Genomic DNA, 191,320 nt, shown 5'->3' with positions numbered 1-191,320 from the left:
TGGTCCAGCAGCTTGCGGAACATTTCCACGCCAGTGCAGGTGGTCTTTTGGGTGTCAGCAATACCGACGATTTCGATTTCTTCGCCGACCTTGACGATACCGCGCTCAACACGGCCAGTCACCACGGTGCCACGGCCAGAGATGGAGAACACGTCTTCCACGGGCATCAGGAACGCGCCGTCAACTGCACGCTCTGGCAGGGGGATGTAGGTGTCCAGTGCGTCAGCCAGCTTCATGATGGCTTCTTCACCCAGAGGACCCTTGTCGCCTTCCATGGCGAGCTTGGCAGAGCCGTGGATGATAGGTGTCTTGTCGCCTGGGAAGTCGTACTTGTCCAGGAGCTCGCGAACTTCCATTTCAACCAGTTCCAGCAGTTCAGCGTCATCGACCATGTCGCATTTGTTCAGGAACACGATGATGTAAGGAACGCCAACCTGGCGGGCCAGCAGGATGTGCTCGCGGGTCTGAGGCATTGGGCCGTCAGCTGCGGAGCAAACCAGGATCGCGCCGTCCATTTGGGCTGCGCCAGTGATCATGTTCTTCACATAGTCAGCGTGGCCGGGGCAGTCAACGTGGGCGTAGTGGCGGTTAGCCGTTTCGTATTCCACGTGGGCGGTGTTGATCGTGATACCGCGTGCTTTTTCTTCAGGAGCTGCGTCGATCTGGTCGTACGCCTTGGCTTGGCCGCCAAACTTGGATGCCAGAACCGTAGTAATAGCCGCTGTCAGCGTGGTCTTGCCGTGGTCAACGTGGCCAATTGTGCCAACGTTCACGTGGGGCTTGGTACGCGTGAATTTTTCTTTACCCATTTTTCAATTCTCCAAAGAGCTAATCCCGTGTATTGGTTTTATGTCTGCACGGTGTTGCTGGTTCGCCCCGCACGGGAAACAGGGCGGCACATCGTCGCAGACAGGGAACTCCGATCAGAAGTGCCCGAGCCAATTCGCTTTGCGAATATGGATCCGGCACACTGAAAATTATTTAGCCCTTGCAGCCATGATGGCTTCAGACACGTTGCGCGGAGCTTCCGCGTAGTGCTTGAATTCCATCGTGTAAGTCGCACGGCCTTGTGACATCGAGCGCAGGCTGGTCGAGTAGCCGAACATTTCGGACAGTGGAACTTCGGCCTTGATAGCCTTGCCGCCACCGATCATGTCGTCCATACCTTGCACCATACCGCGGCGTGAGGACAGGTCGCCCATCACGTTACCGGCGTAGTCTTCAGGCGTTTCAACTTCCACAGCCATCATCGGCTCCAGGATCACGGGGTTGGCCTTGCGGCAACCTTCCTTGAAACCGAAGATAGCGGCCATCTTGAACGCGTTTTCGTTCGAGTCCACATCGTGGTACGAACCGAAAGTCAGCGTGACCTTGACGTCCACCACCGGGTAACCGGCTAGCACGCCCTGGTTCAGCGCTTCGATAACGCCCTTTTCAACCGCAGGGATGTATTCGCGAGGAACCACACCGCCCTTGATCGCATCCACAAAAGTGAAGCCCTTGCCGGTTTCGTTTGGCTCGACGGTCAACACAACGTGACCGTACTGACCCTTACCACCGGACTGACGCACGAACTTGCCTTCGACATCGACCACTTGCTTGCGAATGGTTTCGCGGTAAGCAACTTGGGGCTTGCCCACGTTGGCTTCCACGCCGAATTCGCGCTTCATGCGGTCAACAATAATTTCCAGGTGCAACTCGCCCTGACCACCAATGATGGTCTGGCCAGATTCTTCATCGGTCTGAACACGGAACGATGGATCTTCTGCAGCCAGACGGCTCAAAGCGATACCCATTTTTTCCTGGTCGGCCTTGGTCTTGGGCTCAACAGCCTGACGAATCACCGAGTCAGGGAACACCATGCGCTCCAGCGTAATGATGGCGGATGGATCGCACAGGGTTTCACCTGTGGTGACGTCTTTCAGTCCTACGCAAGCAGCGATGTCGCCGGCGCGGATTTCATCGACTTCTTCACGGTTGTTGGCGTGCATTTGCACGATACGGCCGATACGCTCTTTCTTGCCGCGCACCGCGTTGTAAACGGTGTCGCCCTTCTTCAGAACGCCGGAGTACACGCGCACGAAGGTCAACTGGCCCACGAACGGGTCGGTCATCAGCTTGAATGCCAAAGCAGCAAACTTTTCGCTGTCGTCGGCCTTGCGGGTGATTTCCTTTTCGTCTTCGTCGAAGCCCTTGATGGCCTTCACGTCGAGTGGGGAGGGCATCAGTTCAATCACGGCGTCCAGCATGCGCTGCACACCCTTGTTCTTGAACGCGGTACCGCACAGCATCGGCTGGATTTCGCCAGCAATGGTGCGTGTGCGCAGACCGAGGGTAATTTCCGCTTCAGTCAGGTCACCCTCTTCGAGGTACTTGTTCATCAGCTCTTCGGAGGCTTCAGCAGCAGCTTCCACCATCTTTTCGCGCCATTCTTTGGCGGTAGCCACCAGGTCAGCCGGGATTTCTTCGAAGGTGAACTTCATGCCCTGAGACGCTTCGTCCCAGATGATGGCTTTCATCTTGCGCAGGTCGACCACGCCGGTGAAGTTTTCTTCAGCGCCGATTGGGATCACGACGGGCACAGGGTTGGCCTTCAGGCGCAGCTTCATCTGGTCAACGACTTTGAAGAAGTTGGCGCCAGTACGGTCCATCTTATTCACGAATGCCAGACGTGGCACTTTGTACTTGTTAGCCTGACGCCACACGGTTTCAGACTGAGGCTGCACACCGCCCACAGCGCAATAGACCATGCAAGCACCATCCAGCACGCGCATGGAACGCTCGACTTCAATCGTGAAGTCCACGTGTCCAGGGGTGTCAATGATGTTGATGCGGTGCTCAGGGAAGGACGCGTCCATACCCTTCCAGAAGCAAGTCGTTGCAGCGGAAGTGATCGTGATACCACGCTCTTGCTCTTGCTCCATCCAGTCCATGGTGGCCGCGCCATCGTGCACTTCACCAATTTTGTGGTTCACGCCGGTGTAAAACAAAATACGCTCGGTCGTGGTGGTCTTGCCAGCGTCAATGTGCGCTGAAATACCAATGTTGCGATAGCGCTCAATGGGAGTATTGCGAGCCATGATGGATCCTTGGGTTGTACTTGAATATCAATGAGGCAGGCTGCAATGTCACACGACACTGCAGCCTGGCGGGCGAGGCCTTTGCGGGACCTGCGCCAGTTCCGTTTAGAAGCGGAAGTGAGAGAAAGCCTTGTTGGCTTCTGCCATGCGGTGAACTTCATCACGCTTCTTCATGGCACCGCCACGGCCTTCAGTGGCTTCCAACATTTCGTTGGCCAGACGCTGTGCCATGGACTTTTCACCGCGCTTGCGAGCGGCTTCCTTGATCCAGCGCATGGACAAAGCCAGGCGACGGACGGGACGCACTTCAACGGGCACCTGGTAGTTGGCACCACCCACGCGGCGGGATTTCACTTCCACCATGGGCTTGACGTTGTTGATAGCAACAGTGAAAGCTTCCACCGGGTCTTTATCAGGGTGCTTCTTGGCGATCAGTTCGAGAGCACCGTAAATGATGCGCTCGGCTACAGCCTTCTTGCCGCCTTCCATGATCACGTTCATGAATTTGGACAGCTCTACATTGCCGAACTTTGGATCCGGCAGAATTTCACGTTTAGGGACTTCGCGACGACGTGGCATTTTTTCACCTCTTTGCTTCAGTTGGCTCCCACTTAAGGGCGCCTTGAGAGTTAATCAATAAGACTCTCACTTACTCGACCCAAACAGCGGGTCACTTCGTTTATCTACTGCGCCACGCAGCAAACAAACACCTCTTATTTTTCGGATCCAGAGCCTTGCAGCTATGGGCCCAGGTCAATTTACTTGGCCTTTGGCTTCTTAGCACCGTACTTGGAGCGCGACTGCTTGCGGTCTTTCACGCCTTGCAAATCGAGCGAACCACGGACGATGTGGTAACGCACACCGGGCAAGTCCTTGACACGACCGCCGCGAACCAGCACTACGCTGTGTTCCTGCAGGTTGTGGCCTTCACCGCCGATGTAGGAAATGACTTCAAAACCGTTGGTCAGGCGCACTTTGGCGACTTTACGCAGAGCGGAATTGGGCTTTTTAGGCGTTGTGGTGTACACACGAGTGCAAACACCGCGACGCTGCGGAGAGTTCTGCATAGCAGGGCTCTTCGACTTGATGGTCTCGACCTCACGGCCTTGACGCACGAGCTGGTTAATGGTTGGCATTGAAAACGTCCCTAAACGTTTGAAATATTACGAAAACGTGAATCTCTTCGGAATTTCCGAAAAGCCTTCTAATGTATCAGATCGAGGGTTTCCCCGCAAGGGGTGTTGCCCCCACGCTCCACCGCTTCGCGGGTCGCTGCCCCCCAAGGGGGCTAATTTGCCTTGGGGCGGCCCGGCGGCAAATTGCCTGTCGCCCCGACTGGGAAATTGGGGTCAGTGTGCCAGCTCGTACAGTGCCGAGCCGTCGCCGTTGTCTTTTACCAGGCGAATCTGGGAATGGTTGCTCAGGTACTTGGCGCCATCGGCACCCGACAGGAAAGTCATGCGAACCCCAGCCACCGGCAAAACGCGCCAATTGCCGTCCGCCGACGGGTTGACCTGTTTGTTGGCGGACAGCTTGTCCATCATGCGCAGGTATTCGATCAGGACCTGGCGGTTTTCTTCCGGGGCTTCATAAACCACCTTGGTCGCATTCAGACCCGGGAAAGTGCCACCACCGAAGGCGCGGTAGTTGTTAGTGGCCACTATGAATTTGGCATCACCCTGCACCAGCACGCCCTGGTATTTCAGGTTTTTCACCCGGTTTGCCGTGGGGGCCACCAGCGCGCCCAAGACGCTGTACTTGGCAGGTTGCGTCACATCCAGCTCGTAGGTCAGGCCGTCAATCGTGTCAAAGTTGTAGGAACGGAACGATTCATTCAGCAAAGCCTGCTGCGCCGGGCCCTGCGGGTTGATCTGGTTGTATTGGCCGGCGGACATCTCAATCCACTCGCGTACCTCGTTGCCCGTCAGCAGCATGGCTTTGAGCGTATTCGGGTACATGTACAGATCGGCAACGTTCTTGATGGCCAGTGGGCCAGCGGGAATGTCCGTGTAATAAGTCCAGCCCTGGCGCCCGCCCGTCTTGAATGGGGCGGCGGCCGACAGCACTGGGTATTTGGCGTATTCCGTGCCCTGCAAGGCGCGCTGGGTGTAAACGATTTGCGCGTTCGCCACGATCTGTACCGACGGGTCATCGGCCACCTGTGCGAAATAGCTGTAGATAGGCGCGCTGCTGAAAGCCACCTTGTTGCGCACGTATTCCAAAGCTTTGGCGTGCACATCGCCCAGAATCTTTTCGACCATGGGGTCAGCCGCGGCAACCGACTTTTGCGTCGTGCGGTCAAAGATCGGGCGCAGCGTCGCCTTGCGGTCCACGATGCGCCACTTTCCATTCGTTTCGTCCAGCGTGAAGTCGATCACTCCCAGGTGGTCGCCCCAGCGGCCGGGCATCACCGCCGCCACGCCGTTGATGGTGCCGCGCTCTACGTCGACCTTGGGGAAGTTCGCGAAGAATTTGCCGGGGAATTCACCGTGGGAGTGGCCAAACAGGATGGCGTCAATACCCTCCACTTCGGCCAACGGGCCCACCATGTTTTCGCCCATCAATGGGGTTGGCGCTGTCGTCAGGCCCGCATGCGGGATAGCGACGATCAGTTGCGCGCCTTGCGCGCGCATCAGCGGCACGTATTTCTTGGCGGTTTCCACGATGTCCTGCACCACCACCTGGCCTTCCAGATTGGATTTGTCCCACATCAGGATTTGCGGCGGCACAAAGCCAATGACACCAATCTTGATCGCATGCATCTTTCCATTGGCATCCACTAGCTTGCGATCCAGCAGCACATAAGGCGTGAACGCGTTTTTAGCGTTGGGCTGGTCCTTGTTCTTATCGTCGAAATAGACGTTGGCGTTGACGTAGGGGAAGTTGGCGCCCTTGATCGCACGGCGCAGGAACGGCAGGCCGTAGTTGAAGTCGTGGTTGCCGATGTTGGCGGCGTCGTAGCCCAGCGCATTCATCAGCTGATACGCCGGATGGACTTCACCATCCTTGAGCGGGCGCACCTTGGCCACGTAGTCGCCCAGCGGGTTGCCTTGCAGCAGATCGCCGTTGTCAAACAGCAGGTTGTTGGGCGCTTCCGCGCGCGCCGCCTTGATCAACGTAACCGTGCGAGCCAGGCCGTACTGGTCGGTGACTTTGTCCTGGTAGTAGTCGTAGTCCAGCAAATTCATGTGCAGATCGGTGGTCTCCATGATGCGCAGGCGCACCTCGGTAGCCTGGGCGGCGCCCGCCAGTGCCAATACCGCGCAACTACTTGCCAACCAAAACTTGTTCATGCCGATCTCCAGTACGTTCACTCAAATATGTGGCAATTTGCCTAACGAATCCAAAGGCGAATGGCATCCCAAGCGCGTCCGAAGATGCCTGCCTGGTCTACCGATTCCAACGCCACCAGTGGCGCCTCGGCCACGGTCTTGTCACCGGACAATACGCGCAAAGTGGCTATCTTCTGGCCCTTTACAAAAGGCGCCACCAACGGATCGGCGCGCACCACCTGCGTGCTCAACTTGCCGCCACTGCCTGCAGGCACTGCCACCACGATGGGGCTGAAACTGCCCAGCTTGACGGTAGACGCCGAGCCCTTCCAGACGTTGGGCGTAGCCACGGCCTGATTCGCATCAAACAGCTTGACAGGTTCGAACGCGGTGTAGCCCCAGTTCAGCAACTTTTGCGACTCATTGGCGCGGGAGATTTCACTGTCAGCGCCCAGGATGATGGACAGCAGGCGGCGGCCGGAATTGGGGGCAGCGGTTGCGCCCGGTGCAGTGGCTTGGTTCAAGCCGGGGTAATCGCGTCGCGCGGTGGCGACCATGCAATAGCCCGCAGCATCGGTGTGGCCCGTCTTGAGTCCGTCCACTGTCGGATCGCGGAACAGCAGCAAGTTGCGGTTGGTGTCATTCGCGGCCGGAGTACCCGGGTAACGGTATTTTTTCAGTGAGTAAACACCCACGTATTCCGGGAAATCTGCCATCAGGCGCGAGGCCAGGATGCTCAGGTCGCGCGCGGTGGTGGTGTGGCCGGCCTCGGTCAGTCCTTCGGGGTTTTTGTAGCCCGTGGCTTTCATGCCCAGCAGCTTGGCCTGCGCATTCATCATTTCGACGAAACGCTCAGCCGTGCCACCCACGCCTTCAGCCAGCGCCATCGTGGCGTCATTGCCCGATTGAACGATCATGCCCTTGATCAGGTCCTCCACCGGCACCTGCATCTTGGGGTCGATGAACATGCGCGAGCCGGGCATTTTCCAGGCGCGTTCGCTGACGGGCAGCGTCTGCTTCATGTCCAGTTTTTTGGATTTCAGCGCATCAAACACCAGATAGGCCGACATCAGCTTGGTCAGCGATGCGGGCTCCAGCGGCGCGTCAATGTCTTTGGCGGCAAGGATCTGATTGGCGGTGACGTCCAGCAGCAGATACGAGCGCGCGGCGATTTCCGGTGGCTGCACGGTTTGTGCCGATACGGCGAAGCAGAAGGTGGCCACAAGGGCAGCGAACAGGGATTTCATGGATTCGGATGGGGCGACCCACCACAGGGCTGGCGGGTCAGATTGGAAAGGCTTCAGGAAATGGGCTGGTCCAAGTGGCGAACCACCAAACCGCGCAAAAGGGGCAATTGTCCATGAAAGAAATGCCCCACCCCCGGAACAACCGTAACGGGGAGTGACTGCGGCCGCGCCCAGGCCATCACATCCGCCAGCGGAACCGTGTCGTCGGTCTCGCCGTGGATCACCAATGTGCGGTCATGCAGTTCGGCCGGGACAGGCGCTACTTCGAAGCGCGTGGCCGCTGTGCCAACCAGCACAACCCGCTCCAGCGAACGGGACGCATGCAACGCGGCGATAGCGTGACTGGTGACAAACGCGCCAAAGGAAAACCCGGCGAGCACCAACGGTCCGTCTGATGCATGCTTTGCCACGACGGCCAACAAATCCTGCAGCTCGCCTTTACCTGCATCGTGCGTACCGCTGCTTCCGCCAACTCCGCGGAAGTTAAACCGTACCGCACGCCAGCCGCTCATCACACAAGCCCGGGCCAGCGTCTGCACCACCTTGTTGTCCATCGTGCCGCCAAACAGCGGGTGCGGATGGGCGATCACGGCCACGCCACGCAACGCCACATCCACCGGCTCATCGATCAACAACTCGATGTCACCGACCGGGCCGGCAATGGTGGAGCGCTGGGTTTGGGAGTTCACGATTGCTATTAAATTAGTAGCTGCTCACGCCTCTAATACGGGCTTAAACAGCATTTTTATGCCTGAAATCTAGCGCCCCAGATGGGCCGGACAAACCAGCCGCTCCACGACTTTGCCGTTCTTCAGGTGGGACTCAACGATCTCTTCAATGTCCGTCTGGTCCACATAGGTGTACCAGACAGCTTCGGGGTACACCACCGCGACCGGGCCCGCCGCGCAGCGGTCCATGCAGCCCGCCTTGTTGACGCGCACCTGGCCTGGGCCCGCCAGTCCGGCGGTCTTGACCAGCTTCTTGCAATGGTCAAACGCCTCTTGCGCCTGGTGCTGGGCACAGCATTCTTCGCCGTTCTTGCGCTCGTTCAGGCAAAAGAAAATGTGGCGTTCAAAGTAGGAAGGCGCGGGCGAAGAAACGGAGGGGAGGGGAGGCGTGCTGCTGGTGGTCATGCTGCGATTCTAGTTTTGCGACTCGCGCCGTCCGATCTGGCCAAACACATACACACTGGCCGCGTAGGGCCACAGCCAGCCCAGCCACTGCGACAGGCCATTGAAACGAATGAACCGGCCCTGCTCCCACTGCTGCAGCGTCTGCGCGAAATACGGGCTCTCGGGAGCCTGGTTCAGCAGACTCAAATACACGCCCAGCGCCAGCAACACCAGCCCCGCCGCCACGCGCCACGGCAAGACAGACATTGCCAACGCAATCAACACCGCAGCCGCCATGCCGACCTGCGCCGGGGCATCAAACCAGGCCCAGGCATGCGCGGGGCCCCAGGTCAGCGCCGCCGACAACGACGTTGCCGCCGTGCCCGCCAGCACCACGAGCGCCACCAACATCACCCTTCGCGCCGGCCTGCGCACGACGCAAAACCCGACCAGGCAGGGAATCACCAGCCCCAGCGCCACGCACAGCATTTCCGACGCTGGCACGAGGGGATGCAGGCTGGGCGCACCCGCGGGCAACCAGCTTGCCATGGCGCTGTCTTCCAGTTGCTCGGACAGCGCGCCTACCAGCCGCTCCAGCACCTGGCCCAAACCAAAAGGAACAGATGCAGGAAACAGCAGCGCCAACGGCCAAGTCGCCAACAACACTATGCCGCCGCGCGATGGCTCTACGAACCAGCGGCTGCGAATCACGCTCCAGCGGTTGATCGCACCCAGTCGCTCCAGCATCAGCGTAAACACTGCGCCCAGCCAGGCACCGGCTGCATTCAACAAAAAGTCTTCCCGCGATGGGACACGCGATGGCAAGTAGCTCTGCGCCGACTCCATGCACAGAGACAACAACGCAGCCAGCACCAAGGCCTTGTAAACCGGGTGCTTTGAGCGGCTACTGCGCAACAACGCCAGCGCCAGCAAGCCGCCCATTGGCATATAGCCGACCATGTTGATGGCAACGTCAAATCCGGTCCAGTAATGGGAAATGGGGGCCCACAAAAATCCCCATGGCGCAATGCCTTGGTCACGCCAGTCAGCAAACGGGTACAGGCTGGCATACACCACCAACACGGCATAGATGGCGGCCAATGGCCAGGCGGTGGTTTTGTGCATGCCTGGCTTCTACCGGTACACCGTCAGAACGGTTTGACCACCACCAGAATGACCGCGGCCACCAGCATGAACACTGGCGCTTCGTTGAACCAGCGAAACCACACATGGCTGCGCTGCATGGTGCCGGCCACAAACTTGCGCAGGATGGATGCGCAGGCATGGTGGTAGCCGATCACCGCAACCACAATCCCCAGCTTCGCATGCATCCAGCCGTTGCCCGGGCCACGGCCAATGCCGTAATACAGCCACAAGCACAGGCCTAAAACTACGGCGGGTACCGCCAGCATCGTCGTGAATTTCAGCAGCTTTTTCGCCATCAGCAGCAGGCGGGCACGTTCGGCGTCTGAGCCCTCTGGGACCATCGCTAAATTGACAAATATCCGAGGCAAATAGAACAGGCCGGCGAACCAGCTGGCGACGAAGACGATGTGAAAGGCTTTGATCCAGAGCATCTGGAAAGTGTAGTCTTTAGTGAGTGCTTGTTGGGTAATCGCCCGCCGACGGCACGGGGTGAGCCCAAAGCGAATGTCCTCCGGGCTTCGCCCTCCCCCTTGATTTCGCAATGGACTCACCCCGCACCATCCGCTTGAATTTTGCTTGCCCACAGCAGCGCGTAACTATCCGGGATTGGATGGGGCGGATGTTTTGCGCAGGTCAAGGAGGAGCCCGCGCAGCGGGCGGGGGACACGGAGCAAAACATCCGCCCCATCCAATCCAGCGCCGGGAATGTCTTCCGGCTATTCCTCATAGGTCCGAAATGACCAAAAAAAACCCCAGCACGTGGGCTGGGGTGGTAAGCCTATTTGCTGTCACACATCAAGGCCCCGCTCAGGGAGGAAAAGCGGGAGGTAGCAAGCTACCCGGGGTCAAATTTACCAAAAAACAGGGGTGCTGGCAAGCCGCTGGCCGGATTCAGGCACAATTTTCCCCATGACGCCCTATGCACCATTTCCGGCCGGTCGGCCCCGTCGCCTGCGGCGCGACAGCTTTACACGCAACCTCGTACGTGAGAACACACTTACCGCGCACGACCTGATTTATCCAGTCTTTGTCGTCGAAGGCTCGGGGCAACGCGTGCCGATTGCGTCCATGCCCGGCGTCGAACGGCTGAGCCTGGATTTGCTGCTGCCGGTCGCCGAGCAGTGTGTAAAGCTGGGTATTCCGGTGATGGCGCTGTTCCCGGTGATAGACCAGTCGCTGAAAACCTACGACGGCAAGGAAGCGCTGAATCCGGACGGTCTGGTGCCGCGGGTGGTGCGGGCGTTGAAGAAAGAATTTCCTGATTTGGGCGTGATGACCGACGTCGCGCTGGACCCTTTCACCAGCCACGGCCAGGACGGTCTGCCGGATGACGATGGCTACATCCTGAACGACGAAACGCTGGCTGTGCTGGTGCAGCAGGCGTTGACACAGGCCCGTGCAGGCGTAGACATCGTTGCGCCCAGCGACATGATGGACGGCCGCATTGGCGCCATCCGCGCTGCGCTGGAGGCCGAGAAGCTGATTCACACCCGCATCATGGCTTACAGCGCCAAATACGCGTCTGCCTTTTATGGCCCGTTCCGCGACGCGGTGGGCTCGGCGGGCAACCTCGGCAAGAGCAACAAAAAGGTCTACCAGATGGACCCGGCCAACACCGATGAAGCACTGCGCGAAGTGGCGATGGACATTGCCGAGGGCGCGGACATGGTGATGGTCAAGCCCGGCATGCCGTATCTGGACGTGGTGCGCCGCGTGAAAGACGAGTTCCGCATCCCCACGTTTGCCTACCAGGTGTCGGGCGAATACGCGATGTTGAAGGCCGCCGCACAAAACGGCTGGCTGGACCACGACGCAGTGATGATGGAGAGTTTGCTGGCTTTCAAGCGTGCAGGCGCCGACGGCATACTCACTTACTTCGCCATTGACGCCGCCAGAATGCTACAAAAATAGTAGCTGCTTACGCACATTCCACGGGCATCCGAGGCACTTTTTACTCCAATTTACCCCCCGCACATGCGCATTTTCCAGATCAACGGCTCCAGTGTTTCGGAAAGTCAGGAGCTTGCGGGCCTGATCGGGGCTGGCATGCCCGACCAAGGCTACGTCTGGATCGCTTGCGCCCGCCGCGAGTTCGAGGTCATGCAGGCCCAAGTTCAGTCTGCGCTGCAGCAGCTATGCGGCTTTCAGTTGGTTGATCTGCATATCTCCGACCTGCTGAACAACCAGTTGCCTTCGCATTACGACTACACCTCGCAATACGACGTGCTGGTGTTTCGCCGCCTGGCCGCTGGACATAGCGCAACGGACCTGGCACAACCCGGCGAACCTTTGCACCAGGCGCCACAGCGCGGCGGCCCGCCGATCTTGCGGCGCATTGACACCAGCCCCGTCGGGTTTGCCGTGTTCGACCGCGTGCTGCTGACCGTGCACCCCACCGACTGCGCCGTGCGCGATGCCTATGCCGCCAAACTGCTGCAAGCCACCAGCGCCGAGTCGCGCGCCGCGGGTGCGCGCTTGCCGACCAGCCCGGCAGATTTGATGCTGCGCGTGGTGAATCAAATGGTGGACGGCTTCCTGGAACTGCGCCGTGAGCTGACGCACCAGTTGGACCACTGGCAGTCAGAACTGCTGAATCCGCGCGCCCGCTTTACCAACTGGGGTTCGCTCCTGGACGCACGCCTCTCGCTGCATTACCTGGACGAGGTCTGCGAAGACCAGCGCGCTGCCATTCAGGACTGGACCGAAGCATTGAAGACCTGGCCCGATCCAGACACGCCCTCTGGCCAGCGCGAGCGCGACCTGCTGCAGGTGCGCAGCCGCGACGTACTGGAGCACATCGAGCGTGTGGTGCACCACGTGCGCCGCCTGGAGCAGAGCGTAGAGACCGCGGTGCAAATGCACTTCAGCGTGCAAGGCAGCCGCACCAACGAGATCATGCGCACGCTCACCGTGTTGACTGCGATCTTCCTGCCCCTGAACCTGATCGCCGGCATCTTCGGCATGAACTTCGAATTCATTCCGCTACTGCATGTGGCCGGAGGTTTCTGGTGGGCACTGGCCACGATGGCCTTTACCGCGATCGGGCTGGCGCTGTTTTTCTGGCGGAAAAGGTATTTGGCGCGGTCAGAGCGCTGATTACTGCACCACAAAACCGCTGGCTTTGATGATCTTGGCCCATGTCTGCGTGTAGGCCTGTTCCCGCACCGCAAGCTGCTGTGACGACATGAAGCCCACGCTAAGACCCATCGCAGTAAGGCGCTCTTTCACTTCGGGCAACGCCAGCACCTTGGCAAGCGCTTCCGAAAACTTGTCGATCGCAGCCTTGGGTGTGCCTGCGGGCGCGAAGATGCCGTAGTACGGCAGGTCTTCAAAGCCGGCCAGACCCAACTCCGCAAACGTGGGCACATCGGGCAGGATGGCCTGGCGGGTGGCGCCCATCACAGCGACGACGCGGATTTTTCCGGCCTTGTGGTTTTCAATGAAGTCGGGCACGGAGCCGGTACCAGCATGTATCTGGTTGCCCAGCATGTCTCCGATCATCGGCGCGCTGCCGCGGTAAGGCGCGGCCTGCAAGTCCAGGCCATACTTCTGGCCCACCACTTTCACCAGAAACTCCGGCACTGACGCGGGCGCTGGCACCCCTACCGTGTCTTTGCCTGCGCTTTGCCCTTTGACCCAGGCCACGTATTCAGCGACGGACTTTGCCGGTTTTCCGCCAGACAAGGCCAGCGCATTCACAAAGGTGGCGAAGCCGGCCACAGGCACGAAGTCTCGCGCGGGATCAAAACCCGGGTTTTTCATGACCTGCGGCAGGATGGAGATGGTGTGGTCATGCGACAGGAACAGCGTGTTGCCATCGGGCACGGCAACCTTGAGCAACTGCGCCGCAATCTGACCGCCCGCGCCTGCCTTGTTTTCAACCAACACTGGAACGCCCAGCTGATCTTTCAGCTTGTCGGCCAGCGTGCGCGCTATTGCGTCGGTGCCGCCACCTGCAGGAAAGCCGACCAGCAGATGCACAGGTGTGCCCTGTGCGTAGGCCCAATTGCCAACGAGCAGAGCGCCCCATACCAAGGCTTTACGAAACACGACCATGCACAAACTCCTGATTAATTGCGGGCGTAACCCAACTGGAAGCCGCACACACCGGGAATTTTTCCGAGCGCTGCCGCAAACTCTGACAAAGGCCCGGTGGCATTGCGGCTCAGTGCAACGGCAATGAAATTCCAGTTGCGATTGTGGTTCTCCATGGAAATGGTGATGGAGCTGCTGGCCACGACATAGCCATGCTTTAACGCAATGGCGCGCAAATCGGCCTCGGAAGGTTCCACGCCGTCACCAAAACTCAGGGTCACCGCCACCGCATGACGCAAGGGCAGTTTGGCCTCGAGCTTGGATACCAGCACCATGCAAATCGCGCACAACAGCGCCAGCGACATCGCGGCAATGAACAGGCCCACGCCCACCAGGATGCCAATTACCGACACTGTCCAAATGGATGCAGCGGTGGTCAGTCCGCTGATAGTGAAACCTTCCTTCATGATGACACCGGCGCACAGGAAGCCGATGCCGGTGAGCACGCCTTGCACGACACGGGACAGGTCTGCGGTCGAGAAGGTCGTCGTGGCATTACCGCCGTACCAGAAATGCGCGTAGCCGCCAATCACGGTGACCGCGGCCGTGGCCATGCAGACCAGTCCGAACGTCCGCATACCAGCGGCGCGACCATGGTAGGTGCGCTCATAGCCCACTAACAAGCCCAATATGAATGCGCCCAACAGGTGCAGCATCACCAGGACATTGGCCGCGATCATCGGGCCGGACCAATATGCGGCGAAGGTGTCAAGGGTCAGCATGGGGCAAAGATACTGCATAAGCGCGCGCGGCGCTACTATTGCAAGCACCTAGGAAAAGCCATGCAACCCATCCTTTTGATCACCGGCGCATCACGCGGCATTGGCGCGGCCACCGCCCTCTCTGCCGCTTCTGCGGGCTATGCCGTCGCGGTGAACTACGCCAACAACTCGCTGGCCGCCGACGAAGTGGTGCGCCAGATCCGCGCACAAGGCGGCAACGCCATCACCGTGCAGGCCGATGTGGCGTACGAAGAGCAGGTGCTGGCCATGTTCGCCAAGATCGATGCCAAGCTGGGGCGGATTACGGCCCTGGTCAACAACGCTGGCGTGGTGGACCAGGCCAGCCGGGTCGACGCGATGGATGTGGCACGCCTGCGCCGCATGCTGGACACCAATGTGCTTGGCAGCTTTGTCTGCGCACGCGAGGCGGTGCGCCGCATGAGCACGCTGCATGGCGGCGCGGGTGGCGCCATTGTCAACGTCTCGAGCGCGGCCTCTCGCATCGGTAGCCCCGGTCAGTACGTGGACTACGCCGCCAGCAAAGGCGCAATCGACACGTTTACGCTGGGACTGTCCAAGGAGGTGGCGGCAGAGGGCATTCGGGTCAACGCAGTACGCCCTGGCGTCATTGACACCGAGATCCATGCATCTGGCGGACAGCCCGAACGGGCGCAGAAGCTGGCATCTCAAATTCCGATGCAGCGCCCCGGCACGGCACAGGAAGTGGCGAATGCCATTCTCTGGCTACTTGGCAACGAATCCGCGTATTGCACCGGCACAATTTTGGATGTGGCGGGAGGGAGATAAGCTCCTCCGCTACGCGATATTCACTCCAGCCCGAACAGGCGAGCGCCATTGCCCCAGGCAATATTGCGGGCCACATCGGGCGGCAAATCACCCAGCCAGGCGCGGTACTCGCTAAACGTTTCGCCGTAGTACTGCCAGCGCTGGTTGACCCAGGTGTCAGACCCGAGCAAAAAACGCGTCGGGTAGTCCAGCAGCAAAGCACGCCACTCAGGGCACAAACGGGCTTGGCCGTTGGCAAGCGGACACACCAACCCGGGCCGGTAGGACAGCTCACCCACCAGCAAGGGGTATTTGTCGAGCAAGGCGCGCACGCGCTGCACCGGTGCGCCGCCGATGCCCGTGTGGGCCCAGATCAGTTGCACCATTTGACCGCGCGATGAAGTGGGTTCCAGCAGACCATCGATCGCCACGTCGTCCACATGCGCCAGCACGACCAGCCTGCGCTGCTCCGCCAAAGCCATCAGCTTGCGCGCCACTGGCCCTGCCGCGTTGGCGCTGTCGTACAGATGGAATTCACCCAGCCCCCGGTACGGTCCTGCAGCGGTACCACGCGCCAGCTCGGACAAAACCATGTCGTAAATGGACTCGTCGCGAAACCAGTTGTCATAGTCATCCCGGTTGCGGTACAGGCGGACAAAGGGAATCACCGTCACACCAGCCGCGCGGGTTTGTTCTTTCGCTTCCGCCAGTCCGCGTGTGCCATCGTTGGGACGGGAATTGGCGACGATAGCGCGCACGCCACTGCGCTGCATGCGGGACAGCACATCGGGAATGGGGTGCGGCACCTGGGCTTCAACGTTGTAGTGCAAGTGGGCGTCGAAGACAGGCCCGGCGTAATCTGCCGCTGCAACCCAGCCAGTCGCCAGCGCCGCGCCCAGAGCCACACACCCCGCACCAAGCCTGCTTTGGACAAACATTGCGCTACTCCTGTATCAAAAACCGGTCGGCAAAAGCCCCGGGTACCGGCACAATAGCACCATGGACCTCAAACCGCTGATCACGCTGCTGGCCATCGTCAACCCGCTGGCGATCGTCCCTTTTTTCATCCACTACACGCAAGGCTTCTCGAAGGAGCAATTGCGCAATACGGTGTGGGTGTCGTCGTGCAGCACCTTTGTTGTGATTGCGGTCAGCGCGCTGCTGGGTCTGCAAATTTTGGAGTTTTTCAGCATCTCGTTGGCCAGCTTTCAGGTGGGTGGCGGCATGCTGTTGCTATCCAGCGCGTTGAACATGCTCAACGCGCAACCCGCAGAAGCCAAAACCCAGACCCATGATCTGGAAGATGGCGCCGAGAAGGCCGCCAAGGGCGCCAGCATTGCGGTAGTGCCCCTGACTATCCCGTTGCTCACAGGTCCGGCCACGATGTCTACCGTGGTGATTTATGCCGACAAGGCCAAGACCTTTTTGCAACTGGGCACGCTGATCGGTTACGGCCTGGTAATTGCCGCCGCCACCGCCATCTGTTTCTCGCTGGCCGACCCGATTGCGCGTGTGCTGGGTAAGACCGGCATCAATGTGATGACGCGGCTGATGGGCCTGATACTGGCGGCACTGGCGGTAGAAGTGATGTCCGACGGGCTGACCAAGCTGTTTCCGGTGCTGGCGCACTGAGGTAGGTACCGCAAAGAGTCAATCGACAACCGAGCTGCGTTTTGGCAAGGACACGATGAACCGGGTGCCGCGCGTCAACGAGTAGTCCGCGCGGATGGCGCCATCCAGACCCTGCTGCACCAACGTTTGCACGATGCTCAGGCCCAGGCCCGTGCCGCCGCTGCCAGCGCGGGTGGTGAAAAACGGATCAAAGATGCGGGGCCGCACGTGCTCCGGAATGCCCTTGCCATCGTCGGTGACCAGGATGTCGACTGACTCGCCCCTGTCGAACACCTCGACCCGGATCACGCCAGAATTCAGCCCGTCAAACGCATGGAACTTGGCGTTATTGATCAGATTGGACAGCACCTGCGTCAACAGGCCGGGGTAGCTGTCCATGCGGATGCCGGGCTCCACCCGGCTCTCCAGCTGGAACGGCGTGCCGCGAAAACCGGGGCGCAATGTGGACAAGATTTCCTCTACCGTGACCGCCAGATCAAACTCGCGGCGCCGCTCGGACAATTGGTCGGCACTCACTTGCTTGAAGTTGGAGACCAGTTCATTGGCGTGGTGCAACGCGCGCTCCAGTACCTCGACGCCGCTGATGCTGGCGTCCAGAAACGTCACCAAATCCGATTTCTTCAGAAGATTGGTATCGACAGCGACCTTGACTTCACGCACATGGTCGGCCAGCGTGGTGCCAATGGTCAATGCGTTGCCGATGGGCGTATTGAGTTCATGGGCAAGCCCTGCCACCATGCGGCCCAGCGACGCGAGCTTCTCACCCTGAATGAGCTCGCTCTGGGTGCTTTGCAGCAGCGCAAGTGTGTGCGTCAACTTCTGATTGATCGCTTCCAGTTGCTCGGTGCGCTGGTGCACCCGGTCTTCAAGCTGCAGGTTGAGCGATTGCAAGGCGTCCTCGGCGCGCTTGCGCTCTGTGACGTCGCGTGCGACGCCCATCACGCCCAGCAGCACACCATCCGCACTGTAGACCGGCGTCTTGATGGTTTCATAGACCACAGACTCGCCAGTGGAATGGTCAGTCTGCCGAAACTCCGACAGGGTCGGCCCACCCGCCTCCATCGCTTCACGGTCCCGCTCGGCAAATTCGCGCGCCAGGGACGGTGGCAGGAAATCGAAGTCCGTCTTGCCGTAAATGTCCTTGATGCGCTGTCCATTTTTGGCTTCAAACGCCCGGTTGGCCACAATGAAGCGGCCTTGCGGGTCTTTGACAAAGATTACATCGGGAATGGTGTGCAACAGCGTGTCTTTGAACGTCTCGCTGCGCGTCAGCGATTGCTCTACGCGTTTGCGTTCGGCCACTTCTCTTTCCAGCGCCGTTGCGCGCTCCTGCAACGCCGCATCCCGCTCGCGCAGCTTCTCAGTCATGTGCACAAAATTCTGCGACAACAGTGCCAATTCGTCTCTGCCGGGCAGGTGCAGCTGTACTTGCATATCGCCCTGCGCCACCGCCTGCGCTGCCTGGTTCAGCAAGTGCAGCGGCATGGCGACCTGGCGACGGATGATCCAGGCCAGCAGGATCAGCTCAATGAACAGTCCCAGCGCGCCGCCCAGCAAGATGATCTTGGCCGAAGCCAGGCCACGGTTCTCCACCAGCGCCTTGGGGTAGACGGTCACGAGGTACCAGTCTGGTCCCTGGATGTGCGCAATGCCCAGATAGTTTTCGCCGTCTGGCGCGGGCCGCACATCGGCTGCGCCACCGGTACTGGCAGCCTCCTTGAAAACATCTACCAGGAAGGGGTCGCCAAGTTTACGGATATCGAGATTGCCGGACGACTTCTGGATGCTCTCCATGAGTTTCGGATGTGCCACCAGCATGCCCTTGCGGTCCATGATCAGGTTGTAGGTGCCGGGAGAAAACTCGTTGGTTGTGCGGCGAATAAGGTCATCGACCTGAATGTCCTGCGATGCCGTTCCCACCCAGCGGCGCTGATCCATGGGCGTAATGGTGGACAGCATCCAGGTGCGCGCCTTGTCATCAAAGTAAACTGCAGTCCAGAGGTTTTTGCGCAAGGGGTTGCGGTAGGGTGCGGAGTCCTGCACCGGCGGGTAGTCAAAGTTGTTGGTGTTGTTATCAGCCTCTTTGCCCCAATTGACCGACGGCGAATACATGATCAGCGACTGGCCCGGCAAATCGATATAGGCCGAGTAGTAGCGCAGTGTCATTGCGGGACCCCATTCGCGCAGCAGCCTGAACGCTACAACGACCTGGCGGCGCAACTCAGCGGTCAGCGTGACTTGCGTTCGGACGTAGAGAGACGGCAAATGGCTGTGATCGTCGCGCTCGGGGCGCACACGCACCATGCCATCCGGATAGCGCACAAACCAGGCATCAAATTCGGCTTTGGGGTCTTCCTCGCCCATGGCCTTGAGTCGGCGCAGGTATTCGTCGCGCAATGCCACCGTATTGTTCTGGGCATCGACAAAGGTCTGGGACTCAAAGGCCGCGCGCACCTGGGTGGCGATCCGCAGGTTGTCCAGCGCTTCTTCACGCATGCTGCGCACGGTCTGTTCATAGCTCAGCCAGGTCACGGCGATGGTGACCGCTGCGATGATCAGTCCAATCTGGATCTGGATTCTTCGGGCCAGACCAAAAACCCGGGCCTGCGCATCAGACATGCGGGATTCCCGTAACTTGCAGGAATGGGGGTGGGGCGGGCGGCACAAATTATCTTAGCGCATACACAGCCGAGACGTTGCAGTTCCAAGCAAAATAGGGGCAGGAGATTTCCCCCTATGCCCCAACCCACCACCAACCTGTCATCCATCAGCACCGATGAGCTGGCTGTAGAACAACGCGGCCCTGTGCTGTGGCTGACGATTACCCGTGAAGAGCGGCGCAATGCGATGAGCCACGGCGTGTTGGCCGCAATGGCGCAGGCGATTGCGGCCGCGCAGACCGACCGTAGCGTGCGCGCCATTGTGGTCACTGGTGCGGGCAGCAAGGCGTTTTGTGCCGGTGCCGATTTGCAAAGCGCCAAAGCGTTCACTACCGATTACTCCGAGCCGCATGGCCATCTGGCGCAATTGCTGCGCGTGGCCAAATCCAGCACCATTCCATTGATCGCGCGCGTCAATGGTGCCTGCATGGCCGGCGGCATGGGGCTGATGTCCATGTGCGACATGGCGGTGGCGGCCAGCCACGCGATCTTTGGTTTGCCCGAAGTCAAGGTCGGTGTGTTTCCGGCGCAAGTGCTGGCCGTGTTGCAGCACCTGATTCCCCGGCGCGTATTGGTAGAGATGTGCATCACTGGCGAGCCCATCACCAGTGCACAGGCCTTGCAATACGGACTGGTGAATCACGTTGATGATGATGTGGATGCCAAACTGCAGTGGCTACTGAGCCGCCTACTGGACAAGTCACCCGCAGCCATCCGGCGCGGCATGTACACATTGAAGAAAGCCGAAACGATGGCGTTCGAAGAGGCCATGGCCTTTACCGAAAGCCAGATTGCACTGTTCACACTGACCGATGACGCGCGCGAGGGCCAACTGGCTTTCCAGGAAAAGCGCAAGCCCGTCTGGGCTGGAAAGTAAGGGCGGCAAGTGCAAGCCGACACCATGCAAACCATTAGCGCCGTGATCTTCGGTATTGCGCTGCTGCATACCTTTGGCGCCAAATACTTTGAAACGCTGGCGCACCACAGCCCGAAACACGCGGGGCTGTTTCATTTGCTGGGCGAGGTAGAGGTCGTATTCGGCTTCTGGGCCTTTGTGCTGATTGCGACGATGGCGCTGGTGACGGGCTCCAAGGAGGCCATTGCCTATGCCGAATCGCGCCAGTACACCGAACCGCTGTTCGTTTTTGTTGTGATGGTGGTAGCTGCATCGCGCCCCGTACTGGAGGCAGTGCGGCAATTTCTGGGCGGGGTTGCACGGCTGGTGCCGTTGCCAACGCCTACCGTGCTGGTATGGCTCGGCTTGGCCGTTGTGCCGGTGATGGGGTCGCTCATTACCGAGCCTGCGGCGATGACGCTGGCTGCGCTGATGCTCGGCCCGCAGATTTTCCGGCCAGGCATTCCGGAGCGACTGAAGTATCTGGCGCTGGGCGTATTGTTTGTGAACGTGTCGATTGGGGGGGCGTTCACATCCTTTGCCGCACCGCCAGTCTTGATGGTGGCAAGTACCTGGGATTGGGACTCGGCGTTCATGGCCCGCACGTTTGGCTGGAAAGCAGCGATTGCGGTGCTGGTCAATGCAACGGTGATGGTTGCGCTATTGCGCGCCCACCTTACAGACACCAGCGCGGCGGCCAAGGATGCAGCTGACAAACCGGTGCCGTGGATTGTGAGTCTGGTGCACTTGGGGTTCTTGGCCGCGGTCGTGGCGCTGGCACACCACCCAGTTTTGTTCCTGGGCCTGTTCCTGTTTTTCCTCGGCTACACCCAGGCCTACGCCCGTTTCCAGAGCCCGCTGATTCTGAAAGAGGGTTTGCTGGTCGGCTTCTTTCTGGCGGGGCTGGTGGTGTTGGGTGGCATGCAACAGTGGTGGCTGCAGCCCATCGTTTCTAACCTGCAGCCGACTGCCCTGTTTTTTGGCGCGACCGCGTTGACGGCCATTACCGACAACGCTGCGTTGACCTATCTGGGCTCTTTGATCCAGGGCATTAGCGACGCATCGAAATACATGCTGGTCGCGGGCGCTTTGGCCGGTGGCGGCCTGACCGTGATTGCCAACGCGCCCAACCCTGCGGGTGCGGCCTTGCTCAAAGCCGGATTCAATGACGGTTCTATCGGTGCGCTGGGGCTTTTGTTGGGCGCGCTAGCGCCCACGGTGGTCGCCTGCACCTGTTTGTTCTTTTTGTAGCCGTCAGAATGCTACTAAATTCGTAGCTGCCTACGCACACGCCACAAGGCTCGCAGCCTGTTTTATGCATTATCCGCTCCTGACGGCGGACGTCTCGACAGCAGTTCAGGCGGCGGGCCTGTGCGCGATAACCAAGAAGCCCGACACGGGTTCGCCATTTTCCACGCGCAACGCGGGCAAATGCTCGATGGTGACCTCATCGAATCCGGCCTCGCGGCACAGGCGCTCCACGGCCGTGGCCTTGTGGGAATAGCGGTTCGTCTTTTCGCGCAGCACCAGATCCGCCTCGTCCTCGCCTGCGGCCTCACACGAGAACAGGAAGTAACCGTCAGGCTTGAGGATGCGCAAGGCGTTGGGAACGACCGGTGCCAGATCACCGACGTAAATCAGCACGTCAGCGCAGGTGATGACCTCGTAGTGCTGCGCCGGGGTTGCCTCTAGGGCATCCAGCACGTTGACTTGGTGGAACCTGGCGTAGATGCCATGCCGTGCGGCCTGCTCGATCATCTTTTCGGACAGATCGACGCCGATCAGGGCCCCTTCGATTCGTCCTATCGTGTGTTGCAGATAAACACCGACTAGGCCGGTGCCACAGCCCAGATCGAGCAGGTTGAAGCGACGGTCTGGATAAGTGTCACGCAGAATCTCTGCCATCCGCTCTGGAACACGGTATTGCAGGTCCCGAACCACGTGACGGTCGAAGGTCTCGGCAAATTCGTCAAACAGCCCTGAAACCAGATCGTGGGGTTGCGTGAGCGGAGTCTTCCCATGCGCCACCGCATGCCAGTAAATGGCGCTTGGCTCATCGGGGACCACGGCCAGCAGTTGATCGGCATATGCGCGGGCTTTTTCTTCGTGACCGCCGACGTTCAGCGCGCAGTTGAGCAAACCCCGCAGGACCACTGGGTGGTGCGGGACGCGCTGACCAATGTATTCGAAGTGCTCGATGGCCTCGCCGTAGCGCCGCTGGTTGGCCAAGTACTGGGCGAGAAACATCCGCAGACCCAAATCGTCCGCGTCGGAAAAGCGACGTACGCTTTCCTCGGCCCACGCCTGCAATTGCTCACGACGTTTGGCAAAGTGAGCCGTGTTGATGGCGACAGCCATGACATGGGCGTCGTTCGGGGCGGCCGCCAGCGCTTGGGTGGCTAGCTGTATCGCCTCATCGCTTTGGTTCTGTCGCGCCAGCAGGAGCGCCAGTTCGATCTGCGCGATATGCCATTGTGGTGCCAGTGCCAATGCGCGCCGGGCGGCCTTGATGGCATTTTCCAGATTGCCAGCCTGCTCGGCCAGGCGCATACCGAGTAGAAAAACACGTGGATCCGAGGTGGCCTGCTGTTGCGCAGCGTTCAACGCATGCGCGGCCTGCAGAAGTTCTTTGGCTTCAATGAGGCCGCTGATGCGCTGGAGTTCAACCGTGAAGTGATCTGCTGTTGGGGGGAGGCTGGACATTGAAATGAGTTGGAGAGGGGTAGGTACAAGAGGTCGGATTATCCGACATCGCCGCCATTACCCAAACCAGCATGGGATAGAGCGGGTTTCGGGGATTGCTCCAGGTTCTATCGCGCGGCAATGATCTCTCCTTGCTACTGAATTTGTAGCTGCTCACGCATATTTCAAGCAGCCTCCAGCCTGTTTAATTCCAACTTTCCTTGGCGTCGTAGGTTCACCCCAGGAAGCTAGCCCTTTAAGCAGGTATCGTCGCAAGCTCCGCGCAAGCCCCTCCCCGCATAATCCGGCCCAACACTCGCAGCCTGAATCCCCCATGTCTGAAACCACGTTTGACTACATCATCATCGGTGCCGGCACGGCCGGTTGCCTGCTGGCGAATCGGCTCTCTGCCGATGCGTCCAAACGGGTGCTGCTGATCGAAGCGGGCCGCAAGGATGATTACCACTGGATTCATATTCCAGTGGGTTACCTGTATTGCATTGGCAATCCGCGCACCGACTGGCTCTACAACACCGAGCCCGATGCCGGTCTGAACGGCCGCGCGCTGCGCTATCCGCGTGGCAAGACGCTGGGCGGCAGCAGCAGCATCAACGGCATGATTTACATGCGCGGCCAGGCGCGCGACTACGACCAGTGGGCGCAGCTGGTGGGCGACGCGAGCTGGACTTGGGACAACAGCCTGCCCTACTTCAAGCTGCATGAAGACCACCACAAGGGTGCCAGCGCCACACACGGGTCCAGAAGTGCGCCCTCTGCCTTGCTGAAGGAGGGAAGCTCGCAGTACCACAAGGTGCTGCGACACCACCAGGCCGGCGGCGAATGGCGGGTGGAGAAACAACGCCTGCGCTGGGATGTACTGGACGCATTCGCACAGGCCGCCACGCAGGCCGGTATTCCGGCCACCGATGATTTCAACCGCGGTACGAACGAGGGCGTGGGTTACTTTGAAGTTAACCAGAAAAACGGCTGGCGCTGGAATACCGCGAAAGCGTTTTTGCGCCCGACCTGCTACGCGCGCCCGAACTTTGAGCTGTGGACTGGCGCGCAGGTCAGTCGTCTGCTGACAGAAACCAATACGGCTGTAGTTGACACCAGCGACACGCCACGACCACTGCGCTGCACCGGCGTGGAAGTGTGGGACGGCCAGCAAATGGTGACCGCGCATGCGCGCGCCGAGGTGTTGCTATGTGCAGGTGCAGTAGGTTCACCGCAGATTCTGCAGCTGTCGGGACTTGGGCCCGCTGATGTGTTGCAAGCGCGCGGCGTTGCGGTTGTACGCGACTTGCCAGGCGTTGGCGCCAACTTGCAGGACCACTTGCAGATTCGCGCCGTGTTCAAGGTAAAAAACGCAACCACATTGAATACGCAGGCCAACAGCCTGTGGGGCAAGGCCAAGATTGGCCTGGAATACGCACTGAAGCGCACGGGCCCGATGAGCATGGCGCCCAGCCAGCTCGGTGCATTCACCCGCAGCGACCCCAGCCAGCCGCATCCAAATCTGGAGTATCACGTGCAGCCGCTGAGTCTGGATGCGTTTGGCGAACCGCTGCACCGCTTCAATGCATTCACCGCTAGCGTCTGCAACCTGAATCCGACCAGCCGTGGCACTGTGCAGATCAAAACCGCGGACTTCAAGGACGCGCCAGCGATTGCGCCTAACTACCTGAGCACCGAGGTAGACCGCAAGATCGCCGCCGACTCGCTGCGCGTAACCCGCCGCATCGTCGCCCAGCCCGCGCTGGCGGCTTTTGCGCCGGAAGAATACAAACCCGGCACGCAATTTCAGAGCGATGCCGAACTGGCCCAATTGGCGGGCGATATTGCCACCACCATTTTTCACCCGGTCGGCACCACCAAGATGGGCCGGGAAGATGACCCCATGGCAGTGGTGGACAGTCGGCTGCGGGTACGCGGAGTGGCCGGGCTGCGCGTAGTGGACGCGGGCGTGATGCCGTTGATCACCAGCGGAAACACCAACTCACCTACGCTGATGATGGCCGAGAAGGCAGCGCAGTGGATTGCCGAAGATGCTGCACCGCACAACGGCCCGCTCAAAGGGTAAGTCCCGATGACAGCCCGCCACCGAAACGCTACATTGAACGCACTTTCCACCTGCGCTTCGGCAACGGGGTTGGGGCGCAAGCCCCACGGAAAGGACGCCGAGGAGCACAAGCGTCCAACAATACATAACGTCGCACCTCTGGATGCGGCTTCACAAAGCACCGGTAACCCCGGTGCTTTTTTATGCGCGTTTGATTGATATGGAATGGATTGTCGTCACGCTGGCATCCCTGCTGGCGGGTTTTGTGGATTCCATCGTGGGCGGCGGTGGCCTGGTGCTGATCCCGGCACTGTTTACCACCTTTCCGACCACCCCACCCGCCACGCTATTCGGCACCAACAAGGCCGCCTCGGTATGGGGTACAGGTATTGCCACCGTGCAATACAGCCGCCGCGTGCAATTGCCTTGGGCTGCACTCGCTCCGGCCGCCTTGGCCGCTTTGATTGCGTCCTTTGGCGGGGCTTGGCTGGTCACCCAGGTGTCGCCCGAGTTCCTGCGAAAACTGTTGCCTGTCATTCTGGTTGCAGTTCTGATCTACACACTTGCACGCAAGGAATTGGGCCGCGAACATGCGCCACGCTTTCACGGCCAAAGGGAAGTGTGGGCTGCGAGCGGTATCGGTGCAGTCATCGGCTTTTACGATGGCTTCTTCGGGCCAGGCACCGGCAGCTTCTTTGTTTTTTTGCTGGTGCGCGTGCTGGGCTATGACTTCTTGCACGCATCCGCCAGTGCCAAGCTGCTCAATACCGCCAGCAATATTGCGGCACTGGTTCTATTCACGTTGAAAGGCCATGTGTGGTGGCACTTTGCGCTGGCGATGGCGCTGTCCAATATCCTCGGCAGCCTGATAGGCACGCATCTGGCGCTCAAGCACGGCACCGGCTTCGTGCGCGGCATGTTTATCCTGGTAGTCAGTGCGCTGATACTCAAGACAAGCTACGACGCCTGGCTGCGTTTTTAACTATTTGGGCACCGCTGGCGCGGCAGGCTCGGGAAGCGGCGGCCAGGGCACGTCAGAGACTGCGCGCGGCTTGCCAATAGGCACTGTCGCCATGCCCTTGCTGACAGCGGCCAGGTCCTCGGCGTTGGGGTACTGCCCCAACAGCCAATAGTCGAACACACGGCGGGCAATGGGTGCCGCGGAACCTGAGCCCCAACCGGCGTTTTCCACAATCAGCGCCAGCGCAATGGTCGGGTTCTCGACCGGTGCAAAGGCGACGTAGAGCGCGTGGTCGCGCTTGTGTTCGTCCGCCTTTACGCTGCTGTATTTCTCACCCGCCCGCAGGCCAATGGCTTGGGCCGTGCCCGTCTTGCCGCCGCTTTGGTAGGCGGCCCCCGCAAACACTGCCTTGGACGTGCCTTCTTGTGTCACCCCGTTCATTGCATTGCGGATCACATCCACATGCTCTGGTTTGAGCGGCAGAGCCTCCAGCGCATCGCTGGCGACACGGTGGGTCGTATGTTCGACGACGTCCTCAATCTCGCGCACCAGGCGCGGCTTGAAACGCAAGCCGCCTGTGGCAATGGTTGAGTAGGCGGCGGCCATCTGCAGCATCGTAAAGTTGTTGTAGCCCTGACCAATGCCCAGTGAAATGGTCTCACCGGCAAACCATTTCTGTTGCTCCGGCTTTTTGAATCGCTTGCGCTTCCATTCCTGCGAAGGCAGATCACCGGTGACCTCACCCTGCATATCGATCTCGGTGCGGCGGCCCAAACCGAAAGGCTCCAGCTGGTCGTGGATCAGGTCCACGCCCATCTCGTTGGCGAGGCTGTAGAAATAAACGTTGGACGAACTGACGATGGCCAAGCGCATATCTTTGGGGCCGGGCCGGTCAGTCTCGGGGCTGCCAAACGTGCGGCCGCCGAAGCTGTAATTCAGATTGTCCTGAATGACGACGTTGGCGGCGCGCTTGCCGCTATTCAGCGCTGCCATGGCCATCAGCGGTTTGTAGGTGGAGCCGGGTGGGTAGGTTCCGCGCAAAGCGCGATTGAGCAGCGGTTTGTCGATGTCCTCGTTTAGCGCGGCCCAACTTTCCGTATCGATCCCGTCGACGAAAAGATTGGGGTCGAAAGTGGGCTTGGAAACGAAAGCCAGCACCTCGCCATTGCGCGGATCGATCGCTACTAGGGCCCCACGGCGCTCACCGTACATCTGCTCCACCAGGGCTTGCAGCCGAATGTCTATTGACAATCGCAGCGTATTGCCGGGCGTGGGCGGCTGGTGTGCCAGACGCCGCATGGCGCGGCCACCGGCGCTGGTCTCGACCTGTTCAACGCCGGTCTGGCCATGCAGTTCACGCTCGTAGGCCTGCTCAAGCCCGAGCTTGCCAACGTACTCCGTGCCACGGTAGTTGGCGATGTCCTCCTCGGACCAATCGCCCATCGCCTTCTTCTCGGTCTGGTTGATACGGCCGATGTAGCCAATCAGGTGGCTGCCCACGTCGCCCAACGGATAGCTGCGAAACAAGCGCGCCTTGATCTCGACGCCGGGAAAGCGAAAACGCTGGGCAGCGAACCGCGCGACCTCTGCGTCGCTGAGCTTCGTGCGGATGGGCAACGATTCGAAGCTCTTGGACTCTTCCATCACCTTCTTGAACCGGCGACGGTCACGCGGCTGTATGTCGATGACTTCGGATAGCTGGTCTATCGTCTGCTCCAGGTTGGTCAACTTGGATGGCGTAATTTCCAGCGTATAGGCAGAGTAGTTGCTGGCCAGCACCACGCCATTGCGGTCCAGGATCAGGCCACGGTTGGGAACGATGGGAACAATGGAGGTGCGGTTGTTTTCCGCCTGCGCCCGCAAGTCATCATGGCGCCAGATCTGCAGATACGCCAAGCGCATCAACAGCAACACAAAACACAGTAACACCACCAGCGTGACCACAAAAACGCGGGTGCGAAACCGCGCCAGGTCCATCTCAACGTTGCGTAACTCCGTCATGGCCGCAGCGCCGGGCCGCCCCAAGCAAGGCCAGCCCTCTCGGGGGGCAGCGCACTACACGCAGTGAGAAGCGTGGGGGCATTCATAACGGCCTATTGGCATCGGGGTCCGGGGCACGACGTTGGGGTGCGAGTAGAAGCACGCTGGCTATCGGCCACAGCGCAGCTTCAAGAAACGGCGCTGCCAGCATCGAAAAACCCGGGAATTTTCCGCCTGCCAGCATGCGCAACACCAACTCGACCATATGGGCGACCAGAAACAGGGGTAAGACCTGTGCTGCTTGCGAAGGAACGGTGAACCAAAGCAAGCGGCGATGGACGGTGATAGCGAAAAAACTCAGCACGGTGTAGGCCAGTGCATGCTGCCCCAGCAACGCGCCCTGGTGCACATCCAACAGCAGGCCGAACAAGAACGCCGCACCAATGCTGACGCGCAAGGGCTGGTGCACGGTCCAGAACACCAACACCACGGCCAGCAAATCCGGTGCCCATGCAGCACGCCCCCACAAGCCCATGTTTTGCACCATGTTGAGCAGCAGGGCTGCCAGCAATGACAGCCAGATAAACAGCGGATTGGCAGGCAATAGCAGTTGCTGCCCTGGGCGCATGATCATCGGATCTCTCCCCGTTTCAGCGGGCGGGCGGGCGGATCGGCCACAGGGCGCGCAGGAATCTGGCTGACTGGCGGCTCAAGCACCATCACATGCGATGCCCCGCCCACCAGCGCCAGTGGCACGCAGTAGATGCGGGCAAAGGCAGCGTCCGCGCGGCGTTCAATTTTTTCAATGCGCGCCACAGGCAAGCCCGGTGGATAGACCCCGTCCACCCCGCTGGTGGTCAACAGGTCGCCCTCTGCGACATCGGCATTGGCCGCCATGAAGCGCAGCTCCATCGCATCTGCATGCGTGGACATATCGCCAAACACGACACCACGCGCCGACGTGCGTGCATTTAGCACCGGCGTGGCATGGTCGCGGTCGGAGATCAACGTCACCTCACTGACCAGCGGATAGACGCGCGTGACCTGACCCAATACCCCGCGCTCGTCGAGCACCGGAGATCCCAGGCCCACACTGTCGGCGAGCCCTTTGTCGATGATGACTTTGCGCGTGTAGGGATCGGCGGCATCGTAGAGCACTTGGGCTGCCAGGGCTTTCGAGTGCAGCCGTTCGCGCAGGCCCAGAAGCTTGCGCAGACGGTCATTTTCCAGAGTCAATTGGTCTACCTGGTTGGCGCGCTGCGCCTGCAAACCCAACTTGGTGATGGCATCGTCCCTGGCTGCCTGAGCCGAATGCAAAGTGGCGAAGTAATCGCTCCCGCCTTGCGCCAACTGCACCGGTTGCAGGGCTAGCCATTGCACAGGGTACAGCACACCGGCCAACGCAAAACGAAGTGGCTGCATCACCTTGAAGCGCGCATCCGCTACCATCAGGAAAATGGCAAGCGCGCTGAAGACTGCCAGCTTGGACAGGGCCGAAGGGCCCTGGCGAAAGAAAGGAGGGGGATCTCTGTCCAGCGTACCGAGTGGCATCGCTGTGCTCGACGCTTATTCGCTGGTGAAAATGGAACCCAGACGCTCCATCTGCTCCAGCGCAATGCCGCAACCGCGCACCACGCAGGTCAGAGGATCTTCGGCCACCAACACCGGTAAACCGGTTTCTTCGGCCAGCAGGCGGTCCAGGTCACGCAACAACGCGCCACCACCCGTCAACATCATGCCGCGGTCGGCAATGTCGGCGCCCAGTTCTGGCGGGGTTTGCTCCAGCGCGTTCTTCACGGCAGAAACAATGTTGTTCAGCGGGTCGGTCAGTGCTTCCAGAATTTCATTCGAAGAAATCGTAAAGCTGCGTGGCACGCCTTCGGACAGGTTGCGCCCGCGCACTTCCATTTCCCGCACTTCGGAGCCCGGGAAAGCCGAGCCGATTTGCTTCTTGATGGCTTCTGCAGTCGGCTCGCCGATCAGCATGCCGTAGTTGCGACGGATGTAGTTGATGATGGCTTCGTCGAACTTGTCGCCGCCAACGCGCACGCTACCCTTGTAGACCATGCCACCGAGGGAGATCACGCCAACTTCGGTGGTGCCACCACCAATGTCCACCACCATGGACCCGCTGGCTTCGGATACTGGCAAACCAGCACCGATGGCAGCCGCCATGGGTTCTTCGATCAGATACACATCACTGGCACCAGCACCAAGCGCCGATTCACGAATCGCACGGCGCTCAACCTGGGTCGAGCCGCACGGAACGCAAATGATGATGCGTGGGCTGGGCTTGAACACGCCGCGCGGATGCACCATCTTGATAAATTGCTTGAGCATTTGCTCGGTCACCGTGAAGTCGGCAATCACGCCGTCTTTCATGGGCCGAATCGCTTCGATATTGCCGGGGACCTTGCCCAACATGGCCTTGGCTTCCTTGCCGACGGCCTGAATCGTCTTTTTGCCCTGGGGACCACCCTCATGGCGGATCGCTACGACCGATGGCTCATCGAGAACAATCCCCTTGTCGCGTACGAAAATCAGGGTATTGGCCGTTCCCAAATCGATGGCCAGGTCGGTGGAGATCATCCGACGAAAAGCTCCAAACATCACATTTCCTCTCGGGGCATGGATCGCGCTTCGGCCATCTATCGCACCCTGTTCATTCGTTGTAAAACCGTCAGTCAGGCGTCAAAGTCCGCGCTTTTATGCCACCCCGACTAAAGGCAGGATAATAACCCATGGGCTGTGCGTAACCGCCCCTCTGGCGCCCCTTTGGACGCGAATTACCATTGGTTTCAACTCTTTTTCACCCATGTCCCTGACATCTACCGACATCGCGCGCATTGCCAATCTGGCACGGCTGGAGCTCCAGCCTGCCGAAAGCGCCCGACTACTGACGCAAATCAACGGTTTTTTTGACATCGTCGAGCAAATGCGCGCCGTCGACACCACGGGCGTGGAACCACTCGCACACCCCGTGGCTGCCATCCAGGACATCACGCTGCGCCTGCGCGACGATGCTGTTAGTGAGCCGAATCAACGTGAAGCCAATCAGCAAAGTGCACCCGCAGTGGAACGCGGCCTGTTTTTGGTCCCCAAAGTGATTGAATGACCCAGAGTTAGAACCATGACGTCCCCCTCTCTCTCCAACGAAGCACTGCACGACCAGACAGTGCAGCAGTTAGCCCTTGCACTGCATTCACGCAAAGTGTCTGCCGTCGAAGTTGCTCAGCATTTTTTGCAACGCGGGCGTGACCACGTCAACTTGGGTGCCTATGTCGACGTGAACGAAGACGTCACGCTGGCACAAGCGCGCGCCGCAGATGCGCGCATCGCAAGCGGCAAGGCTGGCGCACTTGAAGGCGTGCCATTGGCGCACAAGGACATCTTCGTCACCAAGGATTTTGCAACCACCGCCGGCTCGCGCATGCTCAAGGGCTACCGTTCACCGTTTGATGCGACCGTGGTACAAAAATTAGCTGACGAGGGCATGGTGACTTTGGGCAAGCTCAATTGCGACGAATTTGCGATGGGCTCCAGTAACGAGAACACCGCTATTGCGGCGGTCGGCTCTGAGAATGTGGGGCCGGTGCGCAACCCGTGGGACACCACCCGCATTCCCGGCGGCTCATCGGGCGGAAGCGCCGCAGCCGTCGCCGCGCGCTTGGCACCGGCGGCCACTGGCACGGACACCGGCGGATCGATTCGCCAGCCCGCCGCATTTTGCGGCATCACCGGCATCAAGCCCACCTACGGCCGCGCGTCGCGTTACGGAATGGTCGCGTTTGCATCCAGTTTGGACCAGGCCGGACCGATGGCCCGTACTGCCGAAGACTGCGCGCTGCTGTTAAGCAGCATGTGCGGCCCGGACCCGGATCGCGACTCCACCTCGCTGGACATACCCGCAGAAAACTTCGCGCTGAAGCTGAATGATTCCATCGAGGGCCTGCGCATTGGCGTACCCAAAGAATTCTTTGGCGAAGGCCTGTCTGCCGATGTGCGCAGCGCCGTGGACGCCGCGTTAAAGCAGTACGAAAAGCTGGGCGCCAAGCTAGTGCCCATCACGCTGCCACGCACCGAATTGTCCATCCCGGTGTACTACATCATTGCGCCCGCAGAAGCGTCGAGTAACCTGAGCCGCTTTGACGGCGTGAAGTTCGGCCACCGCGCCAAGGACTACACCGATCTTTCCGACATGTACAAAAAAACCCGCGCCGAGGGCTTTGGTGACGAGGTGAAGCGCCGCATCATGATTGGCGCCTACGTACTGTCGCACGGCTACTACGACGCTTACTATCTGCAGGCGCAAAAGATTCGCCGCATGATTGCCGACGACTTCCAGAACGCGTTCAAGGAATGCGACCTGATTGCAGGCCCAGTGGCGCCGACCGTCGCCTGGAAAATTGGTGAAAAGTCTGACGACCCAGTTGCCAACTATCTTGCCGACATCTTCACACTGCCCGGCTCTTTGGCCGGCCTGCCCGGCATGAGCATTCCGGTGGGGATGGGTGCCAACAACATGCCTGTAGGCATGCAATTGCTGGGCAACTACTGCCAGGAGGCTCGCTTGCTCAACGCAGCCCATCGCTTCCAGCAAGCCACCGATTTCCACACCGCACGCCCCGCAGGATTTTGAAATGAGCGAGACCGTGAACACATTTGAAGCGCAACAACAGGGCCGCCCGACCGGCCCGCTGGTGCACGGCTACGAAGTCATCATCGGCTTCGAGACGCACGCCCAGCTATCGACCGCAAGCAAGATCTTCAGCCGCGCCTCCACCGCCTTTGGCGCCGAGCCCAACACGCAGGCCTGCGCCGTGGACCTGGCATTGCCCGGCACCCTGCCCGTAATGAACAAAGGTGCGGTCGAACGTGCCATCGAGTTTGGCCTGGCTATTGGTGCGCACATTGCGCCGCGCAGCATTTTTGCGCGCAAAAACTACTTCTACCCCGACTTGCCCAAGGGCTACCAGATCAGCCAATTTGAAATTCCAGTGGTCCAGGGCGGCGCAGTCGAATTCTTCCTCGGTGAAGAGAAAAAGTCAGTGCGCCTGGTGCGCGCGCATCTGGAAGAAGACGCGGGCAAATCGCTGCACGAGGACTTCATTGGCCAGACCGGCATTGATCTGAACCGTGCTGGTACGCCCCTGCTAGAAATCGTCACTGAGCCCGACATGCGCTCCAGTGCGGAGGCTGTGGCCTATGCCAAAGAGCTGCACAAGATCGTCACCTGGATCGGCATTTGCGACGGCAATATGCAGGAGGGCTCATTCCGCTGCGACGCCAACGTATCCGTGCGCAAGCCTGGTGGCCCACTGGGTACGCGGCGCGAAATCAAGAACCTGAACAGCTTCAAATTCATGCAACAAGCCATCGACTTTGAAGTGCGCTGGCAAATCGAGCAGATTGAAGACGGCAAAGCGATTGAGCAGGCCACCGTACTGTTCAACCCAGACACCGGCGAGACCCGCGCGATGCGCACCAAAGAAGATGCGGCGGACTACCGCTACTTCCCCGACCCGGATCTGCCGCCGCTCTGTATTTCGGAACAGTGGGTGCAGGAGGTACGCGCACAAATGGCTGAATTGCCTCGTGTGATGGCGGAGCGTTTTGTGCGCGATTACGACCTACCTGAGTACGACGCTGGGCAACTTACTCAAAGCCAACCAGTCGCTGCGTACTTTGAGGCAGTGACTGCCAATAGCAAACAGTACAAGCTTGCAAGTAACTGGATACTTGGTGAATTGACGCGACGATTCAATGCAATCGAAGTACCGTTTCACGATGCGCTCGTTACGCCAACTCAACTTGCTGCATTAATCAATCGTATTGGTGATGAAACGATCTCCAACAATGCGGCGCGTCAAGTTTTCGATGGACTCATCCCCCAAGAGGGCGCCGGTCCTGCAAAAGTAATATTTGATAGCTTGGCACTGGGTGAAAAGCTAAACGACGATGCTCAAAAACAAGTCGATGCCATCATTGAGTCCAAAGGCCTCAAGCAGATGAACGACACCGGCGCACTGGAAGCCATCGTCGATGAAGTGGTCACCGCCAACGCCAAGAACGTAGCTGAGTTCAAAGCGGGCAACGAGAAAGCGCTCAACGCGCTGGTTGGTCAGATCATGAAGGCCAGCAAAGGCAAGGCCAACCCGCAGCAGGTCAACGACTTGCTGCGCAGCAAGCTGGCCTGAGTACGACGCTCTGGGCTACCTTGAAATAGTGGTCCAGAGCTGCTTCAGACGCACCAATTCGTCGTCAAAGCGCACATTGACCCGGCGGATTTCGGACTCCTGCTCCGCGATGAAGCGCTTCTGCACAGCCTGGCTCTGCGCATTTTCTTCCTGCTGCCGCTTCAGATACGCGGGCGCCTTGGTTGGGTCCTTTTTGTAGAACTCCATCTCTTCTTCAATTGACACCCGTTGTTTGACGAGTTCATCCAGCCGCGTGGTCGCCGCCTTGATCACCACGGATATCTGTTCCAGCGCTTCCCCGCGCTCCTTGTCATGTGTCGTCTTGTTAGGGTAGCGGGTCAGCAGCGCACGGTCGCGGCGTTTTTCTTCAGCCAAGCGACTCAGTTCTTCGGCCGCCTTGCGGTCGCGCTGGTCCTGCTCGGCTTTTTCCTGCGCTGTCAGCGTAGGACCGACCTTGGCTTTGACGGTGCCGCTGGGGTTCAGGACCTTTTGTTCGCGATCAGTGCATTCAGGAATGGGGCGGTCTGCGGTGAGCTTGCGCCCTTTCGCATCCACACAGGTATACACACCGGCAATCACCGGCGATCCTTGCGCCCAGGAGGCCACGGCCACAGTGCCCATCAATAGCGCTGCGGTTGTTGCCGCGATTCGATTTGTCATGCTCACCCTTCTTCTACGCCATAACGCTGGCGATAGGCCAGTACCCGTTGATGGTCGGTATTCGCAGCATTTTCACCACGTGTTTCCAGATACTGCATCAAATCGCTGAGCTTCGCAATCGCGCAAACCTGCAGTCCCAACTTGTTGCGTACATACTGGACCGCGCTGTAAGGCACGTCTCTTCCATCTTCGGTGGCCATTTCCTGCCGGTCCAGCGCGATGCACACCGCATGTGGTGTTGCACCCGCAGCCTGGATGATGCTGATGGACTCGCGTGCCGCTGTACCTGCCGACATCACATCGTCCACTACCAGCACCCGGCCCTTGAGCGGTGCGCCAACCAGCGTTCCGCCTTCACCGTGGTCTTTGGCTTCCTTGCGGTTGTACGCAAACGGCACATTGCGGCCGCGACGCGCCAACTCGACAGACAGCGCCGCACCCAGCGGAATGCCTTTGTAGGCAGGGCCAAACACCATGTCAAACTCAATGCCGCTGGCCAGCAGCCGCTGGGCATAGAATTCTGCCAAACGCCCCAGTTTGGCACCGTCGTCAAACAGGCCCGCGTTGAAGAAATACGGGCTCATGCGTCCCGCCTTGGTCTTGAATTCACCAAAGCGCAGCACCCCGCATTCGACCGCAAACTGCACAAACTCCTGGGCCAGATGGTCCAAAGAAGGGTCCTGAACTGCCATGGGAAATTCCTTGTTTAAGTTAACCAGCCTGAACCTCAATGGCATTCGCTCTGCGACGAGCAAGGGACTGGAGGGCTGGCTTGCACAACTGCAGCCAGATTGTATTTGTGTGCAGGAGGTCAAAGCCCACGCGGTAGACATCGCCGGCAAATTCGAAGCGCTTGCCGGCATGAAGGGGTACTTCCACTTTGCCGAAAAGAAGGGCTACTCGGGCGTTGGCATTTACACCCAGCATGAGCCCAGCGATGTTGTGGTTGGCTACGGCTCACATGAATTTGACCGCGAAGGCCGTTACATTGAATTACGCTTTGATACGCCCCAGCGCAAGATGTCCATCTTGAGCGTCTATTACCCCAGCGGTTCATCTGGTGAAGAGCGCCAGCTGGCCAAGTTCCGCTTTCTGGCAGAGTTTTTCCCGCATCTGAAGCAGCTCCGGGCAGAGCGCGAGTTCATCTTGTGCGGAGACGTGAACATCGCCCACAACCAAATTGACTTGAAGAACTGGCGCAGCAACCAGAAGAACTCTGGCTTCACGCCCGAAGAACGCGCCTGGATGACTTCGTTGCTGAATGATGGCCTCGTAGACGTGTACCGCAAGCTTGAACCAGACGCGACCGACGCCTGCTACACATGGTGGAGCAACCGCGGACAGGCCTACGCGAACAACGTGGGATGGCGGCTGGATTACCACCTGGCCACTCCGGCGCTAGCGGCCGCGGCACGTAGCTGCCATATCTACAAGGACCAGAAGTTCTCCGACCACGCGCCGATCACGATCGAGTACGAACGGCTTTGAGGCCGCGCATCTACTTTGCCACGGCAACCTGTTTTTTCGCCCGCTCATACAGCGGCATGACCTTGGGAAGATTGGCCTGAATTTCTGCGATGCGACTACCCCCAGAAGGGTGGGTGGACAGCCATTGCGGCGGCGCGCCCTTGTTGGCGGCAGCCATTTTCTGCCATAGCGAAACGCCTGAACGGGGATCAAACCCGGCTCGCGCGGCCAGGTCCATGCCAACCAAGTCGGCCTCGGACTCGTCTTCGCGACTGAATTCCAGCGTTAGCAAATTCGCGCCACCGCGCGCCGCCATATCCGTGATGTTGGGGTTGATTCCGAAAATACTTGCAATCGCAATGCCGGCCAGTTGGGCTGCGCCATGGGTAACCGCAGTTTTTCCCATACGTTCACGCGCATGCTCACGCAAGGCGTGTGCAATTTCGTGGCCCATGACCATCGCCACTTCATCATCCGTGAGCTTGAGCTTGTCCAGAATACCGGTATAGAACGCAATCTTGCCGCCTGGCATGCAAAACGCGTTGATTTGGCTGGAACCAATCAGATTGACCTCCCATTGCCAGTCGCGCGCCCGGGGATTCCAAGTATTGGCAAAGGGAATGATGCGCTGCGCGATACCGCGCAGTCGTTGTACCTGCGGGTGGTCTTTGCTGCCCAGCGCTTTCTTGGCGGCGGCCTGCGACAGCATTTGCGCGTATTGCTGCTTCGCGGAACGCTCCACCTGCTCTGCAGGTACCAGCTTCGTGAATGCGGAGTTCTTGCCGACCTCTACGCCCTCCCGTGACTGCGCCAATACGGCCATGGCGACACAGGCCAGCAAGAGCGCTATTGCAGATCGTTGGAGTGTTCTCATGCGCGCTATTATTCCTGCATGACCTCTACCCCTCCAGCAACGACTTCTGTTTCCCCTACGTCCTGGCTGGCAACCCTCAAGGTCTATCTGGAGCCCGCATCGCTGCGCATGCTGGCATTGGGCTTCTCCGCTGGGCTACCGCTGGCGCTGGTCTTCGGTACTTTCTTTTTCTGGCTGCGCGAAGCGGGGATAGACCGCACGACGATTGGCTACCTGAGCTGGGTCGGCATGGCCTATACCTTCAAGTGGGCCTGGTCTCCACTGGTGGACCGTCTGCCCATTCCGATACTGACACGCCTGCTGGGGCGCAGGCGCAGTTGGCTGGTGGTGTCGCAACTGACGATCGTGCTGGCGTTGGTGGGCATGGCATTCAATGACCCACAGCTTGCGCTGGCACCCGCCGTCTGGTGCGCGATCGCGGTAGCGTTTGGCTCGGCTACGCAAGACATTGCGCTGGATGCGTTTCGGATTGAATCTGCCGACACCGAACATCAGGCCGCATTGGCCGCCACCTACTTGGGCGGCTACCGCCTCGCAATGATCTGGTCAGGCGCCGGGGCGCTGGTACTGGCCGCACGCTCGGAAGTTCCCAACGCTGCGCTCTACCAGCACAGCGCCTGGCAAACCGCTTATCTGGTGATGGCCGCCAGCATGTTGCCGGGATTGTTGACCGTGCTGCTATCCAAAGAACCCGTGCACCGCGTGCTACCGCGCGCGCGCAATGCGATGGAATGGCTCAAAGGTGCGCTGATAGATCCATTTGCCGATTTTCTGACGCGCTATGGCAAGCAGGCCGTGCTGATACTGGCCCTGATCGCCACCTACCGCATCAGCGACGTGGTGCTGGGCATCATGGCGTTTCCTTTCTATGTGGACCTGGGCTTTACCAAGGAAGAAGTTGCCGCCGTCAGCAAGGTCTATGGCGTAGTCATGACCCTGGTAGGTGCGTTTGCGGGCGGGGCATTGGCTCTGCGCATCGGCGTCATGCGGGTGCTGATGCTGGGCGCGGTGCTCAGCGCCGCCAGCAACCTTCTCTACGCGTGGCTCAGCAGCCGTGGCCACGATCTGAGTGCGCTGGTATTCGTGATCTCGGCAGACAACCTGTCCGGCGGCATCGCCACGTCGGCCTTCATTGCCTACATGTCATCGCTGACCAATGTGAACTATTCGGCCACCCAATACGCCCTGTTCAGCTCGATGATGCTGTTGTTGCCCAAATTCGTGGCCGGCTACTCCGGGCTGTATGTTGACCATTTTGGCTACAACAGCTTCTTTGTGGGCACCGCCATGCTGGGGCTGCCCGTACTGCTTTTGATATGGCTGGCGTCACGTATGAAAAGTGCCTCCGAAGCGCGATAAACGTGCGTAAGCAGCTATAAATTCGATAGCATCCGGTTTACCTTTCTTTACAGGGGGTTCAAGTGCGCCGCATACCTGTAAACGGGTCCAGCGCTAGACTGTGGCCATGCGACAACATTTGCTCCTGATTGAAGACGACGCCCGCTTGGCTGCGATGGTGTCCGAGTACCTGGAAGGCAACGGCTTTACGGTCAGCCGGGCTGGAAGTGGCTTGGCTGGGCTGGAGGCCCTCGCCCTGTCAGCGACCGGTGCACCAGTCGACCTGGTGGTCCTGGATTTGATGCTGCCAGATATCGATGGCCTGGAAGTGTGCCGCCGCCTGCGCTCGCTGGCGCCACCCCTGTCCACGCTGCCGGTGCTGATGCTGACCGCCAAGGGCGATCCCATGGATCGCATCATTGGCCTGGAGCTGGGCGCCGACGATTACTTACCCAAACCGTTTGAACCGCGCGAGCTGTTGGCACGCGTGCGCGCCATATTGCGTCGGCGCACCGATGCGCCCGCCGCTACCAGCACGGCGCTGCGTTTTGGCTCACTGGAAATTGACCGTGACGCGCGCATCATCACCGTCGCCGGCACGGCGCGCGAACTCACCTCCTACCAGTTCGACCTGCTGGTCGCGCTGGCCGAGCGCGCAGGACGCGTATTGACCCGCGACCAGATCATGGAGGCCGTACGCGGCCGTGAGCTGGAAGCATTTGACCGCTCCATCGACGTACACATGGGCCGCATCCGTGCGGCTATTGAATCCGATGCAAAGAATCCCAAACGTATCCTGACCGTGCGCGGCGTAGGCTATGTCTTCGCCCGACAGCAGGAATAATGGGTTTTCTGAACAAGCTGTATGTCCGCATATGGCTGGCCGTGGTGCTGGCCGTTGCGGTACTGACCTTTCTGGTCGGCTGGGCATGGCGCATGGCATCAGAGCCGCCGCTGCGGGAAGTCGTGGTGCGCAACAACGCGGGCGACATCATCGGCAATGGCCTGCGCCGCATGCGCCCTCCCACACCGCCGTGGGCGCCGATCGAGGCATCGCCCGGCGCACCGTCTGCCAAGCCCGGTGAGGGCGATGAGCCAGCTGGTGCCAATGACAGTCCACCGCGCGGGCGCTATGGCGAAGGGCCAGAATTTGTCGTGCGCATGCAGGACGGGCAAACCATGCACATGCACTTGCCGCGTCCCAACCGATCCGCATGGCAAGCCCCTTTTGGCTTTTTCTGGACATTGGGACTGGTTGCGGTCGCGGTCGCCTTTGGCACCTACCCCATCGTGCGACGCCTGACCCGGCGATTGGAGACGCTGCAAAGCGGCGTGGAGAAATGGGGCAGTGGTGACCTCGGCGCACGCGTGCAATTAAGCGGCCAGGATGAGGTTGGTTTTCTGGCGCAGCGCTTTAACCATGCCGCGCAGCAAATCGAATTGCTGGTGCAAGCGCGCGATGCGGTGCTGGCCTCGCAAAAATCGCTGCTGGCCAACGCATCGCACGAATTGCGCAGCCCGTTGGCACGCATCCGCATGGGCTTGGAATTGCTGGGCACCCAACCCACAGCCGCCGCCAAGACCGAGATTTCACGCAATATCACCGAACTGGACCAGTTAATCGAAGAGATCCTGCTGGCCAGTCGCCTGGACGCGCGGGAGGCCGATATGGGGACGGTGGAGCCCGTCGATCTCGTCGGTCTGGCCGCCGAGGAGGCGGCCCGCAATGACGCGCTGTTGCTGGTTGAGACCCAGACCTTGACGGTGCGCGGCGTATCGCGGCTCTTACGTCGGGTGATGCGCAATCTGCTGGAGAACGCCCACCGCTATGCCGACGGGGAAGTGACCTTGCAATTGACCGAAGCCAATGGCATGGCCATCGTGCGGGTCTGCGATCAAGGCCCTGGCGTACCGGAAGCCTTGCGCGAGCGCATTTTTGAGCCGTTTTTCCGGCTTCCCGGTGCGTCCGAAGGCGATGGCGGCGTCGGCTTGGGGCTTGCTTTGGTCCGTGCCATCGTTTTGCGCCATGGCGGCACGGTGGTCTGCACCGCAGGACCTCACGGCGGAGCCTGTTTCGAGGTCCAACTGCCTCAAGAACGCTGAACTGGCCGCCTCGCGGCCGGTTTTGATGCAATTTATTGCAAAAAACTCTTCAATATCCCCCAAATGGGGGATACCGCAACACTTTGGAAACCTCTAAAGTTGATCCAACTGCTGTCACAGTTCACAAGGATAGAAGAGAAACCCGACACGAGGTTTCCTTCCACAAGTTCCAACGACGTCCCTTCGGGGACTTTTCAAAGCCACCTCCGGGTGGCTTTTTTTTGTCTCTTTTTCCCTTGCGAAAGGCTTTTCTTAACACCCACTCCCCCAGCCCCTCGCCCCGTCGGCGAGGGGAGCCTTCAACAGCCGATTTGGTGGCTGCGCTCCGAATACGGCATTAAGTGCGTGGCGTTGCCACTGTTATTGCTCGAAGAGGCGTGAACCGGCGGTTGGGGCTGCTTCGGATGACTTAGTTCGGAGCGGACTGGCGCGTTGCGCCAGAGGCGAGGCACGCGCGCCGGATTGGTGTATTTGAGATGACTCGTTGCTGGCTGCGCAGCAGCCAGACGGTGCCGCACTACTCACTTGGAGGCAGCCCCAACCGCAGGTTTATGCCGCAGTGCGCTACATGCGGTGGCAACGTACCGCACTTAATTCCGTGGTCGGCGCGCGAGAACAAGATCGGCTGTTGAAGGCTCCCCTCGCCGACGGGGCGAGGGGCTGGGGGAGTGGGTGTTAAAACGCCCCAACCACTAGCGCAGGACTACCGACCCGTTTTGAAATTGGTAAACGTCTTGGTCTGAACCTTGCGAATGTTCTGAGGCAAAGCATCTGGCGCCACCATGGTCTTCATGGCCGCCGCGTCCAGAAAGATCGACTTGTTCTGGGCCACTTCCTTCTTGACGAACTTCAACGAAGCCGCGTTCGGGTTCGCGTAGAACACCTTGTTGGTCAAGGACGCATGTACGTCAGGACGCAGGATGTAGTTGATGAATAGGTGGGCGTTCTCTACGTTCTTGGCGTCCTTGGGAATCGCCATCGAATCAAAGAACAGCGTGGCGCCAGTCTTGGGCACCAGCGCCTCGATGACCACCGGCTTCTTGGACTTAGCTGCGGCAGCGCGGTCCTTGGCAATATTGATGTCGCCGGAGAAGCCCATGACAAGACAGGTCGAGCCAGCCGCCATTTCCTCGATGTAGCCGGATGACGAAAAACGGGTCACGTAGGGCCGGATGGCCTTCAGCACTTTGGCAGCGGCTTCATAGTCGGCAGCGTCCTTGCTGTAGGGGCTCTTGCCCGCGTATAAGAGCGCAGCAGGTACGACTTCAGATGCAGAGTCCAGCACGCTCACGCCGCAGCTCTTGAGCTTGCTCACGTACTTCACATCAAACAACAGATCCCAGGCGTTGTCGGGCATGGGCAAGTCGCCCAATGCGGCCTTGACCTTGTCCTTGTTGATACCGACGGTCACATAACCCCACATCCAGTCCACCAGGTACTGGTTGCCCGGGTCGACCTTGGCAATCTGCTCCAGGATGCCCTTGTCGAGGTTGCCCCAGTTGGTCAACTTAGTCCTGTCCAGCTTTTGCAGCAGGCCACCTTCGATCTGTGTCTTGGCGAAATGCGCACCGGGCACCACGATGTCGTAGCCGGTCTTGCCAGCCACCAGCTTGGCGTGCAGGATTTCGTTGTTGTCGTAGTTGTCGTAGCGGACCTTGATGCCTGTCTCTTTTTCGAAGTTCTTGATCGTGTCGTCAGCGATGTAGTCCGACCAGTTGTAGATGTTCAGCACCTTGTCCGGATCGGCCGCATGCGCAAGCGAGGCAGCGAACAGGGCGCCGATCAGCAATGTGGACTTGAGGGTTTTGAAACGATGGGACATGGCGAGTGGATCCTCTTCGGTAAGCAAAAAAGAAAGGGCGTGTGTGCGGGATTCTATGCAGGATCGACAGCCGACAAAAGGCGCAAAACGTCCTGTGGCGCAATATCGACCAGGCAGCGGGTATGGCCTAACGGGCACTCCCGCTGGAAGCAGGGCGCACAGTCCAGCGGCGGCTGGTAGCCGGGGTCGTTTTTCAGCCAAACCACGCGGGCCTGCGGGTTCAAGGGCGGCGTGTGCAGCGGGCTGGAAGAGCCAAATAATGCCACTTGCGGCACGCTTAGCGCGGCGGCCACATGCATCAGGCCCGAGTCATTGCTGACCATCGCAACCGCCCCGGCAATCAGCGCAAGTGCCTCATCCAGGGTGGTTTTGCCCGCCATGTTTTGGGCCTTGCCTTGCGCGCCCGCCATGATCTCATCACACAGCGCAGCCTCTTTGCCGCTACCCAGCAGCAGCGTGGTCTGCGGCATCGATGCAGCCAGCGCGGAGAAATGGCGCGCCGGCCAGCGCTTGGCGCTGCCGTATTCCGCGCCTGGCGCCATCACCAGATAAGCGCCTTTTTGCAACTGCAAATCCGCCAACACCGAATCCACGCGCGCCTGCGAGATGGTCAGGCGCGGGACATCGTCTTGCACACCGGCTTCGCCGCTAAGGGCTGAATAGAAAGCCACCATTGGCGGGCGCTCCCCGGAGGGGTTGGGCAGCCGCCGGTTCAGCAGGCCCCAACGGGATTCACCGTGGTAGCCAATGCGCATCGGGATGTTCGCCCACCAGGGCAGTAATGCGCTCTTCAGGGAGTTGGGGCAGACATACGCCACATCGAAACGACCACGCAACTGCGCGGCCATATCGCGCCGCGCTCGCCATTGCAGGCCCCCATGTGCAAAGGGAAGTTCAATGACCTCATCGACCTCTGGCATCGCCCGGTACACCGGCGCTACCCAGGGAAGCGCGCCCACCGTGATGCGCTCACCGCGCGCGTGCAGTCGCCGCATCAGCGGCTCGGTCATCACCGCGTCGCCAATCCATTGCGGCGCGATGACCAAAGAGTTAATGGTGCGAGTCGAAATGCTCGCCATCCTTCAACTTGTAAATCGTGCCGCAGTAAGGGCACTTGGCCTCGCCAGCGCGACCGACATCGAGGTACACCTTGGGATGGGTGTTCCAGGTTTTCATGTCTGCCAGCGGGCTGGGGCAAAACACACCGCCCTGGGCGTTCAGGTCTTTGGCAAGCAGTTCAACAGTGGAAGAGGTAGTCATGCACTTGTCCGTTTGATTCGTTGGAAATATGAGTTCGCGGACTCAGACCTTGGTCAGCCAGTGCGCGTATTTGGGGTTGCGGCCGTTGACGATGTCAAAGAACGCCGTCTGGATTTTTTCGGTAATAGGCCCGCGCGAACCAACGTAATCATCTTTGCCGAGTTCAATGCGGTCGAGTTCGCGGATGGGCGTCACTTCTGCCGCAGTGCCGGTGAAAAAGGCCTCGTCGCAGATATACACCTCGTCGCGGGTAATGCGCTTTTGCACCAGCTCCAGCCCCAGGTCCTTGCAGATGTGCATCACGGTATTGCGGGTAATGCCATTGAGCGCACCCGCCGACAGGTCGGGCGTGTAGACCACGCCGTCCTTGACGACGAACAGGTTCTCGCCAGCGCCCTCGGACACAAAGCCATTGGCGTCCAGCAACATGGCTTCGTCGTAGCCGTCGTCGGTGGCTTCCATGTTGGCAAGAATGGAGTTGGTGTAGTTGCTGACCGCCTTGGCTTGCGTCATCGTGATGTTGACGTGGTGGCGGGTGTAGCTGGAAATCTTCACGCGGATGCCGCGCTTCATGCCTTCTTCGCCGAGATACGCGCCCCAGGGCCAGGCCGCAACCATCAGATGGATGGTGTTGCCCTTGGGAGAAACGCCGAGCTTGCGATCGCCAATCCAGGTCAGCGGGCGCAGGTAACCGGATTCGAGCTTGTTCTCGCGGATCACGGCCTTCTGGGCTTCGTTGACCTGTTCCTTGGTGAAGGGAATGGTCATGCGCAGAATCTTGGCGCTGTTGAACAGGCGGTCGGTGTGCTCTTCGAGGCGGAAGATCGCCGTGCCATTGACACCCTTGTAGGCACGCACGCCTTCGAATGCGCCGCAGCCGTAATGCAGCGTATGGGTCAGGACATGGATCTTGGCGTCGCGCCAGTCCACCATCTGGCCATCCATCCAGATTTTTCCGTCACGGTCAGACATGGAGGGGGGGATGGCGCTCATGGGGGGTCCTATATTCGGTGCAAAACCCTGATTTTACGGGCCGTCTGCGGGTTCAGGCCGAACAAGTGCCCAGCTGCGCAACTTGCCCTGAAAAAACTCGCAGGTCACATGCGACCCGCCCCCATCGGTCCAGCGAAATATCTCTGGCTGGACGTCTTTCTCGCTTTGCTGCGCACCCAGTGCGCGGGTCAATGCCACCACGTGCAGCATGGTGTGCCCAGCTTGCAGCCGCGCGTTCAGCATCACGGCACTGTCTACGTGACCCATAGGGCGCTTCGCAGCGCGCTGCAACACTTGCATAGTCCGCGTGAAGTGCAGCAACAGCCACATGACCAGCCCGGTTACGACGGCTGCAACACCCAACCAGCCATAGGCGCGGTACGCGGCAGCCACCAGAAGAATCCCGCCCAGCGGATAGAAGACGCGCTGAATCACAGCCCCAAATTTCGGTTTGATCACACCAGCCCCAACGATTTTTCCAGCTCGGTCATGGCTTCCAGCACGTACTGACCCAGGCGCTCCAGTTGCGGCAATTCATCGGTCGCGATCAGCCCGAAGTAGAGGTTGCCTGCATAGCTAAACAGCGTGATGTTGAGCAGATTGCTGGGCGGCAAGGTGCTGATCGGGTGCATCTCTTCCATGCGCGCACCCTTGACGTACAAATGCTCTTTCGGCCCGGGCACGTTGGAGACCAGTGTGTTGCCCATAGGCGGCAAGGAGTTGCTGAGTTTGAGCATTTCGGCAATCTGCGCAATCAACCCGGTGATGATGGTGTACGACTCAATCGCCTCCGGCACCACGCTGTCAATCATGGTGCGCACATTGCGCAGCGAGTAACCGATATTGCGTAGTCGCACATACGGGTCATCGGTCGGTGGTGATAGCTCGACCTGGATGATGCCGATTTTGTTGCCTGCGGTTTTCTCGCCCTCCTGGCGCAAGTTGACCGGCATCTGGATCGTGATCGGGCGCTTCAAATCGACGCCCTGGTCGCGTAAATACTGGCGCAATGCGCCGTCCAGACAGGTCAGCGCGACGTGGTTGAGCGTGGAGCGGGTTTGGGTACGGATACTGTTGATCCGCTGCATATCCACACCCACCGCGGTGAACTGTCGTCCCGCAGTGACTTGCCCGGTCAGCGGGGTCTTTGCGCTAGACACAAAGGGCAAAGCAATCGCATTTTTGGTCAGGCGTACGCTCTCCAGCGCCAGCATGGCCGCCAGGCGGCCAATGCCCAGCACGCGCATGCTGTTGCCACCCACTTGCTTCCACAGCGATTGCATCAGCTCCTGGCTAGCGCGTTTGCGCTTGGCGCCATGCCCGCTATGTTTGAGGGTCCAGACCGGAGTCAGCGCCATGTCGTCGGGCGACGCGGACAGGCTTTCTGCATTCCAGCGCGTCATCGTGACGCCATCGGCATATGCATGGTGCATCTTCTGGTACAACGCAAAGCGCCCCGCGCCTTCGTCGCTGGAGAGGCCGTCAATCACATGCACCTCCCACAACGGGCGGCTGCGGTCCAGCATAGGCGTATGCAACGCCGACACAAAGTCATACAAAGCCTGGCGGTCGTTCTTTCCCTTGGGAAGCCGGTGGTAGAACACATGCTGCGCCAGATCCACCGACTGGCTGTCCTGCCAATGCGGCATGGCACTGAGCGAGAAGTGGATGCTGCGGTTGAACGGTGGCTTGACGTCGGTGAAGCCCAGGTACTCGTGGTACAGATCCTTGGCAAAACTCGCCGTGGACCCAGCAGGGCGTTTGCATATCTGCAAGCCGGCCACATGCTTGGGGCTAGCCGCACTCTCGGCGATGAAGAAGCCCAAGTCCAACAGGGATAGTTTGCTCATGCGGCCTCAAAAGGATAGGGATGAAAACTCACCATCCCATTGTGCGGCGCCACGGTCGCGCCAACTACATGGAAAACACGTAGTCCGAGAAAGTTTCTCCGTCGGTGTTAACGCCCGATCAGAAGACCGGCGCGTCGCCCGTTTGCGGCCGCACCATCCAGTTTGAATGCAGACACCACTTCAGCCAGGCGGTGCGCCTGGTCTTTCATGCTGCTGGCGGCGGCGGCGGATTGCTCCACCAGCGCTGCGTTTTGCTGGGTCATCTGGTCCAACTCGTTGACGGCGGTGTTGACCTGCGCAATGCCTTGGGCCTGTTCAGAGGTTGCAGCGGTGATCTCGCCCATGATGTCGGTCACGCGTTGCACGGATGTGACGATCTCGTTCATCGTTTCGCCCGCTTGGGCGACCAGTGCTGTTCCACCCTGTACTTTTTCCACACTGGTGTTGATGAGCAGCTTGATTTCCTTGGCGGCCTCTGCGGAGCGTCCTGCCAGAGAACGCACTTCGGATGCAACCACCGCAAAGCCACGGCCCTGCTCGCCTGCGCGCGCCGCCTCCACTGCCGCATTCAGTGCCAGGATATTGGTCTGGAATGCGATGCCATCGATCACGCTGATGATGTCGGAGATCTTGCGTGAACTGATGTTGATCTCTTCCATCGTGGAGACCACCTGGCTGACCACACTGCCGCCGCGTTGTGCCACTTGTGCGGCAGAACCCGCGAGTTGATTAGCCTGGCGGGCAGAGTCGGCCGACTGCTTGACGGTAGCCGTCAGCTCCTCCATGCTGGAGGCGGTCTTTTCCAAGTTCGATGCGGTCTGCTCGGTCCGGTTGGCAAGATCCTGATTGCCAGTGGCAATTTCTTCACTGGCGGTGGTAATGCTCTCGGTCCCATGGCGTACATCGGATACCAGATGGGTCAGCTGCTCCTGCATATGGGCAATGGCGCGCATCATTTCACCAAACTCATCGCCGCGGCGCACGTCGACCTTCACGCTCAAGTCGCCACCCGCAATGGTTTCAGCCACTGTGATCGCGTCGCGCAGCGGCTCGCGGATCAGCTTGATCAAAAACCAGCAACCCGTCACCAGGATGAGGATCAGCAAGCCCACCATGCCGCGGGCAAACCAGGTGGACTCCTGGCGCTGGGCGGCAAAGACTTCCTTGACGGCATCAAATTCCTTGACCTGCAGCGCAGCGAACTCATTGAGGCTGGCCACATACTTGGCCGACGCTGGCAGGAACACGGCGTTGGCCTCGGTAACGGCGGCTGCCTGATCCCCACCTTTCTTCATTTCACGCGCCTTGGCGAGCGAGCCAAGTACCACCTTGCGCTCTTCGGCAATGCGTTCGAACAGTTTGCGCGACTCCGCAGACAGCTCCATCCCCTCAATGCGTTTCTGCACCTCCGAGATTTCCGCAATCGAGGACGGCACCACCTCCTTGTACAGCGCATCCACGGCCGGGTCGCTGCTGATCAAGCCCGCGGTGACACGAACCACATTGGTCTGGGTCATGCCCGCCCAGCGCGTGATATCGCCAACCTTGTTGATCTGTGCAGCTGAAATCTTGTCCTGCGCGGCGATCAGCGTTGCACTGCGGCCGGTTGCGACCATCAACGTGATCAGCAACAACACGATCACCACGACCATCGCCGCCCATAGCTTGGTGCTTACCGTCAATCGATTCAAGTCCATAGGTTCCTACCGTTAATTGAATGGTCATCTTACCCACGCCCCGGGCATGCAGCAACGCCGAACAACGGTAGAAAACCCAACTATCCCAAGCCGCGCACAATCTCCATCGCCTGCTCGACCCGTTCCACCGCGTGAATGGTCAAACCCTCTATTGGCTTTTTGGGCGCGTTTGCCTTGGGCACGATGGCCACGCTGAAGCCCAGCTTGGCCGCTTCTTTCAAACGCTCCTGACCACGCGGCGCCGGGCGCACTTCACCTGCCAGCCCCACTTCGCCGAATGCAATGAAGCCTTTGGGCAGTGGCTTGCCACGCAGGCTGGAGGTGATGGCCAGCATGACCGCCAGATCGGCCGCTGGTTCGCTGATGCGCACACCGCCCACGGCGTTGACAAACACATCCTGGTCCATGCAGGCCACGCCGGCATGGCGGTGCAAAACCGCCAAAAGCATCGCCAAACGGTCCTTGTCCAGCCCCACACTCAATCGTCGCGGTGATGGGCCGCCGCTGTCCACCAGCGCCTGGATCTCCACCAACATGGGCCGCGTACCTTCCAGCGTCACCATCACGCAACTGCCGGGCACCGGCTCCGCATGCTGGCTCAGAAATATCGCGCTTGGGTTGCTGACACCTTTCAGCCCCTTCTCGGTCATCGCAAACACGCCGATCTCATTGACCGCGCCAAAGCGATTTTTGATCGCGCGCACCAGACGGAACTGGCTGTGCGTGTCGCCTTCGAAATACAGCACCGTGTCCACCATGTGCTCCAGCACGCGCGGCCCAGCCAGCGCTCCCTCCTTGGTGACATGACCGACCAGCACGATGCAGACGCCGCTGGCTTTGGCAGCGCGCGTCAGATGCGCCGCGCATTCGCGCACTTGCGCGACCGAGCCCGGCGCAGAGGTGAGCTGGTCGGAGTACACCGTTTGGATGGAGTCGATCACCGCGACATCGGGTTGATTGGCATCCAGCGTGGCGAGGATTTTTTCAAGCTGGATTTCGGCGAGTACTTTCACCTGGCTGTGGTCCAGCCCCAAGCGGCGCGAGCGCAGCGCCACTTGGGCGCCACTCTCTTCGCCGGTCACGTACAGCGTGTTTTTGCCCGCGCGCTGCAAAGAATCCAGCGCTTGCAGCAGCAATGTGGATTTACCGATGCCGGGGTCGCCACCGATCAGGACCACACCGCCTTCAACAATGCCGCCACCCAATACACGGTCCAGCTCTTCATGGCCAGTGGGCGTGCGGTCTACATCGCTGGCTTCAATGTCCGATAACACGGCGACTTCAGCGGTCTTGGCCAGCGAGGCAAAGCGGTTTTTGACTGCGGACTCGGCTTGGGCTACCGATTCGATCAGTGTGTTCCAGGCATTGCAGTGCGGGCACTTGCCCAGCCACTTGGGGCTGGTGCCGCCACATTCATTGCAGGTGTAGATCGTTTTGTCTTTGGCCATGCGCCAATAATACTGTACAAAAGCACAGCCAGCAATGCGGCCCTCGGCCCAGTCGGATGGCGAATTTTGGAGGTAAATTGGCCTCCAGGGCGCATAGGGAAGGCGTGAGCAGCTATCAAAAACAGAGCATCGTCTACATCCCGCGAAACAGGTACATGAAGGGCTGGCTCACCGCCAGGGTCTCTGCGCGTTGCTTGAGCTTAAGCACGCCACGCCCGGCGTCATCGCGGGTCAGGGACTTCACCGCCCGGATGTTGACGATGGTGCCGCGGTGGATTTGCCAGAACATCTCGGAATCCAACCCGGCCGTCAGTTCCTTGATGGGTTTGCGGATGAGCGCCTCGCCCTCTGCCGTCATCACCACGCAGTACTTGTTGTCTGCCTGGATATAGAGAATGTCCTCCACCAGGATCATGCGGGACTCGTTGCCACTGCTGGCCACGATCCAGCGGATCGGCGCCGTCTTGGGCTCTGCAGGCTGCGCACGCAGAGCCTGCGCCAATGCCGCCAGTGCGTCTGCGTTCAACGACGGGCTGGTGGAACGGACCTGCAGGCGGTCAATGGTTTGCTGCAGCCGTTCAGCGGTCACGGGCTTCAGCAGGTAGTCCACCGCGCCGCGCTCGAAGGCTTCGATCGCATGCTGTTCAAAGGCAGTGACAAACACGATCTGCGTCGTGCTGCCCTGCGCGGCCAAGGCCGCTGCCACGTCCAGGCCGGTCAGACCCGGCATGCGGATGTCGAGAAAGGCGATGTCGGGCTTGCGTTCGCAGATTTCCTCCAGCGCCTCGGCGCCGTCGTCCACACTGGCAATGATCTGCAATTCCGGCCAGGCCTGCGCCAGGCGCGCTTGCAGTTCGGTGCGCAAAATATCTTCGTCTTCGGCAATGATGGCGGTCGTCATTTCAGGTTGTCTGTGGGTGGTTCAGTGGAAATTTCATCGTCGCCGTGATGCCGGCGGGGTAATTCGTAGCCAATACCAGCGATGCGCGGGTGCCGTACAGCAGATGGAGCCGGTCGCGCACATTCTTCAGGCCCAGGCCCGTACCGGTGGACTCCGCTTGCAATCCCCGGCCATCGTCGGCCACAGAAATTCGAACCGCGTCGCCCTCTTGTTCGGCGCGAATCCAGAGGGTTCCGCCGCCGGATTTGGGTTCCAGGCCATGCTTGATGGCATTTTCCACCAGCGTTTGCAACAGCAGCGATGGCAGCGGCACGCTGCGCAGTGCATCCGGCACGTCCACTACGATTTTCAATCGCTCGCCCATACGGATTCTGAGAATATCCAGGTAAGCCTGCGAACGCTCCACCTCGACGCCCAGCGTGGACTGCTCGGCGTTGACGCCCGGCAGCGAACTGCGCAGGAACGCAATCAGATGCCCCAACATCAGGTCGGCGCGCGCCGGGTCGCTGCGGGTCAACAATTGCGCGCTGGCCAGCGTGTTGTAGAGAAAGTGCGGCTCGACCTGGGCCTGTAAGAGGTGCAACTGGGTCTGGGCCAGTTGCCGTTCGAGGATGGCGCGCTCTGCAGATTGGCGGTCGCTGCGGCGGCGCTCAGCAATGCGGGCTTCCAGCAGTGTGGTGATGGTGATTGCGCTATCAAGGTTGCGGCCGTTGTCGACCATCCACCAGTCACGCCAGGCACTGGCGGAGGGTTCAAACCGCAGCGTCGCCCGGCAGACACCGTCGCCCGGCTCCAGGTCCGCGTACACCAGGTTGCTCTTGGTGCCACTGAAGCCCATCATGGAATAGCGGTCGAAGTTTTTCAGGTGTGCCGTCAGGCGGTAGCGTTTGCTCTCAACATCTATGGACGCAAACTGGCGCAGGTCGCGCAATACAGATTCGACCATGTCCAAAGCCTCTTGCGCAGAACACGGGAACTCGAGCACGCGTGTATGCCGGTTCGCCAGGGTCTCGGCGTCGGTATACCCGGCCAGTGCCTGGACGAGCGATATGTGGTTGATCAGTACGGCCACCACGATGGCAGTACCAGCGGTCGCTACGGCCCACCCCACTTGGGCAAGGCGCGCGTTATAGCCAGTGATCGCCCAGACAACCAATCCACAGCACACCAGGGCGAGCGACCAGGCCGCCATATAGCGGGCCCCAAACTGGATGGTTTCTGAATAGCTGGTTTTGGAGGTGTTCATACCGTGCGCGTCTTGTAAATAGTTGGAATGGCGCTCACTGTAGGTTGGCAGGCTGGGGCACGCCAGGGCCTTGAGACAAAGGCGGGTGCAAGCGGCGTGAAGCCCGGCCCATCCGGCGCGAAACTGGCACCTGGCCTCAGCGCGGAATCCGCTCTCTGGCCTGGCGCACCTTCTCAACATTGACGGCCACGCGAACTTTTTCAAAATTCACCGCCGACGCGATTTCCCATTCGGGCTGCGACGTGTCTTTGCAGACGTACTTGGTGATGGGCAAGCCGTTTTTGTCCAGAATGCCCATGACCCACGGCGTGTTCGCGCGCGCGCCGCGTTTCACCGAAACCGCCGTTTCACCATTGGTTAGCAACACATAGCTTCCCGGCGGATAAAACCCCACGGCTTGTGCCATCGCCGAGCCCACGCCGACCACTTCACCTTGCGCGCCCAACACCATCGACTTGACCGCCTTCACCGGCGATTGCGAAGCGCGCGTCTTGCGCGAGGCCATGCGGGCAATGAATTCGTCGGCGAGCTTGAGCAGTCGCCGGCTGGGCAGGTTGTTGGGTAGCGCCTCCGGCGCGTCCGGCGCGTGGTGCCAGCGCACGATGTCCAGGGCGTCCGAGTCGTCCACGCCGAAGCCCCGGAGGATTTCCATACTGATCTGCGGATGGGCGACGATCAATGCGCGTTGCGCGTCATCCGGCGCATGGTTCTGACGCGCCAGGTAGTCCTGATCGCGTGCCATGCCGATGTTCATCGTCAGGGCCGCACTGAGCAGCGACTGGCGTTGCGCGGGGGCGATGCCCAGCTTGGGCGCCGAGAGTTCGCAGACCACGGCGCACAACAATGCGTTGGTGGCGCAGTAGCCCAATGCGTTGTCTGCCAGCGCCTGGAACAGGCAAAACAGACTGTCGTCCGGGTCTTCCTGCAGCAATTGCCTGAATTTTTTCTCGATACCGACCAGCCGGGGCATCGGGTTGATCGCCAGCCCGCCCTGGTACAAGATGCCACGCAAGACTTCCTGCAGATCCAGCCAGCCGCCGCTGAGCTGCAGGCCCACCACGTAGTCGCGCTCCAGAATAACGCTGGGCATGGGTGCATTGGCGATGGTTTGCAAGTCGCTGCCGTCGCGCAGCATCTGGTGCACCATGCGTTCATAGGCGCGTTGCCAGGCTTGGCCTTCTACCGTGGTGGAACAGGCTTCGTGGGCGTGCAGCTTGTCGCGGTGTTGCTCGGACACAATGGGCTGGCCCTTGCGCAGCAACAACTGGCCAGCGCCACTCCAGACATCTACTGGCAATGGCTTGCCAACTTCGAGCAGCGCAATCGGTATCGGGATGTAGTTCAATCGGCCACCACCACGGGAACCCGTTGCGCCAGACCGCACATCAATTCATAACTCACCGTCGAAGCATGGCTGGCGACTTCGTCAATCGCCAGTACCTCCCCATTGGCAGCGCGGCCCCACAACGTGACTTCGCTGCCGGCTGCTGCTGATGGCACGGGCGTCAGGTCCACCGTCAACATGTCCATGCTGACGCGCCCCACCGTACGGGTGCGCACACCGTCCACCAGCACGGGCGTGCCAGTGGGGCAAATACGGGGGTAACCATCGGCATAGCCACAGGCTACCACGCCAATCCGCATCTCTTGCGGCGCTATAAAATTCGAACCATATCCGACGCTAGCGCCCGCAGGTATTGCGTAAGCAGCTATGATTTTTGCAGCAAGTGTCATCGTCGGCTGCAGATCCCAGTGGGCGGCCGTGTGCTGCGGGTAGTCTGGCGCGCTGCCGTACGTGGCAATGCCGGGGCGCACCCAATCCGATGCGGCGACACTGGCCGGGTGGCGCAGCATCGCGGCGCTGTTGGACAGCGAACGCTCACCGGGCAGGCCTTCGGTGTGTTGCGCGAAAGCCGCCATCTGCGCGTCAATCCCTTTTGCGCTGTCAGCATCGCTGAAGTGCGTCATCAGCGAAATTTCTTCGACCTGCTGCAGCGCATTGAGGCGCGTCCAGGCCGAACGGTATTGCTCGGGGGTAAAGCCCAGACGGTTCATACCGGAATTCATTTTCAGAAACACACGGTGTCCGGTGTGCGTTTTGTGGGCCGCGAGCATGTCGATCTGCGCCTCGCAATGCACGGTGTGCCACAGGTCCAGACGGGAGCACAGCTCCAGATCACGCAACTCGAAAGCACCTTCCAGCAACAGGATGGGACCACGCCAGCCCAGGGCCCGCACACGCTGGGCCTCCTCTAGATCCAGCAGCGCAAAACCGTCGGCACTGCGCAAGCCTTCAAACGCACGCTCGATGCCGTGACCGTACGCATTGGCCTTGACGACTGCCCAGACGCGGGCGTCCGGCGCGGTGCGTCTGGCAACTCCCAGGTTGTGGTGCAGCGCTTGCGTATGGATGGTGGCTTGTATGGGACGGGGCATGGTGGATATTTTGACATTGCATGGCGTGCTATAACCGCAACACGTTTGGAGACACACCACAATTCCCAGCGCATTAGTCACGCTAATGCGCCCCAACCCCATCGATGAAACGCGGTTTTTACACCATCATGTCGGCGCAGTTTTTCAGCTCGCTGGCCGACAATGCCCTGTTCGTTGCCGCCGTGCAGTTGCTGCGCACCAGTGGCGCGGAGCCATGGCAGCAGGCGGCGCTGATTCCGATGTTTGCGCTGTTCTATGTCGTGCTGGCGCCGTTTGTCGGCGCTTTCGCAGATGCCATGCCCAAAGGGCGCGTGATGCTGATCAGCAATTTCATCAAGGTGGTGGGCTGCGTGATGATGCTGTTTGGAACGCACCCGCTGCTGTCCTACGCCATCGTCGGCTTGGGCGCTGCGGCCTACTCGCCCGCCAAGTACGGCATCCTCACTGAATTGCTGCCAGCGCCCCAGTTGGTCAAAGCCAACGGCTGGATCGAGGGCCTGACCATCGCCTCCATCATTCTGGGCGTGTTGCTGGGCGGCCAATTGGTGGCACCGGCCATATCGAGCATGCTGCTGTCGCTTGATTTCCCGCTGATGACGACCAGCGTGGACACGCCGCCCGAAGCGGCCATCAGCATATTGATCTTCGTCTACCTGCTGGCGGCGTGGTTCAACACCCGCATCCCGCTGACGGGTGTGCCCATCCGTCCACTGCCGCGCCACCTCATTTCGCTGCTGCCTGATTTCTGGAGCTGCCACACGCGGCTGTGGCGCGACCGCCTGGGCCAGATTTCGCTGGCTGCGACCACGCTGATCTGGGGCGTCGCCGGCAATCTGCGCATCATCGTGCTGACCTGGGCTGCGGCCGCACTGGGCTACAGCGTGACGCAGGCCTCGGCGCTGCAAGGTGTCGTAGCCATTGGCATGGCGCTCGGTGCCGTAGTGGCTTCGATGCGCATGCGCCTGGAAGATGGGCCACGCATGATCACGCTGGGCATCGTGATGGGCTTGCTGCTGCTGGTGCTGAACTTCATCACCAATGTGTGGGTCGCGGCACCCTTCCTGATTTTGCTGGGTGGCGTGGGCGGCTTTCTGGTGGTGCCTATGAATGCGCTGTTGCAGCACCGCGGCCACAACCTGATGGGCGCTGGGCGCTCCATTGCAGTTCAAAACTTTAATGAACAGGCCTGCATTCTGGGCTTGGGCGCGCTCTACACATTCGCAACCGGCATGGGACTGTCTTCGTTTGGCTCCATCACAGCCTTTGGTCTGACGATTGCAGGCTTTATGTGGTTGATCCAGCGCTGGCACGCGCACAACTGCCGCGTGCACGGTGCGGAGGTGGAACACCTGCTGGACATCGCGCGCAACGACGAGGCGCATGGCCGTTAATTCCCGCGGCGCATGGATTGCCGCGCTGGCTCTGGCCGTCAATGCCCTGGCCTGGGGATTGTCGTGGTGGCCGTTTCGGGAGTTGCAAGACCTGGGTGTGCATCCACTGTGGGCGACTGCGCTGGTCTACGCGCTGGCGGTCATCAGCCTGCTGCTTTTCCGCCCACACGCTTTTCATTACTTTCGCCAGCACAAAGGGCTATGGCTTTTGGCACTGGCCGGCGGCCTTACGAATGTCGGCTTCAATTGGGCCGTGTCGATCGGCGATGTAGTTCGCGTGGTGCTGCTGTTTTACCTGATGCCCGCATGGTCCATTCTGTTTGCCTGGCCCATTCTGGGCGAGCGGCCCACTGCAGGCAGCCTGTTGCGCATGGCGCTGGCATTGGTTGGCGTGATCGTGGTGCTCAAAGCGCCTGGCGCTGAATGGCCGGTCCCTCACACGCTGGCGGACTGGTTGGCCCTGATGGGGGGTATGTGCTTTGCATTGACCAATGTGCTGCTACGGCGCATGCGCCACGCCCCTGCACTGGGCAGTGTGTTCGCGATGTTTACAGGTGCCTCGCTGATGGCGGGCCTGACAGCATTTGTCGGCATGCAACTCGGTGCGATTAGCGCCCTTCCACCGCTGGACACCACCTGGCCGCTGTGGGTGCTTTCGCTGAGCCTGGCGTTCCTGGCCGGCACGCTGGGCTTGCAATACGGTGCTGCCCGCCTGGCGGTCAGCACCAGCTCGCTGGTCATGTTGCTGGAGGTCGTATTTGCCAGCACCTCCTCCGTGCTGCTCGGAGCGGCGAACCTGAATGGCCGCATGCTGCTGGGCGCAGCGCTGATATTGGCAGCGGCACTTCTCAGCGCTTTGTCTTCAACCGCTGCCAACCATTAGTCTCGCGGCAGGCGGATATTTTTCAAAAGTGCTATGGTCACTTTTTTTCTTCCCTGCAGAAACCACCATGACCACTGTGTATGACTTCGAAGCCGAACAAATCAACGGCAAATCGGTATCGCTCTCCGAGTTCAAGGGCAAAGCCCTGCTGATCGTCAACACCGCCAGCGCCTGCGGCTTCACGCCCCAGTTTGGCGGGCTGGAAGAATTGCACAAGGAATACGGCGACAAGGGCCTGGTCGTGCTCGGCTTCCCGTGCAACCAGTTTGGTTCACAAGACCCTGGCAGCAATGACGAGATTTCCGGTTTCTGCCAGGTCAACTACGGCGTGACATTCCCGATGATGTCCAAGATCAACGTCAATGGCTCTGAGGCGCATCCGCTGTACCAGTGGCTGACCAAGGAAGCCCGCGGCATTCTCGGCACGCAGGCCATTAAATGGAACTTCACCAAGTTTCTGGTCGGCAAGGATGGCGAAGTGATCAAGCGCTACGCGCCGACGGATACGCCGAAAAGTCTGAAAGCAGATATTGAGGCCGCACTAGCGGCCTAAAGCAGCATCCAGAACTTCCACCCAATGCCGCACCGGTGTCTCGGTGCCGCTTTGCAGGTGGGTGATGCAGCCGATGTTGGCGCTGATGATGACCTCATCTGTTTTGGGGTTCAGCCCCGCCAGCTTGCGTTCGCGCAAGGTCTTGGACAACGCAGGCTGTAACACCGAATAGGTGCCAGCCGAGCCGCAACACAAATGCGACTCTTGAGCCGCCAAACGCACCGAGAAACCCAGCGCCTGCAGGTGCTGTTCCACACCGCCGCGCAGTTGCTGGCCGTGTTGCAAGGTGCAGGGCGGGTGAAAGACCAGCCCGGGACGCGGACTGTTTTGCAGATTTGCACGTAACGGCTCCACCAGATCCGGCAGCAACTCACTCAGGTCGCGCGTCAGTGCGCTGATGCGCGCTGCCTTGTCTGCGTACAGCGGATCGTCGCGCAAGGTATGGCCGTATTCCTTGACGGTGACGCCACAGCCCGACGCGTTCATCACAATGGCCTCCACCGCCGCTTCGCCATTCACTGGTTCAATGTGCGGCCACCAGGCGTCGATGTTGGCGCGCATCTCTGCTTTGCCGCCGTCCTGGTCATTCAGGTGAAACTTCACCGCGCCACAGCAACCGGCCTTGGGTGCGACCACCGCCTGTAGGCCTGCGGCATCCAGCACGCGCGCGGTAGCTGCATTGATATTCGGCGCCATCGCCGGCTGCACACAACCGGCCAACAGCAGCACTTTGCGTGCGTGCGTGCGCGCGGGCCATTCGCCCGCCGCTTGCTTGACTGGCACTTTGTCTTTCAACACTTGCGGCAGCAGAGGCCGCAGCATTTGACCCACCGCCATGGCGGGCGCAAACAACGACGAAGGCAATCCCTCTTTCAGCGCCCAGCGCATCGCGCGCTCCGGCAACGGCCGCGGCACTTTGGCATCGACCAGCTTGCGCCCGATGTCCACCAGATGCCCATAGTCGACACCGGACGGGCAAGTGCTTTCGCAATTGCGGCAGGTCAGGCAACGGTCCAGATGCATCTGTGTCGCGCGTGTCGGCTCAGCGCCTTCCAGCACCTGCTTCATCAGATAAATGCGCCCGCGCGGCCCGTCCAGTTCATCACCCAGCAATTGGTAGGTCGGACACGTCGCGGTACAAAATCCGCAGTGCACGCACTTGCGCAGAATGGCTTCGGCGGCCTGGCCATCCGGCGTGTTGGCGTATTCGGGAGAGAGTTGGGTTTGCATGGTCAGTGAATGGCGTTCAGCAAGCGCAGCAAATGGTGGCGATAGCGACGCAGGTCCGATACCAATGGCGGCAGGCAGGCCAGCAACAACAACGTGGCCAACGGCAGCACCCAGACAAAACCGACGTAACGGAAGCCCAGCGCGCCGAACAGGCCACCGGAAAAGAACATCGTCAACAGCGTGCCGTACAGCCGCAACTTCAGCCTGTTGGCACGCACCACGCGAGGCGGCTGATTGGCTGCGTCTTGCGCAGATGTCTTGCCGTTCCAATACAGCATCTTGCCCAGCTCAATGCCCAGGTCGGTGATGACGCCCGTCATGTGCGTGGTGCGAATTTGCGAAGACGATATCTTGGAGACCAGCGCGTTTTGCAAGCCCATGGTGTAGGCCAGCACCAGCACGGTCAGCGGTATCGCAAACGGGGTTTGCTGGTTCAGCGTGGCGCCGATCAGGCCAAACAGCAGCAACAGCATGGCCTCGACCAACAACGGCAACGCGTACTCGCTGCGCAAGTGGTGCTGTCTGGCCCAGTTGACCAGCAGCGCAGTCGTCGCAGCACCCGACACGAAGGCCAGCACCGCACCTAATGGCCCCAGTACCAGCGCCATATTGCCCAGCACCAGGTTGTCAGCCAGCATCGACGCAAAGCCTGTCATGTGTGAGGTGTACATGCCCACCAGCAGCAGGCCGCCAGCGTTGATGGCACCGGCTATGAACGCCAGCAACCCGCCCAGCATGCGGTCCGTCGCCTGCGTGCGATGCTGGTTGGTGAGGTGGCGCAGCCGTCGCATGGATTCAGGCCTTGCTCATAGGATTGGGATTGAACACGCCGCGCGGATCAAAGCTGGTTTTCAGCCTCTTCGCAATTTCGGTTGCCGCTGTATTTTGGGTGTCGAATTGGCCTGCAGCACGCGCAGAATGTGCGTGAGCAGCTACAAAAATACTAGCGCTTCCGCCGACACGTTGCGCCTTTGCATGCAACTCGGCAGCCGCATCATGCGGCGCCCAGAGCCAGCGCAAACCACCATGCCACTCCACCAGCTGCGGCCAGGGCAGGCCCAGCACGGGTGCAGTTTGCGGCAGGCTCAATCGCCACAGTGCCATGTCCTGTTGCGGCGGCTGCGCAAAGAAGGGCAGCGCCTGGTCGCGACAGAGCAACCAGTCCGCGGCGGCCTGGGCGTTGTCCAGCTGCTTCCCGTCGACTTCGCCCAGCATTTTTTGGCATGCCGTCTCAACGGCAGCCACTGCACCACGCAGCCGTACAAACAGCAAGTCACGGCCAGCACCATCCGTCGGGTCATGCACCCAGCAACTCGCGTTCAGCGGCAAAGGCTCGCCGCCCCAGCGGTGCAAATGCTCCAGCGCAGCGGCTTGCGCAAGTTCAAATACCAGGGTGGCCTCGGCAGGCGCCTTGGGCATGACCTTGAGCGACACCTGTGTGATCAGGCCCAGGGTGCCCATCGCGCCCACCATCAAACGTGAGACGTCGTAGCCCGCGACGTTCTTCATCACCTGGCCGCCAAACGTCAGGTGTTCGGCGCGGCCATTGATCAGTTGCAGGCCCAGCACATAGTCCCGCACTCCGCCGACACTGGCACGCGCCGGGCCAGAAAGGCCCGTGGCGACCATGCCGCCGATGGTTGCGCCAGACGGCTGCGAGCGCGCGAAGTGCGGTGGCTCAAACGCCAGGCATTGGCCTTCGCCGGCCAGCAGGTCTTCCAATTCTTTCAAGGGTGTGCCGGCACCGGCAGTGACCACCAATTCGCTGGGCTCGTAGCTGACGATGCCGCTCAGACTGGCGGTCTCCAGCAAGTCCCCGCCTCGCGCTGCGCCGTAGAAATCCTTGCTACCACCACCGCGAATATGCAGACCGCGCCCATCCGCCGCGGCCCGGCGCACGCGCTCGGCGAATTCCGCTGTAGTGGCTTGAAAAGATGGCTGCGCAGACATGGGCCGATGGTAAGCCGTCGGGCACGCACTACGCGTGAAATTTCTGCGGCGGTCGCAGTGAAAAATTTAGTCGGCGAAGAAATTCACAGGCAGGCCCGGTGTGTCCACCTGCATAGCGAACACCGTACCGGACAGCGGCATTTGCGCCAGCTCGTCATCGCCACGGCCTTTTTTCGCGCTGGTGATGTACAGCGTGCGCAGGTCTTCGCCGCCAAAGCAGGGCATCGTCGGGCATTGCACCGGGGTTTCAATTTCGCGCAGCAATTCGCCTGCGGGGGAGAACACACAAATGCGCCGGCCTTCGTACATCGCCACCCAGTAGTTGCCAAGCGCATCCACCGCGGCACCATCCGGGCGGCCCTGGTAGCGGTTGTCGTTGTAGTGCCAGCCTTCCGGCTTTTTCTGGAACTGCAGAAAGTTGCGGTGCGTGCTCAATGTGTTGGTTTTCAGATCGAAATTCCAGGCATGCACGATGTGGTTGGGCGTGTCGGCCCAGTACAGCGTGCTGACATCGGGGCTCCAGGCCAAGCCATTCGCCGTCAACGCATCGCCCGCCTGGCGCGTGACCACCGGTGCACCCTTGCGGCAATCGATGCTGTACAGCGTACCAGCTTTGGCCGCCTTGGGCTCGTCCACGGTGCCGACCCAGAAGCGGCCCAAAGGATCGCACTTGCCGTCGTTGGCACGTACGGTCTTTTGGTCGTAGTCCAGCACGGTGATGGCTTCCAGCGCGCCACCCCAGGTGCGCGCGCGAAAGACGCCATGGCGCAGCGCGATCACCAAGCCGCCGCTGGCAGCGGGTGCTATGCAGCCGGGCTCACTGGGCATGTCCCAGGTGTCCACCGTGCCCATGTAGACATTGGCACGCGCCAACTTACGCCCAGCGATGTCGACCCAGTACAGGGTTTGTTCTTGCGGATGCCAGAACGGCGACTCACCGAGCGTGAAGGTTTGCGTGGCTACGGAAGTCCAGGCGGAGGGTTTGCTTGTCATGCGCCAAATTGTGCCTGCTGTTGGTAAGAATAGTTACCGCGCAGGCACAAGCAATGTAGCGCTCAAACCTCAGGTGCCAGTGCCCAGCATGGCTTCCTTGAGCTTGTAGTCCACCGGTACCTGGCCCAGCCAGATGCGCAGGATCATGCCGAAGTACTCATCATCGCCCAACGGGGCACCTTGGGCCACGCCCTTGATGAAGAAGGTAGTGCCCTTGCCGGGCAGGTATTCCATCGCAAAGGTATCGCCCGCCGCTACTTTGGGGCGGCCCGAGAAAATCTCGATCAGGCGCGTGCTGGAGGGTGTGTGTTTGCGGATCTGCTCGGGGGTTGAATTGTTGGACAGGCCCTTGATGAAGGACAGGCCCAGGTCCGTGCCCGGAAGGTCGCGCAATGCGATGAAGCTCAGCCGCTTGGGGCCGGGCACTGCCAGCAGCTCATCCAGCGTCTTCACTTTGCGGCTGCTGTACAACGCCAGGTCATACACCTTGAAAATTGCTTTGTAGCGGGTGCCCGCACCGTTGAGCTGCAGCTCGGTGCCCTGCACGCTTTGCACCGGGTCAAACGGGCCAGCGGCCCACGCCATTGGCGCAAACGCCACCGATGCCAACACCAGGCTGGCAGCCAATGCGGCATTGCGCGACGCACGGAAAATACTTGGTCTTTTCATTGTCTTGTCTCCACACCGCAGGCCCCCGGCAACCATTGCCCGATCTCCCCACCGTGCGGCAAACATCGTAGTGCATGCCTCTGACCGCGCACTGACTCACCCAGGAGCGCCTGATTCGGTTGCCGTCAAGCACACGTAAAAAAGCCCGGCGGGACTTGCATCCTGCCGGGCCTTCAACTTCAAGAAGAATGATGTCTACATCAGTCCTGTGTTTAGCGACCGTAAGCCGTTTCGCCGTGGGACGTGATGTCCAGACCTTCGCGCTCGTCTTCTTCGCTGACACGCAGACCAATGGTCTTGTCGACGATGAAGTAGGCGATCACGGAAACGATGCCCGACCAGAGGATCGTCACGCCGACGGCCTTGGCCTGAACCAGCACTTGTGCGCCGATGGAGTAAGCGTCAGGTGTCACCATGGTTGCCGTCACCCAGTCGCCCATCATGCTGGGGCCACCGAGCGAAGGCGATGCAAACACACCAGTCAGCAAGGCACCCAGGATGCCGCAGACACCGTGCACGCCGAACACGTCCAAGGTGTCGTCTGCGCCCAGCAGCTTCTTCAGACCTGTCACGCCCCACAGACCGGCAAAGCCAGCCAGCAAGCCAATCACCAGGCCACCGCCGATGCCGACGTTACCGGCGGCAGGTGTGATCGCGACCAGGCCAGCCACTGCGCCAGACGCAGCGCCCAGCATCGAAGCCTTGCCCTTCATCAGCGCTTCACCGATGCTCCATGTCAACACCGCAGCGGCAGTAGCGCCCAAGGTGTTGATGAAGGCCAGTGCGGCAAAGCCATTGGCTTCCAGAGCGGAGCCGGCGTTGAAGCCGAACCAACCCACCCACAGCAGCGAGGCACCGACCATGGTCAGTGTCAGGCTGTGAGGCGCCATGGATTCCTTGCCGTAACCGACGCGCTTGCCAATCATGAACGCACCGACCAAACCGGCAACCGCTGCGTTGATGTGCACCACAGTGCCGCCGGCGAAGTCCAGCGCACCCCATTGCCACAACAGACCGGCCTTGGAGGTCATTTCATCGGCGACAGCTGCTGAGGCGTAAGCATCAGGTCCCATCCAGAACCAGACCATGTGGGCCATAGGTGCATAGCTGAAAGTGAACCAGATCACCATGAAGGCCAATGCAGCCGTGAACTTGATACGTTCAGCAAAAGAACCCACGATCAGGCAGCAGGTAATACCGGCGAAGGTGGCCTGGAAGGCGGCGAACACGATTTCATACATGGGCGTGCCCTTGCTGAAAGTGGCACCACTGGCGAAAGTACCCGCGACGTTGTCCCAGATTCCCTTCATGAACAAACGGTCTGTGCCGCCGAAGAAGGCATTGCCCTCGGTGAACGCCAGGCTGTAGCCATAAATGAACCACAACACAACAATCATCGAGAAGGTCACCAGAACCTGCATCAGTACGGACAGCATGTTCTTGCTGCGCACCAGGCCGCCGTAGAACAGGGCCAGGCCGGGAACCGTCATCAGGATCACCAGCATGGTGGAGACCATCATCCAGGCGGTGTCGCCCTTGTTGGGAACCGGTGCCGGTGCTGCAACGGCCGGTGCCGAAGCAGCTTCAGCAGGAGCGGCAGCAGCAGGTGCAGCGGCCGGTGTGGCAGCGGCTTCAGGCGCCGATGCAGTAGCTGCAGGAGCCGGGCTTTGTGCGACGGCCAGCGAAGTTGCCGACAGCGCGCTAAACGCCAGGGCCAGGGAAATAAGCAGTTTTTTCATGGTGTTTTCCAATCTCACAGTGCTTCTTTACCGGTTTCACCGGTGCGGATACGGACCACTTGTTCGAGGTCGTACACGAAAATCTTGCCGTCACCGATCTTGCCGGTGCGGGCTGCAGCTTCAACCGCTTCGATCACGCGCTCAACCAGCGCATCGTCGATAGCCGCTTCAATCTTGACCTTGGGCAAGAAGTCGACCACGTATTCCGCGCCGCGGTACAGCTCGGTATGTCCCTTTTGACGCCCGAAGCCCTTGACTTCGGTGACGGTGATGCCCTGCACACCGATCGCCGACAAGGCTTCTCGCACCTCGTCAAGCTTGAACGGTTTGATGATGGCCGTTACGAGTTTCATGCTTTCTCCTGGTTAATTGCGTACAGAGCCCATGGCCGACTCACTCCCCGGAAATCGGGAGACAACCCTACAAAGCATGAGGCGTGCCAACCGACCCCAGCGTTGCTTTCTCGTCCCTGTACACCAAATACCGTGGTTTGCGTTAAGATAGCTGTATGAATAACCAGTAAGCACCTGTTTGGTGCAGATGATGTTTCTGCATGGAATGTGGGCGCACTGTTTTGGGAGGATTCGCCATGAGTTTGTCTTTGGTGCAAAGCCGGGTTTTATTGGGGCTGGAAGCTATCCCGGTCACGGTGGAAGTCCATCTGGCGAATGGCCTGCCCAGTTTCGCGCTGGTGGGGCTCGCCGATGTGGAGGTGAAGGAAGCACGCGAACGCGTGCGCTGCGCGATCCAGAACAGCGGCCTGGAATTCCCAAATAACAAAAGAATCACCGTCAATTTGGCGCCTGCCGACCTGCCCAAAGATTCTGGCCGGCTGGACCTCCCCATCGCTTTGGGCATTCTGGCAGCCAGTGGCCTGATTGATACCAGCAAGCTGGCGGGCTATGAGTTTGCGGGTGAGCTGTCGCTCTCCGGCGAGTTGCGCCCGGTGCGCGGCGCGCTGGCCATGGCGCTGGCGCTGCACAGCTCGGGGCAAGAATCGGCCCGCCTTGTCTTGCCCCCGGGCAGCGCGGAAGAAGCGGCGTTGGTGCCGGGAGCACAGGTTTACCGCGCAAGGCACCTGCTGGACGTGGTGCAACACTTTGCACCGCCCGAGGCAAACACCGAGGCGATAGTTACGCAGGCTACGCCCGACGGCTGGGCTCGCATCCACGCCGCACCACCTGCGGCACGGGTTGCCACACCCGATATGGCCGACGTCAAAGGCCAGGCCGCCGCCAAACGCGCGCTGGAAATTGCCGCCGCCGGTGGTCACAGTATTTTGTTGGTTGGAGCTCCGGGCTCTGGTAAGTCGATGCTGGCGCATAGATTGGCAGGGCTGCTTCCCGACATGAGCGTGGAGGAAGCTTTGCAGAGCGCCGCCATTGCGTCTTTGAGCGGACGGTTTGCCATGGAGCGGTGGAGTCAGAGAGTGACGGCCCAGCCCCATCACACCGCCAGTGCGGTGGCACTGGTTGGCGGCGGTTCACCCCCTCGGCCCGGAGAAATTTCATTGGCGCACCATGGCGTCTTATTTTTAGATGAATTTCCAGAATTTCCCCGGTCCGCACTCGAAGCGTTACGTGAACCGCTGGAGACCGGTAGTATCGTCATCTCCCGCGCCGCGCGAAGGGCCGAGTTCCCGGCACGTTTTCAGTTAATAGGCGCAATGAATCCCTGCCCCTGCGGTTACCACGGCTCAGCGACCCACAGTTGCCGCTGCACACCCGACCAGATCCACCGTTACCAGAGCAAACTCAGCGGCCCGCTGATGGACCGCATTGATCTGCATGTGGAAGTCCCCGCGTTACCCGCGAAAGACCTGTTGCATGCCCCGCCGGGCGAAGCCACTGCCGATATTCGCGATCGCTGTTCTGCCGCCCGTGCCCGCGCCCACCTGCGCCAGGGCCAGACCAACCAGGCGCTGGCCGGACAGGACATCGACCGTTTTGCCTGTATGGACGGTGCTGCATCCAAATTCCTGCAAACCGCCGCGACCCAATGGGGTTGGTCGGCCCGTGGAACGCATCGTACTTTGAAGATTGCCCGGACTATTGCGGATCTGGCTGGAAGTGACAACGTGGGGTTGGCGCATGTGGCAGAGGCCATGCAGTACCGACCCACGGTACGGCGGGCGCTTTGACAGTCGTAGATTGCTACTAAATTAGTAGCTTTTTACGCACATTTTTCGCGGCCTGCAGCCCTATTTATCCTTGAGCGGCACGCCTGCCTGGCGCAAGTAGGCCTGGACTTCCTGGCTGATGCCGCCCACCGCACGGGCCTTCTCCGCCATCTCGGCCGCAGCAGCAGTCTGCCCCGATGCAGCCAGGGACACGGCGGCACCCAACAGCCAGCGCTGCTCATTGGGTCGCGACTGCAGCGCCGCCAGATAAGCGTGTGCGCTGTCCTGGTGGCGGCCCAAACGCTGCGCCGCGTTGCCGCGCACGGCCCACAAGTCGGCGTCGTTGCGTATCCAGGGTTCCAGCCGGACCAACAAGTCCCAAGCGGCGCCCGCCCGCCCATCCGCTAATTGCATGCGCGTCAGATCCCGCGCCAGTGTGGAAAGCAATTGCAACTGGCCTGGTACCGGCTCAACTGCAAGCCCCTGCTCCACATTGCCCACCGCCTGCTGCAACAAATCCATCGCCGCTTCCTTGGCGCCGGTGTTCCAAAGCGTTTGCGCCTGCGCCTGCGCCTCACGTCCCGCCTGGAGCAGGCGCTGACTGAGCGTTGCCGGTGTGGGTTGTGCCGCCTGAACAGCGGGTTCGGCCGCTGGTTCCTTGGTTGTCCGTGGCAGCTTCAGCGTAGTCTCTATCTTCAAAGAAGTATTGAAGGGCGCTGCCGACACGACCGGTGGTGTCGCGGTGACTGCAGCTGCGGAGGCAGGTGCAGCTGCAACCGGCATCGGCTCGGGGACATCAACTTGTGCTGGCGTCGGTGCAACAGGTGCGGCAACCACCACTGGAGCGGAAGCAGGCACCACCGGCGTAACAGCGGGTGGCGGTAGCGTCACGGCAACGTCCGCCGCACGCATCTGTTGCCAGCCCCACCACGCCGCACCCGCCGTCACCAACAGTACCAGTGCAAACATGGTGATTCGCAGCGCGGCGGGTTTGCCGCGTGATCGCGCCGCGTGCGCGGTAGCTGCAACGCTCACGGTATGTCTGCGTTCTGCCGCCGGTTCAGAGTTGCGCTGATCCAGGTCACGCAACATTTTGTTGATCACACTCATATCCGTGCCGCCTTCCCGCTCCAGGCCAGGCGATCTCGCAACCGACGCCACCAGGGCGGTCGCGCGACCACTCCCGCCGTATCCCTTGCGGCCAGATGCACATAACGGGCATGCACCGTCAGCTCACCTTCGCCAAACGCCAGCATCAGGCATTTGTGGGCGATGACGTTGATCAGGCGGGGCACACCGCCGCTGTAGTCAGCGATAGTTTGTGCGGCCCGCTGCGTAAACACATGCACATTGGTGGATTCGTCCACCGCTGCCTTGGTTAATCGGTGTGACAGATACGCGCCGACCCGCGACGCCTGCATGGGACCGAGGTATTCGCTGAAGGTGATGCGTTGCAGCAGCTGGCGGATTTCTGGTCGTGCAAGCTTGTCATCCAGGTCAGGCTGCCCCAGTAACACCAGTTGCAAGAGTTTTCTTTTTTCAGTTTCCAGATTGGACAGCAGACGCAGGCTTTCGACCGTGCGAATGGGAATGGCCTGGGCCTCATCAATGCATACCACCACTCTGCGGCCTTCGCGGGCATGTTGCAACAGGCAATGATTCAGCGCAGCCATCATCTGGTGGCGTTGCAGTGACGGCGTCTGCGCCACACCCAATTCATGGGCCAGCGCCATCAGCAATTCATCTGGTCCCATGTCGGGATTCGGGATGTAGGCGGTCACGCATTCATTTTGCAGCGTCTTGAGCAACTGGCGGCACAGGACGGTTTTGCCACAACCCAGCTCGCCCACCACCTTGAGGAACCCTTCACCGCTGCGCAGGGCCACCAGCAACATATTGAGAGAGGCCTGTGCGCCTTCGTGCGGATAGAAAAACTCCGTATCCGGCGTGATGGAGAAAGGGGCCTCCTTGAGTGCAAAGTGCCCCAGGTACATCAGTTGGTGGTTCCTGTTGACGTAGTGTTGCCATCCAGGCGGATGACCCTGCTGCGAACGGCATCCATGTCATCGAGTGCGGCGCGGGAGCGTCGGGTCTGCGCTTCCCAATCGGCGGCAGTGCGGATGATGCTTGGTTTGATCAAAACCACCACTTCTTTTTTGCGCCCACTATTCGCCTTGTTTCCCAACAACGTGGACAAGAATGGGATGTCGCTGGTGCCCGGCAGGCCGGATGCCTTGCGGTTGGTCTCCATCTGCATCAGGCCGCCGATGGCCACGATGTTGCCGTCCTGGATGCGCACCATGGTGTCGGACTCATTCACGTTGCTCGATGCCATCGGAAACCGGTAGTTGCCAAATGATCCCAAATCGACCTGCTTGTTCTTCTCCGTTACAGTTGTGACGGAAGGGTGCACGTGCAGGGTAATAGTGGAGCCGTCGTCAATCTGGGGTGTTACATCCAGTGAAATACCGGAAAAGAACGAGGTCAAAGTAATCGACGGCAAGGTCGTCGTATTGCCACTCGCGGTACCCCCCGAATTGGTCGAACCGCCGGTCACACCGGTAACAAAGTAGTCGTCCGTACCCACCTTCAAAACTGCTTTCTGGTTGTTGAGAGTAGCAATACGCGGGCTCGACAAAATTTGAACGTCACCACGGGTTTCCAGAAAACCCAACACGGCCTGAAACCCATCGGTGGCAAATGCCAGACCAAACAGTCCAGCTCCCGCGGCAGGGATCGATACGCCATCTGCCAGCAAGGCGCCGCCAGTGGAAGCGAATCCCGGCAAATTCGGTTGTACACCACTAACCAGCGTGTTGCTAGTCATGTTGCCGCCCAACACACCAATAGCCCCCGTGGAATTGTTGCCGTTCTTCAGGGCCGACCAGTCGATCCCGCTCTGGAATCCATCACGCAGTTCGACTTCCACGATCTTGGCTTCCAGCATGACCTGACGCTCCACCGCGATTTGCGCAGCCTTCAGGAACTTGTCGACCTGGCGGAGCTCATCCGGCATGGCACGTACAGCCATGATGCCGGCCTGCGGACTGGTGATCACGCTACGCCCCTCACCGCCGCCCACCAGGCCTTTGACTGCGCCAGCCAGTTCAGACCAGAAATCGGTCTTGGAGTTTGTTTGCACTCCACTGCCCTGTGCGCTGCTATTGTTTGTGCTGGGGGCCGATGGCGTGCCGCCTGAGTTGGGAGTCGTCCCGGACCCACCGCTTTGGCTGCCATTGGCAATCACCCGCAAATCACTGGTGCCGGCTCGCTGTGAGTTGGGGTAGTTCACCGAAAAAATCCGGGTTTGCAGGGTGGGCGCATAGATCGTTATGCGGCGGCCATCGATCTTGAAATCGTAGCCATAGACATCGCGAATCGCCTCCAGAGCTTCGGTCACCGTCACACCACGCAGAGTGACAGACAGTGTTCCACCCACGTCGGGGTGCATCAGCATGCTGTAGCGGGTATCGGCAACGATGGCCAGAAACACCTCTCGGGCCTGCGCGTTATTGACCAGCAAATCCAGGCGGGGCTCAGGCGCCGGCGCCGGTGCGGGCGGGGCTGGCTCGGCCAGGGCATCGCTCACACGGGCCGGGACGATGGCAGGCCTGGTTGCGGTAACGGGTGCGGCTGGGTCCAGATCAGCGCGTATCACAGCGCCGAAATCGGGCGTTCTCAAAGGGCGATCCGCTGCGCAACCCGACAGCAGCGTCAGCGCCAGCCCGGCCAGCGGGATGCCGATACGTCGCAGAACATGGGTTTGCATCAAAGAGTCGGATTGCATGGTGTAGGACCTTACGGTTGTGCGCTTGGCTTTCGCTGGATACCAGGAAATCGCGGAATTTTGCGTAGCTCTTTGCCATCCAGAAACCAGATTTCGGTTTCTGTGATGCGTTCCAGTTTGAGTGAACCAATTTTTTGTCCGGGCGCGTACAAGCGCGTTCCCACTGCCAAAAACGGTTTGCCGCCTCGCACGATGACGGTGAACCCCTCGCCCCCCAGAACGTTGGACGCTGGCGCAGCGCCTGAAGAAGCAGACACGGACGCGGGAGGACGTGTCGGGTCACGCAACGCCTGTGCCCACACCGCGCCCACACCACAGGCCGTGACCAAGGCGATGCAAAACTTCAGCAACAGGCCTGCTTTCATGGCGCCTGCACTCCTACGACGAATACTTCCAACACCAACTCCGGCGGCAGCTTCTCGCTATGAAGCTGCATGCTACCCCAGCGCAGAGTAGGAAGGGCCGCTTCCAGCGTCTTCACATAGCGCACCAACTCCGGATATGGCCCGGAAATTTTTAACTCCAGCCCCTTGCGGGTAATGCCCAGCGGCTGTGCGTCACGCGCAGCACTCGCAGGATTGGGGCTGCCCACTGGCTCGGTCTTCAGCGTGGACAGGCTTACCAGCGTTAGTCCTTCCTGGCGCCGCAGGAACTGCACCAGCACGCCCTCCAGCGCAGGCCCGCCAATATCGGGAGGTACCAGCACATCGATCTCTCGGTTGATCGCTTCCACCTGCGCACTCACTGTCACGATGTCCTCGCGCACCCGCTTGCTGGCGTCGACCGGCTGCCCGGCCGCGATGAGCTCTTGACGCAAGCGCGTCAGCTCGACAGACTGTTCATCCAGCTGTTGCATGCGCTGCTTCTGAGAGGTCTGCGCTGGCGACAGCCAAACGGCATCGATCAGCGCCAACGCGCATACCACAATCGATAGAAACAGGAATACTCGCTCGCGCAGGCTCAGGCCATCAATGCGGGTTGTCAGGTTGGTCCACCATTGCTTCATGGCTTCACTCCCGTAACCGGAGCGGACGCCGCGGGCGTCGGGGCCACCGCCGTGCTCACCAGATCAAATGACCAGGTGGGCTTGGCGGGCGTAGCGGATTCGGAGGCCGCCTTGGCGGGTTTTTTGGCGGAATCCAGCAAGGTGTTTTCAACCTGCACGGTCGATAACTTCAATCCCCGCATCAGAGGGCTTGCCGACAATTTTCCCACCCACCCGTTCAGTGCGGCGGGCTCCAATGTGAAGCCACCCACCTGAAAGCTGGCGGCAGTCGCCTGTACCTGTGTCACCCATACCGAGTCCGGAATGCTTTGCGCCAACAGTTGCAAACGATCGGAATGTCCCATCCCAGGCATCAGCACACCACTTTGCAGCGCTTCCAGCAGGCGCTGGCGTTTCTCCAGCGTTGCACGTTTTGCGTCAAGTTGTTGTGACAAGGCCTGGTCAACCGGCGCCGCACTGTCATGGCTGGCTTGTATGGCAACCTTCAGTCCGGCAATTTCTTTGGTCTGTGTCACCAGTGTCGCGTCAAGAACGGTTACCGTACGCTGGACATTCCAGACCCATGCCGCAGCCATTGCACCACCCGCAAGCAGCACAATGCCCAGCGCCAGTAACATCGTACGGGCCGGGAAATGCTGCTTCCCGGAGGCGAGGACCGAAGTACAAAGATTGATTTGCTGGGGCATGGCGAATTCAGTTCGGCGTGCGCATCAAAACGCCAAGGAGCGGCAAACACGCGTCGCGCACGTCGGGAGACTCGCTCTCCAGCCCAGGGAAAAATGCGTTGACATCCATCGCGGAGACGGGCTGACCCAGTTCGCGGGACAACCATTGGGCCAATTCCACGCTGCGCTCTCCCGCGTAAACACGCAGGCCCGCCAATGGCATGCCCGACCAGGAGCGGTCCCACAGATCCAGCGAACGCTGTATCTCAACCAAGATGCGTTGGGCCGGATCGTTGTCGCTGCCGCCCGATGACGAGAGCGCAGTGTTGCTCTGGTCTGCCGCGTAGCCCGGCACGTATTCAGTGACAGGCGTATAGCTATCAACCGCTTCCGACACCGCGTTCTGCACCTCACCCCACGACAGGGCCATAAACCCGTCCGGCAACTCCAATCGGCGCGTGTAGAAAAGTTCGCCATGGGCGCTGATGGTCAGTACGGCCTGTTTGTCCCCCGACACCAGAAGCGCTGCGTCGGCACGGTCTGTCAATCCATCGCGCTGTGCAAGAAGGGTTTGCAAATTGCGCTGAGCGGTCTCTTGCACGTCAATCACAGAGACCGGCCACTGCATGGCACGACCCAACACCTGCACTTCGTTGACCACCGCGTTGGCAGCAACCACCACAAAGACGTTTCCAACGCCCTTTTGCTGGCCATCACCGACACGCAAAACGTCCAGCGTAATGTCATCAATATGGAGATCCACCATCTCGCGGATCTGGTAGCGCACGGCTGACCGCAACTCTTCAGGCGCCACAGCCGGCATCTCGACTTGCAATACCTGGTACTGCTCCGGCCGAAGCATCACTTGTGCATCCAGCCCGGTCAGCCCTTTTGCCCGAATGCGCCCGACCAAATCGTCCTGGCCCCCCTGCCCCAATGGCTCCACACCCATGGCAACGATGTCATAGCGTCCGGCGTCGGCCACGCGTGCACGCACATACGAGAGGGTCTGCCCAGACCACGACACGATCAACCGGTCTGTGGATACCGAACGCCGCCAAGGCCAGCGCATGGCTAGACGGGGCTCCGGGGAAATGCAGGGTACAAAAGGGTCATGCGCTTTGGGGTAAGGGGCCTCGCCAATTCAAGGTGCTCTCATTTTAGTAGCTGATCACGCCATCGGGGCAAGGGCTGAATCAATAATTCTCGCGTCCATAAATTATCGGACTGACATAGACCCCAAAACTGGCCCGCGCCGCAGGGTTGCGGGTGTAGGTGGTGGTGGTGCAGCCGTTGGTTGCAAGAAAGGCCAGTCCGGCCGAGGTGCTCAGCGGAGTGGTGGCTGTTACCGGAGGGCAGGTGCTGGTAGTCGTGGCGCCGAGGTTGAGAATGACGTCCACATTACCAATATTGGCCCACGGCGTGTTGGAGGTCGGTGCATTCAGCACGATGGAGCCGACGCCTGCAGCCAGCGCTCCTGCGCTACCCACGGTCACATTGGTGGTCGTGACGGGGGCTTGCTGATTCACCAAGCTGACATTGCCAGTAGTCAGCGCCGTGCAACTGTCTGAGGTATTGCGGACAAAAGTGCCACCGCTCCAGTACTGCGCTTCCAACGTCATCGGCAGATTCAGCCGCTCCGAGCCGTATGCGTTTGAAAGGCGCAGACGACCGTATCGCATTTTGATGGGACTGCCCGTAAGTTTTTGGTGGGTGCAGGTTGCTGCTGTGCAAGCCGTATTGTTGGTGGGCAGCATATTGCGCGCAGCGCCCAAAGTAAGGCTGTCGGTGGCGTCAGTTACGCTGACGCCAATGTCCAGTGCATCGAAGGGACCATCTGGCGCGGCCGCCCGGCTGAAGGTTGCGGCACTGGTGTTGATGGCATACACACCGCCGGACCACGCTGGCGGGGGCGACTGATTGAGCGCCAAACGGGTCGACAGATTGACGCCATCGTTGTTATTCTCCACTCCCAGGGCCACCACACCGGCGGTGTAGCGCGGCAATGGGGCAGCCGCGATTACCGAACCACTGGACAGTGCATAGATATAGGTTTTCGTAACCGTGAATGGCTGGCCCTCGTAGGTGTAAGCCCCGGCTGAGCAACTGTTTTCCAACTTGACCTCTTGGGCATAAGGCGGGGGTGGCGGTGGCTCTGGATAGCTTGAGCTACTGGTCAGGTAAAAACTGCCGGGATAAAAGCGCCCAACCAAGCTGGAGTTGCTCTGGTTAGCCAAAACACAGCCGACACGCCCGTTGGCGTCTGGCGTATTGGTGCTGCTATTGGCGATGCAGTCGGTTCCGTAAGTATCCACATAATTGTTCACATACGCGATGTCACGCACGCCACCCGCAATGATTCGAAAACCACCGTAGTCCAGGTAGTACCAATTGGCGTTCGCCAAACCGTTGGTCACACCGGCCGAACTGAACAGCGCAACGCTATTCACATTTGCATCTTTCAAACGGTCCGTGTAGTCCGTCAAGGTTACGGGCGTAGCGACACTCTGGGCCGAAACGGCCTGAAGCCCGGGGAAGTCAGCCAAAGCGGATGCAGCATAGTCGATCAAGGGCGTTCCGGTGTACCCTGCAGCATTGGTTCCGGCCACAGTACGTGCTTGCGCGGTCATCGAAAATGCAGTCCCTGCAATCTGCCGCGGCGTGCCCGTGGTCACACTCGCGTTTGTCATCGTACTGGCCGTCAGTACCAAGTCGGTCGGCCGCACAGCAAACGCATCTTTGGAGCAGACCGTGAGCCCTGACGGCGGGCAGTCGGCGGCGCTACAGGTAAAGCGCATGCGCACATCACCATAGGCACTGTAGTTAGGCGCCGCAGCACTCAGGGTGGTGGCAGTCAATGGAATACCAGCGGCTGCCACGCGGCCGCCGGAGAAGGCAATGGAGCCCAACCCGATAACCGCCGTCTGGCTGGCGGGGCAGTAGGTGATGGGCGATGGGGTACCGCTGTAGCTCACATTGGCTAACAAATCGACCGTCACTGTTTTGTCAAAAGTAGTGTCTAACGCTCCCGAGGCATTGAGCGTCACTGCATCCAACGTGAACGCCGTACCCGCCAGCTTGGTAACCAATCGGTCGTAGTTGCTGGTGGCCGGACTGCATCGCGCAGCCGCTTTGTATTCGCATCCATTGAAAGCAGCTACCGTACACAATTCGATTGTCAGATTGGCGTCTTCGCTGCTCTTCTCGGTGAAGGTGCCATCCGTGACGTTGATGTTGACAACGCCTGCCGTCGTGTGGGTGAGCGCCAGCACTACCTGGCTTTCGTTATTGAACTTGTAAGTTGCCACCCCGTCATTGGCAGTGCCGTTGGTCAATACGCCGTACCCAGAAACCAGCGTCCAATCGCCCTTGCCAGTGTTGGTCGACAAGGTGATGGTGGATGAGGTGGGGATCGGCTGGTCGGTGTTCGTGTGCATGGTGATGCTCACGGGATTGGGAGCACAGGTAGCGCCTTCCGTGACCGGGGGTGTGGAGCCCGCGTGCAGGATGGCATAGTGGTTAGAGCAACCCGCCGCCGCGTTGTAATCAGTCAGCACTTGGCCGTAACCAATTTCCAAGTTGTACATCCGGAATTCGTCAATCACGCCGTTGGCCGAGTTACCAGTGCTATTGGTGCCGTCCTGAAAAGCGGAGCGGTTGTCGCCGATGGTCAGGGTGTCAATGCCGGTGACAAGCGCCCCGGAACTGGTGAATGCAGATTGCACTGAGTTGCCCGAACCGATGGCTGCGCCGTTTACATAGATGCGCAAGCGGTCGGAGTTGGCCGCCGGTAAGGTATTGAAGTTCCAGCTGACGGCGATATTGATCCAGCCCGACGCGGACAGCACCGAATTGCTCATCGCAGCGGTTTCTATGGCCCGTGTGACCCCGGTGTCATCGCGCACAGCGAAACGCAATTTGGTGGTGGTGTTGCTGACGCGCAATTTGGTCAGATAAAACCAGGCGTTGGTCGCGTTGGATGCGTCCAGCAACTGCCCGTTGACGGCCGCTGCAGTAGCACCAACCCATACATTGGGCTTGTACCAAAAACTGGCGGTGCCCGCACTGCCCAGGCTGCTGAAAATATTGATGCCTGTGTTGATCCCATCGATCGTGCCGGCCGAGGTGTTGGCTGGAATATTGGCGCCGATACAGGCGTAGCCAACGGTCGTTTGTGCAGCACCTAGCCGCGTGCCATGGTTGTTGTTGCCACTGGTATCCAGCACTTGCCCGGCGGCTGACGTCCAAGTGGCTTGTTCCATCTGATACTGGGCAATGGGCCGGGGCACCTGGTAGCGAATGGCAGAGTTGTTGGTTGGCAGCGCCGTCTGTTTGATGTCGTAGTCGTTGGTGTTGACCTGCCAACCGATTTGGGCCGGCACATTGGGCTGCGAGTCGGCCACGTTGCCGTACTGGAATACAAAGTCGCCACCCTCTTCCAGAATCAGCTGCAAATTGAAATTGCCTGCAATCAGGCCAGCATTCACCCATTTGGGTACGTTGTTCCAGGTGACCACGAATTTGCGGGTCGGTGCCGTGCCAATGGTGGCGTAGCTAACGTAGCACTGCGCGTCGTCCTGGCACACCGTTGCATACGCCGCGTTCACGGGTGTGATGACCCCGGCGTCATTGAAGTTCTTGGGTGTGGAGTCGAGGTCGGCTCCATAGATGCGCATGGTGTAGTTCATGCCCGCATCGGGGTAGTCGTAGGTGTAGATCGTGGGCGCACCGTTGTCGGTGCCCGAGCCGCAGGTCAGGTTGTTGAACTGGATTCGCCCATTGCTGTTGACACGAACTGTTGTGAAATTTGCCCCCGCGTAGCGGAACGTGAATCCAATCGGAATTTCATCGGTCAGCCGGTCATCAATGACGGTGCCCGCGGTGCCACAGGCTGCGCCAGCCGGGGTGTAAAAGAAAAAGGGGGGCGCAGTGCGCGGAAAGGTGATGGCGGGTGGCTGGGGATTCCCCGGGTAGCCGGCGTAGCTGGTTGAATAGGCGCGAATGCGATTGTGCGACGAGGCATCGATCCAGTTGTAGGTGTCTGACGAGTTGACATACGAACTGCTTTGCGCATGGGCGGCCACGCAGATGACCATCGCAATAACCAGCGAATTCAGGAAAATATCTGCCGCAGACCGCATCCAACATGCGTAAGCAGCTCCTTTTTTAATAGCGATCATTGCGGTTGCTCTCTACTCGCAGACAGGCTGCGCTCCACATAACCGATGGTGCCTACAGTGCCACTACTGGCCTGGGAGGTCAACTGGTAGATGTTGCGATTGACGCCGCCCTCGATATAGGTGGCGCCGCTACATGTCACCACTACCCTAAACCCCTCTATCGTGCCCAAATCATTGTTCGCAGCTGGACAGGCGTTCAACGTGAACGTGCGGTTGAGGCCCCATTGGATGCCCGCACGCGCTGCCCAGTAGGCACGGGTTCCCTGCACATCTTGCGCCGACGTGAGTTGCTGGGTGTTGGAAAAGGTCACCATGAACGCCCCAAGCGCTGCGAGAACCACCATCAGAAAAATGGCGGCAATGGCGGCAAAGCCCCGGCTGCGCAAGCTAGGTCGATTCATGGCGTATTACTCACATGCACTTCGTGCTGCAGGCTGACCGTCTCGCCCGTGTTCGACATCTGAATAGACATGCTGACCAGTGCATTGCGCTGCAGATTGGAGCCCACATCGTCGTAACTGAACTCGCAGCGGTCCACATTGCTGGCAAGAATTGGCCCGGTGGCCAAACAGCTGGCCGGGGTAAAAAATGCCGCCGACACAGTACGGCGCAACGTACGTGTAACGGTGTTGCACACATAAGCCACGACCCGCTCGTTCCCAGGCACCACATGAAACCGGTTGCTGCCGGACGCCAACGGGAACAACGTGCTGGCGATGGAAATGGGACTTTCTATGGGCGCCGCAGTTTCTGTCCCTAACCCGGTGACGACTGCCGTATTGTTCTGGCTGTAGGCATCGGCTCCGGCAATACCCAGGTTGTAAACCACCACCACGTCATTAACTGCAATCCGCTGATCCACGGGAAGGCCCAAGTTGCTGCCCAACATATTGAAACTCAAGTCAGCGACCGCAAAGTTCAGGCCCGCCGGCGTGTCGTCCGCCCTGTAGCGCCCGCCGGTTTTGGTGGGAATGAATTCGATGCAGTTGTTGGTTGGCGAGCCAGCGGTCGCTGAGACACGCACGCTATTGGGCAATGCGGTGCGCAGGTCGCGCGCCATACGGCGCACCGTCGTGTCAGCCACATCGGTCAATGCCGCTCGCCTGCCGGAAGAAAAGTACGCCTCGATAGGCGCGGGCATGAATACCACCACCACGCTGCCAATCACACCGAGGATGACAATTACCATGATCAACTCGACCAGCGTAAAGCCACGTTGGAAGTCGCGCGTGTGATTTGTCATGGCGCAGCCCTGTAACCCACCAGAACGATGGTGCCGCCTGGCCCATTGACGGACACGGTAACCTTAAGCGCGCCAGCGGCGTTAAGCGCCGCATTGTCTGCCGCCGTAGCAGGCACTGCTACCACCCCGGCAATGCGATACGCAGCCAGCCCCGGCTTGATGTTGCCTTGCTGGTCCTCGATTGCCGTATTCGAATAGCCGTTGTAGTCGGCAACGTTGTCCCAATTTATGCGCCCCGTCTCCCCCGCATTGGAGCCATCCGGGTCGGTAAACCCCTTTTGCAGAATCTCTTCGAGCAAGGACTCGGCAATCGCTAGCGTTTGCTTGCGCACCATGGGGTCAGCGCTGCTTTTAACCGTCGTATTCATGACCGACAAAATGCCCACCATGGCAAGCGAGACCACCACAATAAAGAAGATGACCTCGACCAGCGTAAAGCCGCGCGTGTGCTTCATTGCACGTAGCCCGTCACAGGCTGGACAGTGATACCGCCCGCAGGCCCGTTCGTAATATTCACTGTCTGCACGGTGGCCCATGCCGCTCCGAGGTCATTGATAGGCTGACCCAGTCCATTGAAGTTCAACTGGAGAGGTGTGGTGCCATAAGTGGCTGCGCCCTTGGCCGTTATTGCTGCAGGTATCTCGCCTTGCGGCCCCGTCAGAGGTGTGGCAGGGGTGCAACTGGTCGCCCCAGAGGTCGACGCCATGGTCAACGTCGCCACGGTACTTGTAAATCTGATGCACACCGTACGGCGTTGGGCAATCGCCACTTTTTGAGCGTACCGCAGCAACGCTTGGGTTTGGTCATAGAGCCCTCGGGTATTGAAGGCTTGGGTGTCCAGAATGCGGGGGGCCGCGTAGGCTGCCAGTAGCCCCAAAAGTACCAAGACAATCACTAGCTCGACAAGCGTGAACCCGCGATGTTTCATGGTGCCCCTGAATGCAAAACGCGAAAGCCTCATGACAAAGCTTTCGCGCGATCCGGTGGGGTCCATGCATCCCTGGTGAACCGCACCGGGAAGCGCGGCGCACACAGAATTATGGGCCTGTGCAAATAACCGTGGCTGTCTGCGCTACGCCCTTGGAACCTTGCACCAAGCAGGTTACTGCAACTCCAGGGCTATTCAGGCATGTTCCAGCACCTGTCGTCACGTTGTATGCGTTGGCAGATGTAGTTGCACCTGCAGCAGTTGCAAAAGTTACACCAGACACCAACGCGGTCATATTCGGACCAGTACATGTTGCGGCGTTGTCACCGTTCAGCGTGGTAGTACCGGCTTTGCCAGCGGCCTTTGACGCATAGTTAATGGCAGAGCTGGAAGCAATGCCGCCAACCACACCTTGCGCCGCAGCGTTACCGGCTTCCGTGGACAGGTCAACGAACTTGGGCAGCGCGACTGCGGCCAGAATGCCCAGAATCACGATGACCATTACCAATTCAATGAGAGTAAAGCCGCGTTGTGTTTGCTTCATGTCATGCACCTCGAAATAAAAAAGATCCAACGTTATATACGTACGGTACGCCGTTTTCCCGGGCCGTACCTCATGTTTCGATTATTAGCATATCCCACTTAAACCGCAAGGTTAGATACACGCGTTAAGTCGCTGAATGCTATGGTTTTTGCCGTGTTTTGGTGTCCTTACAACTCCCCCAGCCCGTTTAGCCACCCCCACGGCCCATCGCCGCCTGCCCCAAATTCCACAGGGGCAGGAACACGCCCAAAGCCAAAAGCAGCACTAGGACCGCGACAACCGCCAGCAATATGGGCTCGATGGCTGCGGACAGGCCCTTGATCGCGTAGTCCGTGTCGCGCTCGTACATTTCTGCGATTTCAAACAGCAGGGCGTCCAATTCACCGGTCTCTTCGCCCACGTTGATCATCTGCAGCACCACTGGCGTAAACACGCCAGTAGCAGCAGCGCAGCGCGAAATACTCTCACCCCGTTCGATGCCGTCGCGCATCTGTTCGATCCGGCTGCCGATATAGGCGTTGTCCACCGTCTGGGCCACCACGGTCAGCGCTTGCACCAGCGGCACACCGCTTTGGCTGGACAGGGCAAAGCTGCGTGCGAAGCGCGCCAGCGTGGCTTTCAGAATTATCTCGCCTACGATGGGCAACTTGAGTTTGCGAGAATCCCAGCGGTATCGGCCTTCTTCTGTGCGCAAATAACCCCGTACCACCATAGCCAGACCGACCAGCAGCGCCAAGAGGAAAGGCCACCACTTCAACATCCAGCCGGAGAATCCCAGCAAACCGCGGGTGATAAGCGGCAGTTCAGCATTGAACCCGGCGAACACCTTGGCGAACACCGGGATCACGAAAATATTCAGGATGACTATGGCCACCGCCATGGCAATCACGACAAACGTCGGGTAACGCATGGCCTGCTTGATGCGTTCGCGCACATCGCGTTCGAACTCCAGATGCTCGGTCAGGCGGATGAACACTTCCGTCAGACGGCCAGTCATCTCGCCGACTTTGATCATGGAGATATAGAAGCCACCGAACAAATCCATATGCCGGGCCATCGCGGCGGACAACTCACGGCCTTGATCCAAACTGGATCGAATGTCTTTCAGAAGGTCCACCATTGCAGGCTTGTTGGCCGATGCCTGCAGTCCGGCAAAAGCCCGCAGTATTGGCACCCCCGCCTTGTTCAGGGTGTACATCTGGCGCGAGAAGATCATCAGGTCTTCGTCATTGACTGGTTTGCGGTTCAGTCGAGCGAATATTCCCTCGGAAGGCGTATCTGTGGCCGCGGGCGCCAAAGCAATATGCACAGGAGCAACGCCAATAGAAAGCAACTGGTCAGCAACGCCACCCTCGGTCATTGCCTCCAACTGCCCGCCAACCGCCTCACCCCGGTTGTTGCGACCTTTCCATGTGTAAAGGGCCATCGATCTTTAGTCGCTCTCGAAGGCATCGTCGAGATCAAACCCGACACGTAAAGCCTCTGCCAACGAGGTGCGCCCCTGGCGGACCAACTCCAGTGCATGGTGTGCCATGGTGTGGCCCGCCATCCGTTCTCTGGCAGCACGCATGAATGCGGCGGGATCGGACCGAGACGCCGCCTGCGTCAGTTCCGCATCCATTTCGAGCAGCTCATAAACGCCCTGGCGACCGGCATATCCGGTCCCATTGCAGGCGGAGCATCCAAGGCCGCGCTTTGCTGGAACCGTCTCACCCTTGGCGAGCAATGCATCCAGCCAACTCTGCTCCTGGGGCGTTGGCTGATGGGGCGCAGCACACTCTTGGCAATTCAAACGCACGAGGCGTTGTGCGATAACCGCCTGCAGAGAGGTGGACACCATGAACGATGGCACGCCCATATCTAGCAACCGGAAGGGTGTGCTGATCGCATCCCGCGTGTGCAATGTCGACAGCACCAAGTGGCCAGTGATCGCAGCCCGCAGACCAATCTCGGCCGTTTCTGCATCGCGCATTTCGCCCACCAAAATCACGTCCGGGTCTTGTCGCAGGCAGGAGCGCAGAACCTTGGAGAAACTCAATTCAATCTTGTCGTTAACCTGCACTTGCGTAATTCCGGGCAACCGATATTCAACAGGGTCTTCGACGGTGATCACTTTGAGTTCAGCGGCGTTGATTTCTGCCAACGCGGCGTATAGCGTCGTGGTCTTCCCTGAACCAGTCGGGCCTGTGACCAACACCATGCCAGCGCTGCGGCTCAGCACTTCACGGAATCGCCGCAGCATGTCTGGCGGCATGCCGATGCCATCCAGCCGGCGCATACCAGCGCCCTGTATCAGCAAGCGCATCACAGCGGATTCGCCATAGGTAGTTGGCAGGGTGCTGAGACGCACATCAATGGTGACGTCCTTCAACCGCACACTAAAGCGTCCATCCTGCGGCAGCCGTTTTTCGGAAATATCCAGGCCCGCCATAAGCTTGAGCCGTTGGGCCAATGCGCCACCAATACGCTTGTCGGCCTGGGTCTGGGTTTGCAACACACCATCCACACGCACGCGGATTTGCAAACTGTTTTCCTGCGGCTCAATGTGCACGTCCGAAGCACCGACCTGCACCGCATCCTCGAACAGCGACTGCAGCAAGCGCACCACCGGCGCACCTTCGATGCCTACAGTTGCCGTCAGTTCACCGAAGTCAACCGCGTCGCCCAAATCCTTTTCCAGCGCACGGGCCAAGCCACTGATTTCTTCAGTACGGCGGTACAGCCGGTCAAACGCGGCCGCCAACTGGCTCTCTGGAACTGCCGCAATCGAAATATTGCGCTTGAGAATACGGGTCAGTTCGTCGAACGCAAACAAATCCAAGGGGTCAGACAAGGCAACCAGCAGGGAGTCGCCCTTGTCTTCCAGGGCGAGGGCCTTGAAGCGGCGCGCAGAGGACTCTGGCAACAGCTTGACCACATCGGCGCGGAACGGAAACGTCTTCAGGTTAACGAATGGGATCCGCAGCTGGCGCGCCAAGCCATTGGCTAGCAACTCTTCGGTGATTACGCCCGTCTCGATCAGCAGGCGCCCCACTTTTTTGCCCGTGGTGCGCTGCAGCTCTAGCGTCTGTTGCAACTGCTCCTGGGAAATCAGTTTTTGCTGGACCAGCACATCGCCCAGCCGCAGCTTCTCGGGCCGGCCAGGTGCGGGGCGAGGGCCGTCGGGCGCAGTGGGTGTTGCAACCGGCATATGTGTGTCCCGTATCTAGTGCGTTAGTGAAAAAATGATAGCACGAGAAGCAGGCAAGGCTTGGGTTAAATCAAGGTTTAAACGATAATGCACACAGGGACACCAAAGATATATTTTGAATCTGAATACTAGGAGATAAATTTGAGCCGCAAACACCAGAATGGTTTTACGCTGATTGAGTTGATTATTGTTGTAGTAATCATTGGGATTTTGGCTGCCATTGCCCTGCCCAAATACATTGCGGCGCAGACCGATGCCCGGGCCGCAAAAATGAACGCGTTGTATGGATCTATGCGTACTGCAGCTGCGCTGGCCAAAGCACGTTGTGAGTTGGACCTTGTTGCCAATCCAGCGGGCACCTGCACTGTGGCTGCAGGCTCGGTCAACATGGACGGCGCGTTGGTTACCATGGTCAACAAATACCCTGCCGCAACACCAGCCGGCATTCAAGCAGCGATGGGCATTGTTACTCCTGCGAACGAGGGCATTACTGTGGCAGGAGCAGGCCCGGTCACATTTACTGCTACTGGGGCAACCACAGCCGCAAACTGCCGTATTACCTACACGGCAGCAGCAGCAAATGCAGCGCCCACTATTACTTTGGTGGCTCTCACGACAAACGGTTGCTGAAGCTCAAATTTCATTCCTAAAAAAGAGCGCCTCAGGCGCTCTTTTTTTGTCCGCTACAAATTCGGCGCCAACAACCGCTGCAAATCCTTGGCATCCATCTGCCGCCGTTGCGCCAGGTCCTGCAGCTGGTCATCTCCAATCTTGCCCACATTGAAGTAAACCGCATCCGGGTGTCCGATGTAGAAGCCGCTGACACTTGCCGCTGGCGTCATTGCCAGGCTTTCGGTGATGCCCATGCCAATCTCTTCGCATTGCAGCAGTGCAAACATCTCCCGCTTGACGCTGTGGTCCGGGCAGGCGGGGTAACCCGGCGCGGGTCGGATGCCTTTGTATTTTTCAGCGATCAGGTCTTCCACATTCAGCGCCTCTTGCGCGGCATAGCCCCACAAGTCAGTACGTACGCGTTCGTGCAGGTACTCGGCAAAGGCTTCGGCCAAGCGGTCGGCGATGGCCTTGAGCATGATGGAGGAGTAGTCGTCGTGCAATGCTTCAAACGCTGCAGCGCGCTTTTCGGCGCCAATGCCGGCAGTGACGGCGAAGAGGCCTGCGTAGTCCTTGGTTTCAGTGCCTTTTTGGCCTGTAGCGCCCGCAGAATGTGCGTGAGCAGCTCCTGAATTCATAGCAATTCGCGGCGCCACAAAATCAGCCAGGCAACGGCTCGGACGCATCACGCCATCGATTTCCTGCTTCTCAGCCTGTTGTCGCAGGCCGTACCAGGTCAGCGCAACCTCGCTGCGGCTCTCGTCGGTATAGAACGCAATGTCGTCATCGTTCACCGAATTAGCCGGGTACAGCGCAACCACCGCATTGGCGGTGAGCCATCGGCCGTCGATGATCTTTTTCAACATGGCTTGGCCATCCGCCAGCACCTTCTTCGCCTCCGCGCCCACCACCTCGTCGTTCAGGATGGCCGGGTACGGCCCCGCCAAATCCCAGGTCTGGAAGAACGGGCCCCAGTCGATGTATTGGGCCAGCTCGGTCAGATCAAAGTTCTTGAAGACTCGCCGGCCAATGAACTTGGGCACCGTGGGCTGGTAACTCACCCAGTCGACAGGCGTCTTGTTAGCGCGCGCTTTGGCGATGGGCCACAGCGGTGTCTGCTTCTTGTTCGCGTGCTGCGTACGCACCTTGTCGTAATCAGCGTTGACCTCGGCGATGTACTGGGCTGCGCCATCGCTCAGCAACCCCTGCGCGACGCTGACGCTGCGCGAGGCATCGGGCACATAGACGATCGGGCCTTCGTAATGCGGCGAGATTTTGACGGCGGTGTGGACCCGGCTGGTGGTTGCGCCACCGATCAACAACGGCATTTGGCGCAGGCGGAAGTAATCGTCCTTCTGCATCTCGGCCGCGACGTACTGCATCTCTTCCAGGCTGGGCGTGATCAGACCGGACAGGCCAATGATGTCGGCGCCTTCCGCCTTGGCCTTGGCCAGAATTTCGTGGGCGGGCACCATCACGCCCATATTGACCACGTCAAAGTTGTTGCATTGCAAGACCACGGTGACGATGTTCTTGCCAATGTCGTGCACATCGCCCTTGACGGTGGCAATGACGATCTTGCCCTTGGCCTTGGCTTCGCCACCGGCTTCGACCATTGCCAGTTTTTCCGCTTCGATATACGGTAGCAAATGCGCCACGGCCGACTTCATGACCCGCGCGCTCTTGACCACTTGCGGCAAAAACATCTTGCCCTGACCAAACAGGTCGCCGACAACGTTCATGCCGTCCATCAGCGGGCCTTCGATGACGTGCAGCGGACGGCCGCCCTTGGCCAGAATCTCTCGGTAGGCCTCTTCGGTGTCTTGGGTAATGAAATCGGTGATGCCGTGCACCAGCGCGTGCGACAGGCGCTGGCCCACCGTGACCGGGTTTTCCAGTGTGCCGCGCCATTCCAGTTTTTTGCTTTCGTCCTTGGCGCCACTCTTCGCGGTCTCTGCCACTTCGACCAGACGCTCGCCGGCATCGGGGCGGCGGTTCAGCACCACGTCTTCGACGCGTTCGCGCAACTCAGGCTCCAGATCGTCGTAGACACCGACCATGCCTGCGTTGACGATGCCCATGTCCATGCCCGCCTTGATCGCGTGGTACAGAAATACCGTGTGTATGGCTTCGCGCACTGGGTCATTGCCGCGGAACGAGAAGCTCACATTCGATACGCCGCCAGACACCTTGGCGCCAGGCAGGTTTTTCTTGATCCAGGCCGTGGCCTCGATGAAGTCCACCGCGTAGTTGTTATGCTCTTCGATACCCGTGGCAATCGCGAAGATGTTGGGGTCAAAGATGATGTCTTCGGGCGGAAAGCCGACTTCGTCTACCAGGATGCGGTAGGCCCGCTCGCAAATTTCTATCTTGCGCTGGTAGGTGTCGGCCTGGCCCTTTTCATCAAACGCCATCACCACCGCCGCTGCGCCGTAACGGCGCACCAGCATGGCCTGGCGGCGAAACTCGGGCTCACCCTCTTTCATGCTGATGGAATTGACAATGCCCTTGCCTTGTACGCAGCGCAGGCCGGCTTCGATGACGCTCCACTTGGAGCTGTCGATCATGATGGGCACGCGAGAAATATCGGGTTCGCTGGCAATCAGGTTCAGGAAGCGCACCATCGCGGCCTGGCTGTCCAGCATGGCCTCGTCCATGTTGATGTCGATGATTTGTGCGCCGTTTTCCACCTGCTGGCGCGCGACCGCCAACGCTTGCTCGAACTCGCCGTTCAGGATCATTCGCGCGAAGACTTTGGAGCCAGTGACGTTCGTGCGCTCACCGACGTTAACGAAAAGGGATTGGGCGTCCACCTGCACCGGCTCCAGGCCGGACAGCATCATGGGGGGTGGGAAAACCGGAGTAGCGACAGACATTAATCTCACCTGCAAAAAAAAGCATTCAGGTGAGCGTGGTTGTCAAAGTGAAATTCGTCCAAGCCTGACAGTCGAACCGTGACTGCTGCAACGCTCCTTGGATGGCGCAATTTTAAGGGCGAACGGTGACCCGTAGCGTGCCAGTAAGCTACCATGGCGCAAAACAGGCTCCACAGGCCTGCCAGGAGCGCCACCCATGACCCAAGTCGATTCCTTTGCGCAACTCTCGGACCTGACCACAGGCACCAAGGGTGCGGACTATGCGGCCGAACTGCTGGCGGCGCCGGAAGCGCTGACCAGCCTTAGCCTGGACGAAGCGCGCGTCGTAATCAGCTTCATGACGCCCCGTTTTTACGAGGCTGGCACCACCTTCATCAAGGAGGGCGACAGCGGCGACGACGGTTTCATGGCCTTGCTGGTCGAAGGCGACGTGGTCGTTGAGCGCATTACGGTCAGCCGGACTGACCCCGTCACCATTCGCGTCCTGGGGCCGGGCAGCCTGATTGGCGAGATCGGGCTGGTGGACCATGAGCCGCGCTCCGCTTCGTGCACGGCCAGCTCGGACGTCTGGTGCGCCGTGCTGACGCGGGAAGCGATAGAAACCATGATTGCCGAGAAGCCTGCCATCGCCGCGCGGCTGCTCTTGGGTATCTCCGCCAATATTGCCGAGCGTCTGCGCGACACGAATCGACAGCTCAAGCTCTACGCCCGCCTCGCCACCGCGATGCGGGATGAGTTGGCCAATGTCATCGTGCCCCGGCCGCCGCAATAAGAGCTCCGCCGCTGCGCGGGTTGCCGCCCCCCCAAGGAGGCTAATTCCGCTTGGGGTGGCCCGGCGCGGAATTGCAGCTCTTAAGCGTCAAGCAGCCTCTTTGTAGAAGTAATTGCGCTGAAGGCTGCGCGTTGCCAATGGCAACACCGCATGTGCAATCGCGCCAATGTGGTCCGGCGTCGTGCCGCAGCAGCCACCGACGATATTGACCAGCCCCTCGGCCGCAAACTCCCGCACCAGGCGCGAGGTGACATCCGGCGTTTCGTCAAAACCGGTATCGCTCATCGGGTTGGGCAAACCGGCATTCGGGTAGCAGCTGATGAAGGTGTCCGGCGCCGCGCGGTTGAGCTCCTGGATATAGGGGCGCATCAGCGTCGCACCGAGCGCGCAGTTCAGGCCGATGGCCAGCGGTTGCGCATGGCGCACGCTGTGCCAGAAAGCGGTGACGGTTTGCCCGCTCAGGATGCGACCTGACGCGTCCGTCACGGTGCCGCTAATCAGGATAGGCAGGCGCTCGCCGCTGTCTTCAAAGTATTCGTCCACCGCAAACAACGCTGCTTTGGCGTTCAGCGTGTCGAAAATGGTTTCCACCAGAATCACATCCGCACCCCCTTCGACCAGCGCCTTGGTCTGGTCGTAATACGCCGCGCGCAGTTCTTCAAACGTCACGTTGCGTGCGCCTGGGTCGTTGACGTCCGGGCTGATGCTGGCTGTCTTGGGCGTGGGGCCGAGCGCGCCAGCGACAAAACGCGGCTTGTCGGGTGTGGAATATTTGTCGCAGGCGGCGCGTGCCAATTTGGCCGACGCGAAGTTCATCTCATAGGCCAAATCCGACATGTCGTAATCGGCTTGGGCCACGGTGGTCGCACCAAAGGTATTCGTTTCGATCAGGTCGGCACCGGCGGCCAGATAGCGCTCGTGGATGTCCGAGATCACGTCCGGGCGGGTCAGGCTCAGCAACTCGTTGTTGCCTTTGACGTCGCGGTGGAAATCCTTGAACCGATCACCCTGCCCGCCGTGTCCGGTGTACCCGGCTCCGCGGTACTGCGCCTCGCCCAGCTTGAAGCGCTGGATCATCGTGCCCATCGCACCGTCCAGGATGGCGATACGGCTTTCCAGAATGCCTGGCAAGGCTTGTGCGCGGGTGTAGTGACGGGGTTTCATGCTGGCGGCTCACTGGTTGGTTTCAAACAAGTGAGCGCAGTTGGTGGCCCCAAGCCTGACCAGTCATCTGCCTGAACATGATGTCGGCAGGCACTGGCTGCAGCGCCCCTTGGGATGCCTCGATTTTAGTTCACAACGCCCAACCTCCGCCATATCCGACAATAGCGCCCATACGGGAGAAGCGGGTTCACCGATACGCCAATGCAATTGGCGGTCAAATTGGCCTCTAACGCCCGTAGAACGTGCGTAAGCAGCTCCTGTTTTTATAGCGTCTCCCGTGCCCCATCTCGACATCCTCCGCGAAGTTTTCGGCTACCCGCAGTTCCGCGGCCCCCAGCAGGCCATCGTCGAACACGTCATCGCGGGCGGCGACGCACTGGTGCTGATGCCCACCGGCGGCGGTAAAAGCCTTTGCTATCAGATCCCCGCAATCGCCCGCCAGCAAGCCGGCCAAGGCGTGACGCTGGTGATCTCGCCGCTGATCGCGCTGATGCACGACCAGGTGGGCGCACTGCATGAGGCCGGTGTCAGCGCCGCCTTCCTGAACTCCACCCTCAGCAGCGACGAGGCTTACCAAATCGAACAGCAACTGCTGCGCGGCGAGATCACCCTGCTCTACGCAGCGCCGGAGCGCGTGAGTAACGCGCGCTTTCTCGCGTTGCTGGATTCGCTGTTCGAGCGCGGCAAGCTGAGTCTGTTCGCCATTGACGAGGCGCATTGCGTGAGCCAGTGGGGCCATGACTTCCGGCCGGACTACCGCAATCTCACGGTGCTGCACGAGCGCTACCCCGGTATCCCCCGTATCGCACTCACCGCCACCGCGGACGACCTGACGCGCGCCGACATCCTGGAGCGGCTGCAGCTGGAGGATGCCCGCGCATTCGTCAGCAGCTTTGACCGGCCCAACATCCGATACACGATTGTCGAAAAGCGGGACGCCACCTTGCAACTGCTGCGCTTCATCGAGCGCGAACACGAAGGCGACGCGGGCATCGTCTACTGCCAGTCACGCCGAAAGGTCGAAGACATGGCGCAAACGCTGGTCGATGCGGGCCTGAAGGCCTTGCCGTACCACGCGGGGCTGGACAACAAGGTGCGCCAGACCCACCAGGACCGCTTCCTACGCGAAGAAGGCATCGTGATGGTCGCCACCATCGCGTTCGGCATGGGCATTGATAAACCCGATGTGCGCTTTGTTGCGCATCTGGACATGCCCAAGAACATCGAGGGCTACTACCAGGAAACGGGCCGCGCCGGGCGCGACAGCCTCGCCGCGAACGCCTGGATGGCCTATGGCCTGCAGGACGTGGTGAACCAACGCCGCATGATCGATGAAAGCCCGGCCGGGGAGGATTTCAAGCAGGTAATGCGCGGCAAGCTGGACGCTCTCTTGGGGCTGGCCGAAGCCACCGACTGCCGCCGGGTTCGGCTGCTGACTTACTTTGGCGAGCAAAGCGAGCCCTGCGGCAATTGCGACAACTGCCTGAACCCGCCCGAAATCTGGGACGGCACCGACGCTGCGCGCAAGCTGCTGTCCACGATCTACCGTATCCAGCAACAAAACGGCATCAGCTTTGGAGCCGGGCATTTGATGGATATCGTGCGCGGCAAACAAACCGAAAAGGTCACGCAGTTCGGCCACAACACCTTGAGCACCTTTGGGTTGGGAGCCGCGTTCAGCGAAGTGCAGTTGCGCGGCGTGCTGCGCCAGCTGATAGCCACCGGGGCGGTGGGCCTGCACAAGGTGGAAATGGAGAACGGCCAGAGCTTCGACACGCTGGAGCTGACAGAAGGCTCACGCGCGGTGCTCAAGGGAGAAGTGCAGGTGGCGTTGCGCGAATCCGCCTCCGGCCCGGCGGAACGCAAAAGCAAGCGCAGCACGCGCCTGGGCGCCGTGGTCAAAGCCCCGATTGCGCTGGACAGCGATGGACTGGTGCGCTACGCCGCGCTCAAGGCATGGCGGGGGGAAGTGGCAAAACAACACAATTTGCCCGCCTATGTCATCTTCCATGACGCGACGCTGGCAGCCATTGCTCAGCGCTCTCCGCAATCGATGGAGGACCTACAGGGAATCAGCGGGATTGGCGCAAAGAAGCTGGAAGCCTATGCGCAAGAGGTTTTGCGGGTGGTGTCGCAGACCTGAAGAGTTGGGTAAAAAGGGTAATTTCCCGCCGGGCCGCCCCAAGGGTTCTCGAAGAGCGGCGAAGCCAAATTAGCCCCCTCGGGGGGCAGCGACCCGCGCAGCGGCGGAGCGTGGGGGCCACATTAGTTGCGACGGAAGCAGCTTTCGTAAGACATCGCAGCACCGGTCATGGTGTTCTGCAGACGCTCAATCGCGCGGTTATGGCGGGCACTGGCAGACGCATCGCAAGCCTGCTGGCGGTGGCGCTGGACCAGGGTTTGCAGCTTGTCGCGGCACGCATCCAGAGCGCCGGCGAAATTCAGCGCGATATAGGCTGAGTGGTCGGCATGGGTTTGCCGGTATTCGTCAGACCAGTAATTAAACAACTGCCATTTGTAAGTTCCCTTTTCAGGGACCTGGATGGTGTCTTTGTGCATAGCCGTTCAAAAGAGTTGAGAGGTCGGCCGGTACATCTTTTCATTTATGTACCGGCCTGTAGCTATGACGCGCGGGGCCCTGAAACGGTTGACAAACCTGCCCAAACAGCCAAGAACCCAACGGTAACCAGCCGTAAATGCGCCGATTTGGTGCGGTTTTGGTGGCTTGGGGCCGCAATCAGGGCAAAAAACCCATCGCGCGCGCATCCCGGACCTCCGGCTTGATGCGGTGCTCTGCCTCCAGTTGCTCCAGAAACTCCTGGGGCGCGAGCACGGAATCCAGTATTTGCACCTGCCTTTGGACCGCCGCAAAGTCGCCCAGACACAGCTGGTCCAGCTGGTCCAGCCGGTCGGCAAGCTCTCTATTTAACTGGCCGGCATCGCCTGCGCAGGCCTCTGCCACGAAGAAAGCCGTGCGCTGCACCCGGCTCAAGGGCTTGAACTGGATCTTGAACGTAAACCGGCGCAGAGCCGCCTGATCCACCCGGTCCATCAGGTTGGTGGTGCAGATGAAGATGCCGCGAAAGCGCTCCATGCCCTGCAGCATTTCATTGACTTCACTGACCTCATAGGTGCGCTGCGCGCCACGGCGGTCCTGCAAAAAGCTGTCGGCTTCGTCCAACAGCAGCACCGCGCCCTCGGATTCGGCCTCGCGGAACATCGCAGCCATGTTTTGCTCGGTTTCGCCTATGTACTTGCTCATCAGGTCGCTGGCTTGGCGCACGATCAACGGCTTGTTCAGTGTGGCCGCCATGTACTGCGCTAGCGCAGACTTGCCGGTGCCGGGCGGACCGTAAAAACACAGCGTGCCGTGGCCCCTGGCTTGCAATGCCTGCACCACGCTGCTGATCTCAAAGCGGCAGTGCAGGTGCAGCATGGACAGGTCGTAGGTGGTGGCAGCAGGCCCGGTGGCAGCGGGCGGCAGGTTGCCCAAAGCGACATCGGCGTTGCGCAACTGCCGCTCAATCAGGCCCTCCAGCAAGGCGGGTTCTTTGTCTACGCCGGGTGGACTGGCCAGCTCGGCAAAACGTGCGGCGGTGCGGATCTGTGCGGGTGTCAGCCCCTTTCGGCTGGTCAGTCGTGCGACAAAGGCGTCGGACACAGGCACGCCTTCCAGCGTCTTGCGCACCACGCCCGCCCGCGCGCCGGGCGGCGGTGATTTGAGCTCCAGGTGGTAGGCAAATCGGCGGCGGAACGCCGGATCGATCTGCTCTATGCGGTTGGTCACCCAGATCGTCGGCACGGCATTGGTTTCCAGAATCTGATTGACCCAGGCCTTGCCACTGACACTCCCCGTCGCGGGCGTCGCCAGTGCGTCGGCGCGGGCAATCAGGTGGGCGGTCTCATTGCTGAGCGGAGGGAATACGTCTTCCACTTCATCGAACAGCAAGGCTGCCTGGTCGCTGCCTTTCAGGAAGGCCTGGGCGATTTGCAGCGAGCGATAACGGTCGCGCCCGCTCAGCGAGTTGCCATCGCGGTCCGCGTATTCCACTTCAAACAGCTCCAGCCCCGCTGCCTGAGAGACCACTTTGGCCAGTTCGGTTTTTCCGGTGCCAGGCGGGCCGTACAGCAGGATGTTGATGCCTGCCTCCTTGCGGCCGACCGCATGGGTCAACAGGTCGCACAACACCTTGGCGTCTTCGGCAACGAACGCAAAGTCGGCCATGCACAGCGCACTTTTGCTGGACAGGCGCGTAAACACCGCCATCAACTCCGACTGGTCACGGTACTGGCGCATCAACACGGGCGGCAGCTTTTCGCTGACCTTCATCAGGTCCGCCAGATCGGTGATGTTGTGCTCGGAGATCAGGTTTTCCACGAGGCCGATGCGCTCCAGCCTGGAGCCGACGCGCAACGCTTCGCCTAGTTCCTGCGGGCTGACACCGGCCACTTCGGCAATCGCGGCGTAAGCTTCCGGCGCGTTGTTGACCTTGAACTCAACCAGAATGCTGCGCATCTCGCGCTGGTAGCGCGCCAGCGTGCCGTACAACAGCAGTGCCCGCTCGGCCTTGTTCAGTTGCAGCAAACCGGCCAATGCGTTGATGTTCTTTTCTATCAACGTGGATTGCTTGCGCAGTGCGTGGCTGAGCCATTCGCCGGTGACAAGCATCACCGAGATCAGATCGCGCGGCTGGTCCTTGGCATATTCGTCCAGGAAGAAAAACAGTGTGGCCTCGTCGTAGGGGCCGCGCCAGACTCCGTGGCGTGCCAGGAATTCCTGTTCCCCCAATGCCTCGTGCCCGCGCCAGAGTTCGTTGCCCACACAGCGGCGGGCCAGAAAATCCCGCAACCGCGCCAGCACCGACACGGGCCACACCAGATGGCGACCCGCAAGGCCCACCACGCTGGTGAAATCGCGGCGCACGTTGAAACTCGCGCCCTGGCGCGCAGCCAGAGTCAATACAAAGTGGGAGCACATCAGGTCCAACACCGGCGCGTCCGACAAGCCCGGTGATGGAATCAGGTGCCCGCTTTGCGGCGGGGAGAGCAAACGCTTGACCATCAAACGCCTCCAGCACGATTGCGTGCTGGAATTGACAATAGCGCGTTCCGGGCCAAGATGGAAGCACCCTTGCTGCAAATGGGTGAACTTTTTGGCACGATTTCCATCGACAATGCCAACATGATTGAATACCAAGACGTCGTCCAGGCCGCACAACGGCTGCAAGGACGCCTGCTGCGCACACCCTGCGTTGCATCACAAACCCTGTCGGATATCACCGGCGCGCAGGTTTACCTGAAGTTCGAAAACCTGCAATTCACCTCCTCGTTCAAGGAACGCGGCGCGTGCAACATGCTGGCGCAACTGACGCCAGAGCAGTCCACGCGAGGCGTCATCGCGATGAGTGCGGGCAACCACGCGCAAGGCGTGGCCTACCACGCACAGCGCCTGAAGTTGCGTGCCGTGATCGTCATGCCGCGCTACACACCTGGTGTGAAAGTACAACGCACGCAGGGCTTTGGCGCAGAAGTCATCCTGCATGGCGACACGCTGGAAGAGGCGCGTACCCACGCACTGGAATTGGCAGAGGCCCAACAGCTGACGTTTGTGCACCCGTATGACGATGAGGCCATCGTCGCGGGTCAGGGCACTGTGGCTCTGGAGATGCTGGAGGACGTACCGGATCTGGATACGCTGGTCATCGCTGTCGGCGGTGGTGGCCTGATTAGCGGTATGGCAACCGTTGCCAAACATTTGCACCCCAACATGGAAGTGGTTGGCGTGCAGACCTCCCGTTTCCCAGCGATGTTCAACGCCATCAAGGGCACGCAACATGCGCAGGGCTTCAGCACTATCGCCGAAGGCATTGCCGTGGGTATACCCGGCAAGATTCCGCAGGCCATCATTGCCAAACGGGTGGATGACATGCTGCTGGTCGATGAGGGCGACATCGAACAGGCATTGGTGATGCTGCTGGAAGTGGAAAAAACACTGGTCGAGGGCGCAGGTGCCGCCGGACTGGCCGCCTTGCTCAAATACCCAGAGCGCTTCAAAGGCAAGCGCGTGGGCCTCGTTTTGTGCGGTGGCAATATCGATCCACTGTTGCTCGCGGCCATCATCGAGCGCGGCATGGTACGCGCTGGCCGCCTGGCACGCATTCGCGTCGGCGCACGCGATGTGCCCGGCACCCTGGCCCGCATTACCGCCATGGTTGCGGAAGCCGGTGCCAATATTGATGAAGTCCACCACCAGCGCGCCTTCACCACCCTGTCGGCACAGAACGTGGAAGTCGAGCTGGTCGTGCAAACCCGTGGCCATGCGCATGTGGCCGACGTGTTGGGGGTATTGCGTGGCGCCGGGTTTGACGCCCAACTTGTTTAGTACTTGCGGGACAGCTCTTTAGCTCTGTCACCAACCGATTAGCTCTAAAATCAGCGTTTTGCTGAAATCGCAACAAGGAAACTCATGTCCGCTCCCACACACGAAACCACGGCCCACGAAGTTGACCCGGTCGAAGCCATCGTGCCTCTGATCCCCGTTGTGCTGCCCGTTGCTGGCGCGGTGCTGATGTTCCTGCTGGCATTTATTGCGGTATTCATGGCCTGATGGCCTGCCCGGCGGTTTTGCCGGGTTTTGAATTTCTCCCTCTTTGCCGGAACCGCTTCATGCAAATTTTCACTGTACTGAAGCGGGCTTCGCAGACCGTCGGGTATGGGTTACTGGCAGGCGCGCTGATCGCCAGCGCACACGCTGCCAGCCCTGCCCCAAAAACGGCCCCTGCCGCAACGGCACCCGTAGCCGCTTGCCCGGCCATCTTGCACAGAACCTTCAACCGCCTGCAGGACGACGCGCCTCAGGACTTGTGTCAGTACGCCGGCAAGGTCATTCTGGTGGTCAACACTGCCAGCTACTGTGGTTTCGCATCGCAATACGAAGGGCTGGAGAAGCTGTATGCCAACCAGTCAGCGCAGGGCCTGGTCGTGTTGGGCTTTCCTTCCAATGACTTTGGCGCGCAGGAACCTGGCGATAGCAAGCAGATTGCCGACTTCTGTTTCAACACTTACGGCGTCAAGTTCCCGATGTTTGCCAAATCCACCGTCAAAGGGGCTGAAGCCAACGCCCTGTACAAGGATTTGATCAAGGCCGCCGACCGCGAGCCCAAGTGGAACTTCTACAAGTACCTGATTGACCGTAAAGGCCGGGTGATCGAGAGCTATTCCAGCCTGACCACCCCAGACAACAGCCAACTCCAGGCCGATATCAAGCGGGCCTTGGCGCAAAGATAGCCCCCACGCTCCGCCGCTGCGCGGGTAGCTGATCAGGCCCTGCCAGAGGCAAGTGCTCTTCAGGCTGTCCAGAGTCACGCAGGTGGCTCTGGAGCCGCAGCCTTCAGCCCCAAGGGGACTAGTTTGCTTTATGCTGCAATGCCGCATAACCCCATGCGGGTTTTGCATATCTTTTCCATGTAACCGGCTGGTAACTCGGGTACCAGTTCATAAAATTGTCATCCAGACTGCCTGAGTCTGCCGGTGACGCTTTTTCCCTGCGCCACCTCTGAGCCGTTTTCTCCAAGTGGCGCTGCGATGGAGGCCCTACTTTGAAAAGACGATTTTCAAACTTAGGAGCTTTTCATGAACTCACCTGTAATGCAGGGACTCAACTTAAACGCGCCGGGCTACGTCAAAAGCGCCCGGCTCATCGCCTGGGTGGCCGACATGGCGGCACTATGCAAACCTGAATCCATCTATTGGTGTGACGGCTCTGAAGAGGAGTACCAGCGCCTGTGCCAGCAACTGGTTGACGCCGGCACTTTCAAAAAGCTTAACCCCGCCAAGCGCCCCAATTCCTTCCTCGCCTGCTCGGACCCAACCGATGTTGCGCGCGTGGAAGACCGCACCTACATCTGCTCCGAGAAGAAGGAAAACGCCGGCCCTACCAACAACTGGATGGCACCGGCCGAGATGCGCACGACCTTGCAACCGCTGTTCGATGGCTGCATGCGCGGCCGCACGATGTATGTGGTCCCTTTCTCCATGGGCCCCTTGGGTTCGCACATCGCCCACATCGGTATTGAACTCTCCGACAGCCCTTACGTGGCGGTGAACCAGCGCATCATGACCCGCATGGGCAAAGCGGTGTACGACGTGCTGGGTGTCAACGGCGACTTTGTTCCCTGCGTGCACACCGTGGGCGCACCGCTGGCAGAAGGCCAGGCCGACGTGAAGTGGCCTTGCAACAAGACCAAGTACATCGTGCATTTCCCCGAGACGCGCGAGATCTGGAGCTACGGCTCCGGCTACGGCGGCAACGCCTTGCTGGGCAAGAAGTGCTTTGCACTGCGCATTGCCTCCACCATGGGCCGCGACCAGGGTTGGCTGGCTGAACACATGCTGATCCTCGGCGTGACGAATCCCGAAGGCAAGAAGTACCACGTCGCAGCGGCTTTCCCCAGCGCCTGCGGCAAGACCAACTTCTCGATGCTGGTGCCGCCCAAAGGCTTCGATGGCTGGAAGGTCACCACCATCGGTGACGACATCGCCTGGATAAAGCCCGGAACCGATGGCAAGCTGTACGCGATCAACCCGGAAGCGGGTTACTTCGGCGTGGCCCCCGGCACCAACTTCCACACCAACCCCAACTGCATGGCCAGCCTGGACAGGAACGTGATCTTCACGAACGTCGCGCTGACCGACGACGGCGATGTCTGGTGGGAAGGCATGGAGAAAGACACTGGCGGCCAGCCCGCGCACCTGATTGACTGGCAGGGCAAGGACTGGACGCCAGCGATTGCCAAGGAAACCGGCGCCAAGGCCGCCCACCCGAACGCCCGCTTTACCGTGGCCGCTGGCAACAACCCCGCGCTGGATGCCCAGTGGGACGACGCCAATGGCGTGCCGATTGACGCGTTCATCTTCGGTGGCCGCCGCTCCACGACCGTGCCTTTGGTAACCGAAGCACGCAACTGGACCGAGGGCGTCTACATGGCCGCGACCATGGGCTCGGAGACAACTGCGGCTGCCACCGGCCAGGCTGGTGTCGTGCGCCGTGACCCCTTCGCCATGCTGCCCTTCATGGGCTACAACATGAGCGACTACTTCCAACATTGGCTCAATATGGGCGACAAGCTGGCCAAGTCAGGCGCCAAGTTGCCACGCATCTTCACCACCAACTGGTTCCGCAAGGGCGAAGATGGCAAGTTCGTCTGGCCCGGCTACGGCGAGAACATGCGCGTGCTGAAGTGGATGATTGACCGCATCGAAGGCAAGGTCACCGGCACCGAGACCGGTTTCGGCGTCGCGCCGCAGTACTCTGAAATCACCTGGACCGGTCTGGACTTCACGCAAGCCCAGTTTGACTCAGTGACCAGCCTCAACAAGGCCGACTGGAAAGCGGAAATCGCGCTGCACACCGAGCTGTTCACCCAGCTCGCGTACCACTTACCCGAAGAACTCGAAGAGACAAAAACAAAGCTGGAACAGCGCCTAGCGGCCTGACAACCCCAGCCCCATAAAAAAAGCCACCCATCGGGTGGCTTTTTTTATGGGGCTACTGAAGCTCAGTCCGCGAACTGGCGAGAGCGTGCAGCTTGCAGTTCGGCCATCACACGGGGATCGCGCTTGGCGTATTCCCACATGGCTTCTTCATCACGCGCACGCTGGTAGTCGACCCACCAGCTGTTCATCGCATGGGCGGCGTGGCTGGCCACATGGCGCATGGGCACAGCCAGCAATGCCAAAGCGGCAAAAGCGACAGACCACATCAGAACCCAGGCCAACATCAAGTGACCATCAACCCAGGTATCGATCAACTGATCGGCCACCACCATCAATGCAGCCATCACGGCAGCCATCAACATCGCGGCGAGAGTTCGGGAGCTTTCTACAGAAACCTCGCGCTTGGGCGCAGCCAGGCGGCCAGAAAACGTGCCGGAATGGGATGTGGCAAGGTGGGGCTGGACAAAGCGTGCCATGGCGAACTCCTTGTAGACGTGAATGAAATCGAGGTGCTGTGTTGACATGGCGCAATCTTAGGGTTTCTACTAATATTGTTCAACTTTATGTTATTGATGTTACATATTCACTAAAATGATGATTGACCATGCCACTGTCCTCCCTGCGCCTCTTTGATCTGAACCTGCTGAAGGTGTTTGATGTGGTCATGTCCGAGCGCAGCCTGACGCGCGCGGCCAAGCAGTTGGCCATCACCCAGCCCGCCGTCAGCAATGCACTGCGCCGCTTGCGCGATGCGTTGGGCGACGAGTTGTTGGTGCGCAAAGGGCGCGGGCTGGAACCTACGCCGCGGGCGCAGGAGTTGTGGCCCCAGGTGCGCGATGCCTTGCAACGGCTACAGGCATCTTTGACGCCCACAGTGTTTGTACCGTCCGATGCGCAGACCACCTTTGTACTGACGATGGCCGATGCCACTGCTGCCGAGCTGATGCCGCCGCTGGAAGCCGTGTTGGCCCGCGAGGCGCCGAATGTGCTGCTGCGCGTGCTGCCACTGACCACCCGCGACCCGCGCAAGCTGCTGGAAGAGGGCCAGGCCGATCTGGCGATTGGTCACTTCCCAGCGGTTGCCAGCGACCTGACCGCGCGCGCCCAGTCAGGCGAGACGGTAAGCTTTTTGCACCACCGTTTGTTCGAAGGCGACTACGTCTGCGTGATGCGCAAGGGCCACCCGCTGGCGAACAAGCCGCTGACGATGGACCGCTTTTGCGCAGCCCGCCACATGCTGGTGAGTTTTTCGGGCCGGGCCTATGGCTTTGTTGACGAGGCGCTGGCGACGCTGCAACGCAGCCGTCGCGTGGTGCTGACCGTCAACCAGTTTTTCACCGCAGGCAAGGTGGTCACCACGTCCGACCTTTTGACGGTGTTGCCGCGCCACTTTGTCCATGTCACCGGTTTTGAGAATGCGCTGGCGGTGCGCGAACTGCCGTTTGCCGTAGCCCCCATCCATGTGGACGCGTTGTGGCACCAGCGCCTGGACGCCTCCGGCAGCCACGCCTGGTTGCGCGCACAGGTCACGCGGCTGGCGCGTGAAGCCTTTCCTTTATAGACCCAATGAAGATTCAACTGCTGTCCGACCTGCATCTGGAAGCCCACCCCAACTGGGTGGGCGAACCTGCGCCGGGCGCGGATCTGCTGGTGTTAGCAGGAGACATTGGTTCGTACCAAAAGGGCTCGGGCCTTCGCGATACCGATTTCGGTCTGGGCCAGTTCTCTCCAAAGAACGGTTGGCCCACGCCGGTCGTCTTCGTGCCCGGCAACCATGAATACGATGCGCTGGACTTTGACGCGGCCCACCTGCGCTTGCAGGAAACGTGCGAGCGCTTGGGCATTCAATGGCTGGAGCGATGCAGGCTGCTACCCAATGCCACTGATCTACAGGGCCGCCCGGTGCGCCTGATAGGCACGACGCTATGGACAGACTTTGACGCGCTGGCGCCCACAGACACGGGCGTTCACGCACTGTCACAACAACTCAAAGCACGCGACAAGGCGTTTCGTGCCGCCAACTACTATCTGCGCAAAACCGACACCACGCGCCATGACACGCTATTCCTCGCCGAACAGATGCGCGAGCTAGGGCTTCAATGTCAGGCGTGGTTGCGCGAAGCCTTGCTAACCCCTTTCGATGGAACCACCGTCGTCATCACCCACTTTGCGCCCAGTCTGCAAAGTGCCGACCCGCGCTACGGCATGACGCCGGGCACGGCGGGCTTTTGCAACGCGTTGGACGATCTACTGCCGCACGCCGCGCTTTGGTTGCACGGCCATTTGCATGCGCCCAGCGACTATGTGCATCGGGGTTGCCGCGTGGTCGCCAACCCGCTGGGCTACGCGCGCAAAAACGAGCAATCGCTGTTTCGCCCCACGGGTCTTATTGAAATTTGACGCGCGTCAAAGCGCGTTAGCGCAAGAGGCATAGACTGGTCCTTTCCTCAAGGAGACACCATGAAGATACTTCTCGCCGTCGACGGCAGTGAATACAGCAAGAAAATGCTGGCCTACCTGACCACCCATGACAGCCTGTTCTCCCGCGACCACGCCTATACCGTTTTCACTGCGCAGGCGGCCCTGCCTCCCCGCGCCAAAGCAGCCGTGGGCAAGGAAACCGTGGACAAGTACTACACCGAGGAAAGCGAGAAAGTGCTGGCGCCGATTTCCAAATTTCTGCTGCGCCATGGCATCGATGCCAAAAGCAGTTGGAAAGTTGGCCCCGCCGGAGAAGCCATCGCCAAGCTGGCGGAGCAAGGCAAGTTTGATCTGGTGATCATGGGCTCGCATGGCCACGGCGGCCTGGTCAAGCTGGTGATGGGTTCGGTTGCGACCCAGGTTCTGGCGCACTGCAAGGTGCCTGTGTTGCTGGTTCGCTAACCGCCATCTGGGTTAACGCACGGACCCAGACTCCCCTTTACGTCATGCGGGTTAACCAGCGTGACAGGTCTTCTTCGTGACATTACATTCGCGGAAATAGCACGACCGTGCTATTTGGATTGGGTTCGTACTGCATCCCCCACGGCCCCAGATCGTTCCGCGACAGACCGCCTACCCGGACCGTCGCACTGTTTTTTCAGCACCTTCTTTCAACTTAACGGCGCTTGTTTGCCGTCTGGAGATACCTGTGAAAAAAATGATGATGCGTCTGGTTACCGCCTTGTCGGTCGCCCTCTCCCTGTTGCCTGTCAGCGGCTTTGCTGCCGGGTATACGCAGACCCAATACCCCATCGTATTGGTGCATGGCCTGTTCGGCTTTGACAACATTGGGCCGGTGGAATATTTCTACGGCATCCCCAGCGCACTGCGCGCTGATGGTGCTCGGGTCTACACCGTGCAAGTCTCGGCCGCCAATAGCACCGAAGTGCGTGGGGAACAGCTGCTGACCCAGGTCAAGCAAATCCTTGCCGCCACTGGCGCCGCCAAGGTCAACTTGATGGGCCACAGCCATGGCGGTCCAACCGCGCGCTACGTTGCGTCGGTGCGCCCCGATCTGGTCGCTTCCGTCACGTCCGTTGCCGGCGTGAACAAAGGCTCGGCCGTGGCAGATGTGCTGCTGGGTGTGGCCCCTGCCGGCAGCTTCAGCAACACCGTGCTGACCTCCATCACCAATGGCTTGGGAACCATCATCAGCTTCCTGTCGGGCGGCTCCGGACTGAGCCAGAACTCGCTGGCAGCGGCGCAGTCGCTCAGCACTGCAGGCTCTAACAAGTTCAACCTGGCCCACCCTGAGGGTCTGCCCACCACCTCCTGTGGCGAAGGTGCCTACACCGCGCGCGGCGTGGCCTACTTTTCCTGGAGCGGCGCACAGCCCTACACCAATGTGTTTGACATTGTCGACCCTGCCCTGTCGCTGACATCGCTGGCCTTCAAGGGTGCGAAGAACGACGGCCTGGTGTCGAGCTGCTCCAGCCATTTGGGCCGTGTGATTCGTGATGACTACGCGATGAACCACCTGGACGAAGTGAACCAGACCGTGGGCATTGTCAATCTGTTTGAAACCAGCCCGGTGACGGTGTGGCGCCAGCAGGCCAACCGCTTGAAGAACATGGGTCTGTAAATCGCAACCATGCGCGCAACCAGCTCCACGGCCACAGCCCGTCTGCGCCCGTGGTGGGCGATGGGTGCGGCGTTGACTGCTGTGGTGTTGGTCTGGGCGTTGTCGCGTGATGGTGAAGCGGCCGTTGATCCGACCGCGGCATCTGCCGCCGCAGGTGCCAGCACGGCCTTTGTCAAATCGCAGGAAGGCACCGAGCCCGACGGCAAGCTCCTGGCACAAGGTACGGCGGGTGCAGTGGGCGACAACACACCACTGGCCTATGGTGAATTGCGCCGCATGTTTGACTACTACCTGAGCGCGATAGGCGAACAAAGCCTGCCTGTCATTACCCAACAAATACAAACCGAACTGAACCGCCGCCTGAGCCCGCCTCAGGCGCAAAAGGCCAGGCGCTTGCTGGACCTGTATCTGGCTTTCAAACGCGCCTTGGTGGATCTGGAGGCCAGGCCGGGAATGGCCGGCAACGGTGTCGCCGGTATGCGCCAACGCATGCTCACCCAGCAGGACTTGCGCGCCCAATACTTCAGTGCGGAAGAGCTGGAGGGCATGTTCGGTTTTGAAGACGCGATGGATGCCGATGCCATCGCCCGCCTGGAAGTCAGCCAGAACCCCAAACTCAGCGCCGCCCAGAAAAAGGAACAACTTGCCGCACTGGATGCCGCCCTGCCCGCGGCGCTGCGCGCAGACCGCGATGCGACACAGGCGGTAGGGCGGATGGAGCAACGCGCTGCCGACATGCGCGCCCAAGGTGCCAGCGACGACGAAATTTTCCGTATGCGCGCGAAGGCGTTTGATGCCCCTGCCGCCAGCCGCCTGGCCGAACTGGACCGCGAGGAAGCGGTCTGGAAACAGCGCATTGCCACCTACCTGGAAGCGCGCGACCAACTGCTCAGGACCCAGGCCAATGCATCATCGTCAGAACGCCAGCAGGCACTGACCAGCCTGCAGCAAAGCCAGTTCAGCGAAGCCGAGCAGCGCCGTCTGGCTGCTTACGAGCCCCGCTAAGGCAAATCGATTCGCTACAAAATTCGTAGCTGCTCACGCACATTCTGCGGGCATTACAGGCCATTTTTGCCCTTATTTTCCTCCAACATCTGACCCGCAGCCTCGGCCAATGCACGGGTCAGCTTGTCAATCACCGCCGAATCCAGGTTCCAGCAGTGCCAGTACAACTGCACTGGCAGCACCACGTCGGGCGCCAGATTGACGAGTTCGCCGCTGGCCAGTTGCGCCCTAACTTGAAGCTCAGGCACCACTGTCGCACCCCAGCCGGCCAGCGCAGCACGCACCTGGCCTTCCGAGCTGGGCACAAAACGCAGGTTGGGCGTGACATGTTTCAGACCACAAACTCGGCCGACAAACTCGGCCTGCAAATCGTCCTTGCGGTTGAAGGCGATGAAGGGGATATCCCTAAAGTTGTGCGGCGTGATGCCTTGCGGGCAGTGCTCCTGCGCAAAGTGGGCGCCTGCTACCGCAACGTAATGCATTGCTCCGAGTGGCAATACTTTGCAACCACGCAACGCCTGGCTGACGGTGGTGACGCAGCCCAAGACCTGCCCCTGGCGCAGCCACTCGTGGGTGAAATCCTGATCATCGGTGATGATTTCCAGCGGCAGACCGGCCTGCACCAACGGGTCCAACGCGGGCAGCGCCCAGGTCGAAATGCTGTCCGCGTTGATCGCTATCGAGATCCGGTCTTCTTCGCGCAGCGTGCCGGTGCCCGGCGCCAGATCCTGCAAATCGGTGTCCAGATCGGCGCGCAGAAGCCGCATCTGCATCGCGTGTTTGACCAGCAAACGCCCGGCGGACGTGGGTTTCAGCGGGCGGCTGCGCACCAGCAGCACGGTGCCGACCTGCGCTTCCAGCGAGCGCAAACGCTGGGAAACGGCTGATTGGGTGATCGACAAGCGCACCGCAGCGCGCTCAAAACCGCCCTCTTCGACGATGGCGGCAAGGCATTCCAGGGCATCGGGATCAAAACTACGCATAGGCCCCGATTATTAGCAAAACTTATGATTTCACAAACTGTGTGATTTTGCTTTTATAAAACCGCCGTTTCTTGGACACTGCGCGGATGAAAATCACCATCCTTGGCGCCGGCATCATTGGCGTAAGCACCGCTTGGCACCTGGCCGAACTTGGCCATGAAGTCACCGTTGTCGACCGCCAGGCCGATGCGGCGCTGGAAACCAGCTTTGCGAACGCGGCGCAAATCTCGGTCAGCTACTGCGAGCCTTGGGCCAACAAGGACGCGCCGTGGAAGGCGCTGAAGTGGATGTTCAGCAAGGAAGCGCCTTTGCTGTTTCGCCCGCAATTTCCGATCGGCGAAGGCTGGCACCAGTACCAGTGGGGACTGGAGTTTCTGGCGAATTGCAACGACGCGGCGTTTGAGCGCAATGTGCAGCAACTCGTCGCTTTAGGCTCTTACAGTCACGACGCACTGAAGGACGTGGTGGAGCACACCGGTATTGAATACAACCGGCTGGAAAAAGGCATTGCCCATTTCTATATCGATCAGAAGTCGTTTGACGGTGCCGCTGAAGCCGCCGCGCTGATGGCCAAGTACGGCGTAAACCGCCGCGTGGTCAGCAAGGAAGAGCTGCTGAAGATCGAGCCCGCATTCCGGCAATACGCCGACCACATCGTCGGCGGCACTTACACCGCCAGCGACGAAAGCGGCGACGCGCGCGTGTTCACCCAAGAGCTGGCGCGCCATTGCGAGGCACGCGGTGTGCAGTTTTTGTGGAACCACGATGTCGTGTCACTGAACAAGACCGGCGACACGCTGGACGCCGTGACCGTGTGGGACCGCGTCACTGGTAAGACCATGCAATTGCGTTCCGACCACTTCGTCATATCGATGGGCTCCTACACCGCGCCGCTGTTGCGCACAGTTGGCGTCAACCTGCCGATCTACCCGGGCAAGGGCTACAGCGCAACGTTCAAGATTTTGAAACCGGAACTGGCACCACAAGTGAGCTTTATCGACGACTCAGTGAAATGCGCGATGAGCCGCTTAGGCGATGAGTTGCGCATTGCGGGCACGATTGAGGTCGGCAGCTACGACACCGGCCTGGACAGCGAACTGTCGCAAGCGCGCTGCCACATGCTGGCGCGCCGGGTGGAGACCGTGTTTCCCGGCGTCTGCGATACGCGCCTGGAATCCGAAGGCGGCAACCCGCGCTTCTGGACCGGCTTGCGCCCTGCGACGCCGACCAACATCCCGTACATCGGCAAGACCAAGGTGAACAAGCTCTGGGTGAACGCTGGCCACGGCACGCTGGGCTGGACCCACGGCGCCGGTTCCGGCAAAGCGATTGCCGAGCTGATCAACGGCACAAAGCCGGACATGCAGTTCGGCTTTTACGGCGTATAGCCGCAGAGTCAGGCCTGGCTTGGCCGGGACTGTGCCTTCTCACTGGCGATCTTGTAATAGATCAGTTGTGCAACGCCAACGGCCATCGGCAGCAGCGCCCAACTGGCTTCTTCCGGGCTGTTGTTCAGACCGATGGCAACGCCCAACGCCAAGCCCAGCAGCAACCAGATCAAGCCGCGGCGCAGGCTTCTGGCTTGCTCGTCAACCGGTTGTACTTTGCTCTCACTCGTGAAGAGCTCTGGCGGCAGCGGCGGCAGCTCGATGCCCCGCTCCAACGCAAACAGCCGCTCTTTGTGGTGCAGCTCAATCACGCGGGCCTTCTTCTGGTAATCGATCCAAAGGGCCAACATGCCGATACCAATGCCCATCACAATGGCAATGATGGGGATAAAGAATGGAATGATGTGTTTCAGGTCGGTCATGGTGCTGTCCTTCGCGGAGGTTAAATATGCGCTTGGTACCCACCGCCATCGCGTCCGGTTTCAAAATACTGCAGAAATATTTTTCACGGTTGCTGAAACCATTTGATCTGCGCCGGGTACAAAGTCCATGCCCGTGATTCCTGCCCCTCTGCCGCAAACCGCACCCAGCGAAGCCGCGCTGCGCGACGCAGACTTGGTGGCGCAACTGCAGGACGGCCATTTGCACGCCGCCTTCGAGGGCATCATGCAGCGTTACGAGACCAAGGTGTTTCACCTGTGTGTGGCGATGCTGCGCGACACCCATGCGGCCGAAGAAGCGGCGCAAGAGAGTTTTTTGCGCGTTTGGCGCGCACTGCCACGCTATGCGCCGCAAACCGCCGCGCTCTCCACCTGGATTTACGCGATCACCCGCAACCGCTGCCTGACCGAACTGGCCGACCGCAACGCAGGCGGGTTGGGTTCTGATGATGAGGCTGCGTGGGCGGAGGCTGAGCAACTCGCCGCAACCCCGGCGCCGCTGGACGCGCCGGCGCAAGCGCTATTGCGACAGTTGATTGAAGCGCTGCCGCAGGCGTATCGCAGTTGCCTGACGCTGTATTACTTTGAAGAGCTGTCGGTGACCGAGGTAGCCAGCATGCTGGGCCTGCCCGAGGGCACGATCAAAACCCATTTGCACCGTGCGCGCAGCGCACTGCACCAAATGCTTGAGAAAAAAGGCCTGGCGCATGCCAGCCTATGGCTGTGAAAAAGGGAATGCCATGACTGACGACCTACACCTGTCCCTCGTGCCCTCCAACCCGGATGGGGCGCTCTTACACAACGCTCTGCAAAAGACCGTGTCCAAGCCAGCGCTGCCGGAAGGCTTTCGCGCACGGGTGCTGACTGAAGTGCTCGGTGATGAGCTGCAGCGCGTCGAAGCGCGCCGCCTCGCGCTAGAACTGGAACATGCACGAGCCATGCAGCAATTGCGCCGCGGCCATGTGCTGTTGCAGCGTGACACGCTGGCGCTGATCACCGTCAGCGCGTTTGCCGCTGGCACCTGTGCCAGTCTGGCGGTGCCGTGGCTGCGCGACACTTTCGGTTTGGACAGCGCGCTCACCGTGCCGATGATTGCACTCGTTATTGGCGTCACCACCGGCGCCAATGTCTGGGTCGAGCGGTTTGGCAAGCCCAAATGGTTATTTGGCGTGGGCTCGCACTAGACATTCCAGCAACTTGCGCGTGGCCCGCGCGGCCTGCGGCGAGCGGCGACTGATCGCGAGGAACGCGCAGTCGTAACGAAACAGTTTGGGTTTGACCGCGCGCATCTGCCCGGTGCGTACAAAGCTCTCGGCATAGTGGTCAGGCAAGAAGCCCAGAAATTTGCCCGACAGGATCAGCGTCGCAATCGATTCCTGGTCAAAGCCCGTCGCACCCCGTGGCAAGCGTTCGCGCTGACTGATTTCCATATTGGGCGAGTGGTAGCCCAGCCCCGCAAACTGGTGTGCGCGCAAGTCGCTCCACGCCAGTGACTGTGTGTCTGCCGCAAACAGCGGATGCGTGGCAGCGCAGTACAGCAGCATGGTTTCGTCAAACAACGGGGTGTACTCCAGCAGCTCCGAACTGCGGTGGCCCGGGATGATGCCGATCTGAAATTGCCCGTCCAGTACGCCGCGCTCGATGGCGGTGAGCGTGGCAACGTGCAGGTTCAGCGCGACATCGGGCGCCTCGTCGGCAAACAACGCAATCGCCTGCGCGATGCGCGACGCCGGGTTGCTGGCCGTCTTGTCAAACACCGCGACATGCAAGGCTCCGCCCATGCGCTGGTGGATCTCGTCCACACTGCTACGAAAGGCGTCGGTTGCGGCTAGCAGTTGCGTGGTCTGTTGGTAAATCTTTTCACCTTCCGGCGTCAGCGCGAACCCTGCGCGACCGCGGCGGCACAGCGTCAGCCCCAAGCGGGTTTCCAGGTCCTTGATATGGCGGCTGACCGTAGAGGTGCCAATGTTCAGCTCCAGCTCTGCTGCTGCCATGCCGCCGCAGTCAACCACGGCACGGAAAACGCGCAGCAGGCGCAAGTCAATGTCGCTTAACTGGCCCAGGACTGCGCGTTGTTTCATCGGCAACCTCCTTGGTGAGCGCACCGCGGAAGGGATAGGGGGCGGGGCCTCATGGTGTGCCTAAGGCCACACAAATCGGCCCCACCCCCTATCCCTTCCGCGGTGGTCTTGTGGTGTTCGGTCGACCAGCCAGCCAACGCCCCTTCTCGCCGGGGTGTGGAGTGTCGGGAGCCGATTTGTGTGGCCTTAGGCACACCATGAGGCCCCCGGCATTCCCCACCTCGGCAGGACACCCAGCTTGAACGGAGAAATGACAGACTGATAACTTGCATAAACCAGCAACTAAATAGCGATATTTGTAACTTTATAAGAGTAACAGAGCAGCACACAATCCGCTATTAGTCCAAGGAGCACACCATGAAACTGAACGACACAACCAACGGCGAACCCATCACCACGACCTCGGCACCAACCCAAGACCGCGCCGCGCTGGAGTCGCACTGGATGCCGTTCACGGCGAATCGCGAGTTCAAGGCCGCGCCACGGATGATCGTCAGTGCCGAGGGTGCCTATTACAAGGACAGCGACGGGCGCAAAATCTTTGACGGTCTGTCGGGACTATGGTGCACGGGCCTGGGCCATGGCCGCAAGGAAATTACCGAGGCAGTCAGCCGCCAGATTGGCACGTTGGATTACTCGCCGGGCTTTCAGTATGGCCACCCACTGTCATTCGAGCTGGCGAATCGCATCCGTGATCTGACGCCCGAAGGGCTGGACTATGTGTTCTTCACCGGCTCAGGTTCCGAGTCCGCCGACACCTCACTGAAGATGGCGCGTGCTTACTGGCGCGCCAAGGGTCAGGGCAGCAAGACGCGCCTGATCGGCCGCGAGAAGGGTTACCACGGCGTCAACTTTGGTGGCATCTCGGTCGGTGGCATGGTTGGCAATCGCAAGACGTTTGGCCAGGGCATTGAGGCCGATCACCTGTCGCACACCCAGCTCGCGCAAAACGTGTTCACGCGCGGCCTGCCCGCCACTGGCGCCGAGTTGGCGGACGATTTGCTCAAGCAGATTGCGCTACACGACGCATCGAACATCGCCGCGGTGATCGTCGAGCCTATGGCCGGTTCTGGCGGCGTGGTCGTGCCACCCGTCGGCTACCTGCAACGCCTGCGCGAAATCTGCACAGCGAACAACATCCTGCTGATATTTGATGAGGTGATCACCGGCTTTGGCCGTATGGGCGCGTACACCGGCGCGGCTGCGTTTGGCGTCACGCCCGACATCCTGAACGCCGCGAAACAGATCACCAACGGCGCGCAGCCGCTGGGTTGCGTGGTCGCAACCAAAGAAATTTACGACACCTTCATGGCCGCGGGCGGTCCGGACTACATGCTGGAGTTTCCGCACGGCTACACCTACTCCGCGCACCCGGTGGCCTGCGCCGCCGGTATCGCTGCGCTGGACATTCTGGTGCGCGACAACATGGTGGAGCGCGTCAACGCGCTGTCGCCGTACTTTGAGAAAGCCGTGCACGGCCTCAAGGGTGCGAAGCACGTGACCGACATCCGCAACTACGGCCTCGCAGCGGGCTTCACGATTGCGGCAGTGCCCGGCGAGCCGGCGAAGCGCCCGCACGATATCGCGATGAAGTGTCTGGAAAAAGGTTTCTATGTGCGCTACGGCGGCGACTGCATTGCGCTGGCACCTCCGTTCATCTCCACCGAAGCCGAAATCGACAGCCTGGTCAGCGCGCTGGGCGATGCGATGAACGCGACGGACTGATTTTCGCCCCCACGGATTGCTATTGATTTCATAGCTGCTTACGCACGTTCTGCGTGCATCAGCGGCACTTTTTACTTGTAAAGAACACCATGTCCCCCAATCCTCCCACAAGCCTCCCCACCGTAGGCCATCTGATATCCGGCAAGTCCGTCCAGGGCGGCAGCCGCACCCAACCGGTCTACAACCCCGCGACCGGTGCGATCACCAAGACGCTGCTGCTGGCCGACAAGCTCACCGTGGAGCAAGCCATTGCCTCCGCGCAAGCCGCGTTCCCGGCCTGGCGCAACACGCCACCGCTGAAGCGCGCGCGGGTGATGGGTAATCTGAAAGTCTTGCTGGAAAAACACGCCGACGAAATCTGCGCGTTGATCACCGCTGAACACGGCAAGGTGCTCTCCGACGCCGCGGGCGAGTTGCAGCGCGGCATTGAGAACGTCGAATACGCGAGCTACGCACCCGAGCTGCTGAAGGGCGAACACAGCAAGAACGTAGGCCCAGCCATCGACTCCTGGAGCGAGTTCCAGGCGCTGGGTGTCACGGCTGGTATTACCCCATTCAACTTCCCGGCGATGGTGCCGCTGTGGATGTGGCCTATGGCCGTGGCCTGTGGAAATACCTTTGTGCTGAAACCCTCCGAGCGCGACCCCAGCTCCACGTTGCGCATTGCCGAGCTGGCGCTGGAAGCGGGCTTGCCGCCTGGCGTGCTGAACGTCGTCAACGGCGACAAGGAAGCCGTGGACACGCTGCTGACCGACCCGCGCGTCAAAGCAGTGAGTTTTGTCGGCTCTACGCCCATTGCCGAATACATCTATACCGAAGGCTGCAAGCACGGCAAGCGCGTACAGGCGCTGGGCGGCGCGAAGAACCACGCGGTGGTGATGCCCGATGCCGACATTGGCAACGCGGTGAATGCGCTGATGGGCGCGGCCTACGGATCATGTGGCGAACGCTGCATGGCGATTCCGCTGGTGGTCGCGATTGGTGACCAAACCGCAGACGCAGTCGTCGCGGCCTTGAAGATTGAAATCGCCAAGATGCAGGTAGGCCCCGGTACCGACGCGAAGAGCGACATGGGCCCGCTGGTCACCAAGCCGCATTTCGAAAAAGTCAAAGGCTATGTAGACCAGGGCGTGAAAGAAGGCGCCACACTGGTGGTCGACGGCCGCGGCGTCAAGGTCGCTGGCCATGAAGAAGGCTACTTCCTCGGCCCTTGCCTGTTTGACAACGTCAAACCCGGCATGGTGATCTACCAGGAAGAAATTTTTGGCCCGGTGCTGGGCGTGATGCGTGTGAAGACCTTGCAGGAAGCGATGGACCTGATCGACGCGCACGAGTACGGCAACGGCACCTGCATCTTCACCCGCGACGGCGAGGCCGCGCGCTATTTCACCGACAACATTCTGGTCGGTATGGTGGGCGTCAACGTGCCGCTGCCGGTGCCTGTGGCCTACCACTCGTTTGGCGGCTGGAAGCGTTCGCTGTTTGGCGACCTGCATGCCTACGGCCCGGACGCCGTGCGCTTCTATACCAAGCGGAAAACCATCACACAGCGCTGGCCGTCGGCCGGTGTGCGCGAAGGCACGGTGTTCAGCTTCCCAAGCAGCCGCTGATAGCGGTCAGTACAGGTACTGCAACCGCAACGACAGCATTTCGCCCGGCTGTCCGCCGTAGACGCTGCCTTTGAGAAAGGCGAGCTGGTAGTCAATCGCCTTGCGGTTCCCCAGATCCCAGCTACCTGCGACCACGGGGCCCCAGCGGTGCGACTGCTTACCAGACTCAGCAAAGCGGTTCCAGGTCCCGAGCTCGCCAAACCCCTGCAGGCCGACATGCAGCAGTTGGGCGAAGCGGTACTTGGCCTGCCACTGGTATTTCAGTTTGGGTGGCGCGTTGTTGCCCGGTGTCAGCGATTTTTCGAAAATCAGATTGGTGTTGAGTTGCGTGCGGCCGACGTCGGTCTGAAACACCGGGCCAATTTCCAACGCGTCGTCTTGCTGCCCCTGCTGGCCGATGACCAGGTTGCTGTGCAGCGCCACGTCGAAGTCGTATTGGCCCTGCGTCAGCAGGTAGTCGTTTTGCCAGTTCAGTGTGCTGGGTTGGGAACCCGAAAAACTCGGGCCGATGTAGCTGGTGAACAGTTCGGTGTACCAGCGCTTGGTCACGCCATAGCCGATACCGATTTCGGGCCAGACAATTTCCGCTTGACCATCGAGCTTGATGGTCCAGTAGCGGTAGTCGATGTGGGTTCTGCCTTCGTCTTCATAGACACTCACCAGGTAGTAGCCGGGGTCTGCATGCGCAGGAAGCGCCCACAGCACCAACGCAGCGGCGAGCATGGAGATTTTTGCATAGCGCATGGAGCCAGCATATACCCTCAGTTTGAGCCATACAACTGTGGGATCGGACACAGACAGTTCATGGGCGTCTGCTAAAGTTGTTCGCACACATGACCATGAATTTCAGGGAGCTGCACCGGCAGCTAAAGCTCTGGCAGGCGGAAAACACCAACGTGGCCGAAGCCGCGTATGCCGCCAACTTGCGTCGCATGCGCATGCTGCTGCCGGTGGTGGCGCTGATCAATCTGGTCCACGTACTGGTGTTTCTGGTGCAATGGTCTGGCGCCGAAGCAGACAGCGACATCCGCCGCTGGGCGCTGCGACTGACGCTGACGCACACCGTGATGGGCTGCACGATGGGCGCACTGGCCTGGGCCGCGCACCACCTGCGCTTCGCCAACCGCGGACCGGGTGGCCGGAATCTCTCGCTGGCAGTCGCTGCGATGGCGATGGCCTTTCTGGTGGCGATGGTGACCATCGACCAACGCATCACCCCCAACATCACGCCTTTCCTCACGGCCTGTTTCGTCATAGGCGTGGCCCTGTATCTGCGTCCCGCGGTATCGGTCTGGCTGTATGCGGGCAGCATCCTGCTCTTTTGCATTGCCATTGGCATCACGCAGGACAGCGCAGCACAACTATTGTCCAACCGGCTCAATGGCATCAGCGCAGGCGTGATGGGCTGGGCACTGTCGGCGCTGTTGTGGCGCAAGTTCACGATGATCGAACTGCAGCAAATGCAATTGGGCAAAGTGCATGCGGAATTGCAGCAAAAGCAGCGTGAGCTGGAGCGCCTCACGCGGCTGGACGGCCTGACCGGCCTGTTCAACCGCAACACCTTCACCGAGCTGACGCGCGCCGAGCTGGCGCGGGCGCAGCGCCAGGGCAGTGCCACCAGCCTGTTGCTGCTGGATCTGGATTTTTTTAAGCGCGTCAACGACACCTGGGGACACCCTGCTGGCGATGCGGTGCTGCGCCATGTCGCCGCGCTGGCAGCCAACACCGTGCGCAGCACCGATCTGGTGGGCCGTCTAGGCGGCGAAGAGTTCATCGTGCTGCTGCCTGCGACCTCCATGGATACCGCGCGGCGCGTGGCCGAGAAGTTGCGCCAGCGGCTGGAAAAGTCGCCTGTGCAGTGGGAGAACACCATGATCCCGGTGACCGCCAGCTTCGGTTTGGCGGGTACGACCGCGGTTGAGAAGCGCGACTTTGAGAGTCTCTACACCGATGCTGACAAGGCGCTTTACCTGGCCAAACAACGTGGACGCAATCAGGTTGTGTAGGCGCACGCCACAATACGTGCCATGAAAGCCATTCTGGCTGCGCTGTTCGCAGGCTCTTTCCTGCTGCCTGCGATGGCCCAGCCCGCTCCCTCCGACACGATCAGCCCGATTGGCAGCTCCGCCAAACGGGATGGCGCCTTCACGCTTGCGATTGATGCACCTGACGACATACGCGAGGTGCTGGAGCGCCATCTGGACGTGCTGCGCTACCGCGATCTGGATGACCTCAGCGATAGCGAGCTGGCGCGCCTGATGCTGGCGGCCGAGCAGGATGCGCGCGAACTGGTCGCCACCATGGGCTACTTCTCGCCCAACATCACGGTGGAGCCCCCGGTTTCCCCCAGCGGCGCCGTGTCACGCAAACTCAAGCTCAGTGTGGTGCCGGGCGACGCAACCGAGGTCAGCGATGTGGACATCATCTTCGTCGGCCCCATCCTCAGTGACAGCGGCACTGCGGCGCAGCGCTTGCGCATCATCCGCGACTGGCCTCTGGAAGCGGGCATGCGTTTCAGCCAGACCCGATGGACGGATGCCAAAAAACAAGCGCTGCTGCAACTCACCGCACAGAGCTACCCCACCGCGCAACTCACGGAGTCGCAGGCCGATGTGGACCCTGTCACGCGCCGTGCACGCCTCTCCATCACGCTGGATTCGGGGCCACATTACCGGCTCGGGCCGTTGGTGATCAGCGGACTGAACCACTTTGACGCGGATTTGGTGCGCCGTCTGACACGTCTGGCGCCCGGAGACTACGACCAGACTCTGCTGGTCGCAGCGCAGCGGCGCCTGACCGACAGCGGTTACTTTGACTCGGCCTTCATCAGCATCGACACCACCGGCGACCCGGCTGCGGCGCCAGTGCTGGTGCAGGTGCGTGAGGCCAAGCTGCAAAAGCTGGTGTTGGGTGTGGGTTACAGCACCGATACAGGCGCACGCCTGTCGATCGAACACACGCACCACAAAATCCCGTATCTGGACTGGCGGGGTGTCAACAAGCTGGTGCTGGCGCGCGACCTCAGTTCGCTGACATCCGAGTTCACCTCGCACCCGAACGACGACAACTGGCGCTGGTCGGTGGGCACAGAGATCGCACAGCAATCCTTGGGCAGCTTTTTGGTGCACGGCCAAAGCGTGCGCGTGGGCCGCAGCCGCAACACGGAACCATTGGACAACGCCTACTACCTCGAATACGACCGTGCCGATGCCGCGACCAGCGACGCAAGCGCGCAAGCCGTTGTGGAGGCGCTGACCGCCAATTACGCGTTCACCGTGCGGCGGTTTGACCACCCCCTCTTCCCCAATGCGGGCTGGGGCCTGGGGTTGGCGCTGGGTGCCGGTACCACCGTGGGTACACAGACCAGCCCCTACAGCCGGTTGCTGGCGCGTGGCTTGGGCTACCTGCCTCTTTCGAGCAGCAGCGGGCGCGTCGCCGTGCGTGCGCAAGCCGGGGCCGTGCTGGCGGAACCTTCTGCAGAGCTGCCCAGTACCCAGCTGTTTTTCCTGGGTGGTGACAACAGCGTGCGCGGCTATGGCTACCAGGACCTTGGCGTGCCATTGCCAGACGGGCAAGTCACCGGCGGCCGTTACATGGCGGTGGGCAGTGTGGAGTGGCAGCGACCGATCCGCATTGGGGGCCGCCCATCGGATTGGGAAAGCACGCTGTTTCTGGACGTGGGCTCGGTCGCTAACAACTCCACGGAGTTGCGCCCCCGCTACGGCGTAGGCGCAGGCGCTCGCTGGAAGAGCCCGGTAGGCCCATTGCAGATCGACGTGGCCTATGGCGTCGACGTGCAACGCTTCCGTCTGCACATGAACGTGGGTTTCAGTTTCTGATGCGGGCGCTGCGCGCTGCGGTATGGATCCTCGTCGCCCCACTGGTGACGGGAGCCGTCGTGCTGGCCGGGCTGTGGTTCTGGAGCAGCGCCAACAGTTCGCTGGCGACTTCATTGGCTGTGCTGGAGCAATGGCTGCCCGCCGGACAAACCCTGCAGACCCGCAATGTGCAGGGCTCGGTGCAAGGCGGTGGCACGGTCGAGTGGCTGCGCTGGCAGCAAGGCGAGCTGAGTGTGGAGGTGCATGACCTGCAGGTGCACTGGTCTTTGCGCCATCTGCTCGATGGTGTTGCACACGTCGACAAGCTCGCCGCGCGACTGGTGCACATTGAAGACCGCCGAGCCGCGACACCCGGCCCCAGCACCCCACTCACCAGCCTGGTGCTACCCATCAAGGTAGACACCCATGTCTCCATCGCCACGCTGGAGTGGCAAGGCACAACCACACTGACCGCCACCGATCTGGCAGGTCACTATGTTTTTGATAGTACCTCACACGCACTGGACGGGGCTCGTGGCCGCATTTCCTCTGGGAGCTACCAATTCAACGCGACCTTGCAAGCCCAGGCACCCATGGCTCTGACAGCCCAAGTGCAGGGCACTGTGCAAACCACGCTGCCCGGCCACAAGACACCTTGGGAGATTCCGGCACAGGCAAGCGTGAGCGGCACACTGGCTGGAGCCGACGCGACGCTGGACTTGCAAGCGGCCTTGAGCCCGCCCAGCGGCCAAACCATGCAAGCCAAGCTGACAGCCCGCGTGCAGCCGTGGCAAGCGCAGCCCGTGGTGCAAGCCCACGCCACCTGGCAAGGGCTGGACCTGGCGGCGGTATGGCCCCAGGCTCCACAGGCACGGCTGAGCGGCGAGGCGTCGGTCACGCCCGCAGGCAACGGATGGAAAGCCACTGTCAAAGTCAGCAATGCGCAAAGCGGGCCGTGGGACCAACACCGCCTGCCGCTGGAGCGCCTGGACGCACAACTGGACTATGCCCAAGGCCAATGGGCGATACGGTCGCTGCAGGCCAGCGGTGCTGGTGGTCGCCTGGAGGCGCAAGGCCAGGTCAGCGCAAGCAACCCGAGCGCAGGCTGGCAAGGCCAGGCCAAGCTGCTGGGCGTGAACACCGCCGCGCTGGATTCGCGCCTGGCCAGCACCGTACTGGATGGCCAGCTCACAGCGCAGCAAAGCGACGCCGGTATCGCATTCAAGGCCGAGCTGACAGGCGTGGTCGCGCGCCAAACGCAGCCCGCGACAGCGGGCGGCACGGGCATCCGCCTGCAACGGCTCGTCACCAGCGGCCTCTGGAAAGCACCGCTGCTGAAGATCGACAGTCTCAAGGTAGAAACCGATGACGCGAAACTCGATGGGCAGTACAGCGTGCAGATTACCGACTACAACACCAGCGGCGAATTGGCGCTGAGCCTGCCCGGTGCGACCGCCAGTGCCAAAGGCCAACTCAGCAGCACGCAGGGCGATGGCAAAGTGCAAATCCAGGTGACCGATGCGGCGCTGCTGAAGCGCTGGCTGACGCGCTTGCCCGGTACGCCGAGCCATCTGGCTGCACAGCAAATCAAAGGCGCGGCCACGCTGGAAGGCCACTGGCACGGCGGTTGGCAAAACAAAGGGCAGTCGCTGGAAATTCAGGCCGCTGGGCGCGTGCCGCAGTTGGAATGGTCGGCTGGCGGCACACCGGCAAACAAAACCGCTCCCGCACCATGGCGCTTACGCGATGGTCAGCTGGATATGTCAGGCACGCTCGCCGCGCTGACCGTGAAAACGCAAGGGCAAATGGAGCGCGACACCCAGCGCCTGAACCTGCAAGCCAGCGCGGTGCTCAGCCAAGTCAACGACAGCACCTGGCGCGCGCAATTGGACTCGCTGCTCGCTACAGCCCAGGACAGCCGCCGCGCGGGCGTCTGGGCGCTGGCGTTGGCAGAGCGCGTGACCTGGATGTACCAGCAGACCGCCACCAGCCGCAGCCTGGAGGGCACCGCAGGTACGCTGCGCCTGACCGGCCCCAACCCCGGTACCGCCTTGCTGAATTGGCAAAGCGCGCGCTGGTCGCAGACGGGCACTGCATCAGGCCCACCGAGCCAGCTTCGAACGCAATGGAACACGCAGGGCAGCCTGACCGATTTGCCTGTGGGTTGGCTCGAAGCCTTCAGCCCCACGCCGCTGGCCGAATTGGGTCTGCGCGGGAATGTGGTTCTGGGCGGCCAGTGGGAGATCCAGAACAACGGCGCATTGCAGGTGCGCGCACACCTGGAGCGCACCGCGGGCGACCTGCAACTGCTGGGCGAAGGTGATGCCACCGCGCTCTTGAGCGCCGGTTTGCGTGTGGCGCGCCTGGAGGTGTCCAACGACGGCGACCAGCTCAGTGGCAAGCTGCGCTGGGAGAGCGAACGCGCCGGCCAATTGCAAGCCGACTTCAGCACGCGTCTGCAGCGCATCGACGAAAGCTGGGGCTGGCCCACTGACGCTCCGTTGACCGGTCAGCTCAAGGCCCAGCTGCCGCGGGTCGGTGTCTGGTCGGTGCTGGCACCGCCAGGTTGGCGCATGCGCGGCACACTGGATGCAGACGCCACGCTGTCAGGCACACGGCTGCATCCGCAGTGGCGGGGCCGTTTGAGTGCCACCGATCTGGCGCTGCGCTCGGTGGTGGACGGTATCGACTTCAGCGGCGGCACACTGCGTACGCGTCTGGAGGGCGAACGGCTGGATATTGAAGAGTTCACGCTGCAGGGCGCCGGTGGCAACACAGGCGGCCTGCTATCGGCCACTGGCTTTGTGCAATGGGCCACGCCAGACGCGGCCGCAGGTAAGGAGGTTCCCTTTGTGGAGCGCTTGCGCATGGAGATGGACGCCACAGCCAAAGCGCTGCGGGTCAGTGCGCGCAGCGACCGGCGGCTGGTGTTGTCTGGCAACCTGTCGGCACGTCTGGCGGCTGCCAAGCTGGCGATTCGCGGCACCCTCAAGGCGGACCAGGCGCTGTTTGTGATGCCAGAAGACAGCACGCCGCGGTTGGGCGATGACGTCGTGGTGCGCAAGCCCGCGCCAGTCACCCCAGTAGTAGCAGCACCACGTGTGGTCAACGCCGCGCCTGCCAACGCGGTGCAGATCCAGCCCGACCTGGTCATCACGCTGGAGCTGGGAGATGACTTCAGGGTACGCGGCAGCGGCCTCAGTACATTGCTGGAAGGCAGCGTGGAACTGCGCAACGCGGGCCGCACGCTGGCGCCGCGATTGAGCGGCACGATACGCACCGCCCAAGGCACCTACAAGGCCTACGGCCAGCAACTCGATATCGAAGAAGGCGTGCTGCGCTTCACCGGCCCGTACGACAACCCGTCGCTCGACATTCTGGCGATCCGCCCGAACCTGACACAGCGCGTTGGCGTGCAGATCAGTGGCACAGCCCTGTTGCCAGTGATACGCCTGTACGCAGACCCTGACTTGCCGGAATCTGAAAAACTGTCCTGGCTGATCCTGGGCCGCTCAGGGGCCAATGGCGGGGCCGAGTCGGCGATGCTGCAGCAGGCCGCGCTGGCGCTCTTGGGTAACAAGGCCGGGGCCACCGGAGGCATCGCCGACGTGTTTGGTCTGGATGAAATTTCGGTCCGCGGCGCAGCAGACGCAGACACCTTGCCCAGCTCAACCTCCGGCACCAGCACGGCGGGCACCGCCACCGGGGCCACCGTCACTTTAGGCAAGCGCATATCGCGCGATTTCTATGTGGCTTACGAGCGCAGTTTGGCCAGTACGGTGGGCACGCTTTCCATCTTTTACGACCTGTCACGGCGCTTCACGTTGCGCGGGCAGACGGGTGAGCAAAGCGCTATCGATCTGATTTTCACTTTGCGGTACGAGTAGGTTCTGTCTTCACAACTACCTTGGATGCTGCACGCCAGCTACGCTTCGTCTCGCTGGGGTGGGGAGTGTCGGGAGCCGATTTGTGTGGCCTTAGGCACACCATGAGGCCCCCGGCACTCCCCACTCCGGCAGGCCAAACACATGGCACTAATGGCTCGAACGCCCCAACTGGGATAATCGAGGGTTACACGGAACCCTATGGCACTCATTACCCTTCTCGACGCCCAACTCGCATTTGGACACGTCGCACTGTTAGACCACGCTGACTTCTCCCTTGAAACGCAGGAGCGCGTGGGTCTGATTGGCCGCAATGGCGCCGGCAAATCGTCCATGCTCAAGATTCTGGGCGGCATGGAGCGACCCGATGACGGCACGCTGCAGGTGCAGGGCGGCACACGCATTGCGTATGTGGCGCAGGAGCCCATTCTGGACGGCGACGCTACTGTTTTTATAGCTGTTCGCGCAGGTTTGGAGCGCGTGATCGGCCTGATTGAAGAATATTGCCTGGGCCATGGCGACCTCGACGCGATGCAAAGCGAGATCGAAACGCTGGATGGCTGGAACTGGGAGCAGCGCGTGAACGAGACGCTGCAGCGCCTGCATTTGAACCCGGACGCCGTGATCAGCACGCTGTCGGGCGGTACCAAGAAACGTGTGGCGCTGGCGCAGGCGCTGGTCGCACAGCCCGACGTATTGCTGCTCGATGAGCCGACCAACCACCTGGATCTGGACTCCATCGAATGGCTGGAAGGGCTGCTGGTGGACTTCAAGGGCTCCATCATCACCATCACCCACGACCGTTCGTTCCTTGACAACGTGGCGACCCGCATCGTCGAGCTGGACCGCGGCAAGCTGATGAGCTACCCCGGCAACTTTGCTGCCTACCTGCTGCAAAAGGAAGAGCAGCTGGCGCAAGAAGCGGTCATCAACGCCAAGGCCGACAAACTGCTGGCGCAGGAAGAAGTGTGGATTCGCAAGGGCGTGGAGGCGCGGCGTACCCGCGCTACCGCGCGCATCGTGCGGCTGGACGAGCTGCGCGCCAAGCGCGAAGCGCGCCGCGATGTGGTCGGCAGCGTCAACATGGACGTGAGCAGCGGCGACAAGAGCGGCAAGCTGGTCTCCGAGATGGTGCATGTGTCCAAGACTTTCGGCGACCGCAAGATCGTCGACAACTTCACTGCCACTATCCTCCGTGGCGACAAGATTGGTTTGCTCGGCCCGAATGGCGCGGGCAAGACCACACTGCTCAAACTGATCCTCGGCGAGCACAAACCCGACCCGGCACCGACCAACGCGCCCAAGCCCGAGCCCGGCCACAGCCCCTGGGGCACGGTGCGCTTGGGTGCGAATGTCACCGTCGCCTACTTCGACCAGATGCGCAACGCGCTGGACCTAGACGCGACGCTGGAAGACTTCATCAGCCCCGGCTCTGAGTGGATCGAGATCGGCAACCAGAAGAAGCACCGCAAGAGCTACTTGGGCGACTTCCTGTTCTCCCCCGCACGCGCGACCTCACCTGTGCGCTCCCTCTCCGGCGGCGAGCGCAACCGCCTGCTGCTGGCCCGCCTGTTCGCGCGCCCTGCCAACGTGCTGGTGCTGGACGAGCCGACCAACGACTTGGACATCGACACGCTGGAGCTGCTGGAAGACCTGCTGCAAAACTACGACGGCACGGTGTTTCTGGTCAGCCACGACCGGACTTTCCTGGACAACGTGGTCACCAGCACGATTGCCTACGAAGGCGATGCCAAATGGCGCGAATACGAAGGCGGCGTCAGCGACTGGCTGATCCAGACCAAGCGCGCCAACGCGATCAATGCGGCGCAAGGAAAGACCACGGCCAAGCCCTTTAATTACGAGCGTGAGCAGCTACAAAAACAGGAGCAAGCCACTGCACAAGTGAGTGCCGCTGCGCCTGCTGCACCCGCCCCGACCAAGACAAAAAAACTCAGCTTCAAGGAACAGCGTGAGCTGGACGGCCTGCCTGCGGCAATTGCCGCTTTGGAAGCCGAGCAAAAGGACATTGCCGAGGCACTGGCCGATGGCAGCCTCTATGCCAGCGACAACGCCCGCGCAGTGGAGTTGTCAGAGCGCAGCACACAGATCGACGACGAACTGATGACCGCGCTGGAGCGCTGGGAAGTGTTGGGCAAGCCCGCAAGCTGATGTCTATCTGTCTGCATATCGGCGATGACGCGACCACGGTGACGTTTCTGCCGGGCGAATCGCCGCTGTCGCTTGCGCTGGGAACGCAGCGCACCGCCACTGCATTTTTCCGCAACGCACCGCCCACCGCCGCCGAACTGGAAAACGCCATCATGGCGGTGGAAGACGAGGTCACGCGTGCACGCGCGCTGGTCGCAGGCCAGACCGATCTGTGGACCACCGACGACGCCATTCGCCAGATCGCGCTGCTCTACGGCGCACCGGACGCGCCCGAGATGGAGTTGTCGATAGAAGCAGTGGAGCGCATGTTCGATTTGCTGGCGGCACTGGTGCAGGGCCGCCCCTCATCCAGCGCGGGCATTCCCAGCGACACCAACTTTGCTGCCACGCTGCTGATCCTGCGCGAGTTCATGCACCACTTGCAGTTCGCGGCCATCCGCGTGTTGGCTTCTCCCATTTAGGCGAGATAGCGGTCCACTTCCTTCGCCAGCCAGTCCATCACCACGCGCACACGGGTGGGCAGGTTGCGCCGGTTCGCGTACAGCAGCGTCAGTGGCATGGGCTCGGGCAAAAAGTCCGGCATCACGGTTTGCAATAACCCTTGCGCCAGCAGTTCGCGCACACCTGCAGCAGGCACCTGAATCAGCCCCAGCCCCGCGACACAAGCCGCCTGATAGGCGTCGGCGTTGTTGACGGTTAGCGCGCCCGCCACTGGCTGCGTGCGGGTCTGCCCGCCTTCGAGGTAGTCAAAGCCATCGGCCTTCGCGCCCAACGTGGGCACGTAGTGGATCAGCCGATGCGTCACCAGATCGGCCGGTACGCGGGGCACACCAAAGGCCGCCAGGTAGGCGGGGCTTGCGCAATTGACCATGGGCATGCGCCCGACCGTGCGGCCAATCAGGCCGGGGTCCACCACGGCACCGGCGCGCAATACGCAGTCAAAGCCTTCACGAATCACGTCGACACGGCGTTCGGTACAACTGAACTCCAGCTCCAACAGCGGATGCGCTTGCAGCAGTTCGGGCAAATGCGGAATGACCGTGTTGCGCGCAAGCGCGGTGGGCATGTCGATGCGTACGCGGCCGCGCACTGCTTCAGCGCCCTTCTGCTTGAACATGCCTTGTAGCTCTTCCATGTCGACCAGCATGTCCTTGCAGCGCTCGTAATACGCCTGGCCGTCGTGCGTCAGTTGCACCTTGCGGGTGGTGCGCTGCAACAGCCGCGTGCCGAGCTGGTTTTCCAGTTGCTGCACCGCGTTGGAGACCGTGGCTTTGGGCAGGCCCAGGGCTTCTGCCGCCTGCGTGAAGCTGGACAGCTCGGCGACGCGGGCAAAGATGGACATGCTGTCTACGGGGTTCATTGTTCAATTTTAGATAACAAACCAATCAGGCAATAGGTATTTATCTAATCAATCGCCATCAATAGACTTCCTTTCATCGCAAACCACCTTGAAAAGGACTTCTTATGAACACCGCTACCAACTCTTCCAAAATCGCCCTGATCACCGGCGGCAGCCGGGGCTTGGGCCAAAACATGGCGCTGCATCTGGCGCGCCAGGGCGTCGACGTGATCCTGACCTACCGCACCGAACAGGCGCAAGCCGAAGCCACCGTCGCCGAGATCACCGCACTGGGCGCCAAGGCAGTCGCCTTGCAACTGGACGTAGGCGACAGCGCCAGCTTCGCCGCCTTTGCAGACCAAGCGCAAACCGCGCTGCGCACGCAATGGCAGCGCCAGCGCTTTGACTTTCTGGTGAACAACGCCGGCATGGGCATCCATGGCGCGTTCATGGACACGACCGAAGACCAGTTCACACAGCTGTTCAACGTGCACCTCAAAGGCCCGTTCTTCCTGAGTCAAACACTGTTGCCACTGATGAACGACGGTGGCCGCATCCTGAACCTGTCAAGCGGCCTTGCGCGTTTTGCGCTGCCCGGCTATGCGGCCTATGGCGCGATGAAGGGCGCCATCGAAGTGCTGAGCAAATACATGGCCAAGGAGTTGGGCGCGCGCGGCATTAGCGTCAACGTGGTCGCACCGGGCGCGATTGCGACGGACTTTGGCGGCGGCGCAGTGCGTGACAACCCGCAGCTCAACAGCTTTGTGGCGGCGCAAACCGCACTGGGCCGTGTCGGCCAGCCGGATGACATTGGCGCGGTGGTGGCCAGCCTGCTGTTGCCCGGCACCGGTTGGATCAACGGCCAGCGCATTGAAGCATCGGGCGGCATGTTCCTCTGATGCCGAATTAACGCGCCGTTACAAACTCCCCTATCAGGGCGAACCCGAAGGCGCGCAAACCCTGATTGTGGGGAGACTGGCCTGCCGACAGAATCAGCCCATGAATATCCTCATGGCAGGCCTGTCGGCACAGCTGCTGGTCTACAGCATGACCTGGCTGGCGCTGGGAGTGGGTTACCGGCTCAAGCGCCACGTGGCATTGATGTGGTCCGCCGGATGGATGATGGGCACCTGTGCCACTGCACTGCTGTTCTTCAACACGCTGGAGTTGCCGGTATCACGTGATCTGGTGATCAATGTGCTGGCGGTCGGCGGGTTTCTAATGATCCGCCATGGCGTGGACGCGTTTGCCGGTGCACCCACGCCTCTGTGGGAACATGCCCTCGCATTGGGCGGCCTGGCTCTGGTGGAAGTACTGCGCCGCCAGGGAGGTGAGGCCACCACGGCCTGGCGTGTCTGCATTTTCACGGCGGTTGCCAGCTGGCCCTTGATCGGCATAGGCTGGCGCATGGTGCGCTGGAAAATGGCGCTGCCCCGCACGTCGTACCTGACCATCGCCATTCTGCTGGCGCCGCTGGTCTTGACGATAGGGTCCTTCGTGTTTCGGGCGGTGCTGGTAGTCACCGGTACCGACGTCAACACCGTCAACTACGACCAGGGCAGCAACTTTGACCTGCTGGCCACGCTGGTATTCCTGCTGGTGCTGGGGGCCTTCAATTTCTCGCTGGCCAATCTGGTGCTCGGCGCACTGGTCGAACGTCTGCGCACCCTGTCAGCCACTGACCAACTCACGGGTCTTGCGAACCGGCGCGTGATGATGCGCCGCCTGGTGGAAGAGCACGCGCGCTTTTTGCGCAGCGGCCAGGTCTACAGCGTGGTGATGATGGACCTGGACCACTTCAAGAAGGTCAACGACACCCACGGGCACGGCGTCGGCGACCAGGTGCTCAAGGGGCTTGCCAACTTGCTGCAAAACAGCCAGCGCCAGACCGACACGCTGGCGCGCACTGGCGGTGAAGAATTCATGTTGCTGATGCCAATGACCGATGTGGACGGTGCTACAGCGCACGCCAACCGGCTGTGCGAGCGCGTGGCCCGCGCCGCGATGGCGACGGACGCTGGCGTTCAGCACATCACGCTGAGCCTGGGCGTGGCCGAAGCGGGGCTCGACGATGCTTCGGGAGACATCGTCGTGTCGCGCGCTGATTCGGCGCTGTACCGCGCCAAGGATGCTGGCCGCAACCGCGTAGAGTTTGCATCGCGTGTGGTGATGCCGGGCTGGGTGCTCTAGGCCAACACCCTGGGCCTGCTGCCAGAATCCCGCGGCGCCCACCGGCGCACGAAAGCCGCTATCCTGCGGCGTCCCGTTCCCCTCAATCTCTTTTATCGCCAACGAGGAAACCCATGAAACGCAGAAGCCTGATGCAACTTGGAATGGTGGGCGGCCTGGCCGCACTGGCCGTCAAAGAAACGCTGGCCGCCGGTACCGATCCGATGAACATCGCCGAGGCCACTGTCAACGATCTGCAGGCTGCGATGCAGTCCGGCAAAGTTACGTCTCTGCAACTGGTGCAGGCCTATACCGCACGCATCCAGGCCATCGACAAGGCCGGCCCCAAGCTGAATTCGGTGATTGAGCTGAACCCCGATGCCACTGCGATCGCGAAAGCGCTGGACCAGGAGCGCAAGCAAAAGGGTGCGCGAGGCCCGCTGCACGGCATCCCCGTATTGCTGAAGGACAACATCGCCACGGCGGACCGCATGCAGACCACCGCGGGCTCGTTGGCGTTGATCGGCATCAAGCCCCCGAAAGATGCGCATCTGGTCAAGCGCCTGCGCGATGCAGGCGCAGTCATATTGGGAAAAACCAATTTGTCGGAGTGGGCGAACATGCGTTCCACACGGTCCACCAGCGGCTGGAGCGCGCGCGGTGGCTTGACGAAGAATCCGTATGCGCTGGACCGCAACACCAGCGGCTCCAGCTCGGGTTCTGGCAGCGCGATGGCCGCAGGCCTGGCTGCGTTGGCTGTTGGCACCGAGACCGATGGCTCGATCACATCGCCCGCGTCGATTGCCAGCCTGGTTGGCATCAAGCCCACCGTCGGCCTGGTCAGCCGCGCGGGCGTGATCCCGATTTCGCATTCGCAAGACACCGCAGGGCCGATGACGCGCACCGTGGCAGACGCGGCGGCGTTGCTCACTGCCCTCGCAGGCACCGACAGCGACGACGCGGCCACTGCACAGGCGAACAACAAAATGGCGGACTACAGCAAGGCGCTGAGCAAGGACGGCCTGCGCGGCAAACGCGTGGGCGTGTTGCGTAGCCAGTTTGACGCACAGGGCGAACTGGTCGGCCCCGTCGTCGAGGCCGAACTCGCCGTGCTCAAAGCGCAAGGCGCCATCCTGGTGGAAGTGGCCGAGATTCCGAACAGCGCGAAGTACGGCGATTCGGAACTGACTGTGCTGCTCTACGAGCTCAAGCACGACATGGCGGATTACCTCGCCAAGTACGCGCCGGGCTCCAAGATGCAAACGCTGGCCGACCTGATCGCATTCAACGATGCGAACAAGGCCAAAGAGATGCCCTACTTCGGTCAGGAGCATTTCATCCGCGCGCAAGCGAAAGGCGGGCTGGACAGCCAGGAGTACATGGACGCGCTGGCCAACAACATCAAATTCTCCCGCGAAGAAGGCCTGGACAAGGCATTCGCCGAGCACAAGCTCGACGCGCTGGTCGCGCCGACGGGCGGCCTCGCGTGGCAGACCGACTTCATCAACAGCGACTTCTATGGCACCAGCTTCACGTCGCCCGCTGCGGTGTCAGGCTACCCGCACATCACCGTGCCCGCAGGCTTTGTGCACGGCTTGCCGTGTGGCCTGTCGTTTGTCGGACTGGCGTGGAGCGAGGCCAGCCTGATTGGCATGGCCTACGCGTACGAGCAGGCCAGCAAGCGGCGCAAACCGCCAACGTATCCGAAGTCCGTCAATCTGGGTTGACTGCGCTTAGGTGTGTGTCCTGCTGGGGCAGGGAATGCCGCCTTACACCACCCCGTTGTGATGCAACGCAGCGATGGCTTGCGCATCCAGCCCCAAGCCCGTCAGCACCTCGTCTGTGTGCTCGCCCAACGCCGGTGGCGCGCGGTGCAGCACTGGCGGCGTATCTTGCAGACGCAAGGGGCTCGCTACAGTTGCTATTGATTTAGGAGCTGCTTGCGCAAGTTCTACGGGCATTACAGCCTGATTTACCACCAAACCCCGAGCTTGTACCTGGGCATCGGCAAAGGCCTGGCCGATGTCGTTGATCGGCCCGCAGGGCACGGCTTTGTCTTCCAAGAGCGTGATCCACTCGGCCGTCGTGCGTGTGCGCGTGACTTCTTCCATCGCCGGAATCAGCGCGCCGCGGTTCGCGTTGCGCTCGCCCATGGTCGCAAAGCGCGCGTCCGCCGCCCACTCCGGTTTGCCCACCGCGTGGCTGAACCGACTGAACTGCCCGTCATTGCCAATCGCCAACAACATCGAACCGTCTTTGGTAGCAAAGTCCTGGTACGGCGCAAGGCTGGGGTGGCTGTTGCCTTGTCGTTGCGGCACCTTGCCGGTGTTCAAAAAGCCCGCCGCCTGGTTAGCAAGAATCGCCATGCCCACATCGAGCAGCGCCATGTCAATGTGCTGCCCTTTGCCCGTGCGATGGCGCACTTCCAGCGCCGCCAGAATCGCGCTGGTCGCATAGATGCCGGTGAACACATCGGTGATTGCCACGCCCGCCCGCTGCGGCCCACCGCCGGGTGTGCCATCCGGCCGCCCGGTAATGCTCATCATCCCGCTCATCGCCTGAATCATCAGGTCATACCCCGCGCGCTCAGCGTACGGGCCGGTCTGGCCGAAGCCTGTGATGGAGCAGTAAATCAGCTTGGGGTTGATCGCCTTCAGGCTCTCGTAATCCAGCCCGTAATGCTTCAAGCCACCGACCTTGAAGTTCTCCACCAGGATGTCGCTCTGCAACGCCATCTTGCGAATGATCTCCTGGCCTTCGGGCTTGGCAATATCGATCGTGATGGAACGTTTGTTGCGATTGCAGGCGGTGAAGTAGCTCGCATGCTCGGTGGCGTTGCCTTCCGCGTCTTGCAGAAACGGAGGTCCCCAATGGCGCGTGTCGTCTCCGTCACCTGGCTTCTCTACTTTCACCACATCGGCACCAAGATCAGCGAGCATTTGCGTGCACCACGGACCTGCCAGAACGCGGGAGAGGTCCAGCACTTTGAGATGGCCTAGAGCTGAGGGCTTTTCTGTCATGGGGTGTTCTTTCGTTTCGTGCGATTTTTTGCTTTGCTTGTGTACCCGCCAAGCGGGGTCAGGCCGGGTGCCTCATACGCGCTGCGCTTTGCGAAATCGGCCCCCGGCCTGACCCCGCTCGCCGTGATGTGGCTTGAGATTGCAGTGACGAAATGTCAAATTTATTCTTCGTCGTTGTCTAGAGGTTTCTTGGAACGCCTCCAAGAGCCAATTTCTTTTCCAATGGCCATCAATACCAGTATTGGCAATGCATACATTAGTCCAAACCCAAGTAATTCCGCAGTCCCGGCGTCCGCAAATTTGAAACATAAGATTACGCTCACGATGGCCCCAAGGCCATACCAACCAGATCGATCAGGACCGTCTTTTTTCTTAGTCATTAGGCCGAGGGCGAATCCAACACCGAGCAGCCCAAAGATGATGAAATAGCCCGTATCCATATGTACTCCCTTTAGGTGACGCATACGAGTATCCATGACGTAAGCACATTCGCCAGAACCGCCTCAATTACCAGCAGAATCGCCCGCAGGGAAAGGGGTATGGGTTCCCGCCGATTTCTGGGCATTTGACAGTATGAGGCGGGGGCCCATGCCCCTTTCCCTGCTGCCAACAATGCAGGCGTGAAACACAGGTCAGTTAGCAAATGCAGCAATCCCCGTCTGCGCCCTACCCAAGATCAACGCATGAATATCGTGCGTACCTTCATAGGTGTTCACTACCTCCAGATTCACCAAATGCCGCGCCACGCCAAACTCATCCGAGATGCCGTTGCCGCCCATCATGTCACGCGCCAACCGCGCAATATCCAGCGCTTTGCCGCAGGAGTTGCGCTTAAGGATGGACGTGATCTCGACAGAAGCTGTGCCCTCGTCCTTCATGCGGCCCAAACGCAGACAACCTTGCAGGCCCAACGCGATTTCGGTTTGCATGTCGGCCAGCTTTTTCTGGATCAATTGGTTCGCAGCCAACGGGCGACCGAACTGTTTGCGGTCCATCGTGTACTGGCGTGCGCGGAACCAGCAGTCTTCTGCGGCACCGAGTGCGCCCCAGGCAATACCGTAGCGTGCTGAGTTCAGGCAGGTGAACGGGCCTTTCAAGCCCTGGACTTCGGGGAACGCGTTTTCTTCCGGGCAGAACACGCCGTCCATCACGATCTCGCCGGTGACCGACGCACGCAGACCGACCTTGCCATGAATGGCCGGAGCGCTCAGGCCCTTCATTCCCTTCTCCAGCACAAAGCCGCGAATCGGGCCGACCTTGCCAGCTTCAGACACTTCTTTGGCCCACACCACAAACACATCGGCCATCGGAGAGTTGGAGATCCACATCTTGGAGCCGGACAGCTTGTAGCCGCCCGCCACCTTGTGCGCACGCGTGGCCATCGAGCCGGGGTCGGAGCCGTGGTCGGGTTCGGTCAGGCCGAAGCAACCGATGAATTCGCCAGTGGCCAGCTTGGGCAGGTATTTTTGCTTTTGCGCTTCAGTACCGAATTCAAAAATCGGCACCATCACCAGCGAGCTTTGCACGCTCATCATCGAACGGTAGCCGCTGTCCACACGCTCCACTTCGCGGGCGATCAAACCGTAGGCCACGTAGTTCAGGCCGGGGCCGCCGTATTGCTCAGGGATCGTCGGCCCCAGCAAACCCAGCTCACCCATTTCGCGAAAAATCGCCACATCGGTCGTGCCATCGCGGAAGGCTTGCGTCACGCGCGGCAGCAGTTTGTCCTGGCAATACGCAGCGGCCGCATCGCGCACCATGCGCTCGTCGTCTGAGAGTTGGCTGTCCAGCAGAAAGGGGTCTTGCCAGTTGAATGCGGCGTGGGCCATGGGGCGCTCCGAGGTGTGAGGGAAAGTCTGCAATGGTAGTCGGGCGCGGAAGGCTTCACAAGCGCGGTTTTTGCAAGCATCTATGCGCATGGCGCATGTTTGGAGGCGTCGCATGGCCTTTGGCTATAGGAATTCTGTCTTTTGTGTGCTTTCTGTATTGCACCCGCTGCATGGCTGTGACATAGTCCCGCTTTCTTCGCGAGCATCCCATGAGCACGAGCCCCACCAAGCCACCCGTCACGATCTTTGGCCCCGACTTCCCTTTCCCGTTTGACGACTGGATTGCCCATCCCGCAGGTTTGGGTGCACTGCCGAAAGAGCGGCATGGCGAAGAAGTCGCGATCGTCGGCGCGGGCATGGCCGGAATGGTGGCGGCCTATGAGCTGATGAAGCTGGGCCTGAAGCCTGTGGTTTACGAGGCTTCCAAAATGGGCGGGCGACTGCGCTCGCAGGTGTTTGAAGGCACGAAGGATGTGGTGGCCGAGCTGGGTGGCATGCGCTTCCCCGTATCGAGCACGGCGTTCTACCACTACGTCGACATGCTGGGCTTGAAGAGTGCGCCCTTCCCCAACCCGTTGACGCCCGCCTCGCCCAGCACGGTGATTGATCTGGAAGGCAAGACCTTTTACGCCGAGAAACTGGCCGATTTGCCCGCGATTTTTCGCGAAGTGGCCGAGGCCTGGGCGCAAGCGCTGGAAGACAGCGCGCAGTTCACGCCTGTGCAGGACGCGATCCGCGCACGCGATGTGCCGACGCTGAAACGGCTGTGGAACGAGTTGATTCCCAAATGGGATGACCGCACGTTTTACGATTTCGTGGCCAGCTCAGAGGCATTTGCCAAGCTGTCGTTCCACCACCGCGAACTGTTTGGCCAGGTGGGCTTTGGCACCGGCGGTTGGGATTCGGACTTCCCCAACTCGATGCTGGAAATTTTGCGCGTGGTGATGACGCAGTGCGATGACCACCAGCGTTTGATCGTCGGCGGCGCCGACCAGGTGCCGCACGGCCTGTGGCGCCATGCGCCCGCGACGCTGACACATTGGCCCAAGGGAATGACGCTGGAGAAATTGCACAACGGCGCGACCAAACCCGGCGTCGCGAAGATCGCACGCGCTCCAAGCGGCAAACTCGCTGTCACTGACTACTGGGGCACAACACGCGAGTACGCGGCCGTGCTGACCACCTGCCAGAGCTGGCTGCTGACCACGCAGATTGCCTGCGAAGAGTCGCTGTTCTCGCACAAGCTGTGGATGGCGCTGGACCGCACGCGCTACATGCAATCGAGCAAGACCTTTGTGATGGTGGACCGGCCGTTCTGGAAAGACAAGGACCCGGAGACTGGCCGTGATGTGATGAGCATGACGTTGACCGATCGTCTGACACGCGGCACTTATCTGTTTGACAACGGTCCGGACAAACCCGCCGCCATTTGCTTGTCGTACGCATGGATGAGCGACGCGCTAAAGATGCTGCCGCAGCCGGTGGAAAAGCGCGTGAAGCTGGCGCTGGATGCGTTGCAAAAAATCTACCCGAAGGTCGACATTGCCAGCCACATCATTGGAGATCCGATCTGCGTGTCGTGGGAAGCGGACCCGCATTTTCTGGGCGCGTTCAAGGGCGCACTGCCCGGACACTACCGCTACAACCAGCGCATGTATGCGCACTTCATGCAGGACGATTTTCCCGAAGCGCAAAAGGGCATCTTCATTGCGGGCGACGATGTGTCGTGGACACCGGCCTGGGTCGAAGGTGCGGTGCAGACCTCTCTGAACGCGGTATGGGGCATCCTGCACCAGCTGGGCGGCAAGACGCATGCGGACAACCCCGGCCCAGGTGACGTATTTGCGGAGCTTGGGCCTATCGCCCTGCCGGAATAAGCACTATGCAAACCCAACTGCATCTCGCACTGTGGCAATGCGCGCCACTGCCGCTAAAAGTTGAAGGCAATCTGAAGCGGCTGGATACCGCTGCAAAGGAAGCCGCACAAGGTGGTGCGGACGTTCTCGTGTGTCCAGAGATGTTTATCACCGGCTACAACATTGGCGCATCGCAGGTGCAGGCATTGGCGCAAGCCGCTGACGGCGCATTTGCACGCGGGGTGGCCGAGATTGCGAAGCGACATTCCATTGCCATCGTGTACGGCTACCCCGAGCGGGATGGCGGCGAAGTGTTTAACGCGGCGCAGTGCATTGCCGCTGATGGCGCGCCGCTGCTCAACATCCGCAAGGCCCATTTGTTTGGCGATCTGGACCGTAGCCAATTTTCTGCAGCGCCTGCACACGACACGTTGTTCGACTTCCTTGGCTGGAAGGTCGGCCTGCTGATTTGCTACGACGTGGAGTTTCCCGAGAACATGCGCCGCCTCGCGCTGGCGGGTGCTGACCTGGTGCTGGTACCCACAGCCAACATGCCGGACTACGACTTCGTTGCCCAAAGCATGGTGCCAGTGCGCGCCTATGAAAACCAGCTCTTCGTTGCGTATGCCAACTACGTCGGCGCCGAGGGTGAGGTGCAGTACGGGGGCTTGAGCAGCGTGGCTGCGCCCAATGGGCAGGTGCTGGCGAAGAGTGGTCGTGAATCTGAACTCTTATTCGCGACCGTGGATGCGAATCAGCTCGTCGCAACCCGCCTGCGCAATACGCATGTGGCCGATGCACGTGCGCTGTTGAAGGATCTCTGATGCGTCGCACTATTCCCGCCACCCATGCACTGCTGTGCTTTGAAGCAGCGGCGCGCCTGGAAAGCTTTACCCGCGCGGCGCAAGAGCTGTCGCTGACACAAAGCGCGATCTCCCGGCAGATCACCGCGCTGGAAGAGCTGGTCGGCACGGCGTTGTTTCGCCGCACACGCCATGGCGTGGCCGTTACCCAGGCAGGCGCCCGCTATGCCAAACAGGTGACGCTGCGGCTGCGTGCGTTGGAGCAGGACACGCTGGATGTGATGTCGACCCAAGGCCGCGGCGGCAGCGTGCGGCTGGCCAGTGTGCCGACCTTTGCGGCGCGGTGGCTGATCCCGCGCCTGCCGAATTTTGCAAAAGCACATCCAGACATCACGGTGCACATCGACACGCGCACCCGGCCCTTCATGTTTGCCGACACGCTGTTTGATGCGGCGCTGTACTCCGGCACCGCGGCGCAAGTGGCGCAATGGGCCGGCACGCGCGCCCACATGTTGCTGGCGGAAGAGGTGGTGCCCGTTTGCAGCCCCAAACTGTTGCAAGGGCGCAAGTCATTGAGCCCGACCGCGATTGCCAACTCGCCGCTGTTGCAGCAAAGCACACGTCCCGAATGCTGGCAGACCTGGTTCGCCGCCTGTGGCGTCGATGCCCCGCTGGCGCTGGCCGGGCCGCGCTATGAGCAGTTCTCGATGACCGCGGCGGCGGCCATTCAGGGCCTGGGCGTGGGTCTGATTCCGCGCCTGCTGATTGAGGAGGAGCTACGCACCGGGCAACTGGTGGTGGCGCACCCACAGTCGCTGCCGGAAGCGCGGCACTATTGGGTCGTGCAGCCCGACAGCGCCACGCCAAATACCGCGCTGGATATTTTTCTGGCTTGGCTGGAGGCGCAAACCGGTACTGTTTGATATGCTTTGTTACAAACAGGCATTCCTCAATACAAAGGCCTTGGCATGCGCATCTGGCAAAAACCCGTTTCCCTGGAAGAGCTGACTGCGTTAAATGTAGACAGCGCGCCCGGCCATTTGGGCATTGAATATCTGGAAATTGGTGACGACTACCTGGTTGGACGGGTTCCCGTGGACGCGCGCACCCGCCAGCCTTACGGCTTGCTGCACGGCGGTGTGTCTGTGGTGCTGGCCGAGACCTTGGGTTCGATGGGTGCCTATTACGCCAGTCCCGAAGGGCACCGCGCCGTGGGCTTGGACATCAACGCCAACCACCTGAAGGGCGTGACCGAGGGCTGGGTCACCGCAACCGCAAAGGCCGTGCACCGCGGGCGCACGACGCAGGTCTGGCAGATCGACATGCGCAACGATGCCGGAGACCTGACCTGTGTATCCCGCATCACCATGGCCATTCTGGCGCCCCGGTAAAACCACATGGCACACGCCCTGCAACGTCGACTGGTCCTGGTTTTGTGGCTTGTCGCTGCAGGATGGGCAATGTGCCTGCCAGCACAGGGCGCGGCTCCCTCCTCCACATGGGTGTTGACCAGCGCGCAGCCCGCGATCGCGCTGCAAGGCCAGGTGGACACCTGGCTGGAGAGCAGCCGTGGCGCCAGCGTGCAGGACGTAGCAAAAGCAAAAGACCTCTTCACATCGCACACGCTGGGGCTGCCTTTTGAGTTCAGCGAAAGCAATACGGTCTGGATCCGATTGCGCCTGCAGCGCAGGCCGGGCGAGACGGAGCACTGGATATTGAACGCGCCGGTTCCATTTCTGGACTCCATCAGCCTGTTCCAGCGCGACGGCAATGGTGTCTGGACCGAGCAAAAGGCCGGGGACGCGCTGGCGCACACCGAATGGTCACGCCAGGGCCTGACGCCTGCGTTCAACCTCAACCTGACCGGCAGCGCGCCGCAGGAGGTCTATCTGCAGGTACGCAACTACACGCGTGCAGACGTTCCCTTGCGCATTGCCACCGACGACGTCCATACCCAACGGCAGGCCGACGAGTCGCTGGCGCTGGGCTGGATCTTGGGGTTTCTGGTCACTTTTGTCGGTCTGTCGATATTGCGTTTTGTACAGCACCGCGCGCAGCCGGATCTGGCCGCGCTGGGCTATACCCTGCTGGTGATTGCGACCGTGACCCAGATCAACGGCATATTGAATGCCACGCTGTGGCAAAACCTGCCTGCTCTGGCCAACCATGCCAGCCGGGTGATCGCGCCGATTGCCGTCGGCGGCTCGCTCCTGTACATGCGAGAACTGTATTCGCTGTCCATCCACTACCACCGCTTTGACCGTTTCCTGGGCAGCGTAGGTCTGGCTGCCATTGTGTTTTCCATGGGCGTGCTGGTGCTGGATCCGCTCAGCGCCAACCAGATGGAGTCGCTGATATTCGTCGTCTCCACCGGCGTTGCGCTGACCGGCGCCGTCTTGAGCTGGCGCGCGGGATCTCTCATTTGGCGCTTGCTGGTACTTGCCACTGCGCCGCAGTCATTGATGGTCTTGTGGCTTGCGGCAGAAGATCTGGATCTGGTATTGCCGCATTGGGAGATGCGCTACGTCTCCTCGTTCTTCCTGACGCTGTCCGTGCCGCTGTTCGCTGTGGCCTTGAGCAGACTCACCCATGACCGCAAGGAGCGCGAACAGCGCACCCAGCACCTGGCCACGCAGGATGCGCTGACCGGCCTGCTGACGCCCGCGGCCTTTGGTATTCAGCTGGAGGATGCATTGCAACGGGTCCATGAACAGCACGAGCCGGTCGCTCTGGTGCTGATCAACCTGGTGAACTACAGCCAGATCGTGGGCCACTTTGGACAGAGCATGGGCGAGCAATGCGAGTTGCGCGCGGTGGTCAAGCTACACCGCGTATTGCGCGACGTGGACCCGGCCGGGCGCATCCGTTCAGGCAAATTTGCGCTGCTCCTGGAGGGCATCAAAACCCGCAATCAACTCAATGAGCGCATGGTCAAGCTGATTGCGTCGGGCCTGATGCCGCAAGCCGGGCTGGAGCCCCAGGTGCCTTTGCAGTTCCACGCCGCCTGTGTGCTGCTGCACGAACGCCCGCTGGAAACCGCCTCGGCCATCGAGACGCTGTTGGAACTTCTCTCCACGATGGCGCCCGGCACGCGCCGCCCCATCCGCTTCGTCGACGCGATCGACACCCTGCCCGTAGACCACGGAACGACCGGGTCCTTTCAGGCGCAATAAACGCGGGATGCGCGACTAGCGCTTATTCGGATGCGGCGCGCGCCAGCCGCTCGCTCTTCCAATACACATCGTCGCCCACGGTGCCGTCGGTGCGATAACGGTTCAACACCCGGGCCAGCACAAACATCAAATCGGACAAGCGGTTCAGGTATTGGCGCGGCGTGTCTTTGAGTGTTTCTTCCTGCCCTAGCGCCACCACGGCGCGCTCGGCACGGCGCGCCACGGTGCGGCACACATGGGCCAGCGATGCCGCGCGCGTGCCCGCGGGCAGGATGAACTCCTGCAGGCGGGGCAAGGCTTCGTTGTGTTCCGCCAAAGCCTCGTCCAGCGCCAGCACCGCCTCGTTCTTCAGCAACTCGTAACCCGGGATCGACAGCTCGCCACCCAAGTTGAAAAGCTGGTGCTGGATTTCGACCAGCAGCATGCGCACGCCTTCAGGCATCTCTTCGCACAACAGCACACCGATGTTGGAATTGAGTTCGTCCACATCGCCCATCGCATGCACGCGCAGGCTGTCCTTGGAGACACGGGTGTTGTCACCCAGGCCGGTGGTGCCGTTGTCCCCGGTGCGGGTGGCGATTTGTGTCAGGCGGTTGGCCATGCGAATACTCCAGTGTCAGCAAGCGTAATCTGCCTATCGTAAACTGGTCCGATGAAAACCAAAGCCGCCATCGCCTGGAAAGCAGGCCAACCCCTCACCATCGAAACCGTAGACCTGGAAGGCCCCAAATTTGGCGAGGTGCTGGTCGAGATCAAAGCCACCGGCATTTGCCATACCGACTACTACACGCTGAGCGGAGCTGACCCGGAGGGCATCTTCCCCGCGATCCTGGGCCACGAAGGCGCGGGCATTGTGGTGGATGTGGGGCCGGGCGTTACGACGCTGAAAAAGGGTGACCATGTCATCCCGCTATACACGCCCGAGTGCCGCACCTGCAAGTTTTGTCTCTCGCGCAAAACCAATTTGTGCCAGTTGATTCGCGGCACGCTAGGCAAAGGCCTGATGCCCGACGCCACGTCGCGCTTCAGTCTGGACGGCAAGCCGATCTTTCACTACATGGGCACGTCAACGTTCAGCAACTACACGGTTGCGCCTGAAATCAGCCTGGCCAAGATTCGCGAGGACGCGCCGTTCGACAAGGTTTGCTACATCGGCTGCGGCGTCACCACCGGCATTGGCGCGGTGATCTTCACGGCCAAGGTCGAGGCTGGCGCCAATGTGGTGGTGTTTGGTTTGGGTGGTATCGGCCTGAATGTGATCCAGGGCGCGAAGATGGTGGGCGCGGACAAGATCATTGGCGTGGACATCAACCCCGCGCGGCAGGAGATGGCACGTAAATTCGGCATGACGCACTTCATCAACCCCAAGGAAGTACCGAACGTCGTCGACGCGATCGTGCAACTGACCGACGGCGGTGCCGACTACAGCTTTGAATGCATTGGCAACACGCAGGTAATGCGCCAGGCACTGGAGTGCACGCACAAGGGCTGGGGCCGCAGCATCATCATCGGCGTGGCCGAGGCCGGTGCCGAAATTTCCACACGCCCGTTCCAGCTGGTGACCGGCCGCAAGTGGGAAGGCTCGGCCTTTGGCGGCGCACGCGGCCGCACCGATGTGCCGAAGATCGTGGACTGGTACATGGAGGGCAAGATCAATATCGACGACCTGATCACCCACACCATGCCGCTGGAAGATATCAACAAGGGGTTTGATCTGATGAAGGGCGGAGAATCCATCCGCGGCGTCGTGATTTACTGATAAATCTGGCTGTAAGCCGCATGGAATGTGCGTAAGCAGCTACTAATTACATAGCATCATGACAACCTCCCCGTTTGAACTGATCAGCGAACACGCCTGCTTTGGCGGCGTGCAGCGCTTCTACCGGCATGCATCCAGCGCGATTGGACTGCTGATGCGCTTCTCGGTGTTTCTGCCTGCAGAGGCGCAGCAGGGCGCGGTGCCCGCGCTGATGTATCTGGCAGGCCTGACCTGCAATGAAGAAACCTTCATGACCAAGGGCGGCGCACAGCGTTATGCCGCCGAGCATGGCATCGCCTTGATCGCACCCGACACCAGCCCGCGCGGCGCCAATATTCCCGGTGAGGCAGATGCCTGGGACTTCGGTCTGGCGGCAGGCTTCTACATTGATGCCACACAAGCGCCTTGGGCTCCGCACTACCGGATGGAGAGTTATCTCATTCAGGAGCTGTTGCCTGCGATCACGATGCACTTGCCGGTGGACGGTAGCCGCTTGGGCATCACCGGCCACTCGATGGGTGGCCATGGAGCGCTGACGTTGGCGTTGAAGTACCCGGATCTGTTCCGCTCGGTGTCCGCCTTCGCGCCCATCTGTGCACCGACCCAATGTCCATGGGGTGACAAAGCCTTCACCGGTTACCTGGGTGCAGACCTGGTGAAGTGGCAAGACCATGACGCCACTGTGTTGATGGCGCGGCACACCGCTGCACCGTTTCCGCAGGGCATCCTGATTGACCAGGGCCTGGCGGACAAATTCCTGGCTGACCAGTTGCACCCGCATTTGCTGGAAGCCGCGTGCAACCAAGTGGGCCAACCGCTGACACTGCGCCGCCATGCGGGCTATGACCATGGCTACTATTTTGTGTCTACGTTCATGGCGGACCACGTCGCGCACCACGCTTCGGCCTTGCGCTGAGCAGGAGAACCTTATGTCAATCGCTGAAACCTCTTTGCCCCGGGTCCAACAGCGGCCTCTGCCCGATGCGCTCCAAGCTGCATTGCGAGAGACCTTTGGCGAACAGTTCTCGGTGGCAATGGCAGTGCGTGAACAACACGGGCGCGACGAATCGGCCTTCACCGTGCCGCCGCCCTCTGCCGTGGTGTTTGCACAAAGCACCGCCGATGTGGCAAAGGCCGTGAAGCTCTGCGCGCAATACAAGGTGCCGGTCATTCCGTTCGGTGTGGGCTCGTCGCTGGAAGGCCATTTGCTGGCGGTGCAAGGCGGTATCAGCCTGGACGTCAGCCGCATGAACGCCGTGCTGTCGATCAACGCCGAGGATTTGACGGTCACGGTGCAGCCGGGCGTTACGCGCAAACAGTTGAACGAGGCCGTGAAAAGCACCGGCCTGTTTTTTCCTATCGACCCCGGCGCCGACGCGACGATTGGCGGCATGAGCGCCACGCGCGCCAGTGGCACAAACGCGGTGCGCTACGGCACGATGCGCGAGAACGTATTGGCCCTGGAAGTGGTGACAGCCAGCGGCGAAATCATCCACACGGGCACGCGCGCGAAGAAGTCCTCTGCAGGCTACGACCTGACGCGGCTGATGGTCGGCTCTGAGGGCACGCTGGGCGTGATCACCGAAGTGACCGTCAAACTGTACCCACTGCCTGAAGCCGTGATGGCGGCGACCTGCTCGTTCGCCACGCTCGCCGACGCGGTCAACACGACGATTCAGATCATCCAGCTCGGCGTACCGATCGCACGCTGCGAACTGCTGGACGCGAACACCATCCGCATGGTCAACGCACATTCCAAACTCACGTTGCGCGAAGACGCGATGCTGTTGATGGAGTTTCACGGTTCACCCGACAGCGTGAAGGAACAGGTGGAAACCGTGCAAGAGATTGCCAGTGATTTTGGCGGGCAAACCTTCGAATGGGCTGAAACGCCCGAAGAGCGCACGCGCCTGTGGACCGCGCGACACAACGCCTACTTTGCCGGCGTGCAATCGCGCCCGGGTTGCAAGGCGATCACGACCGACGCCTGCGTACCGATCTCACGCCTGGCCGATGCACTGCTCGACTCCGTGACCGAAGCGCAAGAGGCAGGCATCCCGTACTTCCTGGTCGGCCACGTGGGCGACGGCAATTTCCATATGGGTTATCTGATTGATCCCGACTCGGATGTCGAGCGCGAACTGGCCGAAAAGCTCAACCACCAGTTGGTCACGCGGGCTTTGAAACTGGGCGGCACCTGCACCGGTGAACACGGCGTGGGTTTGCACAAGATGGGCTTTCTGCTGGAAGAGACGGGGGGCGGGGCGGTGGAGATGATGCGCACCATCAAACGCGCGCTGGACCCGGACAATATTCTGAATCCGGGAAAAATCTTTTCGCTATAAAAGATATAGCTGCTCACGCACATTCCATGCGCGTGAGCAGCTATTTTCCTTTGAGAAGCGTACGACTTAACGGCTTACCGAGCCCTGGGCCGAGGCATCACCACGAACCTGTGGGTTCTCGCGTGAAACCTGGGCGCTGCCTTGACCCTTGCCCGATGCCTGTGCGTGGCGGGTCGTAGCGGAGGCCGTTGAGGGCGAAGCTGTTGCTGTTGCTGCTGCTGCTGGTGCAGCCGTAGTAGGTGCAGTCGTGGCAGGTGCGGTAGCAGAAGGGGTTGCTACAGCAGGCGCTGCGGGTGCCTTGCCAATACTGGTTTCACCGCTGCCATTGCCAGCAGCGCTGGTGGTCAACGCATTGGTGCTGGACGACAACGCACCCTTGGCATCTGCACCGCGACTCAACAGGCCCTGGCGTGTTGCGCCCGCTTGACCGCTGGCTTGGGTGGTGGCGGACTGCTGCGCGCCGGCCGCTTGATTGCTCGCTGCCGCAGGCGCTTCATTCGCAACCTGTGCAGCACCGGCGGCGCTACCTGCAGCCGTTGCGGTGCCCTTGTTGGCAGCGGCCTGGCCTTCGGCACTGGCTTGGCCCACGGCTTTCAGTGCGCGGTCACCGCGGGGCAGTGTGGCGCTGTTGGAGAGGGCACCTTGGCCCGAACCCATGCCGCCGACATTCATCCCGCCGGGGCCAAAACCGCCTGTGATACCGCCCATGGCACCGCCAGACAGACCACCCACCGCACCGCCCAGTGGGCCCGCTTGCGCAGAGAGCGTGAACAAACCTGCGGACACCACTGCAGTGGCAATGACGTTACGAACCAGAGTTTGACGTTTGAACATGATGAGCTCCTTCATTCCATTTGCGGAGCCAGCCAATCTGGCCCCTACAAACAAGACAACGAAGCCCGTCTTTGCTTTCTTCCGTCTGGATGTGTAAACAATTGAAACAGCGCCTGGAGCGAGGCACTTACTGCTTGTCTGCGCCGACCAGCCCCCAGCCGTACACCGGATCGCGGCCCGGCGCTCCCAAGTCCTGGGTCGATGCAGCCAAACGCGCGACGGCCGCTTGTGCTGCAGCCACATCCGGGTAGGGCAACTGCCGCGCCAGCAAGGCCGCAACCCGCGGCGCTGCAAACGAAGTACCGCGAACAGCGCGCGACCCCCCCCCGATCTGGGCCGCGCTGGCATACACGCCTTGCGCAGCAAACATGACTTGCGGCCCCTGCGCGGCTTCGGGCAATACGCGCTGCGAATTCGTTACCCCGGTCACGCCCACAACACCCGCATACGACGCCGGATACAGCGGCGCTGCGGCCGGCCCGTCGTTGCCCACGGCCGCCACCAGCAGATGGCCCTTGCGCACCATGGCTTGCACACTGCGCTCCAGCAGGCGGTTCATTGGCCCGACCAGGCTGATGTTGATAACACCCACACGTTCACGCGCCATCCATGCGAGCGCCGAGGCCACGTCTTCGGCCGAGCCGCCTGCGGGCTGGTCGCAGTAGATATCAGCGGTGTAGAGAACGGCACTACCCGGTTGGCTTGCGCGGTCTTGCCCAACTAACAAGGAAGCCACTGTGGTTCCATGCGCGCCAGGGACGCGCGCACCCTGGCAGCCCCAAGGGTGCAACTGCGTGCGCTGCAACGCAGCGTGCTGCGCGTCGACGCCACTGTCTATCAGCCCGACGCGTATAGGCCCAGTGGATGCAGCGGCGGCACTGCCCGAGCCTGTATCGCCACTGGCCGTATAGATATGGTTGAAGTCAACTTCCAATTGCGGCTGCAGATCCCGCAGCACTTTCAACGCACGCGCGGTGGGCATGTTGCCCGGGGGACGCAACACGACCTGGTGCAAATCGAGTTCGGGCAGCGACTGTTCGCGCAGTTTCACAAAGCCAAGCGCCAGCGCAGCCTCCACGGCGGCGGGCGTTGGCGACAGCAGCACCAGCTCGCTGCGGCGCACGGGTTCACCCGCCGGATCGGCCTCCAATTCGTCTGCATGTTTGCGCAGCAGCTCGCGCACCGTCGTCAGCCGAAGTTGTTGCAACGGCAATGCGTTGCGCGCCGTGTCCAGGGTTTGCTGCACGGGCAGCTGGGGCAGGGTGGGAAGCGGCAGTGACGGCAAGCCGATCCGGCCCCCACCCAATTGCGCGTAAGCCGGCGGCGCCCAGAGCAACCCGGCCAAGCCCAACCAGGCGGCCATGCGAACGAGCCGGCGCAATAGGCGTTGCAACGGGAATTGCAATCGCAAACGCAGCCCCAAAAGGGCCGCAGAAGGGGAAAATGGCATGTGCATGCGATGATAACGAGCACCACCGGGAAGAAAATCCCTGCTTCAAGCGTTGTACCTTAAATAGATGGCAGACCTTTCACCGACTGTGCGCAATGACATTGCCGCCTTGCTACCGCGCCTGCGGCGGTTTGGTCGCACGCTTGCGCGCAATCAGGAAGATGCCGACGACCTGGTGCAAATCGCCGTGGAGCGCGCCCTGACGCATTCCCACCAGTGGCAACCCGGCACACGACTGGACAGCTGGATGTTTCGAATCATGCAAAACGCCTGGATAGATGAGAGCCGCGCACGCGAACGCCGCGCGCAAACCTTTGTCGGAGAAGAGGCCGGAGAGCACGTGGGCGTGAACCCCACCGATGCGCAGATCGATGCGATCGCGGTGCGCAAGGCGGTGGCGCAGCTGAACGACGAGCAGCGCGCCGTCGTTGGTCTGGTACTGGTCGAAGGCCTGCCTTACAAGGAAGCGGCCGACGTACTGGGCATTCCGATCGGCACACTGACCAGCCGCCTGGCCCGCGCACGCGATGCCTTGCAAGCCATTCTGGCCGGCCCCACGGGAGCACGCATATGAACTGGAGTGACAGCACGCTGACTGCTTTTGCCGATGGCGAACTGGATGCCAGCCAGAGCAACCAACTCGAAGCCGCTCTGACGAATGACGATGCCCTGCTGCAGCGTCTGGAAGCCATCACGCGGCAGCGCGATCGCCTCGCCGCCGCGTTTGCGCCGGTGCTGGACGAGCCCATTCCGGATCGCTTAAGCGCATTGCTGCGCGAGCCCTCCGTTGCAAGTGTCAACGTAACGGACCTGCGCGCCGCACGCGCCGAAAAAGAATTGCTGGCTGGCCTTCAAGAGCAACTTGTCCCTGCGCCGCGCAAGGCATTTTCCTCCTGGGCCCAGTGGGGCGGCATGGCGGCCAGTGTGGTGCTGGGCGTCATGATGGGTTCCCAGTTCAAACCCTCTATCGGCAATGGCGATATGGGGTTGCAGGACGGCAAGCTGATGGCGGGCGGTGCGATTGAGAAATCGCTTGCCACACAACTGGCCAATGACAACCGCAGCGGCGGCCCGGTCAATGTGCAACTGAGTTTTGTCGACAAGCGCGGTCAGTATTGCCGCACCTTCAGCACCGGCCAAGTCGCCGGGCTGGCCTGCCAGGACGGCGGACAATGGGCGGTACAGCATCTGGCATCTGTGGACGCCGCGGCTGGCACATCAACTGACGCGAACATGCGCCAGGCCAGCAGCGCCCTGCCCCGTGCGGTACTGGATGCGGTGGATCAGCGGATTTCGGGAGACGCACTCAATGCCGACGCCGAGCGCGCGGCGCGCGCGCAAGGATGGAAGCGCTAACGCTGATTTACAGCCGCCGACTCAAAGCTCGGCGATTTCGGCAATCGCGTTGGCCAAGTATTCGATCTTTTGCTGCATGTCCTCATCGGTATCGGCATGGCGCTTGGCGATTTCGGCAAAGGTTTCCTTGACGTGAATGAAGGCATCCACGACATCGGGGTCGAAGTGCGCACCGCGCTCACTCGAAATCACACCCACAGCAGCTTCATGGCTCATGCCGACCTTGTAAACCTTGCTGGTAATCAGCGCGTCGTAAACGTCTGCAAGCGCAACGATACGGGCGGACAAAGGAATCTGGTCGCCAAAAATGCCATGCGGGTAACCGCTTCCATCCCACTTCTCCTGGTGAGACAACGTAATTTCCTTGGCGATTTCAAGCAATGGGGTTGTTTTCCCCAACGTCTTTTCGGCACGCACAATCGCCGCATGGCCCAGGGTGGTATGGGTCCGCATGATGGTGATTTCCGCTGGGGTCAAGCGACCAGGCTTGAGCAAGATACGGTCCGGAATGGCAATCGTCCCCAGGTCGTATGCCGGCACGCTACGGCTCAGGGTTTTGCAGAAGTCGTCCGTCAGTACCGACTCGAATGCAGGCAAGGTCCGCATGTGATCGGTCAAGGCATGCACATAACCTTGCACCCGCACGATGTGACTCTCGGTATCAGACTCGCGCATCTCCGACAACGATGCCATCGCCATGACGATGACCTGATTGGCATGCAATGCGTCGGATGCGGAATAGGCAAATACAGGTTCGCTCGCGTTCATGGGGCTCCTTTGCTGTGCGCCCGAAGTGGTGCTTGATACAGCCACACCATTTTGCCACCAGGTGCGGTGAAGTGGCTAGTAGCTTGCAGCGTGGTGGCCTCAAACTCCAGACTGACCATCCAGGCGCCCGGGCGCAGCTCACGCGCCGCCTTTTGCGCCGCGCGCTCCATGCTCTCCGGCCGTTGGAACAGGTAGACCATGTCATAGGAAGACCAGTCAGCCTTCCAGATGTCGCCCTGACGCACACGCGCCCAGGGGCAGCGTAGGGCGCATAGAAAGCGCAAAGGCCAGGAAAACTCCAGGCCATGCAATTGCGCCTGCGGATACGCGCGGCGCAAAGCCTGCAAGCCGTGGCCCAGGCCGCAGCCCGCGTCCAGCACACGGGCGCCATCGGCCAAAGGCGCGTGTTGTGGCAAGTCCGTCAGCGCATCCAGCGGCGTCGGAAACAGCGGCGCATCGCGCCAGGCATTCATCGGATACACCAGCAGCAACAGGCCAAGCGGCAACAGCCAAGCCCAGGCCGGTACGGCGCTCCCGCCCAGCAGCCCCAAGGTCAGCGCCAACGACACCGGAAAGCCAGCGGCTGTGAGGCCACGGCGCCACCAACTCTTGCCCCACAGACTCAGCAACACGCCCAACGCACTGGCCAGCGCCAGCGACCATTGCAAGGCCACGCCCTGCTCCCACAGCGCACGAAACAGCGTCCAGCACAGCACCCAGGCCACGATGGCTGGCAACGGCCAGGGCCAGCAGGCGGGGTTGAAACGGCGCAATGGGTTAGACATAAAAAGAGCCGCTGGCGCCCGTGGTATGTGCGCAAGCAACTCTCATTTTTATAGCGATTGAAAGTTGAAAATCAGCGACTCGCGCCGGGCGACAGGCGCTCAATCAGGCCGTTGAGCTCATCGAGCGAACCGAACTGGATGACCAGCTCGCCCATCTCTTCCATGCGGCCATTGCGTTTGACGCGCTTCTTGATATGCACGTCCACTTGCGCCATCAACAGGTCGGAGAGTTCTTCTTCGACGCGCTTCAAGTCGCGTGATTTTTCCTTGGGTGGCTTTTGAGGCGTCAGCGAAAACTCGGCACTGAGTTTCTTCACCAGACTCTCTGCTTCGCGCACCGACAGCTTCTTGGTGGCGATCTGGTTCGCCGCGGTGATCTGTGTCGCACGATCCAATGCGAGCAGCGCGCGCGCGTGGCCCATGTCAATGTCACCGGCCATCAGCATGGTCTGCACCGGGTCGGCCAGATTCAGCAGGCGCAGCAGATTGGACGCTGCACTGCGCGAACGGCCCACGGCTTGTGCGGCAGTCTCATGCGTCAGGCCAAACTCCTTGATCAGGCGTTGCAGACCCTGCGCTTCTTCCAGCGGGTTCAGGTCTTCACGCTGGATATTCTCGATCAGCGCCATCGCCGCAGCGGCTTCGTTGGGCACATCGCGTACCAGCACCGGCACGCTGTCCAGGCCCGCCAGCTTGGCGGCGCGGAAACGGCGCTCACCGGCGATGATTTCGTAGATCGCGCGCTTCTTGCCGTCACCTATGTGTTTGGCAGCATCCTTGTCGTCCAGCTTGCGCACGAGGATGGGCTGCATGATGCCCTGCGCCTTGATGCTCTCGGCCAGCTCGTACAAGGCGCCCTCGTCCATCCGCGTGCGCGGCTGGTACACACCGGCCACCATGTCGGCCAGCATCAGCGTGCTGGGCTGGCCCGGGTTTGCGGGCGTTGCGTCTGCGGCAGGCGCGTCTTTGACCTTGGGCCCCAGCAGCGCTTCCAATCCCATTCCCAAACCCTTGGGTTTCTTCGTGACCATGTTCTTATTCCTTTATGTATGTTGCCCCCACGCTCCGCCGCTGCGCGGGTCGCTGCCCCCAAGGGGGCTAACTCGCCTTGGGGCGGCCCGGCGGCGAGTTGTTCTGTTTCAAAATGCTTTCATCGCGCGCGATCAGCGCCTGCAATCTGTCGTGTCCATCGGGCCAGTCGCCCAATCCTGATTCGCCGTTGATATGGCCGCATGCGCCATAGTCCACAAACTCGGCGCCCCACATCGCAGCAAACTCTTGCGCACGGGTGAAGCCGCAATAAGGGTCGTTGGTGCTGCCCAATAGTTGCGCCGCAAACGGCAAGCGTTGCTTCACCACCGGCGACCAACTTTTCAATGCTGCGCGCAACTCTTCGCGCTCAGGGTCTCCCGGTGCGACCAGCAGCGCGGCTTTCACCTTGTGCGTATTGCCGGAGTGTTCGGCCCATGCGGCGGTCAGCATGCAGCCCAGACTGTGCGCGACCAGCACCACGGGCCCATCAGCGGCCAGCACATATTCTTCGAGCTGCGCCATCCAGTCACCGCGCAAGGGCTGCATCCAGTCGTGCTGCTGCACACGCGTGTAGCCATGCAGCGCCTCCCAGCGGCTTTGCCAATGGGCGTCGCCAGAGTTCTGCCAGCCGGGCAGGATCAGGACGTTGCGGGGTGCAAGTGTAGTCACGGGTTGCTATAAATTCAGTAGCTGCTTACGCAATATCTATGCGGGTTACAGGCCATTTTGCCTGGTAAATCACATGTTCTTGATGCGCGCCACCATCTCTTCGGCAAAGGCCACAAATGCCTGCGCACCCTTGGAGTTGGGGTCAAACACCACGCCCGGCACGCCATAACTAGGCGCTTCGGCCAAGCGCACATTGCGCGGGATCACCGAGTCAAACACCTTGTCGCCAAAGTGCGCTTTGAGCTGGTCGCTGACGTTCTGCTGCAAGGTAATACGCGGGTCGAACATCACGCGCAGCAGGCCGATGATTTGCAGGTCATCGTTGAGATTTGCCTTGACCTGCTTGATGGTGTTGACGAGATCGGTCAGGCCTTCCAGCGCAAAGTATTCGCACTGCATGGGAACGATCACGCCGTGCGCGCAGCACAGGCCGTTCAGCGTCAGCATCGACAGTGATGGCGGGCAGTCGATCAACACAAAGTCGTATTCGGAATCGACCTCGGCAAGGGCCAGCTTCAGGCGCTTCTCGCGCCGCTCCACTTCCACCAGCTCCACTTCGGCGCCAGCGAGTTCGCGGTTCGCGCCGAGGATGTCGTAGCTGCAGCCGCCTTCTTTGAGCTTGTCGCTCTGCGCACGGGCTTCGGCGATCGACGCCGACTCGAGCAGCACGTCATACACGGTCAGCTCCAGCTTGCGCTTGTCCACACCCGAACCCATGGTCGCATTGCCCTGCGGGTCCAGGTCAATCATCAGCACGCGCTGACCAACCTTGGCCAAACCTGCCGCGAGGTTCACGGTGGTAGTGGTTTTGCCAACGCCACCTTTTTGGTTGGCAACACAGAAGATTTTGGCCATGGGGTCTAGTGAGAGGAAAAGTAAATAGCGTGGGCGGCGTGTTTCACGTGGAACAGCTGCTTAGCGGGAAAGCGCCAGCTTGACGCCAAAGCCCACCAGGAAAAATCCGGCGACCTTCTCCAGCACGCGACCAATCATCGGGTTGGCGCGCACGCGCTCCGCCAGGAAGTGGGTCAACAAGGTGGCGCCCAATCCATAGAGGAAAGTCAAGAAAGCAATCGTCGCGGCCATGAATCCGTAAGTCACCAAACCTTGCTGCTTGGCCGGGTCCACGAACAGCGGGAAGAAGGCCATATAGAACAGGATGGCCTTGGGGTTCAGCAAGGTGATCATCAGCGCCTGGCGCAGGTAGTGGCCGGCCTTGATATTGAGAACCGGCGCCGCACCGGGTTTGGCCAGAATCATTTTGATGCCCAACCAGGCCAGGTAGATCGCACCCAACCACTGCACCGCATGGAAGGCATCCGGATAGGCAGCCAGTAAGGCGGCGACACCGGCGACCGCCGACCACATTAGCACCTGATCGCCAAGGATCACACCCAGCGTAGCAGCCAGTCCGCCCGCAATTCCGCCTTTGCTGGTCGATGTCACCAAGGCCAAATTGCCCGGGCCGGGAATGGCCAGGAACACGATGACTGTGATGACAAAAGTGCCGTAATCGGTGACGCCGAGCATGGGTGGTTTCTTTCAGGGGAAGGGGGTGAGTTTACGTTGGATTTTTGGCGGTCCGGTTTTGTAATGCTCACCTGCTTTTAAGGCACTTCGCTCGTACGCATCAGTCGCGGCGTATGCGTTTTGCTCCGTGTCCCCCGGGGCCGTGAGGGCCCCTCCTCCTTGACCTGCGCAAAACGCACACACCACACCTGCTGCTAATGAGCGTCGAGCGAAGGGAAGTTAGGGTCACTGGCTTGCCAGCACAGCCAAAGATCAGGTGGGTTGGGTGCTCCTTTTCGGGAGGTCAAGGAGGAGCGGCCCTCACGGCCGCGGGGGACACGTACGAAAAGGAGTACCCGACACGCCTGATCCAGAAGGGACGCAGGCGAAAAAGGAAGTTCAGACTGCCGAAGTCCGGCGCATCCAAACAATGCACCGCTCCGCATCCAACCCCGGCACCGCCAGTTGTTCCACGTGAAACACTTCCACGGCTGGGGGCAACGCGGCAATCTCATCCGCCGGATGCTTGCCCTTCATCCCCATCCAGACACCCTGCTCCCCCAACGCCCCGACCGACCAAGTCGTGAAATCGACCAACGACGCAAAGGCGCGGGAGCTGACAACCTGGTATTTGTCGGTCAGGTTTTCGACGCGGGCATGGATGCCTCGCAGATTGGGTAGCTTCAGACTGACCGCTACCTGCTGGATAAACGCCGCCTTTTTGGCAACCGTGTCCACGCAATGCACGGTGATGTCCGGGCAGCAAATGGCGATTACCGCACCCGGAAGCCCGGCGCCGGAACCCACATCGAGCAACCGAATCTGGCCAACAGCGGCTTGCCGACGCAACGGCGCAATGACCGCCAAACTGTCCAGCAAATGGTGTGTCAGCATTTCCGCCGGGTCGCGGACAGCCGTCAGGTTGTAGACCTTGGTCCATTTCTGGATCAGGTCTACGTAGTCCAATAGTTGTTGGGCCTGGGCTTCAGACAGGGGCAAGCCCAGTTCGGCCAGACCTTTGTCCAGCCCCGCCCGCAAAGGATGCGTCACGCTTGCAGCTCCGCCTGTGCTTCCACCTTGTCGGTGAATCCGCGGAAGTTGCCCTTCTTCAGATGGATCAGCAAAAGCGAGATTGTCGCGGGCGTGATGCCCGACATGCGGGACGCCTGCCCCAGGGTTTCCGGCCGCTGTTTGCTCAGGCGCTGGCGCGCCTCGATGCTCAGCGCCGTGACTTGCATGTAGTCCAGCTCGGCGGGCAACCGCAGATTTTCATAATGGGCGGCACGTTCGACTTCGTCCTTTTGGCGGGTAATGTAACCGGAGTATTTGGCGGCAATCTCAACCTGCTCGATCACGGCAGCGACGAAAACGTCCTGCGCCAAACCAGCGGTATCCGCTGTTTCACGTGGAACATCGGCAGCACCAACTGCCGGCAAATCCCGGTTCGCGTATTTGCCGCCATCCAAAGACATCAACCCGGCGTAGTCCACATCAGGTCGACGCAGCAGGTCGCCGAGGTTGTATTCATGCTCGATCGCCTTGCCCAAAACCCGGGCCGACTCGGTGGCGGGCAGGTTATTCGGGTTCACCCAGATGCCGCGCAGGCGTTCTGTTTCACGTGAAACAGCATCGCGCTTGCGGCAGAAAGCGTCCCAGCGGGCGTCGTCCACCAGCCCCAGCTTGCGGCCGGTTTCGGTCAGGCGGGCGTCGGCATTGTCTTCGCGCAGCTGCAGGCGGAACTCGGCGCGGCTGGTGAACATGCGGTACGGCTCGGTCACGCCCTTGGTAATCAGGTCGTCCACCAGCACACCCAGATAGGCTTCGTCCCGGCCCGGCAGCCAAGCTTCGTCGCCACGGCATTGCAGCGCGGCGTTGATACCGGCGAACATGCCTTGGGCCGCCGCCTCTTCGTAGCCGGTCGTGCCGTTGATCTGCCCAGCGAAGAACAGGCCGCTGACTTGGCGGGTTTCGAAGCTGCTCTTCAGGGAGCGCGGGTCAAAGTAGTCGTACTCGATGGCGTAGCCGGGGCGCAGGATGTGGGCGTTTTCCATGCCGGCCATCGAACGCACCAGGTCGTACTGAATGTCGAACGGCAGGCTGGTCGAGATGCCGTTCGGGTAGATCTCGTGCGTGGTCAGGCCTTCGGGTTCCAGGAAAATCTGGTGGCTGTCCTTGTCGGCAAAGCGGTTGATCTTGTCTTCGACACTCGGGCAATAGCGCGGGCCTACGCCTTCGATCTTGCCCATGAACATCGGGCTGCGGTCGAAGCCGGAGCGGATGATGTCGTGGGTGCGTTCGTTGGTGTGGGTGATCCAGCACGGCACCTGGCGGGGGTGCATATCGACCCGACCCATGAAACTGAACACCGGCATCACCGGGCTCATGCCGCCGGGCGTACCGTCGCCGGGCTGCTCAATGCATTTGGAGAAATCAATCGTGCGGCCATCGATGCGCGGCGGCGTACCGGTCTTCAACCGGCCTTGCGGCAGCTTTAGTTCTTTCAGCCGCGCGGACAAAGTCACCGCAGGCGGATCCCCTGCCCGGCCCGCCGCGTAGTTGTTCAGGCCCACATGGATCTTGCCGTCGAGGAAGGTACCGGCAGTCAGCACCACGGTCTTGGAGCGGAATTGGATACCTACCTGTGTGACGGCGCCGACCACGCGGTCGCCTTCGATGATCAGGTCGTCCACCGCCTGCTGGAACAATTGCAGGTTGGGCTGGTTCTCCAGCATGCGGCGGATCGCCGCCTTGTACAGAATGCGGTCGGCCTGCGCACGGGTGGCGCGCACGGCCGGGCCCTTGCTGGAATTGAGAATGCGGAACTGGATGCCTGCCTCGTCGGTGGCCAGCGCCATCGCACCGCCCATCGCATCCACTTCTTTGACGAGGTGGCCTTTGCCAATACCGCCGATAGAGGGGTTGCAGCTCATCTGCCCCAACGTCTCGATGTTGTGCGACAGCAGCAGGGTCTTGGCGCCCATGCGTGCCGCGGCCAACGCGGCCTCGGTTCCGGCATGGCCACCGCCAACGACGATGACATCGAAATGTTCTGGATACAGCATGGTGTTCTTGTGGGCGCGCCGATGACAGCAGGTGGCGCGCCAGATGGGAGATAACCGGCGATTTTACCGGCTGCCTCATTTTTGGGCAATCACTAAGGGTATGGATTGGCGACAATAGGCGCATGACCAAACTCCTGATCTTCGCGGGCAGCACCCGCCAGCACTCCTTCAACCGCCGCCTGGCCGCCGCAACCGCCACCCTTGCCCGCGCTTCTGGCGCTGAAGTGACCCATCTGGAACTGTCCACGCTGGACATCCCGCTGTACAACGCCGACCTGGAAGCCCAAGGCACGCCGGCCGATGTGATGCGCCTGAAAGACATCATGGACGCGCATCCGGCCTGGATCATCGTCTCGCCCGAGTACAACGCGAGCTACACCGGCCTGTTAAAAAACACGATCGACTGGGCCAGCAGCCCGGTCAAGGGCCACCCGGTTTGGGGCGGTCGCGATCCATTGGCAGGCAAGATTGTTGGGCTGCTGTCCGCGTCCAACGGAGCCCTGGGCGGACTGCGTTCACTGTCCCATTTGCAACCATTGATGCACAACCTGCAGTGCTGGGTCACACCCAAGCAGTTTGCTTTGGGTCGGGCTAGTGAAGCCTTCAATGACGACGGCACATTGAAGTCTGATGGTCATAAGGCTCAGGTTCAGGCTGTGATTGATCAGGTGTTGTGGGCTGGTTCGCGTTTGTCTGCCTAAGACATTTCGTTTGCCCGCTGAGGGCACGGGGTAAGCCTCAAAGCGAATGTCCCCCGGGCCGTGAGGGCCCTCCTCCTTGATTTCGCAATGAGGCCAACTCCACGCCCTCAGCTCGAAGTCGTGACTCGCGGACGTAAGCGCGCCAACACCGTTTCAGATCAGGTGGGTTGGGTGCTTCCCTGGGCGGAATCAAGGAGGAGGCCGAAGGCCGGGGGACATCCGCTGAGGGGAGTACCCAACATGCCAGATCAAGCAGTAGCATGGCCCAGAGCGGTAGCCCGTACTCACACCCAAAAACTACAAGTGTTTACCCTAGCCTGTCCATTGCATGACACGCCAAGGCAACCAGCAGCGCTACGCTAGGGAAAACTTTTCGAAGGAAAGAGCCCCATGAACGCCCGCGCCAACTTCACCCGCATGCAGGACAGCACCCAACAAGACTGGCAAGTCATCGGCGGTGAATTCATGCAGTTCACCAAGACCCTGCCCGACCGCGTGCTCGCGCATTTGAAACTGCTGGACGGTGACTACGGCGGATTTCCGATTGACCGTTACAGCCATTGCCTGCAAACCGCGACCCGTGCACTGCGCGACGGGCGTGATGAGGAATACGTGGTGTGCGCACTGCTCCATGACATCGGCGACACGCTGGGCACGTTCAACCATCCTGATATTGCCGCCGCAATCCTCAAACCCTTTGTATCTGACGCCAACCACTGGATGGTGCAGAACCACGGCATCTTCCAGGGCTACAACTTCTTCCACCACATTGGCATGAACCGCAACATGCGCGACATGTTCAAGGGCCACGCGCACTACGCGCGCACCGAAGAATTCATCGCGCTGTACGACGATCCAGCATTCGACGCTAAAGCCGAAACGCTGCCGATCAGCGAGTTCGAGCCCATGGTCCGCCGCGTGCTGGCCCAGCCCCGCAACACCATCTACAAAACCGACGCACTGGAAACCAAGGCATGAACATCCCCTCCCTCAAAGGCAAAGTCAGCCCCGAAGAATGGCAACTGCGCGTTGACCTGGCTGCGGCCTACCGGCTGGTCGCGATGTACGGCTGGAGCGATCTGGTGTTCACCCACATCAGTGCGCGCATCCCCGGCCCCCAGCACCACTTCCTGATCAATCCTTATGGGCTGATGTTCGACGAGATCACGGCGTCCAGCCTGGTCAAAGTCGACCAGCAATGCAACAAGCTGATTGAATCACCCTTCAACGTCAACCCGGCCGGCTTTGTGATCCACAGCGCGGTGCACGAAGTGCGCGAAGACGCCGGTTGTGTGTTGCACACCCACACGCGCGCAGGCGTGGCCGTCAGTGCGCAAAAGTGCGGCATCCTGCCCATCAGCCAGCAGTCCACCTTCGTACTTGCGTCTCTCGCCTTTCATGAATACGAAGGCGTCGCCTTCCGCGACGAAGAGAAACCGCGCCTGCAAGCGGACCTCGGTAACGCCAATTTCCTGATGCTGCGCAACCACGGCTTGCTGACCGTGGGCAAGACGATTGCCGACGCCTTCCTGGCGATGTACACGTTCGAGGCCACCTGCCAGATCCAGCTCAGCGCGCAGGCCGGTGGTGAGCTCACGCAGGTCAACCCGCTAATCGTCAAAGGCGTGGCCGAAGCGATGCGGGTACAGACCGGCGGACTCGGTGGCGCCTTTGTCTGGCCTGCGCTGATCCGCAAGCTCGACCGCACGGACAGCAGTTACCAAAACTGATTTCACGTTACCTCGGGCCAATACGGATAGCAAAATTTCCGCACGAGCGTACTATTCGCCCTGATCCATTGGGGACAGAACCAAAGACCTATCCCCCAAGCTATTTTGAAAGGTGACGCCATGTCCGCAATCCCCCTGCACTCCGCAACCCCCATCGACGCTGTCCGCAACGATCTGGAAGCCACGCTCAAGCTGCAACGCGCCGCCTACCTGGCACACCCCTACCCCAGCCTGGCCGAGCGCAAGGCGGACCTGCGCACGCTGCAACGCTTCATCCGCGAAAACCGCGAAGCCATCCTGGACGCGATCAGCGCCGACTATGGCAACCGCTCCAAACACGAGACACTGTTCGCCGAAGTCTTCGGTGTGATCGACGGTGTCGACCATGCGATCGGCCAACTGAAAAAGTGGATGAAGCCACAACGCCGCAGCATTGATCTAAAAAACTTCTTCGGAGCCAGCAACCGCGTGATCCCGCAGCCGCTGGGCGTGGTCGGTCACATCGTGCCGTGGAACTTCCCGATCTTTTTGTGCTTCGGCGGTCTGACCTCCGCGTTCGCGGCCGGCAATCGCTGCATGGTCAAGATGTCGGAGAACTCGCGCCATCTGGCCAAGCTGCTAATTGAAAAATCGCCGGCCTACTTCCCCAAAGACAAGCTGGCATTTTTTGACGAAACTGGCGGTGTCGGCATCGAGTTCTCCAAGCTGAAGTTCGACCACATCCTGTTTACCGGCTCTGGCACCACCGGCCGCGCCGTGATGGCTGCGGCCTCCGCGAATCTGTGCCCCGTCACGCTGGAACTGGGCGGCAAGGCACCCGCGCTGGTCTGCGATGACTTCCCGTTGCAAAAGGCGACTGAGCGCATTACCTTCTTCAAGTATTTCAACGCCGGACAAATCTGCACGACGGCCGACCATATGTTTGTGCCCACCGCCAAGGTGGACGCCTTTGTTGCCACCGCCAAGACTCTGGTATCGACCCGCTACCCCACCCTGGACAGCCCGGATTTCACCTCAGTCATCGACGACCGTGCATTCAACCGCATCACCCGCGCGCTGGAAGAAGCGCAGTCACGTGGCGCGACCCTGGTGCAGCTGATCCCGGGCAAGCCCTGGGACGCAGCGACCCGCAAGATCGCGCCGCACATTGTGCTCAACGCCCCTGCCGATTGCGAACTGCGCACGCGCGAAATTTTTGGCCCTGTGTTGCCGGTGATTCCGTATACCTCGATCGATGAGGTGGTCAACACCATCAACGCCGGCCCACGGCCACTGGCGTTCTACCCGTTCAGCAACAACAAGAGCCTGATCCACGACCTGCTGCAACGTGTGATGTCCGGCGGCGTGACCGTCAACGACATCGTGCTGCACACCGGCCAGCACGACATGCCGTTCGGTGGCGTAGGCGAGTCCGGCATGGGCCATTACCACGGCTTTGAAGGCTTCATCACTTTCTCCAAGATGCGCCCTGTGATGTACCAGGCAACGTTCAGCGCGATCAAGTTCCTGTGGCCGCCGTACGGCAAGTTCGCGACCAAGTACCTTGATTTTTTGACGAAGTAAGAACTTTGCGGGACAGATCTTTAGCCCTGTCCCCAACTGACTAGCAAGGGCTTCCTATGAGTTTGCAAGAATTTGACTACGTCGTAGTCGGCGCTGGTTCGGCGGGCTGCGTGATGGCGAGTCGCCTGAGCGAAGACCCCAATGTCTCGGTTGCACTGTTGGAAGCCGGTCCCACCGACAGCTCGGTACTGATCCACTGCCCGCTGGGCATCGCACTGATGGCGCAGACCGGCCAGGCCAACTGGAGCTACGAGACCGTGCCGCAAGCGGCTTTCCATGGCCGCAAGGGCTACCAGCCGCGCGGCAAGGTGATGGGTGGCAGCAGCTCGATCAACGCGATGGTCTATACCCGCGGCAACCGCAACGATTACGACGGCTGGGCGGCATTGGGCAATTCCGGCTGGAGCTATGCCGATGTGTTGCCACTGTTCAAGAAGGCCGAGAACAACGAATGCTTTGGTGCCACCGAATACCGCGGCACGGGCGGCCCGCTGAACGTCGCCTATTTGCGCAGCCCCAGCCCGGTCAATGAGGCGTTTATCAAAGCCTGCAACGACAAAGGCATCCCCACCAATCCGGACTACAACGGTGCCATGCAGTACGGCATCTCCAAAGGCCAAGTCACACAGATCAACGGCGAGCGCTGCAGCGCGGCCAAGGCCTACATCACGCCGAACCTGGGCCGACCCAATCTCACTGTCATCACCGACGCCCATGCCAGCCGCGTGCTGCTCGAGGGCAAGCGGGCCACCGGAGTGGAATACCTGCAAGGCGGGCAGACGCTACAAGTGCGTGCCAAACGCGAAGTGATCCTCAGTGGCGGCGCCTACGGCTCGCCGCAGCTGTTGATGCTCTCGGGCATCGGCCCCGCTGCCCATCTGCAACAGCACGGCATCGCGGTGCAACATGACCTCCCCGGTGTCGGCAAAAACCTGCAAGACCACATCACCACCTGCCTGATCTACCGCACCTCGCGCATCGATGCGTCGTTTGGTCTCTCGCTGCGCGGTGGCTGGGCGATGATCAAGGCGATCTTCGAGTGGCGCAACAAGCGCACCGGCATGCTGACCTCCAGCGTCTCGGAAACCCAGGGTTTCATTGCCACGGACGGCAACAACGAACATCCGGACATCCAGCTCGCGATGTGCGTGGGCATCATCGACGACCACACGCGCAAACAGCATCTGGGCCATGGGTTCACGCTGCACGTCACGCTGATGCGCCCCAAGAGCCGCGGCTCGGTGACATTGGCCAGCGCCAAGCCCACCGATGCACCGCTGATCGACCCGGCGTTCCTGAAAGACCCCGACGACATGGCGCGCCTGATCAAGGGCACGCAGCTGGGCCACGACATCATGGAAGGCCCGGCGCTCAATGGCTTCCGCGGCAAGATGCTCTATCCAATTGAACGCAACAACCCTGCGCAGATCGAAGCTTTCCTGCGCAACAACTCCGACACTGAGTACCACCCCGTCGGCACCTGCAAGATGGGCCCGGCATCAGACACGATGGCCGTGGTCGACGCGTCGCTGAAGGTGCACGGCCTCCAAGGCCTGCGCGTGGTCGATGCGTCCATCATGCCGAATCTGGTCACCGGCAACACCAACGCGCCGACCATCATGATTGCGGAGAAGGCGGCCGAGTTGGTACGTGCAGCGGCCTGAGTTGCTGCCAGCAAATTTTTGCAGATCGCAGTAGCATGCGCACTCCTCATCTCTCTACGGATAGCCCACCATGAAACTCTATTACTCCGCTGGCGCCTGCTCGCTGTCTCCTCATATCGCGCTGCATGAAGCCGGCCTGACCTTCGAGACTGTGTCAGCGCCCACCAAGACCCACAAACTGCCCGATGGCGGCGACTACTACGCCGTCAACCCGCTGGGCTATGTGCCGCTCTTGGAGCTGGACAACGGCGTGCGCCTGCGCGAAGGCCCGGCCATCGTCCAGTACATCGCCGACCTGGTGCCCGAGAAAAACCTGGCCCCCGCCAACGGCACCATCGAGCGCTACAAGCTGCAGGAATGGCTCACCTTTATCGGCACGGAAGTCCACAAAACCTTCTCGCCGCTGTTCAGCCCAGACACCCCGGCCGAGACCCGCGCCACGTCCTCTGCCAAACTGAACAGCCGCCTCAAATGGGTCGACGGTGAACTGGCCGGCAAGGACTACCTGATGGGCAAGACATTCACGGTTGCTGACGGCTACCTGTTCACCGTGACCAACTGGGCCAAGCACGTTGGCTTGGACATCTCGGCCTTCGCCAATCTGCTGACCTGGCGCGACCGCGTCGCTGCACGCCCTGCGGTGCAAGCGGCGATGAAGGCAGAAGGTTTGCTCAAGTAAGCCAACTCTCCATATCCCCCATTTGGGGGATATGCACTGCAACAGGTAACGAGCAGAATCTCCGCAGTTGATATGCACAAGGAAAACCACATGGGCACTCGTAGCTTGAAATGGATCGCCATTGGCAAGGCACTGTTGGCCGTTGTCCTGCTTGGCGGATTGGCTGGCGTCGCGGGCTCCCAGCTCGCACCGCAATTGCCACTGGCAACGGTGCTCACGTATTGTGTCTTCGGTGTTGCCGTGCTCTTCGGGCTATTGCTGATCGTCATCGTCTTCGAGGCGACGCTTGCGCAATTCATCCTCAGAAACGGTGGAACCGACACCCAATGGTTCTGGTTTCGGTCAGAGCCACCCGGTCTGACAGCGCTTCGCGAACAGCGCCGATCGGGCCGGCCTAGCTGAACGCCAACAACCGATCGCTACTATTTTGATAGCTGCTTACGCACATTCTGCGGGCATTACAGCGCTTTTTGCTTCATAGCCAAGAGCGCCGCAATCCACAGCGCGCAAGCAGAAAACACCAGGCCTCGCTCCAACCCGCCCGCTCCATCGGCGATCCAGCCGACGATGGTCGGGCCGATGATCTGGCCAGCGGCGAAGGCCACCGTGAACGCGCTGATGCCTGCGGCCCATGCAGCGGGTGGCAGGTTGTGGCGCACCAACGCGGTGGTCGATGCGACCACGGACAAAAAAACACCGCCAAACAACACACCCGACGCCATCACGATCCAGGCGTTGTGTGTCAGCGCAGGTAGCAGGGTTGCCACGCCCAGCAGCACATTGAGCAAAGCCATCGCCTGCCCGCCGCGGTACTTATCCAGCAAGCGCGCCCAGATGCGGCTGGACGCCATCACCGCCAGCCCCAACAAACCATAGAACACGGTCACCACCAGCGCCGAGCTGCCCTGCGCGCGCAACAGCGCCACGACGAAAGTCATGTAGCCGATATAGCCCATGCCAAACAGTGTGTATGACGCGAGGCCAAACCCAAAGTCACGCCAGGCAAACTGCCGCTCGGCCTGGCCCAGCGTGGCTTGCGGCACGGCCCAGGCCTGCATCACGCGCGCGGGCCATAGCAGCACGGCGGTAGCTGCTGCACTCAGAGCCGCCAACGCCCACCATGACCAACGCCAGCCATGCAACTGGTCTGCGGTGATCTCCAGCAACCAGGGCACCACCAGTGCCGACGCCACGATACCCAGCCCCGTGCCGCTGTAATACACGCCCAGCAACAGGCCCGAGCGCTGCGGGTCGCGCGCGCCAAGCCGTGCCGCCAGCAAGCCACCGGCGACAAACACCAGCGCACTGGCAATGCCCGCCAACAGACGCTGCAACAACAACGGCGCAGCGTCGACAAAGAAGCCGCTCAAGGCCATGAACACACTGGACAGCAAGGCGCCTATCCACAGCAAGCGCGACGGCCCAAAGCGCCGCATCAAGGCGGGCGTTGCCAGTGCGCCAATGAAATAACCCAATGCATTGGCCGTGTTCATGCCACCCGCCAGCGTGTAGCTCCAACCCAGATCGGCACGCATCGGCGGCAACAGCAGGCCGTAGGCAAAGCGCGTGATGCCCAGCGACACGGCGGCACCCAGCGCCAGCGCAAATGCCAAACCCCACAGCGACGGAGATGGCTGCGTGTCTTGCGATTCGCTCATCGTGGCGTCCAGCGTTTCAACAGCAGCGCATTGCTGATCACACTGACCGAACTCAATGCCATCGCCGCACCAGCGACCACCGGGCTCAGCAAACCAAACGCCGCCAGCGGGATGCCGACCACGTTGTAGAAGAACGCCCAAAACAGGTTTTGCCGGATCTTTGCGACCGTGCGCGCAGAGATATCCAGCGCCGCACCGACCAGGCGAACTTCGCCGCGCATCAGCGTGACGCCCGCCGCATGCAGCGCTACATCGGCGCCGCCACCCCAGGGGTTGGACATCGCCATGCCCACGTCCGCTGCCGCCAGTGCTGGCGCATCGTTGACGCCATCGCCCACCATTGCGACGGTATGACCTCCTGCTTTCAACGCAAGGACTTTGGCGGCCTTGTCTCCTGGCAACACCTCGGCCATCACCTCCCCCTGGTCTGGCCGCAAACCCACGCGCAGCGCCATCGCTTCTGCCGCGCCCCGGTTGTCGCCGGAGATCATCACAACCCGGATGCCACGCGCGCGCAAAGCGTCAAGTGCTTCACGGACGCCCTCCTTGGGTGTATCGGCAAAGGCCATCAGCGCCAACAGTTGCAAGCCGGTGCTGCTGCGCTCAGCCAGCGCCGACACGGTGGCGCCTTCTGCCTGCAGCGCGTCCGCGCGCGCCTGCAATGCCGCCATAGGTACGTTCAATTGCGCCATCCAGCGCAAGCTGCCCATCAACAGTTGGCGGCCTTGCACCGAACCCTCCAAACCGTAGCCGGGTACCGCTTGCACGCTGGCAGCCGCATCAGGCGTCAAGTTGCGCGCCTTGGCCGCTTCCAGCATCGCGCGGGCCAACGGGTGTTCACTCCCGCTTTGCAGGCTGGCGGCGAGGCGCAGCGCATCATCGTCCGACACACCGGCTGCCGCCACCAGCGCCGTTAGGCGCGGCTGCCCCACGGTCAGCGTACCGGTCTTGTCGAACGCAACGACATCGACCTTGTGCGCCAGCTCCAGTGCCTGCGCATCCTTGATCAAAATGCCGTGCTTCGCGGCGACGCCGGTGCCTGCCATGATGGCTGCGGGCGTGGCCAGCCCGAGCGCGCACGGGCAGGCAATCACCAGCACCGCGACCGCATGGATCAACGCTATTTCCACCGATGCACCGGTGAACCACCACGCCACACCGGTGATCACAGCCAGCACCAGCACCACGGGCACAAACACCGCGCTCACCTGGTCGACCATGCGTTGCAATGGCGCCTTGGCGGCCTGCGCGTCTTCGACGAGGCGGATGATGTGGGACAGCACCGTCTCGGCGCCCACCGCCAGCACCTGCATCACGATACGGCCATCGCCGTTGATCGCGCCACCTGTTAGCGCAGCGCCTACCGTCTTGGCGACCGGCACGGATTCACCCGTGAGCATGGATTCATCGACCTGCGTTTGCCCTTCCAGCACTTTTCCGTCGACCGGAAAACGCTCACCGGGTTTGACCACCAGCGTATCACCCACCAGCACTTCCGCGACCGGCACATCCATTTCCTTGGCGCCGCGCAACAGATGCGCAATCTCCGGCCGCAACGCATGCAGGGCACGAATGGCGGACGTGGTCTGCCGCTTGGTGCGTGCCTCCAGCCATTTGCCCAGAAGCACCAGCGTTACCACCACTGCCGAGCTTTCGAAATACAGATGCACCATCGCGCCCGGTTCTGCATTCAGCCAAAGCCACATCGATAGCGCCCACCCGGCCGTGGTGCCAATCGCTACCAGCAAATCCATATTGCCGCTGAAGGCTCTGAGCGCATGCCAACCGGCTTTGTAAAAGCGCGCACCGAGCACGAATTGCACTGGCGTTGCCAACAGGAATTGCCATAGCGCAGGCAGCATCCAGTGCTGACCGAACCAATCGCCCACCATGGGCAATACCAGCGGTGCCGATAGCGCAATACCGACGCCCACCGGCGCAAAGCCAACCCAGGGGGATGCGTCTTGCGGCTGCATCGCTGCATCGGACGCACGTGGCTCATAGCCCGCATCACGCACCGCGCGGCGCAGTCGCGCCTCGATGCCGGCGTCATGCACCAGCACGCGGGCCGACTCGGTGGCCAGATTCACCGTGGCACCGTCCACGCCGGGCACCTTCTTCAGCGCCTTTTCAACACGGAAAACGCAGGACGCGCAGGTCATGCCGCCAATGCCGATGTCAATGGTGGTGGGCGCGGGGGTCATGGTGGTTACGGCAGTCATGGATGAAGCTTAAACCTTGCCCTTATGGGAAGGTCAAGCAAATATAAGGCCCTTGACCTTCCCACGATGGCAAGGTTCACAATGCCGATCATCACACACCACACAAGGAGCTTCGATGCACCAAACCTTTACCGTTACCGGTATGACCTGCGGCCACTGCGAGATGTCTGTCACCCGCGCTGTTCAGGAGGTCGACCCGCAAGCCCACGTAAAGATCGACCGCAGCCAGAACACGGTGGAAGTCGAGTCTGCGCAGCCGCGTGAAACACTGACCCAAGCGATTGCCGAAGAAGGCTATGCCGTTGCAGTCTAAGCCAGCCGCCGTATCTGGTGCGCCAGTCACCATTGGTGAGGCAGCGCGGCAAAGCGGTGTCTCCGCCAAGATGCTGCGGCATTACGAGTCGCTGGGCCTGATGGGTGCCGTGCTGCGCACCGACAGCGGCTACCGCCTGTACAGCGACGCCGACGTGCACACCCTGCGGTTCATCAAACGCTGCCGCGACCTGGGTTTCTCGATGGCCGAGATTGGCGAACTGGTGGGGCTGTGGCAAAACCGCCGCCGCACCAGCAGCAGCGTGAAAAAGATTGCGCAAAGGCATGTGGACGAACTCACCGAACGTATCGAGGCGATGCAAAGCATGCAGCGAACGCTCAGCACACTGCTGGAGCACTGCCACGGGGATGAGCGACCCGAGTGCCCGATACTGGACGATCTCGCAGGCCGATAATGGGAACTGCCATGACACATAACACATCAAACCTGGACCGCATCGCACGCGGCATCGTCGGCTTGGCGCTGGTCGGCCTCTATGTCTTCAATGTCGTCGGCCTGCTAGGGCTGGCCGGTGGCCTGGCGTTGATCGCCAGCGCGCTGGTCGGCTGGTGCGCCATTTACAGCGTGCTGGGCCTGAGCACCTGCCGGGTTAAGGCAGAGCGCTGAGGCGCAAGCTTGCTACAAAAATAGTAGCTGCTTACGCACATTCCATGCGCCCTGTAGGCCTATTTCATGCCGAAACCAGAGGCGTCTCACCGCCCAGCGCTTCGAGCAAAGCCGGCAACAATTTGCGCAACTCCCCAGTCGCAATTGCCACATCGGCATCAAAGCGGTCATCCGCACGGTCGCCTTTGGCGCTGACGTCGTCCACCGCGCCATCCAGAAACGCAATCTTCTTGATAGTGAGCGCATCGGTCAACACAAACGACACGCTTTCAGCCCAGCTCAGCGCGAGGCGCGTTGGCACCTTGCCAGTCTCAATGTGCTTCGGTATCTCTTCCCCATCGAGCGGATGGCGCGTGTAGCGCACCACTGCGCGCGACGCATCGACGGCCTTCAGTTCGCATTCCTGGTCCACCGTGAAACTGACCGGTGCATCGCCGGTAGACAGCCACAGCGACATGGCCGCGGCGGGCGACATCTCGGTCTGCACCAGCTGCATCGCCAGACCATCAATCGCCTTGACCAGCGCAGTGATCACTTCATCGGCACGCGCCTGGCTGCCGGCATCCAGCAAAAGCAACTTCGCCTTGGGGTCAATCCAGACCCAGACCGCCGACTGGCGCGAAAACGCCAGTGGCAACAGCGCCATGCGCGCATCGTCCTTCAAATCGCGGGTTTCCTTGCGGCCCGGTTTGCGACCGGTTGTCGCTTCGATCTGCTCGATCTGCTGCTCCACCTTGCGTTTGACCACTGAGCCCGGCACGGCCTTGGTCTCGACCATCAGGCGCAGGATCCATTGGCCACCGACCACTTCCACCAGCGGGCCGCCTTCTTCACCGCGCGGGGTGATCCAGCCCACCGACTTGTCCTGTAACGAACCGCACTCCACAAACCGCGCGGCTTCCAGCGCCGCCTCCAGTTGCTCCACACCCACCGTCCATGCGGACGCCAACCGGTACACCATCAAATTCTTGAACACACGCAAACCTTTAATCAGTTGGGGCAGAGATTGAAAATCTGCCCCGCAAAACTCGATCGGTTGGGGACAGAGCTAAAGGTCTGTCCCGCAAACATTTCGAAGCGCAAAAGCTGCGTATTGTCCTTGTTGTTCCCTTGTTGTCGCGAACCGACAGTTGCGCATCTTTACAAAGGCTTGTCACTGCGCCATGCGGGCTATACACGTGAGGATCACATTACACCTGCGGCCAAGGCGGAAGAGTCTCTTCTCAGCCCCGGCGCATAACCTAAAGGATGACACCATGAAACCGGTATTCCACTCGCTCCTCGCGAAAACTACGCTCAGTGCCTTGTTGATGGGCGCTGGATTTTCCGTACTGGCCCAAACCACACCGCCTGCTGCGCCCCCCGGCGACCACCCCCCCATGCACCGCATGGGCCACGGTCGTATGGACCCTGCCAAGATGGAGGCCATGCATGCCAAGCATCTGGCCGATCTGAAGACCCGCCTGAAAATCACGCCCGCCCAGGAGGGCGCCTGGACCACGTTCACCGGTGCGATGAAGCCGCAAGCCCGCACGATGGACCGCCCCGACCGTGCGGCATTCGACAAGCTCAGCACGCCTGAGCGCATCGACAAGATGCGCGAACTGCGCGCCAAGCACCACGCAGATCGCCAAGCCGCAGCGGACCAGCGTGACCAGGCCGTCAAGACCTTCTACGCCACGCTGACAGACGAGCAGAAGAAGGTGATGGACGCCGAGCACGCCCGCATGGGCAAACAGATGGAGCGCTGGCGTGAGGGCCACCATAAGGATGGCAAGAAGGTGCCTCCTGCTGCGCCTGCTGCGAAGTAAGGCCTGGAGCGTCTGAATCGTCGGCGACGAACTCTAGGCCAGCAAGGTCTTCAGCTCGCCGCTGGCGATCAGTTTCTCAACATCGGTCGCACCGCCGACCAATGTGCCTTTGATGAACACCATCGGAAATGTGGGCCAGCCGGTCCACATCTTCAGCGCATTGCGTTTGCGCCAGGTGTTCAGGTAGTTGCCGTACTCCAGGTACTGGTAGGCCACACCGGCCGCGTCCAGCGCCTTGCGCGCACGTTTCGGCATCGGGTTGATACCCATGCCGACCACCACCACGGCGTGGCTGGCAACGGCTGCCTGCACTTCCTTGACGATGTCCTGCTGATGGTTTGTCACCTTCTCGCGAATGGCGGGGTGGATATGGGATTCGTCCAGTACGGAGCGGGGCATCAAAACTCTCCTGTCGCTAGCATGCGCGGTGAAAGCCCATTATGCGCAGCGCGGTTTGTCTTGAGACACGTCAAGACCGCATAGTGCGTCCGGCCATACACTGGCGAACCATGCAAACCCCGTTACCCGTACCCAAGGTCAACACCGTTGACCTCTGGCAACCCCTGATCTGGCTGGTCCTGGGCCTGAAAGACATGGCGCGCACGCGTTGGATCAGCGCGCTGCACGGACTGGTCTTGATGGCCGTTGGCGCAGTGATCGTCTGGATCGCACACGATCGTTTCTGGCTGCTCGCCGGCGCCCTGTCGGGCTTCATGGTGGTCGCCCCGGTGCTGGCCACCAGCCTGTACGCGCTAAGTCGCGCACTGGAGCGCGGCGAAGTGGCGAACTTCGGTGTGGTACTCAAGACATGGCTGAACTGGCAGAACAGCCACTTCAACAAATGGGGCAACGAATACTGGTGCATGGTGCAGTTCGGCGCCCTGCTGGCACTCGCCGCCACCGGCTGGGTGCTGACCTCTGCCGCACTTATCACCCTGCTGGCACCCCAGCCCATCCATACACCGCTCGATTTTGTCCACCATGTCATGCTGGCCCAGGACAGCTGGCTGTTCGAACTCTGGCTGGCGTTGGGTGGCCTGATGGCGGCGCCGATGTTTGCTTCCAGCGTGGTGGCCATGCCGCTGCTGCTGGACCGCCGCGTCAGCCTCTGGCAGGCCGTGCTGACCAGTTGGCAGGTGGTGCTGGCCAACCCCATTCCTATGGCGCTCTGGGCTGCGCTGGTCATGGGCTTCACTCTGCTGGGACTGGGCTCGCTGTTGCTGGGCCTGATTCTGGTGATCCCGATGCTGGGTCACGCCAGTTGGCATGCCTACCGTGCACTGGTGGACGCCTCTGCACTGCCTGCACGTGAGCCCTTGTCTGCGCCCCTGAATGCGCCTTCCATGCGCCGCAAGGAGCGCTGATGTTTGGCTACACGGAAGCACAGATCGCGGCCTTCGGCCTGAGCTTTGGCATTGGCGGCTTCATGCTCTACATGCTGTTCATCATTGGCCAGCTGGCGTGGGAATCCAAGGCTGGCAAATTCGGTACCTTTGTGCTGTTTCTCGGCCTGGCCTTCGGTATGACGGGCTTTGCCGCCAAGTATGTGATCCAGTGGGCGCTGACGCGCTAGCGTTTAACCCAGCGGGCGAATGCCAATCACCCAGCCGTGCAGCCAGAACGCGAACAGCACCCAGGCGCCAACGCCGACAACCACTGTTTGCACCGTGCCTGACCGCGTGCCTGCGGCATAGACCACACCCAGTGCCCGGTCTCGCTTGCGGGAGGCAATGAAGTTCGCCACGGCCCACAGCAGAAAGCTGCCGAACAGAATGACGTGCGCCAAGTTGCCGTTGGCCAGCAAATGGGCAAATGCCCACGTCTTCACGCCCAACACCATAGGGTGGTGCACGCGTGCCTTGATCGCATTGCGCGGCACATAGGCCGCTGCCAGAAAGACGAACGCCACCAGCGTCAACAACAACGCCAGGTGGCGCAGAGCGACGGGCGGCACCCACAGTTGCACCGGGTTTTCCCGCGCCACACCAAAACCCCAAACGATCAGCCCAAATCCAACCAGAGATAGCACGGTGTAGCTGCCTTTGTAGGCCGCTTCGCCGACTTTTTGCAGCATTTCCGTGCGCCAGCCATCGGCCACGATACGCACCGAGTGCACACCCAGAAACAACACCAGACCCAATAACAAATATGGCATCAGCAACTCCTTTAAATCTCAGTGGTAACTCGCCGCCGGGCCGCCCCAAGGCGAGTTAGCCCCCCTTGGGTGGCAGCGACCCGCGCAGCGGCGGAGCGTGGGGGCCACATTCAAGCTCCAAGAACGCGGTTTTTACCGGCACGCTTGGCCAGGTACATGGCCTGGTCGGCGCGGCGAATGCAGTCCGTCGGCGTTTCATCAGACGCCAGTTGGGCCACGCCTGCACTAAAGGTGATCAGCACCTTCTCGGTACCTGCCAGGAAGAAGCGTTTGCTCAGTTCCCGCTGCAGCCGGGTCATCGCATCGATGCCTTTTTCCAGCGTGGTGTCAGGCAACAAGATTACAAATTCTTCGCCGCCATAGCGCGCCAGCGTGTCCTGCGGGCGCATGCATTCCCGTGCGACCGTGGCCAGATGGTTCAGCGCCTGATCACCCGTGGAATGGCCCATCGAGTCGTTGATCTTCTTGAAATTATCAATGTCCAGCAACGATATGCACAGCGGTGTTTCCTTGCGGCGCACGCTGGAAAGTTCGCGCTCTATCGCCTCATCCAGCCCCTTGCGGTTCAGCGCGCCAGTCAGCGGGTCGTGCCGCGCTTGCGTGCTGATGCGGTCCAGCTCCTGGTGCAGCTTGGCCAGCTGTGCTTCGTCATTGGTCGCCTGCTCGCGCATGCTGCGCAACTCGTCGCGCACGACCTGGCTCTCTTGCGCCATCGAACGCGTGGCGCCCACGACTTCCTTGAGCACCGGCGCAATCTCGGCAATCGTCTTGGCCTGTTCAATCTGGCGTGCGCTGTCTTCCATTTTTTCCTGGAATGAACCGGACGACTGGCTCATCTGCGCCAGCCGATCGATAAACGTCGCCAGCATCTGGCGCATTTCGTTCTGCAACTGGACCGCCTTGGCATGCGCATCTTTCTGCTTGAAGATCACATCCTTCAGGCGGCGCTCCACGTCGTCCAGGCGGCGCAGCGTCAGTGGCGGCGATGCGGCGGTCATCAGTGCATCCATCTGGCCCGCCAACCATTTTTCTTCGACGCCCAGCTCGGCAATGTTTTCAAATACCAGATGCAATAGTTTCAGCAAAGTCTTCTTGATCTCGGCCTGGTCTTCTGCTGCAAACGACAGGCGGTGGCTGTAATTCACCAGCATCAGCTTCACGGCAGACAGATCTACCTTGGGTTGACGCAAGGCCTTCAATAGCAAAGCGGTTTGCTCTACCAGACGTTCATCGTCATTCCCCAGCGCGGGCTGCAGGTACTCGATCATCTGGCCCATCTGGCCCATGAACTCTGCACTCAGCATCGAAGCACTGGCGGAGGCCGCTGCACCATTGGCGGCCACACTCGCCTCAGTGGTTCCTGCGGCTTCGGGCGTGGTCGGAACAAAACCGCCGTAGGCCACCAGTGCCGTCTTCACACCTTCCCAGTTCAAGCGGTCAATCGCGTAATCCAGCAGTCCCTTCTGCTTTTGCTGGCCTGGTGTCTTGGCAGGCAAGGCTTTGGAAATATCACGCAAGGTATCTGCAGGAAACGGCTGTTGCTGCGGAATACCGGCAATTTCGTTGTAAATCGTCTGGTAGTTGATCGGCGTCGGAACCATCTTGCGGGCCGTCAATTGCTTGAGCGTCTCCCGCGCAATTTCAAAAGGCTTTTTGTCGGTCATGGCCAAAATCCTACTAATTCGGTCCTGCTATTCAATTCAGAAAGGTAATCAATGCCTGCACCGTGCGCTGCGGGTCTTCCTCATGCGGCACATGCCCCAGGTCGTCCCACACCACAAGACGGGAGCCCGCAATATCGGCAGCAAACTTATGCGCATTGTCCACCGGGATCAATAAATCCTTGCCGCCCCACATCACCAGCGTCGGCACTTTGAGCCCTTGAATCTTTTGACGGTCGCCACTGAGGCGCTGCTGCAGGCGGTATCCCAATGCTGCGCGATTGCCGGAACGCAAGGTCAACTCGTAATAGCGATCCACCAGTTCCGTGGTCACTTTGGCCGGATCGCCATAGACATTGCGCAGGCTGGATTCAATCACCCCGCGCGGCAGGACATGCTGCATCAGGCTGCGCACACCCGGCATACGGGCAATCTGAAACCCTATCGGTACCGATTTGGGCTCCATCGCATAACCACTCGCATCGATCAATACCAGTTGGTCCACCCGCTGAGGCATGGCCGCTGCACTGGCCCATGCAATCTGCCCACCCAGCGAGTTCCCCGCGAGCACGCAATGCTGCACATTCAACTTCTCCAGCACCGCGCCCACAAAGCGCACATAGGCCTCCATGGAGTAGTCATTCTGCGGATGCGGTCCGGTCAAACCAAACCCGGGCAAATCAAAGCGTATGACCCTGCGCTTGCCTTTCAATGCCTCCACCCAGCCATCCCAGGTGTGCAAGCTGGCCGACGTTCCGTGGATCAGCACAATCGGACGCGGATCGTCGCGCGGACCTTCATCGCGGATATGGACCTGCATGCCCTGTACCGCGATAAATTGGGACGGCGGCGGCGCCCAACGGGCTGACAGGGATTCCACAGACCGGTCGGGTGCCCAGACCGCAATAACCCCGGCCACTGCAAAAATAAGCACAGCCAGAACAGCAACACCCAACAATCGAAGTGCGAGTTTCATAGCCACCGACTCTACACGGCTCTTCTTTATCTGACTTGTCAAACAATAAGTCTGTGCATAGTTCCGGCATAAGCCATGGCTTATCCACAGGCAAGATCGAATTCCCAAAGTTATCCGCCCTGGCCTGCAACAGCCCGACACGGTCACCCACATGGTTCAAACAAGCCTAAATCATTGATCTGAAATGAAAAAGAAGGCTTATCCACAGAATCGGGCTTTGCTTATCTACTACTACTATGTCTTTAATATAAAAAGAAGAGAGATAGAGAGGGGAAACTCCCGCGGCAAATGTTTTTTCTTTCTTTTTGCCGGTACCAAACGCCGCAATCCATCAAGTAAGATTTGCGCTCTTGCACAGGTGACCCCGCCTGCTGTCTCCCCCGGCTATCCCGGTTTTGTTGGTCAGGTTTTCTTCGTTCATGTCGCTTCCCGTAACAGGCTCCCTCCCTGTTTCCTTGCCTGCCAGCTTCGAAATCAAGAGCGCCCAGTTGCAACTGGTTGCCTTGCTGGTCAAAACCTCCGATATCGATACCTTGGTGGCACAGTTGCTGGCGGCCTACGGCCCTGAGGGGGACAACCCGGACTTCTTTGACCACGATGCGCTGGTGCTGGATTTTTCACACATCCCCACCGATACGCCAGAGCCGGATTGGAAACCCCTGTTGACCACTTTGCGTACCTGCCGCCTGGTGGCGGTCGCAGTGCGTGGAGCCAGTGCGGAATGGCTGGAATCCGCGAAGGCAGTGGGTCTGGTCGAAGCACCAGCCGATGCCCCCCGGGCACGCGCCGCTGTGCATGCCACTGAGACGATTGAAGTGGTCAAGGAAGTCGTGCATGAGGTAGTCCACGAGGTAGTCCGCGAAGTACCCGGCCCGGCCACGATGGTGGTCGACAAGCCCTTGCGTTCTGGCCAAAAAATTTACGCGCGTGGCGCCGATCTGGTGGTGCTGGCGATGGTCAACCAGGGTGCTGAAATTGCGGCGGACGGCAACATCCACGTCTACGCGCCGCTGCGTGGCAAGGCCATGGCGGGTGCCCGTGGCAACACCAATGCACGCATTTTCTCGCTGTGCATGGAACCCGAACTGATTTCGATTGCCGGTGTTTACCGCACCAGCGAAAACGCGCTGCCGGCCGGCGTGCAGGGCAAGCCCGCACAGGTGCGTCTGTCCAATGACGGCAAAGACAAATTAATCATTGAAGCTCTGAAGAGCTGAGTTTTTAGCTGAACTTTTAAAGCGAAGGAAAACGTATTCATGGCAAAAATCATTGTGGTGACTTCTGGCAAGGGCGGCGTGGGTAAAACCACGACCAGCGCCAGCTTCGCAACCGGTCTGGCGTTGCGCGGTTACAAGACAGCGGTGATCGACTTTGACGTGGGCCTGCGCAACTTGGATCTGATCATGGGGTGCGAACGCCGTGTGGTGTATGACCTGATCAACGTGATCCAGGGCGAAGCCAACCTGAACCAGGCGCTGATCAAGGACAAACAGTGCGACAACTTGTTTGTGCTGGCCGCGTCGCAAACCCGCGACAAGGATGCACTGACGCAAGAAGGTGTGCAAAAGGTTTTGAACGATCTGGCCGCCATGGACTTTGAATTCATCGTTTGCGATTCGCCCGCAGGTATTGAAACCGGCGCACTGATGGCGATGCACTTTGCCGATGAAGCGCTGGTTGTGACCAACCCCGAAGTGTCCTCCGTGCGCGACTCGGACCGCATTCTGGGCATGCTGGCCAGCAAGACCAAGCGTGCGATCGAAGGTTTGGATCCGATCAAGGAACACCTGCTGATCACCCGCTACAACCCGGCGCGGGTTGACCAGGGCCAGATGCTGTCGCTGGAAGACATCCAGGACATTCTGCGCATCAAGCTGATCGGTGTGATCCCCGAGAGCGAATCAGTGCTGCAGGCCTCCAACCAGGGCACACCTGCGGTGCATATGCAAGGCAGCGATGTGTCGGAAGCCTACAAGGACGTGATCAGCCGATTCCTGGGTGAAGACAAGCCCATGCGCTTCACCGAAGCACCCAAGCAAGGTTTGCTGAAGCGTCTGTTTGGAGGCAAGTAAACAATGGCTTCCCTTCTGTCATTTTTTCTGGGTGAGAAGAAAACGACGGCCAGCGTTGCCAAGGAACGCCTGTCCATTCTTCTGGCCCACGAGCGCGCCGGACGCAATGCGTCCGCGCCCGACTACCTGCCCGAACTCCAGCGCGAGCTGGTCGCCGTGATCAGCAAATACGTGAAGATCAATCCGGCCGATATCAAGGTCATTGCAGGTCGCCAGGACAATCTGGAAACGCTGGAAGTCAAGATCGAGCTGCCAGACGCGCGTTAAGTCGCGCAAAGTTGTCGAGGAAGCGCTACTGATTTAGTAGCTGCTTACGAACATTCCATGCGCTCTGCAGCCGTATTCTCTTCTGAATTCGGCTTCCCGTCAGGTGACGGCAGCTTCCAGCAGCGTTAGCGTCTGTGCCTCAGTATCAAGGCGTGCGCGCACGCCAACAGGCAAGGTGTATTGCCGGGAAACGTGGCCAAACGAATAGCCATAGACCACCGGTTTGGTGAACGCAGCGAAGTTTTCATCCAGCACTTCGCTCAGCGTTTGTGACGGATCGGTATCGGTTGGAACGCATTCGTCAAACACACCGCAGACCACCCCAGCCAGGCTGTCATAGCCTGGTGTCAGCCGCAATTGCGTCAGCATGCGGTCGATCTTCTTCGGTGTCTCGGTAATCTCTTCCAGAAACAGCAAGTGCTTATCCAAAGCAGGCATGTGGCGCGTGCCCAGCAGGTTGCACAACACACTCAAGTTGCCGCCCAGCAAGGGCCCCTCGGTAACACCTGCATGCAGCGTGCGCGGGATATAGGCCGGGTTGCTGGCGCCCTTGGCGAGGTTGTCTAATGACAGCGCCATCGTGTAGTGCGGCGCGGGCTCCATCAGGATTTTGCGGATGTGTTCCAGCGAGTAGTCGCTGAAGCTGGACCACAGTACCGGCCCGTGGAAAGTCACCAACCCGGTGTGCTGGTAGATGCCCAGATGCAGTGCGGTGATGTCGCTGTAGCCAATCAGGATCTTGGGCTTGCGCCGTATCAGCGCATAGTCCAGGTAAGGTAGCAGAGCCGATGAACCGTAGCCTCCGCGCGTGGTCCAGATTGCGTCCACACTGTCATCGGCAAACATGCCGTTCAGGTCGGCGGCGCGCTGCTCCACTGTGCCTGCCTTGTGGCCGTGGCGCGCCAATACGTTCTCGCCCAGCCGCACCTTGAAACCCAGAGCCTCGACTTTGCGAACGCATTTCTCCAGTGCTTCGGGTTCCATCAGTCCACCGGGAGAGACGACGCCAATGCAGGCGCCTTCGCGTAGCCTTGGCGGCTTGCGCAGGCGTTGCCGTGCAGGTGTAGCTTTGGTGGCGGCGGGTGCAGACGTGCCTGTTGCGGCAAGGCCTGCGAGGGCGGTCCATTGCGAAAACGTTCGGCGGTCCATGGCGTGCAGCATAGCCTTGGAAAATGCGGCTGTGGGCGCATTCGCATAACAAAAACTCATACGACAATCTCTTACTGTGTCGCGCGCAACACGCGGCCAGCCAAGCGCAAGCAGGTTCATGGTTTAGCATGCGCCAACCCGTCCCACGCGTCCATCCATGCTGTCCTTCATCCTGCGGAAACTGCTGACCGTGATTCCTACCTTTGTAGGCATCACGCTGGTCGCGTTCACGCTGATTCGGCTGGTGCCTGGCGACCCGATTGAAGTGATGGTCGGCGAGCGCCGTCTCGATCCGGAAATGCACGCCGCGCTGATGCACCAGATGGGCCTGGACCAGCCGCTGTACCAACAGTATTTCAAATACATCACGGGCCTGGTGCAGGGTGATCTGGGCATGTCGCTGGTGACACGCGAGCCGGTATTAAAAGAGTTTCTGGCGCTGTTTCCGGCGACGGTGGAGTTGACACTGGTGGCGTTGTTGCTGGCCATGTTGGTGGGCATGCCGGCCGGAATGATCGCCGGGCTGAAACGCGGATCCAGCGTGGACCATGGCGTGATGGGCATCGCAATGACCGGTTATTCCATGCCCATCTTCTGGTGGGGCCTGATCATGATCATGTTCTTCTCTGTGGACCTGGGCTGGACACCGGTATCCGGGCGCATCTCGATTGAATACGACATTCCGCAGCGAACAGGCTTGCTGCTGATTGATAGCCTGCTCAGCGGTGAAGAGGGTGCGTTTCTATCGGCGTGTCGGCACCTGATCCTGCCGGTCATCGTGTTGGGCACGGTACCGATGGCAGTGATTGCGCGGATGACGCGTTCCTCGATGCTGGAGGTGCTGCGCGAAGACTACATCCGCACCGCGCGCGCGAAAGGCCTGGCCCCGCTGCGCGTGCTGGTTGTACATGCGCTGCGCAATGCGTTGATCCCGGTTATTACCGTGATTGGCTTGCAGGTTGGCAGTCTGCTGGCGGGCGCCGTGTTGACCGAAACGATTTTCTCGTGGCCCGGCATCGGCAAGTGGCTGATCGATTCCATCGCGCGGCGTGATTACCCTGTGGTGCAGACCGGCATCCTGGTCTCGGCCAGCATCTTCGTGTTCGTGAATTTGATCGTTGATCTGCTGTACGGCTGGGTCAACCCTCGCATGCGGGCGGAGCGCTAGGCCATGACAGACACCACCATGGAAACCACCGTCCAGCCGCCCGGCCCGCTGCGCGAGTTCTGGCAGGCGTTTACCGCCAGCAAGGGTACGGTGGTGGCGCTTGCGGTGTTCCTGCTGTTGGTGTTTCTGGCGGTCTTTGCAGGCTGGGTCGCGCCCTACGATCCGATAGAGCAGTACCGCGACCGCATGCTGGTACCGCCGGTCTGGCATGCCGGCGGAAGCACGCAACATCTCTTCGGTACCGACGAGGCCGGGCGCGACATCCTGTCGCGCCTGATCTTTGGTGCCCGTATTTCGCTGTTCATCGCGCTGGTGTCGGTGATCCTGTCGTTGGTCCCCGGCGTCGTCCTGGGTCTGCTGGCCGCCTTCTACCAACGCATGCTGGGGTCGTCCATCATGCGCGTGATGGACATCATGCTGGCGCTGCCAAGCCTGCTCTTGGCCATTTGCGTGATCACCATTCTGGGCCCCGGACTGATCAACACTATGCTGGCGATCGCGATCGGCACCTTGCCCGCATATACGCGCCTGACGCGTGCTGCCGCATTGGCCGAAATCAACAAGGAATACGTCACGGCCAGCCGCGTTGCTGGTGCAGGCGTGTGGCGGCTGATGTTCAAAACGGTGTTGCCCAATTGCATGGCCCCGCTGATCGTCAATGCCACGCTGGGCTTCTCGTCAGCGATTCTGGAAACCGCCGGGCTGGGTTTTCTGGGCCTGGGTGTGCAGCAACCTACGCCCGAATGGGGCACGATGCTCAGCGCCGCGCGCGACTACATCCAGCGCGCCCCATGGGTGGTCACATTGCCGGGCCTGGCAATTCTGGTCTCGGTGCTGACCATCAATCTGCTGGGCGACGGCCTGCGCGATGCGCTGGACCCGCGGCTGAAACGGGTGGGCTGAGCAGCATGAGTTTGCTCACCATCAAAAACCTGCGCGTCGAATTTGGCGCTGCGGTCCGACCCTTCCCTGCGGTGGATGGTGTGGACCTGCAGATTGACAGCGGTGAGTTGCTGGGCATCGTGGGCGAATCGGGCTCCGGAAAATCGGTCGCGATGATGGCACTGATGGGCCTGGTCGATGCGCCGGGCCGCGTCACGGCAGACCAACTGCTGTTCGATGGCCATGACCTGTTGAAAGCCAGCCCTGCCGAGAAGCGCCGCATCATCGGCAAAGACATCGCCATGATCTTTCAGGATGCGCTGAGCAGCCTGAACCCGTCCTACACGGTGGGCTACCAGTTGAAAGAAGCCCTGAAGGTGCACCTGGGTTTGCAAGGCGATGCCTTGCAGCGCCGCGCGCTGGAGCTGCTGGAACTGGTGGAAATCCCTGACCCGCAGGCGCGCCTGAACGCGTATCCGCACCAGTTGTCCGGTGGCATGAACCAGCGCGTGATGATTGCGATGGCGATCAGTTGCAATCCGAAACTGTTGATTGCCGATGAGCCAACCACAGCGCTGGATGTGACCATCCAGTCGCAGATCATGGACCTGCTGGTGCGCCTGCAGCGCGAGAAGAACATGGCGCTGATCATGATCACGCACGACCTGGCCGTTATTGCCGAAGTGGCGCAAAGAATCTGTGTGATGTATGCGGGCCAGATCGTGGAGGCGTCCGCCAGCAACGCCCTGTTCGATGCGCCACGCCACCCCTACACCCAGGCGTTGCTGGCGGCGATTCCCGAACACGCGAAAGGTGCGCGCCGACTGTCGGCGCTCGGTGGCATGGTGCCGGGCCAATACGACCAGCCCAAAGGCTGTCTGCTGTCGCCGCGCTGCCCGTATGTGCAGGACGCTTGCCGCAGTGCCCGGCCCCCATTGATCGATGGTGTGCGCTGCATTACGCCGCTCAACGCACAAGGGGTACCGCATGGCAGATAACGCCACGCCCCTGCTGCAAGCCGAAGGGCTGACGCGCCACTACCAAGTGCGCCAAGGCTTCTTTCGCCCGACAGCAACCGTCAAGGCACTGAATGGCGTGTCCTTTCAGCTCAGCGCCGCGCGCACGCTGGCGGTGGTGGGTGAATCCGGCTGTGGCAAATCCACATTGGCGCGCCAGCTGACGATGATTGAAGCGGCGACCGCTGGCAGCCTGCGCATCGAAGGCGTCGATGTGGCGCAGGCCGACGCCGAGACCATCAAGGCCATGCGCTCGCGCGTGCAGATGGTGTTTCAGAACCCCTATGCCTCGCTGAACCCACGCAAAACGATTGCCTACACACTGGATGAGCCGCTGACGATCAACACCAAGCTGTCGGCGAAAGAACGTACTGAAAAAGTCGAAGCCATGCTGGCCCGTGTAGGCCTGCGCGCCGAGCACGCGCGCCGCTACCCGCACATGTTCTCCGGCGGCCAGCGCCAGCGCGTGGCCATCGCCCGCGCGATGGTGCTGGAACCGCGCATTCTGGTGGCCGATGAACCCGTGTCCGCACTCGACGTCTCCATCCAGGCGCAAATCCTGAACCTGTTTATGGACCTGCAGGAAGAGTTTGGCACCGGCTATGTGTTCATCTCGCACAACCTGAGCGTGGTCGAGCATGTGGCCGACGATGTGATGGTGATGTACCTGGGCGCAGCCGTCGAATACGGCGCCAAGGCCACACTGTTTGCGCAGCCGCTGCACCCCTATACCCGCGCACTGATGAGCGCCACACCGGCGATCCGGCCGCAAGACCGGCGCGTCAAGATTCCCATCATTGGAGAACTTCCCAGTCCATTGCACACACCCTCCGGTTGCGCGTTCCATAAACGTTGTCCACATGCGGTGGAGCGTTGTGCGCAAGAGGTCCCGTTGTTGCGGGCCTATGCGGACCGGCAGATTGCTTGTCATCGGGTGGAAGAGATTTCTGGGTAGCTTTGTTTAACTACCCTGGGTGACGCACAGAGGAAGGCGGTATGCCCGGGGCCTCATGGTGTGCCTAAGGCCACACAAATCGGCTCCGGGCACACCGCCTTCCCCTGTGGTTTTTTAGTGTTCGACATTGGTTAACCAGCCATGTTCCATCTCGCTGGGGTGGGGAATACCGGGAAGCCGATTTGTGTGGCCTTAGGCACACCATGAGGCCTCCCTGCATTCCCCACTCCGGCAGGAAGAGACCTAGGGAGTAACGGGCTCAGTAGCAACCCAGCGAATCAACGCATCCAGCACCGGACGACTGCGCGCCGCATGGTCCGCATTGACAAAACCCACCACCACCCACTCAAGGCCCTGCGGATCGCGGACATAACCCGCAATCGCTGCGGTGTCTTTCAGGCTGCCGGTCTTGATGCGCGCTTGGCCGGGGCTTATCGCATCCTTCAAACGGCGGCGCATCGTGCCATCAGTGCCCACGATGGGCAAACTGCTGGCGAACTCGGCGTACCAAGGGCTCTTTGCCCCCGCTTGCAAGAGCCCAGCCATTTGCTCTGCGCTGATGCGTTCAATGCGTGACAGGCCGGAGCCGTTGTCCAGCACCAGACCCGCATCACTCAAACCCTTGCGCGCAAACCAGGCACGGATGGCCAGCGCGCCGGCTTGTGTGGAGCTGCCTGCGCGGGCTTCTATCGGGCGCGTTTCGCCCAGTGTCATGAACACCGAGCGCGTCATTGCGTTGTCTGAGGGCTTGTTGATAAGGCGCACGGTATTCGCCAGCGTATCGGAGCGGCGTGTGACCAGGGCTATCGCCGTGGCTGGCGCTACACCGTCCCGTACACCGCCAGTCCAGCTCCCGCCAATTTCTTTCCAGTAGGTACGGACAAAGCGCGCGATGTAGTCATTGCGGTCCAGTACGTTGAGCTGGGTGTTGGACTTGCAGTTGCGCGGAAAGCTGCCTGTAATCGTGACTTCCACTCCCGTCTTGCCGACGGGCTGCGCGTGCGCCTTGATCAGGTCATCGTCCCACTTGTCACACGCACTGTCATCCAGCGCTATCTTCGTGCGCACACGCACGGCCTGCAAATCCGGCCCGGTGCGGATGGTGGTTTGGGTTGCGTCGGACGTGAGTGCAACGGTCAACAGGTTGCCGTTGAGCAATAGCGCATCCGGGATCACGTTGTAATAGGCCTGCGGGCTGTCATCAAAGTCCGGCACAGCCGCATCGGGGCGCGATGGGCGGAAATAGCCCCGGTCCAGCACCAGATCACCTTGTAGCCGGCGCACGCCCTGGTCACGCAGGTTGCGCAGCATGTCGCGCAGGTTGTCCCAGGTGAAATTCGGATCGCCCTGCCCTTGCAGGTACAGCGGTCCCTTGATCACACCGGTAAGCGCAGGTTTGTCGGCCAGCAGCCGCGTAGACCAGCGGTAGGTTGGCCCAAGCTCCTCCAGTGCCACGAGGGTGGTCACCAGCTTCATGGTGGAAGCAGGCGACATGGGGCGGCTCTGCAGATGCGCCATCTTGGGCGTCCCACCCTGCGCGGGAACGACCAGCGCGCTCAGGTTGGCCGCGTCAAAACCGGTGTCCTGCAGCGCCTGCAACACAGGCGCAGGCAGCGCGCTTTGCGCCTGGCATACGGTGGCCACCAGGCACACCGCGGACACACCACAGCGTGAAACAACAGAAAGTAGGGCGCGGGGCAGGGTCATGAAGACATTGTGCCGCTCTGCGCCACGCAGGGTTATGGCGATGCCGCCAATGCCAATTCCATCAGGTTATAGGGCTTGCGCAAGCATTCATCACAGCGGTGCGACGGCTGTGACACAGTAAGCCAAAGATCAACACAGGCGATTTATGCGGGAAGTTTGCGTCGTAGGCGCGGGAGTCGTGGGCGTCACCACCGCCTGGTACCTGGCAGAAGCGGGCTGGAAAGTCACGCTCCTGGACAAGGCCGCCGCCGTAGGCACGGGCACCAGCTACCGCAACGGCGGACAGCTGAGCTACCGCTATGTGTCACCGTTGGCCGATGGCGGCGTGCCGCTCAAGGCTCTGCGTTGGTTGATGGAAAAAGACGGCCCGTTGCGCTTCAAGCCCAGCACCGATCTGTACCAATGGTCGTGGTTGGTGAAATTCCTGATGCGCTGCCACGGGCAGGCGAACCGTGAAACCACAGCGCGCCTGGCGCGCTTGGGAACCTACAGCCGCGAGTGTCTTTCGCAATTGATGGCCACGACCGAACTTGCGGACTTTCAGTGGAAAGAATCCGGCAAGCTGATCGTCTACCGCACCCAGTCCACGTTTGCGCGCGCAGCGCAAGGCGCCTCGTCTGCGAGCCAGCAGGTGCTGACTGCGGCGGAATGCCTGGCGCGTGAGCCGGTACTCGCAGCAATGGAGGGCCAACTGGCAGGCGGAATATTTACCGTGGACGAAGCGGTGGCTGATTGCCACGCGTTCTGTGAATCGCTGATGGCGGCGCTCTCTACCCATCCCAACTTCAAGGGTCTGGTACAGGAGGAAGTACAGCGCTTTGGCTTCAACTCCTACGGCCGCTTGCAGGCCGTGACGGACCATGGCGTGCGCGGCGCCGATGCCTTTGTGCTGGCCAGTGGCATTGCCAGCCGCCGCCTGGCTGCGACGCTGTCGCAAGACCTGCCGCTGTACCCGCTGAAGGGCTATAGCCTGACGGCGCCTATTGGCGCGGCGCATGTGGCGCCGCAATCCAGCATCACCGACTTTGAAAAGAAGGTGCTGTACGCGCGCATTGGTGATGATTTGCGCATTGCGGCGATGGTGGACATGGTGGGCGAGGACGACCGCATCGAACCGGGCCGCATTGCCAGCCTGCTACGCATCGCGCGCACCGATATGCCCAAGGCCGGTGATTACGACCAAGCCACGCCCTGGGCGGGCCTGCGGCCCGCGACACCCGACGGCGCGCCCATCATCGGGCCCAGCTCAGTGCCGGGTTTGTGGTTTAACGTGGGCCATGGCCCCTTGGGTTTTACATTTGCTTGCGGCAGCGCCAGCATTCTGGCCAGCCTGATGGGGCAGGGCCACAGCCCTTTGCCGCTGGATGGCTTCACGTGGCCCAACTGATACAGCATGCAGCGCTTGCTGACGCGCTGCTGGGCATAGTGCGCGGTTTGGAGTTTGGGCAGGTCATCGATCCCCAAAATGAAAATCGACCGCTGACGCACTTCCCTAGTATCGATCTGGCGGTGGTTGCTTTTCCGCAAGGCGCAGCGCCCGTCTGGGCCAATGTGCTGTTCTCGCGCGACTTTCCGGATGGGGTGGTGGCCGATGTGGGGCCGCGGGCCGAAGTCGTTGGCAATGTCCGCTACCTGGCAGACCAGACCGATGCACAGGGCAACAGCATCGCCTGGCTGCCCCACAGCGACTGGAATGCGATGCAATGGACGCCACTGGCAGGTGCAGGGCCACACCGCTTTGTAGCGCCCTACCCTGCGTCACTGATCAAACTGATGGTCGCGGTCGGTGTGGGCCGTGTGGTGGACGCCGGTGCGTATCACTGGGACGATGCCTGGACTTACGGCGGTACAGAGAAAACCATCGCCGCCTGGACCGAATCGATGATCGTCGCCAGTAACAATGACGCAACCTCTGCGATGGTGGCGCTGCTGCATGCCGGTGGCTTGATCCAGAAAAGTAACGATGGTGAGACCAACTACCTGGAACGTCTGTTCGCTTCGGTCGGTCTGCATACGCTGCGACTGCAGGGCACCCAAGCCCATGGCGGCTGGCGCAACGCGGACGGTGCCGGTGTAGGGCATTTGCAGATGACCGCCTGGGATACCGTTCGCCTGCTGTGGCTGTTGGCGGACGAAGTGCCGCAAGCACCCTGGCCACTGGCCGCCGGGCACGCCCCCTTGCTCAGCGCAGACAGCAAACAGCGACTATGGGGCTGGCTGGCAGACCAAGGGCTGCACGAGATTCTTTCAACGGCAGTGGTGGCAGGCGTTCCCGGTTGGCAAGCCGGTATCCCGGCCCGCCTGCCTCCTCACTGGATCACACCGCAAGGCGGCGCGCAGATCGAGCATATGGCCTTCCCACCCGATATCCGCACAACCAACGCGCAAGCGACGGCGCTGTTCGCGCACAAGACGGGCAACACCGACAATTACACAGCCGATGCCGGTATGGTCACCGGCTTGGGACATAAGCCGCGAAAATACCTTGTTGCGATGACCAGCAACCTGGGTCGGCGCTATGCGCCCCACCCGGGCTGTGTGACCGACTGGCGCATTGCGCAGCTGGGTGCCGCTGTAGACAGTTGGATGCAGCAGCACCTTGAATAATTGGAAAACCGGAGACAGCCCTTGACCAAAAACCGCATTCTGTTTGCCTGCTTGGCGTTGGCCCTCAGCGCCGCCGTATCGGCCAAACCGCTGGTCTACTGTGCGGAGTCCAGTCCCGAAGGTTTTGATCCAGGCATGTGGGACTCTTCCGGCACCAACAACACCACGACCCAGATGTTCCAGGGGCTGGTGGGTTTCAAACGCGGTGGCACCGAGCTGGAGCCACAGCTCGCCACCAGCTGGACCGTGTCGCCCGATGCCAAGGTCTTCACATTCACTTTGCGCAAAGGTGTGCGCTTCCACAAGACGGTGTATTTCACACCGACACGCGAGTTCAATGCCGACGACGTGCTGTTCACTTACGGCCGCTTCACACAACCCAAGCATCCGTTCAATCTGGCCTTTCCTGCGCTATTCATCTATCCGCAGAACCTGGGGCTGGGACGGCTGATCGAAAAGATCGAAAAGGTCGATGCCCAAACCGTGCGCTTTGTGCTGCGGCAGCCGAATGTCACCTTCCTGACCTATTTCGCGATGACGTTCTCCGGCATTCTCTCGGCCGAGTACGGTGAGCATTTGCTCAAGACTGGCTCCGCGCAAAGCATCAACAACGCGCCCGTTGGCACCGGCCCCTACCGCTTTGTCTCGTACAAAAAGGACGATGTGGTGCGCATGGAGGCCAACCCCGATTACTGGGGCAATCCGCAAAAGACCGACAAGCTGATTTTCCAGATCACGCGTGACCCCAATGTGCGATTGCAGAAGTTGCTGGCGGGCGAGTGCCACATTCTTGCGCCCATCCGCGAAAACGAAATTCCGTCTGTGGAAGGCCGCAAGGACATTGTGCTGAAGAAGATCCAGGCGCTGAATATCTCCTACCTGTCGTTCAATATGAAACGCGGACCGACCAAAATCCGCGAGGTGCGCGAGGCGCTGGACATTGCGGTGGACCGCGATGCGATCTTCAAGGCCTTGTTCCCGCGCGGTGATGCGATGCAGGCGGTCAGCGCCTTTCCACCGGCGATCCCGGGCCACAACAAAAAACTGAAAAATGAATTCAACCCGGAGCGCGCCAAGCAACTGCTGACCAAAGCCGGCTTCCCCAATGGCTTCACGCTGGACCTGTGGGCGCTGCCGGTGATACGTCCGACCAACCCGAATGGCCAGTTGATGGCGCAGTTGATCCAGCAGGACTGGGCCAAGATTGGTGTCAAGGCCAACATCAAGACCTATGAATGGGGCGAATATCTCAAGCGCGCCAAGAATGGCGAGCACGACGTCTACATGAGCGGTTGGTCCGGCGACAGTGGCGATGCCGACGACTTTCTGACGCCCAACCTGAGCTGCGCGTCCAGCTCGGACGGTGTCAAGTTCTGCAACGCCGAATTTGACAAACTACTGGATGCCGCACGCGGCATGACCGACACGGCCAAGCGCATGGCAACTTACGAAAAAGCCCAGGAAATTTTCAAGCGCGAGCGGCCCTGGATTACGATGGCGCACTCTACGGTCTACATCCCCATGCAACAGGACGTCAAAGGTTTCGTCATGGCGCCCAATGGCGGCATGGACTTTGAAGATGTATACCGATAAAACCAGCACACTCTGTTTTAGCAACCATGCGCCTGCGCCATATTGAAGTTTTCCACGCGGTGATGCAGGCAGGCACCATCAGCGGCGCCGCGCAGCTGCTGTTCATCTCCCAGCCAGCCGTCACCAAGGTCCTGCAGCATTGCGAGCTGCAATTGGGCATTGCGCTGTTCGAGCGCATCAAGGGCAAGCTCTACCCCACGCCCGAAGCACACAAGCTGTTCGTCGAAGTCGATCGCTTGAACCGCGATTTGCAATCGGTGCGGCGCATGGCCAGCAGCCTGCGTGACAAGCCCGAGCAAACCGTGCGGCTGGTCTCCACGCCCACACTGGCGATGTCGGTAGTACCGACAGCGTTGACGTTGTGGCGTAAAAAATATGCGGACGTGCGCTGCAAGCTGTCGACCCACCACACGCCCGAAATCGTGTCCGCCCTGTTGCTGGGTGAAGCCGACTTTGCGCTGTCGCTGCATGACCCCAAGAATCCCAGCATCGGTGTCGAGACGCTGGCGCAGGGCTTTATGTCGGTGATCGCGCCCGCAGGCACCTGGTCTGCGCGCCTTGCGGCTACGCCCATCCATGTGACCGAGATTCCCAAGAACCTGATTGGCCTGGCCGTCGATGACCCGCTGGGCAACCAGGTGATGAATGTGGCCGATGCCTTTGGCCATACGCTGGATGCGCACACTGTGGTGCAGACCTACCAGCTGGCGCGCACGCTGGTCGAAAACCGGGTCGGCACCGCGGTAATCGATCCGTTCACCGCGGCACAAATCGAACCCGGCAAGGCGCAGCGCCGTACGCTGAGCCCGCAAATCCCGGTGCAGCTGTATTTGCTGACCGCCAACTCGGCGCCGCTGTCGCAGTCGGCGCGCCACCTGGTGCAGTGCATACGCGATGAGGCGGCACGTTGCCTTGCAGATTGAGCGAACGGGTGCTTAAGCATGCGTTGTGAGCTGATTGCCACCAACCCGGACTTTCGAGCGCTCGCCAGCATAGAGGGCATCGCCATAGACCTGCGCTACGCCACCGACGACAACTTTGTCGGCCGCAATCTATACGGTACGCTTAACTGTGCATGGCTGCACCGTGAAGCGGCAGATGCGCTGGAGCGCTCCGTCGCCTGGCTGCGTACCAAGCATCCCGGTCTGACACTGGCGGTACTGGATGCGCTGCGACCTCACCGGGTGCAAATCGAGTTGTGGGATTTTCTGGAAGGCACGGAGTTGCGCCAGTACCTGGCCGATCCGGCCAAAGGCTCCATCCACTCCTTCGGTATGGCGGTGGATGTGACGCTGCTGGATGCGCAAGGAAAAGAGCTGGACATGGGCACAGGCTTTGACGCCTTGAGCATCCTGTCGCACCCCCAGCATGAAGCAGAGCATTTGCAACAAGGCTTGTTGACTGAACAACAGCTGACCAACCGACACATCCTGTACGAGGCGATGCAGCATGGCGGCTTTGTCGGCATTGCGTCCGAATGGTGGCACTTTGACCACGGGGACCGCAACCGCGTGCGCGCGCAGTTCGTGCGCGTCGAGTAAGCCCAAAACAAAAAAAGCACCCGAAGGTGCTTTTTTTGAGAGGCAAGCAGATCAGAACTTGTAGCTCAGCAGCAGATTCAGCGAACGTCCGCGTGGATCGGCCACACGGGGTTCCCACGAGCTTCCAGCGCCGGTGTCGCCGTCGTACACCGCTGTGAATGGCGGGTTCTGGTCGAACAGGTTCCTGATACCAACCGTCATGCCCACATTCTTAATGCCGGTGTAAGTCACACTGGCGTTATAGGTAATGTAAGCATCGACGTTGGGATTCCAGTCCGCTGGCACCACGCTGCCGTTGGCCACGCCGGGCAGCACCGCATCCTTGTAGCCAGAACGGTAAAGTTGGGTCAAGGTGCTGGTCCAGTTGCCGGTTTGGTAGGTGCCGGTCAGCGTGTGTTTCCAGCGCAGACCCAGATCACCGGTACGCGAGAAGACACCAATTTCGCTGGGTCCCCAAGGTGCATTGGTCAGGATGCGCGACTGTTTCTCGAACAGGTAGCTTCCGTCCAGCACCGCGGTCCATTTGCCATCGGCAACTCTTCCGGCGCCTTGGACGTTGATATCAACGCCAGAGGTTGCGGACTCGCCGGCATTGACCCAGCGGGTGTCAATTCCGACCAGAGTGCCGCTGGCATCGCGAATGAAGTTATCGGGGAACAGCTTGTAGTTGTTCAGCAGTTGCGACAGGCTCAGGCTCTGGATCGTGTCGAACTTGCGGATACTCCATACGTCAGCGCCAACGCTGAATGACTTGGTTGGCTCCCAGATGAATCCCAGTGTCCACTGCTTGGAGGTTTCAGGCCCCAAGCTGGGCTTGCCACCAAACAGCGTGTCAGGTGTGATGGATTCGCAGCCGGCTTTGGTGGGATCCACAACGAGCGTGGGGCACTTTTGCGGGTCGACCAGGTCCTTGCCGGAATAGGGCGAAATCGTTACACCGAACGACTGCTGTGCGAAAGTGGGCACACGGAATCCGGTGCTGTACGAACCGCGTGCCAGGAACTGTTCGACAGGCGTAAAGCGGAACGACACCTTGGGATTGGTCGTGGAGCCAAAACCTGAATACTCGTCACGGCGCACGGCGAGGGTTGCTTCCAGCGATTTGGTCACAGGAATCAGAACTTCGCCGAAGACCGCATTGACATCCCGCTTCACAGTCGCGAGCGTGTTCACCGAGTCGAATGGCGCGTTGAAAATGCGGCCTTGGGTGGCCAGGTCGGTAGCGTTGCCGTTAAAACCAAATTTCTCCGTGCGGGAGTCCACACCCACCGCGACCATCACGTCACCTGCTGGGAGTTTGAAGACCGGGCCGCTTGCGGTCGCGTCCATTTGTTGCAGCGTGGTGCGGCCACCGTAAAGCGTGACACCGTTGGCGGAGGTTGCTGCCAGCCCAGCCAGCGCTTGGGGTGTTTGCGTCTCGCCAGGCAACAGGAACGGATTCAGTACGCCGGTGTTGATCAGCGCGGCAAATTCCTTGCCATAGAAATAGCCGTTGCCAAGTACGGAGGTGGAGTCACTGCTGGCGTTGGAAACCGCTGCGCGGTAGTCCCAACCGCCACCCAACGGGCCGTCGACGCTGAGAAGCACGCGCATGGTATCGCTGGTGGTACTGATCTCCCGGTTTCCACAGGGCATGCAGCGCCAGCGGAAGGCAATAGGCGCGCCGGCAGCCTGATTGGCCGCCAGCGTCGGGAATGCCGAGACCAGCTTGCCCATCACATAGTTATAAGACGCTCCCGTGCTCGGATACGCGAGGTTGAAGAACGGGCTGCTGGTGGTCGTGCTGCTGCTGATCTGGTTGGGAGAGAAGGACTTGGCCGACTCTGCCCTGGCAGCCACGTACTCAAAGTTCACATGGTGTTCACCAAATTTCAACGTCGCCTTGGCCAGCATATTGGTGTTGATCAACGGTTGCTGCAATACCGCGGCGCGGCCGGTGTCCCATGCGCAACCGTATTTCGCAGCAGGCGTTGCCCACAACACTTCGTCATAGGCTGCTTGTCCGTCGATGGCATTGCATCCAATGCCGCCAGGCACATCCAGCGCATTGATGCCGTTGTAGGTCTGCGCGCCGCCGCCCGGAGCCATGGGGCCGGTGCTGCGGCCGGTGGTATTCAGGTTGTCACGGCTTAGCGCGTTGTAAATGGAGTTGATCGCAAATGCAGTCGCGTAAGGCGTGCCGCGCGTGTCTACAGAAAGACCCCGGTTAGGCTGGAAGGTATTCACGAAAGACCGCTGGTCTCCGCGCAGCATCTGGCTCTGGCTGCGTCCCAGGGACATGAGCAGGTTGTAGTTGTCTTCTTCCAGATTGCCGAACCCGCCCAGCAATTTCATCCGGTCAATCTTTCCGCCGCCAGCCTGCGTGACGTCGGTAAACGCTTCAATTTCGGCGCCGCGATAGTCCTTCTTCAGAATGAAGTTGATTACGCCGCCGATCGCGTCGGTACCATAAATGGCGGAGGCGCCATCCTTCAGCACTTCAATGCGCTCGATCGCGCCCATCGGGATGGAGCTCAGGTCGACCACGCCACCGTTGAGTCCGTGCGCAGCGACGCGTCTGCCATTGAGCAGCACCAGCGTGCTGCCAGCACCCTGACCGCGCAGATTGGCCGCGGACAGGCCATTGCTACCCCGCCCCGAGCCCGACGCCACGTCGGCATTGCTGGCCAGGTTGTCAATGCCATTGCCGTTGACGTTCAACATGCTGATCACCTGCTCAGCCGTTGTAATGCCCTGGGTCCTGAGGTCCTGGCTGGAAATAATCTGAATGGGCAAGGCGCCTTCAGAAGCGATGCGCTTGATGCTGGAGCCGGTGATTTCCACGCGTTGGAGCTTTTGTTCGGGGGCGGTCTGACCGAATGCGTATCCGGCAATGCCCATCAATGCGATGCATTGGGCGACTTTGTTGAGTTTCACTGCGCTAGCTCCTGGGTTGTTGACCAGACGGCATAACCGGCTGGCTTTGAGGGTTTGTTGGCAGGCATGCCTGTATCCATTTCGCAGACTACGCCCGCGCAAGCTTTACAGAATAGTTACTTTTAGCAACGTATGTATAACCCGATGGAATGTTCTTTGCCGGTGGCGCGATCAGGGTTGCTGTTGGGCCATGAAATGGTCGCAATCAGGTAGTGCATTGCTATAAAAATAGTAGCTGCTTACGCAATATTTCCGGGCGTTGTAGGCATAAATCTCTTGAAAATGTGCGTTCGCAACAAGACAGTGCAATGCGGGAGCCCGGATACTCGATGGCCGCGCGTGGATGGGGGCGTTGTGGAGTTTGCGCAACACCACGGGTAACTCATGGCCGTAGCGTCAAGCTGACTCTGGGGCTCTCCTCGCCCAGCCGCCCGACCAAGCTCAGCACGACCTTATCGGGTGGCCCCAAAGTAGGGTCTGATGCGAGAACGACTAACGCCTGATCGGCTGCCTGACTGCTGAATCGCCACTGGTGCTGGTAACGCGCCCAGACCGCCACGGTACGCGCATCGGCGGCGGCGTCTGGCGGCGGCGTCACGCGCAGGGTTATAGCGCCGGAGCTGCCATGGGTCTGCAAACGCTGCACCGTGGGCGCGGCGATGCGCGCGTCGCCCAGCCAAGGCGTAGCAGGCACCAAGGCCGCTTGGCGGTACGGCCCGGCCTGCACAACGTCGGCCAAGCCTTTTCTGTTTTGCAACAGCGCAACCATGCTGAAATGCACATGGCCCGATGCGGCCGGGGATTGGCGCAGCAGTGCGACCTGCTTCTGAATCTCTTCAGGCGTCCAGCTCTTGGCCGAGTTGTCGATGCGGCTGGTGAACAGGCCCGGCCACAGGTGGCGGCCCTGCGTGTTCTCGCGATGCCAGCCGTCCAGCAACACGCCAAAGGCCTGCGGCGCCTGGTCGATCGGCCAGTACAGCTGCGGCGACAGATAGTCCAGCCAGCCTTGCGCGAGCCACAACTCCACATCGGCGTACAGCTTGTCGTACTGGCTAAAGCCCTGGATGCCTGGCGCCCTGCGGTCTGGTTTGCCAATGCCAAACGGGCTGATGCCAAAGCGCGCCCACGGCTTGTCCTGGTGCACCACTGTGTACATGCGCTGCACCAGCTGGTTTACCTGGCTGCGTCGCCAGTCCGCGCGCGTGCCCTGCCCGCCCGCCGCGGTGTAGCGCTGCCATGCGGGCTCATCCGGAAAGTCCAGCTCGGTGGTCGCGCCCTGCGCATCCGTGGTGTTGATCGGGTAGGGATAAAAGTAGTCGTCGATGTGGATGCCGTCGACGTCATAGCGGCGCACGATATCGGCCACCACATCCAGCGTGCGCTGAACGGCCACCGGCTCCGCCGGGTCCATCCACAACTGGTCGCCATAGGCCTTGACGGCTTGCGGCTGGGTATTGGCGATGTGGTTCAGCGCGAGCGCAGATTTGGCCGTCGCGTGGCGCGCGCGGTAGGGGTTCAGCCATGCGTGCAGCTCGATACCGCGCTGGTGCGCCTCGTGGATCCAGGTCTGCAGCGGGTCGTACGGCGGGTCTGGCGGCTTGCCCTGTTCGCCGTTGAGGTATTCGGTCCAGGGTTCCAGCGCCGAGGGGTAGATGGCATCGGCGGCGGGGCGCACCTGCAGCACGATGGCGTTGAGTTTCAGCCTGGCAGCGGTATCCAGAATGGCGCGAATTTCTGTCTGCTGTTGCGCGGTGCTGAGGCCAGGCTTGCTGGGCCAGTCGATATTGGCCACGGTTGCGACCCATGCCGCACGAAACTCGCGCGGAGCTGCCGGTGGTTCGTCTGAAGTGGTAACTTGTTGCCCAGGTACCGCAACATAAGGCGCAGATACGCAGCTGGCCAGCAGCGCTGCCCCAGCCAGCAGCGTGGCGCGCCGCGTCCAGTGCGTCAAACCTTGATGAACCATTTTTTGCGCCACATGAACCAAGCCACCGCAAACATGCACAAATCAAACAGCACGGCGTGCAGCAGCGATGCATTGACCGGCGCCAATGGCAGTGCCTGAATCGGCGCATACAACAACGCGCCCAGCGAAGGCCTGCTGCCGTCGTCCATGGGCCAATGGATAAAGCCCAGTATCTTGACGACCAGACCAGAGAACGCAAACAGGAACAGCGCATTCATGCCATAGATCACGAATGGTTTGAGCCAGCGGGTCGACAGCGCGCGCACGCGGTCGGCGGGCGCGGCGTCCAGCAGCCAATAGAACACACCGAACACGATCAGCGCCCAGCCGGTTGTGAACACGCTGTACGACACGGTCCACAAGGATTTGTTGATGGGCATCAACACCACATCCAGCATCGATCCCACCCACAGGCAAGCCAGTCCCGCTACCAGCAGCCAGGCTGTCTTTTCGGGGCGCGGCAGGTCTTGGTCGATCCAGCGGCCCGCCAGGCAACCCAGCAGCAAATTGCAGATCGCAGGCAGCGTGCTGACCAAGCCTTCTGGGTCCCAGGTCTTGGACTGCACCCACAAATGGCCATCCATCAGCCAACGGTCTACAAAGGCACCGAAGTCGCGCCCTGGTTCAAGCACACCGGCAGCGACGACGCCCTGCATGTCGGGAATGGGTACGCACAACATCAGCACCGTGTAGAGCGCATACAGCGCTGCAATCCACGAGATTTGCTGGCGCCAGCTGCAATAGACCACGATAGGCCCGGCCAGCAGCGTGCAGATCGCAATGCGCTGCAATACGCCCGGAATGCGCACGTGGGCCCAATTGAAATACGGAATCACATTGAGCGCAAAGCCGATCAGGAACACGATGCTGGCACGCACCGCGAGCTTGCGCAGCAGCGCGGGTCGGTCGGCGCCAGCCTGGGTCAGACGGCCCAGTGAAAACGCCATCGACATACCGCTGATGAACAGGAAAAACGGGAACACCCAGTCGGTAAACGTCCAGCCGTTCCAATGCGCATGCGCGAGCTGGCTGTACAAATGGCTCCAGTCACCGGGGTTGTTGACCAGCATCATTGCGGCGATGGTGAAGCCGCGAAACGCGTCGAGTGATGTGAGTCGGTTGTTGGGCAGGGCGTTCAACGTCGGTCTTTCCATTTATTCTTTCAGCGCCACGCGGACATTGCCGTCGGTCGTCTCGAGCAATGCGCGCGCCGCATCGGCAGGCAACTGCTTGCGGACCATCACAATGGCCAGCTTCACATGGTAGCCGCAAGCTTCCAGGGCTTGCGTGGCCGTCACTTCGTCGCATTCTGCTGCTTGCATGGTCAGCGCCACGGTGCGACGTATCAGTTTGACGTTGGAAGGTTTGACGTCCACCATCAGGTTGCCGTAGACCTTGTGCAGCCGCACCATCAGTGCGCTGGAAAAAGAGTTCAGCGCAATCTTCTGCGCAGTGCCGGCCTTCAGGCGCGTGCTGCCGGAGATCACTTCCGGGCCTGTGTCCAGCGTGATACCGATGTCGGCCTGCTGCGTGACGGGCGCGCCCGGGTTGTTGGCAAAGCCAATGGTCAGAGCGCCGGCTGCCTTGGCCGCCTGCAGCGCGCCCATCACATACGGCGTGGCGCCAGAGGCTGCCAGCAGCAGGACTACATCCTGTGTAGCCACATTCGCTTGTCCGATGTCATGCGCACCAAGTTCCGCGTCATCTTCCGCGCCCTCCACGGCTTCGTACACCGCAGATGGTCCACCTGCCAGCAGCGCCACGGCGCGCGCGTTGGGCCAGGAAAAAGTGGGGCTCAGCTCCACACTGTCCAGCAAACCCAATCGTCCTGAAGTACCCGCACCCACATAGACGAGCCGTCCGCTTTGCTGAATACGGATGACAGCGGCATCGATCGCGCGGGCGATGTCGGCGCCGACCTTTTGCACGGCTTGCACGGCGAGGAATTGGTCTTCCACCAGCGCGTCCACTACCTGTGCGGAAGAGTAGAGGTCAAGGTCGGTGTGGAGGGTGCTGGGTGTCTCGGTATTGAGCATGGAAGGCATCCAGTGGTGATGAAAAGAAGGGCACAGTGTCCACGTTGCAGGCCCGTGCTGCAAGTACATAACCCGCGGTGAAGCCCGCATAACCCAGGTGTGCAAACCTATAATCGCCGCGCCTGCTGCAACCGCAGCAGAACCCAACACCTGAGGGCTGCGCTATGTGGGAATCGGTACTCCTTGTTGCAGCTGCGATTGCCGCGCTGTTGCATGGCAATCCGCCCACCACGCCATCCGGTAAACGCACTGCATCCGAAGTGCTGGCGCTCCAACCCAAAGAGTTCAAAAGCGAAGTCGCATCGGCCGCGGGCCAACGCGTCGTTTTTGACAAAGGCGTCCTCGCCATCAATCCCGCAACGCCGGTAGACCCGGCGAACGACGAGGGCCTGCCCGAAGCACTGCATGCCACGGCCCTGTTCAACCTGGACAAGGATCGAACCCGGCAGCGGCTGCTGGCCGCACTCCCCTATCTGCCGCAAAAACCTGTGGAGTACCAACGTGCGGTTCTTACCGGTGCGCACACCCTGTATTGGAAAGAGTCCGCGGCGTTCATGCCACCTCTGTTTTTGCAACTGGGCACACCCAAGGAATTTGCGATTGCGGCCTACACGCTGCTGCGCGCGGATGACAGCGTCGCATCGCGTGCCCAGGTGCGCGGCGCTATGGAGAAGAGCTTTCCACAATGGAATACCGAACCGCGCCTGATCGCGCTGGAGCGCCGCCTGCGCATAGACCCCGCGCAAGACCTGGCGGCGCGCCCTCCGCTGGCAGATTTGCTGAAAGCGCCGGCGCGTCCCGGCTACCCGGTGGTCTACAGCTTCCAGCGCAAGAACCGCGAGAACCGTGGCATGGCGATGGTGCGCGGTGTCGATGGCCGTTTTGTGCGCAACGCCGATGGCAGTTACTTCAACATCGCGCAACTGGCGATGGCCAAGAGCCGCCTGCCCGGCACCATTACCAATGGCAACACGCCGCAGGGCTTGTTTACCATCGTTGGCACCGTCAACGCCACCGATATCTCGATAGGCCCCGTGCCCGCGTTGGAGTCCAAGGTGCCCAAGGAAGCCACCGTGGCCGACTATGAACATATGACAGCGCCAACGCCCGCGGCCGAGTGGACCGAAGAGCGCTACTGGTCGTTCTTC

The 191,320-nt window shown here is 60.7% G+C and carries 173 protein-coding genes and 2 riboswitches (1 of these 175 only partly in view); of the genes, 80 read left to right on the top strand and 93 right to left on the bottom strand.

Annotated elements, in window-relative coordinates; all coding sequences use genetic code 11:
- The 10 genes from AC1DV6_RS08360 to AC1DV6_RS08315 all read right to left on the bottom strand — a co-directional run.
- Nucleotides 1-809, bottom strand: an 809-nt coding sequence (locus AC1DV6_RS08360) for an elongation factor Tu (RefSeq protein WP_477976981.1), incomplete at its 3' end; no start/stop codon positions are given.
- A gap of 168 nt (nucleotides 810-977) precedes the next feature.
- Nucleotides 978-3,080, bottom strand: coding sequence for an elongation factor G (gene fusA / locus AC1DV6_RS08355; protein ID WP_477976979.1), 2,103 nt, complete (start codon nucleotides 3,078-3,080; stop codon nucleotides 978-980).
- Nucleotides 3,081-3,185: 105 nt separating this feature from the next.
- Nucleotides 3,186-3,659, bottom strand: coding sequence for a 30S ribosomal protein S7 (rpsG, locus tag AC1DV6_RS08350; RefSeq protein WP_105261723.1), 474 nt, complete (start codon nucleotides 3,657-3,659; stop codon nucleotides 3,186-3,188).
- A gap of 179 nt (nucleotides 3,660-3,838) precedes the next feature.
- A complete protein-coding gene (gene rpsL / locus AC1DV6_RS08345; protein WP_011466063.1) occupies nucleotides 3,839-4,216 on the bottom strand; it encodes a 30S ribosomal protein S12 in 378 nt (125 codons plus the stop codon).
- Between the two features lie 213 nt (nucleotides 4,217-4,429).
- Nucleotides 4,430-6,373: a bifunctional 2',3'-cyclic-nucleotide 2'-phosphodiesterase/3'-nucleotidase gene (locus AC1DV6_RS08340; protein ID WP_477976977.1), complete on the bottom strand. Its 1,944-nt coding sequence runs from the start codon at nucleotides 6,371-6,373 to the stop codon at nucleotides 4,430-4,432.
- 41 nt (nucleotides 6,374-6,414) lie between these two features.
- Nucleotides 6,415-7,599, bottom strand: coding sequence for a D-alanyl-D-alanine carboxypeptidase family protein (locus AC1DV6_RS08335; protein ID WP_477976975.1), 1,185 nt, complete (start codon nucleotides 7,597-7,599; stop codon nucleotides 6,415-6,417).
- Between the two features lie 53 nt (nucleotides 7,600-7,652).
- The gene (locus AC1DV6_RS08330; protein ID WP_477976973.1) at nucleotides 7,653-8,288 is read right to left on the bottom strand and encodes an alpha/beta hydrolase; all 636 of its coding nucleotides are present in this window, start codon (nucleotides 8,286-8,288) and stop codon (nucleotides 7,653-7,655) included.
- A gap of 69 nt (nucleotides 8,289-8,357) precedes the next feature.
- Entirely contained in the window at nucleotides 8,358-8,732 is a 375-nt protein-coding gene (locus AC1DV6_RS08325; RefSeq protein ID WP_477976971.1) for a (2Fe-2S) ferredoxin domain-containing protein, read from the bottom strand.
- 9 nt (nucleotides 8,733-8,741) lie between these two features.
- A complete protein-coding gene (locus AC1DV6_RS08320; RefSeq protein ID WP_477976969.1) occupies nucleotides 8,742-9,836 on the bottom strand; it encodes a VanZ family protein in 1,095 nt (364 codons plus the stop codon).
- 23 nt (nucleotides 9,837-9,859) lie between these two features.
- Nucleotides 9,860-10,288: a CopD family protein gene (locus tag AC1DV6_RS08315; protein ID WP_477976967.1), complete on the bottom strand. Its 429-nt coding sequence runs from the start codon at nucleotides 10,286-10,288 to the stop codon at nucleotides 9,860-9,862.
- A 478-nt stretch (nucleotides 10,289-10,766) separates the two neighbouring features.
- Between AC1DV6_RS08315 and hemB the strand changes: the two genes are divergently transcribed.
- Complete coding sequence (hemB, locus tag AC1DV6_RS08310) at nucleotides 10,767-11,768, top strand: porphobilinogen synthase (RefSeq protein ID WP_477976965.1); 1,002 nt, start codon at nucleotides 10,767-10,769, stop codon at nucleotides 11,766-11,768.
- A 63-nt stretch (nucleotides 11,769-11,831) separates the two neighbouring features.
- Complete coding sequence (locus AC1DV6_RS08305; protein WP_477976963.1) at nucleotides 11,832-12,953, top strand: magnesium transporter CorA family protein; 1,122 nt, start codon at nucleotides 11,832-11,834, stop codon at nucleotides 12,951-12,953.
- Here AC1DV6_RS08305 and AC1DV6_RS08300 read toward each other — a convergent pair whose 3' ends face one another.
- Both AC1DV6_RS08300 and AC1DV6_RS08295 read right to left on the bottom strand, forming a co-directional pair.
- Nucleotides 12,954-13,913: a Bug family tripartite tricarboxylate transporter substrate binding protein gene (locus tag AC1DV6_RS08300; RefSeq protein ID WP_477976961.1), complete on the bottom strand. Its 960-nt coding sequence runs from the start codon at nucleotides 13,911-13,913 to the stop codon at nucleotides 12,954-12,956.
- Nucleotides 13,914-13,927: 14 nt separating this feature from the next.
- Nucleotides 13,928-14,674 carry an MgtC/SapB family protein gene (locus AC1DV6_RS08295; RefSeq protein ID WP_477976959.1) on the bottom strand — a complete coding sequence of 249 codons (747 nt, stop codon included), beginning with the start codon at nucleotides 14,672-14,674 and terminating at the stop codon, nucleotides 13,928-13,930.
- A gap of 60 nt (nucleotides 14,675-14,734) precedes the next feature.
- Between AC1DV6_RS08295 and AC1DV6_RS08290 the strand changes: the two genes are divergently transcribed.
- Nucleotides 14,735-15,481, top strand: a complete 747-nt coding sequence (locus tag AC1DV6_RS08290; protein WP_477976957.1) for an SDR family oxidoreductase — start codon at nucleotides 14,735-14,737, stop codon at nucleotides 15,479-15,481.
- 20 nt (nucleotides 15,482-15,501) lie between these two features.
- On the opposite strand, the gene AC1DV6_RS08285 is transcribed toward AC1DV6_RS08290, so the two are convergent.
- On the bottom strand, nucleotides 15,502-16,398 hold the full coding sequence (locus AC1DV6_RS08285; RefSeq protein WP_477976955.1) for an amidohydrolase family protein: 897 nt from the start codon (nucleotides 16,396-16,398) through the stop codon (nucleotides 15,502-15,504).
- Between the two features lie 61 nt (nucleotides 16,399-16,459).
- Here AC1DV6_RS08285 and AC1DV6_RS08280 point away from each other — a divergent pair, with 61 nt between their 5' ends.
- Entirely contained in the window at nucleotides 16,460-17,092 is a 633-nt protein-coding gene (locus AC1DV6_RS08280; RefSeq protein WP_477976953.1) for a MarC family protein, read from the top strand.
- 18 nt (nucleotides 17,093-17,110) lie between these two features.
- On the opposite strand, the gene AC1DV6_RS08275 is transcribed toward AC1DV6_RS08280, so the two are convergent.
- Nucleotides 17,111-19,711, bottom strand: coding sequence for an ATP-binding protein (locus tag AC1DV6_RS08275; RefSeq protein WP_477976951.1), 2,601 nt, complete (start codon nucleotides 19,709-19,711; stop codon nucleotides 17,111-17,113).
- A gap of 117 nt (nucleotides 19,712-19,828) precedes the next feature.
- Between AC1DV6_RS08275 and AC1DV6_RS08270 the strand changes: the two genes are divergently transcribed.
- Together AC1DV6_RS08270 and AC1DV6_RS08265 are read left to right on the top strand one after the other, a co-directional pair.
- Nucleotides 19,829-20,629 (top strand): enoyl-CoA hydratase/isomerase family protein, encoded by an 801-nt coding sequence (locus AC1DV6_RS08270; protein WP_477976949.1) that lies wholly within the window; start codon nucleotides 19,829-19,831, stop codon nucleotides 20,627-20,629.
- Between the two features lie 24 nt (nucleotides 20,630-20,653).
- Nucleotides 20,654-21,898: a putative Na+/H+ antiporter gene (locus tag AC1DV6_RS08265; RefSeq protein WP_477976947.1), complete on the top strand. Its 1,245-nt coding sequence runs from the start codon at nucleotides 20,654-20,656 to the stop codon at nucleotides 21,896-21,898.
- 105 nt (nucleotides 21,899-22,003) lie between these two features.
- Here the strand turns inward: AC1DV6_RS08265 and AC1DV6_RS08260 are convergent, their stop codons facing one another.
- Complete coding sequence (locus AC1DV6_RS08260; protein WP_477976945.1) at nucleotides 22,004-23,350, bottom strand: class I SAM-dependent DNA methyltransferase; 1,347 nt, start codon at nucleotides 23,348-23,350, stop codon at nucleotides 22,004-22,006.
- Between the two features lie 313 nt (nucleotides 23,351-23,663).
- Here AC1DV6_RS08260 and AC1DV6_RS08255 point away from each other — a divergent pair, with 313 nt between their 5' ends.
- Together AC1DV6_RS08255 and AC1DV6_RS08250 are read left to right on the top strand one after the other, a co-directional pair.
- Entirely contained in the window at nucleotides 23,664-25,412 is a 1,749-nt protein-coding gene (locus AC1DV6_RS08255) for a GMC family oxidoreductase (RefSeq protein ID WP_477976943.1), read from the top strand.
- A 199-nt stretch (nucleotides 25,413-25,611) separates the two neighbouring features.
- Entirely contained in the window at nucleotides 25,612-26,373 is a 762-nt protein-coding gene (locus AC1DV6_RS08250) for a TSUP family transporter (protein ID WP_477976941.1), read from the top strand.
- On the opposite strand, the gene mrdA is transcribed toward AC1DV6_RS08250, so the two are convergent.
- From mrdA to AC1DV6_RS08230, 4 genes are all read right to left on the bottom strand, one after another.
- Nucleotides 26,374-28,353, bottom strand: a complete 1,980-nt coding sequence (gene mrdA / locus AC1DV6_RS08245) for a penicillin-binding protein 2 (protein WP_477976939.1) — start codon at nucleotides 28,351-28,353, stop codon at nucleotides 26,374-26,376.
- A gap of 82 nt (nucleotides 28,354-28,435) precedes the next feature.
- A complete protein-coding gene (gene mreD, locus AC1DV6_RS08240) occupies nucleotides 28,436-28,966 on the bottom strand; it encodes a rod shape-determining protein MreD (RefSeq protein ID WP_477976937.1) in 531 nt (176 codons plus the stop codon).
- Nucleotides 28,963-29,883, bottom strand: a complete 921-nt coding sequence (gene mreC / locus AC1DV6_RS08235; RefSeq protein WP_477976935.1) for a rod shape-determining protein MreC — start codon at nucleotides 29,881-29,883, stop codon at nucleotides 28,963-28,965. Before mreC ends, mreD begins: the two co-directional genes overlap by 4 nt.
- 15 nt (nucleotides 29,884-29,898) lie before the next feature.
- Nucleotides 29,899-30,942: a rod shape-determining protein gene (locus tag AC1DV6_RS08230; RefSeq protein WP_477976933.1), complete on the bottom strand. Its 1,044-nt coding sequence runs from the start codon at nucleotides 30,940-30,942 to the stop codon at nucleotides 29,899-29,901.
- A 205-nt stretch (nucleotides 30,943-31,147) separates the two neighbouring features.
- Between AC1DV6_RS08230 and gatC the strand changes: the two genes are divergently transcribed.
- Genes gatC through gatB form a run of 3 tightly spaced genes read left to right on the top strand, consistent with a single transcriptional unit; the run spans nucleotide 31,148 to nucleotide 34,529 of the window.
- Nucleotides 31,148-31,447, top strand: a complete 300-nt coding sequence (gatC, locus tag AC1DV6_RS08225) for an Asp-tRNA(Asn)/Glu-tRNA(Gln) amidotransferase subunit GatC (protein ID WP_477976931.1) — start codon at nucleotides 31,148-31,150, stop codon at nucleotides 31,445-31,447.
- Nucleotides 31,448-31,462: 15 nt separating this feature from the next.
- Nucleotides 31,463-32,971: an Asp-tRNA(Asn)/Glu-tRNA(Gln) amidotransferase subunit GatA gene (gatA, locus tag AC1DV6_RS08220; RefSeq protein ID WP_477976929.1), complete on the top strand. Its 1,509-nt coding sequence runs from the start codon at nucleotides 31,463-31,465 to the stop codon at nucleotides 32,969-32,971.
- A gap of 1 nt (nucleotide 32,972) precedes the next feature.
- Nucleotides 32,973-34,529 (top strand): Asp-tRNA(Asn)/Glu-tRNA(Gln) amidotransferase subunit GatB, encoded by a 1,557-nt coding sequence (gene gatB, locus AC1DV6_RS08215; RefSeq protein WP_477976927.1) that lies wholly within the window; start codon nucleotides 32,973-32,975, stop codon nucleotides 34,527-34,529.
- 15 nt (nucleotides 34,530-34,544) lie between these two features.
- On the opposite strand, the gene AC1DV6_RS08210 is transcribed toward gatB, so the two are convergent.
- The gene (locus AC1DV6_RS08210) at nucleotides 34,545-35,189 is read right to left on the bottom strand and encodes a DUF4124 domain-containing protein (protein ID WP_477976925.1); all 645 of its coding nucleotides are present in this window, start codon (nucleotides 35,187-35,189) and stop codon (nucleotides 34,545-34,547) included.
- Between the two features lie 2 nt (nucleotides 35,190-35,191).
- Nucleotides 35,192-35,881, bottom strand: a complete 690-nt coding sequence (pyrE, locus tag AC1DV6_RS08205) for an orotate phosphoribosyltransferase (RefSeq protein ID WP_477976923.1) — start codon at nucleotides 35,879-35,881, stop codon at nucleotides 35,192-35,194.
- Nucleotides 35,882-35,891: 10 nt separating this feature from the next.
- On the opposite strand from pyrE, the gene AC1DV6_RS08200 reads away from it, so the two are divergent.
- Nucleotides 35,892-36,677 (top strand): exodeoxyribonuclease III, encoded by a 786-nt coding sequence (locus tag AC1DV6_RS08200; RefSeq protein WP_477976921.1) that lies wholly within the window; start codon nucleotides 35,892-35,894, stop codon nucleotides 36,675-36,677.
- 10 nt (nucleotides 36,678-36,687) lie between these two features.
- Here AC1DV6_RS08200 and AC1DV6_RS08195 read toward each other — a convergent pair whose 3' ends face one another.
- Nucleotides 36,688-37,530, bottom strand: coding sequence for a M48 family metallopeptidase (locus AC1DV6_RS08195; RefSeq protein ID WP_477976919.1), 843 nt, complete (start codon nucleotides 37,528-37,530; stop codon nucleotides 36,688-36,690).
- A gap of 18 nt (nucleotides 37,531-37,548) precedes the next feature.
- Here AC1DV6_RS08195 and AC1DV6_RS08190 point away from each other — a divergent pair, with 18 nt between their 5' ends.
- From AC1DV6_RS08190 to AC1DV6_RS08180, 3 genes are all read left to right on the top strand, one after another.
- On the top strand, nucleotides 37,549-38,889 hold the full coding sequence (locus AC1DV6_RS08190; RefSeq protein ID WP_477976917.1) for an AmpG family muropeptide MFS transporter: 1,341 nt from the start codon (nucleotides 37,549-37,551) through the stop codon (nucleotides 38,887-38,889).
- A gap of 106 nt (nucleotides 38,890-38,995) precedes the next feature.
- On the top strand, nucleotides 38,996-39,712 hold the full coding sequence (locus AC1DV6_RS08185; protein WP_477976915.1) for a response regulator: 717 nt from the start codon (nucleotides 38,996-38,998) through the stop codon (nucleotides 39,710-39,712).
- Entirely contained in the window at nucleotides 39,712-40,971 is a 1,260-nt protein-coding gene (locus AC1DV6_RS08180; RefSeq protein ID WP_477976913.1) for a HAMP domain-containing sensor histidine kinase, read from the top strand. The genes AC1DV6_RS08185 and AC1DV6_RS08180 overlap by 1 nt, the downstream gene beginning before the upstream one ends.
- 703 nt (nucleotides 40,972-41,674) lie before the next feature.
- On the opposite strand, the gene AC1DV6_RS08175 is transcribed toward AC1DV6_RS08180, so the two are convergent.
- The 12 genes from AC1DV6_RS08175 to alr all read right to left on the bottom strand — a co-directional run bounded on the left by AC1DV6_RS08175 (nucleotide 41,675) and on the right by alr (nucleotide 54,624).
- Nucleotides 41,675-42,793 carry a polyamine ABC transporter substrate-binding protein gene (locus AC1DV6_RS08175; protein WP_477976912.1) on the bottom strand — a complete coding sequence of 373 codons (1,119 nt, stop codon included), beginning with the start codon at nucleotides 42,791-42,793 and terminating at the stop codon, nucleotides 41,675-41,677.
- Nucleotides 42,794-42,846: 53 nt separating this feature from the next.
- Complete coding sequence (gene waaF, locus AC1DV6_RS08170; RefSeq protein ID WP_477976910.1) at nucleotides 42,847-43,872, bottom strand: lipopolysaccharide heptosyltransferase II; 1,026 nt, start codon at nucleotides 43,870-43,872, stop codon at nucleotides 42,847-42,849.
- Nucleotides 43,844-44,053, bottom strand: a complete 210-nt coding sequence (locus tag AC1DV6_RS08165; protein ID WP_477976908.1) for a zinc-finger domain-containing protein — start codon at nucleotides 44,051-44,053, stop codon at nucleotides 43,844-43,846. Before AC1DV6_RS08165 ends, waaF begins: the two co-directional genes overlap by 29 nt.
- Before the next feature lie 42 nt (nucleotides 44,054-44,095).
- A complete protein-coding gene (locus AC1DV6_RS08160) occupies nucleotides 44,096-45,046 on the bottom strand; it encodes a branched-chain amino acid transaminase (RefSeq protein ID WP_477976906.1) in 951 nt (316 codons plus the stop codon).
- Nucleotides 45,047-45,079: 33 nt separating this feature from the next.
- Entirely contained in the window at nucleotides 45,080-45,505 is a 426-nt protein-coding gene (locus tag AC1DV6_RS08155; protein ID WP_477976904.1) for a glycerate kinase, read from the bottom strand.
- Nucleotides 45,502-46,896, bottom strand: coding sequence for a wax ester/triacylglycerol synthase domain-containing protein (locus AC1DV6_RS08150; RefSeq protein ID WP_477976902.1), 1,395 nt, complete (start codon nucleotides 46,894-46,896; stop codon nucleotides 45,502-45,504). The genes AC1DV6_RS08155 and AC1DV6_RS08150 overlap by 4 nt, the downstream gene beginning before the upstream one ends.
- A 107-nt stretch (nucleotides 46,897-47,003) precedes the next feature.
- Complete coding sequence (locus AC1DV6_RS08145; protein ID WP_477976900.1) at nucleotides 47,004-48,593, bottom strand: methyl-accepting chemotaxis protein; 1,590 nt, start codon at nucleotides 48,591-48,593, stop codon at nucleotides 47,004-47,006.
- 80 nt (nucleotides 48,594-48,673) lie between these two features.
- Entirely contained in the window at nucleotides 48,674-50,041 is a 1,368-nt protein-coding gene (radA, locus tag AC1DV6_RS08140) for a DNA repair protein RadA (RefSeq protein WP_477976898.1), read from the bottom strand.
- Nucleotides 50,042-50,174: 133 nt separating this feature from the next.
- A complete protein-coding gene (locus AC1DV6_RS08135; protein WP_477976897.1) occupies nucleotides 50,175-50,942 on the bottom strand; it encodes a LytR/AlgR family response regulator transcription factor in 768 nt (255 codons plus the stop codon).
- Nucleotide 50,943: 1 nt separating this feature from the next.
- Complete coding sequence (locus AC1DV6_RS08130; protein WP_477976895.1) at nucleotides 50,944-52,188, bottom strand: sensor histidine kinase; 1,245 nt, start codon at nucleotides 52,186-52,188, stop codon at nucleotides 50,944-50,946.
- A gap of 136 nt (nucleotides 52,189-52,324) precedes the next feature.
- On the bottom strand, nucleotides 52,325-53,572 hold the full coding sequence (locus AC1DV6_RS08125) for an HD-GYP domain-containing protein (RefSeq protein WP_477976893.1): 1,248 nt from the start codon (nucleotides 53,570-53,572) through the stop codon (nucleotides 52,325-52,327).
- Nucleotides 53,530-54,624, bottom strand: a complete 1,095-nt coding sequence (alr, locus tag AC1DV6_RS08120; RefSeq protein ID WP_477976891.1) for an alanine racemase — start codon at nucleotides 54,622-54,624, stop codon at nucleotides 53,530-53,532. Before alr ends, AC1DV6_RS08125 begins: the two co-directional genes overlap by 43 nt.
- Before the next feature lie 104 nt (nucleotides 54,625-54,728).
- On the opposite strand from alr, the gene lplT reads away from it, so the two are divergent.
- The 3 genes from lplT (at nucleotide 54,729) to AC1DV6_RS08105 (ending at nucleotide 57,451) form a co-directional block, all read left to right on the top strand.
- The gene (gene lplT, locus AC1DV6_RS08115; RefSeq protein ID WP_477976889.1) at nucleotides 54,729-56,015 is read left to right on the top strand and encodes a lysophospholipid transporter LplT; all 1,287 of its coding nucleotides are present in this window, start codon (nucleotides 54,729-54,731) and stop codon (nucleotides 56,013-56,015) included.
- Nucleotides 56,005-56,898, top strand: a complete 894-nt coding sequence (locus AC1DV6_RS08110) for a DMT family transporter (RefSeq protein WP_477976887.1) — start codon at nucleotides 56,005-56,007, stop codon at nucleotides 56,896-56,898. Before lplT ends, AC1DV6_RS08110 begins: the two co-directional genes overlap by 11 nt.
- Nucleotides 56,899-56,965: 67 nt before the next feature.
- Nucleotides 56,966-57,451, top strand: a complete 486-nt coding sequence (locus tag AC1DV6_RS08105; protein WP_477976886.1) for a glutathione peroxidase — start codon at nucleotides 56,966-56,968, stop codon at nucleotides 57,449-57,451.
- Here AC1DV6_RS08105 and glcF read toward each other — a convergent pair.
- From glcF to glnK, 7 genes are all read right to left on the bottom strand, one after another.
- The gene (gene glcF / locus AC1DV6_RS08100; protein ID WP_477976884.1) at nucleotides 57,440-58,681 is read right to left on the bottom strand and encodes a glycolate oxidase subunit GlcF; all 1,242 of its coding nucleotides are present in this window, start codon (nucleotides 58,679-58,681) and stop codon (nucleotides 57,440-57,442) included. The two genes, AC1DV6_RS08105 and glcF, sit on opposite strands and share 12 nt — an antisense overlap.
- Nucleotides 58,682-58,683: 2 nt before the next feature.
- Nucleotides 58,684-59,472 (bottom strand): YoaK family protein, encoded by a 789-nt coding sequence (locus AC1DV6_RS08095; protein WP_477976882.1) that lies wholly within the window; start codon nucleotides 59,470-59,472, stop codon nucleotides 58,684-58,686.
- 4 nt (nucleotides 59,473-59,476) lie between these two features.
- On the bottom strand, nucleotides 59,477-60,631 hold the full coding sequence (glcE, locus tag AC1DV6_RS08090) for a glycolate oxidase subunit GlcE (protein WP_477976880.1): 1,155 nt from the start codon (nucleotides 60,629-60,631) through the stop codon (nucleotides 59,477-59,479).
- A gap of 66 nt (nucleotides 60,632-60,697) precedes the next feature.
- Entirely contained in the window at nucleotides 60,698-61,624 is a 927-nt protein-coding gene (locus AC1DV6_RS08085; RefSeq protein ID WP_477976879.1) for an SMP-30/gluconolactonase/LRE family protein, read from the bottom strand.
- A 69-nt stretch (nucleotides 61,625-61,693) separates the two neighbouring features.
- Entirely contained in the window at nucleotides 61,694-62,293 is a 600-nt protein-coding gene (locus AC1DV6_RS08080; protein ID WP_477976877.1) for a chalcone isomerase family protein, read from the bottom strand.
- 212 nt (nucleotides 62,294-62,505) lie between these two features.
- Complete coding sequence (gene amt / locus AC1DV6_RS08075) at nucleotides 62,506-64,032, bottom strand: ammonium transporter (protein ID WP_477976875.1); 1,527 nt, start codon at nucleotides 64,030-64,032, stop codon at nucleotides 62,506-62,508.
- A gap of 14 nt (nucleotides 64,033-64,046) precedes the next feature.
- On the bottom strand, nucleotides 64,047-64,385 hold the full coding sequence (glnK, locus tag AC1DV6_RS08070) for a P-II family nitrogen regulator (protein WP_477976873.1): 339 nt from the start codon (nucleotides 64,383-64,385) through the stop codon (nucleotides 64,047-64,049).
- Nucleotides 64,386-64,621: 236 nt separating this feature from the next.
- Here glnK and AC1DV6_RS08065 point away from each other — a divergent pair, with 236 nt between their 5' ends.
- Nucleotides 64,622-66,172 carry a YifB family Mg chelatase-like AAA ATPase gene (locus AC1DV6_RS08065; RefSeq protein WP_477976871.1) on the top strand — a complete coding sequence of 517 codons (1,551 nt, stop codon included), beginning with the start codon at nucleotides 64,622-64,624 and terminating at the stop codon, nucleotides 66,170-66,172.
- A gap of 60 nt (nucleotides 66,173-66,232) precedes the next feature.
- On the opposite strand, the gene AC1DV6_RS08060 is transcribed toward AC1DV6_RS08065, so the two are convergent.
- The 15 genes from AC1DV6_RS08060 to AC1DV6_RS07990 all read right to left on the bottom strand — a co-directional run bounded on the left by AC1DV6_RS08060 (nucleotide 66,233) and on the right by AC1DV6_RS07990 (nucleotide 82,694).
- Nucleotides 66,233-67,261: a hypothetical protein gene (locus AC1DV6_RS08060; protein ID WP_477976869.1), complete on the bottom strand. Its 1,029-nt coding sequence runs from the start codon at nucleotides 67,259-67,261 to the stop codon at nucleotides 66,233-66,235.
- Entirely contained in the window at nucleotides 67,258-68,145 is an 888-nt protein-coding gene (locus tag AC1DV6_RS08055; RefSeq protein ID WP_477976862.1) for an ExeA family protein, read from the bottom strand. The genes AC1DV6_RS08060 and AC1DV6_RS08055 overlap by 4 nt, the downstream gene beginning before the upstream one ends.
- Complete coding sequence (locus AC1DV6_RS08050) at nucleotides 68,145-69,938, bottom strand: secretin N-terminal domain-containing protein (protein ID WP_477976861.1); 1,794 nt, start codon at nucleotides 69,936-69,938, stop codon at nucleotides 68,145-68,147. Before AC1DV6_RS08050 ends, AC1DV6_RS08055 begins: the two co-directional genes overlap by 1 nt.
- An 11-nt stretch (nucleotides 69,939-69,949) precedes the next feature.
- Nucleotides 69,950-70,303 carry a hypothetical protein gene (locus tag AC1DV6_RS08045; RefSeq protein ID WP_477976860.1) on the bottom strand — a complete coding sequence of 118 codons (354 nt, stop codon included), beginning with the start codon at nucleotides 70,301-70,303 and terminating at the stop codon, nucleotides 69,950-69,952.
- On the bottom strand, nucleotides 70,300-70,944 hold the full coding sequence (locus AC1DV6_RS08040) for a hypothetical protein (protein WP_477976858.1): 645 nt from the start codon (nucleotides 70,942-70,944) through the stop codon (nucleotides 70,300-70,302). The genes AC1DV6_RS08045 and AC1DV6_RS08040 overlap by 4 nt, the downstream gene beginning before the upstream one ends.
- Complete coding sequence (locus AC1DV6_RS08035) at nucleotides 70,941-71,630, bottom strand: PilN domain-containing protein (RefSeq protein WP_477976856.1); 690 nt, start codon at nucleotides 71,628-71,630, stop codon at nucleotides 70,941-70,943. Before AC1DV6_RS08035 ends, AC1DV6_RS08040 begins: the two co-directional genes overlap by 4 nt.
- 7 nt (nucleotides 71,631-71,637) lie before the next feature.
- The gene (locus tag AC1DV6_RS08030; RefSeq protein WP_477976855.1) at nucleotides 71,638-72,681 is read right to left on the bottom strand and encodes a hypothetical protein; all 1,044 of its coding nucleotides are present in this window, start codon (nucleotides 72,679-72,681) and stop codon (nucleotides 71,638-71,640) included.
- 124 nt (nucleotides 72,682-72,805) lie between these two features.
- Nucleotides 72,806-76,750 carry a DUF6701 domain-containing protein gene (locus AC1DV6_RS08025; RefSeq protein ID WP_477976853.1) on the bottom strand — a complete coding sequence of 1,315 codons (3,945 nt, stop codon included), beginning with the start codon at nucleotides 76,748-76,750 and terminating at the stop codon, nucleotides 72,806-72,808.
- Nucleotides 76,751-76,785: 35 nt separating this feature from the next.
- Entirely contained in the window at nucleotides 76,786-77,190 is a 405-nt protein-coding gene (locus AC1DV6_RS08020) for a hypothetical protein (protein ID WP_477976852.1), read from the bottom strand.
- Entirely contained in the window at nucleotides 77,187-78,032 is an 846-nt protein-coding gene (locus tag AC1DV6_RS08015; protein WP_477976851.1) for a prepilin-type N-terminal cleavage/methylation domain-containing protein, read from the bottom strand. The genes AC1DV6_RS08020 and AC1DV6_RS08015 overlap by 4 nt, the downstream gene beginning before the upstream one ends.
- Nucleotides 78,029-78,487 (bottom strand): type IV pilus modification PilV family protein, encoded by a 459-nt coding sequence (locus tag AC1DV6_RS08010; protein ID WP_477976850.1) that lies wholly within the window; start codon nucleotides 78,485-78,487, stop codon nucleotides 78,029-78,031. The genes AC1DV6_RS08015 and AC1DV6_RS08010 overlap by 4 nt, the downstream gene beginning before the upstream one ends.
- On the bottom strand, nucleotides 78,484-78,960 hold the full coding sequence (locus tag AC1DV6_RS08005) for a prepilin-type N-terminal cleavage/methylation domain-containing protein (RefSeq protein WP_477976849.1): 477 nt from the start codon (nucleotides 78,958-78,960) through the stop codon (nucleotides 78,484-78,486). The genes AC1DV6_RS08010 and AC1DV6_RS08005 overlap by 4 nt, the downstream gene beginning before the upstream one ends.
- A 109-nt stretch (nucleotides 78,961-79,069) precedes the next feature.
- Nucleotides 79,070-79,504, bottom strand: a complete 435-nt coding sequence (locus AC1DV6_RS08000) for a pilin (RefSeq protein ID WP_477976847.1) — start codon at nucleotides 79,502-79,504, stop codon at nucleotides 79,070-79,072.
- Between the two features lie 187 nt (nucleotides 79,505-79,691).
- A complete protein-coding gene (locus tag AC1DV6_RS07995) occupies nucleotides 79,692-80,930 on the bottom strand; it encodes a type II secretion system F family protein (RefSeq protein WP_477976845.1) in 1,239 nt (412 codons plus the stop codon).
- A 6-nt stretch (nucleotides 80,931-80,936) separates the two neighbouring features.
- On the bottom strand, nucleotides 80,937-82,694 hold the full coding sequence (locus tag AC1DV6_RS07990; RefSeq protein WP_477976843.1) for a GspE/PulE family protein: 1,758 nt from the start codon (nucleotides 82,692-82,694) through the stop codon (nucleotides 80,937-80,939).
- 141 nt (nucleotides 82,695-82,835) lie between these two features.
- On the opposite strand from AC1DV6_RS07990, the gene AC1DV6_RS07985 reads away from it, so the two are divergent.
- Entirely contained in the window at nucleotides 82,836-83,324 is a 489-nt protein-coding gene (locus tag AC1DV6_RS07985; protein WP_477976841.1) for a prepilin-type N-terminal cleavage/methylation domain-containing protein, read from the top strand.
- A gap of 53 nt (nucleotides 83,325-83,377) precedes the next feature.
- On the opposite strand, the gene metH is transcribed toward AC1DV6_RS07985, so the two are convergent.
- Nucleotides 83,378-86,182: a methionine synthase gene (metH, locus tag AC1DV6_RS07980; RefSeq protein ID WP_477976840.1), complete on the bottom strand. Its 2,805-nt coding sequence runs from the start codon at nucleotides 86,180-86,182 to the stop codon at nucleotides 83,378-83,380.
- A gap of 24 nt (nucleotides 86,183-86,206) precedes the next feature.
- Nucleotides 86,207-86,287: riboswitch (S-adenosyl-L-homocysteine riboswitch) on the bottom strand.
- A gap of 91 nt (nucleotides 86,288-86,378) precedes the next feature.
- On the opposite strand from metH, the gene AC1DV6_RS07975 reads away from it, so the two are divergent.
- On the top strand, nucleotides 86,379-86,954 hold the full coding sequence (locus tag AC1DV6_RS07975; protein WP_477976838.1) for a cyclic nucleotide-binding domain-containing protein: 576 nt from the start codon (nucleotides 86,379-86,381) through the stop codon (nucleotides 86,952-86,954).
- A gap of 87 nt (nucleotides 86,955-87,041) precedes the next feature.
- Here the strand turns inward: AC1DV6_RS07975 and AC1DV6_RS07970 are convergent, their stop codons facing one another.
- Nucleotides 87,042-88,118: a homocysteine S-methyltransferase family protein gene (locus tag AC1DV6_RS07970; protein ID WP_477976837.1), complete on the bottom strand. Its 1,077-nt coding sequence runs from the start codon at nucleotides 88,116-88,118 to the stop codon at nucleotides 87,042-87,044.
- 25 nt (nucleotides 88,119-88,143) lie between these two features.
- Nucleotides 88,144-88,235, bottom strand: a riboswitch (S-adenosyl-L-homocysteine riboswitch).
- Between the two features lie 160 nt (nucleotides 88,236-88,395).
- On the opposite strand from AC1DV6_RS07970, the gene recQ reads away from it, so the two are divergent.
- Entirely contained in the window at nucleotides 88,396-90,261 is a 1,866-nt protein-coding gene (gene recQ, locus AC1DV6_RS07965) for a DNA helicase RecQ (protein WP_477976835.1), read from the top strand.
- A gap of 122 nt (nucleotides 90,262-90,383) precedes the next feature.
- On the opposite strand, the gene AC1DV6_RS07960 is transcribed toward recQ, so the two are convergent.
- Together AC1DV6_RS07960 and AC1DV6_RS07955 are read right to left on the bottom strand one after the other, a co-directional pair.
- Complete coding sequence (locus tag AC1DV6_RS07960; RefSeq protein ID WP_477976833.1) at nucleotides 90,384-90,677, bottom strand: hypothetical protein; 294 nt, start codon at nucleotides 90,675-90,677, stop codon at nucleotides 90,384-90,386.
- 178 nt (nucleotides 90,678-90,855) lie between these two features.
- Complete coding sequence (locus tag AC1DV6_RS07955; RefSeq protein WP_477976831.1) at nucleotides 90,856-93,180, bottom strand: AAA family ATPase; 2,325 nt, start codon at nucleotides 93,178-93,180, stop codon at nucleotides 90,856-90,858.
- A gap of 120 nt (nucleotides 93,181-93,300) precedes the next feature.
- Between AC1DV6_RS07955 and AC1DV6_RS07950 the strand changes: the two genes are divergently transcribed.
- From AC1DV6_RS07950 to AC1DV6_RS07935, 4 genes are all read left to right on the top strand, one after another.
- On the top strand, nucleotides 93,301-94,500 hold the full coding sequence (locus AC1DV6_RS07950; RefSeq protein ID WP_477976993.1) for a threonine ammonia-lyase: 1,200 nt from the start codon (nucleotides 93,301-93,303) through the stop codon (nucleotides 94,498-94,500).
- Between the two features lie 84 nt (nucleotides 94,501-94,584).
- The gene (locus AC1DV6_RS07945; protein WP_477976829.1) at nucleotides 94,585-94,725 is read left to right on the top strand and encodes a hypothetical protein; all 141 of its coding nucleotides are present in this window, start codon (nucleotides 94,585-94,587) and stop codon (nucleotides 94,723-94,725) included.
- 59 nt (nucleotides 94,726-94,784) lie between these two features.
- A complete protein-coding gene (locus AC1DV6_RS07940) occupies nucleotides 94,785-95,405 on the top strand; it encodes a glutathione peroxidase (protein ID WP_477976827.1) in 621 nt (206 codons plus the stop codon).
- A 345-nt stretch (nucleotides 95,406-95,750) separates the two neighbouring features.
- Nucleotides 95,751-97,613 carry a phosphoenolpyruvate carboxykinase (GTP) gene (locus tag AC1DV6_RS07935; RefSeq protein ID WP_477976825.1) on the top strand — a complete coding sequence of 621 codons (1,863 nt, stop codon included), beginning with the start codon at nucleotides 95,751-95,753 and terminating at the stop codon, nucleotides 97,611-97,613.
- A 62-nt stretch (nucleotides 97,614-97,675) separates the two neighbouring features.
- Here AC1DV6_RS07935 and AC1DV6_RS07930 read toward each other — a convergent pair whose 3' ends face one another.
- Nucleotides 97,676-98,137 carry a hypothetical protein gene (locus AC1DV6_RS07930; RefSeq protein WP_477976823.1) on the bottom strand — a complete coding sequence of 154 codons (462 nt, stop codon included), beginning with the start codon at nucleotides 98,135-98,137 and terminating at the stop codon, nucleotides 97,676-97,678.
- 80 nt (nucleotides 98,138-98,217) lie between these two features.
- Here AC1DV6_RS07930 and AC1DV6_RS07925 point away from each other — a divergent pair, with 80 nt between their 5' ends.
- From AC1DV6_RS07925 to AC1DV6_RS07905, 5 genes are all read left to right on the top strand, one after another.
- On the top strand, nucleotides 98,218-99,174 hold the full coding sequence (locus AC1DV6_RS07925; protein WP_477976821.1) for a LysR family transcriptional regulator: 957 nt from the start codon (nucleotides 98,218-98,220) through the stop codon (nucleotides 99,172-99,174).
- A 5-nt stretch (nucleotides 99,175-99,179) separates the two neighbouring features.
- Nucleotides 99,180-100,013: a metallophosphoesterase gene (locus AC1DV6_RS07920; protein ID WP_477976820.1), complete on the top strand. Its 834-nt coding sequence runs from the start codon at nucleotides 99,180-99,182 to the stop codon at nucleotides 100,011-100,013.
- 60 nt (nucleotides 100,014-100,073) lie between these two features.
- On the top strand, nucleotides 100,074-100,496 hold the full coding sequence (locus tag AC1DV6_RS07915) for a universal stress protein (protein ID WP_477976818.1): 423 nt from the start codon (nucleotides 100,074-100,076) through the stop codon (nucleotides 100,494-100,496).
- A gap of 256 nt (nucleotides 100,497-100,752) precedes the next feature.
- Nucleotides 100,753-101,676 carry a lipase family alpha/beta hydrolase gene (locus tag AC1DV6_RS07910; RefSeq protein WP_477976992.1) on the top strand — a complete coding sequence of 308 codons (924 nt, stop codon included), beginning with the start codon at nucleotides 100,753-100,755 and terminating at the stop codon, nucleotides 101,674-101,676.
- 9 nt (nucleotides 101,677-101,685) lie between these two features.
- Nucleotides 101,686-102,681 (top strand): lipase secretion chaperone, encoded by a 996-nt coding sequence (locus AC1DV6_RS07905; RefSeq protein WP_477976817.1) that lies wholly within the window; start codon nucleotides 101,686-101,688, stop codon nucleotides 102,679-102,681.
- A gap of 53 nt (nucleotides 102,682-102,734) precedes the next feature.
- On the opposite strand, the gene AC1DV6_RS07900 is transcribed toward AC1DV6_RS07905, so the two are convergent.
- Nucleotides 102,735-103,664, bottom strand: coding sequence for a LysR family transcriptional regulator ArgP (locus AC1DV6_RS07900; RefSeq protein ID WP_477976815.1), 930 nt, complete (start codon nucleotides 103,662-103,664; stop codon nucleotides 102,735-102,737).
- A gap of 86 nt (nucleotides 103,665-103,750) precedes the next feature.
- Here AC1DV6_RS07900 and AC1DV6_RS07895 point away from each other — a divergent pair, with 86 nt between their 5' ends.
- Nucleotides 103,751-105,052, top strand: a complete 1,302-nt coding sequence (locus tag AC1DV6_RS07895; RefSeq protein ID WP_477976813.1) for a D-amino acid dehydrogenase — start codon at nucleotides 103,751-103,753, stop codon at nucleotides 105,050-105,052.
- Between the two features lie 8 nt (nucleotides 105,053-105,060).
- On the opposite strand, the gene AC1DV6_RS07890 is transcribed toward AC1DV6_RS07895, so the two are convergent.
- Nucleotides 105,061-105,474 carry a DUF6249 domain-containing protein gene (locus tag AC1DV6_RS07890; protein ID WP_477976811.1) on the bottom strand — a complete coding sequence of 138 codons (414 nt, stop codon included), beginning with the start codon at nucleotides 105,472-105,474 and terminating at the stop codon, nucleotides 105,061-105,063.
- Between the two features lie 127 nt (nucleotides 105,475-105,601).
- On the opposite strand from AC1DV6_RS07890, the gene AC1DV6_RS07885 reads away from it, so the two are divergent.
- Both AC1DV6_RS07885 and AC1DV6_RS07880 read left to right on the top strand, forming a co-directional pair.
- A complete protein-coding gene (locus AC1DV6_RS07885; protein ID WP_477976809.1) occupies nucleotides 105,602-106,219 on the top strand; it encodes an RNA polymerase sigma factor in 618 nt (205 codons plus the stop codon).
- A 13-nt stretch (nucleotides 106,220-106,232) separates the two neighbouring features.
- Complete coding sequence (locus tag AC1DV6_RS07880) at nucleotides 106,233-106,676, top strand: hypothetical protein (protein WP_477976807.1); 444 nt, start codon at nucleotides 106,233-106,235, stop codon at nucleotides 106,674-106,676.
- Here AC1DV6_RS07880 and AC1DV6_RS07875 read toward each other — a convergent pair.
- The gene (locus AC1DV6_RS07875; RefSeq protein WP_477976805.1) at nucleotides 106,653-107,573 is read right to left on the bottom strand and encodes a LysR family transcriptional regulator; all 921 of its coding nucleotides are present in this window, start codon (nucleotides 107,571-107,573) and stop codon (nucleotides 106,653-106,655) included. The genes AC1DV6_RS07880 and AC1DV6_RS07875 overlap by 24 nt on opposite strands.
- Before the next feature lie 357 nt (nucleotides 107,574-107,930).
- On the opposite strand from AC1DV6_RS07875, the gene aptA reads away from it, so the two are divergent.
- Both aptA and AC1DV6_RS07865 read left to right on the top strand, forming a co-directional pair.
- A complete protein-coding gene (gene aptA, locus AC1DV6_RS07870) occupies nucleotides 107,931-109,298 on the top strand; it encodes an omega-aminotransferase AptA (RefSeq protein ID WP_477976803.1) in 1,368 nt (455 codons plus the stop codon).
- Between the two features lie 89 nt (nucleotides 109,299-109,387).
- Nucleotides 109,388-110,908 (top strand): CoA-acylating methylmalonate-semialdehyde dehydrogenase, encoded by a 1,521-nt coding sequence (locus AC1DV6_RS07865; RefSeq protein WP_477976801.1) that lies wholly within the window; start codon nucleotides 109,388-109,390, stop codon nucleotides 110,906-110,908.
- Nucleotides 110,909-110,914: 6 nt separating this feature from the next.
- On the opposite strand, the gene AC1DV6_RS07860 is transcribed toward AC1DV6_RS07865, so the two are convergent.
- Complete coding sequence (locus AC1DV6_RS07860) at nucleotides 110,915-111,652, bottom strand: hypothetical protein (RefSeq protein ID WP_477976799.1); 738 nt, start codon at nucleotides 111,650-111,652, stop codon at nucleotides 110,915-110,917.
- A gap of 89 nt (nucleotides 111,653-111,741) precedes the next feature.
- Here AC1DV6_RS07860 and AC1DV6_RS07855 point away from each other — a divergent pair, with 89 nt between their 5' ends.
- From AC1DV6_RS07855 to AC1DV6_RS07835, 5 genes are all read left to right on the top strand, one after another.
- Nucleotides 111,742-112,914: a GGDEF domain-containing protein gene (locus tag AC1DV6_RS07855; protein ID WP_477976797.1), complete on the top strand. Its 1,173-nt coding sequence runs from the start codon at nucleotides 111,742-111,744 to the stop codon at nucleotides 112,912-112,914.
- Nucleotides 112,915-112,935: 21 nt separating this feature from the next.
- Complete coding sequence (locus AC1DV6_RS07850; RefSeq protein ID WP_477976795.1) at nucleotides 112,936-114,747, top strand: autotransporter assembly complex protein TamA; 1,812 nt, start codon at nucleotides 112,936-112,938, stop codon at nucleotides 114,745-114,747.
- Entirely contained in the window at nucleotides 114,747-118,613 is a 3,867-nt protein-coding gene (locus AC1DV6_RS07845; protein WP_477976793.1) for a translocation/assembly module TamB domain-containing protein, read from the top strand. The genes AC1DV6_RS07850 and AC1DV6_RS07845 overlap by 1 nt, the downstream gene beginning before the upstream one ends.
- A gap of 198 nt (nucleotides 118,614-118,811) precedes the next feature.
- Nucleotides 118,812-120,779 (top strand): ATP-binding cassette domain-containing protein, encoded by a 1,968-nt coding sequence (locus AC1DV6_RS07840; protein WP_477976792.1) that lies wholly within the window; start codon nucleotides 118,812-118,814, stop codon nucleotides 120,777-120,779.
- Complete coding sequence (locus AC1DV6_RS07835) at nucleotides 120,779-121,240, top strand: hypothetical protein (protein ID WP_477976790.1); 462 nt, start codon at nucleotides 120,779-120,781, stop codon at nucleotides 121,238-121,240. Before AC1DV6_RS07840 ends, AC1DV6_RS07835 begins: the two co-directional genes overlap by 1 nt.
- Here AC1DV6_RS07835 and AC1DV6_RS07830 read toward each other — a convergent pair.
- Nucleotides 121,237-122,139, bottom strand: coding sequence for a LysR family transcriptional regulator (locus AC1DV6_RS07830; RefSeq protein ID WP_477976788.1), 903 nt, complete (start codon nucleotides 122,137-122,139; stop codon nucleotides 121,237-121,239). The genes AC1DV6_RS07835 and AC1DV6_RS07830 overlap by 4 nt on opposite strands.
- A gap of 104 nt (nucleotides 122,140-122,243) precedes the next feature.
- Between AC1DV6_RS07830 and AC1DV6_RS07825 the strand changes: the two genes are divergently transcribed.
- From AC1DV6_RS07825 to AC1DV6_RS07815, 3 genes are all read left to right on the top strand, one after another.
- Nucleotides 122,244-123,017, top strand: a complete 774-nt coding sequence (locus AC1DV6_RS07825; RefSeq protein ID WP_477976786.1) for an SDR family NAD(P)-dependent oxidoreductase — start codon at nucleotides 122,244-122,246, stop codon at nucleotides 123,015-123,017.
- A 100-nt stretch (nucleotides 123,018-123,117) separates the two neighbouring features.
- Nucleotides 123,118-124,308, top strand: coding sequence for a GGDEF domain-containing protein (locus AC1DV6_RS07820; protein WP_477976784.1), 1,191 nt, complete (start codon nucleotides 123,118-123,120; stop codon nucleotides 124,306-124,308).
- A gap of 113 nt (nucleotides 124,309-124,421) precedes the next feature.
- Complete coding sequence (locus tag AC1DV6_RS07815; protein ID WP_477976783.1) at nucleotides 124,422-126,014, top strand: amidase; 1,593 nt, start codon at nucleotides 124,422-124,424, stop codon at nucleotides 126,012-126,014.
- Nucleotides 126,015-126,056: 42 nt separating this feature from the next.
- Here the strand turns inward: AC1DV6_RS07815 and AC1DV6_RS07810 are convergent, their stop codons facing one another.
- The 3 genes from AC1DV6_RS07810 to AC1DV6_RS07800 form a co-directional block, all read right to left on the bottom strand.
- Complete coding sequence (locus AC1DV6_RS07810) at nucleotides 126,057-127,307, bottom strand: CaiB/BaiF CoA transferase family protein (RefSeq protein WP_477976781.1); 1,251 nt, start codon at nucleotides 127,305-127,307, stop codon at nucleotides 126,057-126,059.
- A 161-nt stretch (nucleotides 127,308-127,468) separates the two neighbouring features.
- The gene (locus AC1DV6_RS07805; RefSeq protein ID WP_477976779.1) at nucleotides 127,469-127,747 is read right to left on the bottom strand and encodes a hypothetical protein; all 279 of its coding nucleotides are present in this window, start codon (nucleotides 127,745-127,747) and stop codon (nucleotides 127,469-127,471) included.
- 192 nt (nucleotides 127,748-127,939) lie between these two features.
- Entirely contained in the window at nucleotides 127,940-129,136 is a 1,197-nt protein-coding gene (locus AC1DV6_RS07800; RefSeq protein WP_477976777.1) for an acyl-CoA dehydrogenase, read from the bottom strand.
- 209 nt (nucleotides 129,137-129,345) lie between these two features.
- On the opposite strand from AC1DV6_RS07800, the gene AC1DV6_RS07795 reads away from it, so the two are divergent.
- Genes AC1DV6_RS07795 through AC1DV6_RS07775 form a run of 5 tightly spaced genes read left to right on the top strand, consistent with a single transcriptional unit; the run spans nucleotide 129,346 to nucleotide 134,968 of the window.
- Nucleotides 129,346-131,013: a flavin monoamine oxidase family protein gene (locus tag AC1DV6_RS07795; protein ID WP_477976775.1), complete on the top strand. Its 1,668-nt coding sequence runs from the start codon at nucleotides 129,346-129,348 to the stop codon at nucleotides 131,011-131,013.
- Nucleotides 131,014-131,018: 5 nt separating this feature from the next.
- Nucleotides 131,019-131,816 carry a carbon-nitrogen hydrolase family protein gene (locus AC1DV6_RS07790; protein WP_477976773.1) on the top strand — a complete coding sequence of 266 codons (798 nt, stop codon included), beginning with the start codon at nucleotides 131,019-131,021 and terminating at the stop codon, nucleotides 131,814-131,816.
- Complete coding sequence (locus tag AC1DV6_RS07785) at nucleotides 131,816-132,718, top strand: LysR substrate-binding domain-containing protein (RefSeq protein WP_477976771.1); 903 nt, start codon at nucleotides 131,816-131,818, stop codon at nucleotides 132,716-132,718. The genes AC1DV6_RS07790 and AC1DV6_RS07785 overlap by 1 nt, the downstream gene beginning before the upstream one ends.
- 45 nt (nucleotides 132,719-132,763) lie before the next feature.
- The gene (locus AC1DV6_RS07780) at nucleotides 132,764-133,186 is read left to right on the top strand and encodes a hotdog fold thioesterase (RefSeq protein WP_477976769.1); all 423 of its coding nucleotides are present in this window, start codon (nucleotides 132,764-132,766) and stop codon (nucleotides 133,184-133,186) included.
- Nucleotides 133,187-133,192: 6 nt separating this feature from the next.
- On the top strand, nucleotides 133,193-134,968 hold the full coding sequence (locus AC1DV6_RS07775; RefSeq protein ID WP_477976767.1) for a sensor domain-containing diguanylate cyclase: 1,776 nt from the start codon (nucleotides 133,193-133,195) through the stop codon (nucleotides 134,966-134,968).
- A 22-nt stretch (nucleotides 134,969-134,990) separates the two neighbouring features.
- Here the strand turns inward: AC1DV6_RS07775 and AC1DV6_RS07770 are convergent, their stop codons facing one another.
- Nucleotides 134,991-135,569, bottom strand: coding sequence for a cob(I)yrinic acid a,c-diamide adenosyltransferase (locus tag AC1DV6_RS07770; RefSeq protein WP_477976765.1), 579 nt, complete (start codon nucleotides 135,567-135,569; stop codon nucleotides 134,991-134,993).
- A gap of 51 nt (nucleotides 135,570-135,620) precedes the next feature.
- Between AC1DV6_RS07770 and AC1DV6_RS07765 the strand changes: the two genes are divergently transcribed.
- Genes AC1DV6_RS07765 through AC1DV6_RS07755 form a run of 3 tightly spaced genes read left to right on the top strand, consistent with a single transcriptional unit; the run spans nucleotide 135,621 to nucleotide 139,072 of the window.
- Nucleotides 135,621-136,727 carry an S-(hydroxymethyl)glutathione dehydrogenase/class III alcohol dehydrogenase gene (locus AC1DV6_RS07765; protein ID WP_477976763.1) on the top strand — a complete coding sequence of 369 codons (1,107 nt, stop codon included), beginning with the start codon at nucleotides 135,621-135,623 and terminating at the stop codon, nucleotides 136,725-136,727.
- Between the two features lie 58 nt (nucleotides 136,728-136,785).
- Nucleotides 136,786-137,643 carry an S-formylglutathione hydrolase gene (gene fghA, locus AC1DV6_RS07760; protein WP_477976761.1) on the top strand — a complete coding sequence of 286 codons (858 nt, stop codon included), beginning with the start codon at nucleotides 136,786-136,788 and terminating at the stop codon, nucleotides 137,641-137,643.
- Between the two features lie 13 nt (nucleotides 137,644-137,656).
- The gene (locus AC1DV6_RS07755) at nucleotides 137,657-139,072 is read left to right on the top strand and encodes an FAD-binding oxidoreductase (RefSeq protein ID WP_477976759.1); all 1,416 of its coding nucleotides are present in this window, start codon (nucleotides 137,657-137,659) and stop codon (nucleotides 139,070-139,072) included.
- Nucleotides 139,073-139,138: 66 nt separating this feature from the next.
- Here the strand turns inward: AC1DV6_RS07755 and AC1DV6_RS07750 are convergent, their stop codons facing one another.
- Nucleotides 139,139-139,906: a hypothetical protein gene (locus AC1DV6_RS07750; protein ID WP_477976758.1), complete on the bottom strand. Its 768-nt coding sequence runs from the start codon at nucleotides 139,904-139,906 to the stop codon at nucleotides 139,139-139,141.
- A 127-nt stretch (nucleotides 139,907-140,033) separates the two neighbouring features.
- On the bottom strand, nucleotides 140,034-141,356 hold the full coding sequence (locus tag AC1DV6_RS07745) for a S8 family serine peptidase (RefSeq protein WP_477976756.1): 1,323 nt from the start codon (nucleotides 141,354-141,356) through the stop codon (nucleotides 140,034-140,036).
- Nucleotides 141,357-141,423: 67 nt separating this feature from the next.
- Here AC1DV6_RS07745 and AC1DV6_RS07740 point away from each other — a divergent pair, with 67 nt between their 5' ends.
- Both AC1DV6_RS07740 and AC1DV6_RS07735 read left to right on the top strand, forming a co-directional pair.
- Complete coding sequence (locus AC1DV6_RS07740) at nucleotides 141,424-141,930, top strand: sigma-70 family RNA polymerase sigma factor (RefSeq protein ID WP_477976754.1); 507 nt, start codon at nucleotides 141,424-141,426, stop codon at nucleotides 141,928-141,930.
- Nucleotides 141,927-142,712, top strand: a complete 786-nt coding sequence (locus tag AC1DV6_RS07735; protein ID WP_477976752.1) for an anti-sigma factor family protein — start codon at nucleotides 141,927-141,929, stop codon at nucleotides 142,710-142,712. Before AC1DV6_RS07740 ends, AC1DV6_RS07735 begins: the two co-directional genes overlap by 4 nt.
- Before the next feature lie 21 nt (nucleotides 142,713-142,733).
- On the opposite strand, the gene AC1DV6_RS07730 is transcribed toward AC1DV6_RS07735, so the two are convergent.
- The 8 genes from AC1DV6_RS07730 to mnmG all read right to left on the bottom strand — a co-directional run bounded on the left by AC1DV6_RS07730 (nucleotide 142,734) and on the right by mnmG (nucleotide 150,537).
- A complete protein-coding gene (locus AC1DV6_RS07730; protein ID WP_477976750.1) occupies nucleotides 142,734-143,480 on the bottom strand; it encodes an HD-GYP domain-containing protein in 747 nt (248 codons plus the stop codon).
- Nucleotides 143,477-144,265, bottom strand: coding sequence for a class I SAM-dependent methyltransferase (locus AC1DV6_RS07725; protein ID WP_477976748.1), 789 nt, complete (start codon nucleotides 144,263-144,265; stop codon nucleotides 143,477-143,479). Before AC1DV6_RS07725 ends, AC1DV6_RS07730 begins: the two co-directional genes overlap by 4 nt.
- A 71-nt stretch (nucleotides 144,266-144,336) precedes the next feature.
- Entirely contained in the window at nucleotides 144,337-145,296 is a 960-nt protein-coding gene (locus AC1DV6_RS07720) for a ParB/RepB/Spo0J family partition protein (RefSeq protein ID WP_477976746.1), read from the bottom strand.
- Between the two features lie 67 nt (nucleotides 145,297-145,363).
- Entirely contained in the window at nucleotides 145,364-145,966 is a 603-nt protein-coding gene (locus tag AC1DV6_RS07715) for an RBBP9/YdeN family alpha/beta hydrolase (RefSeq protein WP_477976744.1), read from the bottom strand.
- 69 nt (nucleotides 145,967-146,035) lie between these two features.
- Nucleotides 146,036-146,821: a ParA family protein gene (locus tag AC1DV6_RS07710; RefSeq protein WP_477976742.1), complete on the bottom strand. Its 786-nt coding sequence runs from the start codon at nucleotides 146,819-146,821 to the stop codon at nucleotides 146,036-146,038.
- Between the two features lie 60 nt (nucleotides 146,822-146,881).
- Nucleotides 146,882-147,496, bottom strand: a complete 615-nt coding sequence (locus tag AC1DV6_RS07705) for a LysE family transporter (protein ID WP_477976740.1) — start codon at nucleotides 147,494-147,496, stop codon at nucleotides 146,882-146,884.
- A 378-nt stretch (nucleotides 147,497-147,874) separates the two neighbouring features.
- Nucleotides 147,875-148,525 (bottom strand): 16S rRNA (guanine(527)-N(7))-methyltransferase RsmG, encoded by a 651-nt coding sequence (rsmG, locus tag AC1DV6_RS07700; protein ID WP_477976738.1) that lies wholly within the window; start codon nucleotides 148,523-148,525, stop codon nucleotides 147,875-147,877.
- Nucleotides 148,522-150,537 (bottom strand): tRNA uridine-5-carboxymethylaminomethyl(34) synthesis enzyme MnmG, encoded by a 2,016-nt coding sequence (gene mnmG, locus AC1DV6_RS07695; RefSeq protein WP_477976736.1) that lies wholly within the window; start codon nucleotides 150,535-150,537, stop codon nucleotides 148,522-148,524. The genes rsmG and mnmG overlap by 4 nt, the downstream gene beginning before the upstream one ends.
- A 122-nt stretch (nucleotides 150,538-150,659) precedes the next feature.
- Between mnmG and AC1DV6_RS07690 the strand changes: the two genes are divergently transcribed.
- From AC1DV6_RS07690 to AC1DV6_RS07660, 7 genes are all read left to right on the top strand, one after another.
- On the top strand, nucleotides 150,660-151,238 hold the full coding sequence (locus tag AC1DV6_RS07690) for an NADPH-dependent FMN reductase (protein ID WP_477976734.1): 579 nt from the start codon (nucleotides 150,660-150,662) through the stop codon (nucleotides 151,236-151,238).
- Between the two features lie 390 nt (nucleotides 151,239-151,628).
- Nucleotides 151,629-152,216 carry an HD domain-containing protein gene (locus AC1DV6_RS07685; RefSeq protein ID WP_477976732.1) on the top strand — a complete coding sequence of 196 codons (588 nt, stop codon included), beginning with the start codon at nucleotides 151,629-151,631 and terminating at the stop codon, nucleotides 152,214-152,216.
- Complete coding sequence (locus tag AC1DV6_RS07680; protein ID WP_477976730.1) at nucleotides 152,213-152,968, top strand: class II aldolase/adducin family protein; 756 nt, start codon at nucleotides 152,213-152,215, stop codon at nucleotides 152,966-152,968. The genes AC1DV6_RS07685 and AC1DV6_RS07680 overlap by 4 nt, the downstream gene beginning before the upstream one ends.
- A gap of 120 nt (nucleotides 152,969-153,088) precedes the next feature.
- Entirely contained in the window at nucleotides 153,089-154,531 is a 1,443-nt protein-coding gene (locus AC1DV6_RS07675; protein WP_477976728.1) for a coniferyl aldehyde dehydrogenase, read from the top strand.
- Nucleotides 154,532-154,587: 56 nt separating this feature from the next.
- Nucleotides 154,588-156,195: a GMC family oxidoreductase gene (locus tag AC1DV6_RS07670; protein ID WP_477976726.1), complete on the top strand. Its 1,608-nt coding sequence runs from the start codon at nucleotides 154,588-154,590 to the stop codon at nucleotides 156,193-156,195.
- 70 nt (nucleotides 156,196-156,265) lie between these two features.
- Nucleotides 156,266-156,874, top strand: a complete 609-nt coding sequence (gstA, locus tag AC1DV6_RS07665; protein ID WP_477976724.1) for a glutathione transferase GstA — start codon at nucleotides 156,266-156,268, stop codon at nucleotides 156,872-156,874.
- Nucleotides 156,875-156,964: 90 nt separating this feature from the next.
- On the top strand, nucleotides 156,965-157,276 hold the full coding sequence (locus AC1DV6_RS07660) for a hypothetical protein (protein ID WP_477976722.1): 312 nt from the start codon (nucleotides 156,965-156,967) through the stop codon (nucleotides 157,274-157,276).
- A 56-nt stretch (nucleotides 157,277-157,332) separates the two neighbouring features.
- On the opposite strand, the gene AC1DV6_RS07655 is transcribed toward AC1DV6_RS07660, so the two are convergent.
- Both AC1DV6_RS07655 and AC1DV6_RS07650 read right to left on the bottom strand, forming a co-directional pair.
- Entirely contained in the window at nucleotides 157,333-158,532 is a 1,200-nt protein-coding gene (locus tag AC1DV6_RS07655; protein WP_477976720.1) for a YbfB/YjiJ family MFS transporter, read from the bottom strand.
- Complete coding sequence (locus tag AC1DV6_RS07650) at nucleotides 158,529-160,754, bottom strand: heavy metal translocating P-type ATPase (protein ID WP_477976718.1); 2,226 nt, start codon at nucleotides 160,752-160,754, stop codon at nucleotides 158,529-158,531. Before AC1DV6_RS07650 ends, AC1DV6_RS07655 begins: the two co-directional genes overlap by 4 nt.
- 115 nt (nucleotides 160,755-160,869) lie before the next feature.
- Between AC1DV6_RS07650 and AC1DV6_RS07645 the strand changes: the two genes are divergently transcribed.
- From AC1DV6_RS07645 to AC1DV6_RS07635, 3 genes are read left to right on the top strand one after another with little or no spacing between them, the layout of a single operon-like run.
- Complete coding sequence (locus AC1DV6_RS07645) at nucleotides 160,870-161,067, top strand: heavy-metal-associated domain-containing protein (protein WP_477976716.1); 198 nt, start codon at nucleotides 160,870-160,872, stop codon at nucleotides 161,065-161,067.
- Nucleotides 161,051-161,482, top strand: coding sequence for a Cu(I)-responsive transcriptional regulator (cueR, locus tag AC1DV6_RS07640; RefSeq protein ID WP_477976714.1), 432 nt, complete (start codon nucleotides 161,051-161,053; stop codon nucleotides 161,480-161,482). Before AC1DV6_RS07645 ends, cueR begins: the two co-directional genes overlap by 17 nt.
- A gap of 11 nt (nucleotides 161,483-161,493) precedes the next feature.
- Nucleotides 161,494-161,694 carry a YgaP family membrane protein gene (locus tag AC1DV6_RS07635; RefSeq protein WP_477976712.1) on the top strand — a complete coding sequence of 67 codons (201 nt, stop codon included), beginning with the start codon at nucleotides 161,494-161,496 and terminating at the stop codon, nucleotides 161,692-161,694.
- Between the two features lie 64 nt (nucleotides 161,695-161,758).
- On the opposite strand, the gene AC1DV6_RS07630 is transcribed toward AC1DV6_RS07635, so the two are convergent.
- Nucleotides 161,759-162,670, bottom strand: coding sequence for a recombination-associated protein RdgC (locus AC1DV6_RS07630; RefSeq protein WP_477976710.1), 912 nt, complete (start codon nucleotides 162,668-162,670; stop codon nucleotides 161,759-161,761).
- Between the two features lie 280 nt (nucleotides 162,671-162,950).
- Between AC1DV6_RS07630 and AC1DV6_RS07625 the strand changes: the two genes are divergently transcribed.
- Complete coding sequence (locus tag AC1DV6_RS07625; RefSeq protein ID WP_477976708.1) at nucleotides 162,951-163,505, top strand: Spy/CpxP family protein refolding chaperone; 555 nt, start codon at nucleotides 162,951-162,953, stop codon at nucleotides 163,503-163,505.
- 33 nt (nucleotides 163,506-163,538) lie between these two features.
- Here AC1DV6_RS07625 and AC1DV6_RS07620 read toward each other — a convergent pair whose 3' ends face one another.
- The gene (locus AC1DV6_RS07620; RefSeq protein ID WP_477976706.1) at nucleotides 163,539-163,904 is read right to left on the bottom strand and encodes a glutaredoxin domain-containing protein; all 366 of its coding nucleotides are present in this window, start codon (nucleotides 163,902-163,904) and stop codon (nucleotides 163,539-163,541) included.
- Between the two features lie 110 nt (nucleotides 163,905-164,014).
- Here AC1DV6_RS07620 and AC1DV6_RS07615 point away from each other — a divergent pair, with 110 nt between their 5' ends.
- Both AC1DV6_RS07615 and AC1DV6_RS07610 read left to right on the top strand, forming a co-directional pair.
- The gene (locus tag AC1DV6_RS07615) at nucleotides 164,015-164,869 is read left to right on the top strand and encodes a DUF2189 domain-containing protein (protein WP_477976704.1); all 855 of its coding nucleotides are present in this window, start codon (nucleotides 164,015-164,017) and stop codon (nucleotides 164,867-164,869) included.
- Nucleotides 164,869-165,078 (top strand): DUF2788 domain-containing protein, encoded by a 210-nt coding sequence (locus tag AC1DV6_RS07610; protein WP_477976702.1) that lies wholly within the window; start codon nucleotides 164,869-164,871, stop codon nucleotides 165,076-165,078. The genes AC1DV6_RS07615 and AC1DV6_RS07610 overlap by 1 nt, the downstream gene beginning before the upstream one ends.
- A gap of 3 nt (nucleotides 165,079-165,081) precedes the next feature.
- On the opposite strand, the gene AC1DV6_RS07605 is transcribed toward AC1DV6_RS07610, so the two are convergent.
- The 3 genes from AC1DV6_RS07605 to AC1DV6_RS07595 all read right to left on the bottom strand — a co-directional run bounded on the left by AC1DV6_RS07605 (nucleotide 165,082) and on the right by AC1DV6_RS07595 (nucleotide 168,297).
- Nucleotides 165,082-165,660 carry an NnrU family protein gene (locus AC1DV6_RS07605; RefSeq protein WP_477976700.1) on the bottom strand — a complete coding sequence of 193 codons (579 nt, stop codon included), beginning with the start codon at nucleotides 165,658-165,660 and terminating at the stop codon, nucleotides 165,082-165,084.
- A gap of 110 nt (nucleotides 165,661-165,770) precedes the next feature.
- The gene (locus AC1DV6_RS07600) at nucleotides 165,771-167,324 is read right to left on the bottom strand and encodes a GGDEF domain-containing protein (RefSeq protein ID WP_477976698.1); all 1,554 of its coding nucleotides are present in this window, start codon (nucleotides 167,322-167,324) and stop codon (nucleotides 165,771-165,773) included.
- Nucleotides 167,325-167,355: 31 nt separating this feature from the next.
- Complete coding sequence (locus AC1DV6_RS07595; protein ID WP_477976696.1) at nucleotides 167,356-168,297, bottom strand: alpha/beta fold hydrolase; 942 nt, start codon at nucleotides 168,295-168,297, stop codon at nucleotides 167,356-167,358.
- A 419-nt stretch (nucleotides 168,298-168,716) separates the two neighbouring features.
- Between AC1DV6_RS07595 and minC the strand changes: the two genes are divergently transcribed.
- The 3 genes from minC to minE are packed head-to-tail and all read left to right on the top strand — an operon-like array spanning nucleotide 168,717 to nucleotide 170,636.
- Nucleotides 168,717-169,514: a septum site-determining protein MinC gene (gene minC, locus AC1DV6_RS07590; protein WP_477976694.1), complete on the top strand. Its 798-nt coding sequence runs from the start codon at nucleotides 168,717-168,719 to the stop codon at nucleotides 169,512-169,514.
- 39 nt (nucleotides 169,515-169,553) lie between these two features.
- Nucleotides 169,554-170,369 (top strand): septum site-determining protein MinD, encoded by an 816-nt coding sequence (gene minD / locus AC1DV6_RS07585; protein ID WP_477976692.1) that lies wholly within the window; start codon nucleotides 169,554-169,556, stop codon nucleotides 170,367-170,369.
- A 3-nt stretch (nucleotides 170,370-170,372) separates the two neighbouring features.
- Nucleotides 170,373-170,636: a cell division topological specificity factor MinE gene (gene minE / locus AC1DV6_RS07580; protein ID WP_477976690.1), complete on the top strand. Its 264-nt coding sequence runs from the start codon at nucleotides 170,373-170,375 to the stop codon at nucleotides 170,634-170,636.
- Between the two features lie 99 nt (nucleotides 170,637-170,735).
- Here the strand turns inward: minE and AC1DV6_RS07575 are convergent, their stop codons facing one another.
- Nucleotides 170,736-171,845 (bottom strand): S66 peptidase family protein, encoded by a 1,110-nt coding sequence (locus AC1DV6_RS07575; protein WP_477976688.1) that lies wholly within the window; start codon nucleotides 171,843-171,845, stop codon nucleotides 170,736-170,738.
- 97 nt (nucleotides 171,846-171,942) lie between these two features.
- Here AC1DV6_RS07575 and AC1DV6_RS07570 point away from each other — a divergent pair, with 97 nt between their 5' ends.
- From AC1DV6_RS07570 to AC1DV6_RS07555, 4 genes are read left to right on the top strand one after another with little or no spacing between them, the layout of a single operon-like run.
- Nucleotides 171,943-172,953: an ABC transporter permease subunit gene (locus AC1DV6_RS07570; RefSeq protein WP_477976686.1), complete on the top strand. Its 1,011-nt coding sequence runs from the start codon at nucleotides 171,943-171,945 to the stop codon at nucleotides 172,951-172,953.
- Between the two features lie 3 nt (nucleotides 172,954-172,956).
- The gene (locus AC1DV6_RS07565; RefSeq protein WP_477976685.1) at nucleotides 172,957-173,856 is read left to right on the top strand and encodes an ABC transporter permease subunit; all 900 of its coding nucleotides are present in this window, start codon (nucleotides 172,957-172,959) and stop codon (nucleotides 173,854-173,856) included.
- 5 nt (nucleotides 173,857-173,861) lie between these two features.
- The gene (locus AC1DV6_RS07560) at nucleotides 173,862-174,833 is read left to right on the top strand and encodes an ABC transporter ATP-binding protein (protein ID WP_477976683.1); all 972 of its coding nucleotides are present in this window, start codon (nucleotides 173,862-173,864) and stop codon (nucleotides 174,831-174,833) included.
- Nucleotides 174,823-175,806, top strand: a complete 984-nt coding sequence (locus AC1DV6_RS07555) for a peptide ABC transporter ATP-binding protein (protein ID WP_477976681.1) — start codon at nucleotides 174,823-174,825, stop codon at nucleotides 175,804-175,806. The genes AC1DV6_RS07560 and AC1DV6_RS07555 overlap by 11 nt, the downstream gene beginning before the upstream one ends.
- Nucleotides 175,807-176,049: 243 nt before the next feature.
- On the opposite strand, the gene dacB is transcribed toward AC1DV6_RS07555, so the two are convergent.
- Complete coding sequence (dacB, locus tag AC1DV6_RS07550) at nucleotides 176,050-177,513, bottom strand: D-alanyl-D-alanine carboxypeptidase/D-alanyl-D-alanine endopeptidase (protein WP_477976679.1); 1,464 nt, start codon at nucleotides 177,511-177,513, stop codon at nucleotides 176,050-176,052.
- A gap of 145 nt (nucleotides 177,514-177,658) precedes the next feature.
- Between dacB and AC1DV6_RS07545 the strand changes: the two genes are divergently transcribed.
- The 5 genes from AC1DV6_RS07545 to AC1DV6_RS07525 are packed head-to-tail and all read left to right on the top strand — an operon-like array spanning nucleotide 177,659 to nucleotide 183,254.
- A complete protein-coding gene (locus AC1DV6_RS07545; protein ID WP_477976677.1) occupies nucleotides 177,659-178,900 on the top strand; it encodes a D-amino acid dehydrogenase in 1,242 nt (413 codons plus the stop codon).
- A complete protein-coding gene (locus tag AC1DV6_RS07540; RefSeq protein WP_477976675.1) occupies nucleotides 178,888-180,120 on the top strand; it encodes a serine hydrolase in 1,233 nt (410 codons plus the stop codon). The genes AC1DV6_RS07545 and AC1DV6_RS07540 overlap by 13 nt, the downstream gene beginning before the upstream one ends.
- A 21-nt stretch (nucleotides 180,121-180,141) precedes the next feature.
- Nucleotides 180,142-181,713 carry an ABC transporter substrate-binding protein gene (locus AC1DV6_RS07535; RefSeq protein WP_477976673.1) on the top strand — a complete coding sequence of 524 codons (1,572 nt, stop codon included), beginning with the start codon at nucleotides 180,142-180,144 and terminating at the stop codon, nucleotides 181,711-181,713.
- A gap of 26 nt (nucleotides 181,714-181,739) precedes the next feature.
- Nucleotides 181,740-182,636, top strand: a complete 897-nt coding sequence (locus AC1DV6_RS07530; protein ID WP_477976671.1) for a LysR family transcriptional regulator — start codon at nucleotides 181,740-181,742, stop codon at nucleotides 182,634-182,636.
- Nucleotides 182,637-182,654: 18 nt separating this feature from the next.
- A complete protein-coding gene (locus AC1DV6_RS07525) occupies nucleotides 182,655-183,254 on the top strand; it encodes a M15 family metallopeptidase (RefSeq protein WP_477976669.1) in 600 nt (199 codons plus the stop codon).
- A 51-nt stretch (nucleotides 183,255-183,305) separates the two neighbouring features.
- Here the strand turns inward: AC1DV6_RS07525 and AC1DV6_RS07520 are convergent, their stop codons facing one another.
- The 4 genes from AC1DV6_RS07520 to murQ all read right to left on the bottom strand — a co-directional run bounded on the left by AC1DV6_RS07520 (nucleotide 183,306) and on the right by murQ (nucleotide 190,172).
- On the bottom strand, nucleotides 183,306-186,170 hold the full coding sequence (locus AC1DV6_RS07520) for a TonB-dependent receptor plug domain-containing protein (RefSeq protein ID WP_477976667.1): 2,865 nt from the start codon (nucleotides 186,168-186,170) through the stop codon (nucleotides 183,306-183,308).
- Between the two features lie 382 nt (nucleotides 186,171-186,552).
- The gene (locus tag AC1DV6_RS07515; protein ID WP_477976665.1) at nucleotides 186,553-188,136 is read right to left on the bottom strand and encodes a glycoside hydrolase family 10-like protein; all 1,584 of its coding nucleotides are present in this window, start codon (nucleotides 188,134-188,136) and stop codon (nucleotides 186,553-186,555) included.
- On the bottom strand, nucleotides 188,118-189,290 hold the full coding sequence (locus tag AC1DV6_RS07510) for an acyltransferase family protein (RefSeq protein ID WP_477976663.1): 1,173 nt from the start codon (nucleotides 189,288-189,290) through the stop codon (nucleotides 188,118-188,120). The genes AC1DV6_RS07515 and AC1DV6_RS07510 overlap by 19 nt, the downstream gene beginning before the upstream one ends.
- The gene (murQ, locus tag AC1DV6_RS07505; protein ID WP_477976661.1) at nucleotides 189,291-190,172 is read right to left on the bottom strand and encodes an N-acetylmuramic acid 6-phosphate etherase; all 882 of its coding nucleotides are present in this window, start codon (nucleotides 190,170-190,172) and stop codon (nucleotides 189,291-189,293) included. It lies immediately after the preceding gene.
- A 164-nt stretch (nucleotides 190,173-190,336) separates the two neighbouring features.
- Between murQ and AC1DV6_RS07500 the strand changes: the two genes are divergently transcribed.
- Nucleotides 190,337-191,320: the 5' portion of a hypothetical protein gene (locus AC1DV6_RS07500; protein ID WP_477976659.1), read on the top strand. Its footprint extends 345 nt past the window's final position; the window shows 984 of its 1,329 coding nt (coding positions 1-984); the start codon lies at nucleotides 190,337-190,339; its stop codon lies beyond the right edge, outside the window.

Source organism: Rhodoferax sp. P2_H8_2 (genome assembly GCF_056403235.1).
The sequence above is the reverse complement of the archived record's forward strand: the minus strand, read 5'-3'. Positions and strand labels throughout refer to the sequence as shown.

Excerpts from the sequence above, each read along its gene's own strand:
- AC1DV6_RS07750 (WP_477976758.1), bottom strand. The coding sequence starts at position 139,906 with ATGTTCAAACGTCAAACTCTGGTTCGTAACGTCATTGCCACTGCAGTG.
- AC1DV6_RS07605 (WP_477976700.1), bottom strand. The coding sequence starts at position 165,660 with ATGCCATATTTGTTATTGGGTCTGGTGTTGTTTCTGGGTGTGCACTCG.
- AC1DV6_RS07705 (WP_477976740.1), bottom strand. The coding sequence starts at position 147,496 with ATGCTCGGCGTCACCGATTACGGCACTTTTGTCATCACAGTCATCGTG.
- cueR (WP_477976714.1), top strand. The coding sequence starts at position 161,051 with ATGCCGTTGCAGTCTAAGCCAGCCGCCGTATCTGGTGCGCCAGTCACC.
- AC1DV6_RS07845 (WP_477976793.1), top strand. The coding sequence starts at position 114,747 with ATGCGGGCGCTGCGCGCTGCGGTATGGATCCTCGTCGCCCCACTGGTG.
- AC1DV6_RS07930 (WP_477976823.1), bottom strand. The coding sequence starts at position 98,137 with ATGTCAACACAGCACCTCGATTTCATTCACGTCTACAAGGAGTTCGCC.
- fghA (WP_477976761.1), top strand. The coding sequence starts at position 136,786 with ATGACAACCTCCCCGTTTGAACTGATCAGCGAACACGCCTGCTTTGGC.
- AC1DV6_RS08250 (WP_477976941.1), top strand. The coding sequence starts at position 25,612 with ATGGAATGGATTGTCGTCACGCTGGCATCCCTGCTGGCGGGTTTTGTG.
- AC1DV6_RS08295 (WP_477976959.1), bottom strand. The coding sequence starts at position 14,674 with ATGCTGACCCTTGACACCTTCGCCGCATATTGGTCCGGCCCGATGATC.
- AC1DV6_RS08265 (WP_477976947.1), top strand. The coding sequence starts at position 20,654 with ATGCAAACCATTAGCGCCGTGATCTTCGGTATTGCGCTGCTGCATACC.
- AC1DV6_RS08035 (WP_477976856.1), bottom strand. The coding sequence starts at position 71,630 with ATGCCCCAGCAAATCAATCTTTGTACTTCGGTCCTCGCCTCCGGGAAG.
- AC1DV6_RS07655 (WP_477976720.1), bottom strand. The coding sequence starts at position 158,532 with ATGAGCGAATCGCAAGACACGCAGCCATCTCCGTCGCTGTGGGGTTTG.
- AC1DV6_RS07955 (WP_477976831.1), bottom strand. The coding sequence starts at position 93,180 with ATGGTCAAGCGTTTGCTCTCCCCGCCGCAAAGCGGGCACCTGATTCCA.
- AC1DV6_RS08160 (WP_477976906.1), bottom strand. The coding sequence starts at position 45,046 with ATGAGCGCCATCCCCCCCTCCATGTCTGACCGTGACGGAAAAATCTGG.
- AC1DV6_RS07800 (WP_477976777.1), bottom strand. The coding sequence starts at position 129,136 with ATGGCCCACGCCGCATTCAACTGGCAAGACCCCTTTCTGCTGGACAGC.
- AC1DV6_RS07575 (WP_477976688.1), bottom strand. The coding sequence starts at position 171,845 with ATGAGTTTTTGTTATGCGAATGCGCCCACAGCCGCATTTTCCAAGGCT.
- AC1DV6_RS08040 (WP_477976858.1), bottom strand. The coding sequence starts at position 70,944 with ATGAAGCAATGGTGGACCAACCTGACAACCCGCATTGATGGCCTGAGC.
- waaF (WP_477976910.1), bottom strand. The coding sequence starts at position 43,872 with ATGGCGAGCATTTCGACTCGCACCATTAACTCTTTGGTCATCGCGCCG.
- AC1DV6_RS07855 (WP_477976797.1), top strand. The coding sequence starts at position 111,742 with ATGACCATGAATTTCAGGGAGCTGCACCGGCAGCTAAAGCTCTGGCAG.
- AC1DV6_RS07995 (WP_477976845.1), bottom strand. The coding sequence starts at position 80,930 with ATGGCCCTTTACACATGGAAAGGTCGCAACAACCGGGGTGAGGCGGTT.
- AC1DV6_RS07860 (WP_477976799.1), bottom strand. The coding sequence starts at position 111,652 with ATGCGCTATGCAAAAATCTCCATGCTCGCCGCTGCGTTGGTGCTGTGG.
- AC1DV6_RS08300 (WP_477976961.1), bottom strand. The coding sequence starts at position 13,913 with ATGGTCGTGTTTCGTAAAGCCTTGGTATGGGGCGCTCTGCTCGTTGGC.
- AC1DV6_RS07920 (WP_477976820.1), top strand. The coding sequence starts at position 99,180 with ATGAAGATTCAACTGCTGTCCGACCTGCATCTGGAAGCCCACCCCAAC.
- AC1DV6_RS08045 (WP_477976860.1), bottom strand. The coding sequence starts at position 70,303 with ATGAAAGCAGGCCTGTTGCTGAAGTTTTGCATCGCCTTGGTCACGGCC.
- AC1DV6_RS08110 (WP_477976887.1), top strand. The coding sequence starts at position 56,005 with ATGGCCGTTAATTCCCGCGGCGCATGGATTGCCGCGCTGGCTCTGGCC.
- AC1DV6_RS07685 (WP_477976732.1), top strand. The coding sequence starts at position 151,629 with ATGAACGCCCGCGCCAACTTCACCCGCATGCAGGACAGCACCCAACAA.
- AC1DV6_RS07645 (WP_477976716.1), top strand. The coding sequence starts at position 160,870 with ATGCACCAAACCTTTACCGTTACCGGTATGACCTGCGGCCACTGCGAG.
- alr (WP_477976891.1), bottom strand. The coding sequence starts at position 54,624 with ATGCCCCGTCCCATACAAGCCACCATCCATACGCAAGCGCTGCACCAC.
- AC1DV6_RS07660 (WP_477976722.1), top strand. The coding sequence starts at position 156,965 with ATGGGCACTCGTAGCTTGAAATGGATCGCCATTGGCAAGGCACTGTTG.
- AC1DV6_RS07865 (WP_477976801.1), top strand. The coding sequence starts at position 109,388 with ATGTCCCCCAATCCTCCCACAAGCCTCCCCACCGTAGGCCATCTGATA.
- gatB (WP_477976927.1), top strand. The coding sequence starts at position 32,973 with ATGAGCGAGACCGTGAACACATTTGAAGCGCAACAACAGGGCCGCCCG.
- fusA (WP_477976979.1), bottom strand. The coding sequence starts at position 3,080 with ATGGCTCGCAATACTCCCATTGAGCGCTATCGCAACATTGGTATTTCA.
- AC1DV6_RS08190 (WP_477976917.1), top strand. The coding sequence starts at position 37,549 with ATGACCTCTACCCCTCCAGCAACGACTTCTGTTTCCCCTACGTCCTGG.
- AC1DV6_RS08020 (WP_477976852.1), bottom strand. The coding sequence starts at position 77,190 with ATGAATCGACCTAGCTTGCGCAGCCGGGGCTTTGCCGCCATTGCCGCC.
- AC1DV6_RS08185 (WP_477976915.1), top strand. The coding sequence starts at position 38,996 with ATGCGACAACATTTGCTCCTGATTGAAGACGACGCCCGCTTGGCTGCG.
- AC1DV6_RS08060 (WP_477976869.1), bottom strand. The coding sequence starts at position 67,261 with ATGAGTGTGATCAACAAAATGTTGCGTGACCTGGATCAGCGCAACTCT.
- AC1DV6_RS08005 (WP_477976849.1), bottom strand. The coding sequence starts at position 78,960 with ATGAAACATCGCGGGTTCACGCTTGTCGAGCTAGTGATTGTCTTGGTA.
- AC1DV6_RS08335 (WP_477976975.1), bottom strand. The coding sequence starts at position 7,599 with ATGAAATCCCTGTTCGCTGCCCTTGTGGCCACCTTCTGCTTCGCCGTA.
- AC1DV6_RS08165 (WP_477976908.1), bottom strand. The coding sequence starts at position 44,053 with ATGACTACCTCTTCCACTGTTGAACTGCTTGCCAAAGACCTGAACGCC.
- AC1DV6_RS07875 (WP_477976805.1), bottom strand. The coding sequence starts at position 107,573 with ATGAAACAACGCGCAGTCCTGGGCCAGTTAAGCGACATTGACTTGCGC.
- AC1DV6_RS07840 (WP_477976792.1), top strand. The coding sequence starts at position 118,812 with ATGGCACTCATTACCCTTCTCGACGCCCAACTCGCATTTGGACACGTC.
- AC1DV6_RS07755 (WP_477976759.1), top strand. The coding sequence starts at position 137,657 with ATGTCAATCGCTGAAACCTCTTTGCCCCGGGTCCAACAGCGGCCTCTG.
- AC1DV6_RS07970 (WP_477976837.1), bottom strand. The coding sequence starts at position 88,118 with ATGAAACCCCGTCACTACACCCGCGCACAAGCCTTGCCAGGCATTCTG.
- AC1DV6_RS08175 (WP_477976912.1), bottom strand. The coding sequence starts at position 42,793 with ATGTCCCATCGTTTCAAAACCCTCAAGTCCACATTGCTGATCGGCGCC.
- AC1DV6_RS08290 (WP_477976957.1), top strand. The coding sequence starts at position 14,735 with ATGCAACCCATCCTTTTGATCACCGGCGCATCACGCGGCATTGGCGCG.
- metH (WP_477976840.1), bottom strand. The coding sequence starts at position 86,182 with ATGTCTGTCGCTACTCCGGTTTTCCCACCCCCCATGATGCTGTCCGGC.
- aptA (WP_477976803.1), top strand. The coding sequence starts at position 107,931 with ATGAAACTGAACGACACAACCAACGGCGAACCCATCACCACGACCTCG.
- AC1DV6_RS07570 (WP_477976686.1), top strand. The coding sequence starts at position 171,943 with ATGCTGTCCTTCATCCTGCGGAAACTGCTGACCGTGATTCCTACCTTT.
- AC1DV6_RS08270 (WP_477976949.1), top strand. The coding sequence starts at position 19,829 with ATGCCCCAACCCACCACCAACCTGTCATCCATCAGCACCGATGAGCTG.
- AC1DV6_RS07555 (WP_477976681.1), top strand. The coding sequence starts at position 174,823 with ATGGCAGATAACGCCACGCCCCTGCTGCAAGCCGAAGGGCTGACGCGC.
- gatC (WP_477976931.1), top strand. The coding sequence starts at position 31,148 with ATGTCCCTGACATCTACCGACATCGCGCGCATTGCCAATCTGGCACGG.
- amt (WP_477976875.1), bottom strand. The coding sequence starts at position 64,032 with ATGAAAAAACTGCTTATTTCCCTGGCCCTGGCGTTTAGCGCGCTGTCG.
- AC1DV6_RS07710 (WP_477976742.1), bottom strand. The coding sequence starts at position 146,821 with ATGGCCAAAATCTTCTGTGTTGCCAACCAAAAAGGTGGCGTTGGCAAA.
- AC1DV6_RS07905 (WP_477976817.1), top strand. The coding sequence starts at position 101,686 with ATGCGCGCAACCAGCTCCACGGCCACAGCCCGTCTGCGCCCGTGGTGG.
- AC1DV6_RS07720 (WP_477976746.1), bottom strand. The coding sequence starts at position 145,296 with ATGGTCACGAAGAAACCCAAGGGTTTGGGAATGGGATTGGAAGCGCTG.
- AC1DV6_RS08255 (WP_477976943.1), top strand. The coding sequence starts at position 23,664 with ATGTCTGAAACCACGTTTGACTACATCATCATCGGTGCCGGCACGGCC.
- AC1DV6_RS08230 (WP_477976933.1), bottom strand. The coding sequence starts at position 30,942 with ATGTTTGGAGCTTTTCGTCGGATGATCTCCACCGACCTGGCCATCGAT.
- minC (WP_477976694.1), top strand. The coding sequence starts at position 168,717 with ATGTCGCTTCCCGTAACAGGCTCCCTCCCTGTTTCCTTGCCTGCCAGC.
- AC1DV6_RS08025 (WP_477976853.1), bottom strand. The coding sequence starts at position 76,750 with ATGCGGTCTGCGGCAGATATTTTCCTGAATTCGCTGGTTATTGCGATG.
- AC1DV6_RS07810 (WP_477976781.1), bottom strand. The coding sequence starts at position 127,307 with ATGACAGAAAAGCCCTCAGCTCTAGGCCATCTCAAAGTGCTGGACCTC.
- AC1DV6_RS07515 (WP_477976665.1), bottom strand. The coding sequence starts at position 188,136 with ATGGTTCATCAAGGTTTGACGCACTGGACGCGGCGCGCCACGCTGCTG.
- AC1DV6_RS07735 (WP_477976752.1), top strand. The coding sequence starts at position 141,927 with ATGAACTGGAGTGACAGCACGCTGACTGCTTTTGCCGATGGCGAACTG.
- murQ (WP_477976661.1), bottom strand. The coding sequence starts at position 190,172 with ATGCTCAATACCGAGACACCCAGCACCCTCCACACCGACCTTGACCTC.
- AC1DV6_RS08015 (WP_477976851.1), bottom strand. The coding sequence starts at position 78,032 with ATGACAAATCACACGCGCGACTTCCAACGTGGCTTTACGCTGGTCGAG.
- AC1DV6_RS07790 (WP_477976773.1), top strand. The coding sequence starts at position 131,019 with ATGCAAACCCAACTGCATCTCGCACTGTGGCAATGCGCGCCACTGCCG.
- AC1DV6_RS07880 (WP_477976807.1), top strand. The coding sequence starts at position 106,233 with ATGACTGACGACCTACACCTGTCCCTCGTGCCCTCCAACCCGGATGGG.
- AC1DV6_RS07730 (WP_477976750.1), bottom strand. The coding sequence starts at position 143,480 with ATGAACGCGAGCGAACCTGTATTTGCCTATTCCGCATCCGACGCATTG.
- AC1DV6_RS07820 (WP_477976784.1), top strand. The coding sequence starts at position 123,118 with ATGAATATCCTCATGGCAGGCCTGTCGGCACAGCTGCTGGTCTACAGC.
- AC1DV6_RS07780 (WP_477976769.1), top strand. The coding sequence starts at position 132,764 with ATGCGCATCTGGCAAAAACCCGTTTCCCTGGAAGAGCTGACTGCGTTA.
- glcE (WP_477976880.1), bottom strand. The coding sequence starts at position 60,631 with ATGTCTGCGCAGCCATCTTTTCAAGCCACTACAGCGGAATTCGCCGAG.
- glcF (WP_477976884.1), bottom strand. The coding sequence starts at position 58,681 with ATGCAAACCCAACTCTCTCCCGAATACGCCAACACGCCGGATGGCCAG.
- AC1DV6_RS07525 (WP_477976669.1), top strand. The coding sequence starts at position 182,655 with ATGCGTTGTGAGCTGATTGCCACCAACCCGGACTTTCGAGCGCTCGCC.
- AC1DV6_RS08280 (WP_477976953.1), top strand. The coding sequence starts at position 16,460 with ATGGACCTCAAACCGCTGATCACGCTGCTGGCCATCGTCAACCCGCTG.
- AC1DV6_RS07675 (WP_477976728.1), top strand. The coding sequence starts at position 153,089 with ATGTCCGCAATCCCCCTGCACTCCGCAACCCCCATCGACGCTGTCCGC.
- mrdA (WP_477976939.1), bottom strand. The coding sequence starts at position 28,353 with ATGACGGAGTTACGCAACGTTGAGATGGACCTGGCGCGGTTTCGCACC.
- AC1DV6_RS07670 (WP_477976726.1), top strand. The coding sequence starts at position 154,588 with ATGAGTTTGCAAGAATTTGACTACGTCGTAGTCGGCGCTGGTTCGGCG.
- AC1DV6_RS08095 (WP_477976882.1), bottom strand. The coding sequence starts at position 59,472 with ATGCGACGGCTGCGCCACCTCACCAACCAGCATCGCACGCAGGCGACG.
- AC1DV6_RS07615 (WP_477976704.1), top strand. The coding sequence starts at position 164,015 with ATGCAAACCCCGTTACCCGTACCCAAGGTCAACACCGTTGACCTCTGG.
- AC1DV6_RS07565 (WP_477976685.1), top strand. The coding sequence starts at position 172,957 with ATGACAGACACCACCATGGAAACCACCGTCCAGCCGCCCGGCCCGCTG.
- AC1DV6_RS07990 (WP_477976843.1), bottom strand. The coding sequence starts at position 82,694 with ATGCCGGTTGCAACACCCACTGCGCCCGACGGCCCTCGCCCCGCACCT.
- AC1DV6_RS07610 (WP_477976702.1), top strand. The coding sequence starts at position 164,869 with ATGTTTGGCTACACGGAAGCACAGATCGCGGCCTTCGGCCTGAGCTTT.
- AC1DV6_RS07815 (WP_477976783.1), top strand. The coding sequence starts at position 124,422 with ATGAAACGCAGAAGCCTGATGCAACTTGGAATGGTGGGCGGCCTGGCC.
- mreC (WP_477976935.1), bottom strand. The coding sequence starts at position 29,883 with ATGCCACTCGGTACGCTGGACAGAGATCCCCCTCCTTTCTTTCGCCAG.
- rpsL (WP_011466063.1), bottom strand. The coding sequence starts at position 4,216 with ATGCCAACCATTAACCAGCTCGTGCGTCAAGGCCGTGAGGTCGAGACC.
- AC1DV6_RS07595 (WP_477976696.1), bottom strand. The coding sequence starts at position 168,297 with ATGAAACTCGCACTTCGATTGTTGGGTGTTGCTGTTCTGGCTGTGCTT.
- radA (WP_477976898.1), bottom strand. The coding sequence starts at position 50,041 with ATGGCCAAAGACAAAACGATCTACACCTGCAATGAATGTGGCGGCACC.
- AC1DV6_RS08305 (WP_477976963.1), top strand. The coding sequence starts at position 11,832 with ATGCGCATTTTCCAGATCAACGGCTCCAGTGTTTCGGAAAGTCAGGAG.
- AC1DV6_RS08135 (WP_477976897.1), bottom strand. The coding sequence starts at position 50,942 with ATGACGACCGCCATCATTGCCGAAGACGAAGATATTTTGCGCACCGAA.
- AC1DV6_RS07530 (WP_477976671.1), top strand. The coding sequence starts at position 181,740 with ATGCGCCTGCGCCATATTGAAGTTTTCCACGCGGTGATGCAGGCAGGC.
- AC1DV6_RS07915 (WP_477976818.1), top strand. The coding sequence starts at position 100,074 with ATGAAGATACTTCTCGCCGTCGACGGCAGTGAATACAGCAAGAAAATG.
- AC1DV6_RS07620 (WP_477976706.1), bottom strand. The coding sequence starts at position 163,904 with ATGCCCCGCTCCGTACTGGACGAATCCCATATCCACCCCGCCATTCGC.
- AC1DV6_RS07725 (WP_477976748.1), bottom strand. The coding sequence starts at position 144,265 with ATGTCTAACCCATTGCGCCGTTTCAACCCCGCCTGCTGGCCCTGGCCG.
- AC1DV6_RS07895 (WP_477976813.1), top strand. The coding sequence starts at position 103,751 with ATGAAAATCACCATCCTTGGCGCCGGCATCATTGGCGTAAGCACCGCT.
- AC1DV6_RS08010 (WP_477976850.1), bottom strand. The coding sequence starts at position 78,487 with ATGAAGCACACGCGCGGCTTTACGCTGGTCGAGGTCATCTTCTTTATT.
- gstA (WP_477976724.1), top strand. The coding sequence starts at position 156,266 with ATGAAACTCTATTACTCCGCTGGCGCCTGCTCGCTGTCTCCTCATATC.
- AC1DV6_RS08325 (WP_477976971.1), bottom strand. The coding sequence starts at position 8,732 with ATGACCACCAGCAGCACGCCTCCCCTCCCCTCCGTTTCTTCGCCCGCG.
- AC1DV6_RS07935 (WP_477976825.1), top strand. The coding sequence starts at position 95,751 with ATGAACTCACCTGTAATGCAGGGACTCAACTTAAACGCGCCGGGCTAC.
- AC1DV6_RS07775 (WP_477976767.1), top strand. The coding sequence starts at position 133,193 with ATGGCACACGCCCTGCAACGTCGACTGGTCCTGGTTTTGTGGCTTGTC.
- AC1DV6_RS07835 (WP_477976790.1), top strand. The coding sequence starts at position 120,779 with ATGTCTATCTGTCTGCATATCGGCGATGACGCGACCACGGTGACGTTT.
- dacB (WP_477976679.1), bottom strand. The coding sequence starts at position 177,513 with ATGACCCTGCCCCGCGCCCTACTTTCTGTTGTTTCACGCTGTGGTGTG.
- AC1DV6_RS08315 (WP_477976967.1), bottom strand. The coding sequence starts at position 10,288 with ATGCTCTGGATCAAAGCCTTTCACATCGTCTTCGTCGCCAGCTGGTTC.
- AC1DV6_RS07950 (WP_477976993.1), top strand. The coding sequence starts at position 93,301 with ATGATTGAATACCAAGACGTCGTCCAGGCCGCACAACGGCTGCAAGGA.
- minE (WP_477976690.1), top strand. The coding sequence starts at position 170,373 with ATGGCTTCCCTTCTGTCATTTTTTCTGGGTGAGAAGAAAACGACGGCC.
- AC1DV6_RS07850 (WP_477976795.1), top strand. The coding sequence starts at position 112,936 with ATGAAAGCCATTCTGGCTGCGCTGTTCGCAGGCTCTTTCCTGCTGCCT.
- mnmG (WP_477976736.1), bottom strand. The coding sequence starts at position 150,537 with ATGCTGTATCCAGAACATTTCGATGTCATCGTCGTTGGCGGTGGCCAT.
- AC1DV6_RS08145 (WP_477976900.1), bottom strand. The coding sequence starts at position 48,593 with ATGGACTTGAATCGATTGACGGTAAGCACCAAGCTATGGGCGGCGATG.
- AC1DV6_RS07805 (WP_477976779.1), bottom strand. The coding sequence starts at position 127,747 with ATGGATACGGGCTATTTCATCATCTTTGGGCTGCTCGGTGTTGGATTC.
- AC1DV6_RS08055 (WP_477976862.1), bottom strand. The coding sequence starts at position 68,145 with ATGTACCTGGGGCACTTTGCACTCAAGGAGGCCCCTTTCTCCATCACG.
- AC1DV6_RS08210 (WP_477976925.1), bottom strand. The coding sequence starts at position 35,189 with ATGACAAATCGAATCGCGGCAACAACCGCAGCGCTATTGATGGGCACT.
- AC1DV6_RS07910 (WP_477976992.1), top strand. The coding sequence starts at position 100,753 with ATGATGATGCGTCTGGTTACCGCCTTGTCGGTCGCCCTCTCCCTGTTG.
- AC1DV6_RS07975 (WP_477976838.1), top strand. The coding sequence starts at position 86,379 with ATGACCCAAGTCGATTCCTTTGCGCAACTCTCGGACCTGACCACAGGC.
- AC1DV6_RS08085 (WP_477976879.1), bottom strand. The coding sequence starts at position 61,624 with ATGACAAGCAAACCCTCCGCCTGGACTTCCGTAGCCACGCAAACCTTC.
- AC1DV6_RS07940 (WP_477976827.1), top strand. The coding sequence starts at position 94,785 with ATGCAAATTTTCACTGTACTGAAGCGGGCTTCGCAGACCGTCGGGTAT.
- AC1DV6_RS07635 (WP_477976712.1), top strand. The coding sequence starts at position 161,494 with ATGACACATAACACATCAAACCTGGACCGCATCGCACGCGGCATCGTC.
- AC1DV6_RS07690 (WP_477976734.1), top strand. The coding sequence starts at position 150,660 with ATGACCAAACTCCTGATCTTCGCGGGCAGCACCCGCCAGCACTCCTTC.
- AC1DV6_RS07745 (WP_477976756.1), bottom strand. The coding sequence starts at position 141,356 with ATGCCATTTTCCCCTTCTGCGGCCCTTTTGGGGCTGCGTTTGCGATTG.
- AC1DV6_RS08275 (WP_477976951.1), bottom strand. The coding sequence starts at position 19,711 with ATGTCTGATGCGCAGGCCCGGGTTTTTGGTCTGGCCCGAAGAATCCAG.
- AC1DV6_RS08260 (WP_477976945.1), bottom strand. The coding sequence starts at position 23,350 with ATGTCCAGCCTCCCCCCAACAGCAGATCACTTCACGGTTGAACTCCAG.
- AC1DV6_RS07600 (WP_477976698.1), bottom strand. The coding sequence starts at position 167,324 with ATGACCGACAAAAAGCCTTTTGAAATTGCGCGGGAGACGCTCAAGCAA.
- AC1DV6_RS08340 (WP_477976977.1), bottom strand. The coding sequence starts at position 6,373 with ATGAACAAGTTTTGGTTGGCAAGTAGTTGCGCGGTATTGGCACTGGCG.
- rpsG (WP_105261723.1), bottom strand. The coding sequence starts at position 3,659 with ATGCCACGTCGTCGCGAAGTCCCTAAACGTGAAATTCTGCCGGATCCA.
- AC1DV6_RS08285 (WP_477976955.1), bottom strand. The coding sequence starts at position 16,398 with ATGTTTGTCCAAAGCAGGCTTGGTGCGGGGTGTGTGGCTCTGGGCGCG.
- AC1DV6_RS07825 (WP_477976786.1), top strand. The coding sequence starts at position 122,244 with ATGAACACCGCTACCAACTCTTCCAAAATCGCCCTGATCACCGGCGGC.
- AC1DV6_RS08030 (WP_477976855.1), bottom strand. The coding sequence starts at position 72,681 with ATGCGCTGGCCTTGGCGGCGTTCGGTATCCACAGACCGGTTGATCGTG.
- AC1DV6_RS07770 (WP_477976765.1), bottom strand. The coding sequence starts at position 135,569 with ATGGCCAACCGCCTGACACAAATCGCCACCCGCACCGGGGACAACGGC.
- pyrE (WP_477976923.1), bottom strand. The coding sequence starts at position 35,881 with ATGGCAGTTCAGGACCCTTCTTTGGACCATCTGGCCCAGGAGTTTGTG.
- AC1DV6_RS08180 (WP_477976913.1), top strand. The coding sequence starts at position 39,712 with ATGGGTTTTCTGAACAAGCTGTATGTCCGCATATGGCTGGCCGTGGTG.
- AC1DV6_RS07945 (WP_477976829.1), top strand. The coding sequence starts at position 94,585 with ATGTCCGCTCCCACACACGAAACCACGGCCCACGAAGTTGACCCGGTC.
- mreD (WP_477976937.1), bottom strand. The coding sequence starts at position 28,966 with ATGATCATGCGCCCAGGGCAGCAACTGCTATTGCCTGCCAATCCGCTG.
- AC1DV6_RS08195 (WP_477976919.1), bottom strand. The coding sequence starts at position 37,530 with ATGAGAACACTCCAACGATCTGCAATAGCGCTCTTGCTGGCCTGTGTC.
- AC1DV6_RS07740 (WP_477976754.1), top strand. The coding sequence starts at position 141,424 with ATGGCAGACCTTTCACCGACTGTGCGCAATGACATTGCCGCCTTGCTA.
- AC1DV6_RS07885 (WP_477976809.1), top strand. The coding sequence starts at position 105,602 with ATGCCCGTGATTCCTGCCCCTCTGCCGCAAACCGCACCCAGCGAAGCC.
- AC1DV6_RS08130 (WP_477976895.1), bottom strand. The coding sequence starts at position 52,188 with ATGAACACCTCCAAAACCAGCTATTCAGAAACCATCCAGTTTGGGGCC.
- AC1DV6_RS07560 (WP_477976683.1), top strand. The coding sequence starts at position 173,862 with ATGAGTTTGCTCACCATCAAAAACCTGCGCGTCGAATTTGGCGCTGCG.
- AC1DV6_RS07900 (WP_477976815.1), bottom strand. The coding sequence starts at position 103,664 with ATGCGTAGTTTTGATCCCGATGCCCTGGAATGCCTTGCCGCCATCGTC.
- minD (WP_477976692.1), top strand. The coding sequence starts at position 169,554 with ATGGCAAAAATCATTGTGGTGACTTCTGGCAAGGGCGGCGTGGGTAAA.
- AC1DV6_RS07650 (WP_477976718.1), bottom strand. The coding sequence starts at position 160,754 with ATGACTGCCGTAACCACCATGACCCCCGCGCCCACCACCATTGACATC.
- AC1DV6_RS07785 (WP_477976771.1), top strand. The coding sequence starts at position 131,816 with ATGCGTCGCACTATTCCCGCCACCCATGCACTGCTGTGCTTTGAAGCA.
- AC1DV6_RS07795 (WP_477976775.1), top strand. The coding sequence starts at position 129,346 with ATGAGCACGAGCCCCACCAAGCCACCCGTCACGATCTTTGGCCCCGAC.
- AC1DV6_RS07625 (WP_477976708.1), top strand. The coding sequence starts at position 162,951 with ATGAAACCGGTATTCCACTCGCTCCTCGCGAAAACTACGCTCAGTGCC.
- AC1DV6_RS07545 (WP_477976677.1), top strand. The coding sequence starts at position 177,659 with ATGCGGGAAGTTTGCGTCGTAGGCGCGGGAGTCGTGGGCGTCACCACC.
- gatA (WP_477976929.1), top strand. The coding sequence starts at position 31,463 with ATGACGTCCCCCTCTCTCTCCAACGAAGCACTGCACGACCAGACAGTG.
- hemB (WP_477976965.1), top strand. The coding sequence starts at position 10,767 with ATGACGCCCTATGCACCATTTCCGGCCGGTCGGCCCCGTCGCCTGCGG.
- lplT (WP_477976889.1), top strand. The coding sequence starts at position 54,729 with ATGAAACGCGGTTTTTACACCATCATGTCGGCGCAGTTTTTCAGCTCG.
- AC1DV6_RS07925 (WP_477976821.1), top strand. The coding sequence starts at position 98,218 with ATGCCACTGTCCTCCCTGCGCCTCTTTGATCTGAACCTGCTGAAGGTG.
- AC1DV6_RS08000 (WP_477976847.1), bottom strand. The coding sequence starts at position 79,504 with ATGAAGCAAACACAACGCGGCTTTACTCTCATTGAATTGGTAATGGTC.
- AC1DV6_RS07890 (WP_477976811.1), bottom strand. The coding sequence starts at position 105,474 with ATGACCGACCTGAAACACATCATTCCATTCTTTATCCCCATCATTGCC.
- AC1DV6_RS08320 (WP_477976969.1), bottom strand. The coding sequence starts at position 9,836 with ATGCACAAAACCACCGCCTGGCCATTGGCCGCCATCTATGCCGTGTTG.
- AC1DV6_RS08065 (WP_477976871.1), top strand. The coding sequence starts at position 64,622 with ATGAGTTTGTCTTTGGTGCAAAGCCGGGTTTTATTGGGGCTGGAAGCT.
- AC1DV6_RS07680 (WP_477976730.1), top strand. The coding sequence starts at position 152,213 with ATGAACATCCCCTCCCTCAAAGGCAAAGTCAGCCCCGAAGAATGGCAA.
- glnK (WP_477976873.1), bottom strand. The coding sequence starts at position 64,385 with ATGAAACTCGTAACGGCCATCATCAAACCGTTCAAGCTTGACGAGGTG.
- AC1DV6_RS08080 (WP_477976877.1), bottom strand. The coding sequence starts at position 62,293 with ATGAAAAGACCAAGTATTTTCCGTGCGTCGCGCAATGCCGCATTGGCT.
- AC1DV6_RS07830 (WP_477976788.1), bottom strand. The coding sequence starts at position 122,139 with ATGAACCCCGTAGACAGCATGTCCATCTTTGCCCGCGTCGCCGAGCTG.
- AC1DV6_RS08050 (WP_477976861.1), bottom strand. The coding sequence starts at position 69,938 with ATGCAATCCGACTCTTTGATGCAAACCCATGTTCTGCGACGTATCGGC.
- AC1DV6_RS08150 (WP_477976902.1), bottom strand. The coding sequence starts at position 46,896 with ATGAGCAAACTATCCCTGTTGGACTTGGGCTTCTTCATCGCCGAGAGT.
- AC1DV6_RS07510 (WP_477976663.1), bottom strand. The coding sequence starts at position 189,290 with ATGGAAAGACCGACGTTGAACGCCCTGCCCAACAACCGACTCACATCA.
- AC1DV6_RS08105 (WP_477976886.1), top strand. The coding sequence starts at position 56,966 with ATGACCACTGTGTATGACTTCGAAGCCGAACAAATCAACGGCAAATCG.
- AC1DV6_RS07765 (WP_477976763.1), top strand. The coding sequence starts at position 135,621 with ATGAAAACCAAAGCCGCCATCGCCTGGAAAGCAGGCCAACCCCTCACC.
- AC1DV6_RS07960 (WP_477976833.1), bottom strand. The coding sequence starts at position 90,677 with ATGCACAAAGACACCATCCAGGTCCCTGAAAAGGGAACTTACAAATGG.